The following is a 222,481-nucleotide window of genomic DNA, read 5'->3' on the forward strand; positions in this document are numbered from 1 at the left end:
CGCTGTTCGATCGGGGAACCGTCCTCTCGCCGGGATCGACGCGGACCCAGTTGCTCAAGCTCCGAACGCTGATACTCGAAGGCCGACACCCCGACCACACCGAGACGGACGGTTCCGTGCTCGAAGGCTTCGACGGCCGTCGGTTCTTCGACGGTGCGCTCGACAGTGAGACGCCGGCAGTCGTCGACGGGGGCTTCGAACCGGGCGGACGTAGCCGGCCTGGATCGATCGGTCGCGATCGGGACGTGCGAGACCTCGACCGGCGTCTCCCGGACCGGGCGCAGATCCTCTTTTGTACGCCCCTGCTCGACCAGCGCGCGTCCCGCGCGGCACGGCGACTCGCCGCCTACGGACGAGATGTCACCGTCGTCTCTCCGGACGTGACCGGCGGGGACTCGCCGGGGACGCTCGTCGAACGGATCACGCGAGCGGATCGCGTTCAGTCGCTGCGACGCAGCGTCGGCGTCGTCGACTGGGACCCGGACCAGTCGCTCTCTGTGGCGCTCAGGCGGGCACAGGAGCGGTGGTCGAGATGAACGAGTTCGAACTCCGGACGACGCCCGCCAGACACACCGCGACGCTCTCGCTGCTCGTCGCAGCGGCCGTGGGAATCGTGCTGGGCTGGAGTGTGGGCGTCCCGCTCGCGACGGTGCTGACGGTCTGTGGCGGTCTCTCGATCGCCGTCGGTACGTGGGGTCTGAACGAACCGTCGGCGCTGCGTCAGGCCGGCGGGAGTATTCTCGCAGTCGCGGGAACGCTCTCGATCGTCGCGGGGACGAACGGGCTCCCAAGTCTCGTCCCGATTTCGGTCGGCGTCGCCGTCACGCTGGTCGGTATCGACGCGACAGTCGGCTTCGACCGAGCGCGTGACCGGACGCTCGGCACCTGGGCAAGGGCAAACGTCGCCGTGGTAGTGGTCGGGAGTGCGATCGTCGTCGGCGGCTGGCTCGGCGCAGTACGGGTCCTCCCGTGGCTCCACCAGTTCTGGCTCGGCGTCGTCGGGCGCTGGACGTTGCTCGATCTCGTCGTCGTGCAGTGTCTGCTCGTCGCGGCGAGCTTCCTCCTCTCGGCGGCGATCCCGGTGCTCGATCGCTGGGCGGCGCGCACGGACGAGGGTGAGCAGTCGGTGCTGGCGTCTCTCGATCGGGTCAGTCTGACACCAGCGGGGATGCCAGACACGTACGTGGCCGCTCTGGGAGTGCAGGTGGTGCTGGCCTTCGTGCCACAGACTGCCCGATCCTTCGAGCGGTTCTTCGGGCCGGTCCTCGAACCGGTCCTCGGCACGGGACTCCTGCAACACGGCTTGCTCGTCGTCGTGGTCGGACTGTGTGCCCTGATCGTCGTCGGGAAGCTCCAGCGACTGGTCGTCGTGGTGCTTGGCGGAGCGCCAACGGACCGGCTCGCGCTGGCGGCCGGCGGTGTGCTCGCGACCACTGCCGTGGTCGCAATCGAGATCGGGAAGTGGGCCGGTGTGGTCGATATTTCTGTCGACGGCGCGTTACCCGCGGCCCCCGTCGGCATCGCTCCGGTCGCCCTGCTCGCCCTCACAGGCGCGATGCTCGGCGTCGCCGTCGTCGCTTACGTCGCTCGGACGCTCGCGAACCATCGAGCAGTGCCGACTCCGGGATCCGGATACGCGCTCGGGAGCGGACTCCTCTTTGGGACCGCGATCGTCGGAAGCCTGCACTCGCTGCCGGCGGTCGGGCTCTTCGTCGGCGTCGCCGGTGCGATCCTCTGCTGGGACCTCGGGAGTCACGCGATCGGCATCGGACGACAGCTGGGCCAGCGCGCCCGGACCGACCGCGCCGAGTTCGTCCACGTCACCGCGACGACGCTCGTGCTCGGCGGTGCCGTCGTCCTCGTGACGGTACTCCACTCCGTCGTCCCGATGGCCGCGCCGACCGCCGGTCCGAGAGCGGAGAGCCGAGCCGTCCTCGGGCTCGGCGCGCTCGTCGTCGCGATGGTCGGCTTCCTGGTGGCCGCTTACCTCCGCCAGCGCGAGCGATGAGACGGCTGGCCGTCACTGGGCTCGCTACTCGCCACTTCGAGGGAGTGAGACGGGCCACAGATCCCCCGGCGGGCAGTGTGAAGCCGTCGCCCGACATTATATACTACCCCGCGTCTAACCACCGGCAATGCTTTCGGGAGTGAACGTCGTCCTGGGGGTGACCGGCTCGATCGCGGCGGTCAAGACCGTCGAACTCGCCCACGAGCTTCGCCGCCAGGGCGCGACCGTCCGGGCCGTCGTCACCGACAGCGCGTCGGGCATCGTCCACCCGTGGGCCGTCGAGTTCGCGACGGACGGCGAGGTGGTGACGGAGCTGACGGGAGCGGTCGAACACGTCGAACTGTGTGGCGTCGACGGGTGGGGCGACGTGTTGCTGATCGCGCCAGCGACCGCCAACACGGTCGGCAAGATCGCGGGTGCGATCGACGACTCGCCGGTGACGACGTGTGCGACGACGGCGCTGGGCGCGGATCTCCCGGTCGTCGTCGCGCCGGCCATGCACGAACCGATGTACGACCACCCCGGCGTGCTCGACGCGATCGACCGCGTCGAGTCGTGGGGCGTCGACTTCGTGGCCCCACGGCTCGAAGAGGGGAAAGCGAAGATCGCCAGCGAGGGCGCGATCGTCGCCGCGACGGCGCGTGCAGCCGGCGAGCGCCCCCTCGCTGGCGAGCACGTCGTCGTCACGAGCGGCGCGACGACGGAGTCGATCGACCCGCTCAGGACGCTGTCGAACCGGGCGTCGGGGCGCACCGGTCGGGCGCTCGCTCGCGCTTGCTACGTCGCCGGAGCCGACGTGACGCTGGTCCACGACGGTCCGGACGTGCCCGTCGCGGAGGTCCGTCGCGTCGAGAGCGCCGCCGAGATGACGGCGGCGACCACGGAGGCCTGTGCGGACGCCGACGCGCTCCTCTCGGCGGCGGCGATCTCGGATTACACCGTCGAGCAGCGCGACCACAAGATCAAGTCCGGCGAGTCCTCGCTGACTCTGGAGCTGTCGCCGACGCCGAAACTGGTCGACACCGTTCGATCCGAGCGGCCGGAACTGCCGATCGTCGGCTTCAAAGCCGAGACCGACGTGGACGACGAGACGCTCGTCGAACGGGCCCGCGAGATTCGCGACCGCGTCGACATGGCGTTCGTCGTCGCCAACGACGCCGCCGTGATGGGTGCCGAGCGAACGCGGGCGCTGCTGGTCGGGGACGACGTATCGACCTACGAGGGCGACAAGCAGGGACTCGGGCGACGGGTCGTCGCGGCGCTGACGGAACATCTGTAACCGCCACGCACGGCGTGTGGGACCCGCCGAACTGACGGACGAAACTGGATCCCGAAATAGTTATGCGTGGGCCGAAGTACCTCCAGAATGAGTCGAAACACGCGTCAACGATCCGTATTCGGACTGGACAACTGTGACATCAAACACACGAACGTTCCTGGTGCCGGTCGCCAAGTCGGTGACGTTACGCGACACCGTCTCGTACGCGATCGAGACGGCCGGTGACGCGGCCGAAACCGGGGAAGCGACCGTTCACTTCGTCGTCGTCGCCAGTGGCAGAGCTATCGATCCCGACGGCCCGGACGAGCTGGCCGCCGACAGGGAACTGCTCGAACGAGTCGAGGCCTGGGCCCAGGAAGACCGCAGCGAGGCGGACGGGATCGCAGTCGAGACCGACATCGTCGGCCTCGACAGGTATCTCTTCTCGCCCGGCGAGTACGCCGAGACGCTCATCGAGTACGCGACAGCGAACGGGGTCGACCGGATCGTCCTCGACCCCGAGTACGATCCCGGCGGCTCCGCGCCGATGTTGCGTCCGCTGCAGGTCGATCTCGCACGTAGCGACATCGAGATCGAAGAGGCACCGGTCGAGCGCCAGACCCGCCGGACCGTACTCGCGCGTGCCGAAACCCTGCGGAAAGCAGCCGTCGTCTTCGGCGCGTCGCTGCTGTTTTACCTCGTGCTTGGGTCGCTGTCTCTGTTCGACGTACTGACCGGCGCGGTGACGGCCGGCATCGTCGCGGTCCTGCTAGCTCCCGTCGCCTTCAGCGAACAGCCGTCGTTCGGACGGCTCGGACGCCAGGTCGTACGGATGGGGCTGTACGCCCCCTTCCTGCTGTGGGAGATCACGAAGGCCAACGTCGAGGTCGCGTACGTCGTGTTACACCCATCGCTACCGATCGACCCCAAGATGGTCCGCCTCCGAGCGGCCGTCTGGGGCGATACGCCGGTGACGACGCTGGCAAACAGCATCACGCTCACGCCGGGCACGCTGACCGTCGACGTGGCAAAGCGCTCTTTCACGATCCACTCACTGACCCAGTCGGCGCGAGACGATCTCTTCGACGGCGTGCTCGAACGGGCCGTTCGCTTCGTCTTCTACGGCCGTGCCGCCGCTCGGATCGCGAGCCCCGCCGAGCGGGGGGACGGGGAGGAAATCGATGATTGAACTGTCCACTGCCCTGCAGGGCGTCGCGGCGCTGTTCGTCTGCTTCGCCATCGTCGCCCTCTATCGCGTGTATCAGGGACCGACACCCCACGACCGCGTGATCGCCGTCAACGTCGTGGGCACCAACACCGTCATCGCCATCGCGTTGCTCGCAGGTGCGTTCGACGACCAGCTGTTCCTCGACGTGGCGCTGGTCTACGCGCTGTTGAACTTCCTGCTGAGCATCGCGTTCTCGAAGTTCAACGTCGAGCGCGGGGGTGTGCTGTGATGGAGCCGATCGGCTGGCTCGCCGTCGGCCTCGCGGTCGTCGGTGCCTTCTTCGCGTTCGTCGCGGCCGTCGGACTGGTGCGGCTGCCCGACGTGTACACCCGCACCCACGCGGCCTCCAAGAGCGACACGCTGGCCGCCGTGCTGTCGCTGGCGGGCGCTGCCATCGCGATCCAGTCGGAGCTGGCGACGATCAAGGCCGTCCTGTTGCTGGTGTTCATCTTCCTGACGAACCCGACGGCCGCCCACGCCATCGCTCGCGCTGCCAACGACCAGGGCATCGAACCGTGGACGACCGACGACACGGAGGTGACAGACAGTGCCGACGACAGTTGAACTCGCCTTGCTCGTGTTCGTCCTGGGCTGTGCGCTCGGGGCGGCAGTACTGCGTGACGTGCTGGCGTCGGTGATCGCCTTCGCGGCCTACAGCCTCGGAGTCTCGATCATCTGGATCGTCCTGCAGGCACCCGACGTCGGCCTGACCGAGGCCGCGGTCGGGGCCGGCGTCATGACGATCCTGCTGCTGCTGGCGCTCGCCAACACGTCCCGGCCCAGCGAGGAACGGCGCTTCGAGTCGATCAGCCTCCGGACGGCGATCGTCGTCGTCGTCTTCGTCGCCGTCATGGCCTCGACGATCCCGGCGCTCCCGGCCATCGGTGGCCCGGACAATCCGGTCGTCGACGGCGAGGTGAGCCAGTACTACCTCGACAACGCCTACGACCAGACGGAGGTCCACAACGCCGTGACCGCGGTGCTCGCGGGCTATCGTGGACTGGACACGCTCGGCGAGGCCGTCGTGGTCTTCGTCGCGGGCGTGGCGACACTGTCGGTGCTCCGACGGGAGGACTTCGCATGAGCGACGCCGAACAGCCCGGTCTGTACGTCGAGAGTACGGTCATCATGACCACGGTGCGGGTCGTCACCCCCTTCATCCTCACCTTCGGCCTCTTCATCATGTTCCACGGGGCCGACTCGCCCGGCGGCGGGTTCCAGGGCGGCGTCATCGCGGGCTCGGTCGTGATGATGCTCGCGTTCGCCTACGGGATCGAGGCCACGCGCGACTGGCTCGACAGCCGTCTCGTCGTGGCGATCGCCTCACTTGGCGTGCTCACGTTCGCCGGCATCGGCCTGGGATCGATCCTGCTCGGTGGCACGTTCCTCGAATACCACCTGTACCCCATCGAGAAAGCCAGCAAGTACGGCATCGAACTCGTCGAGCTGGGGATCGGCGGGATCGTCGCCAGCGTCATCATCGGCCTGTTTTTCGTGATCGCGGCCGGCTTCGGCCACGCGATCGACGGAGGTGACGAGTCGTGATCGACACGTTCCTGACACACTACAACTACTACGCGGTCGTCGCGTTGCTCGGGATCGGCGTCTACATGCTCGTCGAGTCGAGCAACCTCGTGAAGAAAGTCATCGGCATGAACGTCTTCCAGACGGGGATCTTCCTGTTTTTCGTGACGACGGCCTACCGCAACGGTGCCGGCCCGGCCGTCGTCTACGAGGGGGCGGGACCCTACGTCAGTCCGCTCCCGCACGTGCTGATCCTGACCGCGATCGTCGTCGGCGTGAGCCTGACGGCCGTCGCACTCGCCCTGATCGTCCGCATCTACGCGGAGTACGGGACGCTCGACGAGGAGGTGCTGCGAGAACTCAACCATGATTGAACACGCCCCTGTCCTTGTGATCGTGCTGCCGATCGTCGGCGGCGCGCTCCCGCTACTGTTCGGACTGTTCACCGACCGTCTCGGCTGGCCGATCGCGACGGTGACGCTGCTGGGCCAGACCGTCCTGGCCGTCGCACTGGCGATGACGGTAGTCGACGGCGGCGCGGTGTCGTACGTCCCGGGCGGGTTCGTCGCCCCCTACGGGATCGAGTTGGTCGTCGACGGGCTCTCGGCGGTCGTGCTCGTCCTGATCGCCGCCGTCTCCCTGGGCGTGCTCGCGTACGCTCGTCGTGCGGGCCCCCACGCGGACAGCTTCTACGCCCAGTACCTACTGTTGGTCGCCGGGCTCTCCGGGATGACCGCCACCGGCGACGTGTTCAACCTCTACGTCTTCCTGGAGATCACGGGGCTGGCCGCCTACGGCCTCGTCGCGAGCGGTCGGTCCGCCAGTGCCGCCGTGGCCGCGCTGAAGTACCTCATCATCGGGACGATCGGCGCGTCGCTGTACCTGCTCGGTGCGGGCTACCTGCTCGCGGCGACGGGAACGCTCAACATGGCCGATCTGGCGGTCAAGCTCGCCGACGCGGGCTACGACTCTACGCTCGTGCTGACGGCGTTCGGCCTGATGATCGGTGGCCTCGCAGTCAAGGTCGCACTCTACCCGCTGCACACCTGGCAGCCCGACGCCTACGCCGCCGCCCACGACACCGTGAGCACGCTCATCTCGGCGCTGGTCTCGACGGTCGCGGCTTACGCGCTGGCACGCCTGCTGTTCTCGGTCTTTACCGTCGGCTTCTTCGACGCCGTGCCGATCGCACAGACGGCGCTGTTGACCGTCGCCGCGGTCAGTATCGTCGCCGGGAGCCTGCTGGCCGTCGCCCAGTCGGACGTACAGCGAATGCTGGCGTACTCCTCGGTGTCGCAGTTCGGGCTGGTGATCGCCGGCTTCGCGGTGGGGACCCAGGCGGCCATCGTCGGTGCGCTCGTCCACCTCGTGGGCCACGCCGTCATGAAGGGCGGACTCTTTGCCGCGACCGGGATCGTCGAGCGACGGACCGGCGCACGACGGCTCGCGGAGTACGCGGGACTCGGCGAGCGCGCACCCGTTACGGCGGCCGCCATCGCCGTGCTCCTGTTCGCGATGGTCGGCGTCCCCCCGGCAGTCGGCTTCGTCGGCAAGTGGTACATCGTCGTCGGCGCGGTCGAGGCGGGCAGGTGGTCGCTCGTCGTCGTCTTGCTCGCGAGTACGCTGCTGACGCTGGCGTACTTCGCGCGGCTGTTCGAGCGGATGTACTTCACCGCGCCGCCCTCGGCCAGTACCACGGACGTGACGCCGGTGCCGGACGGCGGTGACGGACGCGAGGCGGTGTCGACGGGGATGGTGGCCGTCGTCGTCGCCGCGGCCCTGCTCGCGGTCGTCCTCGGCGGGACCGCACCCCTGGTCGAACAGATCGTCGAACAGACTGTCAGTACTTTCCCACACCCATGATCGATCCTTCACTGCGACCGGTACTCGCCATTCTGGCGTCGTTGCTGGCGATTCCGCTCATCTTCGCCACGAGTAGCAGACGGAACCTCCGGGAGGGCGTGACGATCGCGGCCGCGCTGACGAAGTTCGGCCTGATCGCGAGTCTCGTCCCGAGCGTCGTCTGGGGCGGCGAGACCCACGAGGCCTCGCTGTTTACCCTCGCCAGTGGCATCGAGCTGGCACTGGAAGTCGACGCGCTCGGCCTGCTCTTTGGCCTGCTGGCGAGCCTGCTGTGGATCGTCACGAGCTTCTACAGTATCGGCTACATGCGCGGCCTCGACGAGCACGCACAGACGCGGTACTTCGCCTCTTTCGCCGCCAGCCTCGCGGCCGCGGTGGGCGTGGCCTTCGCTTCGAACCTCCTGACGCTGTTCGTCTTCTACGAGCTGCTGACGGTCGCGACGTACCCGCTGGTCACCCACGACGAGACCGACGAGGCCCGCGCGGCCGGCCGCAAGTACCTCACCTACACCTTCGGGGGCGGCGTCGCGGTGCTCGCCGGGACGGTGTTGCTGTACGCGGCGACCGAAACGACCGCGTTCACGCCCGGCGGTATCGCCGAACTCGCGACGACCGACCCGACGATCGCTCGCGCCATCTTCGCGCTGCTGGTGACCGGGTTCGGCGTCAAGGCCGCGCTGATGCCGATGCACTCCTGGCTGCCCGACGCGATGGTCGCGCCGACGCCGGTGTCGGGGCTGCTCCACGCCGTCGCCGTCGTCAAGAGCGGCGTCTTCGGGCTCGCACGGGTGATCCTCGACGTGTTCGGTCCCGAGACCGTCGAGAGCCTGGGCGTCGGGCTCCCGCTGGCCGTCGTCGCGACGGCGACGCTCCTGATCGCGAGTATCATCGCACTCGGCCGCGACAACCTGAAGCGCCGGCTCGCGTACTCGACGATCAGCCAGCTGTCCTACATCGTCCTCGGGCTCGCGTTGCTCAGAGAGAACGCGCTGATCGGCGGGCTCTTGCACATCCCCGCCCACGCGTTCATGAAACTCACGCTGTTTTTCTGTGCCGGCGCGATCCACGTCGAGACCCACACCGACGACATCTCCGACATGGCCGGGATCGGCCGGCGGATGCCCCTGACGATGGCCGCGTTCGCCGTCGCGAGCGCGGGGATGGCCGGCATCCCCCTGCTGGCCGGCTTCGTCAGCAAGTGGTACATCGTGATCGGCGCGATCGAGGGCGGCGGGTGGTTCTTCGCCGGTGCCCTGTTGCTCTCGGGCGTGCTCAACATCGGCTACTTCTGGCCGGTCGTCTACCAGGCGTACTTCGAGTCGCCCGACGACCACGACGAGAAGCCCCTCCTCAGGGGGGTCTTCGGCGGCCAGACCGCCGTCGAGACCGACGGGGGCCGTCCGGTCGAAGATGTCGACGACGACGACGAGCCTGAGCCCTACGAGACCGATCACCTCGGCAAGTACGACGAAGCACACGACCACCACGGCGGGCCGCCCGAGGGTGGCTGGACCGCCGCCGGTTGGCGGGGCGGTGAGAGCACGTGGTTCATGCTCGGGCCGATCCTGGCGGCGGCGACGGGCGCGGTCGTGCTGGGGATCGTCCCCAACACCGCCGTCTTCCTGGAGATCGTCACCACCGTCGTCGAGAACGTGGGGGTGATGGCCTGATGACGGGGCTGGCGACTGTCCCGCCGGTGTTCGTCCTGCTGGCGGTCGCGCTGCTGGTGGCCGTGCTCCCCCGCCGCGTCGGTCACGGGCTGGGGATCCTCGCGACGGGCGCGCTGGTCCCGTGGTCGCTGTCGATCTCGGCTGGCGTCTACCACGACGTGACCTTCCTCGGGTTCGACGCCGTCTTGCTGAACGTCGACGAGTTCTCGCGGTTGATGGGCCTGATCTTCGGGATCATCGGTGCCGTGGCGGTGCTGTACTCGCTGGCCAGCGACGCCGAGCGAGTCCAGACGGCGTTCGCACTCTCCTACGTCGCGACCAGTGTCGGCGCGGTGTTTGCCGGTGACTGGCTCACCCTCATCTTCTTCTGGGAGCTGATGGCCGTCACCAGCACGCTGCTGGTCTGGCACTACGGCGGCAAGGCCGTCCGGGCTGGCTTTCGCTACGCCCTGCTGCACGGCCTCGGCGGCAGCCTCCTGATGGGGGCGATCCTCTGGCACTACAGCGTGGCGGGGACGTTCCTCTTTACCGGCGACGGGATCGCCGCCGGACCCGCCGCGATCCTGGCCGCGCTGGGGATCGGCGTCAACGTCGGCTTCGTTGGCCTGCACACCTGGCTGCCAGACACCTACCCGCGCCCGCACATCGCCGCCAGCGTGTTCCTCTGTGTGTTCACGACCAAGACCGGCGTCTACGGCATGTACCGGGCGTTCCCCGACGGTCACCTGCTGATCGCCTACATGGGCGGTGCGATGGCCGTCTTCGGCGTCTTCTACGCCCTGCTCCAGAACGACATGCGGCGGCTCCTCTCCTATCACATCCAGTCACAGGTCGGGTACATGGTCGCCGGTGTCGGCATCGGATCGGTGCTCGGCGTCGGCGGGGCCTTCGCCCACGTGTTCAACCACATCCTCTACAAGGCCCTGCTGTTCATGACTGCCGGAGTCGTCATCTACCGGACCGGTGAGGAGAGCCTGAAGAAACTCGGTGGCCTCGCCCGCGAGATGCCGATCACGGCCGGTGCGTTCAGCGTCGCGGCCCTCTCGATCGCCGGGTTCCCCGGCTTCAACGGCTTCGTCAGCAAGGGTATCGTTATCTCGGCGAGCCACTACGACTTCAAGAAGGAGGCGCTGGTCCACGTCGGCGAGTACACCGGGCTACAGCTGCTCCTCTTGCTCGGCGGCGTGGGCACGTTCATGTCGTTCATCAAGTTCGGCTACTACGCCTTCTTCCACGGCGAGCACGACGGCGAGGTGAGAGACGCCAACCGCGGCCAGAGCGTCGCGATGGTCGTCGTCGCCGTCCTCTGTGTGGTCTACGGGCTCTACGACGCGGCGCTGTTCGCGATTCTCCCCGTCGACGTGACCGCCGAGAGCCTCGCACACCCCTACAAGACCTACACGGTACCTCACGTCGCCGAGGGCGTCGTCCTCGCAGTGCTTGGCCTCATCGGATTCTACGCCACGAAAAAGCCCCTCTCGAAGCTCGGACGCGTGCCGGACCTGGACCGCATCTACAACCCGGCGGTGTTCTACGGCGCGCGCGGCCTCGTCCTCGGGACGATCCGACTGTACGGCGCGGTCGACCGCGTCGCCGTCCGGACGGCGACCACCGCGACCGCCGTCGCGACCCACCCCGAACGGGTGGCCGCACGGTTCGAGCCCAGCAATCAGGACGACGGCCCCGTAACGCTGCGGGCCGGCATCGGCCTCAGCGTCCTCGTGCTCGCGCTGTTCGTCACGGTCGGGCTGATCCTGCTGTTCTGACCGCGACGACCGCGGCGCTCAGAACTCGCACCCCCGTCGAAACGGAACCGCCGACAGACGAACGCTGTCGACCATTATCTTCGTTGATTCTGCCGCCAACCCGCCGCTGAAGCCCGAAAGTACCGTCTCAAGCGAGGCCTAATTTTCTGCTTTGATACTGGCGCAAGAGCCTTTATTTACCCGTCTCGGGTATTTCCGGACAAGCGCGTGACCACCGGACAGCGTGTCCCGAATGGGATGTCGCGACGGCATCGACGGACCGCCCCCGGCAGGCGCGCGACGAACGGAGACAACACATGGACGTGAAAGCACTTTTCGACGACGACGAGGCTGTGAGCCCGGTGATCGGTGTCATCCTGATGGTGGCCATCACCGTGATCCTCGCAGCCGTGATCGCAACGTTCGTCCTCGGCCTCGGGGACCAGATCAGCAACACTGCACCGCAAGCCAGCTTCAGCTTCGACTACACTGAAGATACGAGCGATACACTGCAAGTAACTCACAACGGCGGTGAGACCATCAGTGCGAACGAAATTGAAGCATCTGTATCGGGTGCACAAAAGGCTGGAGGAGGGGACGTCACCTATGATCACAACCTGTTTGGGGATTCCAGTGACTCGGAAGTTTCTGCCGGCACGACCGATACAATTGATACAGACTCTTTCAACAGTTCGCCAGATATCGACCTCAGCGGCGCGACGGTCCGCGTCACCTACCAGCCCGCAGAGGGTGGCAACTCGGCGACGCTCGGTCGCTGGGACGGCCCGGACGCCTAACTGACGCCGTTTTTCTCTCGGTTTCGCCCGTTATGTCAATCAAGAGGGCAACCGCCGTGATTATATAGGATCATCCCACATTCCAGTTGTACGAAGGATGGTCGCGTGGGACTGCACCGGCTGGGGGCCGATACACTGTGAGTAACGCCGACGCAGCGCAAGCCACGGGCACGCACCCGACGCTCTCGAAAGGCGAGATCTTCGAGGTGCTCCAGAACAAGCGTCGGCGCTACGTCATCCAGTACCTCCGTCGACACGGCGGCCCGGTCGAACTCGGGGAGCTGGCCGACTACGTCGCTTCCCTGGAGTACGACTGCCCACAGACCAGCGTCACGTCGACCCAGCGCAAGCGCGTGTACACGACGCTCCAGCAGACCCACCTGCCGAAGATGGACGACGCCGGCATCGTCGCCTACGACTCCGAGGACGGCGTGATCCAGACGACGCCACAGACCGAGGATCTGACGGTGTATCTGGAGATCGTCCCCGGCGGAGAGTTCCCCTGGCGGGAGTTTTACCTCTCCTTTGGCGCGGTGAGTCTGGCGATCATCGCCACGCTGTGGGTCGGCGTGTTCCCCTTCACGCTGGTCTCGCCGCTGGTCTGGGCGACGCTGTTCGCGACGATCCTCACCGCCGCGGCGGCTTACCACACCCTCTCCGGCCGGACGATGACGCTCACGGAGTACGGCGAGCCCGTCGAGGACTGCGACGACGAGGCCGACGAGGAGTGACGCCAGAGCGGTCTGTGACTGCGCTCGAATGACTTGCGAGCACCAGCGGTGTGTCTCGGAACAGCGTGACGGCCTGCGGGCCAGAAGGGCGCTGGTCCGGATCGATTACACCACAGGAAGCCGTCGACGACGCCACAATCATTATCAACGGTGAAGATTGCTGCACCCCTCGATATCGAGTATCCAAGGCCCTCTTGAAGCGTCCCAGCGCGTGGTTGAAGCGATAAAACGTAGACAGGGTATAAGTACCCCCGGCAGTATCGATTGAGGTAGCACCCACCGCGAGCAGGGGGGCAGGGGATGCCCCGCTCGCTGTGGACGGGTGTGCGTGATAAACCATGGATCTGAAACAGCTATTCAACGACGACGACGCGGTATCGCCTGTCATCGGTGTCATCCTGATGGTCGCCATCACGGTGATCCTGGCAGCCGTCATCGCGTCGTTCGTCCTCGGACTCGGTGACCAGACTTCGACAACGCCAACCGCAAGCTTCAGCTTCGATTACGAGCAAACAGATGCGTCTAACGAACGGGGCGTAGTCACTATTACTCACGATAGTGGAGACCCGATTAATGAAGACGAGCTCTATGTTCGTGGAAGCGGCTTCGAAAGTTCGGGTGATATCAGTGGAACCTCAAGTGTAGACCAAGACTCTGCGGGCACTTGGCAGGGAACTTCATCAAGCGACTCTGAGGTCGTCGCTGGCGACTCCAATGATGTCGGTGCCAACTCAGAATACAACTTTAACGTCATCTACCAGAGTGCAGAAGGGGACACTTCATCGACCCTTTCTTCGGACAAAGGTCCCGACGCCTAACGACCGCGCTCTTTCCTCCATTTTTTCGACCGGTGAGCGACGGCGCTGTCCACGACAGCTTTATTTCCCGTGTCGCACTGCCGTGATACGATGGACGTAGACCGGGCCGTCGTCTGGGGAGTCGTCGGGCTCGTCGTGGTGACGACGCTCGCCTCCGGGCCGCTCGTGGGGGCCGTCGATCTGACGAGCGAGGCCGAGACGCCCGCGTACGGTTCGGGATCGGTCACGGTCGAGTCGGCGTCGCTGCCAGAGCGGGCGACGCTGACGGCGGGGCGGTTCGGAGCCGGCGAGTACACGCTCCGGGTGCCCGACGCGACCGTGGCGATCACCGCCGTCGAGGGCCGGCCGTTGCTCGTCTACCGGCTGGAGATCGACGAGCGCGGGTACACGCGGTCGACGACGCACTTCCTCTCGACGGAGAGCGTCGGCTCGTACGCGGCGTCGATGTCCGACGACACGTTCCCCCCGGACACGGTCAACCAGACGAGCTACGAGGGTCGCCTGCAGGTGGTCGTGCGCGCGAACGACACCAGCCGGGTCGTCGCCGAGCGCTCGGCGACGGTGGAGGTGATCGAGTGATCGACCGCGAGTCGAGGACGCGCGTGGGCGGGCTGTCCTACCGGTTCCTCTTTGGCGACCGCGTCGGGCTGCTCGTCTTTCTCGGGAGCCTCTGTCTGTTTCTGGCGCTGTGGCGCACGGCCTTTCTGATCAACGACACCTACACGATCGCCAACGGGCTGGCTGCCGTCGCCGACGGCAATATCGCGCTGACGGACCCGGAGTACGGCTCGCTCCGGTCGCCAGGGACGAACTTCTACGGCGGTTCGACGTACTCGCGCAACTACGGCGTGATCGTCCTCGCGCTGCCGTTCCTCGCTGCCCTCCGCGGGATCGAGGTCGTCGCCGACCTCCCCGTCGCGCTGGTGGCGGTGTGGTCGCTGCTGGTGTACGGAACGATCCTCGTCGCCGGCCGGCAGTTCGGCCGCGAGCGCCTCGCACGGCTCGGCGGCGGCTGTGTCGTCGCCGTAGTGTTCCTGCTCAACGTCGCGCTGGTCCGGCCGATCGATCCGGTCCCACACCACCAGCTCGCGTTGCAGTTGGGACACGCGACTGCCGGTGCCTTCGTCGGCACGCTGGCGTATCGCCTCGTTTCGTTCACCGACGGTCGACGGCGTGGCGTCGTCGCCGCCGTCGCAGTCGTGGGTGGGACGCCCCTGGCGTTCTGGGCGACCGTCCCCAAGCGCCACGTCGTCACGGCCGCGGTTGCGCTGGCGGTCGCCCTGGGACTCGCCTACAGCCGCGACGCCGAGCGCGACTGGGCCTTTGAGTCGCGAGCGGTCTGTTACGCGCTGCTGGCGCTGTTGGCGTGGGTTCACGCGCCAGAGGCGCTAGTACTATTCGTTCCGTTCGTGCTGGTCGACGTGGCGACGGCACCGGACAACGGCCCGCGAACCCTGGGTGTGCTCGGCGGAGTCTTCCTGCTGGCGCTCGTCCCGCTGTTCGTGACGAACACGCTCATCACCGGCGATCCGCTGACCGTTCCCCGGATGCTCCGGACCGTCGGCCAGGGAAGCGACATCTCGCTCACCAGCGAACTGTCCTCGGGTGACGGGTCTGGTGGCAGTGACACGACGATTCTCCCACAATTCGTACGCGTCGGAATCGTCCTCGGACAGTCCGCGGTAGAGCCACTGATAAAACTGCTCGGACTCGTTCGGGGCGGGATTCACTCGCTCCAGACCGACCCGACAGCCGCCTATCGAACACTCGTCCGGAGTGGATACATCGAGACTGTCGCCGACCGCGCTGAGGGGACTCCAGAGGGGAATCTCACTCTGTTGGAGTCCACTCCCGTCCTCGCGACGGTTGCGGCAGCGGTTTCGACCAGCCTCGTCGCGATCGAACGCGCAGTCGAGCGGCGATCGCTTCCCAGTGGGGTTACGCCCGCCGACGCGTTCCTCGCGCTCGCTGCCGTTGCGCTGACGCTCGTGTACATCGGTTCACTCCCGCTCCACGCTCAGGTGACCGTTCGGTACCTGTTCCCCGTCGCTCCCATCCTCGTCTGCCTCGCCGTGAGGCTCCCACCGATCGGGCGAGCACTCGACGCCCACTGGCGGACGGTGCTCTGGAGTTGGAGCGGTGGCGTGCTGATCGGCGGCCAGCTCGTCCTCGTCGCGCTCGTCGCGCTCGACGTGGGCCGTGCCGAAGCGTTCCAGTTTCACGCCGTCCTCGCTCTCGCCGTGGCGCTGGCTCTGGGCAGCTGGTCGTTGCTGTCGGTCGCGAGCGACCGCTTCGACAGAGTCGGCGCGGCACTGTTCGGGCTGGCGCTCGCGTCGTCGACGGTGTTCGTCGCGTTCGCAGCGGTGGAGTACTTCGGCCTGGGTGGCGCACACGCCCTGCCGATGGTGCGCGCACTGGCCGACGCGATCCCGCTCCGTTGACGACGGGTTTTTGTGCTGGCTCGAAGTACCGCCGACATGGATCAGCTCAAACAGTCGCTGTTGGACGCACCTATCATCGAGAAGGACGGATATCACTACTTCGTGCATCCGATCAGCGACGGCGTTCCGATGCTGCGTCCTGAACTGCTCCGCGAGATCGTCATCAAGATCATTCGGAAAGCCGAGCTCGAAGACGTCGACAAGATCGTCACACCGGCCGCGATGGGGATCCACATCTCCACTGCGGTCTCGCTGATGACGGACATCCCCCTCGTCGTCGTCCGAAAGCGCCAGTACGGCCTCGACGGCGAGGTGTCGCTCTCGCAGGTCACCGGCTACTCGGAAAACGAGATGTACGTCAACGACGTCTACGAGGGCGACCGCGTGCTCGTGCTCGACGACGTGCTCTCGACCGGCGGCACGCTGGCCGCGCTCACGGGCGCGCTCGAAGACATCGGCGCGGACATCTGTGACATCGTCTGTGTCATCAAGAAAGAGGGCGGAGAGAACAAGCTCGCAGACGACGGCTACCACGCGAAGACGCTCATCAACGTCGACGTCGTCGACGGCGAGGTCGTCGTGGTCGACGAGTACGGCGACGACTAAGAGGAGCGGCGCGCACTGTCGCGGCCGCCGTGCCGCGACGACCGTGTGCGAGGGATGAGCGACCGGCGGGAGCGAATCGGTTGGGGAGGCGTGTGGCCGTCGCGTCTGCTGGCCTGGCGGACGAACGGGCGAGGCGCGGTCGGCGGTTCTGCGCGGGCGCTATCGAACGAGCGGAGCGAGTGACGATATCCCGCACAGAACCGCCGAGCGAGTCGAGGGCGTTCAGGAGACGCTCCGCCTCGCCGTCGTGATACTGTCCGTTGCCGTGCAGGCGTTGCCGTACAGCAGATCGTTCGCGACGCTCGTCCGCTGAGAAATTCCCTCGACAGACGTTCCTCACTCGACTGAGGGGGTACAAATCGACGTGTGCTATTTCGAGCGACCAGCCCACTCGTCGCTACGCTCCTCGTTCAGTTGGTCGCTCGGAAAATAGCGGGAGGTGGACTTGAACCGGAATCAGACGTGCTCGCTTCGCTGCGCGCGACTGATAGGGTACAAATCCACTCGGCGTAGATTTGCCGCTCGCGAGTTTGCTCGCGGCAAAATATAGCGGGAGGTGGATTTGAACCACCGATCTACGGGTTATGAGCCCGCCGGAATCTCCTGGCTATCCCATCCCGCTACTATCTCGTATCGTCTCCCCCTGATTAAGGGTTGTGATTCGGTCGTCCTCTGTGGGTTCCTCTCGCGGCACACTCACTCGTGGACGCGCCAGGTGAAGATGCTCTCGAAGACGTAGTTGACGAACATGGCGATCCCGATCGCGCCGCCCTTGACGAAGATCGGCCAGAGGTCGACCGGACCCACCGAGACGGGCACGTTGACCTCGTAGACGACGAGGACGGCGAAGAGAATGCTCCACTGCAGCGTCGACCCACCGGCACGGACGAGGTGCGAGCGCAAGAGGCGCGTGCCCAGCGAGCGGCGGTCGTCCTCGCCTTCGCTCGCGAAGGTCCAGTTGTCGTTGACGGCGAACATCACGAGAATCGCGATCTCGATGCCGACGGCGTTGGCGACAGCGGTCGACACGCCGACGAACTGGTCGAGGACGACGAACGTCGTCGTGTCGAAGGCAGCCCCGACCGCACCGACCGAGGCGAACTTGCCGAACCGGACCCCCGAGAGCAACGATCGGAGGGGAGCGAGGCGGCTACTCATCGTTGTCGATCAGTGCGGGACCCTCCTCGCGTGTCGCGGCGATGGCGGCGTGCAGGCGGCTGTCGCTCAGTCGCTTCGCTCGGTGGCGTGCGCGCAAGAGCGCCGTCGCCATGTTCAGCGACGTTCGCACCGGCGAGACCGTCGAGCCGGGTCTGTCCTCCCACTCGATGGGGACCTCCGCGACGGTCAGCCCCAGCGCACCGGCGATCGCGACCAGCTCCACGTCCCAGGCGAAGCCGGCGTCGTAGAGGTGCGTGCGCACGTGCTCCCACCCCTCGGCCGTGATCGCCTTCGCTCCACACTGGTAGTCGTACAGCGACACGTCGAGCAGGTGGCCGGCGATCCAGGCGAAGCCGTCGCCCAGGAACCGCCGCGCGAAGGTCTGGTGGCTGCTGACGGTCGCGTCGGGGTGACGACGAGAACCGACCGCCAGGTCCGCATCGCCGGCCCTGACCCGGTCGATGACGTGTGCGAGCGAGGCCGCGTCGGTCGATCCATCGGCGTCGGCGAACGCGCGAACGTCCGTCTCGATCGCCTCGAAGCCGGCGGTGATCGCGGCTCCCTTCCCGCGGCGGTAGGGGACGGCGTTGACCGCGGCGGGGAGCGCGGCCAGCCGCTCGGTGACGCCGGGTTCCGGGTCGTCGAGTTCGATACGGATCTGTGCCGGAGCCAACTGCTCGTCGAGCGTCCTGACGTACGAGCCCAGTCGATCCACGTCCGGTCGAAACGCGGGCACGACGATACCCACCGACTGATCCATTCGTCCGGGCAATCGAGACCGCGGCTAAAAACAGTTCGACATTCCCGCCGGCCACGGGGCAGTGCAAAAAGCGTATTATCGGTGGTGACGCTGTCCCCACTAATGGAATACGGTCTCGTCGCGCTCTGGCTGGCGCTCTATCTCGCCCTACTGGTGGCCGGCAGCGTCGTCACGAGCTGGCTGTTCCCGCGCTTCGAGGACGGGGGCTCGGGCGTCGCAGTCGTACTGTCGATCGCCGTCGTCTGGTTCGTCACCTTCTTCGTCGGTCGGCTGTCGATGACGGCAGGAATCTGGCTGGGCGTCGCCGTGCTGGTCGGCCTGGTCGCTCTGGCGGGAAGCCGTGGTGTCGACCTCGATCTGGGGCGGATCGGCGAGAGCTGTCTGGTCTTTACCGGGGCCTTCCTGTTCCTGGTCGGGATGCGCGTGTTCGCGGTCCCGCTGGGCGCGAGCGACCCGGTGATCGCGCCGCTCCCGCTGGCGATCGGCGAGAAGATGCTGGATTTCGGCCTGCTGAAGTCACTCGTCCGAGCCGAGAGCCTGCCGCCCGAAGACGTGTGGTTCGCCGGTGAGCCGGTCGCGTACTACTACGGCGGCCACCTCGTCGCGGCGATTCTCACTCGCATCACCGGCACCGCGGGGCGGTTCGCCTACAACCTCTCGCTGGCGGGCTTCTACGCGATGCTCGTGACCGCGGTGTACGGCGTCGCCGGCAACGTCGCGGCCGACCGCTCGATCCCGCGTCGGCTGGCCGGCCTCCTGAGCGTCTTCGCGGTCGGGTTCGCGAGCAACCTCACGACGCCGGTGCGAGTGGTGCTCGCACTCCTGCCCGACGGCCCGTCCGCGTGGCTCGCTGGCGTCGTCGGGATCGAACGGGACGGGCTGGCAGACGGGCTCGGTCAGTTCTACTACTTCGACGCGAGCCGCGTCATCACCGACTACCGGAGCGATTTCGCGTTCCAGTTCGGCGACGCCGACCCGGGTGCGACCGCGCCGACGATCAACGAGTTCCCCTTCTTCTCGTGGTTCAACGGCGACATGCACGCCCACATGATGAGTACCGCGTTCCTCGTCTTCGCCGCGGCGGTCTGTCTGGCCTACTACCGGACGCCCGCCCGCGAGGTGGCGCGCCGTCGGCTGCTCGTGATCGGCGTCCTCCCGCCGGTCGCTGGACTGCTGGCGGTCACGAACACCTGGTCGTTCCCGACGCCGGCCGGGCTGGCGCTGCTGACGGTCGTCCTCGCACCGGCCGACGCACGGTCACTGCTGCCCGAACCGCTCGCCGACCGGTTCCCCGAAACTGCCGTCTGGCGGGAGGGGTCGCGCCTCGCTGTCGGCCTGGGCGTCGCCGTCACCGTCGTCGCGCTTGGCTTGCTCTGGTCGCTGCCGTTCTGGCTCGGGCCGGCAAGCGGGCGCGGGATCGCCGTCCTGCCGGACCGATCCTCGCTGACGGAACTGCTGCTCGTCCACGGGCTCTTTCTGGTCACCTTCCTCGCGTACCTCGCGGCGCGGGGCCGCCAGCGCTTCGGCGAGCGGGCGACCACCGCGACGGTCGGGGCCGCCGTCGCGATCGGCGGCTTCGCGGTCCTCGATCTCGCCGCCCTCGGCCTGTTCGTCCCGCTGGTGGGCGCGTGCTGGGCCCTCGCGCGACGGCCCGGCACGTCTCCGAGCACCGCCGCACCCGCTGGCGACACGGACCGCGCACGCTCGGACGGCGGCGCGGCCAGCGCCGGCTTCGAGACGGTGCTGATCGTCGCCGGCATCGGACTCGTGACGCTGATCGAGTTCGTCTACCTCAAGGAGCCGACCGGGCGGATGAACACGGTGTTCAAGGTGTCGATGCAGGTGTGGGTGCTGTGGAGTCTCGCCCTCGGGCCGGCGCTGGCGTGGGTGTTCACGAACCGCGTCACCGTCCCAGCGGACACACTCGGTCGGGCCCGCTCGGCGCTGCCCCGCGTCGCCCTCGCCGTCCTCGTCGTCGGTGCCGGGCTGTACGCCCCGCTGGCGGCGACGACCGCGTTCGACGGCTCGGACCCGACGCTGGACGGACTCGCCTACCTCGACTCGGAGTACCCCGAGGAGGCCGCGGCGATCCACTGGCTCGACGACCGCTCCGGTCGACCGGTCCTCGTCACGGCGGCACCGGGCGGGTACACCTGGGACGCCTCGGACGGCGAGGGATCGAGTGCGCCGGCCAGTCTGACCGGGCTCCCGACCGTCCTCGGGTGGTTCCACGAGGCACAGTACCGCGGAGACGAGCCCTACCAGGAGCGACTGACGGACGTGCGGACGATCTACACCGGCGAGCCCGAAGAGCAGGCCGCGCTGCTCGAACGCTACGACGTGCGGTACGTCTACGTCGGCCCGGTCGAGCGGGCCACCTACGACCAGATCACCGTCGACGCGGTGGCGGGCGTCGAGCCGGTCGAGGAGTTCGACAGTGTGACGATCTACCGGGTCACAGACGACAGTGACGAAGAGCCGTCCTAGCCCGCAGCAAACGGCGTGTGCCCCGTCGCTGGCGGCCCCAGTGGCGGGATCCGAGAATTAGCCACCGGGACCCAGCGCGGCGATGTCGGCCCCGACCGTCGCGAGCGCGTCGGCGGGATTCGGATCGCTGTCCGCGAGGTGTCGCCAGTCGTCGTCCGGTGCCCGTTCGAGCAGCGCGACGACGGCCGCGCGGTACTCGCGGAACTGGGCACCGGGATCTGCCCGCTCCTCCCAGACGCTCCGGATGACCGTCCGCGAGTCGATCCTGACCTCGATCCGTGCGGGCTCGAACTGCGCCAGCAGGCGCGCCAGCCCGAGCGCGAGCGCGGCGTACTCGGCGGTGTTGTTGTCCGTCCGCGAGCCGACCGGCCGCGCGAGACGGAGCAACGACTCGCCGGCCTCGTCCTGCACGACGGCCCCAGCGCCCGCCGGCCCCGGATTCCCGCGGGAGCTGCCGTCGACGTAGAGAATCGCCGTCTCGCCGGCCAGGTCGCGATCGACCCGCATTTCGTGGTCGTCGGCCGCCAGCACGTGCTCGATCGCCGCCCGCAACTCCGCCGGCTCGGTTCCGGGCTCGAACAGTCCGCCGATGCCGGGGACCGCGGCGTCGATCGCGTCGATCGCTGCCGACACCTCGTAGTCGTACGCGGCCAGGACGCGCTCGACGCGCTCGGCCAGCGGTGACAGCGACTCCGACGGGAGATCGCGGGCCGTCGTCACCGTGACCACCGCCACTGTCGTCGCGACCGTTCCATACGCGGAGTCGGAGCTGTAGCCACCTATCGATGTCGGTGGGTGTGATGTGCCCTCGACAGTCGAGAGCTACCGCTACGAGAGACCGTCGAGGGCAGTGATAGCAGAGAGAACGAGATAGACCGCCAGCAGGATCAGGCTTCGCCGCGTGGCTCGACGACGCCGACCGCACCGGCGTCGACGTCTTCGGTGTCGAGATGCATCGCGACGAACTCGCGGCGCATGAACCGTTCGCGCTCCTCGGGTTTGCCGATCGTACACCACAGCTGTGGTTCGTCCGGCCCGTGCCAGTCGCCCTGACGGGCGATCGCGAAGCAGACGTACTCCTCCCCGTCGTACTCGATTGTGGCACCCTTCCGGATTCCCGGATCCCCGTGGATAATGAGCTTCTTCATGCGCCGGTCTTTGCCGACAGCGCACTTAGCTTCTACGGTGCGGAACGCGAATCTGTTGCCCTGACCGAGCGACGCGAGGCGTGAGCGGGCCAACCGCGGGAGCGAGCCCCGACCGTCACGAACGGCTGGCTCTCGAACGGCCACAGCAGTTTTCCCCGTGGGACGACATTTCTTCGGGCATGGACGAAGTGTTCGGACGGCGTGACACGAATACGGGCTCGGGCGTCGGGCGGACAGTCGTGTGGGGCCTCCGCCTGCTCGGCCTGGTGATCGTGGTGCTGGGTCTGGCACTGTGGCTGCTGACCAGCGCGGGCCTGGTCCTCCTGCCCGGCGTCGTCGTCGCCGCCGGCCTCGCGGTGATGGTGATTCCGGGACTCCTCGCCGGGCTCGTCGAGTTGCTCTCCTGATACCGTCGGGTGGCCGGGACCGAACCGTCGGGGTTTTAAGCACCGCTGTGTAACCTCGCCGTAAGGTCGATATCTATGCAGATGCCACGCCGATTTAACACGTACTGTCCGCACTGTAACGAGCACAACGAACACGAGGTCGAGAAGGTCCGTTCCGGCCGCACGTCGGGCATGACCCACATCGGCGGCCGTCAGGCCGACCGCAACTCAAAGGGGATCGGGAACTCCGGGAAGTTCTCGAAGGTGCCCGGTGGGGACAAACCCACCAAGAAGACGAACCTCAAGTACCGCTGTAGTGACTGTGGCAAGGCCCACCTCCGCGAGGGATGGAGAGCTGGCCGACTGGAGTTCCAGGACTAGAACGATGGCAGGAAGCTTCCTCTCCGTCGAATGTCCGGACTGTGAGAACGAACAGACGGTCTTCAGCAAGGCCGCCACCGAAGTCGCCTGCGCGGTCTGTGGGCACACGCTCGCCCGCCCGACCGGCGGCAAGGCGACCATCGAGGGTGCGGTCCTCGAAACGGTCGAACAGCGATGAAGTACAGCGGCTGGCCCGAATCCGGCGAACTCGCCGTCGGCAAGATCGACGAGATCGAAGACTTCGGTGTCTTCGTCGACCTCGAAGAGTACGAGGACAAGCGCGGCCTCTGTCACATCAGCGAGGTCGCCAGCGGCTGGATCAAGAACGTCCGCGACCACGTCAACGAGGGCCAGACTGTCGTCGTGAAGGTGCTGGAGATCGACGAGGACGCCCAGCAGATCAACCTCTCGATCAAGGACGTCAACGACCACCAGCGCAAAGAGAAGATCCAGGAGTGGAAAAACGAGCAGAAGGCCGACAACTGGATGGAGCTGGCCTTCGGCGAGGACCTCGCCGACGAGCAGTACGCCGCCGTCGCGAACGAACTGCTCGCCGACTTCGGTTCGCTGTACGACGGCTTCGAGGCCGCGGCGATCCACGGGACGGAAGCGCTCGACGAGACGGACCTCTCCGAGGACGAGATCGACGCGATCGTCGAGACCGCACGCGAGAACGTCTCGGTGCCCTACGTCGACGTGACCGGCTACGTCGACCTGACCTGTCCCGACAGTGACGGCGTCGAGATGATCAAGCAGGCGCTCCAGGCCGCCGAAGGCGACGCCGACGCACTCCCCGACAGCGCGGACGCAGACGCCGACGTGCCCGAGGAGGTCGAACTCGAAGTCACCTACGTCGGCGCGCCCGAGTACCGGATCAAGGTCCGGGCCCCCGACTACAAGCGCGCCGAATCCGAGCTCGAAGCCAGCGCCGACCGTGCCAGCGCGGTCGTCGTCGAACACGGTGGCACCGGTCAGTTCCACCGCGAGCGCAACGAAGACGAAGAGTAAGCCGATGCGGGCCGATCTCCGCGTCTGTTCCGAGTGGGCGTCCGAGCACGACCGGCCCGTCTACACGCTTTCTGAGCGCTGTCCCGAGTGTGGGAGCGACGCCGTCAACAGCGCGCCGGCACCGTTCGATCCCGCGGACCCGTACGGCGAGTATCGACGCGCACTTAAGCGGCGCCGACGGGAGTAGGGCCATGGACGAGTTCGAGATCGAGCGAATCGCGGACGGTGCGTTGACCGATCCGGTACTGGTCGAAGGACTGCCCGGCGTCGGCCACGTCGGCAAGCTCGCGGCCGAACACCTGCTCGAAGAACTCGAGAGCGAACTGGTCGCCCGCGTCTACTCACAGCACTTCCCGCCACAGGTCACCGTCGAAGACGGGACGACACAGCTGGCGTCGGCGGAGTTTCACGCCGTCAGACCGGAGGACGGACGGGACATGCTCGTGCTCTCGGGCGACCACCAGGCACAGGACAACGAGGGCCACTACGGGCTGACCGACACCTTCCTCGACGTGGCCGAGGAGTTCGGCGTCGAGTCGGTGTACGCCCTCGGTGGTGTTCCGACGGGCGAACTGATCGAGGAGTACGACGTGCTCGGCGCGTCGACGACCGAGTCGCTGGTCGAGGAACTCGAATCGGTCGGCGTCGCCTTCCGCGAGAACGAGCCGGCGGGCGGTATCGTCGGCGTCTCTGGCCTCCTGCTTGGCCTGAGCGGCCGCCGTGACCTCGACGCGGCCTGTCTCATGGGCGAGACCTCTGGCTATCTCGTCGACCCCAAGAGCGCGCAGGCGGTTCTGGAGATCCTCCAGGAACTGCTCGGCTTCGAGATCGACTACGAGGCACTCGAAGACCGCGCAGACGAGATGGAGGAAGTCGCCCGGAAGATTCAGGAGATGGAACAGGGGACGCCGACACCCTCCGACGAAGACCTGCGGTACATCGGCTGATCGCGCCGACAGCGAACGATTCTTTATCGCCCCAGCCGAACGTGGAGCCGTGTTCGCGCAGTTTGGGTCGCTGCCCGAGTGGCTCCTCGTCGGCCTCGGGCTCGGAGTGGCCGGCAGTGTCGCCGTCGCCGGCCTGTTCGTCGCCGCGGCCAGACTCTTCCCGCCGCCAGCAGCGGGTGGCTCGTCCGGCACGGGCGAGGGACGGCGACGCGAGGAGCTTCGGTCGTATCTGCGAGCGATCGAGGAGCCCTTCGCGGAGGATCACTTCGTCGAGGGCCAGCCCGTCGCCTTCTACCTGCCCAAGCGCGACGTAGCGATCACGTTCGACGCGCGGGCGTACTACCGGATCGATCGCTCGCCGACCGTCCCCGTCCTGGTCGAACACGAGATGCCGGGCTGGCACCTCGGTGCCAGGCTCCCGTTCGAGACGCCAGCGATCGACGGTGGGTCGACCGGGGAGAGCGACGACAGGAGGGAGTACCACCCGACGGCCGACGCCTTCCGCGAGCTCGGCCTGCCCACGTCGGCGACCCTGGAGGAAGTCAAGGGAGCCTACCGGAGCAAGGTCAAAGAGGTCCACCCGGACCACGGTGGCGACGAAGAGGCGTTCAAGCGCGTCAGACGGGCCTACACGAGAGCGAAGCAACACGCCGCCGACTAGATGCCCTGACTCATGAGGTGGCTGCGAAGCAGGTCGTCCTCCTTCGAGCCCGCGACGGGGTTGACCAGCGCGACCGTCCCCTCGTCGAACTCCGCGGCGAGTTCGCGCGCGCCGGCCAGGGCGACGCCGCCGGTCGCGCTGAGTTCGACGCCGGCAGTGCCGGCCGCGTCGACGGCCGCCTGCAACGCGTCGCTGTCCGAGACGGCGACGCCGCGCCCGCCGGTCTCGTCGACAGCCGCGACGGCGAGCGAGCCGACCGCGGGATCGGGGACTTCCAGGGGGCCGACGATCGTGTCGGGCTGTTCCGTGGCCGCGACCGCGTCGGCGGTCCCGCAGGCGTCGACGACGGGCGCACAGCCCGCTGGCTGTGCGGCGTAGAGACGCGGCGTCACGTCGAGGGTGCCGGCCTCTCGGAGTTCCTCGATCGCCGCGTGGATCGCGGCGAGGACGATCCCGTGGCCGGTGGGGACCACGATCGCCGACGGGGCCGGCCCGGTGAGCAGCTCGTAGCCCAGTCCCTTGACGCCCGCGCGGCGGTACGGCGACGACGGGCCGACGGGGAACCGTTCGGCGTCACTGTCCTCGTAGGCCGCCAGCGCGTCGGGATAGCGTCCCTCGACGACGTTCATCTCCCCGCCGTGGACGTTGATCATCGCTTTGTTGACGAACGGACACCGCGAGGGGACGTAGCTGTGCGAGGCCACGCCGGCCCGACCGGCGTAGGCAGCCGCCGACTGACCGCCGTTGCCGGTCGTCGGGAGCGAAACGGCGTCGGCACCGACTGCCGCGCCGGCACTGACGGCGACCGCGAGTCCGCGATCCGTCACCGCGCCGGTCGGATTGCGACCCTCGTCTTTGAGCAGGAGTCGATCGGCCCCGATCTCGTCGGCCAGTGTCGGACAGTCGGTCGCGGGCGTCCCGCCCTCGTCGAGCGAGTGGAGGCGCTCGCGGGCCAGCGGGAGCGGCGGCCGCGTCGGCTCCGTCCGGGCGTCGTGATCGTACCGGGCCACGAGGAGGCCGCCACACGCCGGACAGCGCAGTTCGATCTCGTGTGGCTCGAACGTCTCCTCGCAGTCTGCACAGGCGAACTCGCGAAAGGCCGGACTCGTCTCCATACTCGCACTGTGGGCCCCGCTCCCTTGTGCTGTGCGGTCGGATGCTCCGCGCTCGTCGGCACGGACGACGCCCTCGTGGCAGTCAGGCCGTCCGGCGACGCGCCGGTCGGTAGGTGCGCCAGTACCAGAACGCGAACAGGCCGGCGACGACGAGCAGTCCCGTCCAGAGAGCGACGCCTCCGGGACCGGTCGCGAACGCGGACGCGGCGTCGACGACGGACTGCTGGGCAGACTCTCCTCGCACGGCCCTGACGGACGGTTGCAGGGCGCGCCACCGCCTGTGGACGAGGAGACTCGCGACGCCGACGACGGCGACGCCGCCGAGGACCCGTTCCAGCGCCGTCGTGATCGAGGGCGTCGACTGCTCGGCCCCGGCGTACAACACGAGGGCGGCACTGGTCGGGCCGTACACCGCCATCTCGCGGCCCTGCTCGGAGTACCACGTCTCGACGACCTCCAGGAGATCGGCGTCACAGAGTCGGTCGAGGTGGTAGCTGACGTTCTGGACGGAGCTCTCGATGGCGTCGGCGATGTCGGAGGCCGTCCGTGGCTCCTCGTAGGCGGCGGCGAGGATGTCCCGTGCGGTCCGCGAAGCGATGGCCGAGAGGATCTCGTCTGCCTCGGCGTCGGCGAGGTCGACGAGCTTCGGGTCGATGTCACGGTCCGCGACCCCCGCTGCCGACGGTTCGAGTGGCAGTAGCGATGACATCGTGTGTGACTCGCCGTCGATCGATATAGCTCCCCGGGAGGCTCAAAGGCGTCTTTCACTCCCGACGCCCCCGCCTCGTCGTGGCCCGGCCGCGACCGGAGCGGTGGCGGGGCAGAGCCCGAGTCGTTTTTTGTGGTCGCGGTCGAACGATCCAGTATGGATGTCGTGGTCGTCGGCGGCGGACTGGCGGGACTGGTCGCGGCCCGCCACCTCGCCGAGTCGGGCGCGGACGTGACGTTGTTCGAACGACGCGAGACCGTCGGTGGGCGCGTTCGCTCTCGCACCGTCGACGGATACACGCTCGACCGTGGGTTCCAGGTCCTCTTTCCCGCCTATCCGGCGGTCGAACGGGAACTGGATCTCGACGCGCTCGACCTCCGACGGTTCACCCCCGGTGCGACGATCGCCCGGCCCGGCAAGCGCTCGGTGCTGGCCGATCCGCTCCGGGATCCCGGCTCGGCGCTGGCGACGATCTTCAACGACGAGGTGACGCTTGGCGACCTGTTCGGGCTCTACAGACTCCAGCGCGAACTGCGCGGGCGCTCGGTCGACGAGATTCTCCGGCGTGGCGGCTCCTCGATCGAGGCGTATCTCGCCGACCGCGGATTCTCCGAGGGGTTCGTCGAGTCGTTCGCAGCGCCGTTCTACGGCGGTATCACGCTCGATCGATCGCTGTCGACGGACAGCGCCGTCTTCGAGTACACGTTCAAGATGCTCACCGAGGGCTCGACCGCCGTACCGGCCGGCGGCATGGGTACGATTACGGCCCAACTCGCCGACCGGGCGCGAGCGGCGGGCGTCACCGTCGAGACCGGGACGACCGTCGACGCGGTCGTTCCCGGCGGCGGGGTCACCGTCGAGACCAGCGACGAGTCCGTCGGGGCCGACGCCGCCGTCGTCGCGACCGATCCGAAGACCGCGAGCGACCTCACCGGCGTGGCAGCGATCACGACGACGGCACGGAGCTGTGTCACCCAACACGTCGCGCTGCCGTCGGGCGATCGTCCGGAGATGGGGCGACGGATCGTGCTCAACGCCGAGAACGACCGGCCGAACCAGATCGCGCCGCTGTCGACGGTCGCACCGGAGTACGCCCCAGACGGCCACGCGCTGTACGCTGGGACCTTCCTCGGGGAGCGAGAGGCCGACGACGAGACGCTGTTCGAGACGGTCCGGACGGCCCTGTCCGAGTGGTACCCCCAGGCCAGCTTCGCCGATCTCGAACTGATCGCGACCGACCGCATCGAGTTCGCGCAGTTCGACCAGCCACCGGGATTCCGGGCCGGCCTGCCGGCGGTCGACGCTCCGGAAGGCCCGGTGGTGCTGGCCGGAGACTACACCCGCTGGTCGTCGATTCAGGGCGCACTGGAGAGCGGTCGAATCGCCGCCGGAGCGGCGCTGGATACGCAATGAGAATTGCGGAGCGAGCGATCACTCGCCGTTCGTGATGTGCGTGTGGGCCCCGATCAACGCGCCCGCCAGATCGAGGTCTTCGACGTGGGTCTCGCGGTCGATGATCGACTGCCGGACGTCGCTGTCCCGGATCGTCGCCTCGGGGAAGACGACCGAGTGGTCGAGACTGGAGTCGACGATCTCCGCGCCCGGGAGGACGTGGACGTTCTCACCGACGGTGCTGTTCTCGACTGTGGCCGAGTCGGCGACGACGGCGTCGCCACCCAGTTCCCAGGCGACCGCGTCCAGGTAGCTCTCGGGCGTGCCGATGTCGTACCACGCGCCGTCGAACGTAAAGGCGGAGACGGCGTCGTTGGCGACGAGCCACTGGATGAACCAGCCGGGCTCGTCGGGGTTGTTCCCACCAGAGAGATACTCCCCGAATCGAACCGATTCGGCGGGGAACGCGTAGCAGGCGATCGAAACGAGCGTGCTGTTGGGATCGTCGGGCTTCTCCTGGAAGTCGACGACCTCGTCGCCGTCGAGCTCGACCAGCCCGTAGGACTTCGCTCGCTCTCTGGAACCCACGTCGTAGGCCGCGATCGTCGGCGTGCCGGCACGCTCGAAGAAGTCGAGGAATTCGTCCACGTCGAAGCTGATGAGGTTGTCACCGGCGATGACCAGCAGGTCCTCGTCAGTGATCCCCTCCCGGTCGACGAGCTGGGCGAGCGCGCCGACGACGCCGAACTTCTCGTCTTCCGCCGTCGTGTCCTCGACGGTGAGCTTTGGCTTCTCGTAGTCGGCGTCGGCGAGGTGGGCCTCGAAGTCGGTCGCGAACCGCTCGTTGGTGCTGACGAACACTTCTGAGATCCGGTCGTCGCGTTCGAGTTCGCCGAGGATCCGGTCGATGACCGTGCTGTCACCGATCGGCAGCAACATCTTCGGCCGGTGTTTCGTGACCGGCCAGAGTCGGGTCGCGTAACCACCGGCGAGGACGACAGCCTTCATACCGCCACCCACCCGTGGCGGCAGTAAGTCCTTTTTGTTCTGCTCGTCGGACCCCACGACCAGAGGCGGTCAGTGCTCGACGAACTCCAGCAACACGCCACCGGTCGAGCGCGGGTGGAGGAAGGCCACGTCGTGGCCCCACGCTCCCGGGCGGGGTTCCTCGTCGATCAGTTCGACGCCGGCATCACGGGCAGTAGCGAGTGCCGCCTCGATGTCGTCGGTCGCCACGGCGAGGTGGTGGATGCCGGGGCCGTGGTCGTCGAGATAGCCGGCGATCGCACCGTCGGCGTCGGCCGTCGGCTCCAGCAACTCGAAGTGGCCCCCGTCGAGTTCGAGAAAGACGACGTCGAGCCCGTCGAAGCGCTCTTCGTGAGCGATCGGTGCGTCCAGAAGGTCGCGGTACAGCGCCGCGAGCGTAGCCGCGTCGTCGGTCGCGATGCCGGCGTGGTCGAAGTGCATGTCCGAGCCGACGGCGCGAACCCACTAATGGCTGGGGCCGCTAAGCGGCCGATTCGTTGAGCTGCCAGAACCGTGACGTGCCGTCGCCTCGGTTCTGGATCCGGAGGACAGCACGCTCGTCGTGCAACACGGTCAGCGAGTCGAAGTTGTCGGGCAGCGTCAACACTGCCTCGTACCGACAGTCAGACGCAGAGCTGTCGGTGCTGATCGTCAGGCGGAAGTCGACATCGCCCTCCAGCGAGCTACTCGCCACCGGACCCGAGATCGTCTGGTTCAGGAGGATCGTCTGGTGGCCGCGGTTCGGGACCTGTGCCGCCCACCCGCTCACGTCAGCGGTCGAGTTACAGTTGCCGGACACGGACGCCGACGGCACCGAAACGCTCAGCGATTGCTGAAAGCCCAGGCTCACGGCCGTCGTCGCGGCGACGCCGACGAGCAGTCCGATCAGGAAGACTGCGACGAGCCGTCTCGTTTCGACCATGTGTGCCCCCGATGTACCGCCTACTTAAATCAGTTGTCGCTATCGCCAGACGACGGTCCTACGCCGGTCCCCCGGGCTGGTACTCCCCGAAGGCGTCACGGAGCACGTCGCAGATCTCGCCCGTGGTCGCGTAGGCCTTGACCGCTCGGATCATCGGCGGCAGGAGGTTCGCGTCGCCCTCGGCGGCCACACGGAGAGCGTCGAGGCGCTCGGCGACGAGGTCGTCGTCGCGCTCCTCGCGGAGGGCGTCGAGGCGTTCGTGCTGTCTGGCTTCGAGCGTCTCGTCGACCTCCTCGATTTCGACTGGCTCTTCCTCGTCGACGGTGAACTCGTTGACGCCGACGATGATCCGCTCGCCGGCCTCCTGTTCTTGCTGGCGCTCGTAGGCCACGTCCTGGATCTCCCGCTGGACCCACTGGTCCTCGATAGCACGGCGCATGCCGCCGCGGTCGTCGACGGTGTCGAGGATCTCGCGGGCGTCGGCGGCCAGTTCGTCGGTGAGCGACTCGACGTAGTAGCTGCCCCCCAGCGGGTCGATCGTGTCTGCGACGCCGGACTCGTGGGCGAGGATCTGCTGGGTCCGCAACGCGGTCCGCACCGAGTCTTCCGTCGGGAGGCCGACGGCCTCGTCTTTGCCGTTCGTGTGGAGGCTCTGTGTCCCGCCCAGCACCGCGGCCAGTGCCTGGTAGGCGACGCGGACGACGTTGTTCTCGACCTGCTGGGCCGTCAACGTCGAGCCGGCGGTCTGGGTGTGGAACTTCAGTTGCTTGCTCTTTGGGTCCTCGGGATCGAAGCGTTCCTCCATGATCTCGGCCCAGAGCCGCCTGGCCGCCCGGAACTTCGCGGCCTCCTCGAAGATGTTGTTGTAGGCGGCGAAGAAGAACGACAGCTGCGGAGCGAAGTCGTCGACGTCGAGTCCGGCTTCGAGAGCGGTCTCGACGTACTCGATCCCGTTCCCGAGCGTGAAGGCGATTTCCTGGGCGGCCGTCGAGCCGGCCTCGCGGATGTGGTAGCCGGAGATGGAGATGGTGTTGAACTTCGGCACCTCCTGGGCACAGAACTCGAAGATGTCGGTGATGATCCGCATCGACGGCTCCGGCGGGTAGATGTAGGTGTTGCGCGCGATGTACTCTTTGAGCACGTCGTTTTGGATCGTCCCGCGAAGCTCCTCGCGCGGGACGCCCTGCTGGTCCCCGATGGCGACGTACATCGCCAGCAACACGCTCGCGGGCGCGTTGATCGTCATGGACGTCGAGACCTCGCCGAGATCGATCCCGTCGAAGACGACCTCCATGTCCCGCAGCGAGTCGATGGCGACGCCGGTCTTCCCGACCTCGCCGGCCGCCATCGCGTCGTCGGAGTCGTAGCCCATCTGAGTCGGCAGGTCGAAGGCCATCGACAGCCCGGTCTGGCCCTGATCGAGGAGGTACTGGAACCGCTCGTTCGTCTCGGCCGCGGTCCCCATCCCGGCGTACTGACGCATCGTCCACAGCTGGCCTCGATACATCGTCGAGTAGACCCCGCGAGTGTAAGGCTCCTCCGCGGGGAATCCCAGGTCCTCCTCGTAGTCGAGGTCGGCCACGTCGGCGGGCGTGTAGAGCCGATCAACCTCGCGGCCCGCCGTGTCGGTGGTAAAGCGCTCTTCGCGCTCTCCGAAGCGATCGAGCGTCGGCTGGGCCGTCTCCTCGTGCCAGCGTTCCTTGCCGGCACGGATCTCGTCGAGTTCCTCGGGATCGAACATAGCTGATCTCTCGGGCGGCGTGATCAAAAGGGTGGTGTGGCACTCATCGATCGGCCAGTGAGAGTGACAGCGTCACGCGATCCCCGTGGGAGACACCGTCGATCTCGTCGTCGAGTCGCAACAGTGTGACGCCGTCTTGGGCGTCGACGACACGGGCCTCGAACTCGTCGGCTCGGAGCCGCGTTTCGATCGCGTCGAGTCGACGCTCGATATCTGCCAATCCCGGCGACCGCTCGTCCGTCGTCTCACTACTATCGTCCTGCGGTGCCGTGTCGCTGGGTGGAGACGACGGTGAATCCCTGCCGGCAACTGATTCCGTCTGTTGGAAGCGCTCGTCGAGGCCGTCGAGATGGAGCCCCTCTTCACTCAGATCGACCGACGGAGTCTGTCCGACTGTCGGGACGGGGAGCGTCGATTCCGAGATGCCGTCGAGCAGGTGGCCGGTCGTGTCGGTGTTGGCCTCGACCCTTCGGACGGTTCGCTCTGACACCCAGGGAGGTCCTTGCCAGCCAGTTCGATCGAACAGGCAGTACTCGTCGGTGTCGTCGGTCGCCCATACGTAGCTGTCGTAGTGGTCCTTGAAGCAATCTGCAGCTTCGTTGTGCTGGTGGACGACGACCACGTGGACCGGATCGTACGCCGCCACGACTTCGTCGACGACCTCTCTGGTCGGGTGGTTGCTAAAGACGGACGCGGTCGTCGTACACTGACCCGCCGTAACCGGGTCCGTCCCGCCGCCAGTCACTTGCAAGACGAAGGCGTTGGCGTCGGTCCGTAGTTGTTCGAAGAGTCGAGCCGAGCTCCCGCCGACTGGCACTTCGGGGCCAGCGATGGCGAGCGCGCCGTTGGCGACGAACTGCGCTGGATCGTCGAATACTGGAACTGACTTGACCGAAGGGACCTCGTACCCAAGTTGGTCGTACACGTTCGCAACGTGGCCGGCGAGTCGGATCGGGACGTGTTCGTCGATCTGGTCGAAGTAGTGGCCGAGCCAGTAGGCGACCTGGACGCCAGTGAGCGCACTCGTACAGGCGAGGACCGGTGCCCCGGCGAGGACGCGCTCTGTGATCGACTCGACGATCTCCGTGGCCTCGGTCTCGAACGACGAGTTCGTCGCACCGGTCAGCACCAGCACGTCGACCGGGAGGTCGGTCGGCAAGCCGGGATAGCCCGCTGCACCACGTCGAGTAAAGTCCCCAGTCGCCAGGACTGTCCGATACACGTCGTCGTCTCTGACGGCGAAGAGAAATCCACAGGCACCCGGTGCGTGACCTGCCGGTACCGGATGGACGTGCAGACCTTCGACGAGGCGCGTCCACGAAGAGCACGCTTCGAGTCGTTCGAGGACGGTATCGGTCTCTGTGATGTCGTAGTACTCCTTCCCCGCTGCCAGCACGTCTTCGAGAATCGACGCCGTCGACGGCGTAGCGAGGATCGGTGCGCCGTCCCGAATCACTCGTCCGAGCGACTCGTAATGATCGAGGTGGGCGTGTGTGAGACAGACGGCAGTCAGGTACTCGCCGGCCGATCGGTCCAGCAAGTCGTCGACGACCACGCCGCTCCCAGCGTCGATCAGTACGGCGACAGTCTGGTCGGGAATCAATCCCTCGAACCGCAACACTGTCGACTCCTTGCCCCCGCGAGGATTCGCGTGTTGATACGTTATCTGCACTCCCACCCACCCATCATACCCGCTCTAAACTTCGATTCGACAATAAATGTATCCCACTCGTGTGATAGTGAACGAACGAATCCCGGGCGTCGAACCGGCCATCTGTCACGGTGTCGGCGTGGGCGTCATACGGATTATTGTAGATCTGTACCGGATCAACCGCACGACAGTGTGCGGTCGACCGGGCAAACGGCTACAATAATCCGTATCAGTCCGCGAATCTCCCGACGACTGTCTCTGGCCGGGATCCGTCACGACGGGTGCTGGTGTCTGATCTTCTCGGCGTGGACGCTCGGCACCGGTGTCCGGCAGTCGCCACAGAGCCACGTGGGCGTCCGACCACCGCCCTCCGTCACGAGGTCCTGCTTGAACCGCAGCGTCGCCCCGCAGACGCAGTCGTAGGTCGTCGTTGCCATAGACGACGGTAGGGACTCGACGGGAATAACTCAGGGGCCTCAGACGAACGATTGCAGCGACGATCGTCTCCTCCGTACTCCCGGAGTCGCGAGATTCGTCACAGACCCACAGCCGGCAGTATCAGTCGTCGTCGATCAGGTACCGGAAGGCCCGCAGCGTGTTGTGGCCGGCGTCGGTCAACTCGACGGGTTTCGAGCGCCCTCGCTCGGTGATCGTGACGTAGCCGGTCTCGACCAGCGGCGAGAGGACGTGACTGTCCAGCAGCCGATACTGGCTCTTGCGGTTGGCCGCGTCGTGTTCCGCGAGGAAGGGCAGTCCCGCCTCCTCGCCGAAGTCGATCAGCGCCCGTTTGGTCACACCGCCCTCGGCTTCGAGGTGTGCCATGACCGCCACCTGCTGGGGGTCGGGATGGTCCATCGGATACGTCGGCAGCTCCGTCACCTCGCGGATCCCCTCCGCAACGTCGCCGTCCGTCTCCGCGGCGTAGCGCTCGGCGCGCACGTAGTACGGCGTCGCGCCCGTCGCCATGCAGGCGATCATGCCGCCGATGGCGGTGACCTTGCTGCCGGTCGCGAGGTTGACGTACACGTCGTGGTCGGCGAATCTGGTCGCCAGTTCGGCGATGGTCCCCAGCGAGTCGTAGAAGTCGAAGATGTTGCAGTCGATCGTCTCGTGGTCGATTCCCACGTCGTCGAGACGGTCGCGGATCTCGTCGGCGTAGGAGGGGTGGGCCGTCTGGTCGTCGTACTCCAGTAGCACGACGCGGTCGGCGCTGAACCGCTGGGCAGAGAGGACGATCCGATCGTTCTCGTAGCCGACGGGCATCAGATGTACGCGCTGGGCAACGTCCATGTCGACGGCGTCGATGCCTTCGCACATAAATACTGTGTCGACAAGGACGACATGGATTTCCGGGAGCACGACCGGGTCGTGTTTGGGAGACCGCCCGCCGCTAAAATATATTTTAGCTAACATATTTTGCACCGCCACCCGTATCACGGTTCGATGGTACGACACGATCTCGAACGGAGACAGCACGGACTCGGTGAACTATCTCCCGCGGAACAGTCCGCTGGCCAGATCGACCACGCCCTCGGCCACGAGAGCGGCGCGGAGAACGGCGGTGCGATCTACGACACCGGGACGACGATCGTCGCGCTCGAAGCGGGCGAGAGCGTCGTGATGGCCGCCGATCAGCGCATGAGTCTCGGCGGCCGGTTCACGGCGAACAAGAACGTCCAGAAGATCGAACGGGTGCATCCCACGGCGGCGGTAGCGATCTCAGGGTCCGTCGGCCCCGCACAGGCGGTCGTCCGAAGCCTCCGGGCAGAGGCCGATCTCTACGAGTCACGCCGGGGCGAACCGATGACCGTGACCGCGCTCGCCCGGACCGCCGGGCGAGTGGTCCGGGGAACGCGCGTCACGCCACTACTGGCCGGTGTCGACGCGTCCGGTCCCCACGTTTTCGAACTCGACGGCGGCGGGAGTGTACTGGCAGACAGCTACGCCGCCGCGGGCAGCGGAATGCAGGTCGCGTACGGCGTCCTCGAACGCCGCTTCGATTCGGAACAGTCCGTCACGGCCGCCACGGAGACGGCGACCGACGCCGTCCGGGCCGCCAGCGAGCGCGACACCGCCAGCGGCGACGGCGTCACGGTGGCCACGATCACCGACGAAACCGTCGAGATCGAAGAGGCGAGCTGATGCAGTCGAACGACCAGCAGGCGTACGATCGGGGCCACACGATCTTCTCGCCCGACGGCCGGCTCTACCAGGTGGAGTACGCACGCGAGGCGGTCAAGCGCGGGAGTCCGACCGTCGGGGTTCGAACGGCGGACGCGGTCGTGCTCGCGACGGATCGACGCCGTCGCTCGCGACTGATCGAACCGGACAGCATCGAGAAGCTCCACGATATCGACGGGCGAATCGGAATGGGCACCGCCGGCCACGTCGCCGACGGCCGCCGCCTCGTCGACGCCGGGCGGACCTACGCCCAGCGGGATCGGCTGCGGTACGGGGAACGCCCAGGCGTCGAACCTGTTGCCAAGGCCATCGCGGACCACATCCAGGAATCGACCCAGAGCGGCGGGACGAGACCCTTCGGTGCGTCGTTGCTCGTGGCCGGTGGGAGCGGCGACCGGCCGCGCCTCTTCGAGGTGGAGCCGTCGGGGACGCCCTACGAGTGGCGGGCGACGGCGATCGGTGCCGGGAGCGGCGAGATCAGAGAGAGCCTCGAAGAGCGATACGAACGCGGACTGGACACCCAGCGCGGCGTCGATCTGGCACTCCGGGCGCTGGCAGGACAGACCGATCCGACCGCGACGACGGTCGACATCGCGATACTCGGGTCGGACGGGTTCGATCAGTTCGACCACGACCGACGCGAGCGAGCGATCGAATCTGCCGGTGTGACGGGGTCCTGACACGGTTCATTGTAGATGCTTACCGGCGATCGTCGCCACGGAGTAGACGACCGCCGGTAAATCGCTACAACAATCCGTGTGAGCGGGTCGCGACGGGACGAAACGCCGGGATCAGGCCGTCGCGCCGTCGTCGACAGCGCCGGACCGATCGCTCTCGGGCGACGCCTCCCCGTCGCGTTCGATCGGTCGACGGCGGTGTTCGGCGACCGTCCCGTCACGGGCGACGTACAGCGACAGGCGTTCGTCGTCGAGACGGGCGCTGACGGCGAGACACCAGGGTGACTCCGAGAGCAACCGCTCGCCCCACTCGCTGCCGACGTTCCACAGCGGCCGGTCCGACAGATCGACGCCGTGGTCGTGGTAGAACGAGACGACGGCCGGGTGATCGAGCACCGTCAGCGCGACCGGACACCGGAGCGACGCGCCACAGACCTCGCAGTCGAACGCGGCCTGCACACGGGACGGATCGTCGTCCCCGGTGTCCGTGACGGATTCGACACTCGCGTCCACTGCCCCGCCGCAGTCGGGACAGACGCCGTCGTCGAACGACGCGATGCGTCGGCGGTGGTACGCGTCCAGCGCGTCGGGAACTGTCTCCGGGTCACGATCCGCGTAGGCGCTGGGCGGCAGCGAGAGTCCGAGGACCGGCGACGAACAGTCCTCGCAGGCGACCTCGGTGACGTTGTCGGAGACCGTCGCGACGAGCGCGGTCTCGGCACAGAACGGACAGGCCTCGGCCAGTTCGATCGGATCCCGTTCGACGCTGTCGGTGTACGTCCCCGCGGAGACCGTCCGGATCGCGTCACGGCCGGCAGCGGTGAGTTCGTAGCGGTCGTCGTCCCCCTGGCGGACGTACAGCCCGTCGAGCTGGCGCAGGTGGTACGCGAAGCCGGCGGACGTGTCCACGCCGCTCTCGGCGTGGAGTTCCGAGAAAGACAGCGGCCCGTCCGCGTCGAGCGTCCGGAGCACAGCCACGCGAACGTCGTCGGCGAGCGCCTGGAAGGCGTCGCCTGGGCTCGTCGACGCTTCGTTCGAGTCTTGCTCCGGACCTCCACTCATGACTGATGCGTGTGGGTGGCAGTCACAAAAGGGCTGTCGTCGTGTCAGCTTCTGCAGGCGACGTGTGTACCAGTGGGCTTTTGTGGACGCCTCGTCTCGTCACTGAGTCCATGACTGTCCGAGAGATCAACGGCGAGACGGTCGAACGGCGTCGGGAGCGGCTCCGTGACGAGTACGACGACGTGACCGTCAGGGAAGAGACCGAGACCGTCGGCGGCGACCTGTTCGAGGAACTCTGCGCGGAGTCCCTCGACGGCTACACCGGCGGCGGGTACGCGTGGGTCGTTCGCGAGCCCGACGACGCCGTCCCGCTCACCGAGTCGATGCCCGACGAGGTGGGCGACGAGCGATCGGTGCTGATGATCCTCGGACGCGGCGGGACCGAGTGGGGACTTCCGGGCGGCGGCCGGGAGGACGGCGAGACGTACGAGCGAGCCGCAGTCCGGGAAGTCCACGAGGAGACTGGTGTCGACTGTGACATCACGGAGTGCTTCCTCGTCGTCCACCGCGTGACAGTCTCCGAGGACGACCACGACGACCGACTCCACACGCTCTGGGTCTTCTTCGACGCCGTGTACGCGGGTGGGTCGATCTCGATTCAGCCGGGCGAACTCAACGGCGCAGCGTGGTTCGAGCGCCCGCCCGACCGCCTGTACCCCGAAAACGAGTTCCGAGCAGCCGACTTCTGGGAGGGGTTCGAACGCGAGGACGACGTGCTAGCTCGGCGGCTGTGACGCGCCTGTCGACTGTGTCGACGGTCACTGTCCTGTTCGCTCTGTCCGCGCTGTCGTGACAGTTTTCTTATTATACGGCCTGCATCGTTCGGCCATGCCGACGGACCTGACCCCAGTCGACGAGTCGCTCGCCGAGGCACTGTCAGCCGAACGAGAGCGCCAGCGCGAGACGCTGACGCTGATCGCCAGCGAGAACCACGCCAGCGAGGCCGTCTTGCGGGCACAGGGCTCTGTCCTGACGAACAACTACGCCGAGGGGCGTCCCGGCGAGCGCTACTACGCCGGCTGTGCGCACGCCGACGAGGTCGAACGGCTGGCCAGAGAGCGCGCGAAGAGGCTGTTCGACGCGCCCCACGCGAACGTCCAGCCCCACTCGGGCACACAGGCCAACCTCGCGGCCTACGAAGCCCTCCTCGAACCGGGTGACCGGATCCTCTCGCTGGAACTCAGTGACGGTGGCCACCTCAGCCACGGCCACGGCGCGACAGCAGTCGCGACCCACTACGAGGTCGAACACTACCACGTCGACCCGGAGACCGGCCGACTCGACTACGAGGCCGTCGCCGAGCGCGCTCGCGAGACGAATCCGGACCTGCTGGTCTCGGGCTACTCGGCGTATCCCCGCCGGGTCGACTGGGAACGGCTGCAAGCGATCGCCGAAGGCGTCGACGCCGTCCACGTCGCCGACATCGCCCACCTCACCGGCCTCGTCGCCGCCGACATCCACCCCTCACCGGTCGGCGTCGCCGACGTGGTGACCTGCTCGACGCACAAGACGATCCGGTCGGGCCGTGGCGGCGCGATCATGGCCAGCGAGGAGTACGCGGCGGCGGTCGACCGGGCGGTCTTCCCGGGCCTGCAGGGCGGCCCGCTGCTGCACAACGTCGCCGGCAAGGCCGCGGGCTTCTACGAGGCCCTCCAGCCCGAGTTCGAGGCGTACGCGAGCCAGACCGTCGAGAACGCGACCGCTCTCGGCGAGCACCTCGACGGCCGTGGCTTCGATCTGGTCTCGGACGGCACCGACGTACACTTCGTCCTCGTTGACTTCCAGCAGAGCCATCCCGACCTCACAGGCCAGCGCGCCGAGGAACTGCTCGAAGCGGTCGGCATCGTCTGCAACAAGTCGACGGTCCCCGGCGACCGACGGAAGTCGACCGTCACCAGCGGCGTCCGCCTCGGTACGCCCGCGATCACGACGCGGGGCTTCGACGCCGACGCGACCCGGCGGCTCGCCGACGCCATCGCGGACGTGCTCGACGCGCCCGAAGACGAGAGCGTTCGAGCGGACGCGAGCGGCACCGTCGCGGACCTCTGTACCGAGTTCCCGGTCTACGAATAGCGCGCCCGACCGAGCCGACGCTACCGCCCAGTGTCGTACTTGTAGGTCGCCTCGTCCGGGTCGATCCCGAAGTCCTCCGGCCCTTCTTCCGGTTCCGCCTCCTCGTCGGCACCGGCGGCGGCCTCCTTGAACGCATCGCGGAAGCGCTGGGGCAACTCGAAGCGGTCGACGGCCAGCCGGACCGGCACCGCGTCGGGCTGGATGTTCTCCTGTTTGGTCGTCAGTCGCTCGCGGAGTTTCTCCGGCAGCTGGGCCACCTCGATGCGCTCGAAGCCGAACTGCTGGAGGTAGTCGGCTTCGTCGGTCAACGAGTACACCACGTCGAAGCCCTGATCGCCGGCGTACTCGACGAGCCGTTCGATGACGTGTGCGCCGACGCCCTGGCCGCGCCAGCGGTCGAGGACGCCGATGCTCGTCAGCTCGCAGATCTCCCCGTCGTCGGTCCTGTGGATCCGGATGCGGCCGAAGCCGGCCTTCTCGTTGTCTGCCTCGTCGATCGCGATGACGTAGTCGCGGGACCGAAACGCACTCGCGTCGAGCCCCATCTCCTCGATGTGATCCAGCAACCAGACCTCTTCTCGGTTTTTGGCGTCCCGGACGTACATGCTCGACTCTAGGCCGGCCCGAGTGAAAAGGATACGGTCACCCGTGTCGGAACGCCCGCCGGTCTACATGAACTGGCCGAGGCCGGTCTGTTCCTGGCCGGACTTGACCTCGTCCCACGAGATGCCCATCGCTTCGAGGATGCGAGCGATCGGACCCTTCAGCGTCTTGTCGAGCATCTTCTCCCAGTCGACCTCGAACTCCTCGGGAATCTGGTCGGCGAACTCGAAACAGATCACGTCCGGATCGCGGCGGAACTCGCCGTACAGCGGATCCTTCGAGGGGTCGAGCCCCTTCTCGGCCTCGATCCGCTGGAAGAAGTCGTCGTGGACTCGATCCAGGTAGAGCCGTTTGGGTTTCGACCCGCTCTGGAAGTTCGTCCCCAGCAGCATGTTGGCGTACTTCGCCCCACGCACCTGGGCCGTGTCGGTGTCGTAGTTGTCGAGTTTCTGGCCGATGCCGCCGGGGATACCCACGTCCTCCGGATCGACGTTGCCGGCCTGGTAGTCCTCGATCACGTCGTGGACGTACTCCTTGATCGTGTCGGCGTCCTCGCCGTGGACGATCATGTCGATGACCTCCTTCTGGACGCGTTTGGTGATCGGGGCGATGTCAGAGCGCTGGTACTCGAAGCCCGTGATGTCGATGTCGTCGACGTCTTTGCCCTCCTTCCAGACGATGTGGCCGGCGTAGCGCTTCTTCTTGCCGGCCTGGAAGAACCGCCGATAGAGCTTCTCGAACTCGATCTGGAAGCGGTGGAACTGTGCGTTGAGTTCTTCGAGGGCAAAATCGTCGTAGGCCTCGTTGATCGTCTCTTCGAGTTCGAACCCCTTCTGGATCGTCGCCGCGACGGTCTCCAGTTCGCCGTCGTCCATCTCGGGATGTTTCGCTCGCATCTCGTCGGTGACCACAACGTCGCCTTCGACGTCGTCCGGGCCGATGTCTCCGACCTGTAGCATGACAGAGTCGGTGTTGTGAAGTACGATACCGCCCACCGCATCGACGAAGTTCTCGTTTTCTTCGACACTCAGATCGTACACGTATCCATCGTAGTTCGTCTCCGAGACGACTGGGTCACGGCCAGATCGATAGTAGTCACACGTTCGGATCGTGTAGCTGTCCTTGGCATCACGATATTTTAGCGAGTGTTTCTCTCCGCGCTGAGTGAGTAACATCGAGAGTCCACCAGCCAGTCGACGGCTCGTCGTCTCGAAGTCGAAGTTCCGCTCGCTGTAGGCGTCCGAGTAGCGTGGGAACTCCCGTGATCCGTCACCTTCTACCAGTACGTCGAGGAACAACGATTGCAGGTCCTCTGGCAGATGGAATACGAACGATGGGATTTGCTTGCCACGCGACGTTTGTCCTGCGAACTCACGGAAGAAGACGGCCGCCAACTCGTTCATCATCTGTAGTTTCTTCGTCTCATCGTCATACGTCGCAGACGCCCCACCGGCACCAGTCTCGTACTCGACCGTCCGTCGGTCTCCCGCATCGCTCGCGATGATACTGGCTTCCGTGTCAGCGAACAATCGGTGGTAGTCTGTCTGTAACTGTTCTAACCACTCCCGTCGCGACTCACAGATACTGGCTCCGAAGCGGCTGGCAGTCGTTTCAGCCGTGGAGGAGCTCCCCTCCGAAACGTACGCAGCGAGGAGCCGAACGAGTGCACGCCCGTCTTCGCTTTGGAGGTCGACGTGCCGCTTGACTTTCGGGTATGTATCGATTTCGTCGTGATGGCTGTGGCCGAACCAGACCCACTCCCCATCCGTGTGTATCTGCTTTGTCTTCTCGACCGCGTGCTCGGAGCCAACGCTCCGGCCGTCGGTGTACGTACGCGAATACCCCTCCAGCACCTCGTAAATATCGACCGACTCGATACTGTCGACGCTGGGGATATCGTCAACCCGGAGCGGTTCCGTGACATCGTTCGGAGTCCGCTCAACAAGAGTTCCGTCTTCCTCCACGACGTAGGAGTGATCCCTCGTCGTGGTCGACTCGCCGAACTTGTGCTGGAGCGTGACAACGTCTTTGTCTGTCTCGTGGCGGATAACCTGTGTTATCCGTCGCCACTCAGTCGCACCGTCGTCATCGACCGAGAGTGCCTCCCAGCCCGACAGCGGCCGTCGGTCCTTCGACATCCCACTACTGGAAGCTGTACCCCCATCATGTACCAGTGCCGGCCGCTCCTCGACGGCACTATCCGCACGGTCGAACAGCTCTGCGATGGGTTGTATCCGAATCTGGCCGGCAGGGTCGCGGACGACGATCGGCCGGTTCCCTGTAACGCTATCCCCGTAGACGACCTCGTACCCCTCTCTGGCGACGACTTCGTCGGTGTAGTCGATGACCTCACGACCGGTCGCCGTAACTGCCGCCCCCATCTCCTTGTCGTAGAGTCGGAATCGGTCCCAGCCGAGAACGCCATAGAGTGACTGGCCGACGAACTGGAACTTCCCGTTTCGACCGGCCAGCAGCGTGTGGTTGTCCTCGACGGTGACGCAGTGGACGCCGTCTTCAGCCGTACTTTCGCCGCCGTTCCGGTGCATTCTGAGTGTGTTCTTCGCGTCTTCGCTCGCGTGAATTCGCCACGAGCCGCTATCGCGCCTGTAGTGGGCTGTCAGTCCGAGATGGGCACAGAGTCGTAGTACGTCGTCACGGAGCCGTTCGCTCGACGTGGTGTAGCGCCAGGAGTGTTCTCCCCGATCACCGTCACCGGCAATCAGCGTATCGAGGAACCGTTCTTTCTGTTCGCGGGCGGCGTCGAAGACGAGTTCCGGGATCCGCTTCTCGAAACTCCCGTCGCCACACAGGTCCCGGAGCACGTTCCCCAGTAGCGTCGACGTGAACTGGTAACTCCGGTCGTCGACGGAGTAGTCGAACGCCATCCGATCGAGGAGTTCGCCGATCGACGCGTGATCAGAGTGTCCGCCGTCGGTGACGGCGTCCTGTGCGATCTTGACCGTCGTCGCCGCCCCTCGTTTCTTGTCGCCGAACTGCTTCTCAGCGGACGTGTCGACGTTCCCTTCGGTGATGTACCAGGCGAGGAGTTCGAGGAAGTCGTCGCCATCGAACGTACGTGGGATCCACTTCCGGCCGCTCTCGGCGTGGACGTATGTCTGTTCGGCCACGTCTTCGATGTATTCACGGTGCTCTTCGAACGATTCCGGGTCGAAGACGTATCCCTCGACACCGATGTCGTTTTTCAGGACGGTCTCCGGGTAGTAGCCGATCTCTGCGGCGAATGTGTGGCCGTGGACTTCGGGACGGACCCACACCTCGTAGTCGTCGACGTGCTCGGTCAGATCCACCTCGTTGAGCCGCTCACCGTCGGGACCGTCCCAGTCGTGTGGCAGTTCGTAGTTCGTCGCTCGATCGAGTTCGCCCGCTTCGACGAACCCGTACTCGTCTTCGGTGATCCCGTTGGTCTCGTTCTTCCGGACGAGCATCCGGTGGTTCGGCGTCACTCGGAAGTCGATCTTACTCGTCTCGATGTCGACGAGGTCGCCCCGATAGTCGGGGTAGTCGTGGGTCTCGACGACCGGCTTGACCTCCATGCGCATCGTTTCCGGATCGAGAGAGTACACTTCGTCGCCGACTTCGAGGTCCGTGATGTCGCGAACGCCCTCGGGCGTGACGACCTCGGTGTCCGGCGTAAAGCAGTTCATAATCACCTTGACAGCTGCTTGCTGCCGGTCGTAGCGCTCGTAGGCGTCCTCGTCGGGGTCGTGGTCGTTTCGCAGTGATTTTTTCTCCTCGCGTTCTGACAGGAGTTCGTCGACCATCTCTCGGATGGCTCCGTCCGGTTCCTTCCGGAAGTGGGTCCCGTTCGGTGCTCGGTAGGTCTCGCCGTCGTAGGATTCGGGATCGACCTTCGTCTCCGGGCTCGCGTTGGTCGTCACCATGCACATCGGATACAGCGACTGGCCGACCCACTGGTAATTCCCGTTACGTCCCGCCATCACGACGTGGTTATCCTCGGCCGTGATGCAGTAGACATCACCGTCGTGGTCTTCGATCGTCGCGTTCGAGGACTTCTTGAAAGAGCCGCGCTTGCCGATCGAGACGTACCACGTTCCGTCGGACTGTTTCGACGCCGTCGGTTTGTAGCCACACCGGACGGCGAGATCGACAATATCGTCTTTCAGCTGGTCGCTCTTCGTCCAGAACTTCCCGAGTCCAGATTCGGCTCGGCTCCCATCCCCTCGAATCATCGTAGTTAACAGGACCTTCAGGAGTTCCGAGTCGAGTCCAAACACCCAGTCTGGCAGTCGCTTCTCGGCGTACCCCTTGCCACAGTTCTCGACCAGCCACTCCTCCAGGAACACGTTCGAGATGTTGATGCCGCGCTCGTCGACGTTGTGGTTGATTCCCATCTCGGCCACGAGGTTTTGGATCGCCGCTCGTTCCGTCCCATCGTCCTGGTGAATCGTGATTCGGCCGTTCACTTCGTCGATGCTGCCCTCTGTGACGTACCACCCGAGCAGCTCGAGCCAGTTCCCCATCTCGAACGAGAACGGCGTCTCTCGATGGCCCGAATCGAACTTCAGGAACACGTCGTCTGCGTGTTCGTCGATGACTTCGCGATGCGAACGATAGACCGAGATCGGGATCAGGTACTTGCCGACGGACTGCTGTATACCCATGGCTTCCGACGACCCGTGGACGAGATCAAGCGAATTGACGACTGGATCGGGCATCGCGTTTCGGAACACTCTGAGGTCGTCGTCAGAATAGACCACGACGTGCCCACCGGAAACCTCGTCGACGAGTTCGAACGACTCCGGTGAACGTCCTGCCATCGGTTCATGTTGTGGGAACGCGAATCGCTCGCACTCAGGAATGTCGCGGTATTCGGCGAACTCGAAGTCGTCAGGCGTCTGCTCGTCCCACCCCCGTTCCGAGGAGAGCAGGAAGCGATGGTTTTCCGTCACTTTGAGGTCGTGCGTGTTGCCCGACAGATGGTGAAGCTCACCGAACTGGTTCTCGTACTGGTGTGTCTCGGCGACCGGCTTGATCTCACACTCGAACGTGTCCGGATTCAGCGTGTAGACCTCGTCGCCCACTTCGATTTCGGTGATGTCCTTCGGACCCTCGGGGGTCAGCACGTCAGTGTCTCTACTGAAACATTTCAGGTCAAGCACCGTCACGTTCTCTCTGACGCCGGTGATCGGATCGAAGACGGCCCCACCCTCGTAGTCCTCGCTCTCCTGTTGGCCCTTGGAGGGGAGTGCGTACTCGCCGTGGAGCTTGTGCAGGACGTACATGTCGACGGCGTCGCCGGGCGTCGTCGCGTCTTCGAGCTTACAGCCGACGAAGGTCCGGACCTCGTCCCAGAAGGCGACGATGTCCTGATCGCGGTCGAGTTCGACACACAACTCCACGTCCCGGAGGTTGTACTCCAGCAGACGTTCGGGGTCGTCCTCCCAGAGGTCGCCGATGTCGCCGGGATAGCGTTCCTTGCCGACGCCCAGTTCCACCTCGCCGACCGCGTCGAGCCGGTAGGAGTCGAGTTCGCTGAACTGGGTCCGCTGGTAGGCATAGAGGAGGTCGAAGACGACCCGCCCCTTGATGTCGGGGCCGCCCCAGCCCGAGCGCCAGACCTCGTCGACCCGCGAGAGCCGGTCGATACGCAGGTCGTAGTCGTGGTGTGGGCCCTGGAGTTCCTCCAGTCGGTCGAGGAAGTACGGTGCGTCGAAGTCGTCGAAGTTCCAGCCGCTGAGGATGTCCGGGTCCGTCGTCTCGACGTAGTCGACGAACGACTCCAGCATCGCCTCCTCCTCGGTGAAGCGCCGAACGTCCACGTCGATCGCCCCCTCGATGGGCTCGTAGTCGGGCAGAGAGTCCGGCCCGGCGACGCCCTCTGGGGCTTCGTACAGCCAGAGGACGTACTCGTCGCGGTAGGAGTCGTGGCTCGTCAGGCAGACGATCGGCTCCTCGCCGTCTTCGGGGAACCCCGAGCGGTCGTCGACCTCGATGTCGAAGACGTTGACCCGCGGTGTCGCCTGCACGTTCGCGGGCGCGACCTCCGCGTGGTGGACCTTGAGACTGCCGTCGTCGTCCTCTCTGCGCGGGACTTCGATGCCGCTGGTCAGGCCCTTGTCGATGAGAAACCGGTTGGGAAAGAGGATGTCGGCCTCGTAGTGGTCGAACTCGTCGCGGATCTGTCCCACGTCGCGGGGCGTCCGACCGAAGATCTTGACGAGGCGCTCGCCCCGGATCGACTCGTAGGGATCGCCGTCTGCGTCGGTCTCCTCCCAGCCGGTGATGCTGTCGTAGCCTCGCAGCCGCTCCTCGGAGACGTTGTCTGCGGGCGCGTAGAAGTACGGTCGAAAGTCGTAGATGCGGGCGTGGACGGCGTTCTCGTCCTCGGTCCGGCCGAAGACGTGGATGACCGGGTACTCGTCGTCGCCGCGCCCCTCGATGGTGTAGTCGATCTGGGTGACGGCCATCGAAACCGTCTCCTCGACGTCCTCGAAGAGTCGCTCGCTGGCGTCGACCACGTCGGCGGTCGAGGCGGTCGTGCCCGCGACCGCAGCGGCCTCTTCGGCGACGTCGCGTTCGTCGTCAGAGTCGTCGCTGTCGACGAACGCGCCGAGGTCCTGCTGGCCCTGCTCGCTCATGATGTGGCGTCGTTCGGGATGCCCGATAAAAACTACGGCGGTCGGCGATCCACGGCCCAACGTGTCGCTCGAATCGCAAGACGAAAGTATGGTCGCAGCCAGAAGGTATATGGTAACTCATAACATACCTACGTTCGAGTCCCCATGTCGGACAACGCACACGCAGACGAGTGGGACAGCACGGAGGAACGACGCTCCGAACCCGGACTACCGTCGGCAGTAGAGACGACCGAGACCTACGAGACCGACGAGGGGACAGTGTTCTACGACGCCGAGAACCCGCTGGCCTGGCTCCAGACGGATTCGGCCGTCGCGCTGACCGAGCGCGTGTAGGCCAGGGCGAACTGCTTTTGCCCGATGGCACGAAAGCCCGGACGTGAGCAGCGACGAGCCAGACGATAGCGCCGCGGATGAGGGGCCGACGCCCCCATCGGTCGACGGTCCCGACCCCGAACAGATCGGTCCGGGAGTGCCGACCGCCCCCGGGACAGAGACCGACCCGGAATCGATGGGGCCGGAGATTCCCGAACCACCGGAACCGGGCGCGGCCGACGCCGACGCCGAGAGCGTCCGCCTGTTCTGGAAACTGGTGTTGGTGTTCAACGTCGCCGTCTTCGGCCTCGCCGTCGGCCCGATGTTCGGATACTTTCTGGGCGACTGGGACCGGGGCCTCCAGATTTTCGCCGTCGGCGCGCTGGCGCTCGTGTACGGGCTCGTCAGGTACTACGGCTTCCGCCGGGATCGGCCGGAAGACGCTCGGTGAGACCGTCGCCGTCGGCGGTGTTCGCCCACGCGATTTGACGACCGACACTGCACTCGGACTGCTCGGTCTGGAAACAACACAACACCTACACGCGTTCCGGCCGAACGGCGACCGATGCGAACTGTGGAAGACCGGGACGGCGATCGGTATCTGCTGGTCAAGCAGTCCAGCGAGTCGAGTCTCGTCCGCGATCCGGCGACCGGCGAGGAGCGCCACCTCCCGAACGACGCTCTCGAACCGGTGACGGAGACGAGCCCGCTCTCGACGGCGGCAACTGCGGTGTCCGAGCCGCTCCGTCGAGTCGTGACCGCCACACACGACGACCGCGCGCTGGGGCTGTTGGTGGCACTCGAAGCGCGCGGTCCGACGGACGTGCGCGTCCTCCTCGACCGGTACGAACTCTGCGAGAGTGATCTCCACGGCCTGCTGGCGGAGTTTCGCGCTGCCGGGCTGGTCACGGAGGCGGACGTGCCGGGCGGTCGCGGGTACGACACCACTGCACTCGCCAGCGAGGCACTGGCGACGCTGCGGGGCGACTAGTCCGCGGCGTCCGCGACGACGCCCGCCTCGACCCGCTGTGCCGTCGAGCGGTTGGTCGTCGAGTCCTTCTCGACGCGGACCAGCGCGTCGGCCGCACCGACGAGTTCCTCGTCGTGGCTGACGACGACGATCTGCTCGACGCCCACGTCGTCACGCATGAACTCGATCAGGCCGAGCAGCTGTGAGACGTGTCCGGAGTCGAGAAAGACGGTCGGCTCGTCGAGGATCAGCGGCGGCATCGGCGCAGCCCCCTCGATCCCCTCGGCCAGCAGGCGGTAGATCGCACACCGGAGGCTGAGGTTGAACAGCGCGCGCTCGCCCCCGGAGAGTTGCTCGGGATCGAGCGCCTCGCCGTCTTTCTGGTACACCGTCAGCTGGTACTCCCCGTCGAGTTCGATGTGAGAGTACGAGTCGTTCTGGTAGACCAGATCGAACACGTCGTTGAGCATCCGTTCGAGCGTCTCGACGTTGCGCTGGCGCAGTTCCGCGCGGACGGTGCCGTACATCGACTCCAGCTCCTCGGCCTCCTCGTACAGCGTCGCGAGCTTCTCGACTGTCGCCGCCAGTTCGTCGCGGCGCTCACGGAGCTCCTCCAGGGCTTCGATCTCGTTTTCGACGGCTCCGGCGCTCGCCTGCAAGTCGTCGCGTTCGGCCCGGAGTTCGTCGAGCTTCTCGTCTGCCTGCTGGATGTACTCCGTCGCCCGCTCGCGTTCCGCGCGGGCCTCCTCGACGTTCGCGTCGTCGAACTCCGCTTCGAGGGCGGACGTGCGCTCTCGCTTGTCGGCGAGTCGCTCGCGGCGCTCGTCGTTGATCTCGTCTTTCTGCTGGCGCTGCTCGCGCAGTCGTTCGAGGTCGTCTTCGCACTCCTCGACCGCCGCGAGCAGCGTCTCGATGCGTTCGAGCCGTTCCAGCTCCGTCTTGCACTCCTGGCGCTGCTGATTGCAGTCGGCGACGACGTCGCGACACTCCTGGGCCGCTTGCTCGGCCTCGGTGGCCGCCTCGCGCTTCTCGTCGGCCTCCGACGCCAACGCCTCGGCGTCGGCCCGGAGCTCGTCGATCCGGTCTTCCTCCTCGTCGAGCCCCGACTCGCGGTCCTCGATCAAGCGTGTAACGTCGTCGCGTCTCGTCTCCAGGGTCTCGATCTCGGCGGCCGTCTCGACGAGTTGCTCGGCTCGTTCGAGTCGCTCCTCGCGGGTCGTCACCGCCTCTCGGGCCGCGTCGAGTTCACGCTCGTGTTCCTCGATGCGGTCGCGCCGTTCGTCGATCTCCTCGACGTGAGGCGAGTCTGTTACGTCCTGCCCGCACTCCGGACACTTTCCGGCGTCGAGGAGTTGCTGGGCCTCGGCGACGCGCTCGCGTTCGGCTTCGAGCGTCGTCTCCAGTTCCGTGACCCGCTGGCGTGCGTCTTCGAGCGCCGACGCGACCTCGTCGCGGTGGTCTTCGACGCCGTCTCGATCCACCGGTGCGTCCTCGAAGCGGGCCGCGAGTGTCTCGATTCGTTCGTCGATCTCGTCGAGCTGGTCGCGCCGTTCCCGTACGTCCGCACGGGTGTCGGCCACCTCGGCTTCGAGTCGCTCGGCCTCCTCGCGTTTCTCCGTGGCCCGCTCGTCGAGAGTCGCGGCGCTCTCGCGCAGCGACTCGGCCTCGCTGCCGTGTTCCGAGGCCGCGACCCGCTGGGCTTCGATCCGGTCTCGCAGCTCGTCGTCGCGGGCGGTCAGTTCGTCGATCCGCTCGGCGACGGCGTCGGAGTCGGCGCTGTCGAGGTCGCTCTCGGCGACAGCCTCGCGCAGTTCCGTCTCGCGCTCGCTCAGCGTCTCCTTTCGGTCCCGAATCCGCTCGTCGATCTCGTCTCGCTCCCGTTCGGTCTCTGCGATCGTCTCTCGGAGCTCGTCGATCTCGGCTTCGAGTTCGTCGAGTTCGGCCTGTTTCTCCTCGTAGTCGTCGATGATCGACTGGGCGTCGTCGCGGGTCTGGACTGCCCGCTCGCGCTGGCCTTCGATGCGTTCGATCTCCTCGCTGGTCTCGACGATCTGGCTCCGGAGTTCGTTGAGGCGATCGTAGAGGTCACGCTCCTCCTTCTCGGCGATCTGCTCTTCGAGCTGGCCCAGCGCGCCCTGTTTGTCGTCGCGGACGCGGCCGATGCCGACGCGGGCGTCGCTTGCCCGCTCGCGGTACTCCTCTAGCTTCCCGAGCTGGAGGAGGTCGTCGAGCATGTCCTGGCGCTGGCCCGGCGAGGCGTTGATCAGCTTGTTGACCTCGCCCTGCCTGACGTACGCGCAGTTGACGAACGCCTCGCTGTCCATCCGGAGGAGTTCGGTGACGCGGCGGCGGACGGCGCGAGCGCCGTCGAAGCTCCCCTCCGGCGTTTCGAGGACGCACTTGGCGGTCGTCGCTCGCTCGCCCGTCGCCCGGACGCGGCGCTCGATGTGGAAGTCGCCGCCGCCGTGGGTGAACCACAGCTCGACGGTCGCGTCGTCGGCCCCGATCGAGACGATCTCGTCGAGGTTCTCGTCGAGGGCCTTGGTCCCGTAGAGCGCGAAGAAACAGGCCTCGAGCAGCGAGGACTTCCCGCTGCCGTTGAGCCCGTGAATGATCGTCACGCCGCGGTCGAGTCGCAGGTCGGCCTCGCCGTAACACTTGAAGTTCTCCATCCGGACCCGAGAGATCCTCATGCGACCACCTCTCGGGAGACAGCGTCGTCTCTCACAGGTACTCCTCCATCGTCGACTGGTCGTCCGGGTCCCCTGACTCCGTCTCGCCAGCGGCGTCGTCGGCTGGCTGGTCTGCCGTGGCGTCGTCGGCCCTCTCGTCCGACGCGGAACTGCGGTCGTCAGTCGGTGCGTGGCCGCCGTCGGCTTCGGTCTCTGGGTGCGCGCTCTCGGCGTCGGCACCCTCGAAGACCGCCAGATCGCCCGCTTCGACGAGGTCGGCGACGCGCTCTTCGACGGTGTCGGCGACGTTCGAGTCGGGGACCTTCGAGGCGCGAATCGTCTCGTCGATGTCTCGGGCTGCTTCGCTCAGACCGAGTTCCCGCACGCGCTCGTGGACGGCCTCGTCGGGGTCAGCGAAGCTCACCTCCACCTCGCGTTCGTCGGCGAACTCCCGGTGGTCGGTGACGCGCGCGACCAGCGCTCCCCGTTCGAGCGCGAACTCCTCGATGCCGGCCGGCGTGATCGGCTCGCCCTCGCCGTCGACGTGGACGATCACGACCGCGTCGGTCAGATCGTACTCGCCGACGCGCTCACGGACGTGTTCGAGCCCCTCGTCGCCGGCCAGCTCGACCTCGACGAAGACGAACTCGCGGGTGTCGAGCCCCCGGCGCGTGATGGTCACGTCGCCGTCGAACGTGACGATGTTGTACCCCCGGTCGTCGCGCTCGTCCGCGCTGGCACGCTCGGTCGACCCACAGTAGGTGAGCCACGTCTCGTCGACCTGCTTCGTTCCGGGCGTGTGTTCGTCGCCCAGCAGGAGCGCGTCGAAGTCGACGGTGGCCTCGTCGACGATGGCCGTCGCGTCCCAGGTGCCGTAGTCGAAGGGCTGGAACTGGCCGTGACTGACCAGCGCGGCGTGATCCGCGTCGTGGGACCCGAAGTCGTAGTCGAGTGCGTCGCGCTGTGAGCGCGGGACGTAGTCGAGGCCGTAGAAGGCCGTGTCTCCGATCACGCGCGGTTCGTCGTCGAGACGCGTCGCCAGCCCCAGCGACTCGTAGAGGTCGAGCCACTGGGCGTCGCGCTTTGCCTCGTGGTTGCCGACGACGGCCAGAAACGGGATGTCGGCGTCGTCGAGTCGCTCCAGTACGTCCAGCGTTCCGAGCACGTCCGTGAGCGTCGGTCGCCGGTCGTGAAACAGGTCGCCAGCGTGGACGACGGCGTCGGCCCCCGAACCGATCGCGTCGTCGACGACCTGTCGGAACGCGTCCAGGAAGTCGTCCCGGCGCTCGGGCACGTGGTACTGCTGGTACCCGATGTGGGTGTCGCCGGTGTGTATGACCCGCGTCATCTGCTCTCGACTTTGGCACCGTCGCCTAAAGAGGTTCCGCGACCGGGGTGAAACTGATCGCCCGACGCAGCGGCCCGGTACCGCCGGTACGCAGCGAGTGTCTCGCGTCCGCGCTGGCTGGCGGCGCTGACCGACTCCTCGGCCGCCTCGACGGCTCGTTCGAGGTCCGCCAGTCCGCCGTCGTCGACGAAGGCCGCGGCCGCCGCCAGATCGTCGAGTGCGTCGGTCGCCCGTTCGATCGTCTCCCTGTGCTCGGCCTGGAGGGCGGTCGGCGTCGCGTCCGAGCGATCGGTGTCGTCGGTGTCTGCGAGCGCACGAAGCCGCGCCTTGACTGTCGCTTCGTCGGTCACGAGGCGGGCTGTGGCGCGTTCACACAAAAGGCTGTGGCGCGCTACTGCTCGACGGTCAGGGTGTAGATGCGCTTCCGTGCGTCCGCGAAGGAGAACCGGGAGTCGACGGCCCCCGCCTCTTCGAGGCGGTTGAGCGCGTAGCGGACGGTCCGTGCGGGCAACAGCGTCTCCTCGGAGAGTTGGCTCTGGGTGAGCGTTCCGTTGTACTCCAGGACCTTCGCGACGAGTTTGGCACTCGGCGGGAGTTCGCGGACCGCGTCCCACTCGACGGTCGTCGGCTCCGATGCACCACCGGGTCGATCGAGTTCTGACGTGCTCATCGTATCCCACCGTTGGAAATACAGAGTGATAATATTTACTGTTCCATTTAATTACTTACAATAATCTATCGGTCGCGAGGGTCGAAACACCTGAGACGCCAGATATTCGGCGCGAGACGGTCTAGAACCGGTGGAGTCAGAAGCTGACCCGACCCGAAGCCTCATAATGGCTGACCCGCTAGCGAGTGGTAATGACCGACACCGTCGACGAGGTCGATCTGCCGTACGACGACGACGCGTCCCAGCAGGAGAAAATCGAGGCGTTACAGGAGCGTCTCGAAGTGCTGGAGGATCAAAACGAGGAGATGCGCGACAAGCTGCTGGACGCCAACGCCGAGAACAACAAGTACCAGCAGAAGCTCGAACGGCTCACCCACGAGAACAAGAAGCTCAAGCAGTCGCCGCTGTTCGTCGCCACCGTCCAGGAGCTGACCGACGAGGGCGTCGTCATCAAGCAACACGGCAACAACCAGGAGGCCCTGACCGAGGTCACCGACGAGATGCGCGACGGCCTCGAACCGGACTCCCGCGTCGCCGTCAACAACTCCCTGTCGATCGTCAAACGGCTCGACGACGAGACCGACGTGCGGGCTCGCGTGATGCAGGTCGACCAGAGCCCCGACGTGACCTACGCCGACATCGGCGGAATCGAAGAGCAGATGGAAGAGGTCCGCGAGACGGTCGAACTCCCGCTCAAGTCCCCCGAGATGTTCGAGGACGTAGGCATCGATCCACCGTCCGGCGTCCTCCTGCACGGCCCGCCCGGGACCGGGAAGACGATGCTGGCCAAAGCCGTCGCCAACCAGACCGACGCTACGTTCATCAAGATGGCCGGCTCCGAACTGGTCCACAAGTTCATCGGCGAGGGGTCGAAGCTGGTGCGGGACCTGTTCGAACTCGCGCGCAACGAGGAGCCCGCCGTCGTCTTCATCGACGAGATCGACGCCATCGCGGCCAAGCGGACGGACTCGAAGACCTCCGGCGACGCCGAGGTCCAGCGGACGATGATGCAGCTGCTCAGCGAGATGGACGGCTTCGACGAACGGGGCGAGATCCGACTCATCGCCGCCACCAACCGCTTCGACATGCTCGACCGCGCGATCCTCCGGCCCGGCCGCTTCGACCGCCTCATCGAAGTCCCCAAGCCCGACTACGAGGGTCGCAAACAGATCTTCCAGATCCACACCCGCGGCATGAACGTCGCCGACGACGTGGACTTCGAGCGACTCGCCGGTGACATCGACGAGGCGTCGGGTGCCGACGTGAAGGCGATCTGTACGGAAGCGGGGATGTTCGCCATCCGTGACGATCGCACCGAAGTCCGGATGCAGGACTTCACCGACGCCTGGGAGAAAATCGAGTCCGAAGAGAGCGACGACCAGGACGTGTCGCCGACCTACGCCTGATTCTGCCGGTTTCTCCTTCGGAGCGAGTCGCTGCCGAACGACGGGGTTCGTCACGACTATCCTGCCGGTGAGTCGAGTTCGCCGGAACGTCTTTGCTCGCTCGGCGTCAACAGAGCCGTATGGACGCACTCGATCGGTTCGAGGAACCGCCCTGGCTCGCAGCCGTCGCGACGACGATCAGCTACGGGCTCGTGCTACTGGTCGTCTTCCTGTTGCTGTTCGTCGTCCCGTACGCGCTGCTGTCGTGATCTCGGCGTCGTGACGTTCACATCCCCATGTCGGCGGCTGCATCCGGCACCGGGAGGTCGTGGGGACCGACACCGAGGAGTTCTGCAGCGTGGTCCAGTGCCATGTCGAAGCCGTAGTAACGTTCGAGTTCGTCGCCGTCGGCGGTCGGCCTGACCTTGAGCATGGCGTACCCGTCGGTGTTCTGAGCGATCGCGGCCGTCCGTCCGTCGCGATCGTATTCGAGGACGCGCTCGGAGTCGGTCTCGCGATACCGTGCCGTGATCCCGTCGGCTTCGGCCACGTCGTCTGTCATCGTCGGCCCTAGGGACGAGGGGTAGTCGAAACTGTCGGTCGGTGCGTGCCAGAACGGAACGCTTGTAGGCCAGAACGCCGAGCCACCGCCCGTGAGTGGTCGTCTCGTCGCTCGTGCCAGCAGCGACGCCAGACAGTGGTTCGAGCGGCGATTTCGCGTCGACACGCGCGCGCTGGCGGCGCTGCGGATCGCCCTGGGAACGATACTGCTCCTCGACGTTCTCCTGCGAGCGCGCAACCTCGCGGCCTTCTACACCGACGCTGGTGTCCTCCCCACGTCGACGCTGCGGGCTGTCGTCGGGACGCCCGCCCTGCTGTCCGTCCACGCTCTCTCGGGGAGCGTCTGGCTGCAGATCTATCTCTTCCTCGCGGCCGGTCTCGCGGCGCTGGCGCTGCTGGTCGGGTACCGAACGCGACTCGCGACGCTGCTCTCGCTCGCCCTGTTGCTCTCGCTCCAGATCCGGAACCCGTTCGTGCTCAACGGCGGCGACACGCTCCTGCGGCGGCTGCTGTTCTGGGGCCTGTTCCTGCCGCTGGGTGAGCGGCTGTCTGTCGACGCGACCGAGACGACGCCCCGAGAGACGGTGAGCGGGCTGGCGACCGTCGGAGTGCTCGGGCAGGTCGTCGCGGTCTACGCCGTCAACGCGGTCGTGAAGCTCCGGGGCGACGCGTGGCTTTCCGGACGGGCGCTGGCGCTCGTCTTCGATCTCGACCACTACACCGTCCTCGCGGGCGATCTCCTGGCACCCGTCCCGCTGCTCCCGGCGCTGCTCGGCTGGGGCTGGCTGGCTCTCCTGGTGGTGTCGCCGCTGCTCGTCGGCCTCACCGGCCGAGCGCGCGGAGCGCTCGCCGGGCTGTTCGTCGCGGGCCACGCGGGCATGCTGGTGACGGTCTGGGTCGGCCTCTTTCCGCTGGTCTCGATCGCCGCGCTGCTCCCCTTCTTCCCGGCGTTCGTCTGGGACCGCGTGTGGGCTGGCGTCCCCGACGGGTGGGATCGCGGTAGCGCGCCGCGTCTCGAAGGTCACGCCGCCGCGACGATCCCGGCGGCGATTCGGCGCGCACTCGGCAGGCTCCGACGGCCGCTACTCGGCCTCGTGCTGGCGGCGATGCTCGTCTCGAACGCCGCCACGCTGGGGGTAGCTCCAGTCGCCGACGCCGACATGCCAGAGCAGTCCTGGGACATGTTCGCCCCCGCGCCACCGGGCGTCGACGGGTGGTTCGTCGCACCAGGAACGACGACGGCCGGGCGAGAGGTCGACGCGCTCGCGATGGCACCGCTGAGCTGGGAGCGGCCGTCGAACCTCGAACGCGCGTACCCGAGTACGCGCTGGCGAAAGTACCTGCTCCGACTCCGGAGCGGAGACACCGAACCGCGCCGGGCGGCGCTCGCTGGCTCCCTCTGTCAGCGCTGGAACCGCACTCACGACCGGGGGCTCGAACGGGTCGGCCTCGTGTTCGTCGCCGAGCCGACGCGACTGGACGGGCCGGACCCACAGCGCCGCAAGGAACTGGGGACGTACTCGTGTCGATCCGCGACCGAGAAAGGCAACAGTCGAGTGTCGCCCGCGCCTCGGTGAACCCATGACGAAGTGGCTCCAGAGCGGTCGCCGCCGGGACATCTGTATCATCCTCGCCGGCGAAGACGGACTGAACGGTCAGACGCTCAAGACGCGACTGGAACGGCACTACGACGAACGGATCGACCCCAAGAGCTTCTACGGCGGCCTCTCGGCGATGGTCGACAGCGGCTTTTTGCAGAAGGAGACCGCCGGGATCGCTGACGAGTACTCGCTGACCGAGGCGGGCGAGGCGCGCCTCCGCGAACAGTACGAGTGGATGTGCGAGCAACTGGGCGAGACGGAGAGGTGAGACCGCCGCCTCTGTCGAGGACAATCTCTATCTGACGGGTGGCCGATGGTTGCCACATGACCCTGTCTCGCTCCGCCCTCTACGCGGGTCTGGACGCCCTCCCGTTTGCCGCCCTCGGGACGCTCGCGGTGTTCGTCTTCGGTACCGCTGGCGGTCTGTCGTCCGAAGCAGTCGGTGGGGCCGCCGCGCTCGCCGGTGCTGCGCTCCTCCTCGGTCTGGGGACGATCAGCGCCAACCGACACCAGGCAGAGGGGAAGCCGTTCTACTTCACGCGGGCCGTCGTCGTCGAGGGACTGCTCTCCGTCCCTTAGTCGAGCAGCTGGTCGGCGATGGTGTTGCGCAGCACCTCGCTGGTCCCCTCGTAGATCTCGTTGAGTTTGGCGTCGCGGTAGAACCGCTCGACAGGGAAGTCCTTCGTGTAGCCGTAGCCGCCGTGGATCTGGATGCCCTCGTTGGCGACCTCACGTGAGACCTCCGAGGCGTAGAGTTTCGCCTGGGCGGCCTCCTTGACGAAGTTCTCGCCGCGGATCTTCTTGTCCGCGGCCCTGTGCATCAGCATCCGGGCGGCCTCGGTCTTCGTGTCCATGTCCGCGAGCTTGTGCTGGATCGCCTGGAAGTCGCCGATGGGTTGGTCGAACTGCTCGCGCTCGCCGGCGTAGTCCAGCGCCTCGTCCAGTGCCGCCTGGGCGATCCCGACGCCGCGGGCGGCGATCGTGATCCGGCCGCCGTTGAGCGTCTTCAGCGCGTGGACGAACCCACGGCCCGCTTCGCCGAGGCGGCGGTCTGCGGGCAGGTGCATGTCGTCGAATCGCAGTTCCGCCGTCGGACAGCCCTTGTCGCCGAGTTTGTGCTCGGTCCCCTCGACGTGGAAGCCGTCGTCTTCCTCCGGCCGGACGACGAACGACGAGATTCCCTTGTTGCCCGCCTCGGGGTCGGTCTTGGCGAAGAGGACGACCGTGTCGGCGACGGAACCGTTGGAGATCCACAGTTTGCCGCCGTCGACGACGTACTCGTCGGGTTCCTCGCCCTCGTGTGGATCGCCGCCGACCGGCTTCGCCGTCGTCTCCATGGCCGGCACGTCGCTGCCGGCACCGGCCTCCGACAGCGCGAACGCACCGATCTCCTCGCCCTCGGCGAGCGGCGTGAGGTACGCCTCTTTCTGGGCCTCGTCGCCGAACTCGTAGAGCATGTTGCAGGCCAGCGAGATGTGGGCCGCGACGATGGTCCCCAGCCCGCCGCTGCCCCGGGCGATCTCTTCGAGCGCCATCGCGTAGGCGTGATAGTCGAGGCCAGCGCCGCCGTACTCCTCGGGGATCGGCATCCCCATCAGACCGAGCTCCGCCATCTGGTCGACGAGATCCTGCGGGAACTCGTCGGTCTCGTCGATCTCGGCGGCCCGCGGGACGACCTCCTCGTCGACGAACTCGGCGACCATCTCCTGGATCTGCTTTTGCTCCTGGGTGGGGGCGAAGTCCATACCCCTCTTTGCGGGGCTCGGGGCTTCAGTGTTCGGCCGTCACGAGTCGAATAGCGGGTGGTCGTTGTACTGATCGTCCACGAGAACGGCGTGCCGGCCACCGTCAACGGGGATCGTCGTTCCGGTGACAAACGCCGCGTCGTCACTGGCAAGAAACGCGGCCAGCCCGGCGACGTCCGACGGCCGTCCCCACCGGCCTGCTGGATCGATCTTCCGGTCCTGTGCCAGTTCCTCGTCGCTCGCGTCGGGATCGTCGACGAGGATCAGTCCGGGCTCGATCCCGTTGACCCGGATGTCCAGTGGTCCGAGTTCGATCGCCAGTGCCCGCGTGAGCCCGTTGACCCCCGCCTTCGCGACGTTGTAGGGGAAGAACCGGGGAACGGCCCCGGAAGCGTTGGTCGAAGAGATGTTGATCACGCTCCCTCCTGCTGGGACGTGTTTCATGGCGTATTTCGCGCAGAGCCACTGGCTCCGGAGCGTCGTTTCGAAGGTAAACTCCCACTCTTCGAGCGTCAGTTCGTCAGGTGGCGCATTCCGACCGTCCCCGACGTTGTTCACGAGCGTGTCGATCCGCCCGTACTCCCCGACGGCCGTCTCGATCAGGCGTTCGATCTCGTCCGGTTCGCGCAGATCGGCCTCGACGTAGATCGCCTCGCCCGGTAGCTCCTCGGCGACTCGCTCGCCGTCGTGTTCGCCGTGGTCGTTGACGACGACAGCAGCCCCTTCGCTGGCGAACCGCTCGGCGATCCCGAGTCCGATCCCGTGGGTCGATCCCGTGACCAGCGCGACCGTGTCGGCGAGGTGCGACGGATGCTCGTGGTCGGAGAACATACGCTCACCGCGGGGACCGCGGAGAAAAGCCCGTCGACAGGTAGTGGGTCACCGTCGCCGCTGGAACAGTACGGTCAGGGACGTGGCAGCGATGATCGCGACGACGACCCCGAATCCTGGCCCGGTCCCGGTCGTCGGTGTGGACTGGTGTTCGCTCGTGGCCTCTGTTCGAGTGGTCGTTGTCGTCGGTGTCGGGGTCGTTGTCGTCGAACGCACAGGGTCGGCCGCGTCGCCGTTCGAGTAGACGCTGTCCGTCTTCGGACCGTCGAACCACTCGTTGCGGTTCACGTCGTAGTGGGCGACGGCGACGAGGTTGTCTGGATCGACCGGGCGGTCGCCGTAGACCGCAGTCGTGTGGTTTCCTGCGTCCAGGAACGGGGTGTGGCCGACGACTGGACCGGTCGCGGTGCCGTTGTGGAGAGCGAGGAATCCGCCGTCGGAGAGCGACGCGTTCGTGACGACGGCGGTCCGCGAATCGTTCGACTGGACACGTTCGACGGTGACATCCCCAGCGGGATCGGTGACATCGACCGCCACCGGCGCTTCCAGCAGCGAACGATCGTCGAGCCGTACGTCGACGGTGATGTTCGTCGCGGCCGTACTCACTTGGGGAAGATCGAACGTCGTCGCGAACGTTCCCTTCTCATGAGTTTCATACGCACTCCCGTCAGCCAAATCGACCGTCGCAGTTCGGATCCGGCGGAACGATTCGTCGGTCGTCGTCTCCGGATCGTCTCGTCCCTCGACAGCGACTACGAGACGCTGGCCTGTTCCCACGTCCGTCCCGCCGACGACGGTCAGGTTCGCGTCAGGGATACCGTAGATCAGATCATCCAGCCCGGTGACGACGGACGCCTGCCGGTCGTGGACCGGTGCGACGACTCGCTGTCGCTGGTCGACGAACGACGAGTTCGCAAAGAGCGTCGCTTCGACAGTCAGTGGCACACGCTCTTCGTGTGGGTCGATGAAGGAGGAACCATCCTCGACTCGTTTCAGCTCGTCGAACTCGGCGACCAGATAGTAGGTCGCGTTGCCCTGATCGGCGACGATCTGGACGCCGCCACCGAACGGATCGAGTCGTAGCGGGACACCGTGGGTAGTGAGCGAATCCTCCCACTGTCGGATTACGAGGTCTCCGTGGGAAGATAGTGCGGTCAGGAACCGTTCGGTCGTGTTCGAACCCCCGGCGTCGCTCACGGCGGACTGAAAGCCCGGTATCGTCAGTTCGACGACCAGCGTATCGTTCACGGCGAGTCCAGTCCCCCGTTCGAGGGTTCCGTTCGCGATGGCGGTGCGAACGTCACTGGCGTTCTCGATGGTGATCTCGTCGCTCGGTGCTTGCCAGGCACCGATCCGTTCGATCGAGGCGTCGCCTGCCGCTTGTGCCGTGCCGACAGTCGGGGCGACTGTGGCGAGGACGAGTAGCACGACGAGTAGCACGCTCGACTGGAGGGCCTGCATGCCTACCAACTGCCGCTGTGGTGGGAAAATAACTTTCGAAGACCCTCTTGATTTTTACTTCGTGGATTTGAACGAGCGGTCATGGTTCAGCCCTCCAGACGTGCCGTCATCGGGAGTCTCGGCGGATTGCTGACCGGACGGGTCGCTGGCAACGCTGTGGGCTCTGACGGGCAAGCATCGGAGTTCTGGTACCGCACCTTCGACGACGAGTACCAGTGTATGGACCTCGTGTCCACCGATACCGGAGTTTTAGTGCTCGGACGGACAGGCCGCGATCAGGAGGACGACGTTTGGGTCGCGTCACTTGACACCGGTGGTGAGGTGCGGTGGACCACGAATATCGAGGTGTCCGGAAGGTCGGACGTGATCAGTGCCGTGCCCGCCGCCGACGGGTACGTGATCGCTGGCGAGACAGGTCAGTCCCCCGGCCGCTGGCTTGTTCGACTCGATACGACGGGGGCCGAGCAGTGGCGCAAGCGACCGACGAGAGCAGGCAGCCTGACGGATCTAACACCCCACGAGGGAGGCTATCTCGCCGTCGGCGAAAGCGGTATCGACCACGACGATAGTCTGTCGAAGATATGGGTCCGTGCGGTCGATTCGAGCGGGACCAGTCGCTGGGAACGGAGCTACAAGTGTGATCACGCGACCTCGATCACTCCCTGGGACGACGGGTACCTGATTGCCGGTGCGAAGAGGGGAGACGCCTGGGTCCAGGCGATCGAGGACGACGGGACCCCGCGCTCGGAACACACCTACGGGGGTGTCGGTTCGGAAAATGCACACACCGCCGTCGGTACCGACGACGGCATCGTCTACCTCGGCCTCACGGAGTCGATACCGAGAGTCGACAGTCGAGGGATGATCGTCAAGACGACTCGCGACGGCGACTTCGTGTGGCGTCGCACCTACGATATGGAGGCCGTCAGCGGACTCGTTCGGACCGGCGATGGGTTCGTCGCGGTCGGTGAACCGCCATTCGGGAGTACCGATCTGGACGTGGAGACGCTCGTCTACACCCTCGACTCGCGAGGCCGTCTCCGGGAGACGGTGGGACTAACGTCCTCGGTGGGAGATCTGACGGGCGTCGTCCGACTGAACCAGAACAGCGTCGCGGTCGCTGGGACAGAGTTCAGCGACGGTCCTTGGGTACGGGCAGTGGTGCTGGCGTGACTCACTCGTACTCGTAGAACCCGTTCCCGCTCTTCTTGCCCAGATCGCCGGCCTCGACCTTCCGGCGGAGGAGGTAGGCCGGCTGGTAGCGGTCGCCGAGTTGCTCGTGGAGGGTCTCGGTGGCGTCCAGCACCACGTCCAGCCCGATGTGGTCGGCCAGTTCCAGCGGACCCATGGGCACGTTCGTCCCGAGTTTCATCCCGCGGTCGATGTCGGCCTTGGTGGCGACGCCTTCGTCGTACGCCCGGATGCCCTCGTTGAGCCACGGCATCAGGATCCGGTTGGTGACGAAGCCGGGTTTGTCGTCGGACTCCCAGGTCTCCTTGTCCAGCGAAGCGGCGAAGTCGTGAGCGGCTTCGACCGTCGCGTCGGCCGTGCGCTCGCCGACGACGAGCTCGACTCCCTTCATCAGTGGCACGGGGTTCATGAAGTGGAGACCGACGACGTGTTCGGGGCGACTCGTCGCGCTCGCGATGGTCGTGATCGAGATCGTGCTGGTGTTGGTCGCGAGCACGACCCCGGAGCGACACACCTCGTCGAGGTCCGAGAAGACCGACTGCTTTACCTCCACGTCTTCGACGACCGCCTCGACGACGAGATCGGCGTCCGCGAGGTCGTCGAGGTCGGTCGTGCCGGTGATGCGCTCGCGGACGGCGGTGCTCTCGGACTCGGTGAGCGTGTCGTTCGCGACGAGGCGCGAGAGGCTGTCGTCGATCGCCTCGAACCCCTCGGTGACCAGATCCTCGGCGACGTCGCGCATCACGACGTCGTAGCCGTGGGTCGCAGCCACCTGTGCGATGCCGCTTCCCATCGTGCCAGCACCGACGACGGCGACCGTCTGGATCTCTCCGATATCGGACATGCGCGACGGTTCGACCGCTATCGTGGTAAATATGGTGCCGCGTGACACGCCACACGTCCCCCCGCGAGGCGGCAAGTAGGGCCGCGTCCTGAGAATATTAACTCAGATCGTAGTAAATGTCAAGAACAATGTATATATGCCCTGCTCGTGAACCAGCAGGTGATGCGTCCCATCGACGCGACTCCGCTTACGCGCGACGGCAACGTACTGATCCTGGCATACGATCACGGGCTCGAACACGGCCCGGTCGACTTCGCTGGCCGCCCCGAGAGTGCCGATCCCGAGTCGGTGTTTCGGGCCGCAACGCACGACGCCGTCACGTCGCTGGCAGTGCAGAAGGGAGTCGGCGAGGCGTACTACCCGTCCTACGAGGACGACGTGACGCTGCTCGCGAAGCTCAACGGCACCTCGAACATGTGGATGGGCGAACCCGACTCGTCGGTCAACTGCTCGGTCGAGTACGCCGCGACCCAGCTGGAGGCCGACGCCGTCGGCTTCACGATCTATCCCGGCTCGAACAACGAGGTCGAGATGGTCGAGGAGTTCCGCGAGATTCAGGAGGAGGCTCGCGAGTACGACATGCCCGTCGTCCTGTGGTCCTACCCCCGTGGACAGGGGCTCAAAAACGACACCAAAGAAGACGTCATCGCGTACGCCGCCCGACTCGGCCTGGAACTGGGCGCGGACGTGACGAAGGTCAAGTATCCAGGTAGCAAGGAGGGGATGGCCCACGCCGTCGAGATGGCCGGCAAGAGCAAGGTCGTCATGAGCGGCGGTTCGAAACGCTCCGACGAGGCGTTCCTCCAGAGCGTCCGCGCGGTCATGGACGCTGGCGGCGCGGGGCTCGCCGTCGGACGCAACGTCTGGCAACGAGAACAACCCGAGCAGATCCTCGACGCGCTCGAACGCGTCATCCACGACGGGCAATCCGTCGACGCAGCACTGCAATGAGTAAATCAACCGACCTCACCCCCGGCATGACCGACACGACAACCGGGCGCATCGTCGGCGAGTTCGCCGACGCGGCGACCGAGATCCGCGAGGCGATCGCGACGGAGCGCCAGTTCGCCGACGAGGAGAACCCGAGCGGCGAGAGCCAGCTCGCGGCCGACCTGGTCGCCGACGACCTGCTCGAAGAGCGCTTGCTGGCACTCGACGGCGTCGGGAGCTACGCCAGCGAGGAACGCGAGTCAGTCACCGTCGACGAGGGCCACCGCCACGTCGCCGTCGACCCGCTCGATGGCTCCTCGAACCTCGAACCCAACAGCGGCATGGGGACGATCTTCGGCGTCTACGACACGCAGCCGCCGACGATCGGTCGGAACCTCGTGGCCGCCGGCTTCGTCATCTACGGCCCGACGACCTCGATGGTCGTGGCGCGCAACGACCGCGTCCGCGAGTACATCATCCACGACGGCGACGCTCGCGTCGTCGACGACGACGTGTCGGTCCCGACGGACCCGACGGTCTACGGCTTCGGGGGCGGTCGGGAGAACTGGAACGACGCGTTCGCAGACTACGCGGCGGAGCTCCAGGAACGGCTCAAGCTCCGCTACGGCGGCGCGATGATCGCCGACGTGAGCCAGGTCCTCACTTACGGGGGGCTCTTCTCCTATCCCGCACTGGAGTACCGGCCGACGGGGAAACTGCGCCTCCAGTTCGAAGGACAGCCGATGGGCTACATCGTGGAGGCCGCTGGCGGTAAGTCCTCGGACGGACAGCAGTCGCTCCTCGACCGAGAGATCGACGACATCCACGACCGGACGCCGCTGCACCTCGGCAACACGTCGCTGATCGAGCGCCTCGAAGAGCGATACGAGCGCCACGAGTAGTCTGCGGGAATCGACGCTAGCTTTTGCGGATCTCGGAGGTGTCCAGCGGCGTCACCCGCCACGCCGACGGGGCCGACTCCGCCGGCAGTCTTGTAACAGTGGGGTGTGATGCGACAGACATGAAGGTGCGCATCGCCGCCGGTGCAACCCGTGAGGAGGCCTCAGCAATCGCCGCTGCCATCGCCGAACACGTCGGCGAGGCCGTTCGTGTCTTCGTCGGTGACGACGACGCGCCACGCGTGGTCCATCGGGTCGACGAGACGGGCGACGACAGCGTGGACGACGAGACGGGCGACGACAGCGTGGACGACGAGACGGGCGACGACGATCTCGGCCCGACCGATCGCGAGCGTCGCCTGCGCGAGGAGATCGCCGACATCGAGGCCGGCGGTCCCGAGCGGTACCGCGAGCGCCTCTCCGACCAGGGGAAGCTGTTCGTTCGGGACCGGCTGGAGCTGTGGTTCGGGGATCTGACCTTCGAAGACGGGAAGTTCGCGAACTTCGACAGCTGGTCGCCGGATTCGCCCACCGTCGACGAGGCAGATCCCGACCGGCGACTGCCGGCCGACGGGCTGTTGACCGGTGCAGCGGAGTTCGAGGACCGCTCGGTTCACTTCATGGCCAACGACTTCACCGTCAAGGCCGGGTCGATGGCCGAGCGCGGCGTCGAGAAGTTCCTCCGGATGCAACAGCGTGCGCTGACGACCGGACGGCCGGTGTTGTACCTGATGGACTCGTCTGGTGGCCGGATCGACCAACAGCGGGGCTTTTTCGCCAACCGCGAGGGGATCGGGAAGTACTACTACAACCACTCGATGCTCTCCGGTCGCGTCCCACAGATCTGCGTGCTGTACGGCCCCTGTATCGCGGGTGCGGCCTACACGCCCGTGTTCGCCGACTTCACGGTCATGGTCGAAGGGATGAGCGCCATGGCCATCGCCAGCCCGCGGATGGTCGAGATGGTCACCGGCGAGGAGATCGACCTCGACGAACTCGGCGGCCCGGAGGTCCACGCACGCCACTCCGGGAGCGCCGATCTCGTCGCCGAAGACGAACAACACGCTCGGGAGCTCGTCGCGCAGTTGATCGGCTACCTGCCGGACAACGCCGACGAAGACCCGCCACGGACCGACGGCCGCGAGCCCGCCAAGTCCCCAGCGGGGATCGACGGCGTCATTCCGCAGGCACCCAACCGGGGCTACGACGTGCGCCGCCTCGTCGAGCGGGTGATCGACGCCGACTCGTTGCTGGAGTTGCGCCCCCACTACGGCGAGGAGATGCTCACGGCGTTCGCCCGGATCGACGGCCGCCCGGTCGGGATCGTCGCCAACGACCCGAGCCAGCGGGCCGGTGCGATCTTCCCCGACGCCGCCCGGAAGGCCGCCGAGTTCGTCTGGACCTGTGACGCGTACAACGTCCCGCTGCTGTACCTCTGTGACACGCCGGGGTTCATGGCCGGCTCGCAGGTCGAGAAAGAGGGGATCCTCGAAGCGGGCAAGAAGCTCATCTACGCGACCTCCTCGGCGACGGTGCCCAAACAGTGTGTCATCACCCGGAAGGCCTACGGAGCGGGCATCTACGCGATGTCCGGCCCGGCCTACGACCCGGAGGCGACCCTCGCTTTGCCGTCGGGCGAGATCGCGATCATGGGGCCGGAGGCTGCGATCAACGCCGTCTACGCAAACGAGCTGGCCGACATCGAGGACGAGGAGGAACGCGCCAGACGGGAAGCCGAGCTTCGCGAGCAGTTCCGCGAGGACATCGACGTCCACCGGATGGCCAGCGAGGTCGTCATCGACGAGATCGTCCCGCCGAGCGACCTGCGGACGGAACTGGCTGCTCGCTTCGCGTTCTACGAGGACGTAGAGAAGGAACTCCCGAGCAAGAAACACGGGACGGTGCTGTGACGGTGCTGTGACGGTGCGTCGACGGCAAGTGGCGCGCTCATGGTCGGGCTCGTGGTCTGAAACACTTAACTATTTGAACCGGTAGCGCCACTGTCGACGTAGCTGCGAGGCGGTTCGCAGAGAGAACCCTGGGTGGGTGGACGAATGGATCAGTACATCGTACCGTCGACACGTGCGTGGCTGGAGCATCGCTATCTGGAACTGTCGACCGTCGAGTTCGAACTGTGGCTCGTCGCGCTGTCGACCCTGACCCTCGACGTGGTCCTGACCTATGTCGGACTGCAGTCGGGATTCGCCGAGGGGAACCCGATCATGGGGTACGCGTTCGAACACGTCGGGTTCGCCGTCCTCGGTCTCGTGAAGGTGCTCGTACTCGGGACCGCGGGACTGGCACGCGAGTTGCGTCCGGAGTACGGGCCGGTCATCCCGCTCGGACTGGCGATCCCGTGGCTGTTCGCCTCGGTCGTCAACTACACGCTGATCTTCTAGGCTCGCTCGTCGGGTCGCTTCTCGGCGAGGACCGTCCGTTCGAACGAGCAAACGAGTGTGTCGTCTTGCTTGAACACGTCGACGGTCATCGTCACGACGCCGCGGTCGCCGTCGCTGGTCTCGCGCTTGTCAGTCACGGTCGTCTCGGCCCGAATCGTGTCGCCGTGAAACACCGGCGCGGGGTGTTCGACCTCGTCGTAACCGAGGTTGGCGACGATGGTCCCGTCGGTCGTCTCCGGAATCGTCAGTCCGACCGCCAGCGAGAGCGTGTAGAGCCCGTTGACGACCCGTTCACCGAAGTCGGTGTCGGCGGCGAACTCGGCGTCGAGGTGGAGGGGCTGCTGGTTCATCGTCATGTCGCAAAATCGCTGGTTGTCGCTCTCCGAGATGGTTCGGCGACGGGGGTGTGTGATCGTCTCGCCGACCGTGAACGCCTCGTAGTAGTTGCCGGCCATAGCGACCCGTCGTCGGCGTCGGTGAAAGTACTCGGGGGTGGCACGAAAGTGTCAGACAGTAATTCACACGATAAGGGGTAATTATTTGGGACCCTCGAAATAAGTAGGGACCATTACATGAGTGGCTCGGCAGCACGCGTCGATCAGTCCACGCTGACCGGCCTCCTGTCCGCGAAGACTCCCGACGACGTGTACGACCGAGTGGTCGACGCCTGTCTCGATCGGCTCGGTGCGGATCGGTGTGTAATCTCGTTGGCCACCGGTGACGGCCTGGAGCCCGTCGCAGTCAGCGACGACGGGGCCACCGTCGAGGAGCTCCGAGACCAGCCCGGCTGGGACTACCAGTCACTCGCCGTCCGGGACGGTGACTCCTATCTCGTCGGCGACCTCGACGACGGCGGGTCGACTACGGGAAGGTCGACCGGGGGCGACGGGGAGAGCCCCAGCGACGCCACGCGATCGGTGCTCAGCGTCCCGATCGACGGCGTCGGCGTCGTCTTCGCGACCGCCACCGATCCGATGGCCTTCAGCGAGTCGGATCGGGAGTGGCTCGAAGCGGTCGCCCTGTACGTCGGGTCGTCGCTGACGCGGTTTCGCTCACCGGAGCCGATCTACACGGCCCCCGCGAGCAGTGGATCGTCGACTCGCTGTGAGCCGACCGAAGAGGACGCCGAAGCACCCGTCGCCCTGGAGGACCTCGACGAGCGGCTCTCGTTCGTGCTGGACGCGACCGACTCGGTGCTCTGGACGGTGAACGTCTCCGCTCGGACGCTCCGGCTGTTCGGACCGGTCGAACGGATCGTCGGTCTCGACCGAGACACAGAATATCCGCTCTCGGAGTTCGTCGACGGGTTCGTCCACCCCGACGACAGAGAGCGCCTCGTCGAGCAGCTACAGGAGGTCGCGACCGAGCAACGAGACAGCGTCGAACTGGAGTACCGTCTGGAGCCAGCCGACAGCGACGAGAGCAGGTGGTTCAGAAATCGCTCCGGGCTGCTGGAAGAGGAGAAGACGACGCTCATCGGTCTGTCGACAGACGTGAACGGGCACGTCTCGCGAGAGCAACGGATCAAGCGGCTTCAACAGCGGACGACGCGGCTGATCGGCGCACAGTCCCAGACCCAGATCGCAAACGTCGCGGTGAACGCGGCCGAGGACGCGCTCACGCTCCCACTCGCCGGCATTCACCTCCGGGACGGCGACGTGCTCGAACCGACGGCGGTCAACGAGCGCGTGTGGGAGGTGATCGGCGAAGTGCCGAGCTACCGGGCACACGACGACGATCCAATCGATACGTTCGTCTGGGAGACGTACGGCCGCGGCCGGCCGGCCGTCGTCGAGGACACGGCCGAGCACGACCAGTTGAGCGAAGCGACGAACGTCCGGAGCGTGATCGTCTATCCGCTGGACGACTACGGCGTCTTCGTCGCGTCCGGACGCGAGCCCGACGCCTTCGATTCGGTCGACGTGGCGCTGGGCGAGGTCCTCTCGATGGGGATCGTCGCGGCACTGGAACGGACCGAGCAGGAAGACCGCCTCAGGGAACAGGCCCAAGCGCTCGAACGGAAGAACGAGCGCCTCGAAGAGTTCACCAGCATCGTGAGTCACGACCTCCGCAACCCGCTCAACGTCGCGCTCGGGCGCGTCGAGTACGTCCGGAACGACTACGACGACGATCACCTCGCGACGGCCCAGCAGGCCCTGGAACGGATGGCCTCGATCATCGAGGAGACGCTGGCGCTCGCCCGGCAGGGTCACTCGGTGAGCGACCGCGAGCCGGTCTCGGTCCCGGAGATCGCTCACCGGTGCTGGCAGACGGTACAGACGGCGTCGGCGACGCTGGAGACGGCGTTCGAGGGAGCGTTCACCGTGCTGGCCGACAGAGAACGGCTTGCTCACGTCCTGGAGAATCTGATCACGAACGCCGTCGAACACGGGGGCGAGAACGTCACCGTTCGGATCGGGCCACTCACAGAAGAACCCGGCTTCTACGTCGAAGACGACGGTCCGGGGATTCCCGAGACCGAACGGTCCGACGTGTTCGAGACGGGGTACACGACCGCACAGGACGGGACCGGATTCGGGCTCTCGCTGGTGCGAGACATCGTCACGGCCCACGGGTGGACGATCACCGCGACGACCGGGTCGAACGGCGGCGCACGGTTCGAAATCACCGGCGTCGAACGGTCGTGAAAGTGTCGTAAGGGCTATGCCACCGAGTGTGCAAGGGCACACCGATGGCCGAGCAACGTCGACGCGAACTGGCGGCGTCCGCCCGACTCGCCGTCGAGACGGAACGGTGGTTCTTCCTCGATTGCCTGCTCGCCGTGATCGGCTTCGTCGGGTGGGTCGCCGGCACGGCCGCGACGGCTGCGCTGGGTGCCAGAGAAGCGGGCCTCACGCTCTCGCTCGGGACGGCCTCGACCCAGACGCTGGCACTCCTCGCAGGGGGCGTCGTCGCCTGGATCGTGTTGCCCGCACTCGCGGCGACGCTGCGGCTCCGCAGTCGGGTCACGAACGTCTCCGGAAACGTCGAGAGTCACTACCGCTTCGACGCGCCGGGGACTCTGCTGTGGCCCTCGGGGGTCCTCCTGACCCTTTCGCTGGCCGCCGCGATCGCCTCGCCGATCGCCTGGCCGGCGTACGCGGTCGCCTTCGTCGCCGGCGCACACCTGCTCGCACGCACCGCGGCGTTTAGCTACCGGGTCTTCTCGTTTTCCCGTCCCGGACTGGTCTACGCCGCGTCGGTCCTGACGTTCTCGGTGTACGCCACGGCCGGCGTCGTCCAGCTCGGTGCCGTCGTCGGTGCCGGCGCGATGGTCCGGGACGCGATGGCCGTCCTCGGCGTGCCCACGGCACTCGTCGGCGTCGTCGATGTCGGTCCCGTCAGCGTTCCGGCGCTCCTGACGGCCGGAGCAGTGACGCCGGCCGTACTCGTCGGCGCGTACCTCGTCTGTCAGTCGCTGGCGGCGGCGTACGTCAGGTGGTCCGAGCCGACCGTCGACCGCGGCTCGCTGCGTGCCGGCCAGCGCAACCCATTCAGTCAGGTGGCCGCCAGCACCGCGGGAGGACGGGCGACTGCGACCAGCCAGACGCGATCCGGCACGACCGACAGCGGCGAGGACCGGAGCGTCCCCGTCCACATCCAGACGACGCGAGTCTACGATCCCGGCGACGAGGTCTCGGACCCCGCCGGTATCGACACCGCAAACGGAGGTCCCGTCGGTCAGCGGTGTCGCACCTGCAACGCGACGTTCTCGCCGGAGACGGAGGTCAGATTCTGCCCGAACTGCGGGCAGCGCCTCGACGACGGATAGCACGCTGTCCGGTCGAGCCGGTGTCCCGAGAGCGACAGAGAGCCACTGGACACTCCGTGTGAGACTGTTCCGCAACAAAGAAAAATATTTTCGGATCTCGAAAGACAGTTCGGAGGATTGCGAAAGCATTATGAGCGTGACGACCATCTTTTCGGTTGACCTAAGTACATACTATGGCAGTACTCGAAATCAACAATCTCCACGCGAAAGTGGCAGAAGACGGCGGTGAACGGATCCTTCGCGGTGTCGACCTCGAAGTCGAGTCGGGCGAAATCCACGCGCTGATGGGCCCCAACGGATCGGGCAAGTCGACGACGGCGAAGATCATCGCGGGCCACCCCGCATACGAGGTGACCGACGGCGAAGTGCTCATCCACCTCGAAGACGGCGACGTGGCAGACGACATCGAGATCGACGACGACCAGCGCACCTGGAACCTGCTGGAGCTAGAGCCCAACGAGCGCGCGGCGCTGGGCATCTTCCTGGGCTTCCAGTACCCGGCCGAGATCGAAGGCGTCACGATGGTGAACTTCCTCCGGACGGCGCTCAACGCCAAGCTCGAAGAGCAAGCAGAGCTGTTCGAGGAGGAAGACGAAGAGAGCGAGGGCGACGAGGAAGCGACCAACGAGGACGCCGCGGGCTACGACAGCTCCCCGATGGAAGGCCCCGCCGACGAGGGCGAGGTCAGCGTCGCCGAGTTCCAGCAGCTCCTCAAGGAGAAGATGGAACAGCTCGACATGGACGAGAAGTTCGCCAACCGCTATCTCAACGCCGGCTTCTCCGGCGGCGAGAAGAAGCAAAACGAGGTCCTCCAGGCCGCGATCCTCGAACCCTCGGTCGCCGTGCTGGACGAGATCGACTCCGGGCTGGACATCGACCGCCTGCAGGACGTCTCTAACGGCATCAACGCGCTGCGCGACGAGCAGGGCACCGGTGTCCTCCAGATCACCCACTACCAGCGTATCCTCGACTACGTCGAGCCCGATCACGTCCACGTGATGATCGACGGCGAGATCGCGAAGTCCGGCGGCGCGGAGCTGGCCGAGAAGCTCGAAGACAAGGGGTACGACTGGGTCCGCGAGGAAGTCTACGAGGCCGCGTGATACGGACCGTTGTAGACGTGTTCCCGGTCGACTGCACGATGTCGTGCGGTCGATCCGGGACAGAACTACAACATTCCGTATACGGCACAACCCACATAACCAGGAAACCCTAAGCACGACTACAAAACATGAGTTCAGATCAAGACCACCTCAAAGAAACAGATACGGAGAAGCGCTTCGAGTTCAAGAAGGAGGAGAAGTCCGCCTTCGAAGCCGAGAAGGGCCTGACCGAGGAGACGATCCGCGTCATCTCGGAAGACAAAGACGAGCCCGAGTGGATGCTGGAGCGTCGGCTCCGGGCACTCGAACAGTGGCACGAGCTCCCGATGCCGGACGACTGGCCGGGCGCGCCGGACATCTCGGAAGTCGACGTCGACGAGATCGTTCCCTACATCCGCCCGGACATCGAGACCCGCGGCGGCGTCGACGACTGGAACGACCTCCCCGAAGAGATCCAGGACACTTTCGACAAGCTCGGTATCCCGGAAGCCGAGAAGAACGCGCTCTCGGGCGTCGGCGCGCAGTACGAATCCGAGATCGTCTACCAGAACATGCAGGAGCGCTGGGAGGAGAAGGGCGTCGTCTTCTGTGACATGGACAAGGCCGTCCAGGAGCACGAAGAGCTCGTCCGCGAGCACTTCATGACCAAGGCCGTCCCCCCGAGCGACAACAAGTTCGCCGCGCTCCACGGCGCGATCTGGTCGGGCGGTTCCTTCGTCTACGTTCCGGAAGACACGTCGGTCGACATGCCGATTCAGGCGTACTTCCGGATGAACAGCGACGGGATGGGCCAGTTCGAGCACACGCTCATCATCGCCGAAGAGAGTTCCGAGGTCCACTACATCGAGGGCTGTTCGGCTCCGAAGTACTCGGAGTTCAACCTCCACAGCGGCGGCGTGGAGGTCTTCGTCGGCGAGAACGCCCACGTCCAGTACTCGACGGTCCAGAACTGGTCGAAAAACACCTACAACCTGAACACCAAACGCGCCATCGTCGAGGCCGACGGGACGATGGAGTGGGTGTCCGGTTCGATGGGGTCGAAGGCGACGATGCTGTACCCCTCGACGGTGCTGAAAGGCCCCGGTGCGACGGACAACCACATCACGATCGCCATGGCCGGCGAGGGCCAGAACATCGACACCGGCGCGAAGGTCTACCACAACGCGCCCGACACGAAGTCGACCATCGAGTCGAAGTCGATCTCCAAGGACGGCGGCCGGACGAACTACCGCGGTCTCGTCCACATCGCCGACGGGGCCGAGAACGCCTCGACGAGCGTCGAGTGTGACGCGCTGATGTTCGACAACGAGTCCACGTCGGACACGATGCCGTACATGGAGATCCAGGAGTCGAAAGTCGACGTGGCCCACGAAGCGACCGTCGGCAAGATCGGCGACGAGGACGTGTTCTACCTCCAGAGCCGCGGTCTGGACGACGACGACGCAAAGCAGATGATCGTCGCCGGCTTCATCGAGCCGCTCACGGAAGAACTGCCCATCGAGTACGCAGTCGAGATGAACCGCCTCATCGAACTCGAAATGGAGGGGAGCCTCGGGTAACCCCCGGATTCACAATGAGTACGCAGGTACACGCCAACCTCACGGCAGAACAGGTAACGCAGATCTCCGAGGAGCTCGACGAGCCCGAGTGGCTGCTCGAAACGCGTCTCGACGCGTACGAGGCCCTCGACTCGCTTGACATGCCGGACGTGATCCGGACGCCGGGTCGGGACTGGACGAACCTCGACGCGCTCGACTACGAGACGCTCGTCGATCCTCTGGAGTGGGAACAGGAGAAAGACCGCGTCGACGCCGAGGGTGTCGACGTGCTCTCGTGGGCCGACGCCCTCGATCAGCACGGAGAGCTGATCGAAGCGCAGTTCGGCTCGATCGTCGACCCTCAGCGGGACTACCTCACGGCCCTCTCGACGGCGCTCTTTAGCGCCGGGACGGTCGTCTACGTCCCCGAGGGCGTCGACGCCGAAGACGTGAAGATCCGGACGACGATGAACAGCCGATCGCTGTTCAACTACACGCTGGTCGTCGCCGAGGAGTCCTCGTCCGTGACGATCCTCGAACGCCAGACCACCGGCACCAACGTCGACGGCGAGCAGTACTACTCCGGCATCGTCGAAGTCGCCGCCGAGGAAAACAGCAGCGTCCAGTACGGCACGCTCCAGAACCTCGACGACGACAGCTACAACTTCCAGGTCAAGCGCGGCCACGCGGGCACCTACGCCACGGTCGACTGGATCGAGGGCAACATCGGCTCGCGACTGACCAAGTCAAACGTCGAGACGCGCCTGCTGGGCGACGCCTCGGAGTCCCAGATCGTCGGGGCCTTCTTCGGCCACGAGGACCAGCACTTCGACATCGCGTCCCGAGTCTGGCACGAAGCCGAACACACCACGGCCGACCTCGTCACCCGCGGCGTCCTCGACGACGCCGCCCGTTCGGTGTACGAGGGCGTCCAGGACGTGGGTCGCGAGGCGTGGGACACCAACTCCTACCAGCGGGAGAACACCCTGATGCTCTCAGACGAGAGCGAGGCCGACGCGTCGCCGAAGCTGATCATCAACAACCACGACACCGAAGCCAGCCACTCGGCGACCGTCGGGCAGGTCGACGAGGAGGACATGTTCTACATGACCTCTCGCAGCGTCGATCCCGAGAGCGCGAGGAACATGCTCGTAGAGGGCTTCTTCGTGCCCGTCTTCGATGAGATCGCGGTCGACGAACTTCGCGACGACCTCGACGACCTCGTCGTCGAGCGCCTCCGCGAGTAGTTCGTTCGTCCACGAACCGCGCGTTGCCGACGACCGCGGCTCTAACGCTTTTTCGAAATTTCTGCCACCGTCAGCCGTGCTGTGACCGATGTCGTCACCCCAGATAGCGAATCGCTGCACGAAGTCGACAGCACCACGCGATCGTCGTCTCCGTATTGCGGACTAGCAGTTGCGACAGACGGAATCTGTGGGCCAGTGACCCGCTATTACGAAACAGCGTGCCCCTAGTTTGAACACCGAGACGACGTTTCGCCAACGTAGATCCGAGTTTTCGTAACGATTTTGTGTGTGAAACGTGTGTGGTTGTGTGGCATCGTTACACAGGGATGTGCCGAGAAACGCACTCGGTGCTCCGGGGGGTGCCACGAGCGGCGATACGGACCGACGTATCGGCGACCGATCTGACACGACGGCTGGGGGTACGAAGCTTGGACGACCACCAGACGCCGTGTCGGTCGGTCGTGGTAGACACGACGCGGTGCTGATCAGTTCCGACTACGGCCCGCGTCCGAACCGACGACACGATCACACCAACACATGAAAGAGACACGACGAAGCTTCCTGCGAAACGCATCAGCACTCTCCGCGCTGGCGATCGGCGCCAGTGCGAGCGCATCGGCAGCAAACTGTAGCAGCGTCGCCGAGTGGGACGCGAGCGCCACCTACTCCGGTGGCGATCAGGTCACCTTCGACGGCCAGCTGTGGACCGCCGAGTGGTGGACACAGGGCACCGAACCCGCCGAGAGCGAGAACGTCTGGACGCTCGAAGGTGCCTGTGGCGACGACGGCGACAGCGGCGTCGACTGCAGCGGCGTTCAGTCGTGGGCGTCGGACGTTGCCTACTCCGGTGGCGACCAGGTCACCTTCGACGGCTCACTGTGGACTGCCGAGTGGTGGACCAAGGGGACCGAACCCGCCGAGAGCGAGGACGTCTGGACGCTGGAAGGGGCCTGCAATGGCGACGGCGGCGACGAGAACACCGCGCCGACGGCGTCGTTCTCGGCCGATATGAGCACGCCCGAACCCGGTGATTCGATCTCCTTCGACGCAAGCGAGTCGAGCGATCCCGACGGGTCGATCGACAGCTACGAGTGGGAGTTCGGTGACGGAACGACGGCGACCAGAGCGACGGTGAGTCACAGCTACGACTCGGCCGGCGACTACACCGTGACCCTGACGGTCACCGACGACGCCGGTGCGACGGCGACGGACTCGACGACGATCTCCGTTTCGAGCGGCAACGCCGCTCCGGACGCCTCCTTCACCGTCTCTCCCTCGAACCCGGCTCCCGATGAGTCGGTCAGCTTCGACGCGGCCGATTCGAGCGACTCCGACGGGACGATCGCCAGCTACGAGTGGGAACTGGGCGACGGGACGACGGCGACCGGCGAGTCCGTCAGTCACAGCTACGAGTCGGCGGGCGACTACACCGTCTCGCTGACTGTCACCGACGACGCGGGCGCGAGCGACACCAACGAGACGGTCGTCTCGGTCGGCGACAGCTCCGGCGGCACCGAAGGGTCGACCGAGTTCGCGCCGTACAACTACGTCTTCACCGATCCGGAGACGACGCTGGTCGATCACGCAGAGCAGGCGGGCAACGACAGCGTCACCACCGCGTTCGTCCTCTCTGACGGGAACGGCAACGCTGCGTGGGGCGGCGAAGTCGACCAGCTCGTCGGCGAGGCGGGCCTCAAGTCGGAGTTCCAGGCCTACCAGGATCAGGGCGGAACGATCATCATCTCCTTTGGCGGCGCGGTCGGGACGATGATCGCCCAGGACACGACCGACATCGAGAAGATCAAATCGGAGTACCAGTCCGTGATCGACACGTACGGCGTCACGCACCTGGACTTCGACATCGAGTCCGTCGACGAGGCCGCCGTCGACCGACGCAATCAGGCACTGGCCGAACTCCAGTCGGAGAACCCGGACCTGAAAGTGTCGTACACGCTGCGCTGTCGGACGACCGGCCTGACCGAGCACGGCACGTACGTCGTCGAGAACGCTCGCGACAACGGCGTCGACGTGCAGTACGTCAACGTGATGACGATGAACTACGGCTGGGTCCGTCCGAGTGCGAGCACCGTCAAAGACACCGCGAACGGCACCCACGAGGATCTGCTGTCGATCTTCTCGGACCTCTCCTCGGACGAGGCCTGGAGTATGGTCGGCATCACGCCGATGATCGGAGAGAACAACGTCGGTGGCCAGCACCGGCCCGAAGACGCCGAGGAGGTCGTCTCCTTCGTCGAGGACAAGGGGGTCGGCCTCGTCTCGTTCTGGTCGCTGGATCGAGACAACGGCGACTGTCCCGACGGGACCGTCTCGGGCAAGTGCAGCGGCATCGAGCAGAGCGCCTACGAGTTCGCAGGCATCTACAACCAGGTGCAGTGACGGCGACGACGGTCGACCGCGAGGCCGTCACGAAATCACGACTCCGTTTTTTCGCCGCCGGCCCGTGCTACGACAGCGACAGTAGCCGTCGAAGCTCATGCGGGCAGTTGTAGCGATGACCGGTAAGCGTCTACCCCGTCGGTAAGCAGCGACAACGTTCCGTAGCAGTCCATATCCGACCGCGTGACAGCGGTGCGACCAGCTGTGAATCGGTTCGGTCGAGACGGTAGTAGTGCGATCGGGCCGTCGCGAGCGACGAAACCGGTCGATCCACTCTACGAAACAGCCCTCAAATGGCGTTAGAGGGTTCGAAAGAGTGCTCCCCAGACCATGGTACATAAGGACACACAATCAGCATCACCAGCGCGTTTTTCCTGGGTGAACAATCGTGTAGGACTGCGGCAACGACTTGCCACCGGCCTGGAGAGCAGATTGGATGCTCGGACCTCTGATAGACCGACGAACGCAACGAGAAGGGCGTTGACAACGCCAGTAGTGAGTGAAAGTGTCACATACTTCGTGTTAGTGAGAGAAGAGATCATTTATCATTATAAAATGGCGCAGCTATTCAGATGATTGTAGGCAGACGTTCCATGTATGGGAATATTAATTTTCGGAATTTTTTAGTGTATGCAGGTGTGTGGTACCTACAGCGGCTGGGTGAGAGAACGTTGGGTGCGGATTGGGGACTAGAACGCCGTCCCGGTAGTGGGACGGACAGATCCAACGGTGGCACGCCAACGGTCGACACCGCCGCGACAATAACCATGCAACGTCGCAACTATCTACAATCGCTTTCGGCGCTGGCCGGTCTGGCCGGCGTCTCAGCGGTAACAGCACAGGAAGAGTATCCGGCGTACGATTCGAGCGCCACCTACAACGGTGGCGACCGAGTCGTCTACGAGGGATACATCTGGGAAGCACAGTGGTGGACCAAAGGAACGGCACCGAGCGCAGACGAGGCCGTCTGGGAGAAGGTCGGACCTGCTGACGGGGACGGCGGCGACGACGGCGGCTCCGACGGCGGCAGCAGCGACATTCCTGCCTACGATTCGAGCGCCACCTACACCGGCGGCGACCAGGTCACCTACGACGGATTCGTCTGGGAGGCCGAGTGGTGGACCAAGGGTACCGAACCCTCCGAGAGCGCGAACGTCTGGACGAAGGTCCGTGCCGTCGAGGACGGCGACAACGGCGGCGACAACGGCGGCGACGACGGTGGGTCCTCCGACCTGAACGCCGTCATCGACGCCAGCGCAACGCGCGTAGATGTCGGTGAGGACGTTACGCTGGACGCCAGCGGCTCCGAGGGCGACATCGAGTCCTACGAGTGGATGGTCGGCGATCAGGGTCCGATTTCCGGCGTCGAGAACACGGTCACGCTCGACGAGGAAGGCACCTACGAAGTCACGCTGACCGTCACCGACGCAGACGGTAACGAGGCGACCGCGACTCGATCCGTGTTCGTCGGCACCGCGGGCGGTACGCAGCCCGGCGACAAGCGAGTCGTCGCTTACTACCGACAGTGGGCACAGTACGACCGCGAGTACACCCCGTCCGACATGCCGCTGGACAAGATCACGCACGTCCAGTACGCGTTCGCGCGCCCGGAGGAGGACGGCTCCGTCAACCTCGTCGGCGACAGTCACGGCCAGCAGGCGTTCTGGGACCAGAACACCGACTGGCGTGACGCACCCGGCGGAAAGAGCATCGCGGAGCTCGCCGAAGAGAACGAAGACACCAAGTTCACGCTCTCGATCGGTGGCTGGGGCGACTCCGAGTACTTCTCGTACGCCGCAGAAACCGAGGAGAACCGCCAGCGCTTCGCCGACCACTGTGCCGAGTGGGTCGACCGAGGCAACCTCGACGGCATCGACATCGACTGGGAGTTCCCCCACGGCGGGGGCTGTCAGGGTGACGGTGGCGAGGCGTGTAACAAGGAGAACGTCGAGCGCCCCGAAATCGACATTCCGAACTTCACGAAGCTGTGTCAGGCGGTCCGCGACCGTCTCGACGAGAAGGCGGCAGAGGAGGGCCGCGAGGAGCCGTACGAGGTCACTGCCGCAGTCAACGCCGACCCCGAAGCGATGGCCGACTACGAGCACGACGCGCTCTCGGACATCCTCGATTTCATCCTCGTGATGACCTTCGACTACGCGGGTATCTGGAGCGAGTACACCCGCCATCACGCACCGCTCAAGGAGAACCCGGACAACCCGTTCGAGAAGTCCGACACCTGGAACGCCTCCTACGCCCTCAGCTGGTTCGAACAGCAGGGCTGGTCTCCGGACCAGCTCAACATGGCCGTTCCGTTCTACGGACGTAGCTGGAGCAACGTCAACGACCCGGACGGCGAGGGCAACGGCGAAGACGACGGCCTCTTCCAGAAGTTCGACGGGGAAGACGGCAACGCCAGCGGCGAAGGTACCTTCGGTACCATCGGTGGTATCTACGAGTACTACGACCTCGCCGGTGGCTCCCGTGGCGGCTCCAGTATCATCGACGGCGATGACTACGAGACCTACATCGACGAAGACGCGATGACGGCCTACAGCTACAACCCCGACAAGGGCGGTGGCTACAACAAGGCCAGTGGCGAGATGATCTCCCACGACACCGTCGAGACCATGGAGATGAAAGCCCAGTGGCTCCGCGACTCGCCGTACGGCGGGACGATGCTGTGGGCCATCGGCGGCGACACGAAGGACGGTGAGCTGATCAGCACGCTCTGGAACACGCTCAACGAATAGTCGCGGTTCCACGGCGTTTCCCGGCCTGTGCGGTGACGCGCAATTACGGGGGTAACTGACGCGTCACCCACGGGCTGTTCGCGAAGCGACGGCGAAGGGGGCGACAGCGCGACTCGATAGCCCTGCCGCCGTCACGGCAGCATCGACCGAAACGACACGACGACACCGAACGACACGATATATGAGAGAAACACGACGCGACATGCTACAGAAGGCAACGGCTCTGTCGGCACTGGCAGTCGGTGCCAGTGCGACCGCAACAGCAGCAGACTGCAGTGGCGTCTCCGAGTGGGACTCGGGGGCCACCTACACCGGCGGCGATCAGGTCACCTACGACGGTGCGCTCTGGACCGCCGAGTGGTGGACCAGTGGCACCCAGCCGGCCGAGGACGCCAACGTCTGGACCAAGGAAGGTGCCTGTGGCTCCACGCCACCGGGCGACGGCGGCGACACCACTAATTGCAGCGAGGTATCGGCGTGGGATTCGAGCACGGCCTATTCGGGCGGCGATCAGGTCACCTACGACAGCAAGCTCTGGACCGCCGAGTGGTGGACCAAGGGGACCGAACCCGCCGAGAGCGAGAACGTCTGGACCCTCGAAGGGGCCTGCGGCGACGGCGGCGACGACGGCGGCGACGGCGACGAGAACCAGTCGCCCGAGGCCTCCTTCACTGTCTCGCCGTCCTCGCCCGAGCCGGGTGAGGAAGTGACCCTCGACGCCAGCGGCTCCTCCGATCCCGACGGCGACTCCCTGAGCTACGAGTGGGACATCGAGACCGTCGGCACCGTCGAAGGTGCGGAGAACTCGCTGACCTTCGACGAGGCCGGAGACTACGAGGTCACGCTGACGGTCACGGACGCCGAGGGCGCGTCCAGTTCCGTCACCGAGACGCTCTCGGTCATGCCGGCACCGGACGGCCCCGATGACGAGTTCAAGGTCATCGGTTACTACCCCGGCTGGAAGGCCACGCCGGAGTACGACTACTACCCCGAGGACATTCCCTTCGACAAGGTCACGCACGTCCAGTACGCGTTCCTCGGCGTCGACGCAGAGAAGGCAGTGCCGACGATCATGAGCGACCAGGACCGCGAGAACCTCGAGCGGTTCAAGGAGCTCAAGGACGGGGCGGCCTCCGACACCAAGATCACGCTCTCGATCGGTGGCTGGGCAGACTCGACCGGCTTCTCCGAGATCGCCGCGACCGAGAGCAACCGACAGTCCTTCGCCGACCGGTGTGTCGAGATCCTCCGGGAGTACAACCTCGACGGCATCGACATCGACTGGGAACACCCCGGTAGCTCCCAGGGCAAGTGCCAGTGTGGGAGCAACAAGGACTACGAGACCCACGTCGACCTCCTGCAGGCGCTGCGCGACACGCTCGATGCAGCCGCCCAGGAAGACGGCAAGTACTACGAACTATCCATCGCCAACGGTGGCTCGGACTGGAACGCCGGTGGCCTCCGCCACGGCGACATCGGCGAGATCTGTGACTTCGCCTCCATCATGGCCTACGACTTCACGGGCTCGTGGATGGACGTCGTGGGGCAGAACGCGCCGCTGTACGGCGACTCTCACCCCACGGAGAACAGCCAGTACGGTGAGACCTACACCGCCCAGTACTTCGTCGAGTACTCGGTCGACAAGCTCTACGCTGGCGACCACGGCGAGACGGGCTACTGGCCTGGTCAGTGGGAGTACCCGCCGGCCGAGCCCGCCGAGTACGACGAACTGGTCCTCGGGCTGCCGTTCTACGGCCGAGGCTTCAACGGCACCGAGATGTACGGCAGCTACAGCGGCCTCCCGAAGGGCACGTGGCACGATCAGCTCGAAGACGGCGCTGACCCGACCGGCGCGTTCGACTTCGGTGACCTCGAAGAGAACATCGAGGGCGCGGACGGCTGGACGAAGAAGCGCCACGACCCCGGTGCGGTCCCCTACATCGTCAACGAGGACGAAGAGACGATCATCAGCTACGACGACGAACAGGCCATCGAAGAGAAGGTCAAGTTCGCCAAAGAGCGTGGCATGCAGGGCGTCATGTTCTGGGAGCTCTCCCAGGACTGGAACGAGACGCTGCTCGACACGATCAACCGGACCGCATAACGCCGGTCACATCGATTTTTTTCGGCGCGTCCAATCGATTGCTGACGAACGAGTCACACTATCACACCAATGAAACAGACACGACGGAACATTCTACGTAAGGCATCGGCACTGACAGCACTCGGTATCGGAGCCAGCGGCATCGCGGCTGGCGCAGACTGTAGTAGCGTCCCGGAGTGGGACGCCGACACCACCTACACCGGTGGCGACCAGGTCACCTACGACGGTGCACTCTGGACCGCCGAGTGGTGGACCCAGGACGAACCGTCCGAGAGCGCCAACGTCTGGACGCGCGAGGGCGCTTGCGGCGGGAACGGGGGAGACGACGGCGACGACAGTGACAGCGCGAACTGCGACGACTTCCCCCAGTACGATTCGGGGGCGACCTACACCGGCGGCGACAGAGTGATCTACGACGGTCGGCTCTGGGAAGCCGAGTGGTGGACCAGCGGCACCGAACCCGCCGAGAGCCAGAACGTCTGGACGCTGGTGGGCACGTGTGGGAACTTCGCACCCAGTGCGGTCGCCTCGGCCTCGCCCTCCTCGCCGGAGGTCGGCGAAACGGTCACCTTCGACGGCTCCGGCTCTGCCGATCAGGACGGCTCGATCACGAGCTACGAGTGGCGCTTCGACGACGGCACCACCGAGACGGGCGAGACCGTCACCAGAAGCTACGACGCGAAAGGCGAGTACACGGCGACGCTGACGGTGAGCGACGACGCTGGCGCGACCGCCAGCGACTCCGTGAGCGTCGCGGTCGGCGACACCGGTGGCGGCTCCGAGAAGGAAGACGACGTGTTCGCGCCCTACCAGGGCACGTGGGGGAGTCTCGTCGACGGGACGCTGAACGTCGACACCGATCGGGTCGTCGTTTCGTTCGTCGGCGACGCGACCGACGACGGCGAGGTCAACCCCGGCTGGCTCACCTCCGGCGGCCAGCGTCCGCTCACCGACTACACCGACGAGATCCAGACGCTCCAGGACAACGGTATCGAGGTATGGGTCGCCATCGGTGGCTGGGACGGCCGCACCGTCGCACGGGACGCGACCGACGCGACGGAGCTCAAGAACGTCTACGCCGACATCCTCGACACGCTCGGGGTCACTCACCTCGACATCGACGACGAGAACGCCAACGAGGCAGGCCGTGACGGCAGCGTCTACGAGATCCGCAACGAGGCGCTCGCGATGTTGCAAGACGAGCGCCCCGAAGTGAAGATCTCCTACACCGTCCCGGCCGGACAGGGCGGCATCGAGAACCGCAACTACTCGCCCGCCAAGGACATGGTCAGCGACGCCGTCGAGAAGGGGATCGACCTGTCCTACGTCAACATCATGACCATGGGCTTCTCGGGCGACTACACCTCGATCATCCCCTCGGCCGGACAGGGGACCGTCGACTGGCTGGCCAACGTCTACCCGGACAAATCCGAGCAGGAACGCTGGGAGATGCTGGGTGTGACGCCGAACGTCGGCGAGGACAACTTCACGACCGACGACGCCAGCGCCATCGTCGACTGGGCCGAAAACGAGGATCTCGGACTCCTGAGCTTCTGGGCGCTGTACAAGTCCAGTGCTGCCGAGCAGGCGGAGATCTTCGCGACGTTCGAGTCCGACGAGGACTGATACGGCCGGCTGGCACTGTTGCAAGATATGTGCGACCACGGGGTCGCAACATTCTTTACAGACGGACAGCCGGCGGTATGAGGCCACGAGGCGTCACCGCCGCGAGCGAGTTCCCACCCCCGGGTGGCGGTCACCCGCCCGTAACACAGACCCGTCAGTGACACGTTCGATCCTTCGGGACCCCGTTCTGGCGCTCGAACGACCGGACGGACGGACAGAACTGCGAGGGAACCGCTTAAGTCGCCGCCTCCCCGAGCAACGACTATGACTGTACAGACGCGTGACCGACGGGGGCAGGTACCGTGAGCCTCCAGCGACCAGTCGGCTCCGACCACCAGCTCGCGCGGCTGCTCCAGATCGGCGTCGTCCTTGAAGAGGTCGTCGAGGCGCGCGCCGACAAGCACGCCAGCGTCTCGGCGGATCTCGATCCCGCGGTCGATCGACTGCTGGACCACGCCGCCGAAGAGTCCGAACAGCACCGACGCGCCCTCGAAGAGCTGATCGCCGAACTGGACGCCGAGACGGTGCCGTTCGACGAGATCCAGACGCTCGTCGAGGCCCAGTACGAGAGCGACGACGAGTTCGACGGTGTCCTCTACGATCAGCTGTGTAACGAGGAGACTGCGTACAAGTTCTACGACGACCTGATCGAAGCGATCGAAACCTCCGAGACCGAGTTCAGTATCGACCGAGATCGACTCCTCTCGACGCTCGAACGCATCCGCGACGAGGAAGCAGACGGCGTCGAGGAAGTGACCGAACTCATGGAGGAACGCGAATGAGTGCCGCCGCGACACCAACGGAGGGATCCACGTGAACACCGCTAACCAGTATCTGAAAGCCATCTACCTCGTCCAAGAACAGGAGGACGGCCCAGCATCGACCGGTGACGTGGCCGACATGCTCGAAGTCAGCCCGGCCAGTGCCAACGAGATGATCGGCAAACTCGAAGAGCAAGATCTCCTCGAACACGAGAAGTACAAGGGCGTCGACCTCACGGACGAGGGGATCCACCGCGCTCGCGAGGCCCTCCAGAACTACTGCATCATCGAGCGGTTTCTCCTCGAAGTGCTCGAAGTCGAGGAGTTCCGCGGCGAGGCAAAGCAACTGGAGGGGGTCATCGACGAGACCGTCGCCGAGCGACTGGACACGATCATCGACCGGGAACCGCAGTGCCCGGACTGTTTCGACGCCGAAGACGACGTGTGCGGACTGATCGAACTGGAAGCCGAGGCGTCAGACTAGCGCCGCCGATCTGGACCGAAGACGCGCCGCGACCCGGCTGCCCCGCCCCAGTCTTGCGGCGGACGGCGACCGCAAAGACAATTCTATTAAACACCGCCGAGCAATACCCAGGTGAAGTCCCGTGGTGTAGTGGCCAATCATATGGGCCTTTGGAGCCCATGACGGCGGTTCGAATCCGCCCGGGACTATTCTGTCCGAACGAAGTGAGGACGAATAGCGCACGGTGGATTCGAAGCAGAAGGCGAGCGGTGTCGAGCCTTCGCAGTTCGAATCCGTCCGAGGCTCCGTTCGAGAGTTGCATCCCGGACCGCAAGGTAGATTCCCGCCGCCTGGTGAGTGAGAGTATGACCGAGACGATCACGGGCGAGGTGATTCACGTCGTCGGCCCGGCGGAACTCGACGAGGCCGAACTGGTCGCGGAGCTGGCGGCGCTGGCGGAGTCGCGGTACGTCCTCGTCTGTCGCGAGGGCGGCAAGCCGGGCTGGCTCGAACGGCTCTGGTCGTTTCTCAGGTGCGACCCGATCGAACCGGTGACCATCGTCGCCGACGGCGCCGTCGAAGAGGGCGTGGAAGTGACGGCGACGGTCCGAGAGACCGACGTGGCGGGCGTCTACGAGGCCGTCGACGTCCGGCCTGCGTAAGTGTCATCCACCAGGAGTGAGACACGGACTGTATCGATGGGATTCGAACGTCACCCGCAGTTTCTGCCCGACTACCCGCCGACGTGGCTGGACATCCTGATGGGCATCTTCATGCTCTGGCTGTCCTCGTACGTCCAGACGCGGGTCGTCGCGTGGCCGTGGTTCCTCGCCGGCACTGCCGTTACCCTCCTCACGCTGGGCCCGTTCAAACACACCAGCTTGGGCCGCCAGATCGACGAACACGGTAACGATGGAAGCGGCGTTCGTAAACTCGCGATCGTCGGCCTCATCGCTGGCGTCCTGTGGGGGCTGATACTCTTGTTGAAGATTCCGGTGCCGATCGCCACGAGTGGTGTTGCCGGTGCCATGGCGGGCGTGAGTGTGTTCGTGTTCGTCCACCTCGCCAGCGCCCGCTCGGTCGACGGGTGGGTCCGACGAGAGCGATAACTGGGTTACTCGTAGCACTCGCTCTCGACGCGTTCGTCGTAGAGCCGCTGGAGGAGCTTCGTCATCGGTCCGGTGCCCACGTCGATGCCGTCGACGGTGGCGACGGGCCGGATCTCCCACGTCGAGTTCGTCAGGAACGCCTCGTCTGCCTCGCGAACGTCGTCGACGGTGTACGTCCCGGTCTCGACGGGGAAGTCCTCGGCGTCGGCCAGCTCCATCACGACCGAGCGAGTAACGCCGGGCAGCAGGTCCAGTTCGCTGGCGGGCGTTCGCAGGCCGGCCTCGGTGACGAAAAAGAGGTTGCTGGTGGCACCCTCGACGACGTGGCCGTCCGTGTCGCGCAACAGCGCCTCGTCGGCCTGGAAGCGGTCGGTCGCGGCGCGGCGCAGTTCCAGCCGAGCGAGGATTCCGTTGAGGTAGTTGTGGGTCTTGGCGTCGGCCGGAAGCGCCGCGTCGGGCACCCGTCGGGTCTTGACCGTCTGTACGTCCGCCGGATCGTCCCAGACTGACTCGCCCTCGGTCCCGCCGCGTGGAAGCTCGCGGACGACGACGACGATCGACGGATCGACCGTCCCGTCGGGCGTCAGCTTCCCGGGCTGGACGCCGCGGGTGACAGAGAGCTTGACGTAGGCGTCGTCGAGGTCGTTGGCGGCGAGCGTCTCCTCGACGCGGTCCCGGAGGTCGTCGGGCACTGCGTCGCCGAAGCCGAGCGTCTCGGCGGTCCGCTGGAGGCGCTCGCGGTGGGCCGTCCACTCGAAGGGAACGCCGCCGTAGGCTCTGATCGTCTCGAAGGCCGCGTCACCGTACTGGAAGCCGCGGTCTCTGACGGAGACGCTCGCTTCGCTCGCCGGAACGAGATCGCCGTTTACGTGGTATTGCATTGGAGACAGAAGTTCTCGATCATCGTCTTGCCACCGTCGGTGAGGATGCTCTCGGGATGGAACTGGACGCCGACGTGGGGCCGCTCGCGGTGGCGCACGCCCATGACGATGCGGCGGTCGCCCTCGGCGTCGTCTCCGGGGTCCCCGTCGGTCGCAGAAACCGTGGCCGCGGTCTCTTCGAGCACGTCGGGCAGTGCGGTTCGCTCGACGGCCAAGGAGTGATAGCGACCGACCTCGAAGGGATCGGGCAGGTCCGCGAACACGCCCGTCCCGTCGTGGGTGACCGTCGAGGATTTGCCGTGGACGACCGACTCCGCGTGACCCACCTCGGCACCGTTGGCGCTACACAGCGCCTGGTGGCCCAGGCAGACCCCGAGCGTCGGGTACTGGAGCCGCGAGAAGATCGGCATCGAGACGCCAGCCGCCTCGGGGGTTCCGGGGCCGGGCGAGACCACGATCCCGTCTGGGTCGAGGCGTTCGATCTCCGCGATCGAGACCGCGTCGTTGCGCCGGACGAGCACGTCGTCGGGACCGCCGCCGAGGCGTTCGACGACCGCGCCGACGTACTGGACGAGGTTGTAGGCGAAGGAGTCGTAGTTGTCGATCACCAGGATCGTCGGCGCGACGCTCATCGCTCGGCCTCCACGGTCATCTCGGCGTCGGCGTCGAGTGCCTCGTCGACGGCGTTGATCAGTGCCCGTCCCTTCGCGAGGGTCTCGTCGTACTCCTTGCGGGGGACGGAGTCGTGGACGATTCCCGCGCCCACCCGGAGGTAGTACCGGGACTCGTAGCGCACCAGCGTCCGGATGAGGATGTTCAGCGTCGCCCGGTCGTCGAACCCGAAGATCCCGACCGAACCGGTGTAGGGGCCGCGGCGGGTCGCTTCCAGTTCGTCGATGATCTCCATCGTCCGGGGTTTGGGGGCACCAGTGATCGTCCCGCCGGGGAAGACGGCGGCGACGGCGTCGGCGAGGTCCATCCCGTCGCGCAGGCGGCCCTCGACCTTCGAGACGAGGTGCATCACTTCGGAGTAGCGGTCGACCCGCCGGTAGTCGGTCACCTCGACGCTGCCGAACTGGCTGACCTTGCCGAGGTCGTTGCGTTCGAGATCGACCAACATCGCGTGTTCGGCCCGCTCTTTCTCGTCGTCGAGTAGCTCCGTTTCGAGGTCGGCGTCGTCTTCTGGCGTGTCACCTCGCGGGCGCGTGCCGGCGATCGGCTCCGTCTCGACCACCGCGCCGTCGCGGTGGAGCAGCAACTCGGGGCTGGCGCTCACGAGGTCCACGCCGGGGAACTCCACCAGTGCCGAGTAGGGGGCCGGATTGACCGTCCGGAGGGCGTCGAAGGCCGCGACGGGGTGGACGGCCGCCGGGGCGACGAGGCGCTGGGAGACGTTCGCCTGGAAGGTGTCGCCGTCACGGACAGCGTCCTGGACGGCCCGGACGCGGTCGGCGTACTCCTCGGGCGTGCAGTCGCTCTCGAACCGTGCATCGTCGGCCGCCGAGGGAGGGTCGCCGACCGACGAATCGCCGTCGACGGCGGCCCTGGCCAGCTCCAGCGCGTGCTGGCGACCGAACTCGTAGGCCAGCGCCGGCCGTTCGAACTCGTCGAGGCGCGGACACGCGGTCACGCGGAGTGTGACCTCGTCGCCGCGGGGTTCCTCCCAGGCGGCGATCCGGTCGTAGGTCGCGAGCTGGAGCCGCGGGAGCGCACGATCACGGAGCGCGTCGTCGGGCAGTGTCTCCAGTTCGCGGGCCACGTCGTAGGAGAGCCACCCGATCACCCCACACGGATACGGAACGTCGCAGTCGCCACGGGCGAGGTCGTCGGCGTCGACGGCGTCGGCCAGGGCGGCCAGCGAGTCGGCCTCGCCGGGGCCGACCTCGTGGAAGTCCGCGGGCATCGTCGCGAAATAGCCCCAGCCGGACTGGCCGCCGGTCGTCCCGAGATAGACGCCGCCGGCCCCGTCGCCGTCGCGTGCGCGTCGATAGGCGGCGAACGGGTCCGAGACGGTGACGCGCACCTCGACGGGAACGCGGGCCGCGGGACTGGCGTCGGCGGCGACCGAGCGGAACGCGTCCCTGTCGGTGACGACAGTGGGCATTACCGAACAGGACGTGTCCAGCAGATAATTCCCTTGCGGTCGACGGTCACGCCGTCGGCTGTCGATCTGTGAGAAAACCGCGACTCCGGCGACGGCTGGAAGCGGCGACTGGCGGCAGCGTCAAAAGGAGTTCGCCTGTTCGATCCACCCGGAGACTCTGTTGGGTGAGAGATCGGTCGCCTCGCCCAGTTCGTCGGCGTCGGCCGCCGCGAGCTCCGAGACGGTCGAGATGCCGGCGTTCTCCAGTCGCTCAGCGTAGGCCGGCCCGACACCTTTGATCTCGGTGACTGGGGCGTCGTTCTCGACCGACGGCTCGTCGTCGGACTGCTCCGTGGAGGGCGTCGCAGTCGTCTCGGCTTCGTCGTCCGCGTCGGCCTGCTCGCCGACGGTCTCTGATTCAGTCTCGTCGTCCGCGTCGTGCGTTGCCTCTGCGGTGTCAGTGTCGGTCCCCTTGACGGCGTCCTCCGACTCCGTCGACGGCTCGCGCTCGACGGTCACGTCGACATCCTGGGGAGCGTTGGCCCCGGCGGACGGCGACCCCGAAGCGTCGAGCCCGAGTGCCGATTTCAGTTTCTGCAACAGACCCATGTGGGGGGCTACTGGTCGCCGACACTTAACACCTTCCGGGTTAGTGGCAACGTTCTCACAGGCGATCCCGGAGTGCGTCGTTCATCGCCGCGACCGGTGCGGACACACCGGTCCAGCGCTCGAACGCTTCGACGCCCTGGAACAGGAGCATCCACGCGCCGTCGACGGTCGTCGCACCGGCGGCGTCGGCCGCCCGGAGCAGTCGCGTCTCGATCGGCGAGTAGACGGCGTCGAGGACGGACAGATCGCCGTGGAGGGCGTCGGCCGGCACCGGGGTCGCGTCCTCGTCCATCCCGACGCTGGTACAGTTGACCAGCACGTCCGCGTCGGCGACGGTGTCGTGGAGTTCGTCGAGTCCGTGGCCGGTCGCTCCCGGCACGTCCGCGGCGAGGTCGTGAGCGCGCTCGACGGTTCGGTTGGCGATCCGGACGGCCATCCCCTCGTCGGCCAGCCCGAACGCGACCGCCCGACCGGCACCGCCCGCACCGACCACGACTGCGGTGCCGTCGAGGGCCACGTCGTGACGGCGGAGCGCGCGCACGGCACCGACGGCGTCCGTGTTGTAGCCGCGTGGCTCGTCGCCGGTCAGATCGACCGTGTTGACCGCGCCGATCCGCTGGGCCAGCGGATCCGGGTCGACGGCCTCGAAGGCCGCCTGCTTGAACGGGATCGTGACGTTCAGCCCCGTGACTCCCAGCGTCCGGGCGCTCTGGATGGCGGCGGCGGCCGCGTCTTCGTCCGGCTCGAAGGTGACGTAGCGAGCGTCCATGTCGAGCTGTTCGTAGGCCGCTTCGTGCATCGGCGGCGACAGCGAGTGACCCACCGGGTTCCCGATCAGACCGAACACGTCCATACCTCCTGGGCACGCGCGGTGGATATCAAAGACACGGTCGCGACGACCGACGACCACTCGCCGGCCGTTTCGCAAGCTTTTCGGACGGACCTATCCAGGGGTGTGGTAGTGAGCCGCCTTCGTCATCCACTGGTCCAGATCGGAGTCGCAGCCGGGCTGACAGCCCCCTGGATGGTGCTGTTCGTCTACAACACGCTGGTCGGCGTCGGTCTGCTTGCCGGTAGCGTCGTCCACCTCGGCACCCTCTCGGAGGTCGCTCTGACGGGGATCGCCGTCCTCGGTGCGTCCTTCCTGCTGGCGTGGGGAGCCGAGACGGCGGAGAAAGACGTGCCGCGTGCCTTCGCCATCGCCGTCCTCGCGGTGCTGGCCGTCGCACCGGAGTACGCCGTCGACGCGCTGTACGCCTGGAACGCCGGTGCCGGTGGCGCGACGACCGAGGCCTGTAACGCGCTCTCACCGGCCGCTATCGAGGCCGGCGAGACGGCGCTTGCCGGGGCCTGCCACGACGCCAACCTCGCCGTGGCCAACATGACCGGCGCGAACCGCATCCTCATCGGGATCGGCTGGGCCGGGATCGCCGTATTCACCGTCTGGCGGGCCTTCGAGACGAAAGACCCCGCCGTCCAGGACCGCGAGGGATGGCTCGGCGACTCGGTCCAGCTCGACACCGACATCGCGACCGAGATCACGTTCCTCTTTGCCGCGACGGTCTGGGCCTTCCTGGTGCCACTGGGCGGCGGCATCGACATCCTCGATACGGTCGTCCTCGTGGGGCTCTACGTCGCCTACATCGCGTTGATCCTCAAGTCCGACATCGAACAGGGCGAGGAACACGTCGGCGTCCCCAGGTACCTCCAGCAGTGGCCGCTGCCGTGGCGACCCCTGTCCGTGATCGTGCTGTTCGTCTACTCCGGCGTCGTGATCTTCACGGCCGTCGAGCCGTTCGCCCACGGACTCGAACAGATCGGGATCGACAACGGGATCCCGCAGTTCTTCATGATCCAGTGGGTCGCGCCCCTGGCCAGCGAGTCGCCGGAGCTGATCGTCGTCGCGGTGCTAGTCAACAAGGCCCGCTCGACGGCCGGGTTCAACGCCCTGATCTCCTCGAAGCTCAACCAGTGGACGCTGCTGATCGGGACTCTCTCGGTCGTGTTCTCGATCTCGTACGGGGCCTACGGCGTCCTGCCGTTCGACGCGAAGCAGGCCGCCGAAATCTGGATCACCGCCGCCCAGTCGTACTTCGCGCTGGCGATCCTCAGTAACTTCGAGATCAGCATCCGCGAGGCGCTCGTCCTCTTTGGCCTGTTCATCTCGCAGGTACTCCTCGAATTCGTCCTGATCCGCGAGTGGCTGGCCCTGCCCGTCGACAGCTACGAACTCCTGCTGGTCTACACTGCGGTCTACATGGTCGCCGGGACGGCGCTGCTGATCAAGCGTCGCCAGTCGGTGCAGTTGCTGTTCGGGTTGACCGCCGACGCGGTCCGTGACGCGACAGACCGTGAGACCGTCCACGAGGAGTTCGCGGACTGATGCTCGCCGTCGTCGTCTCGCGATCGGACTCGGCCTCCGAACACGTGGGCGAACAGCTGCTCGATCTGGTCGAGTGGACAGAGACGGTCGACGAAGAGCGGCCAGACGGCGACGGTGGCGGCACCGTCTACCGTCGGGACGGGATCGAACTCCGAACGTTCGACGCGATCCACCTCGACCTCGAATCGGTCGCGGCGGCCTTCGACGACCCCGACCTGCTCGTCTTCGCGTCGCGCCACGCCGGTGAGACGGGGCCGCTCCTGACCGCACACCACACGGGCAACTTCGGGCCGGCAGAGTTCGGCGGCGCGGACGGCGTCCTCGCCCGAGCCTGCCCGAACGCACACCGCAGGGTCGTCGAGGCGCTCGAATCGTTCGCGCCCGAGGGCTACGAGGTGGGGATGGAGGCGACCCACCACGGCCCCAGCGTCGTCGGCGCTCCCTCGATGTTCGTCGAAGTCGGGAGCGACGAGCCCCAGTGGGACGACGCCGACGCCGCGCGGGCAGTCGCGCGGGCGATCCTCGCGCTGGAAGACACCGAGCCCGACACACCACGAGAGAACGGGACGCGTCGCCACCTCGTGGGCTTTGGCGGGGGCCACTACGCCCCCAGGTTCGAGCGCGTCCTGCGCGAGACCGACTGGGCGATCGGCCACGTCGGTGCCGACTGGGCGCTGGACGCGATGGGCGATCCACGGGACAACCGGGCCGTGATCGAGCGAGCCTTCGAGGAGAGCCGTGCCGACTACGCACTGCTGGAGGCCGAGCGGCTGGCACTGCGCGAGACGATCGAAGCCCTCGGCTATCGGGTCGTCGACGAGACGTGGGTCCGCGAGACCAGCGGCGTCTCGCTGGGCCTGGTCGAGCGACTGGAGGCCGCGATCAGACCTATCGACGACGGCCTCCGGTGTGGCGAGCCCGCGAGAACCCACGACGCTGACTTCGTCGTCTGGGACCCGTCTGGGGAGTTGCTGGCCAGAGCGAGCGGGATCGACCGGGAACGGACCCGAGCGGTCGTCGCCGAGACGGCGCTGGCGTTCGACACCGAACAGAACGGGACCGAAGTCGTCGGCCCCGTGGCGCTGCCAGCGCCCGACGACCGCGAGCCAATCGTCGAGGGGCTCACCGCGGTCCTGGCACAGTCGTACGACGAGGTCGTTCGGGACGGCGACTGCCTCCGGGCGCGCGAAACGGCCTTTGACCCGTCGCTGGCCCGCGAGTGCGGCGTGCCCGAAGGCCCGAAGTTCGGCCAGCTATCGGCCGGCCACTCGGTCGAGGTCGACGGCGAGACCGTCGACCCCGCGGACGTGGTCCGAGAGCGCGTCGACGAGTTCGAACTCCCAGAAGTCCGGTCTGCGTAACTGTTCGGCCCGGAATCGGCCGCCGCCGTCGAAATACGTCAGCCAGTCGTCAGACAGCAGGGGAACACTAATAAGCGCTCGTTTGTTATCGGCGTTCAAATTATGGACTCCATAATCGACGACGCAATCGACGAGGCCGAGGAGGAGCGGGAGGGAGGCGATCCCGCTTCTGAGGGGCCCGACCAGGACCAGAGTTCGACCACGCCAGACGCCACGAACACGTCTGGGACGATGACCGACGAAGAGCTGGCCGACGTGGTCAAGGACCTCGAAACCAAGATCACCGTCGTCGGCTGTGGGGGCGCGGGCGGCAACACGGTCACCCGAATGATGGAAGAGGGAATCCACGGCGCGAAGCTCGTGGCTGCCAACACCGACGCCCAGCACCTCGCCGACGAGGTCAAGGCCGACACGAAGATCCTCATCGGCAAGAAGCGCACCGGCGGCCGCGGTGCCGGCTCGGTCCCGAAGATCGGCGAAGAGGCCGCCCAGGAGAACATCGAAGACATCCAGCAGTCCATCGACGGCTCCGACATGGTGTTCGTCACCGCTGGACTGGGTGGCGGGACCGGGACCGGTGCCGCCCCCGTCGTCGCACAGGCCGCACAGGAGTCCGACGCGCTGACGATCTCGATCGTCACCATCCCGTTCACTGCAGAGGGCGAGCGACGCCGCGCCAACGCCGACGCCGGCCTCGAACGCCTCCGTGCCGTCTCCGACACCGTCATCGTCGTCCCCAACGACCGCCTGCTCGACTACGCGCCCTCCATGCCGCTGCAGGACGCGTTCAAGATCTGTGACCGCGTGCTGATGCGCTCGGTCAAGGGGATGACCGAACTGATCACTAAGCCCGGCCTCGTCAACGTCGACTTCGCCGACGTTCGCACCATCATGGAGAACGGCGGCGTCGCGATGATCGGCCTCGGGGAGTCCGACAGCGAGAACAAGGCCCAGGACTCGATCCGCTCGGCGCTGCGCTCGCCGCTGCTGGACGTGGAGTTCGACGGTGCCAACTCCGCGCTGGTCAACGTCGTCGGTGGCCCCGACATGTCCATCGAAGAAGCCGAGGGCGTCGTCGAGGAGATCTACGACCGGATCGACCCCGACGCTCGCATCATCTGGGGCGCGAGCGTCAACCAGGAGTTCGAGGGGAAGATGGAGACCATGATCGTCGTCACCGGCGTCGAGAGCCCGCAGATCTACGGCCAGAGCGAGGCCGAACGCGAGAAGGCCGCCCAGCAACTCGGCGAAGACATCGACTACGTCGAGTAGTCCCCGACGAGCGACTCGCCCGCGAGACGGTTCTTTCGCTGCCAGCGCGACGAAAGTACTATTTCGACCGCTCGTGAAGACGACAGTATGGTGTCTGCACCGACGACGCGGAGCGGCTGGGCGACCTTCGTCGGTTCGATGATGGTGCTGTACGCGGCGATACTCCTGTCGAGTTCGGCGATAGAGCTGGTCGACGGCGTCGTTCTGGGTGCGTTTTACGGGCTATCTATGGCCGTGATCGTCGCGCTGCTGGTCGTCCTGTGGCGTGGGCTCCCGGAGCTGCTCTATCGCCAGCGGGTCGAGTAGCCAACGGGAACGACGGCGGCCGAGCGGCGTCGCGGGTCACGTGACCGGCGACGCCGCGGCGAAATGCCGACCACAATATAGAAAAGCCCCCGGTGGCTACCGGTCGGCATGGACGTACCCTACGATCTCACCTCGTACGTGCGGGTGCTCAAGCTCGCCAGCACGCCCTCCTGGGAGGAGTTCTCCAGGGTCGCCCTCATCGCGGGGGCTGGCATCGTACTCGTCGGACTCATCGGATTCGTCATCTTCGTGTTGATGTCGGTCGTCCCCGGCTCTACGCCAGCGTGATACTATGGGAATCTACGCAGTCAAAACCACGGCCAGTCAGGAGCGCACCGTCGCAGACATGATCATCAGCCGCGAGGAGGAGTCGATCCACGCCGCCCTCGCGCCGGACTCGCTGACCAGCTACGTCATGGTCGAGGCCGACGACGCCAGCGTCTTCGAGCGGATCTTGGACGAGATCCCCCACGCCAACGGCGTCGTCCCCGGCGAGTCCTCGCTGTCGGAGGTCGAGCACTTCCTCTCGCCGAAACCCGACGTGGAGGGGATCGCCGAGGGCGACATCGTCGAACTCATCGCCGGCCCGTTCAAAGGCGAGAAGGCCCAGGTCCAGCGCATCGACGAGGGCAAAGACCAGGTCACCGTCGAGCTGTACGAGGCGACGGTCCCGATTCCCGTGACGGTCCGCGGGGACCAGATTCGCGTGCTGGACTCCGAAGAGCGGTAAGCGAGTGTTCGGCGACGAAGTCGCCGATTCACCGCGACCGAGCGAAGTGAGGTCGCGGATCGTTTGCTACGAAGTTTTACAAGGAGCGGGTCGCCACGCGACCCCGACGCAGTAAAGGTTAGAGGCCCGACAGTCCCGATCGGGAGTCGCTACGGTAGCAGCGGCCGCTTCGAGAGGTCGACGGTCACGTCGGGATGGTACTGGGTCCATCCGTCGGCGTCGGGGTCGCGATAGGAGAGGGGCACGGCGTCGAAGTAGCCACGGAGCGTGTGGGTTCCGGTGTCGGCGACTCGCTGGCCGTGGATCTCGTACTGTGCGCCGACCGACTCGCCGCCGTCCAGTGTGTCCGTGATCGGGGTGTTGTCGAGGTGGGCGCTGCTGGCCGTCGCCTCGACCCGGTCCGTCTCCTCGTACTGGTCCGACAGCAGGAGGATCGCGTCGGGTCCGTGTTCGCCGGGTGGGGCGAGGCCGAGCATGCCGAACGGCCAGACGCCCGTCGTTCGGATCTCGATTGGCTTCTCGCTGGTGTTCCGGAGCGTGAGCGCGAGCGTGCCGGGGCTGTCGACCGTCACGCTCCGGTCGACCGGCGTCACGTCGAGTGCGAGTGGGGCAGCGATATCGTCGACGGCGACGGCGCTCACGGAGTACTCCGTGTCGGCCAGACAGCCCGCGAGGCCGCTCATGGCCGCAGTGGCGAGGCCGAGGTAGCGGCGTCGGTTCATTCGCTCACCTCCCCCGTGCGAACGGAGTCGCCGGTGAGTTCCATAAACACCGCTTCGATGGTCGCGTCGGCCGACAGACCACATCGGTCTCGGAGTTCGGCCAGCGACCCCTCCGCGACGAGGCGGCCCCGGTGGAGGATGCCGACGCGATCACAGACCAGTTCGACCTGTCCGAGCACGTGACTGGAGAAAAACACCGTCGCGCCGCGTTCGGATTCGGCGTCGACGACCGCTCGAACGAGGGACGCCCCGTGGGGATCGAGCCCGGTGAAGGGTTCGTCGAGCACGAGGAGGTCGGGGTCGCCGACGAGACTCATCGCGAGGGCCAGCCGCTGTTCCATCCCCTGGGAGAACTCACCGGCGGGCTTGTCGATGGCGTCGACCAGCCCGACGCGTTCGAGCAGCGATCGCGGCGTGTCGTCGGCGCGCTTCGTGTCGATGACGAGTTCGAGGTGGCGTCGCGCCGAGCGATCGTCGTAGGTGTCGAACCGATCCGGGCAGATGCCGACCCGCTGGTGGCAGGCGACCACGTCGTTCCACGGATCGTGGCCGAGGACCCGCGCCGTGCCCGCGGTGGGCTTGATGTAGTTCAACAGGAGGTTGATCGTCGTCGACTTGCCGGCACCGTTGGGTCCCAGAAAGCCGTACACTTCGCCTCGCTCGACGGTCAGCTCCAGCTCTGAGAGCGCCGTCGAGTCGCCGTACTGCTTCGTGAGGCCGTCCGTTTCGATGGCGGGCGGCGTCACGCGAGATCACCCCGTTCGAAGCGATAGCGAGCCAGTGCCAACGGGACGACACACCAGGCCACAAGCACGACGAGCCCGAGCGCTTCGTGGAGGTAGACCGGTGCCGTGGTCTGTCCGAACGCCGCGTCGACGACGAACGCGTTGACGTTCGATTCTGGCTGGAGCTTGGTCAGGACCACACTGTAGCCCGCGCCGGAGTTGCCGACACCGAGGAGCCAGTTCGTCACGACGCCGTAGGCGCGTTCCGGAGTGAGACGGAGCAAGGCAAACAGGAGCCCGTCGGCCGGCGCGGCGTAGGGATCGGCGGCGCTGCCGGTGAGCGCGCCGTAGACGGGACCGCTCGCGATCGTCTTCCAGAACACTGTGAGCAAGAGATAGAAGCCGCCAAAGACCAGCGCTGTCGCGCGGACCGTGCTGGTCGTCACCGCCGACACCGCCGTGGCGACCGAGACGAGCGTGAGGACGTACAGCAGCGTGACGAGCGTGACTCCGAGAAAGAGCAGCGGCGAGAAGAGCCCGAAGCGAACGGCTCCGAGTAGCCCCAGGACGACCGCGGCCACGGTGAACGGGACCGCGAGGCCGGCGCTCCGCCCGAGGACCTTCCCGACGAGGATGTCGGTGCGAGTCACCGGCAGCCCCAGCAGGAACTTCAGGCTGCCCGAGTCTCGTTCCTCGACGATCGCGCGGTAGCTCAGCAGCAACACGCCGAGTGGGAGGAGCACGCTCCCAGCCGACTGGACGAAGGCGACAGTCATGTTCCGCCCGAGTTCGTCCCAGGCGAGATACTCCGGGCGGTACGCCCAGCCGACGAGGAGGAGGGCCAGTAACCAGGAACCTTTGGCAGTGAGCAGCGCGTACGCCTCGTTGCGAGCGATCGGGAACCATCGTGGGAGGGCCATACGATGGGGTCTGTCTCGCCTTCTGATAATACTACCTATCAGTCACGAACTGCGAGAACGGCGACACGCTGCTACGGCGCACTCTCGTCGCCTTCGAGGCGGTCGATGACTTCTCTGATGTCGGCGGTCTCCTCGATGCTCTCCTTGACGTTCTCACGGCGGCGGACCTCGGAGGCGTCGGCGTCGTAGGCCCGGACGTACTCGGCGCGGCTGTGTTCGTCGAAGGCGTGGCGGATCGCGAAGTAGCCGTCGGGAAGCACCGCTCCACAGACCTTGCACGCGATCCGCTCGTGTTCGATAGACTGGTGGACGATGAGGTCCTCCACGCGTTCGAAGACTTCGCCGTCGGCGTCGATCGCACACTCCCAGCGTGGCATTGTCCGAGGAGATGCGAGCCGGAGTCAAAAGCGTTCTCCCCGACGACCGAGAGCGCAATCACTAATTACGGGACCACGGTACGTTGTGGTGTGACGGAGACCGCTTGTCGGGTGGACATGCACGTGAAAGTGCTCGACGAACGCGTCGTCGAGCGGGCGAAAGCGCGCGGACTGGACGCACTCGTCTACGCACCGCACTTCACACGGCTCCCAGAGATCGAATCCCGAGCGGCGCAGTTCTCCGACGACGAGCTGACCGTCGTCCCGGCCAGAGAGCTGTTCACCGGCAACTGGCAACAGCGCCGCCACGTCCTCGCCGTCGGGCTCTCCGATCCGGTGCCCGACTTTCTCACCCTGGAGGGGACGATGGAGGAACTGAAGCGCCAGAACGCCGCCGCGCTCGTTCCCCATCCCGGCTTTCTCAACGTCAGTCTCACGCGCGAGGAGATCAGGGCACACCGCGACCGGATCGACGCCGTCGAGGTGTACAATCCGAAACACTGGCCCCACCACAACCGCCGGGCGAAGGCCCTGGCGAGTGACTTCGATATCGAGCCGTTCACGTCGTCGTACGCCCACGTCAGGGGGACCGTCGGCGAGGCCTGGGTCAGCTTCGACCGCGAGATCGACGACGCCGACGATCTCGTCGGGGCGCTCCGCGAGGGGGCTCCCAGACGGGTGTTTCATCGAGACGGGCTCGCGCATCGGCTCCGCTGTGGCCTGGAGTTTTGCCACCTCGGCTACGAGAACAGCTGGTCGAAAGTCGATCGCCTCCTGTTGCAGGGAACGGAGCCGACCCACCCGAACCACGTCGCCTACGGCGGTCGGTTCGACGACGTGAAGGTGTACTAAGGGGCCGCCAGGCCGACGATCTGCATCGCCTCGGCCGGCACGTACTGGGGGAGGACGTGGACGAGGACGATCGCGACGACGACCTCGAAGGCGGTCACCACGACGGTGACGATCTCGGCGCGGTCGCTGGAGGTCGTGACGCCGGTGGGCGATCCGTACTCCTGGTCGGACAGCGGATAGAACAGCGCGATCCCTCGCCGAGAGCCGAAGTAGTCCAGCGCGTAGTGGGTCAAAACGCCGAGCCAAACCCACTGGAGATTCGAGAAGTAGATCGGATACGCGAGGAAGATCGCGAGCACCGGGAGGTTGTGCAGCGTCTTGCGGTGGCGGCCGAAGGCCGTGTCCACGTCGGGAAAGAGCGCGCCGAGGACGATCGGCGCGGACACCTCGGCGATCGTGACGAACGTCACCACGTCACCGGAGGGTTCGAGGACGTACCCCAGTCCGATACTCAACAGGGCCGCGTTCAACACGTGCCCGCGTTTGTTCATGCAGTGGTGGCTAGCTGGCGACCGGTATAATGGTCGGCGATTTCCACCGGCCGCCCTGTCGGTGCCGACCGGCGTGGACGCGACCGTCAGGCTCGTCGCTGGACCGCGTCTCGGAGGTCCGAGAGGGCCTGTCTGGCGATCTCGTCTTTGACCGTCGTCCGATCGCCGTCGAACTCGTAGCGCTCGACCCACGTCGACGAGTCGCCGGTCCCCCACGGCGCGGCGTAGGCGACGCCGACGTAGGCGGTGCCGACCGGCGTCGCCTCGGTCCCGCCCGAGGGGCCGGCGACGCCGGTGGTCGCGACGCCCCACGTCGTGTCGGCGGTGTCTCTGACGCCGCGAGCCATCTGGCGGGCGACCGGCTCGCTGACCGCGCCGGCCTCGTCGAGGGCCTCGCGGTCGACCGCTAGCAGGTCCCGCTTGGCGTCGTAGGAGTAGGTGACGACCGAACGATCGAAATAGTCACTCGACCCCGGCACGTCGGTCAGCAGCGAGCCGATCAGGCCGCCGGTACAGGACTCCGCGACGGCGACGGTCGCGTCGGTCTCGCGGAGCCTCTCGCCGACGCGGGCCTCGATCCCGCCGTCAGTGTCGTCTGGCATACGCACACGTTGGCCGGACTGTCGGATAATGGTTCCACCCCGGCGGCGGCTGGACCGCGCGGTCAGAACCGACGGTCGGACCGACGGCTTATCTGTCGTCGAATCGTACTGTCTACATGGCCTACAGAACGACGCTCGGCTGGTCGCTCCTCATACTGCCGGCTGTAACTTCGTGAGGATCTTCGCCACCCCGGGTGGCGAAATCGCTCACAGATTTACAGCCGGTAGTATCACTTCCGGACTCGTCACGCTCGTCCTCGGATTCCTCCCCGGTAGCGACCTCTTCTGGGGGATCGCCCTGCTCGTGGTCGGCGTCGTCGTCCTCCTCGTTCGGCAAGGGTGACGACCGCAGACAGAAAGAGAAAGGGGAGTCGACGTACACTGTCGATCATGGACTATCAAACGCCCCGGTTCTTCCGGGTGGTCCAGTACGCGCGACGCGCCGATCGAGACGTGATCGACATGGTGTCCGGAAGCCCGGACTGGGACCCGCCCGCAGGCATTCGCGACGGCCTGCGGGAGTACGCCGACTTCCCGGCCGACGACTTCCAGTACCTGCCCAGCGACGGGCTCCCGGAACTACGCGAGCACATCGCCGCCCGGCGCGGTGTCGACCGCGACCGCGTCATCATCACCAACGGAGCCGGCGAGGCCAACCACCTCGCGGTGTTCGGCGGTCTCGAACGGTTCAGTGGCAACGAGATCCTGCTCACCGATCCGGTCTTCCCCTACTACGCCGGGCGAGCGCACTTCCTCGACGCCGACGTCGGGTTCGTCCCGGTCGAGGAGCAAGGCCACCTCGATCCCGAACGCGTCCGGGAACGGGCCAGCGAGGAGACGGCGGTGATCGTCGTCAACACGCCCAACAACCCGACGGGTGCGGTGTACGACGCCGACGTGATGGAACGGCTCGTCGAGATCGCCGAAGTGAACGACGCCCTGCTGGTCTCGGACGAGGTGTACGACCACTTCGACTACACCGGCCGGTTCAGTTCGGCCGTCGAGATCGACTCACCCAACGTCGTCGCCACCAACTCCTTCTCGAAGGCGATGGCGATCACGGGCCTGCGCGTCGGGTACGCCATCTTCCCGCCAGAAGACGGGCCGACCGGCGACCTGCTCGAACGAGCGCGAACGCGACACATGCTCACGAACGTCACCGGCTCGCGCCCGGCACAGTACGCCGTCCTGCGGGCGCTCGAGACGACGGGTCCCGAGTACTACGCCGACATCCGAGACCGACTCCGCGAGCGGATCGACACGTTCTGTGAGACACTGGAAGCTGCCGGAGCGGAGTACGACCGCCCCGAGGGTGGATTCTACGTGATGGCCCGCTTCGATGGCTACGACGGAAACTTCGATCACGCCTACGAACTGATCGACGAGGCCGGCGTCGCGGGGATGCCCGGCCAGGCCTTCGGCGACTCGCGCAGCGAGTGGTTCCGCTTCGCGCTGATGACACCGCGCGTCGACGAGGCAGCCGACCGGCTCGCGACGTTTTTCTCCCGATAGCTGACCCGCAGTCAGCGTCTGACACACGGACCGTGAGCGTCGAGTAGCGACGGCACCCGCTCCGGATGGCGGCGTCGTCGCCCGCCTCGTCTGAGATGGAACGTTGTCGTCGCGTCCCGGTGCGCACCGTCCTCCCGTCTCAGACGGATTATTGTAGATCTTTCCCGGATCGAGCGCACGACAGTGTGCGGTCGACCGGGCAGACGGCGACAATAATCCGTATCACTCCCTGACGACGTTCGATTCGAGGTCCCGCGGGTAGTAAGTGAGTCGCTCGATCCCGTCTGCCGTGATCGCGACCGTGTCCGAGTGGCGGTAGCCGGCCTCGTCGGTGTAGAGGCCGGGCTCGATCGTGTAGACGTGGCCCGGCCGCATCTCGGCGTCGTTGCCCCGATCGATGTAGGGCGGTTCGTGGCCGTCCATCCCGATGTTGTGACCCACGTGGTGGCGCGCGAGGTCGGCGACGCCCTGCTCCTCGAAGTAGTCCCACACTGCCTGGTCGACGTGGCTGACCGGGACGCCGGGACCCATCGCCTCGAAGGCCACGTCCTGGGCTTCGACCATCAGTTCGAAGTAGTGGGCCTGCTCGTCGCTGACTTCGCCGACGAACATCGTCCGTTCGAGTTCGGCGTAGTAGCCGTCGACGTTGGCGGTCGCGCCCGTGACGAGCACGTCCCCGGTCGTGAGTCGCTCGTTGGGCGTGTGACCGTGCGGGAGTGCTGTCTCCGAGCCGCTGATGTAGCCGGCGTGAACCGGGCCGTCGGCTCTGGTCCGGACGGCGTACTCGGAGCCGAGCGTGTCCAGCATGGCCCGTGACGCCTGCAGCGACGCCCGCTGGCTGACCGTCGCCGGGTGAGCCCCCGGCTCGGTGAGGTCTGCGAGGTGGCGGTGGCCGAGGTTCGCCCACCGCGCGGACTCCTCGATCAGGCCGACTTCGGCGTCGCTCTTTGCCTCGCGCATTCCGGCCACCCAGCCGTCGTGTTCGGTCACGTCGAGGAACTCGCTCAGCGCTGGCCCCTCGTAGCCCATCACGCCGGGCGCGCCGTCGCTGTCTGCGAGGACCGCCTCGACACCGAGTTCGGCGATCGTCTCGGCGACCGTCGCGATGGGCTCGCCGCCGGGGTAGTCGAAGTAGCTGTGGACGGCGTCGATCCGTGGGTTTGGCTCGACGCGCTCGACTTCGAGCCGGGGCACGGTGATCTCGACGCGCCCGTCGGTGACGACCAGCGCGACCGGCCGCTCGGTCTGGATGTGGTGAAAGCCGGTCAGATACTCGATGCTCGTCGCGTCGAACCAGACGGCACCGTCGGCGTCGGCTGCCGCCAGCCGGTCGCGGACGTTCGCGAGGCGATCGCGGAACTCGCTCGCCGGAAGTGTTGTCGGCATACTCGCTCCAAGAGCCCGGCCAGAAAAAAGCCACCGCCGCCGGCATCTCAGAGGCGGTCCCGCGCGGCTTCGAACGCCTCGCGCGTGTTGAGGTTCTCGAAGGTCTCCATCGTCGCGTGGCGTTCGACTTCGTCGCGGTCGATCACTGCGACGTCGAGGGCGTCCAGTGTGACGGCCACGCGACGCTGGCCGTCGTCGAGCGCCCGCCGGCAGGCGTCGGTCATCGCGTCGGCGTGATAGACCGCCTGTGTCGTCTGGAACCACTCGTCGGGCCGTGGGACGGCAGCCTCGTGGCCCGCCGCTCGTTCGAAGAGGTGTGCGACCAGAGCGGGCTCGACGAACGGCATGTCGCAGGCGACGACGGCGGCGTACTCTCCCGCGACCGCGTCGAGTCCCGTCTCGATCCCGGCCAGCGGGCCGCGGTCAGGGACGGTATCTATCGCGAACGAGACCGGCACGTCGAGGCCGTCGAGGGCCGCCGCCACGTCCCGACGCTGGTCGGCGCGGCAGTTGACCACCAGCTCGTCGACGACCGGCGCGAGACGGTCAGCGACCCGTCGGATCATCGGCGTCCCCGCGAGGTCGGCCAGTGCCTTGTCTCCGTCGCCAAAGCGCGTCGAGCGCCCGCCAGCGACGACGACGCCGCTGTGCATGGCTGGACGTTCGCGGCACGCGCTAAAGAGCCTTCGCCGAACAGGTGCCGTGTGGGACCGGCGTCGATCACAGACGCCCCCGAGAGGGCCACAAGCACAACCCCTTTGCACCGGCCAGCCCAAGCACTCGCCAATGTCGAAGTGCGACGCGTGTGGCAAGACCGAGAACATGCCGTACCGGTGTCACCACTGCGGGGGGACCTACTGCTCGGAGCACCGGCTGCCGGAGGCACACGACTGTCCGGGGCTGGACGACTGGGGTGACCCCGACGGCGTGTTCGACAGCGGATTCGACGACAGTGTCGACGACGGCGGCGGGAGCGGCGGTCTGGGAGACCGCCTCTCGGTCGACACCGGGCCGGGCAGCATCCTCGGGTACTTCCGCGGGAACGCGACCTACACCATGCTGGGGCTGATGTGGGTCACCTTCCTCTTGCAGCATCTGGTGGTCCTCGTGGGCATCCCGATCGGCGGGCCGACCTGGAGCGCGATCTTCACGCTCCAGCCCCAGCACCCCGAGTACGTCTGGACCTGGTTCACCTCCGTGTTCTCCCACGCGCCGCTGAGCCTCGGCCACATCGCGCTGAACAGCATCGTGATCTTCTTCTTCGGCCGGATCGTCGAGGACTACGTCGGATCGAAGCAGTTCACGATCCTGTTTCTCGTCTCCGGTGCGCTGGCCGGCCTCGGACAGATCGGTCTCTCACACCTGCTCGTCTTCCTCGATTACCAGCCCGCCCTCGGTGCCGGCGTTCTGGGGGCCAGCGGTGCCGGGCTGGCGATCATGGGCGTCCTGACGGTCCTCAACCCCAGCCTCCGGGTCTACCTCTACTTCCTGATTCCGGTGCCGATCTGGGCGATCACCGGCTTCTACCTAATCGTCAGCGTCGCCGGCATTCTCGGCGTCGGCGGCGGCTTCACCGGCGGCAACGTCGCCGACATGGCCCACCTCGTCGGTCTCGTGATCGGGCTGTGGTACGGCAGCCAGGTCAAAGGCCAGCGTCGGACGCCCAATCAGTTACAGTTCGGTGGCGGCGGTCGCGGACCCGGCGGTCCCGGCGGACCGGGTGGTCCCGGCCGCGGTCGGTTCTGATGGAGCCCGCTCGACCCGATTTCCTTCCGGACCCCGCGCTCGGGCGCGACGAGATGGAGTCGCTCCAGCGAGAGATCGCGGCGACGGCGACGTTCGCTGACGATCTGGAGTTCGACCCGGCCGCCCTGGGTCGCAGCGAGCCGGACCAGCAGCGACTCGGCGACCACGGCGAGGGCGAGCGTGACGCCGGGGACCCGCCGCTGGTCGCGGGCGTCGACCAGGCGTTCGTCGACGACGTGGCGGTCTCGGCGGTCGTCCTCACCCGCGGCGGCGAAGTCGTCGAACGGGTCCACGCCGCCGTCGAGACCGAGATCCCCTACGTCCCCGGCCTGCTCTCCTTTCGCGAGGGCGGCGCGATCGTCGCGGCGCTGGGCGAACTCCGACGGACCCCGGACCTGCTGGTCGTCGACGGCAGCGGACGCATCCACTTCCGCGAAGCCGGGCTGGCGACCCACGTCGGCGTCCTGTTCGACGTGCCCGCGATCGGCGTCGCCAAGAGCCTCCTCTGTGGGGAGCCCCGCGAGTCGCTGGACCGGACGCTCCCGGTCGGCGCAACCGTCGGCATCGAGGCCGACGACAGCGTCGAGACCGCCGAGCCGGGGACGCTGATCGGCCACGCCGTCCAGACGCGGCAGTACGACTCGCCGAACCGCCACATCAACCCCCTCTACGTGAGTCCCGGCCACCGCGTCGGGGCCGCGGCGGTCCCGGAGCTCGTGCTCGCGACCACGGCCGGCTACAAGCTCCCGGAACCGACCCGGCTGGCTGACAGCGACGCCGACGAGGCGAAAGCCACAGTGCGAGAAGATCGGGCCTGACAGCGCCGACCGCCACGCCGTCGACCGTTCCGTGAGACTGATGTGCCAGTCGCCGGAAGCCGCGTGTATGTCCCTCCAACGACCGTTCGTCGACGCGGGCGGCGGCCTCGACACCGACGCGATCATCCGCGAAGCGGTCCCCATCAGCGCGCTCATCCTGGTGTTCGTCGCCGTGGCGATCGTCCCGGCGACGCTGGGGCTGTGGCTGGGCGGCGGTCTCGGATTGCTGTTCTCGGTGATCGCACAGTTCGTCCTCGCGGTCGGGGCCGCCATCGTCCTGCTGTACGTGATCGTCCGGGCGCTCCAGCTGCACGAGGAACACGAGTCGGCGGCGACCGACGGAGCGGCCGGCCGGTGACGGGAAGGTTAACTATCAGGGGGGCGAGGCTGCCGACATGACGAAGACGGCGCTGATAACGGGTGCCTCCTCTGGCATCGGGCAGGCGACGGCCGAGGCGTTTCTCGCAGACGACTGGCAGGTGTGGGCGACGGCCCGGAACGAGGCCGACGTGGCCGGTCTCGCCGACTCGGGTGCGAAGACGGCCGAACTCGACGTGACCAACGCCCGCGAGTGCGAGCGGGTCGTCGAGACGGTCGTCGGAGCCGAGGGCCGCATCGACTGTCTGGTCAACAACGCGGGCTACGGCCAGTACGGCCCCCTCGAAGACGTGACGACGGCACAGCTCCACGAGCAGTTCGACGTGAACGTCTACGGCCCCCACAGACTCACGCGGGAAGTCCTGCCCCACATGCGGGACCGCGAGGACGGCACGATCGTCAACGTCTCCAGCGTCAACGGTCGGATCGCGACGCCGGGGGCCGGAGCCTACGCCGGCTCGAAGTTCGCCCTCGAAGCGATGAGCGACTCGCTGCGGGCCGAGGTCGCCGACTTCGGCGTCGACGTGGTCCTGGTCGAGCCCGGTCCCGTGGAGACGAGCTTCGTCGACCGGGCGGGCGAGGCGATGGCCGACACGGAAGCCTCGGGCGCGTACGGGTGGCTCTACGATCTCTACGAGGACACCGCGCTGGTCAGCGAGAACGCGGTGTCGGTCTCGCCCGAAACGGTCGCGCACACGATCCGCGACGCCGCCGTGACCACCGACCCGCAGCCGCGATACCCCGTCGGCCAGTTCGCTCGCGTCGCCACCCTCGCCAGCCACCTCCCGGGTCGCTGGCGGGACCTGGCGGTCGCCCTCCTGCGGAAGCTCGTCTGACCGACGCGGCGTTTTTGCGACTCGGGCACGTCGTGTCGGTATGGCCGACGCTGCCGTGCTCCTGTTCGACGGGGTCGAATCGCTCGACGCCGTCGGTCCGTACGACGTACTGGCGAGAGCCACAGAGAGCGATATCGATCTCTCCGACGTGGCGCTCCTGACCGCGACACCGACCGAGAGCGTGACCGCGAGCAAGGGCACCGAGATCGTGCCCCACGGCACGCTCGACGCCGAGGACCCACCAGACTACCTGCTCGTGCCGGGCGGGCGCTGGGCCAGTGGGACCGCTGGGGGCGTCAGAGCGGCCGTCGAACGCGGCGTCGTCCCGGCCCTCGTCGCGGACTGTCACGCCGCCGGCTCGACGGTCGCCGCAGTCTGTACCGGTGCCATGGTACTCGCCCGCGCCGGACTCCTCGAGGGCCGCCCGGCAGTGACCCACGCCAGCGCGCTGTCGGACCTCGCCGCCACGGACGCGACGGTGGTCGACGCGCGCGTCGTCGACGACGGCGACGTGCTCACTGCCGGCGGCGTCACCGCCGGCATCGATCTCGCGCTGTGGCTCGTCGAACGCGAGTGGGGCGCAAGCGTCGCCGAGAACGTGCGAGCGACGCTCGAATACGACCGCTCGGACGACATCTACCGGAGCGAGAGCGCCTAGTCCAGGCAGGCCGCGACGACTTCCAGCAGTTCCTCCCCCTGAACTTCCTCGGCCAGCAGCGGCACGCGCCGGACCTCGTGGCCCCGGAAGAGGTCCTGAGAGCGGGCCAGCGCGTCCTGCTGGACTGACCACCGACGGGCACAGAACTCGCAGTCGTCGTGGTTCGGACCGACGTAGTCGTCCGGCAGTTCCGTGTCGACGACGCTGTCGAGGTCCTGTAACACGCGGTTGACGACGAGGGTTCCCGCCGGGATACCGAAAGCGTCCAGCCGGTCCAGCAGCCGCTCGGACTCCATCACCGAGAGCTCTTCGGGCACCATCACGACACGGAAGTCGGTCTTCTCGGGATCGCGCAAGATCGCCCGGAGCTGTTCGATCTGCTCGCGCATCGCCTGGAGGTCGCGCTCCATCTCCTCCTGGTCCGCGTCGTCGCCGAACATCCCGCCCAGTCCCTCCAGCATGCCCGACATGCGCTCTTTGAGCGTCAGCAACTTTCCGAGCATCGAGTCCATGGCCTCGGGCAGTTCCAGCAGGCGAAGCGTGTGGCCGGTCGGCGCGGTGTCGACGACCACGCGCTCGAAGCGGTCGTCGTCCATGTACTGCAAGAGCAGGCGCATGGCCGCGGCCTCGTCGGAACCCGGCATCGATCCCGCGAGCGGGTTCGCGTCGTCGCCGCCCAGCAACTGTTCGAGACCGCCGAGATCGGCGTCCATCCCCAGCGGCCCCTCACCGACGGCGGCCTCCGGGTCGATCTCGGCGGCGTACAGCGGGAGGTCCTCGCGGATCCGGGCGGGCTCGGCGGGGATCTCGGTCCCGAGCGTGTCCGACAGGGAGTGTGCCGGGTCGGTCGAGACGACCAGCGTCGCCGTGCCGTCGCGGGCGCTCGCCAGCGCCGTGGCCGCGGCACAGGTGGTCTTGCCGACGCCGCCTTTGCCGCCGTAGAGGACGTAGTCCGGCGCGTCGACACCGGTCGGCGCGTCGATCTCTTCGACCGTCTCGACGTCGAGTTCGCTCATACGTGGAGGTACGCCGTTCCGTCCTTGAGACTGTCGACTGGGTAGTGACTCGAACGACGGCTGTGACTCGCGGGGACCTGGGAAAAACGGACCGGGCTACTGCCGAGAGGAGCGCGCTTCGCGCACGTCTGCGCCGTCACGAAGCTTGTCCTCGCAGTAGGGGCAGACCCGTGGCCCGTCGTGTCCTTCGGGCGTGAAGACCCGAACGTACTGCTCTGTTACGAACTCTCCGCAGTTCTGGCACTCGGGCATCTATTATTTCACTCACACGATTGCATATATGTTTTCCGCATCGCCACACTGTTGCCGGCAGTCGCCTCGACGTGTGCGCGCCGAGCGGACGTCCGGCCAAAGGATATACGCTACGGCTCCGACACCCGCCCATGGACGATCTGACGCGGCGGCGGCTGCTCGGTGGGACCGCCGGACTGGTGGCCGGGACGGCGGGCTGTGTCGGCGGTGACGCCAACACCGACGCCGACGCCACTCCGACCGACCGGGAGCTGATGACCAGCGGGAGCAGCGACGTGGACTTCGATCACCCGTCGGCGACGGGGATCAACGACCAGCCGACGCTCGGAGACCGGAGCCGGCAGGGGGTCATCGTCGCCTTCGAGGACCCCTCCTGTCCGAGCTGCCGGCGGTTCAATCAGAACACGTTTCCACAGATCGAGTCCGAACTGCTCGCGCCCGGTGACGTGGCCTACGTCTTCCGGGGGTATCCCGTCGTCTACGAGTGGGGTGGCCCGGCGACTCGGGCGCTGGAGACGACGTTCGCTCGCGACCCGGCCGCCGTCTGGGACCTGAAGGCACACTACTTCGACCAGCAGGGGCAGTTCTCGACGGACAACGTCCTCGATCGCACCCGCTCGTACCTCGACGACGCGACCGACGTGGACGGATCGGCGGTCGTCACGGAAGTGAGCGAAGACGCCGCCGCCGAGGCGGTCCAGACCGACTACGACGCCGGACAGGCCGCTGGCGCGTCGGGGACGCCGACGTTCTACCTGTTCCGAGACGGCGAGTACCAGACGACGGTCAGCGGAGCCCAGGACTTCACGGTCTTCGAGAACGTCCTGCTGGGATGATGGTCTCGCTACCGACGCGCCGGGCCGACTGGCGACTGATGGGGCGCACTGCCCGGCTCGTCGTGACGATCCCGGCCTACGCCGCGGTCGCTCTCGCCGCCACGGTGGCGGGACTGACCGCCTTCTCGCTGTCGCTGAACGTCTCGCTGGTCGTCGACACGCTCTCGCTGCCCATCTCCACGGGGTCGAAAGTCGAGCTTCTCGTGAGCCTCTATCCCTTCGTCGGCACCGCCTTCACGCCGCTCCAGGGCGGCCTGCTCGTGGTCGTCGCCGCCACGCTGGGGGTCAACGTCGCGATGGTGGCCTACCACTTCCGGGAACACGGCCTCTCGCTCCAGCAGGGCGGCACGAGCGTCCTCGGGGCGGTGCTTGGCGCGCTCGGGGCCGGCTGTGCGGCCTGTGGCTCGGCGATCTTGCTGGGACTGTTGTCGCTGGTCGGCGTCTCGACCTCGCTGCTGTGGCTCCCCCTCGACGGCCTCGAATTCGCCGTGGTGGCACTGCTGGTCGTCGTCCTGTCGACGTACTGGCTGGCCGACGGCATGCGCGGCGGGCAGATCAACGGCTGTCCCGTGGACGCCTGAACCCGTCGGCAGTGCCAGTCGAGGGACGGTCCGACGACTCGCGGGTCGCTCGCGCGTCGTAGCGTCGCACCAGCACGCCGAGCCACCAGCACTTCAGCGCGACGCCCAGCGCCGTCGCAGCCGCGGCCGCCGTCGGGCGGCGTCGCCACGCGGCGTACAGCGCGTACCCAAAGGCCGCGGCACCGACGGCGTTGCACACGTTGGGGTAGGCCAGCCCGATCGTCGGGCGCTGCTCGTCGTCGATCCACCACCGTTCGGCGAGGACCGCACGGGTCATCCAGGCGTCGTCGGTCTCGGGCGGCGAGAACAGGACCAGATTGAGCACCGTCCAGACGAGCGCCGCCGCGAGCAGTCGCCAGTCGCGTCGGTAGATCGCGTACACGATCACGGGGCCGGTGGGAACGCGCGACCAGCCGCTCTTGGGGTTCGCGTGGCGACGCCAGAACGCTGCCCGCGCACGCTCTGCTCGTGAGTCGCTCATGGTGGCAGTACGGACCGGTGGCCCAAATACGTCGGCCACGGGCTACGGGCGGTCCCAGAAGCGGTCGAGCTGGTCGGCCAGGAACTCCGGGGTCAGCTGCGTGAACTCCTCGCGTTCGTTCTCCGGCAGGAACTCGTAGACGGAGTGGCGTGCCTCGGGGCAGTAGCGCCGGCCGACGAACGCCCGGACGCCGACCTCCTCGGCCCCGCGGATCACCCGCCCGATGGCCTGGCGGGCGCGCCGGACCGCGGGCACGGTCAGGGCGTACTCGAAGGCCACGTCGTCGCCGAAGGCGTCGCCGTATGCCCGCTTGACACCCCGGACCCGCGGCGAGCCGATGTTGACCAGCGGGATGCCGACGACGGCACAGGTCGAGAGCTTCTCGCCGTCGTAGTCGACCCCCTCGGTGAGCGTGCCCCGTGCGCTGGTGACGAGCACCTTGCCGGGCCCGTCGTAGAAGCGCTGCTTGAGGCGGTTCGTCGCGTCGTTGCTGGACGACTCGTCGACGAGGACCGGCTTGTCGACGGCGTCGTCGAGGTACGCGCCGGCCCACGCGGCCTCCCGGTAGTTCGGCATCGCCACGAGGACGTTGCCCGGCGAGCGCGCCAGGGCTCGCAGGGCGTGAGCGTACTCGTCGCGGGTCGGGTTCCAGGCATCGCCAAGCGGTCGCATCGACTCGGGATCGCCGCGGTTGCGGGCCGTGAAGGGGCGACAGTCCACGAGATACGACGCGCGATTGTCCGGGGGAAAGGTCAGCCCGTAGGTCGCGGCCTTGACGAAGCGAGGGTCCCGGTCCGGGCCGCCGTCACGGAGGAAAGAGAGCCCGGAGACGTGCTGAAACACGTCCAGCGGTTCGAGCGTCGCACTCATCAGGACGCCCCCGCCCAGGTCGTCGAAGACGTTGCGAAGCGCCGTCGAGGGCATGCAGTTGTAACACAGCAGCCCGGCGGTGTACGCGACCTCGTAGTCGGCGTCGACGTGGCGCTCGTCGGCGGGTGCGTGTTCCAGTTCGATCTCGCGGAGGAAGCCGGCGTGGTCGCGCTCCCACCACTGGCCCGCGATCGTCCCGACGGCGGCACAGACCGGCGTCCGTGCGAGCCCCAGCGTGTCGATGGCCTCTTCGACCGCCGCGCCGATCTTCGGGAGCGAGCGCCACAGACCACCGTCGTACCCCTCGCTCTGGGCCCACTCGGTCAGGGCGTCCGGTTCGACGGTCTCCGGATCTCGCAGCGGAATCTCGTGGTCGCGCTGGGGGAGCTTGTCGGGGTCGGTGCGCCACCCCTCGAACTCGCCGTCGAGGTAGGACCGAACCCGGTCGTCGAGCCAGTCCAGCACGTCGTCGTAGAACTGCTGGGCCTGCTCGACGGCCGCCAGCGGGACCTCGCGTGCGGCGAGCACCTCCTCGACTTGCTGCCGGTGGTCGTCGGTCTGGCGAGCCCGCTGGAGCAGGAAGTTGAGGTCGTTTCTGGCCTGTGTGAGCGTCTGTCTCCCGACGCGATCCGAGAGCAGGTCCCGGACGCGCTCTTCGAGCCGGTGGGCCTCGTCGACGACCACGAACGTGTCCTCGTCGAGGATCGAGGCGAGGAGCGGACGTGTCTGTGGGTCGAACAGGTGGTTGTAGTTGCCGATCACCACGTCGGCGGCCTCCAGCAGGACGCTCATCGCGCGGTGTGGACAGGTGCCGTACTCCACCGACGCGGGGAGGTACTCCTCGGCCGTGACGACGTTGTGTTCCCCGACGCCGAAGTCAATCGGCGAGCCGGTGTTGCGGGCGTACCAGTCGGCCTCGAACGGGCAGTAAAGCGGCGGATCGTCGCTCTCGGCGATCTCCTCGGGCGCGGCGGGCTGGCTGGGGCGGTACGGAGAGTCGGCACCGGCGGTCCCCAGTGTGCCCTCGCCGAGGCGCTGCTGGTCGCGGGCGTCCGGTCGGGCCGCCGCCGCGAGGTCGCTGGCGATCTGTGGGTCCCACCACTGCTCGTCGTCGCCCAGTTCCGCCTCGATGGCGGCGCTGGCCGGCGCGTGGTCGGTGCCGTCGCCCTCGGCCTCGACGAGCCGTGCCGTGTTCTCGCGCAGGTCTTCACAGCGGTCGTGGACGGAGCTGTCCTCGGGGAAGATACCTTCGCGCCCGTACGGACAGAGGTCGCGCTTGCCGACCAGCGAGATGCCACGCAGTGGCTCGTCCAGTCCGGCGTTCATCGCGCGCAGGTCGGTGACGAACTGCTGGAGCTGCTGTTTGACCGGCGTCACGACGACGATCCGCTCGTAGTGGCCGGCGTCGAGCAGGTGTGCACCGGCCGTCAGGGCCGCCATCGTCTTGCCGGTGCCACAGGGGCCCTCCATCGCGAGGTAGCCCCGCGCCCGGCCGGCCTCGATCGCGCGCTCGATGGCGTCGCCCTGGTTCGCGTACGGCTCGTCGAACGCGAAGTACTCCTCCCAGCCACGTTCGTCGGCCGCCGAGTCTCCCATTACACCGGCCTTCGTCGTCCCTCCGTTTGAACGTCCGGATCTTCCCGCGCCGACGAGGACCTGTCGTTTTCGTTCGTGTGACAGATTTCCAGTAGTACACGAATCTTTATACTGTTGCAAGGACGCTACGGTAGTACTTAGGCAAGCGAGGGTGACAAAAAGAATGGGACAGCAGCGAGCCGCGGGAGGGGGGAACGGAGACGCCGTCGACGGACGGATCGACGTGCTGTGTATCGGGGACAGATCGTCGTCCGGAGCGATCAGCGAAGCGGCCAAGGACGCCGACGCCCCGATCTCGGTCGCGTGGACGACCGACCGCCGACGGATCCGGACGGTCGCCGAAGCCAGAACCATCGACTGTGTCGTGATCGACGGCTCGCTGAGCGAGCACATCCACGAACAGGTGCGCCAGATCCAGACGTTGCCCGTCGTCCTCTACACCGAGACGGACCCGGCGAACGTGTCCGACGAACTGCTCGACGTCGTCGACACGCTGGTCGACAGGGGCGACCCGGGCGACACCGCCCCGTTCCTGATCGAGAAGGTCGTCGGGCTCGTCAGCGAGCGAGAAGAGAAGAGCGAGTACGCGCTGGCACAGGCGCTGGCGCGGGTCGACGACGACGCCGCCTGCGAGGGGTACCAGTTCCTCGTCGAGCCCGACGGGACGATCTGCTGGGCCAGCGAGCCGTTCGAGACGGTCTTCCCCGTCGACGCCGCGGCGGACTCGGGTGGCTTCTACGAGCGGCTCGTGGCGCTGCTGGGGGACAGACCGAGCGCCATACGGACCGTGACCAGAGCCCAGCGAGGGGTCGACGCGACCAGCGAGACCGTCGTTGAACTGCCGACCGACGACGAGACACGTCACTTCAGCCACTCGGCACACGAGCTGCCAGACAGCGTCGGCTCGTTGCGCCTCGAAGTGTTTCGCGACGTGACGCCACAGGTACAGCGCGAGGCGCGACTGGAGCTGCTGGACCTGCTGGTCGAACAGGCACAGGACGGGCTCTACACGCTGGACGAGAACGGCGTGATCGACTTCTGCAACGAGTCGTTCGCCGAGATGCTGGGCTACGAGCGGACCGAGATCATCGGCCGGCACGCCTCGACGACGCTGGCGGAGGGCGAGCTAGAGAAGGGCCAGCGGACGCTGCGCCACCTCGAACGCACCGACGAGGAGAGCGCCACCGTCGACATGACCTTCCTCGACCGGGCGGGCACCCGCCTGGAGGTGTCGATCCACTACACGCTGTTGCCCTCCGAAGACGGGAGTTACGCCGGACTGATGGGTGTCGTTCGGGACATCACGGAACGCAAGGAACGCGAGCGGGCACTGGAACAGTACCAGACGCTCGTCGAGAGCGCCGGAGATCCGATGTACGTCCTCGACGCCGAGGGCCGGATCGAACTGCTCAACGAACCGATGGCGTCGTTCTTCGGCCGAGAGAAAGACGCCGTCGTCGGCGAGCGGATCAACGAACTGCTCCCGGAGGCCGGCGGCGAGCGCGGCGACAGGGCGCTCAAGTCGATTCTCGGCGACGAGAGCCGGACCTTCGAGAGCTTCGAGAGCTGGCTGGCCGACGCCAACGGGATCCAGCGTCTCTACGAGGTGACAGTCGGCGTGATCGAAGACGACGGAGAGTTCGTCGGCTCGGTCGGCACGCTCCGGGACATCACCGAACGCGAGCGTCGTCGCGAGGAGCTGGATCTCCTGCGACAGGTCTTCGCTCGCGTGTTGCGACACAACCTCCGCTCGGAGCTGTCGATCATCATGGGCAACACCGAGGTCGTGATGGAGGAACTGGAAGGGCCGAACAGGGAGCTGGCCGGCACGGTGCTGGAACGGGGCAGACGGCTCGAAGAGACCGCGAGGAAGGCCAGAGCGATCGAGTCGGTACTCGACAGCGAGGCGGGCCGGACGACCCAGCGCGTCGAGCAGGTCGTCGACCGCGCCGTCACGGCCGTCGAAGACGAGCACCCCGAGGCGGTCATCGAGACCGACGGGTCGTCGTCGCTGTCGGTGCGTGCCCACCCGAACCTGGTCGTCGCCGTCGAGAACCTCGTGGACAACGCCGTCGAGCACGGCGAGGCGCTGGGGACGTGTGATGCCCGCGTCGAGGTCGAGAGCGACCGGGACGGCGTCTCGCTGTCGGTGGTCGACGGCGGACCCGGCCTGCCGGAGTGTGAGCGAAAGGCGCTGAACCAGGAGTCCGAGACGCCACTGGAACACGGGAGCGGACTGGGCCTGTGGCTGGTCAACTGGATCGTCGAGCGCTCCGGCGGGGCGCTGGGCTTCGACCACACCGACGGCCGGACGACCGTGACGATCGAACTGGACGGCGATCCCGAGAGCGGCCCCGACTGACGCCGTTCGGATTAATGCAGCAACACTAAGTACAATCGGTATTCTCCATTGTACTAACACGAATGCCGTTCCGTCACCAGGCGACCATCGGCGCGTACGAGACGAGCGGGGACCGGGCGGACGACTCGCCACAGCTGACCACGCCGGTCGGCGTGTGCCAGGACCCACGCGGGAACGTGTGGGTCGCGGACACCGCGAACAGTCGGCTCGTCGTCCTCGACAGCGCCCTGGAACAGCGCCTGACGGCCGTCGGCGAGCCGGGATCGGAGCCGGGATCGTTCGAACTGCCCTTTCGGCTCGCCCACCACCCGCGCGATCCGGCGCTGTTCGTGACGGATCTGGCCAACGGCCGGGTCCAGCGGCTGTCCTACGAGTACGACGATCGACGGCCCGAAGTCGTCGCCGTCGACACCTTCCGACCGGACGACGGGGGGCAGTTTCACCCCAACGGCATCGCAGTCTACGAGTACGACGACGGGCTCCGGGTGTTCGTCGCCGACGAGTTCTACCACGAGGGCGACGACCTCCGTGCGCGGGTCACGGTCTTCGACGACGAGGGGACGCTCGTCGACACGATCCGGTCGGTCGACTCCGAGTTCGCCGGAGCGCTCCCGCTGTACTGGCCACAGGGGTTGGCCGTCGACACCGCGGGGAACCTCCTGATCGCGAACACTGGTGAGGGCGTGTTGCGCCGGACCGGCGCGTTCCCCTCGTACTTCGCGACGGTCCTTCGCTGTGACCGGGCCGGCGCTGGCGTCCCCTTCGAGGAGACGGGGCTGCCGATCGTCCCGCAGTCGTACGTCACGCCCCGTGGCGTCTCCGTGCTGGGCAGTGGCGACGACGAGCGCGTCGCCGTGCCGGACGTAGGCGGTGGCTTCGTCCACATGTACGACACGGCGCGGGGCCACACGAGCGAAGTCCCCTCGACGATCGCGCCGAGCCTAGACGACCGGCGGTTCGGGTCGCCGATGCAGGTCGCCCCCTACGACTCGCCGGACTACGCGGCGACCGACGACACGACCGAACGGGTCCTGGTCACCGAGGCGATGGACCACACCGTCGCCGCCTACGATCTGGGGACGATCTCCGAGTCGAAGCGACGGCTGGCCAGCGTCGGCGGCGACCACACCGCGCCCGAGCGACTGGACTTCGCCAGCGCGGCCGTCGGCGTCCCCACGGTGGGCGGCGAGCGACTGCTCGTCGTCGACGCCGACAACGCCCGGCTCCAGGTGACCGACGCCGACGGCGGCGGACCGCTGGTCCAGCGCCCGCTCTCGCACAACCGCTTCCCGGTCGGAACGGCGTTCTGGTCGGTCGAGCCCGGCTTGGGCTATCTCTTCGCGGCCGACTACTCGCTGACCTACGACACGGACAACGACGAGCCACAGATCGCCGTCTACCGCCTCGACTGTCGCGATGGCGTCCGGATCGATCACGTCACGTCGGCCGCCACCTGGGGCATCTGGGGGAACAACTGCAAGCTGCCCCGAGGGCTGGCGACGGACGGGATCGACGACGACCGGACGCGCCTGCTCGCGGTCGACTCCTTCAACGGCCGATTGCTCCGGTGGACTTTCGACCGGACGACCGGGGAACTCGCCTACGAGGACGACGACGGACGCTTCGGGCACGACCCCGGCGAGTTCTGGAACCCCGGCGACGTGGCTGTCGGCGAGCGCGCAACCTACGTTACCGACCGGAACAACAACCGACTTCAGTACCGCGACGACGACGAGTGGCACGTCTACGGCGAGGCCGGCTACGGCACCGACGGCGATCGATTCCTGTTGCCCCAGAGCGTCGCCGCCGCCGACGGATACGTCTTCGTCGTCGATCTGGTCGATCGCGCGATCAAGGCCTACAGCGAGACCGACGCGGACGACCCGCTGGCGTTCGTGGACGCGATGCAGGCCTTCGGCGGCGACCGCGATCGGGGCGATCTCTGGATGCCGTCCCTGTTGTCGGCGAGTGAGCGCGAGGACGGGGTCGAGCTGGTCGTCCCCGATTCCGTCCTCGGCGTCGCCTACCGGTACCACTGGACGCCGCCAGCGTGACCCCGCAGACCGCTCGTCGGCGGGTAACCAACTGCTTCGGGCAGGTAGCTGACACGTAACTATCCGGGAGCGGCGTCTCTCTGCCGTCGAGATGGACACCGTGACCGGCAGTCCGCCGCTCGACGCGCTCGAACCGCCCACTGGCCTGTGGCTGCTGGCACTGGTCTTCTTCGGGATCGGCGATCTCCTCACGACCGGGGTCGGCCTGACGCTTGGCTCCTCGACCGAGGCGAACCCAGTCGTCGCATCGCTCGTCGAACGGTACGGCGTCGCGGTCTTGCTCCCGATCAAAGCGACGTTCTTCGTCGGCACCTACCTCGTGTGGCGAGCGTTGCCCCACCCGTACTCGACGACCGTCCCCGCGACGCTGGCGCTGGTGGGCGTCGTCGTCACTGCCTGGAACACCGGAATACTGCTCGTCGGAGTGCTCTCGTGACGCTGGCGACCGGCGAGAACGGGACGCCGGTCAATCGTCGCTGCCAGCTCGCCGACCGTCTTCGGACTCGCTACCGGCGGTTTCGAGTATCTCGTCGCGGTGTTCGTCCAGCAGTGGCGCGCGGCCACGCGGTCGCGGATCGGTCTCGGTCATCTTGATCGGGCTGCCGGCGATCGTCACCTGCTCGTCGGTGCCGGGCTGGTCGACCGTCGCCAGCATCTCGCGGGCCGCGACGTGTGGATCCTCGAAGATGTCCGCGGTGTTCTGGACCGGCGCGGCGGGGACGCGGCCGTCGAGGGCGTCGACGATGGCACTGGTCTCGCGGTCGCGCGTCCAGTCGGCGATGGCGGCCCGGAGCGTCGCCCGCGCGTCGCGGCGGCTGGCGGCGTCGGGGTACTCGGCGGCCAGCGCCGGACGGTCCATCGTCTCACAGAGCGTCCGCCAGTGGCCGTCCGAGAAGGCGGCGATCACGACGTAGCCGTCGGCCGCTTCGAAGGCGTCGTAGGGGAACAGCGTGGGGTGTGAGTTGCCCCGTCGAGTGGGAGCGTGGCCGTCGTAGGAGTACTGGTAGATCGTCCGCTCACACAGCGAGAGCATGGCGTCGTACATCGCCGTGTCGACGTACTGTCCCTCGCCGGTGCGCTCGCGGTGGTGGATCGCAGCGAGGATGCCGACGGCGTTCAGCGCCGCGGTAAAGAGGTCGCCGACGCCGGGGCCGACCTTCGTCGGCGGACCGTCCTCGGGGCCGGTGATCTCCATGACTCCGCCCAGCGCCTGGGCGATGAGGTCGAACGAGGGCTGGCCCTGGCGGTGCGTCTCGCCGGTCCGCGGGTCGCCGAAGCCACGGATCGAGGAGTAGACCAGCGACGGATTGCGCTCGCGGAGCCGCTCGTAGCCCAGATCGAACCGTTCCATCGTTCCGGCCTTGAAGTTCTCGACGACGACGTCTGCGCGTTCGACCAGCGAGAGGAACGCCTCGCGGTCGGCCTCGTCGCCGAAGTCCAGTTCCAGCGACCGCTTGCCGCGGTTGACACTCTGGAAGTAGCCGCCGTAGGGCTCGTCGTCGGTTTCGAGGTACGGGGGGTTCGACCGGATCAGGTCCCCGCCGGGGCGCTCGATCTTTACCACGTCCGCGCCCATGTCCGCGAGCAACATCGTACAGTACGGGCCGGCCAACACCTGTGTCAGGTCCAGGACCCGAAGGTCCGAGAGGGCACCCATGCGTCGTGGCTCGGTCGGTACGGTCATGAATCTTTGTGATTAATCATTATGGATTCCTTAAGGACGTATTATCATGAAAGATCATTACATTTATTGTGGGGAGCCTCGTCTGCACTACCACATGCCCCGGACGGTCATCCTCGGCGTCATCGGCTCCGACGCTCACGTCGTCGGTATCACGATTCTCGAACAGGCGCTGTCGGCCGCAGGCTTCGACGTCGTCAACCTCGGCGTCAAGACCTCGCAGGCGGACTTCGTCGACGCGGCACAGTCACACGACGCCGAGGCGGTACTGGTCTCCTCCCTGTACGGACACGCCCGACAGGACTGTGAGGGCTTTCACGACCGGATCGAAGCCGCCGGTCTCGACGTCTGTACCTACGTCGGCGGCAACCTCGCGGTCGGTCAGGACGAGTTCGAACAGACCCGCGAGCGCTTCCGCGAGATGGGGTTCGACCGCGTCTTCGACGCGGAGACCGACCCACAGGAGGCGATCGCGGCGCTTCGCCAGGACCTCCAGCTGACGGCCCGCGAGGCCGAGCGAGCGAGGGTCGACAGCTGACCATGCCCCGCGACCAGCGGCTCGCCGGCGAGGAGCTACAGCGACTCGCCAGCGGACTCCGCGACGAGTGGCACACCGGCCGCGAGGTCGACTTCGAGGAGGCGATCGCCTTCCACGAGTCGCTCCCGGCCGGCAAACAGTTCGCCCCAGTGCTGGAGTCGGCCGACCAGCCCCTGCTCCAGCCACGCGCGGGCGTCCCCTGTCTCGAAGCACAGATCGAGCTGTTGCAGTACCTCGAACAGCAGGGCGGGGCGGACCTGCTCCCGACGACGATCGACTCCTACACCCGCGACAACGAGTACGAGAAGGCAGAGGAGGGGCTGGCGGCCTCGCGCAACAGCGACGAGGACGCGCTGAACGGGTTCCCCGCGGTCAACCACGGCGTCGAAGACTGTCGCCGGCTCGTGCGGGCGCTGGACACTCCCATCGAGGTGCGCCACGGCACGCCCGACGCGCGCCTGCTGGCGATGGTGACGCTTGCGGGTGGCTTCCAGAGCTTCGAGGGCGGCCCCATCTCGTACAACATCCCCTACACGAAGGGCCACAGCCTGGCGGAGACGATCACACACTGGCAGTTCGTCGACCGCCTCTGTGGGGCCTACGCGGAACGGGGCGTCGTCGTCAACCGCGAGCCGTTCGGCCCGCTGACGGGGACGCTGGTCCCGCCGGCCATCGCCATCGCGGTGATGCTGGTCGAGGGGCTGCTCGCGGCCACACAGGGCGTGCGCTCGCTGACGCTTGGCTACGGCCAGGTCGGCAACGTCGTCCAGGACGTGGCCGCGCTGCGTGCGCTGCGCGCGCTGGGCGAGGAGTATCTCCCCGACGACGTGACGGTCACCACCGTCTTCCACGAGTGGATGGGCGGGTTCCCGCCCGACGAGGCGCGTGCCAGCGGCGTCATCGGCCTCGGCGGCGTCACGGCGGCGGTCGCGAAGCCCGACAAGGTCATCACCAAGTCCCCACAGGAGTTCCAGGGCGTTCCGACCAAGGAGGCCAACGCCGCGGGCCTGCGGACGACGCGGCAGCTCATCGACATGACCATCGAACAGGACATCGACCTCGCTGGCGTCGACGAGGAGCAGCGACTGATCGAACAGACGACGCGCGCGCTGATGGACGCGATCGACCGCCACGGCGACGGCGACGTGGCCCAGGGGGTGATCCGCGCCTTCGAGTCGGGCGCGATGGACGTGCCCTTCGCCCCCAGCGACGCCGCGGCGGGTGCGGTGTTGCCGGCCCGCGACGACGACGGCCGCGTCCGGATGTTCGAGTTCGGGGATCTCGCAGTGCCCGACGAGGTCCGCGAGATCCACGAGAACAAGCTCGGCAAGCGCGCCGAGCGGGAGGGCCGAGCCCAGTCGTTCCAGATGGTCGCCGACGACGTGGACGCCATCAGCGACGGCAAGCTCATCGGTCGCCGGGGTGAGACGGATGCGGATTGAGTCCGTCCGGGCGACGCCCGGCGTCGCCGGCTTTTTCTTCGACGACCAGCGCGCGATCAAGGAGGGGGCCAACCGCGACGGGTTCGCCTACGAGGGCGAGCCGGTGACCGACGGCTTCGATCGAATCCGGGAGGCCGGCGAGAGTCTGCTCGTCGAACTCCAGCTGGGCGACGGCCGGTGGGTGCGAGGCGACTGTGCCGCCGTCCAGTACTCCGGGGCCGGGGGCCGCGACCCACGCTTCCGGGCCGACGAGTTCGCGTCGGTCGTCGAGGAGCAGATCGCCGACGTACTGCGCGGACGAGACGCGACCCACTTCGACGAGAATGTCACGGCCGTCGAAGCGCTCCCCTCTCGCCAGGGTGGCCGCCTGCACACGGCCGTCCGCTACGGGGTCTCGCAGGCACTGCTGAACGCCGCCGCCCACGCGACTCGCGGCACGCCCACCGACGTGCTCGCGACGGCGCTGGGCACGGAACCGGCCACGGAGCCCGTCCCGGTGTTCGGCCAGTCCGGCGACGAGCGATACACCAACGCCGAGAAGATGCTCGTCAAGGGCGTCCCGGTCCTGCCCCACGGCCTGTTCAACTCGACGGACGCGATGGGCGCGGACGGCGACGGCCTGGTCGACTACCTCGACTGGCTGTCGACACGCACGGACGACCTCGGACGCCCGGAGTACGAGCCCCGTTTCCACGTCGACGTGTACGGGATGATCGGCGAACTGTTCGGACCGCCCTACGACCGCCCCGAAGTCACCGACTACTTCGCGGCGCTCGAACGGGCGGCGGCCCCCTACCCGCTGCAGGTCGAGGGGCCGATGGACGCCGCGGGGCGGGCCGATCAGATCCACGCGATGGCCGAACTCCGCGAGGCCCTCGCCGACGCGGGCGTCGCGGTGGACGTCGTCGCCGACGAGTGGTGCAACACCTTCGACGACGTGCGTCGCTTCGTCGACCACGAGGCCGCGGACGTGGTCCAGATCAAGACGCCGGACCTGGGCGGTATCCAGCGGTCGGCCCGCGCGGTCCGCTACTGCGAGGGCACCGACACCCGCGCGTACCTCGGTGGCACCTGCAACGAGACGGCGACCTCCGCGCGGGCCTGTGCCCACGTCGCGCTGGCGACCGACGCAGCGCAGGTGCTCGCAAAGCCCGGCATGGGCTTCGACGAGGGGTACATGATCGTTACCAACGAGATGCGCCGGACGGTGGCACGGATGGACGGACGAGCGACCGGGGCCGACGCCGCCGAGCGAGGGGACGCCCCGCGTCGCGATCCCGGTCCCGGCCGGGCGGGCGGTGGTCGCCGATGAGCGAGTGGACCGACCCCGACGCCTTCGCGTCGGCCCTCGACCGCGCGGAGACCCGCGAGAAGGGTCACTACTTCGAGCGCTTCGAGGTCGGCGAGACCATCGAGCACGAGCCCGGGCTGGTGCTCGACCGGCCCGGCACCGAGCGGTGGATGGGCCAGACGCTGAACCACGATCCCGCCTACTGGCGGACCGACGCAGCCCGCGAGCGGGACTTCCCCGAGCCACCGATCCACCCGGATTACCTGCTCGCCTGCGTCATGGGCGCGACCGTCGAGGATCTCTCGGAGAAGGGCGGGTACTTCCTCGGCCGGACCGACCTCCGGTTCCACGAGCCCGTCCTGCCGGGGACCGAGATCAGAACCCGATCGACCGTCGAGTCGACCGCCACCTCGAACTCCCGGCCCGACTACGGGATCGTCACCTGGCAGACGGCGGGCTACGACGCCGAGACGGACGCCGTGCTGGTCAGCTACGAGCGGACGAACATGGTCCCGCGACGCACCCCCACGGCGGCCGACGGCGGGCAGGTGACCGACGACGAGCGGGAGGCCGACGACGAGCAGACGGTCGAGGAGGGAGCGTCCGACGACTCCCTGCCGGCGACGCTGATCGCCCCCGACGGCCCCCACTTCGAGGACTTTCGGGCGGCGCTCGATCGCGTCGGGGACGACCCGGACGCTGCGGTCGCCTACCGCCACGAGCGCGGTCGGACGATGGACGACCAGCTCGTGGCCGGGCTCCCGCTGGCGACGCTGAACACGGCCCGCCAGCACCACAACCGCGACGCCATGGCCGACTCGCCGTCCGGGGATATCGTGGCCTACGGGGACGTGACCCGCTCGGTCGCGCTGGCCCACGCCCGCTCGGACGAGGCCACGTACCGCGAGCGCGCCTATCACGACGAATCGTTCCACGACTTCGTGACGCTTGGAGACACGATCTACGGCTTCACGCGCGTCCTCGAAGCCGACCCCGACCCCGGCCCGCCGCGGGCCGGCGAAGTGACCTTCGAACACGTCGCGTTCGACCAGGACCGCCGCCCGGTCTACTCCGGCCGGCGAACCGCACTCATCGACAGCCGACACCAATGACACGACTCTGTCGCACCTTCCAGACCGCACCGGCCGCCGTCCCGCGCGAGAACTCGGCAAAGTACCTCGACTCCGGGCTCACCGCCGAGGGGTTCGAGGCCCCGGACTGGCTCGCACCCGACATCGAGGACGGCACCGCGCCCTCGATGAAAGCCGAAGCGCTCGAAAACACGATCGACCGGCTCCCCGAGTACGGCCCCGACTTCGGGGGCGAGATCTGGCCCCGCGTCGAGTGGAGTTACGCCGACCCGAGCTTCCGAGAGCGAGGCGTCGACCAGATCGACCGCCTCGTCGGCGAGGCCGGCGACCACCTCGACGGCGTCGTCGTCCCGAAAGTCGGCCGACGAGACGACGTAGAACGGGCCCGCGCGGCCGTCGCGGAGGCCGAACGCGCGTACGGGTACGACGACGGGTCGATCGGCCTCTCCGTGATCGTCGAGACGGCGAGGGCGTTCTCGGACCTGCGAGAGATCGCACGGCTGGGCGAGGACTCGCGTCTGACCGGCCTGATCTTCGGACCGGTGGACTACACCGCAGAGCTGGGCGGGCGCGCGATGGACGGCCAGCGCCCGCAGTGGGCCGCGATGCTCGAACGGCTCTCGAACGAGGCCAGCGCCGCCGATCTCGTCGCCGTCGGCGGCCCCTTCGACCAGCTCTTTCACGAGCGGGCGGGAGTGACCTACTACAACGCACCTGGCTACGCCGACCAGGTGACCCGCGAGGCGACCATCGGCATCGACGGCTCGTGGTCGCTCCACCCCAAACAGACCGTCCAGGCCAACCGCATCCACATGCCGACCGCCGAGGAACTGGAGCGCGACGTGGGCAAGATCGAACGCTTCGTCGAAGCCAAGGCCGAGGGGTCGGGCGCGGTCGTGCTGGACGGCCAGATGGTCGACGAAGCCACGTACAAGAACTTCGCCAACACCGTCGCCACGGTCCGTGCCATCGACGAGACCCACCCCGAACAGACGGCCGACCGCTACGACGCCGACCTCGTCGAGCGTGCGCGCGCCGTCGAGCTGGGGTTCGAGGGCTCGACGTAAGCGATCAGAGATCGACGCTGAACTCGACGGTGATCCCACAGCCAGGGCAGACAGCCTCCATGACGCCCTTCCGGATCGCAGATTTGGTGATCTTTTTTACGATCGTCTTCCCACAGCCGCTACCGGTACAGTTCTTTTTCTTTTTCTTGCCGATCTTTGCAGTACACTTGGCACACTGTCCGAACTGCTTCGCGTATCGGTCGCCACAGATTTTGCATTTGAGCATACGATCACTCCGGTATTTATAGCAGAGAGTTGCTGCAAAAGTTTGTCCCCAGTGTGTGATATTATGCCTTGGGTCGTTCTCTCCATTCCCTATGTCGGTGCGACGAGCCCGCCGGTGTCCGAGCCGGCACGAGGGCGGTCCGTGCAGCGGCGGGCGAAGCGAGTAAGACCCTCCCGACCGAAGATGACCACGTGAAAGACTTCGAGCGCGAGCAGTTGCTCGAACGCATCGGCCGGGAGAGCGCGACGGTCGGCGTGGACATCCCCGAAGCGATCGAGGTGCAAGGCGAGACGATCGAACTCCAGTCGTTCGTCTTCGAGATCAAGCGCCGGGACACGATCCCCGCCGGAGAACGCGAGCGCGTCGAGAACGCCAAGCGCAACCTCCGACGCGAGCGCCGCCAGCGCAAACAGCGCATCGAGGACGACGACATCACGTTCGCGCAGGGAGAGCGCCTCGCGAAGTCGATCATCGGGATCGACCGGGCGCTGAACGCCCTCGAACAGCTCGGCCCGGCCGACATCGAGCAGGAGGCCCAGGCCAAGGAAGCTGCCGACAAGAAACGCTGGATGCAGTTCCTCAAGAAGGCGCTGGGCCACGAAGACGCCGACTCCGGTACCGGGAGGGCGAGTCGCGGCCGATGAGTCGCAACGACGAGATCGCCCGGCAGTTCGAGGCCTTCGCGGACCTGCTGGACGCGAAGGGCGTCGACTACAAGCCACGCGCGTACCGCCGCGCCGCGGAGAACATCCGCGAGTACCCACAGGCAGTGGAGAGCCTCGCCCAGGAGGGCGAGGACGCCGTCGGCGAGATCGACGGCGTCGGCGACGCCATCGCGAGCAAGGTCGTCGAGTACGTCGAGACTGGAGGGATCGCGGAACTCGACGAACTGCGCGAGGAGTACCCTCTCGACATGGCGGCGATCACCAGCGTCGAGGGCGTCGGCCCCAAGACCGCCGGGACGCTGTACGAGGAACTGGGGATCGAGACGCTCGACGACCTCGAATCGGCCGCCGAGGCCGGTGACATCCAGACGGTAAAGGGGTTCGGAGCCAAGACCGAGCAGAACATCCTCGACGGCATCGACTTCGCCCGCGAGGCCCACGAACGGCAGTTGCTCGGAGACGCCCGCCCCAACGGCGAGCGTGTCGTCGAGTATCTCGACGCCGTCAACGCGGTCGCGTCGGTCGAGCTCGCGGGCTCGCTGCGACGCTGGCGGGCGACGATCGGCGACGTGGACGTGCTCGTCGGCAGCGACGACGCCGAGCGGGTCGTCGCCGCGTTCACCGACTGGCCCGAGGCCGACAGCGTCATCGAGGCCGGCGACACGAAGGCGAGCCTGCGGGCCGACGGCGTCCGGATCGACCTGCGCGTCGTCGTCCCCGAGGAGTTCGGGGCCGCCCTCCAGTACTTCACCGGCAGCAAGGCCCACAACGTCGCCGTCCGGAACCGCGCGATCGAGCGCGATCTGAAGGTCAACGAGTACGGCATCTTCGACGTGGCCGGGGTCGAAGATGACGACCAGCGGGCCGGCGAGAAGATCGGCGGCGAGACCGAGGCGTCGATGTACGACCCGCTGGAGATGGACTGGGTTCCCCCGGAACTGCGAGAGAACCGCGGCGAGATCGAGGCCGCCGTCGAAGGGGAGCTGCCGGACCTCGTCGAGACGAACGATATTCGCGGCGACCTCCACACGCACACGTCCTGGTCGGACGGCCGCGCTACCGTCGCGGAGATGATCGAGGGGGCGGCCGCCTTCGGCCACGACTACCTCGCGATCACGGACCACGCCACCGGGCCGGGGATGGTCGGCGGCGTCGGCCTCGACGACGAGGAACTGCGCGACCAGCTCGGCGAGATCCGGGCGGCGGCCGACGACGCCGCGATCGACGTGTTCGCGGGCGTCGAGGCCAACGTCGCGGCCGACGGAACGGTGTCGGTCGGCGACGACCTGCTGTCCGACCTCGACCTCGTGGTGGCCTCGCCCCACGCCGCGCTCGACGGCGACGGCACCGAGCGGCTGGTCGCGGCGGCCCGACACCCGGCCGTCGACGTCGTCGGCCACCCGACCGGTCGCTACCTCAACCGCCGTCCGGGCCTCGACGTGGACGTATCGCGGCTGGCGACGGTCGCCGCCGACCACGGCACGGCACTGGAGATCAACGCCGACCCGGCGCGCCTGGACCTCGCTGGCAGCGCGGTCAAGACGGCGATCGAGGCCGGTGCGACCGTCGCCATCGACACCGACGCTCACTCGCCGGCCGGCTTCGACAGCCTCAGGTACGGCGTCCACACCGGCCGACGCGGCTGGGCCGAGCCCGCGAACGTACTCAACGCGTGGCACGTCGACGACGTGCGGTCGTTCCTCCACTGACCGATGACCGACCTCCTGCTCGACGTGATGTGCGGGAAGCTCGCGACGTACCTGCGGATGTGTGGCTACGACGCCGCCTACGCGCTCGATCGGGACATCGCCCCGGACGCGCCGGACGAGGCGCTCCTCGCGCTGGCCCGGCGCGAAGGGCGACGGATCGTCACCAGGGATCGCGACCTCGCGAGCCGGAGTCCCGACGCGATCTTGCTCGACGGCCGAACGATCGAGACACAGCTCTCGGCGCTGTCGGCGGCGGGCTTCGAACTCGCCGTCGATGACGAACCCGCGTACTGTGGCGACTGCAACGGGCGACTGGACGCCGTCGACGCCGACCGCTCGACGCCCGACTACGCACCGGAGCCCGACGAGACGGACGTGTGGCGCTGTCGAGCCTGCGGACAGCACTTCTGGCAGGGCAGCCACTGGGACGACGTGGCCGAGACGATCGCCGGAATCGAGGACTGATACTACCGGCAGTACGAGACGGGTTGTTGTAGATCGTTACCAGATCGACCGCACGCTGTCGTGTCGTCGACTGGGTAAACGTCGACGACTCCGTATCATCACGGGCCGGTATGCGGGTGTTACCCACCCGTACCAACCGCCCCACTCAGAGCGGAGTGAGCACGGACCGGCCGGCCGAGCCGACGCAAAAATCGCAAGACGGCAGCGGGTTAACCGACCGTACCAAACCCCCTAAGAGTATCTGATCCGAACGATGGTGTATGAGCACGACAGCGACGGCGGCCGACACGCGCCTCTCGGAGAAACAGCGCCGCATCCTCGAGTTCCTGCGAGACAACGCCGACACACAGACGTACTTCAAGTCCCGGCTCATCGGCAACGAACTCGGTCTCTCCGCGAAGGAAGTCGGGACGAACATGACGGCCATCGAAGACGGCGAGTTCGACGTCGACGTCGAGAAGTGGGGCTACTCCTCGGCGACGACGTGGAAGGTCACCTGCTGACCGCTCGTCGAACTCGTTCGTCGCTTCTCGGAGTGCCCCAGTCAGTGCCCCGACGGCCGGCTGTCGGTCACGCCCCCCGACAGCGACCTGTAGTCGACCGGAAAACGACGACAGTTCGCCGTCTCACTCCGGATCGTACGAGACGAGATCGGCCGCCTCGGTAGCGAGCGTGGCCGCGTGCTCACCGAAGGAGTCCGCGTAGCGAACGAGCAGCGTCAGGACGGTTTCTGGCTCTTCGACCGCGTAGCCGTCGTCTCGCGAGAGCAGGCCCACACTCTCCAGTTCGCTCGCGTACTTGCTGACGGTCGGCCGAGACACGTCCAGCGTCGCCGCCAGGTCCCCGCCCGTCGCCGACGGATCTCTCAGCAGCGCGACGAGCATCCCACGCGGCGTCTCGCGGCGGAGATAGCTCAACACGACCATCTCCCGCTCGGAGAACTGTCCGGCCGCGAAAAAGCGCCGGTAGTCGCCGTCGCGGTAGCTGTCGATCCGTCCGTCCTCGGCCAGTTGCCGGAGGTGATGCTGGCTCTCGCCAGTCCCGAGCTGGAGGTCGTCTCTGATCTTCGAGAAGTGCGCGCCGGGCGTCGTCGAGACGTAGCCCGCGATCGCTTCGCGGGCGTCGCTCTCGGAGTCCCCGTCGCTGTCAGAGAAACGCGCCAGCGGACCCGCCGCACCGAGCGCGGCGAACCGGCGCAGCGTCGCACGCTTCGATTCGTCGACCGGACCATCCCCACCCATGTCTGGTTCAGCTACGTACACCAGTAATAAAACGGCTTCGACTGTGGTGACTACCTGGCCTACAGATCGTCTTCGTCGGTGCTACCGTCGCCAGGGGCGTTGCCGCCGTCACCGAACTCCTGGTCCATCTCCTCGATGGCCTCGTTGGGGTCCTGGATGTCGGTGCTGTCTTCGCCGTGTTTGATCTTCTGGGCCTGCTGTTCCATCTCTTCGACGTCGACCTGGGCCTCCTGGTCGATCTGACCGAGGATCTCCTCGATGTCGTCGAGTCCCAGCATCTCGCGTGCCTCTTCGTCGAACTCCAGGCCCTCGAGCACGTGGCCGTTCTCCTTCACGTCCGAGCCGGTGAGGTGCTTGCCGTAGCGGCCCACCAGCGAGGTGAGCTCCTGGGGGAGGATGAAGGTGGTCGACTCGCTGCCGCCGATCCCTTCCAGCGTCTCCATGCCCTTGTCGATGATCGCGCGTTCGCCCATCGACTCGGCAGATTTGGCGCGGAGCACGGTCGAGATGGCGTCACCCTGCGCTTCGAGGATCTGGCTCTGCTTCTCACCCTGTGCGCGGATGATGTTGGACTGCTTGTCACCCTCCGCGGTCTCGATGGCAGAGCGACGTTCACCCTGCGCTTCCAGGATCATGGCACGGCGTTTCCGTTCGGCGGAGGTCTGTTGCTCCATGGCCTGCTGGACGTCTTTCGACGGATTGACCTCGCGGACCTCGACGCTCTCGACGCGGACCCCCCACTCGTCGGTGGGCTCGTCGAGTTCCTTCCGGATGCGCGAGTTGATCTCCTGGCGCTTGTTGAGCGTGTCGTCGAGTTCCATGTCGCCAAGCACCGCACGGAGCGTCGTCTGGGCGAGGTTCGAGACGGCCCGCTCGTAGTTGTCGACTTCGAGGAACGCCTTCTTCGGGTCCATCACCTTGATGTAGACGACGGCGTCGGCGGTCACCGGGGAGTTGTCCCGGGTGATCGCCTCTTGGCGGGGCACGTCGAGTGTCTGGGTTCGCATGTCGAACCGCGTCACGTCGGACACGAACGGATAGATGAAGTGGATCCCCTGATCGAGGAGGCCACGATACGAACCGAGGACCGTGTACGCACCCTGCTGGTACGGGCGGATGATGACGATGCTCGAATACACCAGTGCGACGGCGAGCAGGAGGAAGACCACTGCGACGAACAGGATCCCCCCTCCTTGGAGGACGACACTTGGAAGCATATCGTCCGAACCTCGGGGTGGCTAAAAGAAAAGCCTTCGGTCGTCGTGACAGGTAGTCTCTGCTTACAAATCGCACACGGTGACCGTTCGTACGGACAACTGTAGCGATGCCTCGGTGAGCGTCTCCCCCGTCCCAGCGCTCACCGCGAAGCAGCGACGACGTTCCGTCTCAGGCGGCGTCGGACTCGACGTCGGGGTCGAACTCGCGTTCCGGTTCGGCGTCGGTCACCGACTGTTCGCGGTCGTTTTCGAGCTGTCGGTCGATCTCGTCGCCGCCCGCGACGGCCTCGACGGTGACGACGTTGCCGCCGCCGGGGTCGACGACCATCACTTCCGCCCCCTCTTCGATTTCACCGTCGACGCTGCGAGCCTGGTAGTAGGGGTTGAAGCCGGCGTCCTGAAGCTTCACCTCTCCGTCGGTCTGGGTGACTCGCTCGGTGACGCGGCCGAACTTGCCCCGCAGGGAGTCCGAGTCGAGCGTCTGTGCAGAGCCTTCGCCGTCGTAGATGTCGATACGACGGTACCCCCACAGCGTCAGCCCGGTGGTCACGAGGACGGCGGCGGCGAGCACGAGAATCCCGAGTGCACCCCCGACCGGCGAGAAGAGCCCGACGACGCCCGCCGTCAGGAGTGCGACGCCCAGCACGAAGAAGTGTGCGCCCGGAGCGACCGCTTCGGCGACGAGCAACAGGGCTCCACCGACGAAGAGCAGCGTCGAGAGCGATTCGCTGAGCAGAGACATACGCGACCTACGGCCTCCGGCGGATTAAGTCTCCGGGGTCAGGAGTCCGAAGACGCCGAAAGACAGCAGGGCGACGACGAGGAGTCCGCCGCCGAGGACGAGCACGTTCTGGAGCGACGAGACGAAGCCGGGTGCGAGCATGGCCGCGAACCCGAAGACTGCGAGGTAGACGCCGAGAACGACGAAGAGAGCGTTCTCGCGGCTCGCCACTTGGGGTTCGATCGGCCCGGCCGAGAGCAGACTCCCGGCGACGTTGCCGCCAGCGTCGTCCTCGCCCTTATCGACCAGCGGTTCCGGTACGTCCTCACTGGACAGCTCGACCGCCTCGTCGTGGCCGTTCGTCGCGGTCTCCGCGTCGGGGCCGACCTCGTCGACCGAGAACTTCCAGTCGTCGGAGTCGGCGTCGTTTGCCATACGCCGTCATTACAGGTGGTGGTACAAAAGCTCCCTGCGTCCGATCAGTGGACCCGGGTCCCCAGCGGCGAGTCCTCGTGAGTCGTCAGCAGGTCGGCGTCGTCGCCGGCCGCGAGGATCATCCCGTTGGATTCGCGCCCGAACAGCTCCGCTTTCTCCATGTTGGCGAGGAGGACGACCCGCGTTCCGGGGAGGTCGTCCACGTCGTGAAGCCCCTTCAGGCCGGCCACGACCTGCCGGGTCTCGATTCCGATGTCGACCTCGAGTTCGAGGAGGTTGTCCGAGTCGGCGATGTCTTCGGCGGCGACGATCTCGCCGACGCGCATGTCGACGCCCTCGAACGCCTCGAAGCCGATGCGTTCGTCTTCCAGCGGTTCGAGTTCGACCGTCTCGTCGTCTTCGTCGCTCTCGTCGTCGCCCTCGTCGTCACTGGCCGCCTCGACGCGGCGCTGGAGCTGATCGTTCAGCCCCTCGATGTGGTCGTCCTCGACCTGTCCGAACAGCTCCGTCGGCTCGTCGAAGTCGGCGGGCGGCGTCGCCAGTGCGGCGTCGAGCGGGACGTCAGCCACGGAGCCCTGTTCGCCGAGCTGCCCCCAGATCCGTTCGGCCTTCTCCGGCAGCACCGGCTGGAGCAAGATCGCGACGGCCTTCGAGAGCTGGACGCAGTCCCGGATCACCTGCTGGGCCTGCTCGGGATCGTCGTCGACGAGGTTCCAGGGCTCGTTGCGCTGGATGTACTCGTTGCCGAAGTCGGCGAGTTCGACGCCCACGTCGGCGAGGGCACGCAGTTCGTAGTCGTCGACCGCGTCCTCGAAGGTCTCGATGGCGTCCTCGATGCGCTCGCGCACGTCGTCGCTGACCTCGGTGTCTGGCGTGCCGCCGTAGTTGCGCTGGGCGAACAGCAGCGACCGGTAGAGGAAGTTCCCGACGTTGCCGACGAGTTCGCCGTTGACTCGCTCGGCGAAGCGGTCCCACGAGAAGTCCACGTCGGTCTCGATGCCCGACCCGGAGACGATGTAGTAGCGGAACAGGTCCGGGTGGAAGCCGGCGTCGAGGTACTCGTCGGCCCACACCGCGCGGTTCCGGGAGGTCGAGAGGGACTTGCCGTCGATGTTGACGAACCCCGTCGCGAGGATCGCGCGGGGTTCGTTGTAGCCCGCGCCACGGAGCATGGCCGGCCAGAAGACGGCGTGGTGCTGGATGATGTCCCGGCCGATCACGTGGACGATCTCGCCGGCCTCGTCGGTCCAGTCGTCGTCCCACTCCGTGCCGTGACGTTCCTCGCCGTCGACCTTCCAGACCGACTCCCAGTCGTAGGTGTCCTCGCCGACCCGCTCGGTGTACTGCTTCGTGGAGGCGACGTACTCGATCGGGGCGTCGACCCAGACGTACAGCACGAGGTCCTCCTCGGTCTCCGCGTCGTCGGCGTCTGCCGGGTAGTCGACTCCCCAGTCGATGTCCCGCGTGATACAGAGGTCTTGCAGGTCGCCCTCGACCCACTCGCGGGGCTGGTTCTGTGCGTTGTCGGTGCCGTCGAGACGGTCGAGAAAGCCCTGGAGGTACTCCTGGAAGTCGTTCAGACGCAGGAACTTGTGCTCGCGGGTGCGGTACTCGGCGGCGTTGCCCGTCCGCGTCGAGACGGGGTCCTCGATCTCGCCGGGTTCGAGGTGGCGCTGACACCCCTCGTCGCACTCGTCGCCACGCGCCCGTTCGCCGCAGTACGGGCAGGTGCCCTCGACGAGGCGGTCCGGGAGCCACTGGTCGGCTTCGGGGTCGTAGCCCACCTGGATCTCCTTCTCGTAGACGTGGTCCTGCTCGACCCACGAGCGGACGAACTCCTGGGTGAGTTCCTGGTTCGTGGCGTCGTGGGTGTGACCGTAGTTGTCGAACTCGACGTTGAACTGCGGGAAGGTCTCGGCGTAGGTCTCGTGGTACTCCAGCGCGTACGCCTCGGGATCGACGCCCTCCTCGCCCGCGTTGACGACGATCGGCGTGCCGTGCATGTCAGAGCCACAGACGAACGCGGTCTGCTGGCCGACGCGCCGAAGCGCGCGGGCGTACACGTCGCCGTTGACGTAGCCACGCAGGTGGCCGACGTGCAGGTCGCCGTTCGCGTAGGGCAACCCGACCGTCACCACTGCGGGATTGTCGGTGGGGAACTGCTGGTCACTCATATCGGATCGATACCGCCGTGGCTGTGGAAAGTGTGCCGATTTGCAGCCGCGTGCTCGCCGCCGTCGGTGTCGGAGGAAAACGCCGCACGGCCGAGGGTGTCATACGGATTATTGTCGATCTTTACCGGAGTGACCGCCACCGTGGTGCGGTCGACCGGGAAAACGGCTACAATAATCCGTATCAGAAGATCGCGAAAAAGCCCGCGGCGAGCCCGATGGTCACGACCAGCCGGCCGGCGCTCCCGAAGAAGGTGGCAGTCGCGAACTTGAGGTAGTCGTCTTCGAGGATCGAGAACGCGTAGATCGAGAGCGTGTCGGGGAAGAAAGGCACACACAGCGCCAGCGCGAGGCCGGCGTAGCCGTACTTCTTGGCGATCGAGACCGTCTTGCGCTCGGACCAGCCCAGAATGTCGAACCGAGACCGCTCCAGCAGGGAGAGCAGTGGCCCGTACTCTTTGGTCTCCTGGCCAATGTGGAAGGCGAAGAGACTGCCAAGGGCCTTGCCCGCCCCGCTGACGACGATGATGACGGCGATCGTCGCCGGTTCCGAGAGGCCGAGTCGCAACGTTCCGCTGGGAGCGAGAACGACCTCGCTCGGGAACGGCAACAGGAACGCGATCAGGAACGAGTAGACGCCGATAATGAGCAGTCCGAACGGCCCGGTCGCCGTACAGACCGCTTCTTCGAGTCCCGTCGGATCTGTCGCTGTTCCACAGTCGGACAGAAACAGCACGAACCCATCGAGCACCACTGACAGGGCCTAACGTGAGGGGCGTAGTAAGTGTTGATATGTCGCGTCGGTACCGCTCTATACTCCCGGTCGCCGTCGTACTGTCGCCTGCGTCGTGGCGATATCCGCTACTCGGGTGGCGAGATCGGTCACAGAGCGACGCCGCCAGAATCAGTACCAGTCCAGATCGGCGACGAAAGAGCGCAGCATCGACCGGGTGACGTGGGGCATACAGACGACACGCATCTCGCCGCTGCCGGTCTTGGAGACGCGCCAGCCACGCTCTCGCAGCTCCGTCGTCATCGGGATCGAGAGGTCCGCCGCCACGAGTGGCAGTTCTGGGCCGATCACGTCGTGGCCCCGTACGTCGAGCTGTTCGGCGAGCCACTCGGCGTTGTCCATTGCCCGTTCGTAGGTCTCACGGTACCCTTCCCGCCAGAGGGCGTCCATGGCGGCGACGGCGCTCGCGACGCCGGCCCCAGAGCGCGTCCCGGTCAGCGTGACCTGACTCCGCGATTCAAGGTACGGCGTATCGATCGCCAGCTCGTCGAGGAGATCGGGCGAGCGCGCGAGCAGTCCGCCCGCCGGCACCGCGGCCTGCCCGACCTTGTGTGGGTCGATCGTCAGCGTGTCGACGTCGGCGTGTCCGAAGTGCCAGTCGTGGTCGGTAAAGGGGAGGTAGAAGCCGCCCCACGCCGCGTCGACGTGACAGAGCGCGCCGACCTCGTCGGCGAGGTCGGCGATGGCCGGGATCGGATCGACGTAGCCGTACTCGGTGGTGCCGGCCACGCCGACGACGGCGACGGTGTCGTCGTCCGCGAGGTGGGCCATCGCGTCCATGTCCGCCCGGTAGTCGGTCGCGGGTGCGGTCCGAAGCTCGACGCCGAGCATCTCCGCGGCCTTCGTAAACGAGAAGTGAGCGTGTTCCGGCGCGACGACGTTGGGGTCGTCGGTGTCGCCGCGGTTGCGCGCGATCCGGATCGCCTGCACGTTCGCCTCGGTGCCGCCGCTGGTGACGTAGCCCGCGGGATCGCCGAGGCCGGCGATCGTTCCCAGCTGCTCGACGGCCTCGCGTTCGAGGTCGGCGACCGTCTCGTACGTCCCCGGATCGCCCGGATTCGTCGCGAGGAACCGCTCGGCCGCCTGCCGAGCCGTCGGGTGGGGTTCGGTACACATCGACGAGAGAACACGTTCGAACGACTGGGGCTCGGCCCGCTGCATCAGTTACGAACACGGACTTGACGACTTTAGGCGTTGTGTTCCTACCAGTTCGACGGACCGATCTTCTTGGTCGCCTTCGCCCGGAGGCCCGCCGGCCCGACCGAACTCTCGAAGACGGTCTGGCGTTCGGTGTCCAGCGCGCCGCCGAAAGAGCCGACGCGCATGGTTCGATACGTGTCGTGACCCTGGTCGTTCGAGTAGAAGAAGACCGAGCCGTGGAGCAGTCCGTGGATGTCGGGATCGCTTCGCACGTCGGCGGCCCGGCGTTCGTAGACCACGTAGGCGATCCCGTCCCAGCCGACGACCGCTTCGCGCAACCCCAGCAGGAAGCCGAGCACGGCGCTGCGATCGAGCCCGAAGTTCGTCGCCAGGAGGAGGTCCGAGAGCCCGTCGATCACGAGGAGCGCGTCGTCGCCGTTGTCGGCGACGTACTCGCTGATCTCGTCGAGCAAGGCGGACACGTCGTCGGCGTCGTCGGTCTCCGTCGAGCGCTCGTCCGGCAGCGTCACGTCGTCGAGCAGCCCGGCGACGCCGCTGTCGTCGTCTTCGGTCGGCGCGGGCACGTCGTCGCGGCGCTGGTCGTACAGCGCAGCGGGCACGTCGACGGCCGAGAGGAACTGCTGGGAGAAGTCGGCGACGGTGAGGTGGTCGGTCAGGACCTCGAACTGCTCGGAGTCGAGGACGGCGTCGAGTTCGCTGTAGATGTGGTCTCGGTCGTGAGTCAGCGAGACGTAGCTGACGCGCTCGGGGATCGCCTCGCGCGCGTCGCCCAGCCGTCGCGGGTACAGCGCCGGCTCGTGTTTCGCGAGCATGAGGGAGGCGAGGCTCGTGTACAGGAAGGCGTGGCTGCCGGCGTCGGGCGCGCCCGCGAGCAACACTGCGCTGCCCGTCGGGATGCCTCTGACGGCACCGTCCAGTCCCGGAATGCCGAACGGGACGTACTCGACTCCCGCACTGACGCTCTTGGCCTCGGGCGGCGAGAGTTCGTCCATACGACCACTCCACCGCGCCGGCTGAAAACAGTATCCCCGAAACGCGGTCCGAAAGCCGACTCGGGTCGCTACGACTCGCGGACCGACTCAAGCAGGAGTTGCTGCTCGACGCGCTTGACCTCCTGTTGCACGTCGCGGACGGCGTCGACGTTGGCGCTGATCGAGGTGACGCCCTCGTTGACGAGGTAGCGGACCATCTCGGGCTTGGAGCCGGCCTGCCCGCAGATGCTCGTCGCCACGTCGTGCTCGCGGCAGGTCTCGATCGTGCGGCCGATCAGTTCGAGCACCGCCGGGTGCAGCTCGTCGAAGCGTCCCGCGACGGCCTCGTTGTTCCGGTCGACCGCGAGCGTGTACTGTGTGAGGTCGTTCGTCCCGAACGAGGCAAAGTCGATTCCGGTCTCGCACAGTTGCTCGATGCCCAGCGCGCTGGCCGGCGTCTCGACCATCACGCCCCACGTTCGCTTGTCGGGGTCGATGCCGGCTGATTCGAGCAGCTGGCGGGCCTGCAACACGTCTTCGGCGTCGTTGACCAGCGGGAGCATGATCTCGACGTTGTCGTAGCCCAGATCGTACAGGCGAGCGATCGCGTCCAGCTCCAGCCGGAACGTCTCCGGCCGGTCGAGGCTCCGGCGGATTCCTCGATAGCCAAGCATCGGGTTGTGCTCGGCGGGCTCGTTCTCGCCGCCGTCGAGCTGGCGGAACTCGTCGGTCGGCGCGTCCAGCGTGCGGACCCGGACCGGACGCGGGTAGAACGCCTCGGCGACGGTCCGGACGCCGTCGACGATCTCGTCGACGTAGGCCCGTTCGCCGTGGTCCTCGACGTAGCGTTCGGGCGTCTTGCTCGTCGAGAGGATCATGTGCTCGATCCGCAACAGGCCGACGCCGTCGGCACCGGTCGCGGCCGCCCGCTCAGCGGCCGCGGGGATCGAGACGTTGACCTTGATCTCGGTGCCCGTCATCGGCTTGGGAGCGGGACCGGTGTCGGTGCCGTCGGCGACGGACGCCGGCTCGGGCTCGTCGGCGGCAGCGGTCGCGCCGGGCTCGACGATCCCCTTGTCGCCGTCGATCGTCACGTCCTGACCGTCCTGTAGCCGGTCGGTCCCGGCGTCGGTGCCGACCACCGCCGGGACGCCAAGCTCGCGCGAGACGATCGCGGCGTGGCTGGTCATCCCGCCCTGGTCCGTGACGATCCCGGCGGCCCGCTCCATCGCCGGCACCATGTCCGGCGTCGTCATCTCCGTGACGATGATGTCGCCCGGTTCGACTTTGTCCAGCTGGTCGAGCTTGGAGACCAGCCGGACCGAGCCGGCGACCTGGCCCGGACTCGCCCCCAGCCCGGAGACGAGGACGCCGTCCTGCTGGCCCGTCATCGCGCCGCCGTCGGCGACCCCGGCGTCGATCCCGTCGGCGGCACCGTCCTCGTCGATCGTCGTGATCGGTCGAGACTGGAGGAGATACAGCGTGTCGTCGGCGATCGCCCACTCGACGTCCTGGGGCGTCCCGTAGTGGTCTTCGACCCGCTCGCCCATCTCGACGAGCTGATCGAGCGTCTCGGTCCCCAGGACGCGCTGCTCGCGCTTGTCGTCCGGGACCGCTCGTTCGACGGTGTCGTCGCCGTCCCGGACGTGCATCACCTTCTTCTCGGCGACGGTCACTTCCTCGACCCGGCCGCTCTCGCGGTCGACGACGTAGTTGTCCGGCGAGACCGCCCCGGAGACGACCGCCTCGCCCAGTCCCCACGCGGCCTCGACGATGGCTCGCTCGGCTCCCGTCGAGGGGTGGCTCGTGAACAGCACGCCGCTCTCGTCGGCGTCGACCATCGCCTGGACGACGACCGCGATGTCGACCGCGTCGTGAGAGAAGCCCTGTTCCTGGCGATAGTAGATCGCTCGCTGGGTGAACAGCGACGCCCAGCACTCCCGGACCCGGTCGAGCAGATCGGCCCGGCCGACGTTGAGAAACGTCTCCTGCTGGCCGGCGAAGGAGGCGTCCGGGAGGTCCTCCGCCGTCGCCGAGGAGCGGACCGCGACCACGTCGTGGTCGAGATCGTCGAACGCCGCCAGCAGCTCGTCCCGGACCGAATCGGGGACGGCGGTCTCCAGAATCAGCTCCTGTGCGTGCTCGGCCGCGGCCGCCAGTGCCTGGGAGTCTTCGGTGTCTACGTCGACGGTCTCGGACAGCGCCGCCTCGATACCGGTGTCCTGTACGAACGAGCGATACGTGTCGGCCGTAACGACGAACGCGGGCGGAACCGGGAGGCCAGCGCCCGCGAGTTCACCGAGAGATGCCGCCTTGCCGCCGACGCTGTCTACGTCGTCGGCCGTGATGTCGTCGAGCCAGCGTAGTGCCATGTGCGCGTTCGTACCATCATGAACGACCATTATGGTATTGCCGGTTCCGGCACGTTTCAGCGGGAGTCACTCGGATCCGAAAGAAGGATTGATACTGCCGGCTGTAACTGTTGCAAGAGATTCGCGACCACGGGGTCGCGAAATGCTTCACAAACGTACAGCCGGCAGTATGAGAGATCACTGCGACGGAACGGCGTCGTTGCTCATCGGTGAGCGTTGGGACGGGGCGCTCACCGGTACATCGCGACAACCGTCCGTACGAGGCCGCTGCTCGGTCGACCGCGCTCTAGGCTTCGATGATGTCGTCGTCCTCGCTGTCGGGGACGGTTAGCTCTCCGTCGAGTGTCGTCACCGCCTGCCCGCCGACACGCACGTCGTGGCCGTCGGTCACGACGCGGACGCGGCCGGGGCGGTCGAGGAAGTGGCCCTGTTCGACGACGATCTCCTCGCGCTCGCCGTCCAGCGCGTTGTGCCGGCGCAGATAGGCACACGCCGCCCCGGCGGCGGTGCCCGTGACGGGGTCCTCCGGAACGCCGGCCAGCGGGACGAACGCCCGCGCGTGGATCGTCGCGTCGCCGTCCAGCGTGTCGAAGGTGAAGGCGTACAGCCCCTCGGCACCGACCGATTCACAGAGCGACTCGATCGCCGTCATGTCCGGCTGGGCGTCCCGCAGGTGTTCGAAGTAGTTCACCGGCACGACGAGGAAGGGGAGGCCACTCGAAGCGACCGAGAGCGGGAAGTCCGCACCCACGTCCCGCAGCGTCGCCACGTCGATTCCCAGAGCGTCGGCCACGTCCTCGTCGGCCACGTCGACGGGTCTCACCGTGGCGGTCGCCTGTTCCATCCAGACGGTGCCGTCGTCGTCGATCTCGATCTCGAACGTGCCCGCGGCCGTCGCCAGCGTGTGGGTCCCGGCGTCGAGCCGGTCGTCCTCGTAGAGGAGCGCGTGGGCGGCGACGGTCGCGTGCCCACAGAGATCGACCTCGCACTCGGGCGTGAAGTAACGCAGCCGCCGATCCGCCTCGTCGTCCGGGAGCACGAACGCCGTCTCGCTGGCACCCAGCTCCGAAGCGATCTTGCCGAACTGCTCGTCGTCCAGTCCCTCCGCGTCCGGCACGACGCCCGCCGGATTGCCCGCCATCGGCTCGTCGGTGAAGGCGTCGACGAGCAGCGCCTGTCGCGTGTCCATGCCCGCTCAGACTCGCCGCCGGCAGTAAGGCTTGGTGGTCGACGGGCCCGCCAGCCCGACACCGTCAGCGACGAGACCGACAGCGTTGTGTCCCTGCTGGACAGACTCCCGACCGTGTCGCTGCTCTCGATTTTCGCGACGGCGATCCTGCCGGTCGTCGCCGTCGCCGGTGCTGGCTACCTGCTGGGTCGGTTTCGGGACGTGGATCCGGGCGCGCTCAACACGGTCACCGTCTACGTGCTCGCGCCGGCACTCGTCGTCTACAGCTTCGCGACCACTCCCTTCCCCGCCGCGACGCTCCTGCGCGTCGTCGTCGCCGTCACCGCCTTCTCGGCGGCGATGATCGCCGTCGCCGAGTCCGTCGGCCGACTCCAGGGACAGACCGAGCCGCTGCTTGGCGCGTTCGTTCTCGTCGTCGCCTTCCCCAACGTCGGCAACTTCGGCATCCCGCTCTCGGAGTTCGCATTCGGCCCGACCGGTCGCAGCACCGCGATTCTCGTCACGGCGCTGCAGGGCGTCCTGCTGTACACCGTCGGCGTCTACATCGCCGCTCGTGGCGACGACGGGAACCCGCTGAGCAGCATGAAACGCGTCTTCTCGATCCCGCTGGTCTACGCCGTCGTCGGGACGCTGGCGGCCCGGTGGCTCGGGGTCGTGCCGCCCGAGTCCAGCGCCGCGATGCAGACCATCGAGATGCTGGGCAACGCCTCGATCCCGGTCATGCTGCTCATCCTCGGGATCCGCCTGTCGAACGTCAGCGTCGACGAGACCGTGCGGCGGGTCGGCGTCGCCAGCGTGGCGAAACTCGCCGTCGCGCCCCTCGTCGGCGTCGGGATCGCACTCGCGGTCGGCTTTCGCGATCCCGTCGTCGCGCGGACGTTCGTCCTGCTCACTGCCGCGCCGACGGCGGTGACTCCCGTCATCCTCGTCGGCGCGTTCAGCGGCGAGAACGACGGCCTGTCGGCCGGTCAGTTCGTCAGCACGTCCGTGCTCGTGACGACGCTTGGCAGCGTCGCGACGGTCACGCTGCTGGTGGCCGTCCTCCAGTCCGGGGCGATCGTCTGACCGAGATCGAGCGTCGTCGATCTGGTGGCCGCGAACTATCGACGGAAAAACGACGGCAGTAGTGACGAGTGGACGGAGTCGCCACTGGAGCGGGCGTCGACGGCCCGCCGCTGGATCAGTGCCGGCCGTCGTCGCGGACGTAGGTGAGCGCGTCGAGGAACTGCTCGGTGTCGATGCGATCCTCGCGCTCTCGGAGGCGTTCGCGGAGCTTCGTCGGCGTCATGTGTGTTAATATCTTACACAATACAGGTATTTAACACTTCTTACGCCACCAGCACCGCTGCCAGTTCACACCCGCGAGCCGCGGTGCTGGCCAGAATCAGTCGATCAGCGGCGTCGACACGCCGGGTCCCGCTAGTCGGCCAGTGCCTCTTCGGAGCCGGTCACGGCGTTGGGGTCCTGAATCCAGAGGTCCCCGAACAGTTCGTCTTGCTGGAGACGGACCTGCCCGCGGTGAGAGAGAAAGAGCAGCCCCAGGAACGTCTCGACCCGAGAGCCGCCGATCTGGTGGACCTCCCGAAACAGGACCTCCTCGCGGCCGGCGTCGTACTGCTCGCGCACCGCCTCGTACACCTCGTCGACGATCGCGTCGATGTCCTCGCCGTGGGTGTTTGCCGTCACCTCGTCGGCGGTCGGCTCGTCGTCCATCCGCACGTCCTCGGCCCCGCGGTAGTCCAGTTCCTGGGTCCCGCGGCGGAACCCCGACGGCGAGTCGCTCGTGTCGTAGCTGCGTGATTCCTTCCACCAGGAATCGCGCTCGGCCTCCCGGAGGTCTCGCACCAGTTCGTCCAGCGTCTGGGGCATCCCCCGTGCCCGACGGCGCTCCAGTCGCCGATCCATCTCCTGTTCCAGCGAGGCGAAGGGGTCCGGCTCGTCGATGGGATCGTCCCCGGCCATCGCCGCCTCCCAGGGCTCGGCCGGCGGTGCTTCCTCGTCCTCGTCGTTCAGCATCGCGTCGCTCTTCATGCGAATCAGCACCGACGCGTAGAACAGCGCCCGCCCGGAGGTCCGCAAGTCTGCTTCGTCGATCACTTCGAGGAACTTGTCGGTCACCCGCACCACGTCGATGTCCCACGGGTCGATCTCCCCCGCGTCGGCGAGCTGGACCAGCACCTCGACGGGCTCGACTTCTTCCTCGTCGTCTTCGTCGTCGCCCTCGCCGGCTTCGACCGTCTCCGACTCGCCGTCCGGGTCGTCGCCTGCCGCTCCGAAGGGGTCGTCCGGATCGGCCTCGCTCGGCGGTGTCCGATCGTCGTGCCCGGCGATGTTCAGCGGGATGTCGTCGCCGTCGTCGCTCTGCTCACGGGTCGCTTTTTTCGAGTCCCCCTCGTCCCGCTGGTCCTCGGAACTCCCGCTCTGCTCACGGGTCGCTTCGCTCCCCGTTCGCGTATTCGAGTCCCCCTCGTCCCGCTGGTCCTCGGGCGACTCGCTAGTCATCGGCGGGCACCTCCCCGATCTTCCCGGTGAGGTCGATCCCGGTCACCGCGCTCACGTTGTCGTCTTGCATCGTCACGCCGATAGCTCGCTCGGAGCGGTCGAGCAGCGCCGAGCGGTGGGAGACGACGACGAACTGGGCGTCACCGGCGAGTTCGTCGACCATCTCGCCGACCAGTTCGGCGTTGGCGGCGTCGAGGAAGGCGTCGACCTCGTCCAGCGCGTAGAACGGCGCGGGGTTGTGCCGCTGGATCGCGAAGATGAAGGCCAGCGCAGTCAGGGACTTCTCGCCCCCGGACATGGCGTTGAGCCGCTGGATCGGCTTGTCGCCGGGCTGGGCCTTCATCGTCAGGCCACCCTCGAAGGGGTCGGCCTCGTCTTCGAGGTGGAGGTGCCCCGTCCCGTTCGAGAGCCGTTCGAAGATGTCCTCGAACTGCTCGTTGATCTCGTCGAACGCGTCCATGAACGTCGCCTTCTTGCGCTGCTCGTAGGTCTCGATCCGGTCGCGGATGCCGTCGGCTTCCTCGACGAGCGTCTCTTTCTTGTCTTCCAGCTCGTCCAGTTCCGCCTCGACGGCGTCGTACTCGTCGATCGCGCGCATGTTGACCGGCTCCAGTTCCTCCATCCGGGATTCGAGCCGCCCGATCTGGGATTCGACGACGTGGTGGTCCGGAATCTCGTCCGGGTCGTAGTCGCCGACCTCGGCTTCGAGTTCGTCGATCTCCCAGTCGAGGCGCTCGCGCTCCTCGGTGGCGTCGTCGAGGTCGCGTTCGAGTTCGGTGACCTTCGACTGCTGTTCGTCGCGCCGCTCTTTGGCGTCCTGTAGCTCCTCGCGGAGCTCCTCGCGCTCGCTTTTGAGGTCCGCCAGCTCGGCCTCCAGCTCCGCGACCTCGTCTTCTTTGGCGGCTTTCTGGGAGCGTTTCTCTTCGATCTCGGCTTCGAGTTCGGCGATCCGTTCCTCGGCCTCGGCCTTGCGGTTCTGTGCGGCTTCGATGTCCTCGTGGAGCTCCTCGATGTTGTCTTCGGCGTACTGTTTCTCCAGCTGGAGCTCGTTGAGGTCGGCGTCGAGGTCGCTCTCTCGGCTCTCCAGTTCGTCGATCGCCTGTTTGATCTGGTCGGCCTCGTCGGTGAGCGCCGGCAGCTGGGAGTCGGCGACCTCCGCCTCTAGCTCCTCGATGTCCGCCTCGACGATGGCGATGGCCTCGTTCTGGCGGGCGATTTTCCCCTCCAGTACGTCCATCTCGTCGGAGACATCCTCACGTTCGGCCTCGATCTCCGCCAGTTCCGCCTCCAGGCGCTCGACGCGCTCGTGGGCATCCTCGATGGCCGCCCGCTTGCGCTCGATCTCGGATTCGATCTCGCGGACCTGATCGTTCGCGTCGGTCTGTCGGTCGCGGGCGTCGTCGAGGCGCTCTTCCACGTCGCGAAGCTCCTCGCGGCGCTCCTGGCGTTCGTCTTCCAGCTCGTTGATCTTCGCCGCGACGCGTTCGAGCTGGCCCTGTCCGCCGGAGAAGGAGTACCGTGTCCCCGACGAGGACCCACCGGTCATCGCGCCGGAGGTCTCGACGAGGTCGCCTTCGAGCGTGACCATCCGGAACTCGCCCATGAACTCGCGGGCGGTGTCCATGTCCGCGACGACGACGGTGTCGCCCAGCACGTAGGAGAAGATGCCCGCGTACTCGGGATCGAAGTCGACGAGGTTGTACGCGAAGTCGACGACGCCGCCGTGCTGGGGGAGGCTGGGCAGCGACCGCTGGTGCATCTCCGTGATCGGCAGGAAGGTCGCCCGGCCGGCGTTGCGGGACTTCAGGTACTCGATGCCCCGCTGTCCGACCGTGTCGTCGTCGACGACGACGTGTGCGAGCCGGCCACCGGCGGCGGTCTCGCAGGCGGTCGCGTAGTCGGGATCGACGCCGCCCAGCTGGCCGACGGTGCCGTGGACGCCGTCCATGCCGGCGTTCAGGATCGTCGTCACCGCGCGGCCGTAGGAGGAGTCACCGTCCTGCCCGGCCTTCGCTTCGAGGTTCGCGTACTCCTGCTGGAGCCCGCTGATCTCGTCTTCCAGCTCGTCGACGTCGCTCTGGAGTTCGCGTTTCTCAGCCGTGAGATCCTCGACGACCTCGGTGATCGTCGCCGAGTTCTTCTGGGCTTTCTCCAGTTCCGTCTCCAGGTCCTCGATCTCGGCTTCGAGGTCGGGGACTTCGGCCTCCGCGTCCTCGATCGCGTCGCGTTTCTCTCGTTGCTGGTTCGACCGGCGGCGCGCTTCGTCGAGCAGGCGATCCTGCTCGCGCTGGTAGTCGTTCTTCGTCGACTTGGCCGCTTCCAGCGCGGTCCGTTTGGCCTCTAGCTCCGACTTGACCTCTTCGAACTCCTCGCCGACCGCGTCGATCTTCGCCTGTACGTCTGCGAGTTCGGCCTCGCGCTCGTTGATCTCGGCTTTGACGTTCGACTTCTCGACTTTCGTCTGTCGGATCTCGCCCTCCAGCTCGTCGATGGTCTCTTGCTTGCGGTCGATCTGGACGAACGCCTGCCGGCGCTCGTTTTCGGCGTCTTCGACCTTCTCTTCGGCGGTCGCGGCTCTGTCTTCGAGCCGCGAGATGTCGCCTTTGATCTCCTCAATCTCGCGTTTGATCGCCAGCTGTTCGTCCTCGCCCTTGCGCTCGATCTCGGTGTTGAGCGACTGGAGCTCGTCTTCGAGGCGGACGACCTTGCCCTGGCGTTCGTCGAGTTCGCGCTGGAGGTCCGCGAGTTCGTCTTCCAGCGCCTCGATCTCGTCGCTGATCTCCGCGCACTCCTCGCGCTTGTCTTCGAGTTCTGCGGCCTTGCGATACCCCTCGTACTCCGCTTTCTCCTCGCGGAGTTCCTGGTACTGCAGGGCCGTCTCGCGTTCGTCGGCCAGCTGGTCGAGGCGCTCTCGTTTCTCTTCGATGCGGAGTTCGGCCTCGTCGATTCGCTCCTGGACGACCTCCAGTTCCTCGAAGGCGTCGGCTTTCTGCTCGTCGAACTGAGCGACGCCAGCGATCTCGTCGATGATCTCCCGGCGCGAGCCGGCCGTCATGTTGATGATCTCGGTCACGTCGCCCTGCATGACGACGTTGTACCCCTCCGGCGCGACGCCGGCCTGGGCCAGCAGGTCCTGGATGTCGCCGAGGTTGACCGAGCGGCCGTTGATGTAGTAGTACGAGTAGTAGTTGTCTTCGGTCTCTTTGACGCGGCGCTTGATCGAGATCTCGTCGACGTCGCCCACGTCCTCGGTGCCGGCCGCGTTGATCACCTGCGAGCGGTCGAGCGTCCGGTCCTCGTTCGCGAGGATGACCTCGACGCTGGCCTCGCGCTCCCCGCTGCCGTCGGTCTCCTCGTCGGCGTGGCCGGGGTTGTAGATCAGATCCGTCAGTTTCTCGGCGCGGATGCCGGAGGTGCGGGCCAGTCCGAGTGCGAACAGAATCGAGTCGATGATGTTGGACTTGCCCGAGCCGTTGGGGCCGGTAACGACGGTAAAGTCCTCGTAGAACGGGATCCGTGTCTTCCGGCCGAAACTCTTGAAGTTGTCAAGGACGAGCTCTTTGATGTGCATGGGGTCGCTCGTGGCCCAGCCTTACGCGACGATGATGTCGGAGTCAGACTCGGCCTCGCTTTCCTCTCGGTTGTGTTCGTCCTTACCGTCCGCTTGCTTAGTACTGTCGGCTACGATCGTCTCACTCGTCGCTTCGGTGTCAGGTTCCGGCGCGGCGTCGTCTGTCTGGTCGTCGGCGTCGGTCGCCTTCGGCGCGAGGCCGATGTCCTCGTCGACCGCGCTCTCCAGTTCCCGCAGTCGAACCTTGCACTCGACGAGTTCGTCGGTGAGTCCTTCGACGGAGGCTTCCAGTTCTTTGACGCGCGCTTCGAGTTCCTCGACACGGTTGCCGCACATACCCAGGACCTGCCGGTCTGTCCACTTATACCTACGTCAGACATTGACAACGAGCGTGACAGGTCGCCGATCAGTCGGGCCGCCGCGGAATCTCGACAGAGAGCGTCATGACTCCGGAGAGGTCGATCTCGTCGCCGGGACCGATCCGGGTTCGCTCGCCCGGCCGGAGTCGCTCGCCGTTGCACCGGGTCAATCCGTCACCGCCGACGATCAGCGTGAAGCCGTGCTCGTCCCGGTGGAACCGGAGCTGGCCGTCGTCGATCCACTTCGCGTGCTCGGCCTCGTCGGCCCCGCGCAGCATCGCCCGGAGCTTCTCGTCGACGGTGTCCCCGTCGCCGACGACGACGCGCTGCTTCCCGTAGCCCAGCGCGAGTCGGTCCGGTACGGTGGTACTCTGGCGGCGCGGTGTCTGCGAGGGCGTCTCAGACGACTGCTGGGTGTCGTCGCTCTGCGCTAATTTGCTCCCGGTCGAGGGGCTGGCGTCGCCGTCTGCGCGCTCGTCGGTGTCGTCGCTCGATCCGGCCCGGTGGTGAGCGCTTTCCTCGTCGTCGCCCGCTGTCGAACCGGAGACGGCGTCGCTGACGCGCCAGTCGGGCTGTGGGACCAGCGCGCTCGCTCGCCCTCGAAGCGCGGCTCCGTCGAGCCACCACGGCACGTCCGCGTCGGCGAGCACGTAGCGACGGAGACCGACGGCGATCAACAGCACGAGCGCCTGGGGGATGAACGTGAAATAATCCAGCAGCGCGGTCGAGTCGCCCCCGGGCTGGGCCGCCAGCGCCGGATCGACGCCGCCCGCGACGCCGGTCGCCGCGGCCGCCAGCGCGACGACCGACAGCCCGATTCTGGTCCGGCGGTGACGTGGGCGGCCGGCAGCCGACTTCGGAGCCGAGCGCCGGCCACGGCGCTGGCTGTCCGCCCGCGGCCCGTCGTCCCGAGACGTGCTGTCCATGGTTCCCTGGTGTATCGCGGCGGCGCTTGCCACCCGGAGTGGTCGCCGACGAACGGCCACTTCCCTCCCGGTCGGGAATCGACATAGCGTTTGGGGCCGTCAGTGATGGGACCGTCTCGGAGGTCGTTAGCCTTTAGCCGCGCGCCACCGAACCGCGGGTAATGACTGCGCAAGCTGCCGAATCGCGCGAGCTCGCGACCGTCATCGGGCTCGAGGTGCACGTCCAGCTCGAGACCGAGACGAAGATCTTCTGTGGCTGTTCGACCGACGGCGGCGAGGAGCCAAACACCAACACCTGCCCCGTCTGTCTCGGGCTCCCCGGCGCGCTCCCGGTGCTCAACGAGGCGGCCGTCGAATCTGCGGTCAAGATCGGCAAGGCCATCGACGCTTCGATCCCCGAAGAGACGACGTTCCACCGGAAGAACTACTACTATCCCGACCTGCCGAAGAACTTCCAGATCACCCAGTACGACTCGCCGATCTGTCAGGACGGCGAGCTGGAGTTCTCCCACGAGGGCGACAGTCGCACCGTCGGCATCCGCCGGGCCCACCTCGAAGAGGACCCCGGATCGATCAAGCACGTCCGCGAGGGCACCGGCCCGCTGGACTCGCGGACGACCGGGATCGACCGTGCGGACTACACCCTGATCGACTACAACCGCGCGGGCACGCCGCTCATGGAGATCGTCACTCGACCGGACTTCCGCGATCCCGGCGAGGTGCGGGCCTTCCTCGAAAAGCTGGAGGAGGTCCTCGAATACCTGGGCGTGTTCGACGCCACCCGCGACGGCAGCCTGCGCATCGACGCGAACCTCTCGCTGGTCGACGCCGAGGAGGTGAACGACGACGGGAGCATCGACGACGACGTGCTGGACGACGCCAACCGCACCGAGGTCAAGAACATCTCCAGTCACAAGGGCGCGGAGACGGCGCTGGCCTTCGAGGCCTCGCGCCAGAAGAAGCTCGTCCAGTCGGGCCGCGAGGTCGCCCAGGAGACCCGCCACTTCAACGAGACCCACGGCAACACCGTCGGGATGCGCTCGAAGGAAGAGGAGAAAGACTACCGCTACTTCCGCGAGGCCGATCTCCCGCCGCTCCGGGTCAGCCACTGGAAAGAGGAGATCGACATTCCGGAACTGCCCGACGCCCGCCGGGACCGCTTCGTCTCGGAGTACGACCTCAGCGAAGAGGCCGCCTCGAAGCTCACCTCGACGAAACAGGTCGCCGACTTCTTCGAGGCCGTCGCCGATCGCTTCGACGCCGATCTGGCGGCGACGTGGGTCGCAGACGAGCTGCTTGGCGAACTGAACTACCGCGACATGGCGATCACGGACGTCGACGACCGCTTCGAGGAGATCGAACGCCTCGTCGAACTCGTCGCCGACGACGAGATCACGGCCAAGAACGCCAAGGAGACCGTCCTCCGGACGATGCTCGACGAGGGCGACGCCCCAGACGAGATCGTCGACCGCGAGGGGCTGGGCAAGACCAGCGGCGACGAGGTCCAGCAGGCCGTCGCGGCCGCCATCGAAGAGAACCCCGAGGCCGTCGACGACTACGAGGACGGCGACGACGGCGCGATCAACTTCCTCGTCGGCCAGGTCATGGGCAAGACCGGCGGCAGTGCCGATCCGGGCGACGTGAACCAGCTGCTGCGGGAGGAACTGGCAGAATGACGGCCGCGAGCTGCGAGGCGCGCCGAAGGCGGGCCTCGAATGCGAACGGCCGCTTTTTCGCCCACGTTTTTGCGCGAGTGGTCGCGAGCCGTGCGAGCGACCCGAAGCGGAAAAAGGTGGTCGTGAACCAGCTGTTGCGGGAAGAGCTGGAAGCGTAGTTTGCTCGTCCCCGACAGTGTCCCCGATGTCGGATCGAGGACACCAGAACGACTGTGTCGCCAGAGAAACTAAGAGGCAGCCCCACAGGAACACAACAACCACTATGCAACAGTATCTCGATCTCGTCGATGCGACGCTCTCCGGAGGCACCTACAAACCCAACCGAACGGGCGTCGACACCATCGCGTCGTTCAGCCAGCACTACGAAGTCGATCTCGCCGAGGGGTTCCCCCTCCTGACGACCAAGGACCTCTCGGGCTTTCGGTGGAACTCGCTGATCCACGAGCTGCTGTGGTACCTCTCGGGCGAGGAGCACATCCGAGAGCTACGAGAGGAGACCGGGATCTGGGACGCCTGGGCCGACGAGGAGGGCCACCTCGACACCGCCTACGGTCGGTTCTGGCGGCGCTACCCGGTTCCGGACGACGACGCGCAGCTCCCCGGCGAGAGCTGGCCCGACGACGCCCACCGCTGGGTCAACGACGACGGGACGTTCGACCAGCTCGCGTACGTGATGGACCAGCTCGAAGCGAATCCCCACTCTCGCCGGCTCGTCGTCAACGCCTGGCACCCGGCGAACGCGACGGTCTCGACGCTGCCGCCCTGTCACTACACGTTCGTGTTCAACGTCCAGGGCGGTCGCCTGAACGTCCACCTGACCCAGCGGTCGGGCGACATCGCGCTGGGAGTCCCCTTCAACGTCGCCGCGTACTCGCTGCTGGCCCAGGCCGTCGCCCAGCGGACCGACTTCGAACTGGGCTCGTTCGCCCACACCATCGTCGACGCCCACGTCTACTGTGGCAGCGGTGCCCGCGGCGAGTGGTACGGCGAGCACCTCGACCAGCTGCAAGCGCGCCTGGCCAACGTCGAGGCCGACGAGGAGTACCGCGCGGTCCGGGAGTGGCTCGAATCGACCGCACCGGCCGAGGACGACGGACAGGAGGGGTACGACCACGTGCCCGGCCTGCTCGAACAGTGCGCTCGCGAGCCCCGTGCGCGCCCGACCATGGAGATCGCCGACGAGCCACTGGACGACCTGACCTACGACGACTTCGAACTGCGCGACTACGATCCCGCGCCGGGGATCTCCTTCTCGGTGGCCGAGTGATGACGGGCGAGAGAGCCGACATCGAGATCGTGCTCGTGGCCGCCGTCGCCGAGAACGGCGTCATCGGGAACGACGGCGAGTTGCCCTGGCACTACCCCGCCGACCTGAAACACTTCAAGGAGACGACGATGGGCCACCCGGTCGTGATGGGGCGACGGACCTTCGAGGGGATCGTCGCCGACCTCGGCGAGCCACTGCCCGGCCGGACGAACGTCGTCCTGACGAGCCAGCGGCGTTCGTTCCCGGAGGGGGCCGTCGGAGCGGGATCGATCACGGCGGCGATCGACGCGGCCCGCGAGACCGGCAGCGACGTGGCCTACGTCGTCGGCGGCGCGACCGTCTACGAGCAGTTCCGCGAGCGGGCGGACCGACTCGTCCTCACGGAGGTCCACGAGACGTACGACGGGGACACGTACTTCCCGGCGATCGAGTGGGACCGCTGGACCGAGACGAGCCGCGACGACCGGGACTCCCTCTCGTTCGTCGAGTACGCCCGCGAGGAGTAGCGAGCGTTCACTCGCGCGTCGCGCGGTCGCCGCCGACCGGCGCGTCGTCGTCGACGGTCGACTCGCTCGCGGCGGGATCGCGCCGGAGGAGCCAGGCGAACAGGCCGGCAGCGAGCAGTTCGACGCTCTTGATGACGCCCTCGATCGGCGTCGTGACGTAGTGATCGTAGATCGTGTAGAGGACGCCGCCGTGGGTGTGGCCGCCGGTCTCGGGTGCCGGCAAGCCGGTGAGGAAGGCACCGTGGCCGGTCTGGTGCCAGGCGACCCAGGCGAGGAAGGAAAGCACCATCAGCCCGGCCCCGGCGAGATAGCCCCGGCGGACGGTGAGGTACTCGCGAGTCACGAGGTAGGGGCCGGCCAGCAACACGAGCGCGAAGGCGACGAAGAGAAACGGGCGCGGATCGGGGATCAGACCACGGCTCGCGAGCGAGCCGAGTCCCTGGAGGTAGACGAGCATTCGCGGGAACCCCCACCAGAGGTGGTAAGCGGCAGTGACGAACACGAGCCCGGCGGCGACGGCGCGGGCGATCCTGACCGAGCGGTCCATAGTCGACGTTGCCACTCGCCCGAAATGAGTCCGTCGAAGCGAGCCACCGACCGAGACCGAAGCCTACACCACGCCCCCCGCTGAATCGGGAACCAATGAGTGAGATGACAGTCTACGAGGATCGGCTCGCCCGCCAGATGGACCGCGGAGAGTTCGTCCTCGCAGTCGTCACGGCGACGAAGCCAGACTTCTACAAGCAGGCACCGGTCGTCGACGCCGCCCGCGAGCGGGGCCTGCCCTGTTTCGTCCTCCACACCGGCCAGCACTACGACGACGTGCTCGGTCACGGGCTCGCGGAGTACGACCTCGAAGACCGGATCGCGGTCGATCTGGGCATCCGCGGCGGGCTCTCGGAGAAGACCGCACAGGTCCACGAGCGCATCAGCGAGCTGGCCGACCGACTCGAACAGTGGGAGGACACGACCGTGCTGCCGCTGGTCCACGGCGACACCCACGCCGCCGGCATCGTCCCCCAGGCCTGGCAGTTCGCCACCAACCAGGCGGTCGCCCACAACGAGGCCGGGCTGCGCGGCATGTCGCCGGACTTCGACTTCGAGGCCGACCCCGCCGAAGCCGTCGAGGCCCAGTGGGAGGGCGAGTGGTCGCTCAACCGCGCCGAACCCTTCCCCGAGCAGTACGACACGTTCGTCGGTTCGGCGGCCTCACACTACCACTTCGCACCGGTCGAGCTGAACCGCGAGCACCTCGAAAACGAGGGCTACCCCGCCGAGGTCGACGGCCGCGATCGGATCCCCGTCGTCGGCAACTCCGTCGTCGACGCCATCGCACAGAAGACCGACGCCGACCTCGAAGAGAGCATCTTCGACATCTACCCCGTCCTGGAAGAGCGCGACGACTGGATCCGGGTGGACATCCACCGTCGGGCGAACCTCCTGCCCGAGCGGTTCAGCGCCATCGTCGAGGCCGTGATCGGCCTCGTCGAAGCCGGCTACAACGTCAACTTCCTCGAACTCACCGCGACCAGGAAGGCTCTCGAAGCGTACGGCTACCGCGAGCGCCTGCTGGACCTCGAAGCGGAACGCGAGAACTTCCTCTTTACCGGGCTCTGGAAGAAGCACGCCCACGTCTACGAGTTCCTCCAGTCGGGCCAGTGTCTGGCCGAGCTGACCGACTCCGGGAGCATGCAAGAAGAGCTCAACGTCATCGACGAGACGATCTGTCTCACCGCGCGCTTCAACACGGACCGGCCCGAGACGGTCTTCGACGCGGAGACGAACCTCCTCGTCCCGCCGGTCTCTGGCGAGTCCATGACCGAGATGGTCGAGTACGTCGTCGAGACCGACGCCGTGCGCGAGCGGATCCAGTCCGGCGAGACCATCTACGGCGAGAACCCCGCCGAGCAGATCGTCGACTTCCTCGACGACCGACGCGACGACGTGCCCTTCGACTGGGCTCACGACCGTGTGGGCTTCGAGACCGGAGACGCCGACTTCGAGTATCTGTAGCACCGGCCTGCGAGCAGCGAGGCCGGTCCGCGGATCGGCTCCGTTCGGGGGCAGACTCGCGTCCGGGCGCGCGCTCGACGCACAGGGACGCCCACGGGCCCGCAACCGTACGCACACACGCGCTATCCCCCGATTCTGGCGAAAGCCTTTAGAACACAGTCGGCCGTACCCGGAGATATGATCGAACGGTCTGGTGATGGCGCGTGGAACTGATCATCACCGAAAAGGAGAACGCCGCCCGCCGCATCGCAGAGATCCTCAGCGACGGCGCTGCGACCGCCGAGCGGGAGAACGGCGTCAACGTCTACCGCTGGGGGACCAAACGCTGCATGGGGCTGTCGGGCCACGTCGTCGGCGTGGACTTCCCGCCGGAGTACGCCGACTGGCGCGACGTCGAGCCGGCGGAGCTGGTCGAGGCGGACGTGGTCAAGTCCGCGACCCAGGAGAACATCGTCGCGACCCTGCGCAAGCTGGCCCGCCGGGCCGACGAGGCGACGATCGCGACGGACTACGACCGCGAGGGGGAGCTGATCGGCAAGGAGGCGTACGAACTGATCCGCGAGGAGACCGACGTGCCCGTCGATCGCGTGCGGTTCTCCTCGATCACCGACCGCGAGGTCCGGGAGGCCTTCGCCAACCCCGACGAGATCGACTTCGACCTCGCCGCCGCCGGTGAGGCCCGACAGGTGATCGACCTCGTGTGGGGCGCGGCGCTGACCCGATTCCTCTCGCTGTCGGCCCGACAGCTCGGCGACGACTTCATCTCGGTGGGCCGCGTCCAGTCCCCGACCCTGAAGCTGATCGTCGACCGCGAGCGCGAGATCCAGGCGTTCGATCCGGAAGACTACTGGGAGATCTTCGGCGATCTGCAGGGCGACGACGCCGCCTTCGAGGCCCAGTACTTCTACGACGACGACGGCAGCGAGGCCGAGCGCGTCTGGGACGAGGCGACCGCCGACTCCGTCTACGAGGATCTGGCCGCACTCGACGCCGCGACGGTCACGTCCGTCCGTAAGCGGACCCGCACCGACGCGCCCCCGGAGCCGTTCAACACCACCGCCTTCATCTCCGCCGCGGGGTCGCTCGGCTACTCGGCCCAGCGGGCGATGAGCCTCGCCGAGGAGCTGTACACCGCCGGCTACATGACCTACCCCCGGACGGACAACACCGTCTACCCCGAGGACCTGGAGCCGGACGAATTGCTGGACGAGTTCGTCGGCAGTCGGGCCTTCGGCGAGGACGCCGAGTCGCTGCTCGAACAGGACGAGATCGCCCCCACCGAGGGCGACGAGGAGACGACCGACCACCCGCCGATCCACCCGACCGGAGAACTCCCCCCGCGGGGCGAGCTGGACGACGACGAGTGGGAGATCTACGAGCTCGTCGTCCGGCGCTTCTTCGCGACGGTCGCCGAGCCCGCGAAGTGGGCCCACCTCCGTGTCGTCGCCGAGGCCGCCGGCCACTCGCTGAAGGCCAACGGCAAGCGCCTGCTCGAACCCGGATACCACGCCGTCTATCCCTACTCCTCTGCCAGCGAGAACGTCGTCCCGGCTGTCTCCGAGGGCGATTCCCTCTCCATGAGCGACGTGACCCTCGAAGCCAAACAGACCCAGCCACCGCGTCGCTACGGGCAGTCCCGCCTCATCAAGAAGATGGAGGAGTTCGGGCTGGGCACGAAGAGCACCCGCCACAACACCATCGAGAAGCTCTACGACCGCGGGTACATCGAGGGCGACCCGCCGCGGCCGACGACCCTGGCCGAGGCCGTCGTCGAGGCCGCCGAGGAGTTCGCCGACCGCATCGTCAGCGAGGAGATGACCGCCCAGATGGAGGCCGACATGTCCGCGATCGCAAGCGGCGAGGCCACGCTGGACGCGGTCACCACAGAGTCCCGCGAGATGCTCGAACGCGTCTTCGAGGAGCTGGCCGACTCCCGCGAGGAGGTCGGCGACTACCTCCAGGAGTCGCTGAAAGCCGACAAGACGCTCGGTCCCTGTCCGGAGTGTGGCGAGGACCTGCTCGTGCGCCGCTCGCGGCAGGGGTCGTACTTCGTCGGCTGTGACGGCTTCCCCGAGTGTCGCTTCACCCTCCCGCTGCCGTCGACCGGCGAGCCCCAGGTCCTCGACGAGCGCTGCGACGACCACGGTCTCAACCACGTGAAGATGCTTGCGGGTCGCGACACCTTCGTCCACGGCTGTCCCCGCTGCGAGGCCGAGAAGGCCGACGAGACCGACGACGAAGTGATCGGGGCCTGTCCCGAGTGTGGGGCGGACCACGACGGGGAACTGGCGATCAAGCGCCTGCGCTCTGGCTCGCGACTCGTGGGCTGTACGCGCTATCCCGACTGCGAGTACTCGCTGCCGCTGCCGCGCAACGGCGACATCGTGGTCGGCGAGGACCGCTGCGAGGAACACGATCTGCCCGAGATCTCGATCGTCGACGACGAGGACGACGACGATCCCTGGGAACTGGGCTGTCCGATCTGCAACTACGCCGAGTACCAGGCCCGCAACGCGATCGACGACCTCGAAGATCTGAACGGCATCGGCGGCGCGACCGCCGAGAAGCTCGCGGCCGTCGGCATCGACGAGCCCGCCGACCTCCGGTCGGTCGAACCCGACGAGATCGCCGCCAACGTCCAGGGCGTGTCGGCCAGCCAGATCGAGGACTGGCAGGCCGAACTGGCGGACTGATCTGTTACGCTGTTTCCGTTTCCTGTTGCTGACTGCGCAATCCACCACACCCTGGTGGACTGAAAGGGCGAGGTCCGGTCGCGTTTATATCGTCGGTCAGTGAGCACTACCCGAGCGGAGCGAGGGCTTTCGAGGCCTGCGTCGTCGCTCGAACACTTGCGGTGCTGTGTTCGACCGTATCTCCTAGAAGCCGATGTGGGAGGTCGAACTCGGCCCGTCGTCGCCGTCGTCGTCCGTGATCGTCCCCTCGTGGACGAAGGTGTAGTCCTCGTCGGCGAGGTAGACCGTCCCGTCCTCGACGGCCACCTCGACGCCGGGCAGCGTCGTCCCCGCGGCCTCGCCGTTGTCGCAGTCGCCCGAACAGGCGTCGAACATGGAGCCGTGCTTGGGGCAGATCATCTGCCCGTCCCGCATCGCCACGCCACGGCCCGTATCGAAGCGCTGGGCCTCGTGCGTACAGCGGTTGATCCACGCCCTGACCGCGGCGTCGCCGTCCTCGCAGGGCACGACGATCACCTCGTCGCGCTCGCCGTAGTTGTCTCGCACCGTACAGACGTAGGACCGCTGTTCGCGGACCGCCGCGACCGTGGTGAGTTCGCTCGCTCCGAGCATCTAGCAGTGATCTGGTTCGCACTCGGTGAAATGTCTACCGGCGACGGAACGACGGGCGCAGTGACTTCGAACGACCAGAAAGCCCCGCTCCTTTCGATCCCGCCCGCGTGGTCTGGCGACCCGTCTCATACTGCCGGCCGTAACTTCGTGAAGATCTTTGCCACCCCGGTGTGGCGAAATCGGTCACAGAGTTACAGCCGGTCGTATCAGTCGTCGCCCACCGCTTCCTCCACGATCTCGATTTCCTCGTCGGTCAGCCCGTACAGTTCGTAGACGATCTCGTCGATCAGCTCGTCCGTCTGCTCGATCTTCGCGTCCAGTTCCTCGGCGCGCTCGACGGTCTCCGTGTAGCTCTCCAGTCCCGCCCGCACGTCGTCGACGGCCGGCAGCGTCAGCTTCCGGAGTCGATCCACGAGCGAGTTCGTCTTCGTCGCCGTCTCGCGGAAGTCCGCGAAGCCGCCCGCCTCGTCGACGGCGACGGGAACGAACGCCTCGATCAGGTCGGCCTCCGTCTCGGTGAGGTCGGTGATCCGCAGCGCCGGCAGCGCATCGGTCTCGGTGTAGCCCCACTGGTCGGTATCGTATGCGTCCTCGTCGTCGGGCTTGTAGCGGGCCGTGAGTTGGATCTCAACGGTAGTGTCGGATTCACGGTGAACAGTGGCATCTCCGATGCGGAGATTTGGCTTCTGTTCAGTGGTCTGCTGGAGGATCGAGTCGGCGGAGCCTTCTGGGGGTTGAGTGAGGCCGATATCTGCTAGCGTAGGACCGTCGGAGTAGGACCCGAGGTGGTCAAGGAGTGATAGATTTAGTGAAGATTTTTGACTCTTGAGAGATATTATAGCTTGAACTTGGTCGGAGAGTGAACTTGTGGAATGCTCCAAGTCGTTTTTGATTGGGATCTTCCGAATATCCTCAGGATAAATGCTGGAGTAGCTTCCTTGTAGCGTTCCCGTTGCGAGGAACTGAGAGAAGTAGTAACGCATCAACTTCGAGTTTACCACACCAAGTAGCGCTTTCATATCAAAGCCAGAGGTATCATCAATAGGCTCAAAATTCTTGGGTGCCTGCTGCTTCTGAATGTTTTCGTTCCACTTTACCACGTTAGTCACGTTGTCATTATTATAGTAGCCACTGGAGTCATAACAAGCCTCAATACGGTTACCGGTGCCGCTAACCCGTGGAATTACCAGCTTCTCGCTCTCGAATATATCACGAAACTTGGGACGATGGAAATGATCTTTTTTCGATTCATAATCGATGTACTCACCATCCCACTCAATTAGATATCTGGAGATATTCCCTCCCTGGATGTATCGCTTGAATCCATCACCTTCGTGGGTGTGGATAATGTCATCTTTCTTGAATTCTAATTCACTGTCACTCGCAGCATGGGCAACCACTCCAACGTTTACGCAGCATATCCGTCCAAGAGGTATGCCTCGTTCCTCTACCTTTCTTTTTAATTCCAAGTCTTCTCCAACAAGAGAAGGACGTAGAGAGTGATTGGAATATTCTGAAAAGGATTGTTGATTAATAGTGGATTGCTTTACAAAACGAGGATATTCAAATTCGACAATATTTACTCCCCTCTCATCAGATGTTTCTGGAGATATTATATATATCAAATACTGTCGATCAACCTCGTCAAATACCTGGTGCTCTCCGAAGTGTATCAGTTGATGTATACTACATTCACCTACCAGCCATTTCCTCAATTTCGTTCCGTATTTTTCTGTTCCAAGTGAGCTGGGTGTAATAAATGAATGCCTCCCTTGCTCTTTCGTTAACTGTAATGCTCGATATGAGAACGGTACGAAGAGGTCCCAGTGCCCAGATGTCACTTCAGGATGTAATGATTCCAGACCCGAGACTAGCTGCTCATTCTTAGCTGTTAGCTCCCAGTTAGATACATAAGGTGGATTCCCGACCACTGCATCAAATCCTGCACCGTCTAGCTTCTCCCCATCATTCCCGAAGAACACCTCGGGGTACTCCAGTTCCCAGTGGAAGAAGTCCTCGTCGTCGGCCATCGCCTGGGCCGACCGGAACCAGTCGTTGTCTCGAATCTCGTCCCACTCGTCTTCGTTCTCGATTGCGCCGGCCATCTCCTCGTAGACGCCGTCGGGCACGTCGAGGCCGAACTCCTCGGCGGTGTGGACGTTCGCCACTTCGAAGAGTCGCTGATACAGCGGGTCGTCGCGGATCTCCCCGTACAGCTCCTCCATCGATTTGATGTCTTCGAGCGTTTCGTTGTCGATGGCGAGCAGATCCTGCATCAGCTCCATGACGTGCTCCAGGGTCTGCTGGCGAGCGCGGGCGAAGGCCTGCCCGAGGGTTAGCTGTCCGCCGTCGTCTTCTATGTCGTCGGACAGCACCTCCGTGATGTCCGATCCGACCAGCGAGTTCCCCGCTTTGAGGTGGTGGTCGAGGAAGGCCAGGGGTTGGTCGGCGGCCAGCGTCTCCAGCCACATCGAGAGCTTGCCGAGTTCGACGGCCATGCCGTTGATGTCGACGCCGTAGATGCACTCCTTGGCGATCTCCCGGCGAAGCTCCTGCTCGTCGTAGCTCTGGATCTCCTGCTCGCGGACGACCTCCATCACCTGCTCGGTGAGATAGCCCGTCGCGCTGGTCAGGAAGTGGGCGCTGCCCATCGCCGGATCGAGTACCTTCAGGTCGAGCACCTGCTGCCAGAACCGACGGAAGTACTCGGTGTCGCTGGGCTCCAGCCCGTCGGCTTCCAGTTCGGCTTTGATGTCGTCGAGCAGCGGATCGATCGTCTCCTCGACGATGTAGCTCACCACGTAGTCGGGCGTGTAGTACGCGCCCGTCGCCTTTCGCTCGCCGTCGTCGTTGACCACGTACAGCTCTCCCTCTTCGACCGTCTCGACGGCCTCGGAGACGCTCACCTCGCTGCCGGGCTTCCAGACCTGTCCGCCGTCCTCCGCGACGGCGGCGTACGTCTCCGGCGCGATGCGAAACTCGTGTTCGAGCAGCCCCTCGTAGATGCTCCCGAGGTGGCGCGTGTCGAGGTCGGCGTAGTCGGCCAGCACGAACTCGCCGTCTTCGCCTTCGGTCGTCCCCAGCCGGTAGATCACCTCGGCGATGTGGCGGTCCGAGACCTCGTTTGCCGCCAGGAACTCGTGGCTGTCGTCGTCGAACAGGCCGCCGTTGTACGGCGGGATCCCCAGTGACTCCTCGCCCTCGTCGACGAGCCCGAAGAGGTCCTGTAACCGTCCCCACATCTGGGTCGAGTGGCCACTGTAGTCGTCGAAAGAATCCCCCGACGAGATGTCCTCGTGGATCTCCGATCGTAGCTGATCGAGGCTGAAGTGCTCCTCGTACTCGCTTCGCGACTCTGGATCGTCGGGGTGGATCAGGCCCCGCGACTCCGCATAGAGGACGAACATCAACCGGTAGAGCAACACCAGCGACTGCTCTTTCAGCTCTTCGCGCGCCGCCTCGTCCTCGGGATCGATGTCGAGGTCGTTGGTGTGGAGGAACCCCTCGCCAAGAACGCGTAGCGCGGTGAAGACGTTGTCCTGCAGATCCGCACCGAGTTCCTGAGCGGCCGTCTCGCTCTCCGACCAGACGGTATCGAGGAACGTCGTCCCAGCGGTCTCCCGGAATGCGTCGGGCCTGAAGAAGGCATAGAAGTACTTGAACTGTTCGAGTGTGCCGGTTTCGAGCAACTCCGGAAGATCGATCTCGTAGTAGATCTCGGTCGCGTAGTCTTTGGTCCCGTAGAGCCGCCACTTGCGGCCATCCGTGAGGATGCCCCACTGCATGTCTTCGGGGGTGTGTTCGAGATAGTACTTGATCTGATGAGACGCGTCACGGTAGGAGCGTTTCTCGCTGAAGCGTTCGGTGAAGTCGGCGTCCCATTGCTTGGCTTCGAGGACCGCCGAAGCGAGCCCGTACATCGCCTCCGTCTCGCCGTTCTTGTTGCGGAGGGCCCCGTCCCGCCGCGTCTCGTCGGACTCGAAGAGGAGTCTGTCGTTGTAGCCGCCGCTGTCCGGAATCGTCGTCTCGGAGAGAGTCCCGAACCCGAGTATATCGAGGACCTCGTCGATCCACGAATCGAGGAGTTCGTCCTCCTTGTACGAGGCGACGAGGTCGCGTTCGAGATCCCAGAGCTGCTGTAGCTGCTCGAAAGCGTCCCTGGCGTCGTCGTCGCAGTCCCACGCTTCGAGGTCACTCACGCGCTCGTCGAGATAGTACCCCGAGAAAAGCGCCGAATTGGTGTACGGTTCGGAGGAGAGTGTCGCCTGACTCATTGAATATAGCAGAGTGTTATCCGGATCAGCAAGAAAGTACTGGACGGCTCAGGGACATCGAAAGCGCCAGTCGTTCGAATCCGTCCTACAAAGGAGCCAGTTGGAAACGACCAGTGAGAGCGAGGGGCGAAGATCGTCTGTCCGGAACGACAGCGACGGTCGTCGGCAGCAGCGCCTCGTCGTGCGGTTAGAGTGGCTGAGCGAGACTATAATTTCTGCGAGGAGTGTCCGGCCAGTGTGAAAACGTACCGACTTCCGAAGCGGTTATACGGCCACGGTTGACTCTGTGCACGTATGAGCACGTGGGCGGACTGGGACCACATCGTCAAGATCGACCCAGACAAGAGCCTGGTCGCGGGCGAGACCTTCGAGGACGTGGCCGCGACCGGAACGGACGCGATCGAGATCGGCGGCACGACCGGCATGACCGAAGAGAAGATGGCCCGCGTCGTCGAGGCGTGTGGGGCACACGACATTCCCGTCTACATCGAGCCGTCGAATCCCGCGTCGGTCGTCCACAGCAACCGTCACGACGGCTACCTCATCCCGGTCGTGATGAACGCCGGAGACGTGACCTGGATCACCGGCGCGCACAAGGAGTGGATCCGCATCGACGACGACATCGACTGGTCGCGCACGTTCACGGAGGCCTACATCGTGATGAACCCCGAGGCCTCCGTCGCCAGCTACACGCAGGCGAACTGCGATCTCGACGCCGACGAGGTCGCGGCCTACGCCGAGGCCGCAGAGCACCTCCTGGGCCAGGAGATCGTCTACGTCGAGTACTCGGGGATGCTGGGCGATCCCGAGAAGGTGGCCGCCGCCGACGAGATCCTCGACGACGCGACGCTGTTCTACGGCGGCGGCATCCACGACTACGACTCGGCCCGCCAGATGGCGACCCACGCCGACACGATCGTCGTCGGCGACCTGGTCCACGACGAGGGCGTCGACGCCGTCAGAGAGACCGTCGAGGGCGCGCATGACGCCACGGCGGCCACGCCGCCGGGCGAGTAGATCCCGCCGACCGACGGCGTGGTCGCCGGGAGCCCTTCCGCGTGGCGACACCCGCCGCCAGCGACGACCGCCGTCCGACTGTGGTTTTCTGACAATTCAACGCGTACCGCACGAGTTACGGTGCCACTGGACACTGTCGGCTCCGCAGCGACGAGAGTTCCGCCACGGCCACGTGCGCTTTTGTTCGTCCGGCGCGAACGGCGTGCCATGACGACGCCCGCGGCCGTCGTGTTCGATCTCGACGGGACGCTCTGCGAGGGGACACAGCCGGAGGAGTCCCTCTACGAGGCCGCGTTCGCGGCGACCGACGTGGAGCCGTTCGGCTCGCCCGGCGAGCTGTGGGCCGCTCTCGACGGCCCGCCAGAGCCCGACCCCGAAGACGAGCGGTCGTCGCTGGCGGCGGGGTTTCGCCGCGTCGGGGCACAGCACGGCCGTCGGGGGGTGCCGGCCGACGCGCTCGCGGCGGGCCTGATCGACGCCGTCGACTACAGCGCCGTCGCCTACCGGGCGGGGGCCGAGGCGGCGTTGGCGGCGGCACGCGAACACGGTCCGGTCGCGGTGATGACCAACGGCCCGGCACGGCGACAGCGGCCCAAGGTCCGGACGCTCGGGCTCGACGAGCGCGTCGACGCCGTCGTCTACGCGGGCGACATGGAGCGACGGAAGCCCCACCCCGAGCCGTTCGCGAGGGTCTGTCGAGCGATCGAGACGCCGCCGGAGACGACGCTGTACGTGGGTGACTCACTGGAAAACGACGTGGCTGGCGCACACGGCGCGGGGCTCCTGGCGGCCTGGTGTCCCCAGCACGAGCGCGATCCCGGCCAGTACCGTCCCGAGCACGTCTTCGACGGACCGGCCGATCTGGACGGAGTCGTATGACCCGGATCGCGCCCGACGTGACCGTCCAGCGGATCCTCGACCGCGTCCTCCAGACGCGAGCGCCGGCTGGGGCCGAGACACCGCCCCAGGGGAACCACAAGGACACCACGATCGTCAGATACCCCGACCGACCGGACGTGGTCGTCCAGCTGACCGCGACGCCGAGCGGCGCACACACGGAGGCGACGCTGCTGGCCGCGGTCTACGACCAGACGACGGTCCCGGTGGCGCGACTCCTCGGCCGGGGGCGCATCGGCGACCGAGGGTATCTCGTCACGGAGCACGTCTCCGGCCGAGACCTCCACGAGTCGTTCGTGGCCTGCTCGCGTGCGACCCGCGAGCGCATCGCCCGTCGGTTCGGCCGCTGTCTCGGCGAACTTCACGACGCCTTCGCGTTCGACGCCGCCGGCCCCGTCGAGGTCGGGGCGTCGGGGACGCTCGCGGCCACGGGTCCGGACGGCGCGACCTTCTTCGAGGAGTACGCGAGCGACGCCGTCGAGGCGCTCCCCTCGGCCTTCGACGACCGCCGGCCCGCGATCGAGGCCGCCGTCGCGAGTCGCCCGGAGCGCGCCGTCCAGCCGCGTCTCTTCCCCTGGGATCTCAGACCGGGCAACGCGATCCTCGCAGACGGCGATCTCGCTGCGGTGCTGGACTGGGCCGACCCGCTGGCCGCCGATCCGGCTCTCGCGGTCGCGAAGGTCGAACACCTCGTGGCGGCGTGGTACGTCGACGACCCGACCCCGCTCAGGAGCGCGTTCCGCGAGGGGTACGCCGCCGTGCGGCCGCTGCCCGACGTGTCGGTGGCCGATCGAGTCGCAGCGATCGCCGCTTCGGCCGTCGACTCGAACGGCACCGTCACGCGACCTCGATACCCCGAGTTGACGGGAACAGCGGCCGTCGCCGTCCACCGCGAGTGGTTCGACGAGTGGCTCGACGAGTAGATCGACGAGCGACACCGCCGTGGCGCGATCGACGCCGTTCCGAGTCGCGGCCGCCGGACAGATAGCAGTCGAGAGCCCGAAACCCAGAACGCTCAAGCCGCCGCGCTCGCGAGGACCGGTATGGAACCGACGGCCGACGAACTCGCGGGCGTCGTCGACCTGTTCGGCGCGCTCACCCGCGACGAACTGATCGAGGCGCTCTCCGAGCTGGCGTTCAAGCGGGGCGAAGACGTGGACGATCCAGCGGGGGCGATCGACGACGCCGTCGCCGCCTATCACCTCGCGGTCGTCGAACGCGACGGCGAAACACTGCTCGCGGCCGGGCCGGCGGCGTTCCCGGAGCTGCCCGACGGCGCGACGGACCTGCCCCACATCATGGACGTGCCCGAGCGATCGATCGACAGGGAGCGACTCGCGGCGGCCGTCGAAGAGCGGTTCCGCGAGGAGAGTCTGGTCGCCGTCCGCTCGGACAACGAGGCGTTCGTCGAGCGCCTGCTGGACGTGAGCTACGAACTCGAAGTGTGGGGACCGATCGACGTGAGCGCGGCCCGCGAGCGTCTCGCCGACGCGGCCGGCGAGTGAGCCACTCGCGCGTTTCCGCTCAAATTAAGAGCGTCCCGGCCCGACGCTAACGCATGGAGTTCGATCGGGTGGCCAGCCACGAGGCGATCGAGATCACGGCAGAGCCACGCGAGGCGGCCGTGATCGTCCCCGTCGTCACCGACGCGGGCGACGCCGACGATCACGCCGTGCTGTTCACGAAGCGGGCCGACCACCTCTCGGACCACCCCGGCCAGATGAGTTTCCCCGGCGGCGGCCGCGAGCCGGAGGACGACTCGCTGTTGCGGACCGCACTCAGAGAGGCACAGGAGGAGGTCGGTCTGGACCCTCGCGCCGCCAACGTGATCGGGCGACTGGACGACATCCGCACCGTCTCGGAGTACTCGGTCCGGCCGTTCGTCGCCAGAATTCCCGACCGGGAGTACCAGCCCAGCGACGAGGAAGTGGCCGAGATCGTCGTCCTCGCCGTCGACGACCTCGTGGACCTGGACAACTACGAGTCCGAGCGCCGAGACCACCCACACTACGGCGACATCCGACTGCACTTCTTCCACGTCGACGGCTACACCGTCTGGGGGGCGACCGCCCGGATGCTCGTCCAGTTGCTCGAACTCGCGACCGACTGGACGATGCCGACCGAACCGGACCGCGTGGCCGGCCCCGACGACGACTTGCCGTCCAGCGTCCGCGATCAGGTGTAGTCTGGCAGTTGCTGCCCGACCTCGTCCGTCGAGAGACTCCCCGTCGGTCCGAGAGCGACCGCGACCCCAAGCGACAGGCATTTGCCAGCGCATCGGGTACGGGTGAGCAATCGAACGGGCACCACGCCCACCCAAATCATGCTCACAGGAGTGACGCTCGACGATGTCGGGATCGACGCGGCAGCGCTCAAGCCCGCCGAGGTCGACGTGGCAGAGGCCAGTCGCCTCGACGTGTCGACGGTGACGATCGACTACGAGGGGGCCGGGCACCTGCCAGACCGGTCGACGCTCGCCGCGCTGGCCGACCAGAAACGCGTCAGGCTGACGACGCCGGTCCGGGCCGACGGCTTCGACCCGCTCGGCGACGACAGCGCGCTCGCGACGCTTCCCGACGGTGTCGGCCGAGTCCTGGTCGCCGGCCACGACGCCTACCTCACGAGCGACGAGGCCGAGCGGGCGATCGTCCCCCGGCTCGAAGCGGCCGCGGCGACGGCCACCAACCCCTGGGTCGGGACCGAGGGCATCGAGCGCGTCGCGCTGGCGATCGGCGGCACCCAGTTCGAGTTGCTCTCCCGATCGACGGGACGGGACCTCCGGGCGCTTCGAACGGCCGGCTTCGAGGGGGAGATCGCCCTCTACGCGCCGACGGTGCTAACCGACGACGAGAGCGAGATCCTCGACGCCGTCGGCGACTACGCCGCCCGACGCGGCCCGGTCCGTGCGGCCCTGCCCGACGGCGCGGCGACCGACGCGACCGCGAGCGGGCGAGCCCGCGACGTGCTCACCCAGGCCGTCCGCGACTACGCGCTCGTGGGCGAGCCCGAGACGGTCGCAGAGCGCATCGAACAGCTTCGAGCGGCCGGCGCGGACACGATCGTCGGCTACCCGGCCAGGGGCATCGAGCCGGTGCGGTGACGATGCGAGTCGCCGTCGTCGGTGCCGGTGCCGTCGGCCTGACCGCCGCACGGACGCTGGCCGACCGTGGCACCGAGGTGGTGCTGTACGACCGCGAGGAAATCGCCAGCGGTGCGACCGGGCGCGCGGCCGGGCTGTGCTACGACGCGTTCGCCGAGGACCGGGACGCCGCGGTGGCCGCCGACTCGCTCCGGCGGTTCCGCGAGCTGGGCGTGCTCACCGAGTGTCCGTACGTCTGGTACGCCCGCGACGGCGACGAGGCCAACGCCGACGCCATCGAACAGCAGGTCCCGCGAATGCAGGCCCACGGGCGCGACGTGGCGCTGGTCGAGCCCGAGCGGCTGGGCGAGCGGTACCCACAGCTTCGCACCGACGAGATCGGCGTCGCCGCGATCGCACACCGGGCCGGCTTCGTCGATCCGACCGAGTACGCGGGTGCGCTGACAGAAACCGTGCTGGAACGCGGCGTCGGCGTCCGGACGGAGACCCCCGTCTCGCTGGTCGGGCCGACGACGGTCGCCGAGCCCGACGGGGCGGTCGCGTTCGACGCCGTGCTCGTGGCCGCCGGCCCCGCGACGAAGCCGCTCGTCGCCGACGCTGGCGTCGACCTCCCGCTGCAGGCCTATCGCGCCCAGGCGCTCGTGACGGAACCGCTGCGGGCGACGCTCCCGATGGCCTACGACGCGACCCAGCAGTGCTACTGGCGGCCCTGTGAGGGGGGCCTGCTCGTCGGCGATGGTGCCCACGAGGTCGATCCCGACGACTGGGACCCCGAGGCCGACGCGAGCTTCGAACGGAGCGCGCTCGGTCGGCTGGCGGCTGCGACGACCGTCGACGCGACGCGAGCGCAGTCCTGGGCCGGGCTCTGTACTGCGACGCCGGACCGAGAGCCGCTGCTGGGTGCAGTCGGCGACGGGCTCTACGTGGCGACGGGGTGGCACGGCCACGGCCTCATGCGATCGCCGGCACTGGGCGAGCGGATCGGCGAGCAGATCCTCGGCGGGCCGGGCGTCGACGCCTACGATCCCGACCGCTTTGCCGGCGACGAGACGATCGACATCGTCGACGGCATGACGCTCGACGAGGACGAGGAGGGACCGAACTGAGACGGCGGGTGAGACGACCGGTCAGTCGGCCGCTTCGTCGGCCTTCGGGACGCGGACGTGCAGCGTGCCGTCGTCTTTCAGGGTCGCCGACGCGGCCTCGGCGTCGACCACGGCGTCGGCGGGCAGGGTGACGCTGCCGTCGAGAGAGAGCCCGCGGCCGGGATAGCGCATCTCGAAGCCCTCGTGGAACGGCCGGAACCGGTCGACGCGGACCTCGACACGGTCGTCGACGTACTGGACCTGCAGATCCGACGCCTCGACGCCGGGCGCGTCGAACACCACGAGGTACGCGTCGTCGCTCTCCAGCAGATCGGCGGGCAGCGGCGTCTGTTCCTGGACGCGGCCGGCCGCACGGCCGACGTTCTCGACGATCGCGTCGCCGAGCGAGCGGGCGAAGTCGAACATCACAGCTCGACCTCCTCCAGGCAGTCGACACCCCCGCAGTAGGGACACTGGAAATCGGTCACGCCCACGCTGTCGGGCATGTCGTAGGTGTAGTGGAGTTCGAACATGTCGAGTTCGCAGCCGTCGTCGGTACAGACGAGTTCGAGCGTCGCTGGCATACGATTCTGTTGGACCGCGCGGGACAAACAGCTTTCGGAGCCCGGCGTACGCGCCCCGCCGGACGCACGGTGACAACGAGAACATTCATGTCGGACCGGCGAGTGGGCTGGGGCATGAGTTCGCGTGTCTTGGGCGTCGACTTCAGCGGTGCGAGCGACGCGGGGCGCTCGCTGTGGCTGACGGAGGCGCGGGAGACGGGGGACGGACTGCGGGTCGAAGACTGCTATCGCGCGGCCGACGAGTGGGGACCAGACCGCGAGGACGCCCACGCCGGCCTGCGCTCGCGGCTCACAGCCTTCGACGTCGTCGGCCTCGACTTCCCGTTCAGCCTCCCGCAGGCGCTGCTGGACGAGCACTGCGACGGCGAGTGGGCCGGGCTGGTCGAGTGGCTCACCCTCGACGGCCCGACCGATCCCGACGAGTTCGCCTCGACGTGTCGCTCCTCGGCTCGCGAGTACACGGGCGACGGCACCGCGTCGCTGCGTCGCGAGACGGACCTGCGTCGCGCCGCGCTGTGTCCCTACGACCGGATGGTCCAGTACCAGACCTTCTACGGGATCGGGAACGTCCTTGCCGGCCTCGCCGACGACCCCGCCGTCGCCGTCGCTCCGATGCAGGACGGCGACGCCACGACCCGCGTCGTCGAGGTGTACCCCGCCGCGACCTTCGGCTGGCTGGGGCTCTACCGGGAGGGATACAAGGGCGATCGGCGCGATCGGCGCGCGACCAACGTCGACGGGATCGAGGCCTGCAGCGTCGATCTCGGGGGGTTCCGCGAGGCGTACGAACGTCACCACGACGCGCTCGACAGCCTCGCGGCGGTGGTCTCGGCTGGCCGGGTCGCCGAGAACGAGAGACAGCCGCTCCACGGCCCGCGCGGGGAAGGCCACATCTACGTGTGAGTGCGTGCAGACGTTCCAGAGCGACGTTCGAGGGCTGACATTTATCCGTCGACCGCGCGTCGGGACGAACACCGTGTCCTCGACTGACGCCAACTCTGCGGAGTCTCCCCGTTCGTTCGGCCCGATCCGGATACTCGAAACGTCGCTCGTTCGGCAACTACTCGGTCTCGCGCTCGCGCTCCTCGGCGTTCAGATCTTCGGTTGGGTGATCGACACCCGCCCATCTCTCTGGTACGGGGTCGCTCACGCCGCTGTCGGTGCCTTCGTCGTCTGCAACGGGCTGTATCTCGGTGGCGTTCGGCTCCGGTAGCCCGGAGAGATCGACTGCGCAGTCATCGTAGACACCTCTGGAGAACCTCGGCGTTCGTGCCCGCTACCGGCCCGGCGAACGCGTGCGGGACTTTTTACTCGGCCACGACGTACGGACGGTCGATGGAAACCCAGGAGCGACCGCAGACGAGCGCCGACGCGGCCGCGACGGACGAGTCGCCCGACGACGCCGCTCTCGTCGTCGAGGGGCTCGCCAAGCGGTTCGGGAGCGGCGAGGCAGCGGTCACCGCCGTCGACGACGTGTCCTTCAGCGTCGGCCGTGGCTCCGTCGTCGGACTGCTCGGCCCCAACGGTGCTGGCAAGACGACGACGATCAAAGCGATCCTCGGGATGGTGTTGCCCGACGCGGGCTCGGTCCGGATCGACGGGATCGACGTGTCCGAACAGCCGAGTGCCGCCTACGCCAACGTCGACGCGATGCTCGAAGGCGCGCGCAACGACTACTGGCGGCTGACCGTCCGGGAGAATCTGCGGTACTTCGCGACGATCGGCGGCGTCGATCCCGACTCGGTGACGGCGCGCCACGAGCGGCTGCTCGACCAGCTCGACCTCGCCGAGAAGGCCGACGAAGCGGTGCGAGACCTCTCGCGAGGGATGAAACAGAAGGTGTCACTCGCCAGCGTGCTGGCGACCGACGCCGACGTGGTCTTTCTCGACGAGCCGACGCTGGGGCTGGACGTGGAGAGTTCGCTGACGCTGCGACGCGAACTGCGGCGGATCGTCGACGAGCGGGCGCTGACCGTCGTGCTCTGTAGCCACGACATGGACGTGATCGAAGCGGTCTGTGACCGCGTCGTGATCATGAACGACGGGCGCGTGATCGCGGACGACACCGTCGAGCGCCTCCTGTCGGGCGACGCCAGTCAGCGGTTCGCCGTCGCCAGTTCGGACATCGACGACGCGCTGCTCGCCCGTCTCCGCGAGCGCTTCGAGGTGACTCAGGTGACGACCGACGGCGAGCGAACGCGCGTCGAGGTGGCGACCGACAGCGAGGGGTTCTACGACCTGACCGACCAGCTACGGGCCGCCGACGTGACCCTCGACAGCGTGAACACGGCCCAGTCCGACCTCGAAGACGTGTTCCTCGGGCTGACCGACGACGGCGAGGGGCGACGATGACGGGACAGCCAGCCGGTGAGACGCCGAGGGGTGGAGAGACGCCTCGTCCGGCGTCCTACTACCACCTCGCGAGGGCGGTCCTCGTCCGTGAGTTCCTGCTGTTCGTGCGCTACCCGGCCAACGCCATCGGCGGGATCGTCGTCTCGCTGTTCTTCTTCGGGCTGCTGTTCTACGGCGGCCGGATGATCGCCGGGCAGGCGCTGACCGACTCGCTGGAGGGGATCGTCGTCGGCTACTTCCTGTGGACGCTCGCGGTCGGTGCCTACTCCTCGATCTCGAACGACATCGGCAGCGAGGTCCAGTGGGGGACCCTGGAACGCCACATCATGACGCCCTTCGGCTTCGCGCCGGTGGCGCTGTTGAAAGGCGTCGCGAAGGTCGTCCGGACGTTCCTCACGTCGGCGGTGATCCTCGCGGTGATGCTGTTGCTCACCGACACCACGCTCCAGTTGCCGGTGGTGACGATCACGGTCGTCTCCGGGCTGGCGATCGCCTCCGTCCTGGGACTTGGCTTCGCGGCCGGCGGCGTCGCCGTCCTCTACAAGCGCATCGGCAACTGGCTGAACCTGCTCCAGTTCGGGTTCATCCTGCTGATCTCGGCCCCGGCGTTCGACCTCGGGTGGACGAAGTTCCTCCCGCTGGCACAGGGGAGTGCGCTCCTCCAGCGGGCGATGATCGACGGGACGCGGCTGTGGGAGTTTCCCGCGCTCGACCTGCTGGTCCTCGTCGGCGTCGCCGTTGGCTACGTCGTGCTTGGCTACGCCGTCTTCGAGGGCGCGACGCGGCGAGCCCGGCGACTCGGCGTGCTCGGGGACTATTGAGACTGTCTGCTGTCACGTCGTGACGATATTTGCCACCTCGGGGTGGCGAAGTTGTTCACAGATGGACAGCCGACAGTACGAGACGGCGACAACATTCCGTACGGAACGGTAGCTGTCGTCGTCGTGCGCTCGCCCGGGGAAACGGCGAGAACCCGTCTCAGGTCCGGCAGATGTCGTGGAGGTCCGACAGCGAGTCGATGTCCCACGTCGGCCAGACGTTGAGCTCCCAGTCCGTGCGGTGTGGGCGACGGATGAACGCCGAGTCGATGCCCGCGTTCTCCGCGGCGCGGATGTCGGATTCGTTGTCGCCGACGAACAGCGCGGAGTCGGCGTCGAGGTCGGCCAGCGCGCGGTCGAGGTAGTGGCTGTTTGGCTTGCGCCGATCGAGGCTCTGGATCGTCGGCTCGCGGCCGTAGGCGGTGCCGAAGTGATCCCGCACCGAGAAGTGATCCAGGAGGAAGTCGACGGTCGCCTGCTGGTTCGAGCTGACGATGCCCTTCGCGGCGTCCAGGCCGTCGAGGGTGTCGATGTCGTCGTACGGGCGCTTGCGTCCGGCGCGGGCCTCTTCCTGCTGGGCCTCGACCATCTTCTCTTCGCGAGCGCGCCAGAACTCCTCTCTGGGGAGGTCGTACTGGCCGCAGATCGTCGCTACCTGGTGTGGGGTCGCTCCCACGGTCATGTTTTCGACGTGGTTGGGGTCCGGATCGGTCACACCGAACGCTTCGAACGTCTCTTGGGTCGCGTCCTGGAGAACGTCGAAGGCGGTCCGACCGACGAGGACACCGTCGTTGTCGAACACGACGGTATCGTAGGTCATACGCCGGATACGTCGGTGGGCGGTATAAGTGTTTCACCACCGCGGCTGGAGGCTCCGCTTCGTCCAGTCGGCAGGAACTCACGGGCGCAGTGGTCGAGAAACGAGTCACAGAGACGGATGAGTGCGAACGCGAGGCGGCACGTTCGACCGGCGGTTTTTCCGCCGATCTAGTCGCCCCCAGCGCGGTATCGAGCCACGCCGCGAACGACGAGGTTATCGCGGGAGTCTAACCCCCGTTCCGACTTCTAACCACGAGTGTGCCGCCTCACGGCGGCTCTGTATAGGGCGTTACAGCCCACAGAGTCCACGGTTTAAAATACCCCTGCTCGCAAATAAAGCTTGAGACGATGGGGATCTACGAGGGGACGATTACCGAGACGACACAGGCCTTCTACCTGGAGCGGCTGTTCGATCGGTCCGAGCTACGGCCGGCCGTCCGGAACAGGTCCGAGAGCCTCGTCACCGACGGCGACCACGACGCGAAGACGGTCGAAGTCGACGCCGTCGGCACCTTCGACGGTGGGTGGGAGTTCTGGGATCACCTCCAGTACCCGGAGCGGCGCAACAACTTCGAGTTCCGGCCGCTGTTTTGCGTCCCCAGCTACGAGTTCACGCTCCCCGACTGGACGTTCGGCCGGTACGATCTGGTGAACCTCGACGTGACGGCCCGAGTGCTCTACTACCCGTTCGGTCTGGCCGTCGCCCGGTTCCGAGTGTACTTCGAGAGTTCGAGGTCCCTCGACCTCTCCGATTTCATCGCGTTCCAGCGGACCGTTCGCCAGGACCTCCGCGTCGCAGGAGGTACCCCCTCGTGGGCCGACGACGGTGGCCCGCTCGTCCAGGAGATCTTCCGACCGATCGATCGGTGGCTCTTCGGAGCGAACGTGCCCGACGCGTACGTCGGCCGAATCGGTGAACGGCCAGTTGCCACGATCTCGTTTCTCTACGACGCCGACGCACTCAGCGAGCGAGAACGGGGGCAGCTGATCCGCCGCGACGACCGGCCGTTGGACGAAGAGACGCTAAACAGCCACGCGAAGCCGTACATCGGCCGCTTCGACACGGACGCCATCTCGGTTGCTCGACCGGGAGCAGTGATCCAGACCGGCGCGTTCGACGAGCACCGTCACTGGAGCCGTCGCTGGAAGCGACTGCAACTGCTCAACAACATCTACCTGGCGTACGATTTCGCGATGCTGGAAGACCAGCACCTGACGCGGCTCCGGGATCGCCTCGGTGCGACCCTCGACGACCTCGACAGCGTTTCCGCCGCTCGGAAACCACTGACTCCACGAGCGCTCCAGATCACGGACGATCTGTTGCGTTTCGGTGGCCAGCTCCGGGGGACCCGTGGGCAGGTCTACGAACAGCTCGAACCCACAGATCTGAAAGCGTCCGCGAACCCGGTCGTCGACGACTACATAGACCGGCTGTTGGGCCACGAGACGATTTTGCAACAGACCGCCGGTCGACTCCCGGCCACGCTCCTGAAGTACATCCCATTCGCAGGCTGATACTGCCGGCTGTCACTTCGTGACGAGCTTCGCCACCCCGGGTGGCGAAATCGGTCACAGATGTACAGCCGGTAGTATGAGCGGCCACCTCCGATCCCGACCAGACACCGTTTTAGGCGTCGAGGCGGTAACGACGGGTATGACTACCGACCCCGCCGACCTCTCGGTGACGATCGTCGACGGCTACGTCGACGAGCCCGCCCACTTCGGGGTCCCGCCGTACATCTCGACGTATCCGCGCTACACCGCCGGGGCGCTCGTCGACGCCGGCGTCCCCCGGACACAGATCACCTACCACACGATCGACGCGCTGCGCGAGGACAGCGCCCGCTGGCAGGACGTGGAGGCCGCCGACCTGCTGATCTACGTCGGCGGGATGACCGTCCCTGGCAAGTACGTCGGCGGGACGCCCGCAGAGCCCGACGAGGTCCGCAAGCTGGCCTGGACTGCCGAGGGCACGTCGATGATGGGCGGCCCCGTCCGCTTCGGCGTCGGCGAGGCCAACGAAGGGGCCAGCGAGACGGCCCGCGACGACCTGGACTTCGACTTCCTGGCGATGGCCGACGTGGAAGCGGCGGCCTACGATCTGGTCGATAACGGACTCGAAGGGTTCGAAGACCGCTATCGCGGGGTCCCCGAGGAGACGCGCTGGGCGCGCCAGGGGGCTTTCGTCGTCGAGCAACACCCCAACCATCCGGAGTATCTCATCGCGGAACTGGAGACCTCGCGTGGGTGTCCCTACCGCTGTTCGTTCTGTACGGAGCCGATGTACGGCGACCCCGACTTCCGACCGCCCGAGAGCGTCGTCGACGAGGTCGACGCCCTCGCCGATCGCGGCGTCGCGAACTTCCGGCTGGGTCGGCAGGCGGACATCCTCGCCTACGGCGGCGACGGCAAGGCACCGAACCCCGACGCGCTCCGCGATCTCTACGGCGGCATCAGGTCGGTCGCGCCGGACCTGGAGACGCTGCACCTCGACAACATGAACCCCATCACGATCGTCGAGTGGCCCGAGAAGGCCCGCGAGGGGATCCGCGTCATCGCCGAACACAACACGCCCGGCGACACGGCGGCGTTCGGGCTGGAGTCGGCCGACCCGCTCGTCCAGGAGGAGAACAACCTCAACGTCTCCGCCGAAGAGTGTTTTCAGGCCGTCCGGATCGTCAACGAGGTCGCGGGCGTCCGACCGGGCGAGTCGCCCGGCAGCGGTCCCAGTACGGGCAGTGACGCCCCCAACCGACTCCCGAAGCTCCTGCCGGGGATCAACCTCGTCCACGGACTGAAGGGCGAACGCCGGGAGAGCTTCGAGCACAACAAGCGGTTCCTCCAGCGGGTCTACGACGAGGGGTACATGCTGCGCCGGATCAACATCCGGCAGGTCATGGCCTTCGAGGGGACCGACATGGCCGACACCGGCGCGGAGATCGCCAAGGACCACAAGCAACTGTTCAAGCAGTACAAACAGGAGGTCCGCGAGACGATCGACAATCCGATGCTCAAGCGGGTCGCGCCGGTCGGGACTGTGCTCCCGGACGTGACCCTGGAGTACCACCAGGACGGCAAGACCTTCGGCCGCCAGCTTGGCACCTACCCGCTGCTGGTGGGGATTCCCGGCGAACGCGAACTCGGCCGGACCATCGACGTGGCGATCACCGACCACGGCTACCGCTCGGTGACCGGTGTGCCCTATCCGCTGGACCCGAACGCCGCCTCGATGGCCGAGCTACGGGCGATCCCCGGCATCGGGCGCTCGACGGCCGGCGACATCGTCGTCGACAGACCGTACGACTCCGTGGCGGAGATCGACGACGCGCTGACCCAGTTCGTCGCCGCCGAACGTCGACGGGGCGCAGACTGAGACGGCCAGCCGTCGGTCTGTCGGCAGTGTCGTGGCGACGGAGTTTCGACGGTCGTCACGATGAAATCGCCGACCGCGGTCGTCGGCCGAACAGAAGGTACTTTTCGGTCGCTCGCGCACCGTGACACAATGAGCGACGTGGAAGTCAGCGTCGTCCTGCCGGCCTACAACGAGGCCGCGACCATCGAGGAGACGGTCGAGACGACGCTGTCGACGCTGGCGGCCTTCCTGCCAGCGGGGAGCTTCGAAGTGATCGTCGCGGAGGACGGCTGTGAAGACCGCACACCGGAGATCGCGACCCGGATGGCCGACGCCGACGAGCGGGTCCGCCACGCCCACTCCGACGAGCGACTGGGCCGGGGCGGCGCGCTGACCGACGCCTTCCGGCGGGCCGACGGCGAGACGCTGGTGTACTTCGATACCGACCTGGCGACGGACATGCGCCACCTCGAAGAGCTGGTCGAGTCGGTCCGTTCGGGCGAGTACGACGTGGCGACGGGATCGCGGTGGCTTCCGGAGAACCGCGCCGATCGCCCCGCCAAGCGAGGGGTGCCGAGTCTCGGCTACAACACCCTCGTGCGGCTGTTGCTGCGATCGGATCTGCAGGACCACCAGTGTGGCTTCAAAGCGTTCGATCGGGCGGCGGCGCTCGATCTCCTCGACGATGTCGAAGACGAACACTGGTTCTGGGACACGGAGCTGCTGGTCCGCGCCCAGCGAAAGGGGTACCGCGTCAAGGAGTTCCCGGTCGACTGGACGCCCAAGGGCGACTCGAAGGTCGACCTCGTGCGGGACGTGTTCGGGATGGGGAGCCAGATCGTCCGGACGTGGTGGCAGCTGTCGGTGAGCCCCCGGATCACGCGGAAGGTGAGCATGACTGCCGGGTCGCTGCTGGTGATCGCCGCGCTCGTGCTCGCGGTGACGGTCGTCTTCGACCCGGCGGCCGTCCTGGACGCGATCGGCGGGGCCGACGGCGGCGTCGTCGCGCTCTCGGGCGTGGTGTACCTGCTGTCGTGGCCGCTGCGCGGACAGCGCTATCGGGACATCCTCGCTCGGCTGGGCCACGACAGCGACACGTGGTTCCTCACGGGCGCGATCTTCATCAGTCAGACGGGGAACCTCGTCTTTCCCGCCAGACTCGGCGACGGAGTTCGGGCTTACGTCGTCAAGGCCCGCCGGCAGATCCCGTATCCGACCGGGTTCGCCTCGCTGGCGGTCGAACGCGTCTTCGACCTGCTCGCGATCACCGTCCTGGCCGGGAGCGTCCTCGTGGGCCTCGTCGTCACCGGCGGGACCGACCAGGTCGCCCGAGCGATCGCGGCCGACGTGCCCCCGGTGACGATCGGGGACGACACGCTCGATCCCGCCGCGGCGGCGCGGACGGCGCTCCGTGTCGCCGCTGTCGTCGGTGCGGCGGCCATCGCGGGCGTCGCCGTGATCGTCGTCAGCGCCCGCCGGGACAGCGATCTCGTCCACCGGGCGGTCACCGCGCTCAGCAACGACTCCTACGCCCGGTACGTCTCCGGGATCGTCGAGCAGTTCGTCGGCGACGTCGAGACCGTCGTCGCCGACCGGGGTGCCTTCCTCCGGGTCGGTGTCGGCAGCCTCGTCATCTGGATCGTCGACGTGTTGACGGCGGTCGTCGTCTTCGCTGCCTTCCCCAGCATCGAACTCTCCCCGTCGCTGGTGGCAGCCGCGTTCTTCGCGGTCAGCGTCGGTAACCTCGCGAAGATCCTCCCGCTGTCGCCGGGCGGGATCGGCCTCTACGAGGGTGCCTTCACCCTCATCGTCGTCGGGCTGACGACCGTCACGGGGCCGGTCGCGCTCGCGATCTCGATCGTCGATCACGCCGTCAAGAACGCCGTCACGATCGTCGGCGGGCTCGGATCGATGGCCTGGCTCAACGTCTCGCTGACGACCGCGGTCGAAGAGTCCCAGCAGTCCGGCGAAATCGAGCCGGAGGCCGACTAGTACGTACCAACTGTCGGCCAGACCCTATTTGAACGGGTGCGTCAAACTCTCTCAAACACCACGCTCGCACCGTTCACACCGGTTTCGACTTTCGAGATTCGATAGATTTAAATGAGTTTCGAAGGCACTGTGTTGGTACCAATCGAGCGTCCGGGATCGTCGATGACGGACCGGAACCATCGCCGTTCGTCGCCTGGCATGGGACGACACCAGTCGTTCTCGGCACCGATACCCCGGATAGCGCCCGCATTCGTACAATGAGCGATTCGAACACCAGAACGCGAGCGAGAGCGCGCACGACCACCGACGAGGAACAGACAGAAGAAGAGAGTGAGACGACATCGACCGCGTGTCCGGAGTGTGCGGGCACGCTGGTCGTCGACGACGAGCACGGCGAGACCGTCTGTGAGGACTGTGGACTCGTCGTCGAGACCGACGAGATCGACCGCGGACCGGAGTGGCGCGCGTTCGACTCCAGCGAGAAAGACGAGAAGTCCCGCGTCGGCGCACCGACGACCAACATGATGCACGACAAGGGGCTGTCGACCAACATCGACTGGCGCGACAAGGACGCCTACGGCAACTCCCTGTCGGGCAAGCAGCGCCAGAAGATGCAGCGCCTGCGCAAGTGGAACGAGCGGTTCCGCACCCGTGACTCCAAGGAGCGCAACCTCAAGCAGGCGCTGGGCGAGATCGACCGGATGGCCTCCGCCGTCGGCCTCCCGGAGAACGTCCGCGAGACCGCAAGCGTCATCTATCGCCGTGCGCTGGACGAGAACCTCCTGCCCGGCCGCTCTATCGAGGGTGTCTCGACGGCCTCCGTCTACGCCGCCGCTCGCCAGGCCGGCGTCCCCCGGAGCCTCGACGAGATCGACGAGGTCTCCCGCGTCGAGAAGAGCGAGATCGCACGCACGTACCGCTACGTCGTCCGCGAACTCGGGCTCGAAGTCGCGCCGGCCGACCCCGAGAGCTACGTCCCGCGCTTTGCCTCCTCGCTGGAGCTGTCGGACGAGGCCGAACACCGCGCCCGTCAGCTGCTCCAGAACGCCAAAGAGCAGGGCGTCCACTCCGGCAAGTCCCCGGTCGGACTGGCCGCCGCGGCCGTGTACGCCGCCGCACTGCTGACCAACGAGAAGACGACCCAGGCCGCCGTCAGCGAGGTCGCCGACATCTCGGAAGTGACGATCCGCAACCGCTACCACGAACTGCTGGAGGCCGAGCAGGGCCTCCCGATGGCCTGATACGGATTCTTGTCGACCAGGGGCAGATCGACTGTACGCCATCGGGAGACGCTCTCCGTCGTCTCCCGAGCCCGTCCGCACAGCGTTCGGCCGGACGCCGTCCGGTCGACCGGCAAACGGCGACAGACTCCGTGTGACTGGAGCCCGTTTTTCGACGCTCGGAGACGGCGAGCCGACGCGGCCACTCGTCTCGCCGCCGCTGGCGTAATCAGCCCTGATAACTGAGTGGTCACGTTTAATTCGGTCCCAGCCGCTGGTACCGCTATGGACCAGGAACGAAGTACCGATGGAGGCGTCGAGGCCTCGTCTGGTGGAACTCTCGCTGGTGGCGAACTCGGGAGCGCGATCGACGAGTTGCTCCGGGCCTCCGAGGGTGTCTCGGAGAGTTCCCAGCAGATCAGCGATCTCGCAAACGAGCAGTCCGAGAACATGCGCGAGGTCGCGAGCGAGGTGTCGAACCTCTCGGCGACCGTCGAGGAGGTCGCCTCCAGTGCCAGCCAGGTCAAGCAGGTCAGCGACGACGCCCGCGATCTCGCCGCCGAGGGCCGCGAGGCCGCCGACGACGCGATCGGTGCGATGGAGGCCGTCGACGAGGCCAACACCGACGTGTCGGCCGACGTCAAGCAGCTGCGCGACCGCATCGACGAGATCGACGAGATCGTCGAAGTGATCAACGACATCGCAGACCAGACGAACATGCTGGCGTTGAACGCCTCTATCGAGGCCGCGCGAGCGGGCGAGGCCGGCGAGGGGTTCGCAGTCGTCGCCAACGAGGTCAAGAGCCTCGCCGAGGAGTCCCAGCAGAACGCGGCCGAGATCGAAGAGCTGGTCTCGAACATCAAGTCTGACACCGAAGAGACCGTCCAGAGCATCGACCACGCCAACGAGCAGGTCGAGGAGGGGCTCACGCAGGTCGAGACCGCCGTCGACATCCTCCGGAAGATCGACGAGGCCGTCGAGGAGGCCGCGATGGGTGCCGAGGAGGTCGCCTCCGCGACGGACGAACAGGCCGCCTCGACCGAGGAGGTCGCGAGCATGGTCGACACGACCGCCGAGAGCGCCGAGGAGGTCGCCACGGAGATCGAGCAGATCGCCGCGGCCAACGAGCAACAGGCCGCGAAGGTCAACGAACTGCAGGACATGATCGAGCGCCGCTAGAGCGCGAACCAGAAGACACGAGGGGGTTCGTTTCGACTGCCGTTCTATGGAGACGACTCACCGGGTAGTGACGGGTGACGCCCGCGAGCTGGCGCTGCCCGACGACAGCGTCGACCTGGTCGTGACCTCGCCACCGTATCCGATGATCGAGATGTGGGACGACATCTTCGCGACGCTTGATCCCGCCATCGAGGACGCGCTGGCGGACGAAGACGGCGAGCGCGCCTTCCAGTTGATGCACGACGTGCTCGATACCGTCTGGGCCGAGGTGGTCAGGGTACTCCGGCCGGGCGGGATCGCCTGCATCAACGTCGGCGACGCCACCCGCTCGATCGGCGACGGCTTTCGGTCGTTCTCGAACCACGCGGAGATCACGACCCGCCTGACCGACCGGGGCCTCCGGGCGCTACCGGACATCCTCTGGCGCAAGCCCTCGAACCGCGCGACGAAGTTCATGGGCTCGGGAATGTTGCCGCCCAACGCCTACCCGACGCTGGAACACGAACACGTCCTCGTCTTTCGAAACGGGCAACGGCGCACCTTCCCGCCCGGCGACGACGACCGCTACGAGAGCGCGTACTTCTGGGAGGAGCGAAACGTCTGGTTCTCGGACCTGTGGGAGCTGACGGGCGAGCGCCAAGCCGTCGAGGACGGGCTGCGCGAACGGTCCGGTGCCTTCCCGCTGGAACTGCCCTACCGACTCGTCTCGATGTTCTCGACGTACGGCGACACCGTCCTCGATCCCTTCCTCGGGACCGGCACGACGACGATGGCCGCGCTCGTCGCCGGCCGCAACTCGGTGGGCTACGACCGGGACGCCGATCTGCTCTCTGCGCTCGACGACCGCGTCGAGGACGCCCCCGAGCGCTCGCGGGCGATCGCCCAGCGGCGACTCGCCGATCACTGCGAGTGGGTCCAGCAGCGACGAGCCGACGGGAACGAACCCGGCTACGAGGCCGAGCACTACGACACCGCCGTCAACACCAAACAGGAGCGACACATCCGCTTTTACGGCGTCGACGGCGTCGAACGGACCGACGAGGGGTATCGCGCGACCCACTCGCCGATCGAGGCGTGTCCCGACGGCGAGAGCGAACAGGCTTAGTGGGAGTCAAAAGAACAGCGGCGCATGGACTTCGACTCGTTTACGCTACTGGCAGCGGGGGCCGACCTCGCCGACGAACCGGCCGCTCGCGAGGACGCCGACGGGATGGAGCTACGGATGGACTTCGCCAACGAGCCACTGGCGATGCTCGACGACTACGAAGGAGACCTGCCGCTGCTCGTCACCAACCGCGTCGAGTGGGAGGGCGGCGAAGCCGCGGACGACGCCGCCCGACTCGACGCCCTCGAAACGGCCGTCGAGCACGACGCCGTGACGGCCGTCGACGTGGAGCTTGCTGCCCTCGAAGCCGAGGGGGAACACGACGCCGCCCGCGTCGTCTCGCACGCTCGCGATCACGGCGCGAGCGTCGTCGTCTCGACTCACGACTTCGAGGCGACGCCGGCCGAAGACGACATCGTGGCTCGGCTGGAACGAGCCTGCGAGTACGGCGACGTGGGCAAGATCGCGACGACGGCACGGGACCGTGGCGACGTGCTCGCGCTCCTGGAAGCGACCCACCGGCTGACCGAGGCCGGCGAGACCGTGGCGACGATGGCGATGGGCGAGGCCGGCCGCCACTCTCGGCCCGTCGCGCCGCTGTACGGCTCCCGGATCGGCTACGCGCCCGTCGATCCGGCCGACGCAACGGCACCCGGACAGTACGATCTGGCGACGCTCAGACGGCTGGTCGACCAGCTATCCTGATACGACCGGCTGTACATCTGTGACCGATTTCGCCACCCCGGGTGGCGAAGATCCTCACGAAGTGACAGCCGGCAGTATGACTCCGGAGAGCGACCGGCAACCACTGGAAGAGAACTCGGTGCGCAAGATTAACAACGATTGGCCCGGGAGTGGGGGGTACCATGGTCGATGCAGACCAGAAACGGCCCCTGCTCGCCGCCGCCCTGGCGTTTCTCTCGCCCGGTCTCGGTCACCTCTACCTCCGTGAGTGGATCCGTGCGCTGCTGTGGTTCAGCCTCGCGATGCTCGGCGTCAGTATCCTCGCGCCGGAGGCCACGCTCCCGGCGGCCACGACGCCGGAGGCGATCTGGACGGCGTCGGTCGAGATGACCCGTGCCCTCTCCTGGCAGGCCCGCGGCGCGTTGCTGGCCGTCTCGCTTTTGAGCGTGCTCGACGCCTACCGGATCGCGACCGAGATCAACGCCGCGGCCGCCATCGAAGAGGGCCAGCAGTGCCCCTACTGCGGGCGGGAACTCGACGAGGACCTCGACTTCTGTCACTGGTGTACGGCAGAGCTCCAGTGACGAGGAGACCACGGGACGCTACTTCTCGATGATCGACTCTTCGACGGCCTCGCCGAAGTGACGGGCCTTGTCGTCGGTGTACAGCAGGAGTTCGTCGCCGGGTTCGATGTCGGTGATCGCCCTCCGGCCCTCGCTGGTGTGCATCTTGATCGTCTCAGCGTTCTGGATCAGCGTCTCGATCCGGTCGCCGTCCTCCGTCTCCGCCTGCACGCGGAACATCGGCCGTTTCTCGATCTTGGCGCGGCCGACGATAGCCTCGCGGGTGTTGCCGTCGGTGTCGACGACCTGGACCTCGTCGCCGCTCTGGAGTTCCGAGAGGTACTTGGTCCCGCCGTCGGGCGTGCGGACGTAGGCGTGGACCGCACCGGCGTTGACCCGGAAGGGACGCGAGGCCACGTAGGGCGACTCGGCGGTCTCTGCGTGGACGAAAAAGAGTCCGCGAGCCATCGAGCCGATCAGCATTCCCTCGTCGTGTTCCAGCAGCGAGCCCGTATCGATGCAGACGCGGTCCGCGGACCCGGTCTGTTCGATGTCGGTGACCTCGGCCCAGGACAGCGAGAGCTGTTCGCGGCCGGCCTCGTCGCGGACCTCGACGGTACGGCGGATCTCGTCCGGATCGTCGGTGTCAAGCAGGACGCCGTCGGCACCGAGTTCGAGCGTCTCGTAGGCGGTCTTGGCGTCTTCTGCGGTCTGGACGCCGGTGATCAGCTCCGTCTCCTCGCCGACGCGGGCGATGAGGTTCTCCAGGGGGATGATCTGCCAGTCGTCGCCGATGACGATGGTGAAGGCGGCCTCCTCGGCGACGGCCTCGGCGAAGCCCTCGTACTCCTTGGACCGGATGCGGACGTAGCCACCCTGTGGGGCCTCGCCGTCCTGGCGGAGCGCAGAGAGGTCCGCAGAGCCAGAGAAGTCAGAGGGGAGGTCGACGGTGCCGTCGCCCTCGCCGTCCTTGCCGACGACCCGAGCGTCGGGTTCGGCTTCCTCGCCCTCGGCGTCCATGACCGTCACGTCGCCACCGGCGAAGGCGGCGACGTTGACCTCGCCGAGGTCCCGGACGCGGGCCACGTCGTGTTCGTCGACCAGCACCCAGTCGACGCCGGCTTCGAGGCCGGCGGTGATTCGGCGCTTTCGGGTCTCCCAGTCGCCGACCTCGCTGTCGGCCTTGAGCCACACGCTTCGTGTCATTGTCCCACCTCTCGAATCGGTCCCGCTTGAACGTGGCGAATGCGGGCAATCGGCCCGGCTAGAGGGATCGCCGTCGGCGCGTCACTGTCTCGGCGGTCAGAAGTCGCCAGCGGTGGTCGCGTTCGTCGTTCGCTACGCCTCGACGGCGAGTCCGGCCGCACGGAGCGCGGCGGCGGCCTCGCTATCCTCGTGGACGACGCTGGCGACGGCGCGAGCGATCTTCTCGGGTTCCTCGTGCTGGAAGATCGAGCGTCCCATCGAGACGCCCGCCGCACCGGCGTCCATCGCCCCGCGGACGATGTCGAGAGTCTCCTCGTCGGTGCCCTTCGAGCCGCCTGCGATCAGGACCGGCAGTGCGGTCGACTCGACGACGCGCTCGAACGTCGCTGGCGTGCCGCTGTAAGCGGTCTTGACGAGGTCGGCGTCGAGTTCCTCGGCCAGTCGGACCGCGTGGCCGAGGTCCTCGGCGAACAGCTCGGGGTCCTCGTCGCGAACGTCGTGGCCGCGGGCGTAGGCCATCGCCAGGACCGGCAGCCCGTACTCGCGGGCCGCGCTGGTGACCTCTGACAGCTGTGAGATCTGGTCCGGTTCGTGCTCGCTGCCGACGTTGATGTGAAAGGAGACGGCGTCGGCCCCGGCCCGGATGGCGTCCTCGACGGTGCCGGTCGGCCGTTTGTCGCTCTCGTCTGGCCCGATCGAGGTCGAGCCGTTGAGGTGGACGATGTAGCCCGCGTCGTTCGTGTTCTCGTGGACGCGATCGGCGACCCCGCGCTGGGTGAGGACGGCGTCCGCGCCGCCGGTCGTGACCGCGTCGATCGTCGATTCGATGTCGACGAGGCCGTCGACGGCCCCGAGTGTGATGCCGTGGTCCATGGGGACGATGACGTGTCGCCCCCCTGTCCCGATCCGCGCCAGTCGTGCTGCTTTCCCTGCGGTCATGTTGTGCGAATGTGTGGCAAGTACGATTATGTTCCTTCCGGTTGCGGCCGATTCTGTGCGCCCCGAAGCGCGCCCTGCTTCAGTTCGCGGGCCTTCTGTTCGAGGCGGGCCGCGACCTCGTCGGCGGGGTCGCCGTTCTCGTGGCCCTGGGCCACGATGTCGACCAGCGCGGAGCCGACGATGATGCCGTCGGCACCGGCCGAGACGATCCGCTCCGCGTGATCGCCGTTCTTGATGCCGAAGCCGACGGCCTTTGGTACGTCCCACTCGCTGATGCGGGCGAGGCTCTCCTCGGTCGCGTCGTCCACGTCGTCGCGCGCGCCGGTGACGCCCAGTCGCGCCTGCACGTAGACGTACCCCGAGGTCTGATCCATCATCGACCGGAGCCGGTCGCCCTTCGTCGTCGGCGCGACGATGAAGATCAGGTCCAGTCCGTACTCGTCACAGGCCGCCCGAAGCGGTCCGGCCTCCTCGGCGGGCAGGTCCGGCACGACGAACCCCTCGATGCCGACCTCGGCGGCCTTCTTCACGAAGGGCTCGGGGCCTTGTCCGGAGCCGTACTGGTAGATGAGGTTGTAGTAGGTCATACAGACCAGCGGCACGTCCACGTCCAGCTCCTCGACGAACTCGAAGAACCGATCCGGACTCATCCCGGCGTCCAGCGATCGGACGACGGCCTCCTGGATCGTCGACCCCTCGGCGATCGGTTCCGAGAACGGCAGGCCGAGCTCGATTACGTCGGCACCGCCGCGAGCGAGCGCCTCGACGTACTCGATCGAGGCGTCGTAGTCCGGGTCGCCAGCGGCGAGGTACGGGACGAAGGCGGGTTCGTCGGCGAAAGCTCGCTCCAGTCCCATCTAGATCCCGCCTCCGATCTCGTTGAAGATCGACATGTCCGGCGCGATGTCCAGCTCCCGTTTCTGGGTCTCCTCGATGACGGTTTCGAGGTCCTTGTCCCCCCGGCCGGAGACGTTGACGATCACCGTCTCGCCGAGGTCGTCGTGGTGCTCTTCGAGGTAACCGAAGGCGTGGGCAGTCTCCAGCGCCGGGATGATCCCCTCGTCCTGAGAGAGTCGGTGGAACGCCGTCAGTGCGGTGTCGTCGTCGACGTTGACCGGCGTCACGCGCCCCTCGTCGACGAGGTGGGCCAGTTCCGGACCGACGCCCGCGTAGTCCAGCCCCGCCGAGACGGAGTGTGACTCCATGATCTGGCCGTCAGAGTCCTGTAGGAGCTTCGTGCGCGCCCCGTGGAGCACCCCCTCGTCGCCGGTCGACAGCGACGCCGAGTTGGGTGCGACACCCTCCTCCTCGTCGACCGACAGCGAGGAGCCCCCGGCCTCGACGGCGTAGAGGTCCACACCCTCGTCCGGAACGAAGTGGTGGAACGCGCCCATCGTGTTCGAGCCGCCGCCGGCACACGCCAGCACGGTGTCGGGTAGCTCTCCGGTCTGTGCCTGGATCTGCTCGCGGGCCTCCTCGCTGATGACCGACTGGAAGTCCCGAACCATCGCCGGGAACGGAGCCGGGCCGACCACCGAGCCGATGACGTAGTGGGTCGTCTCGACGGTCGTCGCCCAGTCTCGCATCGTCTCGCTGATCGCCTCTTTGAGCGTCCCGCGGCCGGTCGTCACGGCGTTGACCTCGGCGTCGTTGATCCGCATCCGGAAGACGTTGGGCCGCTGGCGGGCGATGTCGGTCTCGCCCATGTAGATCTCGCAGGGCATGTCGAGGTGGGCCGCGGCCATCGCCGTCGCCGTGCCGTGCTGGCCAGCGCCGGTCTCGGCGACGATCCGCTCTTTGCCCATGTACTTCGCCAGGAGGACCTGCCCGAGCGCGTTGTTGAGCTTGTGGGCCCCGCCGTGGAGCAGGTCCTCGCGCTTGAGGTACACCTCGGTGTCGTAGCGCTCAGAGAGCTGGTCGGCCCGCTGTAAGGGCAGGGGCCGGCCGCCGAAGTCCGCCAGCCGCTGGCGGAACTCGTCCATGAAGCCGTCCTCGTTGTCGATCACGTACCGCTCGTAGGCGTCGGTCAGCTCCTCGATAGCTGGCATCAACGCCTCGGGTACGAACTGTCCGCCGTAGTCGCCGAATTTGGATTCGCTACTCATGTGTTGTCGTCGCTGTCGTCAGTCGTCGCGTGTTCGCTGTCACGTCTGTCTCCTCGGCCGGTGTGCCGTGGTCCATGATCGCAGAGCCGACGAGCAGGGCGTCGGCCCCGGCCCGGCGCATCCGGGCCACGTCGGCCGGGCTCTGGATGCCGCTCTCGGCGACGAGGGTCACGCCCTCGGGTGCGTCCGGTGCGACTCGCTCGAAGGTGCCCAGATCCACCGCCAGCTTCGCCAGATCGCGGTTGTTGACGCCGACGATCTCCGCGCCGGCCTCGATTGCCCGCGCCAACTCGTCGGCCGTGTGGGTCTCGACCAGGACCTGGAATCCCCGCTCGCGGGCGGCCGAGAGCAGGTCCGCCAGATCGCCCGTGCCGGGCTCGTCGAGAAAGCGCACGATCAACAGGATCACGTCCGCCTCGACCACGTCTAACTGGTCCTCGTGGAGGACGAAATCCTTGCGAAGAACTGGCACGTCGACGGCCTCACGGATCCGGGCCAGCGTCGCCGCGGACCCACCGAAGTGCTCGGGCTCGGTCAGCACGGAGAGGGCCGCCGCCCCGCCCTCGACCATCTGCTCGGCCAGCGCGACCGGATCCTCCGTGCGTTCGCCCGCCGCAGTCGGACTCGTCGGCTTTACCTCGGCGATCACCGGGACGCGACCGTCCGCCTCGGCGTCCGCGAACGCGTCGGTCAACGACCGGGGCTCGACGTCGACGCGGCCGTCGGCACCGCCACGCTCGCGGGCCGCCGCCAGGATCGACTCGACCGCCGGTGCGATCTCCTCACTATCGCCCATTACTGTACACTAACGGACAGAGTTGCACATAAGACTTGCCCTTGGCGACGACGCCCTCGGTTCGCTCGGTGGCCCTCGGCGGGGCCGGCTCGCTGGCGGGGACCCGTCGGCGTCTCGGACAGCGGTCCGGTCGTCGATCGGGAGCCGAATCTTCAAGACGCGACCGGGCGAGTGATCGGACATGGCCAGCCCAGACGCGGGAATCTACGCGCGCGAGTTCGAGTTTCTCGACCGGTACGTCCAGTTCGGGGCGGCGGGCGAGAAGATCATCCAGCTGTCGTTCCCCGAGCAGCCAGCAGCGGAGAGTCGAGCCGACCACGACCTCCTCGACCGGATCGAGGCGTATCTGAACAACGAGACGGACGAATTCCGCGATGTCGATGTCGGCCTGACCGTCTCGACCGAGCGCCGGAGCGTGCTCGAAGCGGTCCGGGAGATCCCTTACGGCGAGGAGGCCGGCGTCGACCAACTCGTTCGGATGGCCCCGGTTCTCGATCCGAACGACGACGAGAGTCGCCGGATCGTCAGGGAGGCCCTCGCGGACAACCCGGTCCCGCTGGTGATCCCCGACCACCGCGTCCGGGACGGCCCCAGCGGCGCGCCGCCGGCAGTCGAGCAGAAACTCCGGAGCATCGAGGGACTGTGATACGGATTATTGTAGATCTTTACCGGATTGACCGCATATCGTGGTGCGGTCGACCGGGAAAACGGCGACAATAATCCGTATGAGTCGCGTTCGGGACGACACTCGCCTTCGACCGGGCGCGGACCCGAGGGCCACACGTTTATGTAATACGGCGTAGTTGAGCGCAAACATGCCGACGATCAGTGCGCGCCTCTCCGACGAGGAGCAGGCAGAGCTGGACGCTGTCGCAGAACTGCTCGCAGAGGATCGCTCGACGACGATCAGAAAGGCCCTCGACGAAGGGCTGGAGACCCTCCGGATTCGGGTCGCGGTCGAGCGCTACCAGTCCGGCGACGTGTCGGCCGCCGAGGCCGCACAGCTGGCCGATCTCTCGATCGCCGAGTGGCTCGACGTGGCACGGGAACGGAACCTCACGACACAGCTCGCGCTGTCGGATCTGGAGCTCGACGCCGACACCGCGACGGAGCTATGAGTCGGATCTACGTCGGTCCGACGGCGGTGTACAGCCTCGGGCAGGTCGGCGAGCTCTCTTTGCTGACCTCTTTCGACGGCGACGTCGTCGTGCCCCAGCCCGTCCGGGAGGGCTCGACCGTCGAGCCGACGGCGACGAACCTCGACGATCTACTCGATGGTGACGACGTACGGGCGACCACCGAAGACGACGCCGACATCGAGCGCGCACAGCGACTGCTGGGCGAGAAGGACGTGGGGACGGCGGCGTCGGTGATCGCGGGAGTCCTGGCGCGTCGGGACCCCGACGATCGATCGGCCGTCGCGGTCGTTTCGGAGGATCGGACCGTCCGCCAGATGTGTCGCGGACTCGGTGCCCAGGTCACCAGCAGCTTCGGCGTCGTCGTCCGGGCGACGCTGGAAGACAAGTACCTGAGCCCGCGACAGGCAAAGCGGATCGTCCGCCGGATCGACCAGCACGGGATGCACCTGACCGGCGAACTCCGCGAGCGCGCCGTCGGCGAGATCGGCGACTAGGGTGACACCGCCTGGGACGCCGACGAGTCCTCGCGAACGAGGATGTAGATCAGCAGTCCGATGACGCCGCCGACGAACGTGACGACGGCCCACAGCGTCGCGGTGTCCATGCCGCGGTCGGTGGCGTCGGTGTACACCCAGTACGACACCCACACCCACAGCGCGGTGATTGCGAGGCCGAACAACAGAAACACCAGGAAGAATCCAGCCTGGAGGGGGACCATTTGGAACACGCGTGGCTGGTGTCGGGGCTCCAATAAAAATCGTGTGGTCGTCGGCGAGAGCCGCTCGCTACGGACTGAGTCGCTGCCGATCTGACGAGACTCGCCTTGCTCGCCTCGTTGGTTCCCAACGTCTTCGCCCTACGGGCTCAGACGTTGGCGATCTCGCGGGAAGAGAACGGCTTCGCGGATGTTGCCGAGTCCGAGCATCGTCATGATGAGGCGTTCGCCGCCCAGTCCCCAGCCGGCGTGTGGGGGCATGCCGTACTTGAACATCTTCGTGTAGTAGTCGAAGGCTTCAGGGTCGAGGCCCTGCTGTTCGAACCCTTCGACGAGGTGGTCGTAGCGGTGCTCACGCTGGCCGCCCGAGACCAGTTCCATCGACGGGTGCATCATGTCGAAGCCGGTCGAGACCTCGTCGTCCTTGTCCATGATGTAGAACGGCTTGATCTCGCTTGGCCAGTCGGTGATGAAGTAGTGCTCGCCCACGTCCTGGCCGAGCGCGTGTTCGCCCTCGGTCGGCAGGTCGTCGCCCCAGACGAGCGGCTCGTCGAGCTCGCCCGTGGCGTTGATGCGCTCGATGGCCTCCTCGTAGGTCAGGCGCGGGAACTCGCCCTCGGGTGCCTCGAACTCGTCGGCCAGGTCCAGCGCTTCGAGCGCGTCCTGACAGTTCGCCTCGACGGCCTCGTAAGCGGCCTTGACGACGGCCTCACAGGCGTCCATCGCTTCGGTGTGATCGGAGAACGCCGACTCGAAGTCGATCGAGGTCGCCTCGTTGAGGTGGCGCGGCGTGTTGTGTTCCTCGGCGCGGAAGATCGGTCCGATCTCGAAGACCTGCTCCAGCCCGGAGCCGACCATCAGCTGCTTGAACAGCTGGGGGCTCTGGTTCATGAACGCTTCCTGGCCGAAGTAGGTGATCGGGAACAGCTCGGTGCCGCCCTCGGTACCGGTGGCGACGATCTTGGGCGTGTTGATCTCCGTGCAGCCGAGTTCGCGGAACTGTTCGCGCACCGCGCGCAGCACTTCCGCGCGGATCTCGAAGATCGCCTTGACCTCGTCCTTGCGGAGGTCCAGCGTGCGGTTGTCCAGTCGGGTCGACAGCTCGGCGTCGACCTTGCCGGAGGGGTCGAGGGGCAGTTCGGGGTCGGCCTCGCTGATCACGTCGACCGACGCGGGCGTGACCTCGACGCCGGTCGGGGCGCGGGGCTCTTCTTCCACGTCGCCCGTCACGGAGATGACGGACTCGCGGTGGACGTTCAGACCCGTCTCCACGAGATCGTCGTCCATCTCGTCTTTCTCGAACTTGACCTGAATCTTTCCGGTCGTGTCTCGGAGGATGAGGAATGCGATGCCACCGAGGTCGCGCACCTCGTGGACCCAGCCGGCGACGGTGACCGTGTCACCGGGCTCGGCGTCTGCCGTGTACGTTCGATCGTCCATGGGCGTTCGTTTGACGGGCGGGACTTAAACTCCGTTTATTCTCTCTCGTCGATTGCGTCCCGTGACAGCCCGCGGATCGTCTCGGGAGCCACGTCACAGCGATTCCAGGCCGGCAGTCGACGGTCCTCACCGGGGTCGGCCACGCCACGGACGTACTCCCGGACCTGCTCGCGCTCGCTGGCGGCGTCGTAGGTCAGCCCGTTGAACCGCGCGTCGGCGGCGTACTGGTCGACGAGCGCGTCGGCAGCAGTCGTGTACGCGTCCCGGAGGCGGTCGTACTCGACGGCGACGCCCTGGTCGTCGAGCACCCGGAAGAGCGCATTCCCGACCGCCTCGCACATGTCGCCCAGTCCCGACGGACCGCCGACCGAGCGGTGGTCGTGCTCGTGGGTCCCCAGGTCGACCTGTGCGCTGCCGGAAAAGCCCGCCGCGTCGTAGGCGTCCCCGAGCGTGCCGATCTCCAGTCCCCAGCCGGGCTGGGCGCGGAGCGATCTGGCGACCGTGCTCGTCGCGGCGAACTCGCCGGCCAGCGCGTAGCGGAACGACAGGAGGTAGTCGATCACCGGATGATCGACCGTCTCGTCGAGGGCGCGCAAGAGCGGGCGGACGAACAGGCGAAACAGCCGCCCGTAGAGCCGTCCGTCCTCGACGCGGGCGTAGTAGCCCTTGGCGAAGCTGTGGCCGCCGGCCAGCGGTGCGAGCAGCTTCGGGACGTGCTCGGCCCCGTAGCTCGTGGCGTCGGCGTCGTGGACCACCACGTAGTCGTGGCGCGCGGCAACGCCCAGCGCGAGCCACACGTCTCGGCCTTTGCCGGCCTCGGCGACGAGGTCACGCTCGCGCAGGTGCTCCTCGACGCGGGGCGCGTTGCACCACAGCACCTCGGCGTCGAAGTCGAAGCCGTCGATCCACTCGGTCACCGCGACCACCTCGCCCGGACTGGCCCGCAACGGGACGTACACCCGCTCGGGGTCGACCGACGCCAGCGTCGAGAAGACGTGCTCGGCCGCGAGGCTGGCGTGCTCGCGCTCGGTCATGGGGACGACGACCGCGGCCCGATCGGTCGGCGCGTCGGGGTTCGTGCCGTCGTAATCGTGTAGCGTAGCGATCCGTTCCTGGACGTACTCCATCACTCTCCACTTCGACTCCGTGGGCAAAAGCGGCGTGCCTACGCCCGCGCCCCCGTCGGCAACTGTCCGTCGACGTACAGTCCCGTCAGCGCGACCAGGACGACGGCCAGGACCGTCGCGAGCCAGGTGAAGATCGTCTCGAAACCGTAGCCGGCCGACGAGAGCGTCCCGACGAGGGAACTCCCCGAGGCCTGGATAATCATCATCGTCCCGCTGTAGACGGCGTAGGCGCTCCCGCGGTGGTGGTCGGGGAGCGAGCCCAGCAGGTACGTGTCGACCGCGGGAAAGAGGCTGTGGATCACGTAGCCGAGAACGGCGCTGAGGACGGCCAGCCCGAGGTAGCTGGACAACAGCGTCGTCGCGTAGACCGAGAGCAGGAACCCGCCGATGATCGAGAGGATGTAGGGCAACACCGGCAGTCGGTCGGCCAGCCGCCCGGAGACGAAGAAGGCCGGCACGCCAGCGCCGAACGCGATCGTCAGCAGCTGATTCGCCTGGGAACCGGTCAGCCCCTTCGCGAGGAAGTACTTCACGTAGAAGTTGAACAGGCCGTTCCAGACCAGCCCGGTGACGCCGATGACGGCGACACCGGCGAGGATGATCCGCCACTGGTGCCGTGCGGCCCCGAGGAAGGCGGTGTCCTCGTCGCCGGCGTCGGGCATCTCCGTCCGACGAGCAGTGAGCGCGAAGGCGATCCCGGAGACGACCGCGGCGACCGCGATCGCGCGAAAGACGGTACGCCAGTCGCCGAACCGGATGGCGACACCGACGATCGCCGGCGCACTGACGGCTGCGAACTGACTGGCGGTGCCGTGGATACCCAGGGTGGAGCCGACCCGGTCGGGAAACAGTTCGCTCGCCAGGGGATTGCCCGCGATGAAGTACGAGCCGCTGGCGAGTCCCATCAGGAAGGCCCCCACCATCACGGCCGGGACGCTGTTGGCGAGCGACGTGGCGACGGCCGCGACCGCCAGAACCCCCGAGGACGCGAGGATGACGGCGCTGCGAGAGATTCGCGTCAGCAGGTAGCCGGTCGGGATGCGGGGCAGCGCGCTCCCGAGCCACGCGAGCGTCGCGATGGTCCCCAGCGCGGCGTCGTTGGCGTCGAGTGCGCCACCGAGTGGCTCCAGCAGGGGCGCGAACACGACCCGAGCGAGGTTGACCAGGAAGACCAGCCCCAGCAACGACCCGAAGACCGTTCGGCGAGACACGCTAACTGGTCGGTCAGTCAACGGCACAAACCTTCCGGTCCGTCGCGAGCCTTTTTACCCTCGGCCGTTCCACCACCAGCCATGGACTCAGTACGGTCCGGACTGCGGGCGGGGGATCTGGAGAAGGACAACTACGGGCGGCTCTCCTGTACCAGCTGTGAGCAGGAGCTGGGAACGGAGAACGATCCCGACGAGATCGGAAAGATCCGCGTCTGTCCGAACTGTGAGAGCAAGTGGCAGGAGATGTAGCTACTCGAAGACGGCGTCGAACGCGCTCGCACCGAGTGGTTCGTACCGACCAGCGGCGACGTTCTCGACGACGTGCTCGGGCGATCCCATCCCCACCAGCGCGGACGTGACGCCCGGCGGCGACCGGGCGAAGTTGATCGAGCGCTGGACGCTGGTGTCGCCGTCGAGTCTGGCCGCGATATCGTCGGGCAGCCCCGTCGACAGCTCCCCCTGCATGATCGACGCGCTGGTAAACACCGACAGCTCGGCCTCGTGAGCGAACCACAGCGCCGACTGGGTGTCCTCTGCTCCCTCGTGGGCCTCGACGGTGAAGGCGTCGGCCATCTGCACGTTGAAGGGAAGCTGGACCCCGCGAAAGCCCGTCGTCTCGTTGTCGACCGTGTCGGCCGCCGACTGTGCACGACGCACGATCTCGGGCAGCGAGAGGTAGCTGTCGTGGTCCGCGGGCACCCGGAACGCGTCCCACGTCGCCACGCCGTAGTGTCTGATGTCCCCCGCCGCGCGGCGTCGCTCCAGGCGCTCGAAGGTCGCTTCGAGCTGGTCGTACACCGCCGCTCGCGAGTTCGCTTCGAGCTGTGTCTCCGGGTTGTGGACGTAGTAGAGGTCGATCGTGTCCACCCCGAGGTTCTCTAGCGAGCGGTCGAGCTGGTCCTCGATGAACGCCGGTGCGATGCAGTGGTGCCCGCGGACGAGGTCGTCGCTGTCGACGATGCCGGTGTCGAGATACTCCGACCTGACGTACGCGCCGGGATCGGCCGGCCGTTCCCCGTCGAAGGGGACGAACCCGCCTTTCGTCGCCACGAGGACCGCCTCTCTGTCGACCGGCCCCGTCCGGATCACGTCGCCGACGACGCGCTCTGAGCGCTGGTGTCGGTAGTTGATCGCCGTGTCGACGACGTTGATCCCCGAGCGGAGCGCGTCGGCGATCGCTTCCCGGTAGCGTTCGTCTTGCTCGTCGGTCGGGTCCCCCAGGTAGGTGCCGACGCCGATACTGGAAACGACACAGTCGCCGAACCGCCTGAAGTAGGTGCGGGCGAAGTCGTCGTGGTCGTCACGGTAGGCCCAGGTCGCCGACTGAGTTGCCATAGTCGTCGTTGGCTCTCGACCGCCAAAAGCAGTCAGATGTCGCCGGCCATCGCGTCGAACAGGTGCCCCTTGAAGTCGGCCATCGCGACGCCGCTGCCCGGTCCGATCCCGTTCATGTGATCGATCGAGAGCTGGCCCCCGCCCATCCGGGCGTGGCCGCCCGCCGACCCCATCGGAATGTCGTCGACGACCGCCTGGAGGACGTTGCCCATGTGGACACGATCGTCGCGCGAGCGCCCGGAGAGGTGCAGTGTGTCCTCTTTCCGCCCCATCACGACGACCGCCGTCACGCCCTCCAGTCGGAGCAGTTCGTCGGCGGCCTGTGGAATCGCGTCCACGTTCGAGATCGCGCCCACGTCGCTGATCGCGAAGGCGTTCTCGATCTGGCGGTCGGTGATCGCACGGGCTTTCACGTCTAACACCTCGGCGTCGACCTGTGGGTTCGCGATTCTGTCGAGCAGGTCTTCGTCGATTCCGTCGTAGAGGTATTCGGCCGCCGAGAACTCCGCGGACGAACACCCCTTCGTGAGCTGTTTGGTGTCCGACTGGATGCCGTAGAGCAGCCCCGTCGCGACCTGTTGGTCGATCTGCTCGTCGTCGTCGGCTGCCGCGTCGTCGTCGGCCAGTTCCCAGTCGAGTTCCTCGAAGTACTCCGCGAAGATCGTCGCACAGGCACCGTATCCGGTGCGCACGTCGGAAAACTCCGACCCCTCGCCGCCGCCGGGGTGGTGGTCGATGACGGCGATCGGATCGATGGTCTCCGCGCCGGGAAAGCCGCGCGCCTCGTTGTGGTCGACCAGGACGACCTCGCTCTCCTGTAGCTGGCCGGCCTTCTCGATGCGATCGAAGTCCAGGTCGAGAACGGTCTGAAACGCGCGGTTTTCCTGATGGCGAATCTGTCCGGGGTAGTACAGCGTCGGCGACGAACCTGCCTGCGTCGCCAGCCTGCTGACGGCCAGCGCACTCGACATCGCGTCCGGATCGGGGTTCGGATGCATCAACACGGCGACCTCGTCGGTCGAGGCCAGCAGTCGCTGGAGGCGTTCGGCCGGCGATCGGCGGAGTCTGTCGATCGCGAGCCGGACCCCGACGAGAAAGACGAGGAGTCCGACTACCACGAGCGCGGCCACCAGCGGCGATTCACGCGCGAACACGGTGACGCTATCGACGACTCGCTGGAGGCCACCTACTTGCCAGATCGGCATACGGACGCAGTTTTCAGCGTCACCGGATAAGAAGGTTCCCCTGGTCTGATACGTGTGGCCGTCAGTTCCCGGCCCGGTAGCGCTCGATCGCGTCGCGGTACCCCGACCGGAAGGTCGGATGGGCGAACTCGTAGCCCAGCGAGTGCAGTCGATCGTTCGAGCAGCGCTTGCTCGTCTGGATCCGACGACGCGCGGTCTCCGAGAGATTGTCGTCCGCGAGACGCTCGCCCGTGGTCTGTTTGGGTGGCTCTGCGACGCCACACTCGTCGGCCAGCCAGTCGGCGAAGGCCCACTTCGAGACCGGTTCGTCGTCGACGACCAGCACAGTCTCGTCGCGCGCCACTCCCTCGCGGAGGAAGAAAGCGACCGCGCCCGCCGCGTCTGCGCGGTGAACCATGTTCAGGTACCCCTCGGTGACGGGACCGTCGAGGTACCGCTCCAGCCGGTACCGGTCGGGACCGTACAGTCCGGCAAAGCGGGCGACGGTCCCGTCGATGCCGCGGTCCAGCGCCCGCTCCCTGGCGATGCGCTCGGCCTCGGCGAGGACCCGCGTCTTGTCGGTCTGGGGGTCGAGCGGCGTCGTCTCGTCGACCCAGTCGCCGTCGTGGTCGCCGTACACGCCCGTACTCGACGTGTACACGAGCCGCGCTGGCGGCTCGTCGCGCGCCCCGAAGTGGTCGATCACCGTCTGGAGGCCCTCGACGTACACCCGGCGCGCCGCGTCGGCTCCTCGCCCGCCGGAACTGGCAGCGAAGACGATCGCGTCTACGTCGGGGACGGCCGCGAGCGCGTCGGCCTCGGTCACGTCGGCCCGGACCGCCGTGCCACCGGCGTCCTCGATCGCCGCCGTGGCGTCTGGAGAGCGGCGTACACCGATCACGTCGTGGCCCGCGTCGGTCAGCTGGCGACAGAGCGCCAGCCCGACGTACCCACAGCCGAGGATGGCGACCCGCATCGGTTACCCCTCGCGCTGGGCGATGAACTGGTGGAGCAGGGCGTACTCCGCGACAGTCATCGGAAACCGGCCCTCGACCTTCTGCTGGATCTCCTTCGGTTCGAGCTGGCCGTCGACACCCGACGCGAGCGTTTCCACGTCCAGGACCGCCGTCGTCATCCCCATCAGGAGGATGTCTCGCGCGTCCGCCGCGATCGTGTCGGCGTGGGGACGGTCCTCGTCGAGCGCCAGGATCGCCGCGGCTTCGGTGAGTTCGATCTCCGGGGAGGCACCGTCGAGGAGTGCCGTGATCCGGTCTCGGTCCAGCGGCGTCTCGTCGACAGCCCGGTCGACGCCGACCGATTCGACGGTCTCGGCCAGCCGCGTCTCGTAGGCCCGCCGGAGGGTCTCTGGTGACTGCTCGCCCGCGTCCTCGAATTCGCCTCTGAGCATACTCACCCTACAGGACGGGTCTACAAGTCAGTGTCACTCCGGTCCCGGATCGGGCCACCCCTCGGACTCCTCGATCGCGACGCCGTTGGTGTCGCCGACGCCGGTCTTGCCCGGCGGCACGACGACGAGGACCGTCGCCGTGGCCTCGAAGTCGACGCGGGTGGACCGGCCGAGCCGCTCGGGTGATCCGTCGTCGTCGACGTCGAAAGAGACGTTCTCGCCGTCTCTGGCGTAGACGAACTCGCCGCCGGGCGTCGTCGGCCGCCCCTGAGAGACGCGCACGCCGAAGCGGGCGTACTCGCCACGGACCGTGACGTGCCAGACGTTCGTCGTGGCGTACCACGAGCCCGGTACGGGTGCCAGCGGGAGTCCGGCCGGCATCGCCTCGAACGTGTCGTTCACCACCGCACCGTAGGCGCGCTTCGTGGCCCGTTCCGCACCGGCGGCAGCGACCTCGCGGGCCAGCTCCCGCGCGACCGTCTGCGTGCGCGATCGGCTCGCGTCGACGGCGTCGGTGTCCGGTCGTCCGCCCTGCTCCTGTAACGTCGCGCGGCGCGTGGCGTTCAGTCGGATGGCGAGCCGGTCGCGTGCAGCCACCGAGAGGTCGGCCCGCTCGCCGGCGAGAGTGACGAGTCGGTGGCTGACGGAGCCGTTCGCCAGCGCCAGCGCCCGAGCGTGGGTCGTCTGCCACGGCGCGAGCGCGTCTCGAAGCATCGCCTCGCGCTCGCTGGCACTGCCAGCGACGCCCCGTCGGGACAGCACCGACCGCTGGCCGTCGAGCACGTGTTCGTTCGCCGACGCGACTTCCCGTCGGAGGGTGTCGCGTTCGCGGGTCAGCGCCGAAACGTTCTCGGCGTGGCGTTCACGCTGGCTCGCGTCAGTTCGTCGAACTTCCTCGCCCTCCACAGCGGCGGCGTTCGCCTCGGCGAGCGTCGCGTTGGTCGCGTTCAGCGTCCGGGCCGCCGTGTCGAGTCTGACTCCCGATCGATCGCCGAACAGACCGTCGACCAGCGAGTCCGAGACGGTCTGGTGGGGCACGGTGAAGACGTTGACGTTGCGCGCGACCAGCGGGTGAGACTCGTTCTCGATCGCCGGGTCGTCGTCGTGGCTGAGCGAGGCCTGCGTGAGATAGGCCGGTGCGCCGTCGGCCGTTAGCGCGACCGGACCTCCGACACCGTCCAGTCGCGGCTGACGATCTGACGGCGGCCGTCCGCGAGCGTCGAGTCCCTCGCGCAGCGTCTCGATCGACGTACCGGCCTCGTCGAGCCGATCGCCGAACGCGTCGGCCCTGCCACGCCGGTCGTCCGCCCGCGCCCGGAGGCGGGCCTGCACGCGGTCGAGGTACGCGACCCGGACGGCGATCCGCGCCTTCGTCGCCGCGCTGTCGTAGCTGGACGGTGCGTCGATCAGCCGCGTCCGCTCTCGCTCGACGGCCCGTGCCAGCGCTGCCGGCGGGTTCGATTCGTACGACCCGACTCGCCCCTGCCGCACTTCGACGGCGACGGACCGGACCCGTTCTCGGAGTCCCATCAGATCCCGATACGCCCACTCGGAGGCGTTCGCGGGCACGTCCAGCGCGATCGTGTGAACGTCGGAGTCCGGCCCGCTGTGGACCGCGTATTCGAGGGCCGCAGATCGGCCGCCCTGGCTGTCGATCAGTCGCCCGATCGCGCGTCCGCGGGCGTCGGCGAGGTTCGGTCCGTCCAGCGGGCCGGCACCGCGCTGGTGGGCTCGCCGGATCGGTCGAACGGGTGCCTGCGAGGTGCGGTCGTGACGGCCGACGACCGCGAGGGTGACGGTCTGTCGGCTCGTGCCCGTCCTGTCGGTGGTCGTCCGCTCGAGCTCGACGCTCCCGTTTGGCCCCTCGACTCGACGCTGCCAGACCGCCACCGCTCGCTCCGTAACGACCGTCTCTCGCCCGTAGGTCTCGAACTCGTGCCAGCCGTCGGGGATCGGTGGCGACGCGACGGAGACGTTCCGGTGGCGGAGCGATCGCTCACGGCGCTTGTCGACGCACGTCCAGTTCGAGCCGGCAGGGCGTGGTGCCGACACGCCGACGTGGCGGTCGCCCTCGACGCGGCCGACCGTCCGGACCTCGACGCTGTAGGCGTCCCGTATCGTGCTGTCGATGGCACCGTCGTCGAGCACGTCGACGAACGCTCTGTCTGCCGTCTCGTTGACCGCGACCTCGCGCCGCTCGTCGGGGCTCGACCGGCGCGGTGGCTCCAGTCCCTCGATGTCGCTCGCCGCTGGCTTCGTCGGCCCGCTCAGAACGGCGTCGGTCACGCGCGAGTCGGTCCCCGTGGCGACGGTGAGATCGCGTGCCGTCGTCCGTGCCGCCGCGACCGCGAGCGTGCGACGGCCCCGTGGATCGGCGTGTCCGATCGTCTCGCGCTGGAGGTCCAGCAGTGCCTCGTTGGTGACGACGCCCACGTGCTGGTTCGAGACGACGTTGCTGATCGGCACCTCGCCGTACTGGAGGTAGCCCCGCGACCACGCCAGGGCGTACAGCTGGGTCGTCAACCGCTGGCTCAGTCCTCGCTCCGTCACCCCGGCGTCGAGTCGCCGCTGGTAGGTACTGACTCGATCGTGGGCCGCGAGCACCGGCGTCACGACGGTGACGGTCGGAGCGATCGTCGTTCGGGAGCGCACCTGCCCGCCGCGGTGGGTCCGAACCGTCACGTTCTCGACGGTCACCCGGATCGCGGTCCCGTCGTCGTCTGCCCGTTCGATCGTCACGCGGTCGATGGCGGCGCGGCGCTCGGCTCGCGTCTCCGTCGAAGGCAGCGAGACCGAGCCGGTGACCTCGCCACGACGGACCGCGACCCGAGAGAGGCGATCGCGGGCCTGCAGGTAGATCCGGAGCCGGAGCGCGTCGCGAAACGCCGTCTCTTCGCCGAGAAGGCGACCGGCGGCGGTGTCGGCCGGATCGACGACGGGGTCCGCTGCGGCCGCCCGGCTGGCGGTCGTCACGGCCTCGCGCAGTTCCGTCTGTGCGGTCGCGGTCGTCCGTTCGGTGACCACTTCGGTCTCGCTGTCGGCGGGTGGACGCCCCGGATCGATCGTCGTCGCAAGCGTCGCGCTGCTGACGAGCAGGAGGACGCCGATCAGTGCGAACGGCACGCGGCCGCGATCGTCCATCACGGCGACCACGTCCTGACGACGATTCGCACCTCGTCCGTCGAGACGGCGCGGGCCGTGGCCGCCGGTGTCTCGAATCGGTCGCGCATATCGGCCGCGAACCGGTCGGCCAGCGCAGCCGTGAGCCGGTCGTTCGTCGCCGCGACGGAGCCGTTCTCCAGGTCCAGAGCCGGCGCGTCGGTGAGTCTGGCGACGCGGCGGTAGCGGTGGGCCGCCAGCGTGTCGGCCGGCGCGTCCCCCCGGAGCGCGACGCGGCTCTCGGCAGACGAGAAGAACCCCTCGACGACCGCCGCCGCGACCACGTGCGCGACGCCGTCCGTGCCGTCGGTCCGGGCGGCCTCGCGTGCGCGCTCGTCCACTGGCGCGACGCCGCTGTCGACGGTGAGCCGAGCCGCACGTACGTCGGCCCTCGCGGGCGGTGTCGGTCCGGCGTGGACGCGACCGCTCAGGGGCGCACCGTCGTAGGGTTCCCAGACGGCCGTGACGCCGACGGCGGTCGCGCGGCGCTCGACGGCGGCGTGAGTCTCGTTGCGAACCGCTCGCTCGAACCCGCCGCCGGCAGGGGCGATTCGCTCGCCGTCGAGCGTCGCTGCGGTCCGCGTGGCTGCCGCGAGGAGCCCGGCGACCGTCCCGTGTGCCGTCCGGTCGAAGTCGGCGCTGTGGCCGTAGCTGACCCCGTCGCTGTGGTTGTTCCGCGGCGTCAGTTCGTAGTCGACGCCGACGGTGGTAGTCGCCAGCGCGGTCGCCGTCTCGTCGGCGTGGTCGTCCCCCGACGGCGGCGTGTCGAGACCACCCGTTCCAGCGACGAGCGTCCCGACAGCACCCCCGAGCAGGAGGAGGAACAGCGTCGTGTCGACGACGGTGCTGATCGCTCTCATCGCCACACCGCCACCCGGAGGCGGCCCGCGTCGACGTGGGCCGGCTTCGTCCGGACGCTCACCTGCTCGCTCGCGGTCCCGGCGTCGTCTGGTGCGACCGGCCCCGCCTGCCACTGCCGGCCGTCGGCGGTCACGCTCACGTTCGTGTGATAGCCCGACGGACCCGCGTCGACGGCGTCAGAGAGTCGTGCGGGCTCGGCGACGCCAGCGGGCACGAGGTGATCGTCGACCGCCGAAAGTGTCGTCTCGGGCAGTTCTCGCTCGCGTTCGCCCGGCAGTGCGTCGTCGAGGACGCCAGCGTAGAGCGACAGGGCGAGCGAGACCGCGGCGACCGCGACGAGGGCAACGATGGGCTCGACCTGTCCCCTATCCCACGAGCGTGACACTGGTCTCACCCCACTGGACGCGTCGCACGTCGATCTCCGTCGGTGCCTGTCGCCACTCTCCTCGGGACTGAGCGTCCGCGACCGCCTGCTCGAAGGCTGTGCTCGTCTCGAAGACGCTCGCTGGCGGCTGCCCGTAGAGGACGAGCGCGAGCCGATCATCCGTCAGTGTGGGCGTCACGGGGCCGTACGCAAAGGTCGCACTCGCGGTCCCGCCGTCGTTGCGCAGCGAGAGCTGGCGAGGACCGAGCCGGATCGCCGTCGCGTCGATCGGAACCGTCGCTCTTGCGTCTGGCGGTCCGACGGCGACGCGATCGACGGCGTCGGCTGCTGTGGTCGCGTCGGGCGGTGCGGTCGTGGGGAGCGCGACGACGACGCCGAGCACCGCGACGCTGACGGCCGCGACGCCGAGCCACGCGTACAGTGCGTCGACCGGGACCTCGAACATGGCACGCCCTCGCCGCGCCTTCGGACTTAAACCCTCACACGAGCGAGGTCGCGCCGACGAACGCGGTGAGGTACGTCGCCGTCGCGGCCAGCAGCGCCAGCCCGACGCGATAGCCGACCAGCGAACGATCGAGCCCGTCGGTCAGCCCGGTCGCCAGCGTCGTCAGGACGATCGCGAGCACGAGGACGTACCACCCGACTGCGAGGCCGAGATCGGCGGTCGCGACACTCCCGCCGAGGGGACCGGCCGATCCCATCGCCGCCGACAGCGCGACCGTCGCACCGCCGACCAGCGGCGCGAACACGGCCGCCGTGTTCGAGAGCGTGTTCGTCACCTGTGCGACCGCGCGGCGGTTCGCCTGCTCGGCCTCGTCGATCGTCTGGAGGTGATCGGCCATCGCCAACAGGGCGTCCCCGGCGGGCCGTCCCTCCCGAGCCGAGAGAGCCAGTAGCGAGGCCGCGCTCTCGGCCCGTTCGCTCGGCACCGTCGCCAGCGCGCCGCGTTCACCGACGAACGCCGTCCGGAGGTCGACCCCGAGGCGACGCTGGCGACCGGCCACTTCGGCCAGCACCGTCCCGGTCGCTCCCGGAACCGCCGTGGCGACGTCTTCGACGGCGCGCTCGGTCGCGGTCCCCCGTGTGACGCGCCGGCCGATCAGCGACAACGCGTCGGGGAGCCCCGCTTCGACCGCCTCGACGGTCGACCGGACCGACTGCATCGGCTGGAAGGCGACCACCAGCGCGGTCCCCAGACCCGCCCCGGCCGCGGCGACGAACCCCATCCAGTCAGAGAGGACGAGGCGGACCGACCAGCCGCCGAGGAGAGCGGCCGCGATGCCGGCCACGACGGCGTGTGTCGGACGAGACCACACGTCCGGATGAGATCGACGTATCGGCGTCGGCCGGAACGCGACCGGCCGCTTCGTCAGCAGCCAGGCGCTGGCGAGGGTGACGGCGAGGGGCAAGAGCACGTCGTAGACGACCACGAGCAACGACAGCGGTGCCGGCACGCCGGCCGCGTCCAGCGCGGGCAAGAGCGCCACGAGTGCGAGGGGCAACAGGACGCCGAAGGCGTACAGCGCGGTCGCCGGCCCGCTGATCGAGGCCGCGAACGCGGCCGTCCGGTCGTGGATGCCGTCGAGGACCGTCGTCCGAGCGCGTTCGAGCGTCGCCCCGCGCTGGTGGGCCGGTTCCCGCCCGGCGCTCTCGACGAGCGAACACGCGCGTTCCAGTTCCGGCAGCCACGGTTTCCACTCGCGCCCGAACGACTGGAGACCGGTGTTGGGCCCGTTCGCCGTCCGGCGGACGTGACTCGCCAGACTGTCGGCCAGCGCGCCCGGAACGGACCGGGCACCGAACGCCGCGGCGGCCCCCGGTGCCGGCGTCAGGGACAGCCGCATCGTGAGCCGAGTCACGAGCGCCGGTGCGTCGCCCAGCGCCTCCGCTCGCCGGACGCTTGCGAACGCGACGACGAGCTTCGTCGTGGCGAGCACGACCGCGGCACAGACGAGACAGCACCCGGCGACGGCCAGTCCGACACTGTCGCCCAGGACGGTCTGACCGAGGAGGCCAACCAGAGCCAGCGCGACGGCTGCCACGTAGCTCGCCCCCACGACCGTCTCGGCGTCGACGCCCCAGCCGAGGAAGGCGACCGCACGCCGGAGGTCTGAATCGGGCGACACCGAGAGGGGCCAGCACCGCGCGACCGCCCGGAGCAGCGCCCGTTTCATGCCCCGACCGGCCGGCCAGTTCGGCGTTCCCGGCGTCTGATCTCGTCCGTGCGCTCGGTCAGTCCCGCACGCACGTCAGCGTAGGATTCGTCGCTGTCGGCGAGCGCAGCGAGGAGTTCGCTGTTGCCCCGTTCGAGCCGATCGGTCGACTGCAAGCGTCCCTCGCGGAGCCGATACAGCGGCTCGAACGCCACCGCGTCCCCGGCGGTGACGACCTCCTCGATCGCCGCGACGCGACGCGCCGGTCCGTCGTCGGTCTCGAAGCGCCCCATCGTGACGACCAGATCAGTCGTCGCGAACGACGAGGCGGGCACGTCGAGGTCGGCGACGACGCGTTCGCGCACGTCCTCGCCCCCGTCGCCGTGGATCGTCCCCAGCACGGCACTGCCGCCGGCACCGACACGCATCGCCTCGTAGAGGACCTGAGCCTCCTCGCCGCGGACTTCGCCGACCGCGAGCGCCCCCTCGCCGAGTCTGAGCGCCGTCCGCAGCGTCTCGTCGGCCGGCAGTCCGGGACCGTCGCCCCGCGCCGTCACCAGCGACTGGACCTCCCGTCCGTCGGCCTGGAGCTGTGCGACCGGCAGCTCCGGGGTGTCCTCGATGACCAGCGTTCGCACGCCGGGGTCAAGTTCCCACAGCAACGCGCCCAACAGCGTCGTCTTGCCCGCTCCGCGGGGGCCGGCGACCAGCGTGGCAGCCGCACGGTCGACCGCCAGCGAGAGCAGCGCGGCGGCTGCCGGCGGGACGGTGTCGTTGTCGACGAGCTGTGGGAGCGTCCACACCGTCCGGTCGTGGGCTCGCAGCGCGAAGGCCGGGCCGTCACTGACCGGCGCTGTCGTCCCGGCGATCCTGACCCGCCGGTCACCGACCGTCGTGGTGGCGTCAAGCGTCGGGCTGGCCCGCGAGAACGCCCGTCCGCTCTCGCGGCGGAACTGCGAGGCGAGCGCTTCGACGCCGCGCCGGCTCACCCGGACGTTCGTCGTCGCCAGTTCCCCGTCGACGCGCACCCGCAGCGGGTTCGACGCGACCGGCGCGGTCGCGAACACGTCCGTCACGCGCGGGTCGTCGAAGCACTCGGCGAGGACGCCGTACCCGGCGGTGTGCCGGTCGAGCACGCGCCCGAGCCGTTCGACCGGATCGTCGTCGGAAGCGACCGTCCGGATCGCACGCCAGGCGGCACGCTCGCCGGTCACCGTCCCGTCGGCGACGAGTTCCCGGCCGCGTTCGAGCGTCGCCATCGCAGCGTCGTCCAGCGTGGCCCCCAGCGGTTCGAGGTGGTACACCGGGAGGTCGTCGTCGCGTTCGTAGAGTCGCACGCGTCCGCCCGTCGAGAGTCGCCGGCTGTCGCGGAGCCGACCGTCGGCCGGCGGATCGGCGGCGAGACGGGTGTGCGCGATCGTCGGGCCGACGTACGGGGAGAGCGACGCGATCTCGCCGACTCGCCGGGCGCACAGCCCCAATCCGGTCTCGGCCGCGATCGACGCGACTGGACCCGCGCGACCGACGGCCTCTCGGGCGGCGTCGATCGGATCGGTCAGGGCCCGTTCGGCGAGGGCCTCGTCGTGGAACCGCGTCCGTTCGACGAACCGGCCGGCCGCACAGAGCAGGGCCGCGTGGTCGTCGAGATAGGCCCGTTCGCGACCGGTCGACCGCGCCACCACGCGCTCGGCGTCGCGTTCGGCGAGCGTCTCGACGACCGTCCGGCGACAGGCTGCCGACTCGGCCAGTCGACCGTCGTCTGGACAGTCCGTGGCGTCGACCAGCAGCGTCTCGCCGCTGTCGTTGCGTCCTCGTCGTACTGTACATCCGCAGTCGGGGGCCGGCGTCGAACGGCTGAACCACCCTCGCATGGGCGGCGGTGGCCCCCTCATCTCACTTCAACCGTCGGACGGTGAGCACCGGCACACCCGGCCGCCCGTCGAGGGAGATGACGAGTCGGTGGGGACCACTGCGCCGGAGCACGACGGGACTACCGTCGGCTGTTCTCAGCGGGACACCGAGGAGCTGTCGCGTTCGGGGTTGTCCGCCCGTGAGGAGCCAGGAGAGCCGTGCCGGCGTCTGGTCGGTCGAAGGACGGAGCGAGACGCGCTCGACGCCGCCACTGGTCCAGGTCCGGGGCGGAACGCGGAGCGTCACGACGCGGCGCGCACCCGGCCCGGCGATCGGGTCGTCCGTTTCGAGGAGCGTGTCGGCGGCGCGTTCGAGATCGCTCGCCTGGTCCGAGACCGTCGCCGAGGCGCGCTGTCGACGCGCGTCGTCGATCGGGCCGAGCGTCGCGGCGACGAGCGCGGTCGCGAGCACGACTGCCAGCACGACGCGATAGATCACAGACGCGATCGGAGTCTGGCGAGGACACCGCTCTCGTCCCCGCTGTCGCTGCCGTCGACGCTGTCGGTGCCGTCGGCTCCAGTGGCTCCGTCGATCGGGCCGACAACGCTTCGGCCGTCACCCGTCGTTCCGGAGACGGGCTGGTCGCTCCGGTCAGGCCTCGACGAGTGAGCTGGTCGCCGTGTCCCGCTGGCTGTCTCCGTCGACACGGGTTCTCGGCGGTGGCGCTCCGGAGCGGCGTCGGCGCGATCGGCCGACTGTGGCGCGCTGTCCGGACGGCGATCGTCCGTGCCGTCGGCGAGTCGCGCTTCGAGTCGATCCACCGCGGCCACCGCGGCGTCGGCCCGCTGCTCGACGTCCTCGTTGACCGACCGGACGTTACCCACGTAGCCACGGAGCGCCTGCGTCGCGGCTTCGAGTTCGTCGATCCGTCGCTGGGCGCTGTCGAGTTGCTCCTCCAGTTCCTCGACCCGGCGGGCGAGATCGCCTCGTTGCTGGAGGGCGTCGAGATCGTGGTCGTCGCCCGTCAGCGTCCGTTCGACCGCCCGCAGTCGCCGGTCCAGCCGTTCTCGGTCTGGCATGGCCGTCGGTGGTCCTGTCATCGCATTTGAACCCTCGGAACGGGGTAACGTTGATTAGTCGTCCTGTTCAGTCCTACAGTATGAAGGTCGTCCTGATTGGTGTCGGTCAAGCCGGGGGGAAGATTACGCAGGCACTCGCAGAGTTCGACTACGACATGGGCTTCGACGCCGTCAAGGGGGCACTGGCGGTCAACACGGCCCGTCCGGATCTGAGCGAACTCGACATCGACACGCAGCTGATCGGCCAGGATAGGGTCAAAGGTCACGGCGTCGGCGGCGACAACGAGCTCGGCGCGGAGATCATGCAAGAGAGCGCCACCGAGGTGATGGACAACCTCGACGGGCGACTCACCACCGAAGCCGAAGCGATCGTCGTGGTCGCCGGCCTCGGCGGCGGGACGGGATCGGGCGGCGCACCGATGCTCACGCGCGAACTCCAGCGCATCTACAACATCCCCGTCTACGTCCTCGGCGTTCTCCCCGGTCGAGACGAAGGCGGATTGTACCAGGCAAACGCCGGTCGTTCGGTCAAGACCTGTGCCCGTGAGGCCGACTCGCTCATCCTCATCGACAACGACGGCTGGAAGGCCTCTGGCGACAGCCTCGAAGCCGGCTTCGAACGCATCAACGACGCCATCGCCCAGCGGATCGGTCTCCTCTTTGCCTCCGGAGAGGCCGTCGAAGGCGTCGGCGAGAGCGTCGTCGACTCCTCGGAGATCATCAACACGCTCAAGGGCGGCGGCATCGCCTCCGTGGGCTACGCCGCCGCCGAGTCCAGCGAGGACCCCGGCGAGAACGTCAACACGATCACCAGTGTCACCCGAAACGCCCTCCTGACGAGCATGAGCCTCCCGGACGCGATCGACGCGGAGCGTGGCCTCCTCGTGATCGCCGGCCACCCCGAGCGGATCTCGCGAAAGGGCGTCGAACGCGCCCGCAAGTGGATGGAAGAGGAGACCGGCAGCCTCGAAGTTCGGGGCGGCGACTTCCCCATCGACAGCGAGAAACTCGCGTCGCTGGTCGTCCTCGGCGGCGTCGAGCGCTCCGAGCGCGTCCAAGAGTTCATGGACCGCGCACGCGAGGCCGAGCAAGAGAAGAACAAGGAGATCGATCCGATGGAAGGCCTCGAAAACGACGGGCTCGACGACCTGATGTGAGTCCCGTCTTTTCGCGCGAGCGGTGAGAGATGTGCGGCGCGCCTTTCGAACGACTACATGCTCCAGCCTACACCAGACTGGTGCCGTCGAACTCCGTCCGGTCGAAGTCCACGTCCATCAGGTCCAGGATCGTCGGCGCGATGTCGTAGAGGTCGGCGTCGTTGATCCGGGCGTCCGGGTCGTCGACGAACAGCGTCGCGTTGTCGAAGCTGTGCATGCCGTTGCGCGGGCCGACGCCGAAGACGTCGTCCGAGCCCTTGAAGCCGGCCTTGAGGTCGAAGCCGTGGTTCGGGACGACAGTCAGGTCGGGCGCGATCTCGTCGTGGTCGCCGCGGTAGGCCTGTTCCTTGGTGACGACGCGGTCTGCGACGGGGTTGCCGTCGGGACCGGTCAGGTTCTCCAGTTTCTCCTGGAGTTCGTCGCGGACGGCCTCGTACTCGTCTTCGGGCACGGAGCCACGCGGCTCGCGGCCTTCGAGGTTGATGTAGAAGCGACCGGGGATCAGGGAGTACGCCTTCGTCGACTCGTCGATGTCGCCGAGCGTCTCGTGGTCGTCGTCCTCGTAGGTGAGCCACCCCTCTTCCTGGAGCCACTCGTTGAGGTGGACCTCGTAGTCGAGACTGGTGAAGCCGTGGTCGGAGGCGACGACCATCGTGACGTTGTCGGCCAGCAGGTCACGGAGCTGTCCCAGGTAGTCGTCGACCTTGCGATAGAACTCCAGGAACTCCTCTTTGTACTCGCCGTCTTCCTCGTAGTGTTTGAACAGGAAGTGGTTCACCCGGTCGGTGGTCATGAAGACGCCGAAAAAGAGGTCCCAGTCGTCCTGTTCGATGTAGTGTTTGAACGCTTCGAAGCGCCGGTCCAGGGTCTCGTGTGCGTCCTCGATGAACTCTTCTTTGTCCTCGCTGTGGCCGAGCTTGGCGTTGACGTCGATGCGGTAGTCGTTGTCGTCGAGGTAGTCGCCGAGTTCGTCGGGATAGGCGGCGTCGTCGACGCCCGGCGAGAGGAATCCGGAGACCATCCGCTGGACGTTGCGCTGGGGCGGGAACGTGACGGGGACGTTCAGCACCGTCGCGTCGCCGCCGTCGTCCGCGACGCGGTCCCACAGGCGTGTCGCCTGCACGTCGCGGCCCATGGGAACGTAGGTGTCGTAGGAACCGATCTCTCGATCCTGAAAGCCGTAGACGCCGGTCTCGCCGGGGTTGACGCCGGTCGTCAGCGCCGGCCAGCACGCGCTTGACTCCGGTGGGACGATGCTGTCGATCGGTCCAGCGGTGCCGTCCTCGGCGATCGCCGCGAGGTTCTCGAACTCGTCGTAGTGGTCCGCGATCAAACTGTGCGGTACCCCGTCGACGCCGAAGAAGGCGACTCGGGGTCCGTCGTCGCCGCGAATACGGTCGAACAGGCCCATGTCACCTCGTTCATCGTTCGGGGACAAGAAGCTTCTTTTCGCGGCCGAGTCGGGTGTGCGTCACCGGAAGCGGCAATCACTGCTCGGGCTCGGCGTGGTCGTCGTCCGCCGACGAGGAGTCGTCGCGATCGAAGTTCGCCGGAACGACCGTCAGGTGGTTCATACCGACTGTCTGTTTCGTGGCCATCACAGGAGACAGTTCGCCTCCGAAACCCAAGTAATTACCCATAATCATAATTAATCGGCAATACGGACCGCTATTACTCCAGAACATGCAAGCGCCGTGTCTGCTCGATGCCCTCAGCGATAGCTGGGTGGACGGATCGTGACACCACGCAAAAATGGCGGAGTCGAACGGCGACGCGGCTCGCTTACGCGATCTGCTCGTCGTACAGCTCCTGGGCGTGTTCGATCGCGTCGTAGGCGGCCTGCTTGTCCTCCCAGCCCAGCGTCTCGACTTCCTTGCCCGCTTCGAGGTTCTTGTAGGTCGCGAAGAACTCGTCGATCTCGTCGAGTTGCTGCTGTGGGATGTCGTCGAGGTCCTCGATGTGATCGTAGCGGGGATCCTCGCTCGGGACGGCGATGACCTTGTCGTCTTGCTCGCCGTCGTCGTCCATCTTCATCAGGGCGACGGGTCGGGCCTCGATGATACAGCCGGGGAACGTCTGGTCCTCGACGAGGACGAGCACGTCGAAGGGGTCCTCGTCGTCGTAGTACGACTGCGGGATGAAGCCGTAGTCCGAGGGGTAGTGGACGTTGCTGTGCAGCACTCGGTCGAGGACGACGCCGGGAACGTCCTTGTCGTACTCGTACTTGTTGCGCTCGCCTTTCAGGCACTCGACGACCGCGTAGATCTCTTCTGGCGGGTTCGGACCGGTTTCGAGGTCTTCCCAGAGGTTCGTCATCATCGGCGACTGCGACGGGCGTCCAAAAAGTACTTTCGTAATCAACTACGACTATCGAGAGGAAGCGCAAGACGACGGGTATTTCGCCGCCGGTGATATTCGCGGGTGATAACAACACCCGTTATTTGGAATATTTTCGATACACTGGCGCAGAGAGCACCACGGCGCAGTCTCTCGGTAACGCGCCGACCTGCGAGCGAGTTAACAAGTGTTAAATAGCTTGATGACATTCAGCTAACCATGTCAGAGGCACAAACGAAAACTGACACACCCGGCATCGCAAGTGAATTGACGGCGTTCCAGCAGAACATTCTCGTCATCCTCTCCGAAGAGCCACGCTACGGGCTGGCCATCAAGCGAGAGCTAGAGACCTACTACGACGACGAAGTCAACCACGGGCGTCTGTACCCGAACCTCGACGACCTCGTCGAACTCGGCCTCGTCGAGAAGAGCGAACTCGACAAGCGAACGAACCAGTACGGACTGACCGAGGCGGGGAAGGAAGCTGTGCTCGACCAGCTTTCGTGGGTCTTCGGGAAGTTCGTCACCGAGGAATCGCGCGCCGAAGAACTCCGGGACCTCGTCCAGCAGCACGAGTAAGAAACACGATCGCCCCGAGTCACTCGGGGTGATCGCTGCCGAGTGGGTACGGCACGTCCATTTTTTCGAAGGTGCGACGAAGTGACTCGTCCAACAGCGACGCCTGTCGGTCGTCGGGCCAGACGTTGCGCTCGAAGTAGTCGTCGCGAAACTCGACGAGCTCTGCCCGCGTGAGGTCCTCGATCGGTTTCGCGTAGTGGTTGCTCGCGAAGTCTGCCAGCGCGCGGGCGTTCGCTGCGTGGACCTCGCCGTCGGCGTCGGCGACCGCTGCGACGAGTTCGTCGTTGTGTTCGGCCACCACTGCCCAGTCGCTCCCCTCGCCGGGGCCAGACAGCGGCCGTTCGATCCCACGGTCGACGTCGTCGATCCGGTCCGGGTGGATCTGTCCGTCGGAGACCCACTCGCGCGGGTGACAGACGAGCACGTCTCGGGCGTCGTCTTCGCGGACCCGAGCGGTGTACTCGTACTCGGCGAGCAGTTCGTCGCGCTCGTCGCGGTAGGCCCGGGCTTCCGCGTCGTCGACGGCGTCTCTGGCCAGTCGAGTGAGTCGCTCGGCCTCGTCGACCACGTCCGTCGGCAGCGCCGAATCCGTCGTCGAATCGTCGTGTTCAGGCATCGTCGAGTGCCTCGTTGGCCAGTTCGTCTGCGCGTGCGTTAATCTCTCTCGGTACGTGTTCGATCGACCACTCGTCGAAGGCCAGCAGTCGCTCGCGGGCGTCGACGCGGTGCTCTCGGAGTTCGGGATCGTTCGTGTTCCACTCCCCACGGACCTGCTTGACGATCAACTCCGAGTCGCCGCGGAGACGGATCTCGTCGAATCCGTGATCGCGTGCGACTTCGAGCACGCGAAGTAGCGCCCGGTACTCGGCCTGGTTGTTCGTCGCGGTGCCGATCCGCTCGCCACCGTCAGCGACGATTCCGTCGTCGGTCACGAGCACCCAGCCGACCGCGGCGGGGCCGGGATTCCCGCGCGAGGCCCCGTCGAAGTACGCGTGGACCCGCCCGCCGTGTTCGCGAAGGAGCCCCTCCAGCTGGGCCGTGTCACCGCCCTGGACGACGACTTTCCCGTCGTAGGCGACCGCCGTCCCACCACCGTAGCTCGCCCGCCACTCCTCGTGGTCGGTGTTGCCCGCCTCGACGGTCACGCCCGCCGCTTCGAGGCGTTCGCGAGCCTTCGTCTCGTCGCACTCGATCGTCGGCATCGTCTCGTTGATCACCGACCGACCGATAAAACGCTTCCCTCTCCGAGACCGGCGACGGGTCACGGCACACGTCTGCCACGTCGTTCGGTGGGACCCGCCACTGCGACGCCCAGCCGACGACTGGCGAGAGTCCAGAACCACCAAGTATGGTGGTGGTCGTACAGGCTACCGATGGCACTTTCCGAGGAGGCTCGCGACCGACTCGCCGACATCGTCGAGCTCCAGCCCACGAAGAACGCGGATCTACAGGACCGGTGGGGGATGGACAGCGGGAGCGAGGTCCACCAGTACCTCGAAAACGAGCTCAAGGAGTACTACTACCGCGACGAGAGCAGCCTCATCTGTGCCACGCCGGAGGCCGTCGAGGTCGTCGGCGGCGACCCGGCAGACGGCCAGCAAGTGACGGTCACCGAGTTACAGCAGGCGGTGATCGACTGTCTGGCCGGTCCCGACGACGAGAGCCAGAGCGTCGTCTCGGTCCTCCACGACCTGCGCGAGGCGGGCCACGATCCCGAGGTGGACGACGTTCGATCCGCGCTGCGGTCGCTCGCGGACAAGGGGATCGTCGAGACCGTCCAGAAGACCGTGCCGACCTTCCGGCTGGCCGTCGGACGCGACCAGATCGACGTGGCACAGCTCGACGATTGATACGGATTCTCGTCGCCGTTTGCCCGGTCGACCGCATACCGTCGCGGTCGATCCGGTGAAGATCGACGAGAATATATATAATTCACGCAGTGTCGTCGTCGAGGCCGGGCCGGTGCCGCCGTCGCTGGTCGTCGAGCAGGCGTCTGATTCCCGCGCCGGGTCCGCCGTCGATGGGCCACCCACCGGTCCGCCAGGTGGGCGGTTCTGGCTCACAGTCCCGACAGGCCGCTCGACACGTCGACGGCGTCGGCACTCGTTCCTTCGCTTCACAGTACGGCACGACGCTGTCGCCCTCCGTCCGGAGCTGGAAGTGCCGACAGTCCGGTCGGAGCGAGTCCGCATAGGCCCGCCAGCCCCGTTCGTAGGCGCGTTCCGCGATCGAACGCCGCTTCTCGACTTTCCACTCGGGGTCGACGTACTCGAAGCGCGCGGCGCTCAGGTCGTCGTCGGGTCGCTCCTCGATGCGCGTGCCCGGCTCCGAGACCGCGAGAGACTGAGGGTACCACGCCACGTCGGCCTCGATCGTCGACGGATCGACCGTCAGGACGCCGGCCGCCGCGGGGAGATCCTCCAGCAGGATCGGCTCGACTCGCTCGTCGGTCCGCTCGGTCGCGACCCACACCTCGTCGGCCAGCCCCAGCGCCACGTCTCGTTCGATCTGGGGCGCGAGCCTACGGGCCGCGCTGGCGTCCAGATCGGGCTTGTTCTCGATGGCGACGATCCGCTCGATCCAGTCGGGATAGTCGTACTTGCGTCGAATCTCGATCCGGTTGCCCCGCTTGCGACGGTCCAGAACGCCGCGGTCGGCGGCCGTGTGAATCGCCTCGCGGACGTACCGCCAGGGGTAGCCGGGATGGGGCAGCGCGTCCCGGTAGTACGTCCACTCGGCGGGCGCGTGTCCGAGGACGTGACGGAGGTCCGAATCGAGTCGCTGACGGCCGAAGGCGGCCCGCCGACGGAGTCCCGCGCGATCGCACTCGACGACGATCGTGTCCCAGCGGCGTCGCTTCGTCCCCAGTTGCCGAGCGACGAGAACGGGGCTGTCGCGGTCGCCGTCTGGCGGCCACGCTCGCTCGGCCCACTGGCAGACGCGCAGTTCGAAGGCGAACTCGGAGTCGGCCACGGCCGGACGTGGCTCCCGAGCCGATATAAGTGGCTCGCTGGTGGAACCGACCAGCAGGGTCGACCCGTAGTACGCATCTAACGGGGATAGATCACGAAGTTTTATCCTGAAATGGGGTACACTCAAACTGTATGCAAAAGCATCCAAGTGGCGACCTGAACCGGAAGGCTGGCATCGGCTCGCGATTCCTGGCACTGTTACTCGACAGTCTCCTCGTCGGTTTCGTGGCGGGATTTCTCGTCGTTGCCCCGATGTTCATCCTCGGATTCGGCTCCGACGGCGGAGCGGTGTTCGGACTCATGGCGATCCTCCAGCTGTTGAGCCTCGTACTGGTCGTCGGGTACTTCTTCGTCTTCGAAGCGGTCTATGGCTACACGCTGGGTAAGTACGTCCTGGGGCTCGTCGTCACCCGCGACGACGGCTCACAGATCGGCTGGTCCGAATCGATCATCCGAAACCTGCTGCGGATCGTCGACGCGCTCCCTACGCTGTACCTGCTGGGTGCGATCCTCATCTTCGCGACCGACGACGAGCAGCGGCTCGGCGACATCGCCGCTAACACGGTCGTCATCAAACGAGCCTGAGAGCGTCGGCTGGAACTGTTTCGAGATGTTCGCGACCACGGGGTCGCGAAATTCATCACACCCGAAGAGCAGCGGTCTGACAGCTCGACCGAACTACTCCTCTTCCAGCTTCTCGTCGAGGAACTCGTGAGCCTGTTCGAGGATCTCACGAGGGCCGTCCTGCGTGACGGTGTTGATCGCCTGCTCGTAGTCGCGCCACTGCAGGTCGCGGTGTTCGTTGGACAGCTCTGCCGATGCTTCGTAGGACTTCGCGACGAACAGATGCACCGTCTTGTGGATGGTGTTGCCGTTCGCCTCGAAGACGTAGTCGTAGTCTTCGCGAAAGCCATCTAACAGCCGAAAATCGCCGATTCCGGCTTCCTCTTTCACTTCGCGGATGGCGGTCTGTTGTAGCTCCTCGTCGCCTTCGACCCCGCCCTTGGGGAACTCCCAGTCACCGGGTCTGCTCTTGAGCAGCAGGTACTCCCGCCGGCCACGCGTGTCGCGAAAGAGGATGGCTCCCGCGCTCGTGGCCTCGATCATTAGATACGCTTAGACCGGCCCTACTTATGAGGATATCGGAGCGACGACGGGCAGACCCACATCCGTGGCGGGCGCGACCGTACCACCACGTCGGAACTGGGTACACCTGTGGCCGGCCGTGCGCACCATCGCCATACCGGACTGGTGGCCCACACCACGGCCTCGCGACGACGGCTCCGACCGTGATGCGACACTGTTTTGATCGTGGTTTCGTATGCAAAAACGTATGCCGTACATGTCGGCCGACGACTTCTCGGTTCACGACGACGACTGCGAGAAACAGGAGAGCGACTGGATGCCGCTCTCAGACCTCCCGGACGAAGTGACCTCGATCGACGACCTCGACTGTGAGTGCTGGGCCGACTACGAGTCGCTGTCGGAGATCTAAGTAACAATTGAAACGATTGACACACCGATCGCACTGCTGTCGTGCGATCGGGTGTGCATTGACTTGCAATGGCTACTATAGCCCGGTCCGAAAGCGAGCCCTTTTGAGCACGCTCGCCGACACAAACACCAGAGATGCCCTTCGTGACGAAACTCACACTGGAGAGCGGAGATCGACGGCGTCTGGACAGCGTCGTCGACGAGATCAAAGAACAGGCCGAACGGAAGGGTGTCGAGCTCAAGGGCCCACACCCACAGCCACCGGACCACCTGCGCGTGCCACAGTCGAAGACGCTCGGCCCGGCGGGCGGGCGCTTCGAGTCCTGGGACTACACCGTCTACACGCGCACGATCGAGATCGTTGACCACGAGGAGTTCGCCCGCGCGGTCGCGGGCCGAGAGTTCGACGACGGCATCCACGTCGCCGCCGAGGTCGAACAGCGGAGTCACCTGGGTTCCTGACGGGTCCCGACAGGAGAGAGCGCAGGCCCCGAGCAGTATTTTCCGGCTTGGCCGTTCGTCACAGACACACAGCTGGCAGTACGAGCAACGACAGCCGTCGCTCTCGAAAGTGAGTGGGTGCCGTCCGTCCTGCGCAGATCGGCCAGACCACGATTTTTATGTGAGTGGAAAATCGTTCACAACACATGGAGTACACACGACTCGGTTCGACTGGGTTGCAGGTGTCACCGATCTGTCTCGGGACGTGGCGGTTCGGGCTGGAACACGAGGACAGCGGCGTCGTCGAGACCGATCGCGAGGACGCCCACGAGCTGCTCGACGCCTTCGCAGCGCAGGGCGGGAACTTCATCGACACCGCCAACGGCTACGGGCAGGGCCGCAGCGAGACCTGGATCGGCGAGTGGCTCGAAGACCGGGACCGGGAGGACTTCGTCGTCGCCTCGAAGTGCTACTGGTCGCAGGTCTCTCGGTTCCAGGAGAACCTCTCGAAGAAGAACGTCAAAGCGGAGGTCGAGGGCTCGCTCGACCGGCTGGGCACCGACTACCTCGACATCCTCTACTGTCACCGCTTCGACGACGGGACGCCCCCAGAGCGCACGCTGCGCGCGCTCGACGACCTCGTCAGCCAGGGGAAAGTCCACTACGTCGGCATCTCGACGTGTGACGCCTGGAAGCTCACGAAGGCGCTGTGGGAGGCCGACGTGAACAACTACGAGGCCTTCACGGTCACCCAGCCCCAGTACTCTGCGACCTACCGCGAACCGGTGGCGGAGTACCTGGACGTGTGTGCCGATCAGGACCTCGCGGTCTGTCCGTACTCGCCGCTCCACGGCGGCTTCCTCACCGGCAAGTACGAGCGCGTCGGCGACGGCGAGGTCGAGGCCCCGGACGGTTCCCGCGGCGACATCGACGACCACTTCGAGGACTGGTACCTGACAGAACAGGCCTGGGACGTGCTCGACGAGGTCCAGGCCGTCGCCGACGAGGCCGACGCGACCCCGGCACAGGTCTCGCTGCGCTGGCTGATGGACCACGAGCGGTTCACTTGCGTCCCGATCGTCGGCGCACGCACGGTCGACCAGCTCGACGAGAATCTCGGCGCGATCGACGTCGAACTGTCCGACGACCAGTTCGCTCGGATCGACGACGCGATCGAAGTCTGAGGCGGACAGTTCGTCGCCACGTCACTCGGCTGTTTCGTTCGGATCGACGACCTCGCCAGTCGCCGGCCCGCCGCTGCTGTTCCTGGCCGGCTCGGGGTCGGCACTCGTGGGCGTGTCTCGGGCCAGCCGCGAAAAAAGCTCTCTAGTTCGGTCAGGGCGTCTCGACGGCGAACGTGATCGTCGCGTCGGCACCGTCCGCGAGCGCAGCGACGAGCCCCCGATCGAGGTCGGTTGCCGCGGCGTCGGCCTCGACCATCACGGTCCGGTCGTCGACGTAGTCGCTGGTCCGACAGACGTGGCTCCGGTCGCTCTCGAAGGTCAGGTCGGGGTGGCCGCTGCCGGTGACAGTGTCGGTGTCCCCGCCGGCTTCGATCGTCATCGTGATCGTCGCGTCGCCGTCCTGGCAGGCCGCGACGAAGTCGGGGTCGAACTCGGACGGGACCCGATCGGCCTCGATACCGAGGATACAGTCCCCGGCGGGCGTGAGGAAGTCGTCGCTGGTCACTTCCAGCGTACTCTCGTGTTCGGCGCTGACGTGCTCGTGGCCGTGTGCGTGAACGACTTCGTCCATACGGACGCCTGCCGCCGCCCGCACTTCAGCGAGTCGACTCGGGCCGGGAGACGGTGATCGTCACCGCACCACAGGCACACTCGTAGGCCGACTGGCGACCGGCGGCCGTCTCGAAGACGATAGCTGGTTCCTCCGGCAGCGCTCGGTCGCATTCCGGTGCCTCACAGGTGGCCGAACCAGTCGTGAGTTCCTCGATCATGGTCGATCGTTCGGCCGACACCCACGTTAAGGTCCGGAAACCCCGGAGTGAAAGTGAAAGTGGTGGTCGAGGGTAAAGGATATGCCCACGGGGAACGCCCGATGATGCATGTCGCTGGAGTGGAGCGCTGGGGCGGTCGATCCGGGGGGAGATCCGCCGTCAGCCGAGACCTGGCAGCCGATCGACGTGCCTGGGCGACCGACCGAGTTCGTCGACGCCGAGGCCGTGGCCTACCGGGCGACGTTCGAGGACCCGCGAGATCCGACGGAAGCACACGCCGTCCTCGTTCTCGAGGGCGTGTACGCTCACGCGCGCGTGTGGCTCGACGGTGAACTGATCGCGGAACACGACGCGTACTTCGAGCCACTCCGAGTGCCCTTGCCCGTCACCGAGGACAACGAACTGGTCGTCGAGTGTCGCCGTCCCGACGATCGGTTCGGCGGAATCTACGACACCGACCGCGTTCCGACCGCCTCGTCCGTACCGGGCATCTGGTGGGACGCACGCATCGAGACCCACCCGGACCCGTACGTCGCCGAGTTGAACGTCGCGCCCCGCGTCGACGGGGAGGCGGCCTCGGTCGCGGTCGAGGCGACGGTCGTCACCGACGAACCGCTCGACGACCGGCTGACACTCTCCTTGCGACCGACCGGTGAGGTTCGGGGCGGGGGAATGATGAACAGAGCGCGGGTCGACACCGACGCCGGCCGAGCCACGATCGGCCACGAGATCGACGTACGGGACCCCTCGCTGTGGTGGCCCCACGACGTGGGGAGCCAGCCGCGCTACGCCGTCCGGGCGAAGCTGGCCGACGACGAGCGGACGGTCGAGACTGGACTGCGGTCGGTGTCGTACGACGAGTCGGGACTGCTCGTCAACGGACAGCGCGTCCCGGCGCGGGGCGTCACTCTCGTCGACGGAACGGTCGAAGACGTTCGGCGGACGGTCGACGCGAACGCGAACCTCGTTCGAGCCCACGCCCACGCGCTCTCGCCCGCGGTGTACGAGGCCTGTGACGAGCAGGGCGTGCTCGTCTGGCAAGACCTCCCGCTGACCGGACCCGGCAAATTCGACGCCGACCGTGCCGCGAGTCTGCTGGAGCGGCTCGTGTGGTCGCGCCGTCGACACCCGAGCCTCGCAGCGGTCAGCGTCCACGACGGGCCGGTCGCAGACTACGCCGACGGGCTGGGCTCGGGACTGCTCGACCGAGTTCGGTTCCGCTGGCGGGCGTGGCGTGCCGACTACGACGGTGCGCCCGCTGAGCAGGTGGCCGACAGCATCACCGAGGTCCCGACGTTCCCCGTCGTCGGGCCGGCGGGCGTCGATCCCGACGCGGCGACGATGTATCCCGGCTGGACGTTCGGGGAGCCCCGCGACGCCGAGTGGCTCTGTGATCGCTACGGGCTCGGCACCGTGGTCGCGGCGTTCGGTGCCGGGGCCCTCGCGGACGGCGACGAAGCAACCGACTTCGAGGGGGAACGTCACGCGGCCTGCGTCGACGGCGGTGTCGACGACTCCCAGGCGACCCAGGCCAGCGTCGTCGGGACCGTCGCCGAGACGCTCCGCCGACGCGACGCCGACGTACTCGCCGTCGACACGCTCCGCGACGCCGACGGGGCCGGCATGGGCGTCCTCGCCGAGGACGGGACGCCCAAAGCCGCCTTCGAGCGACTCCAGAGCGCCTACGAACCCACACAGGTCCTGCTGGCCGATCCGACGCCGGGCGACAGCGAGGTAGTACTGGTCCACGACCGGCCGACCGGCGGTCTCGCGACGGTCGAGTGGGACGTAGACGGCGAGAGAGAACAGACCGAAGTCGAGATCGAGGCCTACGGTCGCCAGACGGTGACGACGATCGCGCCGCCGGCCGGTTCGGACGTGACTCTCGCGGTCGCGATCGACGACGTGGTCGCACGGAACCGGTACACGCTTTAAGATAACTGCGTTCCGTGTGAATATCTCACAACCACCGTTCTGGGCCGTGTGACCGGCAACCACGGTAGTTGGTGCATCGGAATATTTAAACCACATCCACCCGAATGTGTAGCTACCAGAACGTCTTCGACGTTCAGGCAGTATCGCGTTACGCCCAGCATGACAGGGAACCCTGCTTATCGGAGACAGCCCATCATCGTTAGGGAGTCGACTGCCCAGCGTCGTGGCGGACATGGCATCGAGGATTAACAACAATGGTAGATTCGATAGATCAATCGAAGAACGTAGAACTCACAGAAGACGATCTCGAAAACAAGTCCAAAGGCGAGCTCATCAAGCTCGCGGGACAGCTTCGAGACCGACGAAACGAACTCAACCAGATGGCGTCCGAGCGCGCGTCCGACCGGGACGACCTCAACGCCAAGACGCGTGAGAAGGTCGACGAGGCCCAGGAACACCGCGAGAAGCGCGACGAGCTCAACGAGCAGGTTCAGGAGCACAAAGAGAGCCGCAACGAGCTCAACGCCGAGGCCAACGAGTTGTTCGACAAGGTCGAGGACCTCAAAAACGAGATGGAGCTGGACGAGGGCAAGTCCATCGAGGAACTCGAATCCGAGATCGAGGACCTCGAATTCAAACAGCAGACGGAAGTCCTCTCCAGCGAGGACGAGCGCGAACTCATCGAGAAAATCGAGGAGAAGCGCGACAAGCTCGCCAGCAAGAAAGAGAAGCTCGACCAGACCGAGGACCTCGACGGCCTCAAAGAGGAAGCCGAGGAGGTCCGCTCGGAGGCCAGCCAGCACCACCAGAAGGTGACCGAGCTCGCCGACGAGGCCCAGAAGCACCACAACGAGATGATCGAGGCCTATCGTGAGGCCGACGACATCCGTGACGAGGCCGACGAGATGCACGAGAAGTTCGTGGAGGCCCAGGAAGCGGCCGACCAGCACCACGAGGACTTCGTGCGCGTCCAGAAGCGCCTGCGCGAACTGGACAAGAAAGAGGAAGCCGAGGAACGCTCGGCTCGCGAGGAAAAGCAGGAGGCCGCCCGCGAGGAGGCCGAAGAGATCTACCAGAAGTTCAAGGAAGGCGAGACTCTCGACACCGAGGACCTGATGAAGCTGCAGAAGGCCGGCAAGCTGTAACTGCTCTCTCACTCTCTCCCGTTTTCAGCCGTCCAGCAGTGCCGACGGTCGCGAACGACAGGATTACACCGGACAGGGACCAACGCCCCCCGTGGAACTGTTCGTGACACTGCTTGGCGGCGTCGTGTTCGGACTCGCGCTGGCGGCCCCGCCGGGACCGATGAACGCCGTGATCGCCGAGGAGAGCGTCCTCCGGGGGTGGCACGCCGGCTTCCGAGCCGGTCTCGGCGCGATGATCGCCGATCTGGCCTTTCTGGGCCTCGCGATCGTCGGTCTGGTGACGGTCGTGCGCGACAACCCCGACGTAGAGACGGCGATGCTCGCGGTCGGCGGCCTGTTGATGCTGTACTTCGCAGTCGGTGCAGTCGACGACGCACAGACGTTCGTCGGCGACGATCCGGGGGACGGAAACGGGTTCTGGAAGGCGTTCCTGCTGGCGCTGACGAACCCCTATCAGGTGGTGTTCTGGCTGACCGTCGGCGTCGGACTGCTGGAGCCGGGCCGACTGGATGTGCTGGCACCGCTTCCCGTCGTCGGTCCGTCGCTGGCAGAGCGGGTCGTCGTCCAGACCGGGCACCCGGTCCTGCTGGTCGGGCTGTTCGCGGGCATCGTACTGTGGATCACGAGCTTCCCCGCGGCGCTCGTCGGGACGCGAGAGCGTGTCGAACGCCTCGCACCGGCGGTAGCGTGGCTCTCGGCGCTCGTGCTTGCGGGCTTCGGTGGCCTCTTTCTCGTCGAAGCCGTGGGCCGGCTCTAGTCGTCGCTGCCGACGCCGGTCGCCACGTCGCCGACGAGGGAGTCGTCGTCCATCTCGGCGACTTCCATCTCCAGCCACTCCTGGAACCACCTAGCCCGTTTGAGACGGCGGTGGACGATCGCTTCCGCGGTCTCGCTCTCGATGCGCTGGCGAGCGTCCTCGCCGCGCTCGATCACGCGGCCGACCATCTCGGCGGCGTCCATGTGCGAACGCGACTCGTAGCCCATCCGCAGGAGCATCAACGCCGTCCCGTTGGCACCGACCTTGTCGAGCACGTCGGCCTCGATGAGACACTGGGTCTCCAGCGGGAGGTCGGTCAGATCGTCCTGGTAGGAGTGATCGCGGACGGCGCTACACACCTGCTCGACGAACGAGTCCGGATAGTCGCCGTGGCTCAGCAGGTACTCGCGGGCGATCGTCGCGCCGACCTCCGCGTGGACGTCCTGCTCGGCCTCCAGCTTCGCGATGTCGTGAAACAGCGCGGCCACGCGAGTCACGTCGACGTTCGCCCCTTCCTCGCGTGCGATCTCGACGGCGAGATCGACGACGTTCAGGATGTGGTTGAAGCGATACTCCGCGGAGTGCCACGGGTACCACCGCATTCGGCCGCCTTCCTCTTCGTTCTCGACGCTCGCGGCGAGATAGTCGTGGACGAAGTCCCGCATCGCCTCGAACTCGGCGTCCGAAACCGGTGATTCACGGATTTCGACGCCCACAGAAGCACCTCCGTCGTCGCAGTTCGTTATTCATCTTACGTACAAAAAGGTCCGTTCGACTCTTTAGCGTTACGACACCTCCAACGACTCGAAACGATCCCGAATACCTCCGCGAGCAGGCTCCAGCGGTGCTGCTGTGGCACTCTCCGTGTCGGTCGGGGCGAAGCGAGAGACGAACGCGTGTCTCGATCGTGGTCGTCGGACGACACGGCACGTCTGATCGAGGGTCGTCGAGGCGTCGCCATATTCATCGTTGGTTGTCACACAGTCAGCACGTCGCGAAACGAAAAGAGACAGGGGCGACAGATTCGACCGCGGTCGTGGTTGAGCGACGTATTGGATGCAGTCGGAACCTGTCACCGAGAAGTACGCTCTGGAGCATCGAATGCCAGATCAGAGCCGATGGGTTTCTGTCACCGTTCGTGCTTTTGTTGCCGTATCGTACACCTCCAACAACAGAAGGCAGGCATTCGGACAGTAATAAGCGTTTCTCCGGGAGAGAATAAAGTAGTAAAGCACGGCCCCACACCTCTAGGAGTTCTAGGGAACTGTACGGAGAATGCCGGGCCAGAACACACGACTCCCCGGAAGTAGTGTTGCTCGTCTGAATTTTTATGCCGCCGGGGCCCGAACGAGGACGTATGTCGATCAGAAGAGCGGCGTCCGCAGACAAGCCCGCGATCCGCGACGTTGCCCGACGGTCGTTACAGGCGTCGTACTCGCTCGGACCGCACGCGATCACGAGCGCGATCGAGGAGTGGTACGGCGAGGACCGACTCGACGAGACGCTGTCCGACGACGGCCGCGTGTTGCTGGTCGCCGTCGAAGACGAGCAGGTCGTCGGCTTCTCCGAAAGTACGCTGGCCGGCGCAGAGATCGGAACGCTCCTCTGGTTGCACGTCGATCCGGCTTACCGAGGTCACGGCATCGCCTCGGAGCTGTTCGAGGCGACGAGGACAGAACTCGAATCGCTCGGTGCCGAACGGATCCACGGACGCGTGCTCTCGGACAACGCCGACGGAAACGCGTTCTACCGCTCGAAGGGTTTCGAGCCTGCCGGCGAGGAGACCGTCGAGATCGACGGGCGAACCTACGTCGAGCAACGCTACGTCGAGACCAGTCCGAGCGGTCGCGAGCTCATCGAGACCGACGGTACCACCGTGTTCGTCGACCACGACGCGACCGAGAAGGGCTCTGTCGACGCCTTCCACCTGGTGTACCGAGACCAGGCGGACAGCGATCTGTACGGCTACTACTGTGTGAACTGTAGCACGCTCGCGAACGCGATGGACGCGATGGGACGGATCGAGTGTGACAACTGCGGCAACGTCCGCAAGCCCACGCGCTGGGACGCCGCGTACCTCTAGGTGTCCCGTCGTACGGACGTTACAGCGGCAGAGAGCCGGTCGCGAAGAGAACCGAAGGGCGAGTGCGATGGGGCCAGCAGGTCAGGGATCCGGGCCGCGGCCGTCCCGCGCTGGGCGCAACACGAGCGCGTAGTAGAGGA

220 protein-coding genes, 2 tRNA genes and 1 pseudogene (2 of these 223 only partly in view) are annotated in these 222,481 nt (G+C 66.9%); 125 read left to right on the forward strand and 98 right to left on the reverse strand.

Annotated features, from left to right (window positions below):
* The 18 genes from IL252_RS02365 to hpt form a co-directional block, all read left to right on the forward strand.
* Window positions 1-536: the end of a DUF58 domain-containing protein gene (locus IL252_RS02365; RefSeq protein WP_208626457.1), read on the forward strand. Its footprint begins 823 nt before the window's first position; the window shows 536 of its 1,359 coding nt (coding positions 824-1,359); its start codon lies beyond the left edge, outside the window; it ends in the stop codon at window positions 534-536.
* On the forward strand, window positions 533-2,008 hold the full coding sequence (locus tag IL252_RS02370) for a hypothetical protein (RefSeq protein ID WP_208626458.1): 1,476 nt from the start codon (window positions 533-535) through the stop codon (window positions 2,006-2,008). The genes IL252_RS02365 and IL252_RS02370 overlap by 4 nt, the downstream gene beginning before the upstream one ends.
* A gap of 127 nt (window positions 2,009-2,135) precedes the next feature.
* Window positions 2,136-3,287: a bifunctional phosphopantothenoylcysteine decarboxylase/phosphopantothenate--cysteine ligase CoaBC gene (gene coaBC / locus IL252_RS02375; protein WP_208626460.1), complete on the forward strand. Its 1,152-nt coding sequence runs from the start codon at window positions 2,136-2,138 to the stop codon at window positions 3,285-3,287.
* Window positions 3,288-3,420: 133 nt separating this feature from the next.
* Complete coding sequence (locus tag IL252_RS02380) at window positions 3,421-4,455, forward strand: monovalent cation/H+ antiporter subunit E (protein WP_208626462.1); 1,035 nt, start codon at window positions 3,421-3,423, stop codon at window positions 4,453-4,455.
* Window positions 4,448-4,723, forward strand: a complete 276-nt coding sequence (locus tag IL252_RS02385) for a cation:proton antiporter (RefSeq protein WP_153553898.1) — start codon at window positions 4,448-4,450, stop codon at window positions 4,721-4,723. Before IL252_RS02380 ends, IL252_RS02385 begins: the two co-directional genes overlap by 8 nt.
* Complete coding sequence (gene mnhG, locus IL252_RS02390) at window positions 4,723-5,058, forward strand: monovalent cation/H(+) antiporter subunit G (RefSeq protein WP_208626464.1); 336 nt, start codon at window positions 4,723-4,725, stop codon at window positions 5,056-5,058. Before IL252_RS02385 ends, mnhG begins: the two co-directional genes overlap by 1 nt.
* A complete protein-coding gene (locus IL252_RS02395) occupies window positions 5,042-5,578 on the forward strand; it encodes a DUF4040 domain-containing protein (RefSeq protein WP_208626466.1) in 537 nt (178 codons plus the stop codon). Before mnhG ends, IL252_RS02395 begins: the two co-directional genes overlap by 17 nt.
* Window positions 5,575-6,039: a Na(+)/H(+) antiporter subunit B gene (locus tag IL252_RS02400; protein WP_015763808.1), complete on the forward strand. Its 465-nt coding sequence runs from the start codon at window positions 5,575-5,577 to the stop codon at window positions 6,037-6,039. The genes IL252_RS02395 and IL252_RS02400 overlap by 4 nt, the downstream gene beginning before the upstream one ends.
* On the forward strand, window positions 6,036-6,392 hold the full coding sequence (locus IL252_RS02405) for a cation:proton antiporter subunit C (protein ID WP_208626468.1): 357 nt from the start codon (window positions 6,036-6,038) through the stop codon (window positions 6,390-6,392). Before IL252_RS02400 ends, IL252_RS02405 begins: the two co-directional genes overlap by 4 nt.
* Complete coding sequence (locus tag IL252_RS02410; protein WP_208626470.1) at window positions 6,385-7,881, forward strand: monovalent cation/H+ antiporter subunit D family protein; 1,497 nt, start codon at window positions 6,385-6,387, stop codon at window positions 7,879-7,881. Before IL252_RS02405 ends, IL252_RS02410 begins: the two co-directional genes overlap by 8 nt.
* Window positions 7,878-9,551: a cation:proton antiporter gene (locus tag IL252_RS02415; RefSeq protein ID WP_208626472.1), complete on the forward strand. Its 1,674-nt coding sequence runs from the start codon at window positions 7,878-7,880 to the stop codon at window positions 9,549-9,551. The genes IL252_RS02410 and IL252_RS02415 overlap by 4 nt, the downstream gene beginning before the upstream one ends.
* Entirely contained in the window at window positions 9,551-11,317 is a 1,767-nt protein-coding gene (locus IL252_RS02420) for a Na(+)/H(+) antiporter subunit D (protein ID WP_208626473.1), read from the forward strand. The genes IL252_RS02415 and IL252_RS02420 overlap by 1 nt, the downstream gene beginning before the upstream one ends.
* A gap of 296 nt (window positions 11,318-11,613) precedes the next feature.
* The gene (locus IL252_RS02425) at window positions 11,614-12,093 is read left to right on the forward strand and encodes a type IV pilin (RefSeq protein ID WP_208626475.1); all 480 of its coding nucleotides are present in this window, start codon (window positions 11,614-11,616) and stop codon (window positions 12,091-12,093) included.
* Between the two features lie 137 nt (window positions 12,094-12,230).
* Window positions 12,231-12,824, forward strand: a complete 594-nt coding sequence (locus IL252_RS02430; RefSeq protein WP_208626477.1) for a hypothetical protein — start codon at window positions 12,231-12,233, stop codon at window positions 12,822-12,824.
* Window positions 12,825-13,162: 338 nt separating this feature from the next.
* Window positions 13,163-13,642 carry a type IV pilin gene (locus tag IL252_RS02435; RefSeq protein ID WP_208626479.1) on the forward strand — a complete coding sequence of 160 codons (480 nt, stop codon included), beginning with the start codon at window positions 13,163-13,165 and terminating at the stop codon, window positions 13,640-13,642.
* A 90-nt stretch (window positions 13,643-13,732) separates the two neighbouring features.
* Window positions 13,733-14,221 (forward strand): hypothetical protein, encoded by a 489-nt coding sequence (locus tag IL252_RS02440; RefSeq protein WP_208626481.1) that lies wholly within the window; start codon window positions 13,733-13,735, stop codon window positions 14,219-14,221.
* Complete coding sequence (locus IL252_RS02445; RefSeq protein ID WP_208626483.1) at window positions 14,218-16,083, forward strand: hypothetical protein; 1,866 nt, start codon at window positions 14,218-14,220, stop codon at window positions 16,081-16,083. The genes IL252_RS02440 and IL252_RS02445 overlap by 4 nt, the downstream gene beginning before the upstream one ends.
* A gap of 36 nt (window positions 16,084-16,119) precedes the next feature.
* Window positions 16,120-16,689: a hypoxanthine/guanine phosphoribosyltransferase gene (gene hpt, locus IL252_RS02450; protein WP_153553910.1), complete on the forward strand. Its 570-nt coding sequence runs from the start codon at window positions 16,120-16,122 to the stop codon at window positions 16,687-16,689.
* Window positions 16,690-17,236: 547 nt separating this feature from the next.
* On the opposite strand, the gene IL252_RS02455 is transcribed toward hpt, so the two are convergent.
* The 3 genes from IL252_RS02455 to IL252_RS02465 all read right to left on the reverse strand — a co-directional run bounded on the left by IL252_RS02455 (window position 17,237) and on the right by IL252_RS02465 (window position 18,607).
* Window positions 17,237-17,311, reverse strand: a tRNA-Met gene (locus tag IL252_RS02455).
* 74 nt (window positions 17,312-17,385) lie between these two features.
* The gene (locus IL252_RS02460) at window positions 17,386-17,847 is read right to left on the reverse strand and encodes a GtrA family protein (RefSeq protein ID WP_170094909.1); all 462 of its coding nucleotides are present in this window, start codon (window positions 17,845-17,847) and stop codon (window positions 17,386-17,388) included.
* Complete coding sequence (locus IL252_RS02465; protein WP_170094910.1) at window positions 17,840-18,607, reverse strand: glycosyltransferase; 768 nt, start codon at window positions 18,605-18,607, stop codon at window positions 17,840-17,842. Before IL252_RS02465 ends, IL252_RS02460 begins: the two co-directional genes overlap by 8 nt.
* A 102-nt stretch (window positions 18,608-18,709) precedes the next feature.
* Between IL252_RS02465 and IL252_RS02470 the strand changes: the two genes are divergently transcribed.
* Window positions 18,710-21,094 carry a DUF2298 domain-containing protein gene (locus IL252_RS02470; protein ID WP_208626485.1) on the forward strand — a complete coding sequence of 795 codons (2,385 nt, stop codon included), beginning with the start codon at window positions 18,710-18,712 and terminating at the stop codon, window positions 21,092-21,094.
* A 57-nt stretch (window positions 21,095-21,151) separates the two neighbouring features.
* Here IL252_RS02470 and IL252_RS02475 read toward each other — a convergent pair whose 3' ends face one another.
* Complete coding sequence (locus tag IL252_RS02475) at window positions 21,152-21,823, reverse strand: ribonuclease HI family protein (RefSeq protein ID WP_208626487.1); 672 nt, start codon at window positions 21,821-21,823, stop codon at window positions 21,152-21,154.
* Window positions 21,824-21,981: 158 nt separating this feature from the next.
* Window positions 21,982-22,242 (reverse strand): HAH_0734 family protein, encoded by a 261-nt coding sequence (locus IL252_RS02480; RefSeq protein ID WP_153553914.1) that lies wholly within the window; start codon window positions 22,240-22,242, stop codon window positions 21,982-21,984.
* Window positions 22,243-22,421: 179 nt separating this feature from the next.
* Here IL252_RS02480 and IL252_RS02485 point away from each other — a divergent pair, with 179 nt between their 5' ends.
* From IL252_RS02485 to IL252_RS02515, 7 genes are all read left to right on the forward strand, one after another.
* Window positions 22,422-22,649, forward strand: a complete 228-nt coding sequence (locus IL252_RS02485; protein WP_208626488.1) for a hypothetical protein — start codon at window positions 22,422-22,424, stop codon at window positions 22,647-22,649.
* Between the two features lie 75 nt (window positions 22,650-22,724).
* On the forward strand, window positions 22,725-23,009 hold the full coding sequence (locus tag IL252_RS02490; protein ID WP_153553916.1) for a 50S ribosomal protein L44e: 285 nt from the start codon (window positions 22,725-22,727) through the stop codon (window positions 23,007-23,009).
* Window positions 23,010-23,013: 4 nt separating this feature from the next.
* Window positions 23,014-23,187 carry a 30S ribosomal protein S27e gene (locus IL252_RS02495; protein WP_015763826.1) on the forward strand — a complete coding sequence of 58 codons (174 nt, stop codon included), beginning with the start codon at window positions 23,014-23,016 and terminating at the stop codon, window positions 23,185-23,187.
* On the forward strand, window positions 23,184-24,017 hold the full coding sequence (locus tag IL252_RS02500) for a translation initiation factor IF-2 subunit alpha (RefSeq protein ID WP_208626489.1): 834 nt from the start codon (window positions 23,184-23,186) through the stop codon (window positions 24,015-24,017). The genes IL252_RS02495 and IL252_RS02500 overlap by 4 nt, the downstream gene beginning before the upstream one ends.
* A 4-nt stretch (window positions 24,018-24,021) precedes the next feature.
* A complete protein-coding gene (locus IL252_RS02505; RefSeq protein ID WP_170094913.1) occupies window positions 24,022-24,204 on the forward strand; it encodes an RNA-protein complex protein Nop10 in 183 nt (60 codons plus the stop codon).
* Window positions 24,205-24,208: 4 nt separating this feature from the next.
* A complete protein-coding gene (locus IL252_RS02510; RefSeq protein WP_170094914.1) occupies window positions 24,209-24,964 on the forward strand; it encodes a proteasome assembly chaperone family protein in 756 nt (251 codons plus the stop codon).
* A 49-nt stretch (window positions 24,965-25,013) separates the two neighbouring features.
* Window positions 25,014-25,625: a J domain-containing protein gene (locus IL252_RS02515; RefSeq protein ID WP_208626490.1), complete on the forward strand. Its 612-nt coding sequence runs from the start codon at window positions 25,014-25,016 to the stop codon at window positions 25,623-25,625.
* Here IL252_RS02515 and IL252_RS02520 read toward each other — a convergent pair.
* Both IL252_RS02520 and IL252_RS02525 read right to left on the reverse strand, forming a co-directional pair.
* Window positions 25,622-26,740: a pyridoxal-phosphate dependent enzyme gene (locus IL252_RS02520; protein ID WP_208626491.1), complete on the reverse strand. Its 1,119-nt coding sequence runs from the start codon at window positions 26,738-26,740 to the stop codon at window positions 25,622-25,624. The genes IL252_RS02515 and IL252_RS02520 overlap by 4 nt on opposite strands.
* A gap of 82 nt (window positions 26,741-26,822) precedes the next feature.
* Window positions 26,823-27,449 (reverse strand): helix-turn-helix domain-containing protein, encoded by a 627-nt coding sequence (locus IL252_RS02525; RefSeq protein ID WP_244256729.1) that lies wholly within the window; start codon window positions 27,447-27,449, stop codon window positions 26,823-26,825.
* Window positions 27,450-27,605: 156 nt separating this feature from the next.
* Here IL252_RS02525 and IL252_RS02530 point away from each other — a divergent pair, with 156 nt between their 5' ends.
* On the forward strand, window positions 27,606-28,862 hold the full coding sequence (locus IL252_RS02530) for an NAD(P)/FAD-dependent oxidoreductase (protein ID WP_208626492.1): 1,257 nt from the start codon (window positions 27,606-27,608) through the stop codon (window positions 28,860-28,862).
* 18 nt (window positions 28,863-28,880) lie between these two features.
* Here IL252_RS02530 and IL252_RS02535 read toward each other — a convergent pair whose 3' ends face one another.
* From IL252_RS02535 to IL252_RS02565, 7 genes are all read right to left on the reverse strand, one after another.
* Window positions 28,881-29,849: a sugar phosphate nucleotidyltransferase gene (locus tag IL252_RS02535; protein ID WP_208626493.1), complete on the reverse strand. Its 969-nt coding sequence runs from the start codon at window positions 29,847-29,849 to the stop codon at window positions 28,881-28,883.
* Between the two features lie 69 nt (window positions 29,850-29,918).
* Window positions 29,919-30,308 carry a methylmalonyl-CoA epimerase gene (gene mce, locus IL252_RS02540; protein ID WP_208626494.1) on the reverse strand — a complete coding sequence of 130 codons (390 nt, stop codon included), beginning with the start codon at window positions 30,306-30,308 and terminating at the stop codon, window positions 29,919-29,921.
* A gap of 40 nt (window positions 30,309-30,348) precedes the next feature.
* A complete protein-coding gene (locus tag IL252_RS02545; protein ID WP_208626496.1) occupies window positions 30,349-30,789 on the reverse strand; it encodes a hypothetical protein in 441 nt (146 codons plus the stop codon).
* Window positions 30,790-30,847: 58 nt separating this feature from the next.
* A complete protein-coding gene (locus tag IL252_RS02550; protein WP_170094922.1) occupies window positions 30,848-32,530 on the reverse strand; it encodes a methylmalonyl-CoA mutase in 1,683 nt (560 codons plus the stop codon).
* Window positions 32,531-32,573: 43 nt separating this feature from the next.
* Entirely contained in the window at window positions 32,574-34,202 is a 1,629-nt protein-coding gene (locus IL252_RS02555) for an MBL fold metallo-hydrolase (protein ID WP_208626498.1), read from the reverse strand.
* Window positions 34,203-34,453: 251 nt separating this feature from the next.
* Window positions 34,454-34,618, reverse strand: coding sequence for a hypothetical protein (locus IL252_RS02560; RefSeq protein ID WP_170094924.1), 165 nt, complete (start codon window positions 34,616-34,618; stop codon window positions 34,454-34,456).
* A gap of 121 nt (window positions 34,619-34,739) precedes the next feature.
* The gene (locus IL252_RS02565; RefSeq protein ID WP_244256731.1) at window positions 34,740-35,498 is read right to left on the reverse strand and encodes a DUF6293 family protein; all 759 of its coding nucleotides are present in this window, start codon (window positions 35,496-35,498) and stop codon (window positions 34,740-34,742) included.
* 126 nt (window positions 35,499-35,624) lie between these two features.
* Between IL252_RS02565 and IL252_RS02570 the strand changes: the two genes are divergently transcribed.
* Together IL252_RS02570 and IL252_RS02575 are read left to right on the forward strand one after the other, a co-directional pair.
* Window positions 35,625-36,323: a proteasome subunit beta gene (locus tag IL252_RS02570; RefSeq protein ID WP_208626500.1), complete on the forward strand. Its 699-nt coding sequence runs from the start codon at window positions 35,625-35,627 to the stop codon at window positions 36,321-36,323.
* Window positions 36,323-37,042 (forward strand): archaeal proteasome endopeptidase complex subunit alpha, encoded by a 720-nt coding sequence (locus tag IL252_RS02575; RefSeq protein WP_208626501.1) that lies wholly within the window; start codon window positions 36,323-36,325, stop codon window positions 37,040-37,042. The genes IL252_RS02570 and IL252_RS02575 overlap by 1 nt, the downstream gene beginning before the upstream one ends.
* 111 nt (window positions 37,043-37,153) lie before the next feature.
* Here IL252_RS02575 and IL252_RS02580 read toward each other — a convergent pair whose 3' ends face one another.
* Window positions 37,154-38,101 carry a helix-turn-helix transcriptional regulator gene (locus IL252_RS02580; RefSeq protein ID WP_208626502.1) on the reverse strand — a complete coding sequence of 316 codons (948 nt, stop codon included), beginning with the start codon at window positions 38,099-38,101 and terminating at the stop codon, window positions 37,154-37,156.
* A gap of 110 nt (window positions 38,102-38,211) precedes the next feature.
* Here IL252_RS02580 and IL252_RS02585 point away from each other — a divergent pair, with 110 nt between their 5' ends.
* Both IL252_RS02585 and glyA read left to right on the forward strand, forming a co-directional pair.
* Window positions 38,212-38,835: an NUDIX hydrolase gene (locus IL252_RS02585; RefSeq protein WP_208626503.1), complete on the forward strand. Its 624-nt coding sequence runs from the start codon at window positions 38,212-38,214 to the stop codon at window positions 38,833-38,835.
* Between the two features lie 94 nt (window positions 38,836-38,929).
* Window positions 38,930-40,174, forward strand: a complete 1,245-nt coding sequence (gene glyA, locus IL252_RS02590) for a serine hydroxymethyltransferase (protein WP_208626504.1) — start codon at window positions 38,930-38,932, stop codon at window positions 40,172-40,174.
* Between the two features lie 20 nt (window positions 40,175-40,194).
* On the opposite strand, the gene IL252_RS02595 is transcribed toward glyA, so the two are convergent.
* Both IL252_RS02595 and IL252_RS17565 read right to left on the reverse strand, forming a co-directional pair.
* On the reverse strand, window positions 40,195-40,779 hold the full coding sequence (locus IL252_RS02595) for a GNAT family N-acetyltransferase (RefSeq protein WP_208626505.1): 585 nt from the start codon (window positions 40,777-40,779) through the stop codon (window positions 40,195-40,197).
* 63 nt (window positions 40,780-40,842) lie between these two features.
* Window positions 40,843-47,397, reverse strand: a complete 6,555-nt coding sequence (locus tag IL252_RS17565; RefSeq protein ID WP_244256738.1) for a DNA polymerase domain-containing protein — start codon at window positions 47,395-47,397, stop codon at window positions 40,843-40,845.
* A gap of 144 nt (window positions 47,398-47,541) precedes the next feature.
* Here IL252_RS17565 and IL252_RS02615 point away from each other — a divergent pair, with 144 nt between their 5' ends.
* The 3 genes from IL252_RS02615 (at window position 47,542) to IL252_RS02625 (ending at window position 48,700) form a co-directional block, all read left to right on the forward strand.
* A complete protein-coding gene (locus tag IL252_RS02615) occupies window positions 47,542-47,730 on the forward strand; it encodes a hypothetical protein (RefSeq protein ID WP_208626506.1) in 189 nt (62 codons plus the stop codon).
* A gap of 43 nt (window positions 47,731-47,773) precedes the next feature.
* A complete protein-coding gene (locus IL252_RS02620) occupies window positions 47,774-48,160 on the forward strand; it encodes a hypothetical protein (protein WP_208626507.1) in 387 nt (128 codons plus the stop codon).
* A 114-nt stretch (window positions 48,161-48,274) separates the two neighbouring features.
* The gene (locus IL252_RS02625; RefSeq protein WP_208626509.1) at window positions 48,275-48,700 is read left to right on the forward strand and encodes a hypothetical protein; all 426 of its coding nucleotides are present in this window, start codon (window positions 48,275-48,277) and stop codon (window positions 48,698-48,700) included.
* Here the strand turns inward: IL252_RS02625 and rad50 are convergent.
* Genes rad50 through IL252_RS02645 form a run of 4 tightly spaced genes read right to left on the reverse strand, consistent with a single transcriptional unit; the run spans window position 48,697 to window position 53,369 of the window.
* The gene (gene rad50 / locus IL252_RS02630; protein WP_208626510.1) at window positions 48,697-51,372 is read right to left on the reverse strand and encodes a DNA double-strand break repair ATPase Rad50; all 2,676 of its coding nucleotides are present in this window, start codon (window positions 51,370-51,372) and stop codon (window positions 48,697-48,699) included. The genes IL252_RS02625 and rad50 overlap by 4 nt on opposite strands.
* 31 nt (window positions 51,373-51,403) lie before the next feature.
* Window positions 51,404-52,699, reverse strand: coding sequence for a DNA double-strand break repair protein Mre11 (mre11, locus tag IL252_RS02635; protein ID WP_208626512.1), 1,296 nt, complete (start codon window positions 52,697-52,699; stop codon window positions 51,404-51,406).
* Window positions 52,696-53,049 (reverse strand): hypothetical protein, encoded by a 354-nt coding sequence (locus tag IL252_RS02640; protein ID WP_170094935.1) that lies wholly within the window; start codon window positions 53,047-53,049, stop codon window positions 52,696-52,698. The genes mre11 and IL252_RS02640 overlap by 4 nt, the downstream gene beginning before the upstream one ends.
* Window positions 53,050-53,090: 41 nt before the next feature.
* On the reverse strand, window positions 53,091-53,369 hold the full coding sequence (locus IL252_RS02645) for a helix-turn-helix domain-containing protein (RefSeq protein WP_015763848.1): 279 nt from the start codon (window positions 53,367-53,369) through the stop codon (window positions 53,091-53,093).
* 191 nt (window positions 53,370-53,560) lie between these two features.
* Between IL252_RS02645 and IL252_RS02650 the strand changes: the two genes are divergently transcribed.
* Together IL252_RS02650 and IL252_RS17710 are read left to right on the forward strand one after the other, a co-directional pair.
* On the forward strand, window positions 53,561-54,775 hold the full coding sequence (locus IL252_RS02650; RefSeq protein ID WP_153553938.1) for a proteasome-activating nucleotidase: 1,215 nt from the start codon (window positions 53,561-53,563) through the stop codon (window positions 54,773-54,775).
* Between the two features lie 119 nt (window positions 54,776-54,894).
* A complete protein-coding gene (locus IL252_RS17710; RefSeq protein ID WP_255317959.1) occupies window positions 54,895-55,023 on the forward strand; it encodes a hypothetical protein in 129 nt (42 codons plus the stop codon).
* A 17-nt stretch (window positions 55,024-55,040) separates the two neighbouring features.
* Here the strand turns inward: IL252_RS17710 and IL252_RS02655 are convergent, their stop codons facing one another.
* The gene (locus tag IL252_RS02655; RefSeq protein ID WP_208626514.1) at window positions 55,041-55,316 is read right to left on the reverse strand and encodes a hypothetical protein; all 276 of its coding nucleotides are present in this window, start codon (window positions 55,314-55,316) and stop codon (window positions 55,041-55,043) included.
* 91 nt (window positions 55,317-55,407) lie between these two features.
* On the opposite strand from IL252_RS02655, the gene IL252_RS02660 reads away from it, so the two are divergent.
* Genes IL252_RS02660 through IL252_RS02670 form a run of 3 tightly spaced genes read left to right on the forward strand, consistent with a single transcriptional unit; the run spans window position 55,408 to window position 57,495 of the window.
* Window positions 55,408-56,892: an HTTM domain-containing protein gene (locus IL252_RS02660; protein ID WP_208626515.1), complete on the forward strand. Its 1,485-nt coding sequence runs from the start codon at window positions 55,408-55,410 to the stop codon at window positions 56,890-56,892.
* 4 nt (window positions 56,893-56,896) lie between these two features.
* Complete coding sequence (locus tag IL252_RS02665) at window positions 56,897-57,184, forward strand: PadR family transcriptional regulator (protein WP_170094938.1); 288 nt, start codon at window positions 56,897-56,899, stop codon at window positions 57,182-57,184.
* A 56-nt stretch (window positions 57,185-57,240) separates the two neighbouring features.
* Window positions 57,241-57,495: a hypothetical protein gene (locus IL252_RS02670; RefSeq protein WP_208626516.1), complete on the forward strand. Its 255-nt coding sequence runs from the start codon at window positions 57,241-57,243 to the stop codon at window positions 57,493-57,495.
* Here IL252_RS02670 and IL252_RS02675 read toward each other — a convergent pair.
* The 3 genes from IL252_RS02675 to IL252_RS02685 are packed head-to-tail and all read right to left on the reverse strand — an operon-like array spanning window position 57,492 to window position 60,953.
* Window positions 57,492-58,661 (reverse strand): acyl-CoA dehydrogenase, encoded by a 1,170-nt coding sequence (locus tag IL252_RS02675; RefSeq protein ID WP_208626517.1) that lies wholly within the window; start codon window positions 58,659-58,661, stop codon window positions 57,492-57,494. The two genes, IL252_RS02670 and IL252_RS02675, sit on opposite strands and share 4 nt — an antisense overlap.
* A 39-nt stretch (window positions 58,662-58,700) precedes the next feature.
* Window positions 58,701-59,492, reverse strand: a complete 792-nt coding sequence (locus IL252_RS02680; protein ID WP_208626518.1) for an SDR family NAD(P)-dependent oxidoreductase — start codon at window positions 59,490-59,492, stop codon at window positions 58,701-58,703.
* Window positions 59,493-59,540: 48 nt separating this feature from the next.
* Window positions 59,541-60,953, reverse strand: a complete 1,413-nt coding sequence (locus IL252_RS02685; RefSeq protein WP_208626519.1) for a PGF-CTERM sorting domain-containing protein — start codon at window positions 60,951-60,953, stop codon at window positions 59,541-59,543.
* A gap of 81 nt (window positions 60,954-61,034) precedes the next feature.
* Here IL252_RS02685 and IL252_RS02690 point away from each other — a divergent pair, with 81 nt between their 5' ends.
* Window positions 61,035-62,126, forward strand: coding sequence for a hypothetical protein (locus IL252_RS02690; protein WP_208626520.1), 1,092 nt, complete (start codon window positions 61,035-61,037; stop codon window positions 62,124-62,126).
* 1 nt (window position 62,127) lies between these two features.
* On the opposite strand, the gene IL252_RS02695 is transcribed toward IL252_RS02690, so the two are convergent.
* Window positions 62,128-62,988: a 3-hydroxyacyl-CoA dehydrogenase family protein gene (locus tag IL252_RS02695; RefSeq protein WP_208626521.1), complete on the reverse strand. Its 861-nt coding sequence runs from the start codon at window positions 62,986-62,988 to the stop codon at window positions 62,128-62,130.
* Between the two features lie 162 nt (window positions 62,989-63,150).
* Between IL252_RS02695 and IL252_RS02700 the strand changes: the two genes are divergently transcribed.
* The 4 genes from IL252_RS02700 (at window position 63,151) to IL252_RS02715 (ending at window position 67,216) form a co-directional block, all read left to right on the forward strand.
* Window positions 63,151-63,939 (forward strand): class I fructose-bisphosphate aldolase, encoded by a 789-nt coding sequence (locus IL252_RS02700; RefSeq protein WP_153553945.1) that lies wholly within the window; start codon window positions 63,151-63,153, stop codon window positions 63,937-63,939.
* A gap of 26 nt (window positions 63,940-63,965) precedes the next feature.
* Entirely contained in the window at window positions 63,966-64,820 is an 855-nt protein-coding gene (locus tag IL252_RS02705; RefSeq protein WP_244256893.1) for a class 1 fructose-bisphosphatase, read from the forward strand.
* Window positions 64,821-64,939: 119 nt separating this feature from the next.
* The gene (locus IL252_RS02710) at window positions 64,940-66,727 is read left to right on the forward strand and encodes an acyl-CoA carboxylase subunit beta (protein WP_208626524.1); all 1,788 of its coding nucleotides are present in this window, start codon (window positions 64,940-64,942) and stop codon (window positions 66,725-66,727) included.
* Window positions 66,728-66,871: 144 nt separating this feature from the next.
* On the forward strand, window positions 66,872-67,216 hold the full coding sequence (locus tag IL252_RS02715; RefSeq protein WP_208626525.1) for a DUF5658 family protein: 345 nt from the start codon (window positions 66,872-66,874) through the stop codon (window positions 67,214-67,216).
* Here the strand turns inward: IL252_RS02715 and IL252_RS02720 are convergent.
* Window positions 67,213-67,671, reverse strand: coding sequence for a MaoC family dehydratase (locus IL252_RS02720; protein WP_208626526.1), 459 nt, complete (start codon window positions 67,669-67,671; stop codon window positions 67,213-67,215). The two genes, IL252_RS02715 and IL252_RS02720, sit on opposite strands and share 4 nt — an antisense overlap.
* Window positions 67,672-67,788: 117 nt before the next feature.
* Here IL252_RS02720 and IL252_RS02725 point away from each other — a divergent pair, with 117 nt between their 5' ends.
* The 14 genes from IL252_RS02725 to IL252_RS02790 all read left to right on the forward strand — a co-directional run bounded on the left by IL252_RS02725 (window position 67,789) and on the right by IL252_RS02790 (window position 86,086).
* Entirely contained in the window at window positions 67,789-69,864 is a 2,076-nt protein-coding gene (locus IL252_RS02725) for a GAF domain-containing sensor histidine kinase (protein WP_208626527.1), read from the forward strand.
* Window positions 69,865-69,908: 44 nt separating this feature from the next.
* Window positions 69,909-70,988: a hypothetical protein gene (locus IL252_RS02730; RefSeq protein ID WP_208626528.1), complete on the forward strand. Its 1,080-nt coding sequence runs from the start codon at window positions 69,909-69,911 to the stop codon at window positions 70,986-70,988.
* A gap of 173 nt (window positions 70,989-71,161) precedes the next feature.
* The gene (locus IL252_RS02735) at window positions 71,162-72,091 is read left to right on the forward strand and encodes an ABC transporter ATP-binding protein (protein ID WP_208626529.1); all 930 of its coding nucleotides are present in this window, start codon (window positions 71,162-71,164) and stop codon (window positions 72,089-72,091) included.
* 128 nt (window positions 72,092-72,219) lie between these two features.
* Window positions 72,220-73,650, forward strand: coding sequence for a Fe-S cluster assembly protein SufB (gene sufB, locus IL252_RS02740; protein ID WP_208626530.1), 1,431 nt, complete (start codon window positions 72,220-72,222; stop codon window positions 73,648-73,650).
* A gap of 14 nt (window positions 73,651-73,664) precedes the next feature.
* Entirely contained in the window at window positions 73,665-74,876 is a 1,212-nt protein-coding gene (sufD, locus tag IL252_RS02745) for a Fe-S cluster assembly protein SufD (protein WP_208626531.1), read from the forward strand.
* Window positions 74,877-75,413: 537 nt separating this feature from the next.
* On the forward strand, window positions 75,414-77,273 hold the full coding sequence (locus tag IL252_RS02750; RefSeq protein ID WP_208626532.1) for a PKD domain-containing protein: 1,860 nt from the start codon (window positions 75,414-75,416) through the stop codon (window positions 77,271-77,273).
* A gap of 767 nt (window positions 77,274-78,040) precedes the next feature.
* Window positions 78,041-80,023 carry a glycosyl hydrolase family 18 protein gene (locus IL252_RS02755; protein WP_208626534.1) on the forward strand — a complete coding sequence of 661 codons (1,983 nt, stop codon included), beginning with the start codon at window positions 78,041-78,043 and terminating at the stop codon, window positions 80,021-80,023.
* A 202-nt stretch (window positions 80,024-80,225) separates the two neighbouring features.
* A complete protein-coding gene (locus IL252_RS02760) occupies window positions 80,226-82,127 on the forward strand; it encodes a glycosyl hydrolase family 18 protein (protein WP_208626535.1) in 1,902 nt (633 codons plus the stop codon).
* A 69-nt stretch (window positions 82,128-82,196) separates the two neighbouring features.
* Window positions 82,197-83,753 carry a PKD domain-containing protein gene (locus IL252_RS02765; RefSeq protein WP_208626537.1) on the forward strand — a complete coding sequence of 519 codons (1,557 nt, stop codon included), beginning with the start codon at window positions 82,197-82,199 and terminating at the stop codon, window positions 83,751-83,753.
* A 302-nt stretch (window positions 83,754-84,055) separates the two neighbouring features.
* A complete protein-coding gene (locus tag IL252_RS02770) occupies window positions 84,056-84,535 on the forward strand; it encodes a ferritin-like domain-containing protein (protein ID WP_208626538.1) in 480 nt (159 codons plus the stop codon).
* A gap of 31 nt (window positions 84,536-84,566) precedes the next feature.
* On the forward strand, window positions 84,567-84,998 hold the full coding sequence (locus tag IL252_RS02775) for a metal-dependent transcriptional regulator (RefSeq protein ID WP_153553959.1): 432 nt from the start codon (window positions 84,567-84,569) through the stop codon (window positions 84,996-84,998).
* A 115-nt stretch (window positions 84,999-85,113) separates the two neighbouring features.
* Window positions 85,114-85,186: transfer RNA gene (locus IL252_RS02780), tRNA-Gln, on the forward strand.
* 156 nt (window positions 85,187-85,342) lie between these two features.
* Window positions 85,343-85,639, forward strand: a complete 297-nt coding sequence (locus tag IL252_RS02785) for a hypothetical protein (RefSeq protein ID WP_208626539.1) — start codon at window positions 85,343-85,345, stop codon at window positions 85,637-85,639.
* A 36-nt stretch (window positions 85,640-85,675) separates the two neighbouring features.
* Window positions 85,676-86,086 (forward strand): hypothetical protein, encoded by a 411-nt coding sequence (locus tag IL252_RS02790; protein WP_170094957.1) that lies wholly within the window; start codon window positions 85,676-85,678, stop codon window positions 86,084-86,086.
* Window positions 86,087-86,091: 5 nt separating this feature from the next.
* Here the strand turns inward: IL252_RS02790 and IL252_RS02795 are convergent, their stop codons facing one another.
* From IL252_RS02795 to IL252_RS02815, 5 genes are all read right to left on the reverse strand, one after another.
* The gene (locus IL252_RS02795) at window positions 86,092-86,967 is read right to left on the reverse strand and encodes an aminotransferase class IV (RefSeq protein WP_208626540.1); all 876 of its coding nucleotides are present in this window, start codon (window positions 86,965-86,967) and stop codon (window positions 86,092-86,094) included.
* Window positions 86,952-87,599: an aminodeoxychorismate/anthranilate synthase component II gene (locus IL252_RS02800; protein WP_208626541.1), complete on the reverse strand. Its 648-nt coding sequence runs from the start codon at window positions 87,597-87,599 to the stop codon at window positions 86,952-86,954. The genes IL252_RS02795 and IL252_RS02800 overlap by 16 nt, the downstream gene beginning before the upstream one ends.
* Window positions 87,596-89,071 (reverse strand): aminodeoxychorismate synthase, component I, encoded by a 1,476-nt coding sequence (gene pabB / locus IL252_RS02805; protein ID WP_208626542.1) that lies wholly within the window; start codon window positions 89,069-89,071, stop codon window positions 87,596-87,598. Before pabB ends, IL252_RS02800 begins: the two co-directional genes overlap by 4 nt.
* Window positions 89,072-89,191: 120 nt before the next feature.
* On the reverse strand, window positions 89,192-89,659 hold the full coding sequence (locus IL252_RS02810) for a DUF4332 domain-containing protein (RefSeq protein ID WP_170094961.1): 468 nt from the start codon (window positions 89,657-89,659) through the stop codon (window positions 89,192-89,194).
* Window positions 89,660-89,714: 55 nt separating this feature from the next.
* Window positions 89,715-90,512 (reverse strand): shikimate dehydrogenase, encoded by a 798-nt coding sequence (locus IL252_RS02815; RefSeq protein WP_208626543.1) that lies wholly within the window; start codon window positions 90,510-90,512, stop codon window positions 89,715-89,717.
* Between the two features lie 171 nt (window positions 90,513-90,683).
* On the opposite strand from IL252_RS02815, the gene IL252_RS02820 reads away from it, so the two are divergent.
* From IL252_RS02820 to IL252_RS02845, 6 genes are all read left to right on the forward strand, one after another.
* The gene (locus IL252_RS02820) at window positions 90,684-92,042 is read left to right on the forward strand and encodes a sodium:calcium antiporter (RefSeq protein ID WP_208627363.1); all 1,359 of its coding nucleotides are present in this window, start codon (window positions 90,684-90,686) and stop codon (window positions 92,040-92,042) included.
* On the forward strand, window positions 92,042-93,403 hold the full coding sequence (locus IL252_RS02825; RefSeq protein WP_208626544.1) for a D-aminoacyl-tRNA deacylase: 1,362 nt from the start codon (window positions 92,042-92,044) through the stop codon (window positions 93,401-93,403). The genes IL252_RS02820 and IL252_RS02825 overlap by 1 nt, the downstream gene beginning before the upstream one ends.
* Before the next feature lie 102 nt (window positions 93,404-93,505).
* Window positions 93,506-94,675, forward strand: a complete 1,170-nt coding sequence (gene ftsZ / locus IL252_RS02830) for a cell division protein FtsZ (RefSeq protein WP_015763882.1) — start codon at window positions 93,506-93,508, stop codon at window positions 94,673-94,675.
* An 87-nt stretch (window positions 94,676-94,762) separates the two neighbouring features.
* Window positions 94,763-94,981 carry a hypothetical protein gene (locus IL252_RS02835; RefSeq protein ID WP_208626545.1) on the forward strand — a complete coding sequence of 73 codons (219 nt, stop codon included), beginning with the start codon at window positions 94,763-94,765 and terminating at the stop codon, window positions 94,979-94,981.
* 108 nt (window positions 94,982-95,089) lie between these two features.
* Entirely contained in the window at window positions 95,090-95,269 is a 180-nt protein-coding gene (locus tag IL252_RS02840) for a protein translocase SEC61 complex subunit gamma (protein ID WP_015763884.1), read from the forward strand.
* Between the two features lie 4 nt (window positions 95,270-95,273).
* Complete coding sequence (locus IL252_RS02845; RefSeq protein WP_153553970.1) at window positions 95,274-95,711, forward strand: transcription elongation factor Spt5; 438 nt, start codon at window positions 95,274-95,276, stop codon at window positions 95,709-95,711.
* A 149-nt stretch (window positions 95,712-95,860) separates the two neighbouring features.
* On the opposite strand, the gene IL252_RS02850 is transcribed toward IL252_RS02845, so the two are convergent.
* From IL252_RS02850 to IL252_RS02865, 4 genes are all read right to left on the reverse strand, one after another.
* The gene (locus IL252_RS02850; RefSeq protein WP_208626546.1) at window positions 95,861-96,433 is read right to left on the reverse strand and encodes a hypothetical protein; all 573 of its coding nucleotides are present in this window, start codon (window positions 96,431-96,433) and stop codon (window positions 95,861-95,863) included.
* Window positions 96,430-97,179 carry an ABC transporter ATP-binding protein gene (locus tag IL252_RS02855; protein WP_208626548.1) on the reverse strand — a complete coding sequence of 250 codons (750 nt, stop codon included), beginning with the start codon at window positions 97,177-97,179 and terminating at the stop codon, window positions 96,430-96,432. Before IL252_RS02855 ends, IL252_RS02850 begins: the two co-directional genes overlap by 4 nt.
* Window positions 97,176-98,078, reverse strand: coding sequence for an ABC transporter permease subunit (locus tag IL252_RS02860; protein ID WP_208626550.1), 903 nt, complete (start codon window positions 98,076-98,078; stop codon window positions 97,176-97,178). The genes IL252_RS02855 and IL252_RS02860 overlap by 4 nt, the downstream gene beginning before the upstream one ends.
* A 71-nt stretch (window positions 98,079-98,149) precedes the next feature.
* Window positions 98,150-98,455: a hypothetical protein gene (locus tag IL252_RS02865; protein ID WP_018258068.1), complete on the reverse strand. Its 306-nt coding sequence runs from the start codon at window positions 98,453-98,455 to the stop codon at window positions 98,150-98,152.
* Between the two features lie 117 nt (window positions 98,456-98,572).
* Here IL252_RS02865 and IL252_RS02870 point away from each other — a divergent pair, with 117 nt between their 5' ends.
* Window positions 98,573-99,307: a PHP domain-containing protein gene (locus IL252_RS02870; RefSeq protein ID WP_208627364.1), complete on the forward strand. Its 735-nt coding sequence runs from the start codon at window positions 98,573-98,575 to the stop codon at window positions 99,305-99,307.
* On the opposite strand, the gene IL252_RS02875 is transcribed toward IL252_RS02870, so the two are convergent.
* The 3 genes from IL252_RS02875 to IL252_RS02885 all read right to left on the reverse strand — a co-directional run bounded on the left by IL252_RS02875 (window position 99,304) and on the right by IL252_RS02885 (window position 100,737).
* Window positions 99,304-99,798, reverse strand: coding sequence for a metal-dependent hydrolase (locus IL252_RS02875; RefSeq protein ID WP_208626552.1), 495 nt, complete (start codon window positions 99,796-99,798; stop codon window positions 99,304-99,306). The genes IL252_RS02870 and IL252_RS02875 overlap by 4 nt on opposite strands.
* An 86-nt stretch (window positions 99,799-99,884) precedes the next feature.
* A complete protein-coding gene (locus IL252_RS02880; protein WP_208626553.1) occupies window positions 99,885-100,400 on the reverse strand; it encodes a CinA family protein in 516 nt (171 codons plus the stop codon).
* A 121-nt stretch (window positions 100,401-100,521) separates the two neighbouring features.
* Complete coding sequence (locus IL252_RS02885) at window positions 100,522-100,737, reverse strand: hypothetical protein (protein WP_208626554.1); 216 nt, start codon at window positions 100,735-100,737, stop codon at window positions 100,522-100,524.
* A 53-nt stretch (window positions 100,738-100,790) separates the two neighbouring features.
* On the opposite strand from IL252_RS02885, the gene IL252_RS02890 reads away from it, so the two are divergent.
* Window positions 100,791-101,912: a pyridoxal phosphate-dependent aminotransferase gene (locus tag IL252_RS02890; protein ID WP_208626555.1), complete on the forward strand. Its 1,122-nt coding sequence runs from the start codon at window positions 100,791-100,793 to the stop codon at window positions 101,910-101,912.
* A 222-nt stretch (window positions 101,913-102,134) separates the two neighbouring features.
* Here the strand turns inward: IL252_RS02890 and IL252_RS02895 are convergent, their stop codons facing one another.
* Complete coding sequence (locus IL252_RS02895) at window positions 102,135-103,298, reverse strand: Xaa-Pro peptidase family protein (protein WP_208626556.1); 1,164 nt, start codon at window positions 103,296-103,298, stop codon at window positions 102,135-102,137.
* Window positions 103,299-103,345: 47 nt separating this feature from the next.
* Window positions 103,346-103,951: a molybdenum cofactor guanylyltransferase gene (locus IL252_RS02900; RefSeq protein ID WP_208626558.1), complete on the reverse strand. Its 606-nt coding sequence runs from the start codon at window positions 103,949-103,951 to the stop codon at window positions 103,346-103,348.
* Between the two features lie 133 nt (window positions 103,952-104,084).
* Here IL252_RS02900 and IL252_RS02905 point away from each other — a divergent pair, with 133 nt between their 5' ends.
* The 5 genes from IL252_RS02905 (at window position 104,085) to IL252_RS02925 (ending at window position 107,734) form a co-directional block, all read left to right on the forward strand.
* A complete protein-coding gene (locus IL252_RS02905; RefSeq protein ID WP_208626559.1) occupies window positions 104,085-105,044 on the forward strand; it encodes a rhomboid family intramembrane serine protease in 960 nt (319 codons plus the stop codon).
* Entirely contained in the window at window positions 105,044-105,862 is an 819-nt protein-coding gene (locus tag IL252_RS02910) for an endonuclease V (protein WP_208626561.1), read from the forward strand. Before IL252_RS02905 ends, IL252_RS02910 begins: the two co-directional genes overlap by 1 nt.
* Window positions 105,863-105,929: 67 nt before the next feature.
* Window positions 105,930-106,220 (forward strand): hypothetical protein, encoded by a 291-nt coding sequence (locus tag IL252_RS02915; protein WP_208626563.1) that lies wholly within the window; start codon window positions 105,930-105,932, stop codon window positions 106,218-106,220.
* Between the two features lie 37 nt (window positions 106,221-106,257).
* Window positions 106,258-107,076: an SDR family oxidoreductase gene (locus IL252_RS02920; RefSeq protein WP_208626565.1), complete on the forward strand. Its 819-nt coding sequence runs from the start codon at window positions 106,258-106,260 to the stop codon at window positions 107,074-107,076.
* A gap of 40 nt (window positions 107,077-107,116) precedes the next feature.
* Window positions 107,117-107,734, forward strand: coding sequence for a DJ-1/PfpI family protein (locus tag IL252_RS02925; RefSeq protein ID WP_208626567.1), 618 nt, complete (start codon window positions 107,117-107,119; stop codon window positions 107,732-107,734).
* Here the strand turns inward: IL252_RS02925 and IL252_RS02930 are convergent.
* Together IL252_RS02930 and IL252_RS02935 are read right to left on the reverse strand one after the other, a co-directional pair.
* Window positions 107,731-108,750, reverse strand: a complete 1,020-nt coding sequence (locus IL252_RS02930) for a TRC40/GET3/ArsA family transport-energizing ATPase (RefSeq protein WP_208626568.1) — start codon at window positions 108,748-108,750, stop codon at window positions 107,731-107,733. The genes IL252_RS02925 and IL252_RS02930 overlap by 4 nt on opposite strands.
* Window positions 108,751-108,846: 96 nt before the next feature.
* Window positions 108,847-109,002, reverse strand: a complete 156-nt coding sequence (locus tag IL252_RS02935; RefSeq protein WP_015763918.1) for a hypothetical protein — start codon at window positions 109,000-109,002, stop codon at window positions 108,847-108,849.
* A gap of 131 nt (window positions 109,003-109,133) precedes the next feature.
* Between IL252_RS02935 and IL252_RS02940 the strand changes: the two genes are divergently transcribed.
* Together IL252_RS02940 and IL252_RS02945 are read left to right on the forward strand one after the other, a co-directional pair.
* The gene (locus IL252_RS02940) at window positions 109,134-109,838 is read left to right on the forward strand and encodes a thioredoxin domain-containing protein (RefSeq protein ID WP_208626570.1); all 705 of its coding nucleotides are present in this window, start codon (window positions 109,134-109,136) and stop codon (window positions 109,836-109,838) included.
* A complete protein-coding gene (locus IL252_RS02945) occupies window positions 109,835-110,419 on the forward strand; it encodes a hypothetical protein (RefSeq protein ID WP_208626571.1) in 585 nt (194 codons plus the stop codon). The genes IL252_RS02940 and IL252_RS02945 overlap by 4 nt, the downstream gene beginning before the upstream one ends.
* Here the strand turns inward: IL252_RS02945 and IL252_RS02950 are convergent.
* Window positions 110,394-110,900, reverse strand: coding sequence for a DUF6653 family protein (locus tag IL252_RS02950; RefSeq protein WP_208626574.1), 507 nt, complete (start codon window positions 110,898-110,900; stop codon window positions 110,394-110,396). The two genes, IL252_RS02945 and IL252_RS02950, sit on opposite strands and share 26 nt — an antisense overlap.
* A gap of 42 nt (window positions 110,901-110,942) precedes the next feature.
* A complete protein-coding gene (locus IL252_RS02955) occupies window positions 110,943-113,366 on the reverse strand; it encodes an ATP-dependent DNA helicase (protein WP_208626575.1) in 2,424 nt (807 codons plus the stop codon).
* 163 nt (window positions 113,367-113,529) lie between these two features.
* Between IL252_RS02955 and IL252_RS02960 the strand changes: the two genes are divergently transcribed.
* The 3 genes from IL252_RS02960 (at window position 113,530) to IL252_RS02970 (ending at window position 118,218) form a co-directional block, all read left to right on the forward strand.
* Entirely contained in the window at window positions 113,530-115,728 is a 2,199-nt protein-coding gene (locus IL252_RS02960) for a PAS domain S-box protein (RefSeq protein WP_208626577.1), read from the forward strand.
* Window positions 115,729-115,790: 62 nt separating this feature from the next.
* Window positions 115,791-117,782, forward strand: a complete 1,992-nt coding sequence (locus IL252_RS02965) for a hypothetical protein (RefSeq protein ID WP_208626578.1) — start codon at window positions 115,791-115,793, stop codon at window positions 117,780-117,782.
* Window positions 117,783-117,873: 91 nt separating this feature from the next.
* Window positions 117,874-118,218, forward strand: a complete 345-nt coding sequence (locus tag IL252_RS02970; protein WP_208626580.1) for a DUF5658 family protein — start codon at window positions 117,874-117,876, stop codon at window positions 118,216-118,218.
* Between the two features lie 30 nt (window positions 118,219-118,248).
* Here IL252_RS02970 and mct read toward each other — a convergent pair whose 3' ends face one another.
* Entirely contained in the window at window positions 118,249-119,439 is a 1,191-nt protein-coding gene (mct, locus tag IL252_RS02975; protein ID WP_208626582.1) for a succinyl-CoA:mesaconate CoA-transferase, read from the reverse strand.
* Window positions 119,440-119,560: 121 nt separating this feature from the next.
* On the opposite strand from mct, the gene glmS reads away from it, so the two are divergent.
* The 5 genes from glmS to citE are packed head-to-tail and all read left to right on the forward strand — an operon-like array spanning window position 119,561 to window position 124,892.
* Window positions 119,561-120,001: a methylaspartate mutase subunit S gene (gene glmS / locus IL252_RS02980; RefSeq protein ID WP_153553993.1), complete on the forward strand. Its 441-nt coding sequence runs from the start codon at window positions 119,561-119,563 to the stop codon at window positions 119,999-120,001.
* Window positions 120,002-120,003: 2 nt separating this feature from the next.
* A complete protein-coding gene (locus IL252_RS02985; protein WP_208626584.1) occupies window positions 120,004-121,443 on the forward strand; it encodes a methylaspartate mutase subunit E in 1,440 nt (479 codons plus the stop codon).
* Window positions 121,433-122,755 (forward strand): methylaspartate ammonia-lyase, encoded by a 1,323-nt coding sequence (locus IL252_RS02990; RefSeq protein WP_208626586.1) that lies wholly within the window; start codon window positions 121,433-121,435, stop codon window positions 122,753-122,755. Before IL252_RS02985 ends, IL252_RS02990 begins: the two co-directional genes overlap by 11 nt.
* Window positions 122,752-123,846, forward strand: coding sequence for a 2-methylfumaryl-CoA hydratase (mch, locus tag IL252_RS02995; RefSeq protein WP_208626588.1), 1,095 nt, complete (start codon window positions 122,752-122,754; stop codon window positions 123,844-123,846). The genes IL252_RS02990 and mch overlap by 4 nt, the downstream gene beginning before the upstream one ends.
* Window positions 123,843-124,892 (forward strand): L-malyl-CoA/beta-methylmalyl-CoA lyase, encoded by a 1,050-nt coding sequence (gene citE, locus IL252_RS03000; protein WP_208626590.1) that lies wholly within the window; start codon window positions 123,843-123,845, stop codon window positions 124,890-124,892. Before mch ends, citE begins: the two co-directional genes overlap by 4 nt.
* Before the next feature lie 4 nt (window positions 124,893-124,896).
* Here citE and IL252_RS03005 read toward each other — a convergent pair whose 3' ends face one another.
* Window positions 124,897-125,118: a hypothetical protein gene (locus IL252_RS03005; protein WP_208626592.1), complete on the reverse strand. Its 222-nt coding sequence runs from the start codon at window positions 125,116-125,118 to the stop codon at window positions 124,897-124,899.
* A gap of 191 nt (window positions 125,119-125,309) precedes the next feature.
* On the opposite strand from IL252_RS03005, the gene IL252_RS03010 reads away from it, so the two are divergent.
* The 4 genes from IL252_RS03010 to IL252_RS03025 all read left to right on the forward strand — a co-directional run bounded on the left by IL252_RS03010 (window position 125,310) and on the right by IL252_RS03025 (window position 128,460).
* On the forward strand, window positions 125,310-125,762 hold the full coding sequence (locus tag IL252_RS03010; RefSeq protein ID WP_208626594.1) for a DUF5788 family protein: 453 nt from the start codon (window positions 125,310-125,312) through the stop codon (window positions 125,760-125,762).
* Window positions 125,759-127,492, forward strand: a complete 1,734-nt coding sequence (gene polX / locus IL252_RS03015) for a DNA polymerase/3'-5' exonuclease PolX (RefSeq protein ID WP_208626596.1) — start codon at window positions 125,759-125,761, stop codon at window positions 127,490-127,492. The genes IL252_RS03010 and polX overlap by 4 nt, the downstream gene beginning before the upstream one ends.
* Before the next feature lie 3 nt (window positions 127,493-127,495).
* The gene (locus tag IL252_RS03020; protein ID WP_208626597.1) at window positions 127,496-127,957 is read left to right on the forward strand and encodes a DUF5615 family PIN-like protein; all 462 of its coding nucleotides are present in this window, start codon (window positions 127,496-127,498) and stop codon (window positions 127,955-127,957) included.
* Window positions 127,958-128,217: 260 nt separating this feature from the next.
* The gene (locus IL252_RS03025; RefSeq protein ID WP_208626599.1) at window positions 128,218-128,460 is read left to right on the forward strand and encodes a hypothetical protein; all 243 of its coding nucleotides are present in this window, start codon (window positions 128,218-128,220) and stop codon (window positions 128,458-128,460) included.
* Between the two features lie 123 nt (window positions 128,461-128,583).
* Here the strand turns inward: IL252_RS03025 and IL252_RS03030 are convergent, their stop codons facing one another.
* From IL252_RS03030 to IL252_RS03075, 10 genes are all read right to left on the reverse strand, one after another.
* On the reverse strand, window positions 128,584-129,198 hold the full coding sequence (locus tag IL252_RS03030; protein ID WP_015763936.1) for a winged helix-turn-helix transcriptional regulator: 615 nt from the start codon (window positions 129,196-129,198) through the stop codon (window positions 128,584-128,586).
* 59 nt (window positions 129,199-129,257) lie between these two features.
* Window positions 129,258-130,415: an SPFH domain-containing protein gene (locus tag IL252_RS03035; protein WP_153554083.1), complete on the reverse strand. Its 1,158-nt coding sequence runs from the start codon at window positions 130,413-130,415 to the stop codon at window positions 129,258-129,260.
* Window positions 130,416-130,584: 169 nt separating this feature from the next.
* Window positions 130,585-131,157, reverse strand: a complete 573-nt coding sequence (locus IL252_RS03040) for an NfeD family protein (protein ID WP_208626601.1) — start codon at window positions 131,155-131,157, stop codon at window positions 130,585-130,587.
* A 24-nt stretch (window positions 131,158-131,181) separates the two neighbouring features.
* Entirely contained in the window at window positions 131,182-131,571 is a 390-nt protein-coding gene (locus tag IL252_RS03045; RefSeq protein ID WP_208626603.1) for a hypothetical protein, read from the reverse strand.
* Between the two features lie 44 nt (window positions 131,572-131,615).
* The gene (gene metG / locus IL252_RS03050) at window positions 131,616-133,745 is read right to left on the reverse strand and encodes a methionine--tRNA ligase (RefSeq protein ID WP_208626605.1); all 2,130 of its coding nucleotides are present in this window, start codon (window positions 133,743-133,745) and stop codon (window positions 131,616-131,618) included.
* 181 nt (window positions 133,746-133,926) lie between these two features.
* Window positions 133,927-134,496: a YqaA family protein gene (locus tag IL252_RS03055; protein WP_208626607.1), complete on the reverse strand. Its 570-nt coding sequence runs from the start codon at window positions 134,494-134,496 to the stop codon at window positions 133,927-133,929.
* A 150-nt stretch (window positions 134,497-134,646) separates the two neighbouring features.
* Window positions 134,647-135,696 (reverse strand): tyrosine decarboxylase MfnA, encoded by a 1,050-nt coding sequence (mfnA, locus tag IL252_RS03060; RefSeq protein ID WP_208626609.1) that lies wholly within the window; start codon window positions 135,694-135,696, stop codon window positions 134,647-134,649.
* Window positions 135,697-135,737: 41 nt separating this feature from the next.
* Window positions 135,738-136,688 carry a chemotaxis protein CheY gene (locus IL252_RS03065; RefSeq protein ID WP_208626611.1) on the reverse strand — a complete coding sequence of 317 codons (951 nt, stop codon included), beginning with the start codon at window positions 136,686-136,688 and terminating at the stop codon, window positions 135,738-135,740.
* A 68-nt stretch (window positions 136,689-136,756) separates the two neighbouring features.
* Window positions 136,757-139,039, reverse strand: a complete 2,283-nt coding sequence (gene ppsA, locus IL252_RS03070) for a phosphoenolpyruvate synthase (protein ID WP_208626612.1) — start codon at window positions 139,037-139,039, stop codon at window positions 136,757-136,759.
* A gap of 286 nt (window positions 139,040-139,325) precedes the next feature.
* Window positions 139,326-140,228 (reverse strand): PhzF family phenazine biosynthesis protein, encoded by a 903-nt coding sequence (locus IL252_RS03075; RefSeq protein WP_208626613.1) that lies wholly within the window; start codon window positions 140,226-140,228, stop codon window positions 139,326-139,328.
* Window positions 140,229-140,342: 114 nt separating this feature from the next.
* Between IL252_RS03075 and IL252_RS03080 the strand changes: the two genes are divergently transcribed.
* Entirely contained in the window at window positions 140,343-141,293 is a 951-nt protein-coding gene (locus tag IL252_RS03080) for an AEC family transporter (RefSeq protein WP_170095003.1), read from the forward strand.
* Between the two features lie 354 nt (window positions 141,294-141,647).
* Here IL252_RS03080 and IL252_RS03085 read toward each other — a convergent pair whose 3' ends face one another.
* From IL252_RS03085 to IL252_RS03100, 4 genes are all read right to left on the reverse strand, one after another.
* Entirely contained in the window at window positions 141,648-142,730 is a 1,083-nt protein-coding gene (locus tag IL252_RS03085; RefSeq protein WP_208626614.1) for a ScpA family protein, read from the reverse strand.
* Window positions 142,723-146,301 (reverse strand): chromosome segregation protein SMC, encoded by a 3,579-nt coding sequence (gene smc / locus IL252_RS03090; RefSeq protein ID WP_208626615.1) that lies wholly within the window; start codon window positions 146,299-146,301, stop codon window positions 142,723-142,725. The genes IL252_RS03085 and smc overlap by 8 nt, the downstream gene beginning before the upstream one ends.
* Window positions 146,302-146,322: 21 nt before the next feature.
* The gene (locus IL252_RS03095; protein WP_208626616.1) at window positions 146,323-146,637 is read right to left on the reverse strand and encodes a bZIP transcription factor; all 315 of its coding nucleotides are present in this window, start codon (window positions 146,635-146,637) and stop codon (window positions 146,323-146,325) included.
* 70 nt (window positions 146,638-146,707) lie between these two features.
* Window positions 146,708-147,586, reverse strand: coding sequence for a hypothetical protein (locus tag IL252_RS03100; RefSeq protein WP_208626617.1), 879 nt, complete (start codon window positions 147,584-147,586; stop codon window positions 146,708-146,710).
* Window positions 147,587-147,747: 161 nt separating this feature from the next.
* Here IL252_RS03100 and gatB point away from each other — a divergent pair, with 161 nt between their 5' ends.
* The 3 genes from gatB (at window position 147,748) to IL252_RS03115 (ending at window position 151,035) form a co-directional block, all read left to right on the forward strand.
* Window positions 147,748-149,262 (forward strand): Asp-tRNA(Asn)/Glu-tRNA(Gln) amidotransferase subunit GatB, encoded by a 1,515-nt coding sequence (gene gatB / locus IL252_RS03105; RefSeq protein ID WP_153554071.1) that lies wholly within the window; start codon window positions 147,748-147,750, stop codon window positions 149,260-149,262.
* 262 nt (window positions 149,263-149,524) lie between these two features.
* A complete protein-coding gene (gene thyA, locus IL252_RS03110; RefSeq protein ID WP_208626618.1) occupies window positions 149,525-150,529 on the forward strand; it encodes a thymidylate synthase in 1,005 nt (334 codons plus the stop codon).
* Entirely contained in the window at window positions 150,529-151,035 is a 507-nt protein-coding gene (locus tag IL252_RS03115) for a dihydrofolate reductase (protein WP_208626620.1), read from the forward strand. The genes thyA and IL252_RS03115 overlap by 1 nt, the downstream gene beginning before the upstream one ends.
* 7 nt (window positions 151,036-151,042) lie before the next feature.
* Here the strand turns inward: IL252_RS03115 and IL252_RS03120 are convergent, their stop codons facing one another.
* The gene (locus IL252_RS03120) at window positions 151,043-151,582 is read right to left on the reverse strand and encodes a hypothetical protein (protein WP_208626622.1); all 540 of its coding nucleotides are present in this window, start codon (window positions 151,580-151,582) and stop codon (window positions 151,043-151,045) included.
* Between the two features lie 95 nt (window positions 151,583-151,677).
* Between IL252_RS03120 and IL252_RS03125 the strand changes: the two genes are divergently transcribed.
* Window positions 151,678-153,048 (forward strand): UDP-N-acetyl glucosamine 2-epimerase, encoded by a 1,371-nt coding sequence (locus tag IL252_RS03125; RefSeq protein WP_208626624.1) that lies wholly within the window; start codon window positions 151,678-151,680, stop codon window positions 153,046-153,048.
* A 203-nt stretch (window positions 153,049-153,251) separates the two neighbouring features.
* Window positions 153,252-155,741, forward strand: coding sequence for a DNA topoisomerase I (locus tag IL252_RS03130; RefSeq protein WP_208626626.1), 2,490 nt, complete (start codon window positions 153,252-153,254; stop codon window positions 155,739-155,741).
* A 183-nt stretch (window positions 155,742-155,924) separates the two neighbouring features.
* Here the strand turns inward: IL252_RS03130 and IL252_RS03135 are convergent, their stop codons facing one another.
* Together IL252_RS03135 and IL252_RS03140 are read right to left on the reverse strand one after the other, a co-directional pair.
* A complete protein-coding gene (locus IL252_RS03135; RefSeq protein ID WP_170095013.1) occupies window positions 155,925-156,353 on the reverse strand; it encodes a Rieske 2Fe-2S domain-containing protein in 429 nt (142 codons plus the stop codon).
* A gap of 206 nt (window positions 156,354-156,559) precedes the next feature.
* Window positions 156,560-160,627: a TaqI-like C-terminal specificity domain-containing protein gene (locus IL252_RS03140; RefSeq protein WP_208626628.1), complete on the reverse strand. Its 4,068-nt coding sequence runs from the start codon at window positions 160,625-160,627 to the stop codon at window positions 156,560-156,562.
* Window positions 160,628-160,921: 294 nt separating this feature from the next.
* Here IL252_RS03140 and IL252_RS03145 point away from each other — a divergent pair, with 294 nt between their 5' ends.
* The 7 genes from IL252_RS03145 to IL252_RS03175 all read left to right on the forward strand — a co-directional run bounded on the left by IL252_RS03145 (window position 160,922) and on the right by IL252_RS03175 (window position 166,747).
* A complete protein-coding gene (locus IL252_RS03145; protein WP_153554063.1) occupies window positions 160,922-161,644 on the forward strand; it encodes a phosphoglycerol geranylgeranyltransferase in 723 nt (240 codons plus the stop codon).
* Between the two features lie 207 nt (window positions 161,645-161,851).
* Window positions 161,852-162,523, forward strand: coding sequence for an HAD family hydrolase (locus IL252_RS03150; protein WP_208626630.1), 672 nt, complete (start codon window positions 161,852-161,854; stop codon window positions 162,521-162,523).
* Complete coding sequence (locus tag IL252_RS03155) at window positions 162,520-163,464, forward strand: phosphotransferase family protein (protein ID WP_208626632.1); 945 nt, start codon at window positions 162,520-162,522, stop codon at window positions 163,462-163,464. The genes IL252_RS03150 and IL252_RS03155 overlap by 4 nt, the downstream gene beginning before the upstream one ends.
* Before the next feature lie 120 nt (window positions 163,465-163,584).
* Complete coding sequence (locus IL252_RS03160) at window positions 163,585-164,046, forward strand: hypothetical protein (protein WP_208626634.1); 462 nt, start codon at window positions 163,585-163,587, stop codon at window positions 164,044-164,046.
* 53 nt (window positions 164,047-164,099) lie between these two features.
* Entirely contained in the window at window positions 164,100-164,726 is a 627-nt protein-coding gene (locus tag IL252_RS03165; RefSeq protein ID WP_208626635.1) for a CoA pyrophosphatase, read from the forward strand.
* Window positions 164,727-164,864: 138 nt separating this feature from the next.
* A complete protein-coding gene (locus IL252_RS03170; RefSeq protein WP_208626637.1) occupies window positions 164,865-165,641 on the forward strand; it encodes a luciferase in 777 nt (258 codons plus the stop codon).
* Between the two features lie 2 nt (window positions 165,642-165,643).
* Window positions 165,644-166,747 carry an FAD-binding oxidoreductase gene (locus tag IL252_RS03175; protein WP_208626639.1) on the forward strand — a complete coding sequence of 368 codons (1,104 nt, stop codon included), beginning with the start codon at window positions 165,644-165,646 and terminating at the stop codon, window positions 166,745-166,747.
* Window positions 166,748-166,783: 36 nt separating this feature from the next.
* On the opposite strand, the pseudogene IL252_RS03180 reads toward IL252_RS03175, so the two are convergent.
* Both IL252_RS03180 and IL252_RS03185 read right to left on the reverse strand, forming a co-directional pair.
* Window positions 166,784-167,152: pseudogene (locus IL252_RS03180) on the reverse strand (Hsp20/alpha crystallin family protein); the annotation flags it as partial.
* The gene (locus IL252_RS03185; protein ID WP_170095022.1) at window positions 167,152-167,310 is read right to left on the reverse strand and encodes a hypothetical protein; all 159 of its coding nucleotides are present in this window, start codon (window positions 167,308-167,310) and stop codon (window positions 167,152-167,154) included. The pseudogene IL252_RS03180 and the gene IL252_RS03185, both read right to left, overlap by 1 nt.
* Before the next feature lie 114 nt (window positions 167,311-167,424).
* On the opposite strand from IL252_RS03185, the gene IL252_RS03190 reads away from it, so the two are divergent.
* The 4 genes from IL252_RS03190 (at window position 167,425) to IL252_RS03205 (ending at window position 170,483) form a co-directional block, all read left to right on the forward strand.
* Window positions 167,425-168,213, forward strand: coding sequence for a DUF429 domain-containing protein (locus IL252_RS03190; protein WP_208626642.1), 789 nt, complete (start codon window positions 167,425-167,427; stop codon window positions 168,211-168,213).
* A 73-nt stretch (window positions 168,214-168,286) separates the two neighbouring features.
* Complete coding sequence (locus tag IL252_RS03195; RefSeq protein ID WP_170095024.1) at window positions 168,287-168,523, forward strand: hypothetical protein; 237 nt, start codon at window positions 168,287-168,289, stop codon at window positions 168,521-168,523.
* Between the two features lie 122 nt (window positions 168,524-168,645).
* Entirely contained in the window at window positions 168,646-169,662 is a 1,017-nt protein-coding gene (locus tag IL252_RS03200; protein WP_208626644.1) for an ABC transporter ATP-binding protein, read from the forward strand.
* Window positions 169,659-170,483: an ABC transporter permease gene (locus tag IL252_RS03205; protein ID WP_208626645.1), complete on the forward strand. Its 825-nt coding sequence runs from the start codon at window positions 169,659-169,661 to the stop codon at window positions 170,481-170,483. The genes IL252_RS03200 and IL252_RS03205 overlap by 4 nt, the downstream gene beginning before the upstream one ends.
* Window positions 170,484-170,640: 157 nt before the next feature.
* Here IL252_RS03205 and IL252_RS03210 read toward each other — a convergent pair whose 3' ends face one another.
* On the reverse strand, window positions 170,641-171,300 hold the full coding sequence (locus IL252_RS03210; protein WP_015763973.1) for an HAD family hydrolase: 660 nt from the start codon (window positions 171,298-171,300) through the stop codon (window positions 170,641-170,643).
* A gap of 347 nt (window positions 171,301-171,647) precedes the next feature.
* On the opposite strand from IL252_RS03210, the gene IL252_RS03215 reads away from it, so the two are divergent.
* From IL252_RS03215 to IL252_RS03250, 8 genes are all read left to right on the forward strand, one after another.
* On the forward strand, window positions 171,648-172,814 hold the full coding sequence (locus IL252_RS03215; RefSeq protein WP_208626647.1) for a hypothetical protein: 1,167 nt from the start codon (window positions 171,648-171,650) through the stop codon (window positions 172,812-172,814).
* A gap of 139 nt (window positions 172,815-172,953) precedes the next feature.
* On the forward strand, window positions 172,954-174,672 hold the full coding sequence (locus IL252_RS03220) for a radical SAM protein (RefSeq protein WP_208626648.1): 1,719 nt from the start codon (window positions 172,954-172,956) through the stop codon (window positions 174,670-174,672).
* 129 nt (window positions 174,673-174,801) lie between these two features.
* Window positions 174,802-176,643 (forward strand): lysylphosphatidylglycerol synthase domain-containing protein, encoded by a 1,842-nt coding sequence (locus IL252_RS03225; RefSeq protein WP_208626649.1) that lies wholly within the window; start codon window positions 174,802-174,804, stop codon window positions 176,641-176,643.
* Between the two features lie 257 nt (window positions 176,644-176,900).
* Entirely contained in the window at window positions 176,901-177,884 is a 984-nt protein-coding gene (locus IL252_RS03230; RefSeq protein WP_153554049.1) for a transcription initiation factor IIB family protein, read from the forward strand.
* Between the two features lie 264 nt (window positions 177,885-178,148).
* Window positions 178,149-179,042, forward strand: a complete 894-nt coding sequence (locus IL252_RS03235) for a methyl-accepting chemotaxis protein (protein ID WP_153554048.1) — start codon at window positions 178,149-178,151, stop codon at window positions 179,040-179,042.
* A 46-nt stretch (window positions 179,043-179,088) separates the two neighbouring features.
* Complete coding sequence (locus tag IL252_RS03240; RefSeq protein ID WP_208626650.1) at window positions 179,089-180,147, forward strand: site-specific DNA-methyltransferase; 1,059 nt, start codon at window positions 179,089-179,091, stop codon at window positions 180,145-180,147.
* Between the two features lie 24 nt (window positions 180,148-180,171).
* Window positions 180,172-180,852 (forward strand): type I 3-dehydroquinate dehydratase, encoded by a 681-nt coding sequence (locus tag IL252_RS03245; protein WP_208626651.1) that lies wholly within the window; start codon window positions 180,172-180,174, stop codon window positions 180,850-180,852.
* Window positions 180,853-181,013: 161 nt separating this feature from the next.
* On the forward strand, window positions 181,014-181,415 hold the full coding sequence (locus IL252_RS03250) for a zinc ribbon domain-containing protein (protein WP_153554045.1): 402 nt from the start codon (window positions 181,014-181,016) through the stop codon (window positions 181,413-181,415).
* An 18-nt stretch (window positions 181,416-181,433) separates the two neighbouring features.
* Here the strand turns inward: IL252_RS03250 and IL252_RS03255 are convergent, their stop codons facing one another.
* The 5 genes from IL252_RS03255 to trpC form a co-directional block, all read right to left on the reverse strand.
* Entirely contained in the window at window positions 181,434-182,600 is a 1,167-nt protein-coding gene (locus IL252_RS03255; RefSeq protein ID WP_208626652.1) for a 3-dehydroquinate synthase II, read from the reverse strand.
* A gap of 132 nt (window positions 182,601-182,732) precedes the next feature.
* A complete protein-coding gene (locus IL252_RS03260; RefSeq protein ID WP_208626653.1) occupies window positions 182,733-183,539 on the reverse strand; it encodes a 2-amino-3,7-dideoxy-D-threo-hept-6-ulosonate synthase in 807 nt (268 codons plus the stop codon).
* Window positions 183,540-183,565: 26 nt separating this feature from the next.
* Window positions 183,566-184,396, reverse strand: a complete 831-nt coding sequence (gene trpA, locus IL252_RS03265; RefSeq protein WP_170095034.1) for a tryptophan synthase subunit alpha — start codon at window positions 184,394-184,396, stop codon at window positions 183,566-183,568.
* Complete coding sequence (gene trpB / locus IL252_RS03270) at window positions 184,397-185,644, reverse strand: tryptophan synthase subunit beta (RefSeq protein WP_208626654.1); 1,248 nt, start codon at window positions 185,642-185,644, stop codon at window positions 184,397-184,399.
* The gene (gene trpC, locus IL252_RS03275; RefSeq protein ID WP_208626656.1) at window positions 185,637-186,440 is read right to left on the reverse strand and encodes an indole-3-glycerol phosphate synthase; all 804 of its coding nucleotides are present in this window, start codon (window positions 186,438-186,440) and stop codon (window positions 185,637-185,639) included. The genes trpB and trpC overlap by 8 nt, the downstream gene beginning before the upstream one ends.
* A gap of 181 nt (window positions 186,441-186,621) precedes the next feature.
* On the opposite strand from trpC, the gene IL252_RS03280 reads away from it, so the two are divergent.
* The 3 genes from IL252_RS03280 to IL252_RS03290 all read left to right on the forward strand — a co-directional run bounded on the left by IL252_RS03280 (window position 186,622) and on the right by IL252_RS03290 (window position 188,073).
* Window positions 186,622-187,086: an MGMT family protein gene (locus tag IL252_RS03280; protein ID WP_208626658.1), complete on the forward strand. Its 465-nt coding sequence runs from the start codon at window positions 186,622-186,624 to the stop codon at window positions 187,084-187,086.
* A gap of 169 nt (window positions 187,087-187,255) precedes the next feature.
* On the forward strand, window positions 187,256-187,558 hold the full coding sequence (locus tag IL252_RS03285) for a UPF0175 family protein (RefSeq protein WP_018257935.1): 303 nt from the start codon (window positions 187,256-187,258) through the stop codon (window positions 187,556-187,558).
* Entirely contained in the window at window positions 187,555-188,073 is a 519-nt protein-coding gene (locus IL252_RS03290) for a hypothetical protein (protein ID WP_208626659.1), read from the forward strand. Before IL252_RS03285 ends, IL252_RS03290 begins: the two co-directional genes overlap by 4 nt.
* Here IL252_RS03290 and IL252_RS03295 read toward each other — a convergent pair.
* The 4 genes from IL252_RS03295 to IL252_RS03310 all read right to left on the reverse strand — a co-directional run bounded on the left by IL252_RS03295 (window position 188,070) and on the right by IL252_RS03310 (window position 192,036).
* Window positions 188,070-188,297: a PLDc N-terminal domain-containing protein gene (locus tag IL252_RS03295; RefSeq protein ID WP_208627365.1), complete on the reverse strand. Its 228-nt coding sequence runs from the start codon at window positions 188,295-188,297 to the stop codon at window positions 188,070-188,072. The genes IL252_RS03290 and IL252_RS03295 overlap by 4 nt on opposite strands.
* Before the next feature lie 138 nt (window positions 188,298-188,435).
* Window positions 188,436-189,734 carry an aspartate--tRNA(Asn) ligase gene (aspS, locus tag IL252_RS03300; protein WP_208626661.1) on the reverse strand — a complete coding sequence of 433 codons (1,299 nt, stop codon included), beginning with the start codon at window positions 189,732-189,734 and terminating at the stop codon, window positions 188,436-188,438.
* A gap of 35 nt (window positions 189,735-189,769) precedes the next feature.
* On the reverse strand, window positions 189,770-190,861 hold the full coding sequence (locus tag IL252_RS03305) for a glycosyl transferase family 2 (RefSeq protein ID WP_208626662.1): 1,092 nt from the start codon (window positions 190,859-190,861) through the stop codon (window positions 189,770-189,772).
* A gap of 38 nt (window positions 190,862-190,899) precedes the next feature.
* Window positions 190,900-192,036, reverse strand: a complete 1,137-nt coding sequence (locus tag IL252_RS03310) for an MFS transporter (RefSeq protein WP_369334722.1) — start codon at window positions 192,034-192,036, stop codon at window positions 190,900-190,902.
* Between the two features lie 117 nt (window positions 192,037-192,153).
* Here IL252_RS03310 and IL252_RS03315 point away from each other — a divergent pair, with 117 nt between their 5' ends.
* Complete coding sequence (locus tag IL252_RS03315; RefSeq protein ID WP_208626666.1) at window positions 192,154-192,321, forward strand: HVO_0758 family zinc finger protein; 168 nt, start codon at window positions 192,154-192,156, stop codon at window positions 192,319-192,321.
* Here IL252_RS03315 and IL252_RS03320 read toward each other — a convergent pair whose 3' ends face one another.
* From IL252_RS03320 to IL252_RS03375, 12 genes are all read right to left on the reverse strand, one after another.
* A complete protein-coding gene (locus tag IL252_RS03320; protein ID WP_208626667.1) occupies window positions 192,322-193,407 on the reverse strand; it encodes an aldo/keto reductase in 1,086 nt (361 codons plus the stop codon).
* Between the two features lie 32 nt (window positions 193,408-193,439).
* Window positions 193,440-194,612 carry a bifunctional oligoribonuclease/PAP phosphatase NrnA gene (locus IL252_RS03325; protein WP_208626669.1) on the reverse strand — a complete coding sequence of 391 codons (1,173 nt, stop codon included), beginning with the start codon at window positions 194,610-194,612 and terminating at the stop codon, window positions 193,440-193,442.
* A 61-nt stretch (window positions 194,613-194,673) separates the two neighbouring features.
* Window positions 194,674-195,567 carry an SDR family oxidoreductase gene (locus IL252_RS03330; RefSeq protein WP_208626671.1) on the reverse strand — a complete coding sequence of 298 codons (894 nt, stop codon included), beginning with the start codon at window positions 195,565-195,567 and terminating at the stop codon, window positions 194,674-194,676.
* 3 nt (window positions 195,568-195,570) lie between these two features.
* Entirely contained in the window at window positions 195,571-195,999 is a 429-nt protein-coding gene (locus IL252_RS03335) for a DUF5791 family protein (protein ID WP_170095046.1), read from the reverse strand.
* A 33-nt stretch (window positions 196,000-196,032) separates the two neighbouring features.
* On the reverse strand, window positions 196,033-199,140 hold the full coding sequence (locus IL252_RS03340) for a hypothetical protein (RefSeq protein WP_208626672.1): 3,108 nt from the start codon (window positions 199,138-199,140) through the stop codon (window positions 196,033-196,035).
* Window positions 199,140-200,018 (reverse strand): hypothetical protein, encoded by an 879-nt coding sequence (locus IL252_RS03345; protein ID WP_208626674.1) that lies wholly within the window; start codon window positions 200,016-200,018, stop codon window positions 199,140-199,142. The genes IL252_RS03340 and IL252_RS03345 overlap by 1 nt, the downstream gene beginning before the upstream one ends.
* Entirely contained in the window at window positions 200,015-200,404 is a 390-nt protein-coding gene (locus tag IL252_RS03350; RefSeq protein ID WP_244256741.1) for a hypothetical protein, read from the reverse strand. The genes IL252_RS03345 and IL252_RS03350 overlap by 4 nt, the downstream gene beginning before the upstream one ends.
* A complete protein-coding gene (locus IL252_RS03355; RefSeq protein ID WP_208626676.1) occupies window positions 200,385-200,849 on the reverse strand; it encodes a hypothetical protein in 465 nt (154 codons plus the stop codon). Before IL252_RS03355 ends, IL252_RS03350 begins: the two co-directional genes overlap by 20 nt.
* Window positions 200,850-200,883: 34 nt before the next feature.
* A complete protein-coding gene (locus IL252_RS03360; RefSeq protein WP_208626678.1) occupies window positions 200,884-202,578 on the reverse strand; it encodes a hypothetical protein in 1,695 nt (564 codons plus the stop codon).
* Window positions 202,575-204,428 carry an ATPase, T2SS/T4P/T4SS family gene (locus tag IL252_RS03365; RefSeq protein ID WP_208626679.1) on the reverse strand — a complete coding sequence of 618 codons (1,854 nt, stop codon included), beginning with the start codon at window positions 204,426-204,428 and terminating at the stop codon, window positions 202,575-202,577. The genes IL252_RS03360 and IL252_RS03365 overlap by 4 nt, the downstream gene beginning before the upstream one ends.
* A 22-nt stretch (window positions 204,429-204,450) precedes the next feature.
* Window positions 204,451-204,906 (reverse strand): ABC transporter, encoded by a 456-nt coding sequence (locus IL252_RS03370; protein WP_208626681.1) that lies wholly within the window; start codon window positions 204,904-204,906, stop codon window positions 204,451-204,453.
* The gene (locus tag IL252_RS03375; RefSeq protein ID WP_208626683.1) at window positions 204,903-205,487 is read right to left on the reverse strand and encodes a hypothetical protein; all 585 of its coding nucleotides are present in this window, start codon (window positions 205,485-205,487) and stop codon (window positions 204,903-204,905) included. The genes IL252_RS03370 and IL252_RS03375 overlap by 4 nt, the downstream gene beginning before the upstream one ends.
* An 80-nt stretch (window positions 205,488-205,567) precedes the next feature.
* Here IL252_RS03375 and IL252_RS03380 point away from each other — a divergent pair, with 80 nt between their 5' ends.
* On the forward strand, window positions 205,568-206,644 hold the full coding sequence (locus IL252_RS03380; RefSeq protein WP_208626685.1) for a tubulin/FtsZ family protein: 1,077 nt from the start codon (window positions 205,568-205,570) through the stop codon (window positions 206,642-206,644).
* 67 nt (window positions 206,645-206,711) lie between these two features.
* Here IL252_RS03380 and IL252_RS03385 read toward each other — a convergent pair whose 3' ends face one another.
* Window positions 206,712-208,055 carry an alkaline phosphatase family protein gene (locus IL252_RS03385; protein WP_208626686.1) on the reverse strand — a complete coding sequence of 448 codons (1,344 nt, stop codon included), beginning with the start codon at window positions 208,053-208,055 and terminating at the stop codon, window positions 206,712-206,714.
* A 371-nt stretch (window positions 208,056-208,426) separates the two neighbouring features.
* Entirely contained in the window at window positions 208,427-208,960 is a 534-nt protein-coding gene (locus IL252_RS03390) for an inorganic diphosphatase (RefSeq protein WP_018258046.1), read from the reverse strand.
* A gap of 240 nt (window positions 208,961-209,200) precedes the next feature.
* Here IL252_RS03390 and IL252_RS03395 point away from each other — a divergent pair, with 240 nt between their 5' ends.
* Window positions 209,201-209,560 (forward strand): PadR family transcriptional regulator, encoded by a 360-nt coding sequence (locus IL252_RS03395; protein WP_153554019.1) that lies wholly within the window; start codon window positions 209,201-209,203, stop codon window positions 209,558-209,560.
* Between the two features lie 19 nt (window positions 209,561-209,579).
* On the opposite strand, the gene IL252_RS03400 is transcribed toward IL252_RS03395, so the two are convergent.
* Together IL252_RS03400 and rnhA are read right to left on the reverse strand one after the other, a co-directional pair.
* The gene (locus IL252_RS03400) at window positions 209,580-210,176 is read right to left on the reverse strand and encodes a rnhA operon protein (RefSeq protein ID WP_208626688.1); all 597 of its coding nucleotides are present in this window, start codon (window positions 210,174-210,176) and stop codon (window positions 209,580-209,582) included.
* Entirely contained in the window at window positions 210,169-210,762 is a 594-nt protein-coding gene (gene rnhA, locus IL252_RS03405) for a ribonuclease HI (RefSeq protein ID WP_170095055.1), read from the reverse strand. The genes IL252_RS03400 and rnhA overlap by 8 nt, the downstream gene beginning before the upstream one ends.
* A 171-nt stretch (window positions 210,763-210,933) precedes the next feature.
* Between rnhA and IL252_RS03410 the strand changes: the two genes are divergently transcribed.
* Window positions 210,934-211,410, forward strand: coding sequence for a DUF5797 family protein (locus tag IL252_RS03410; RefSeq protein WP_208626690.1), 477 nt, complete (start codon window positions 210,934-210,936; stop codon window positions 211,408-211,410).
* Between the two features lie 82 nt (window positions 211,411-211,492).
* Here IL252_RS03410 and IL252_RS03415 read toward each other — a convergent pair whose 3' ends face one another.
* Window positions 211,493-212,533, reverse strand: a complete 1,041-nt coding sequence (locus IL252_RS03415; RefSeq protein ID WP_208626691.1) for a DUF5787 family protein — start codon at window positions 212,531-212,533, stop codon at window positions 211,493-211,495.
* Between the two features lie 131 nt (window positions 212,534-212,664).
* Here IL252_RS03415 and IL252_RS03420 point away from each other — a divergent pair, with 131 nt between their 5' ends.
* Window positions 212,665-213,117, forward strand: a complete 453-nt coding sequence (locus tag IL252_RS03420; RefSeq protein ID WP_208626693.1) for an RDD family protein — start codon at window positions 212,665-212,667, stop codon at window positions 213,115-213,117.
* Between the two features lie 93 nt (window positions 213,118-213,210).
* Here IL252_RS03420 and IL252_RS03425 read toward each other — a convergent pair whose 3' ends face one another.
* Window positions 213,211-213,639: a bis(5'-nucleosyl)-tetraphosphatase gene (locus IL252_RS03425; protein WP_153554013.1), complete on the reverse strand. Its 429-nt coding sequence runs from the start codon at window positions 213,637-213,639 to the stop codon at window positions 213,211-213,213.
* Between the two features lie 226 nt (window positions 213,640-213,865).
* Here IL252_RS03425 and IL252_RS03430 point away from each other — a divergent pair, with 226 nt between their 5' ends.
* From IL252_RS03430 to IL252_RS03440, 3 genes are all read left to right on the forward strand, one after another.
* Entirely contained in the window at window positions 213,866-214,027 is a 162-nt protein-coding gene (locus IL252_RS03430; protein WP_164731970.1) for a hypothetical protein, read from the forward strand.
* A 134-nt stretch (window positions 214,028-214,161) separates the two neighbouring features.
* Window positions 214,162-214,488: an uS10/mL48 family ribosomal protein gene (locus tag IL252_RS03435; RefSeq protein WP_153554012.1), complete on the forward strand. Its 327-nt coding sequence runs from the start codon at window positions 214,162-214,164 to the stop codon at window positions 214,486-214,488.
* Between the two features lie 185 nt (window positions 214,489-214,673).
* The gene (locus IL252_RS03440) at window positions 214,674-215,651 is read left to right on the forward strand and encodes an aldo/keto reductase (RefSeq protein WP_208626695.1); all 978 of its coding nucleotides are present in this window, start codon (window positions 214,674-214,676) and stop codon (window positions 215,649-215,651) included.
* Between the two features lie 151 nt (window positions 215,652-215,802).
* Here IL252_RS03440 and IL252_RS03445 read toward each other — a convergent pair whose 3' ends face one another.
* Window positions 215,803-216,222 carry a DUF371 domain-containing protein gene (locus tag IL252_RS03445; protein ID WP_208626697.1) on the reverse strand — a complete coding sequence of 140 codons (420 nt, stop codon included), beginning with the start codon at window positions 216,220-216,222 and terminating at the stop codon, window positions 215,803-215,805.
* Between the two features lie 25 nt (window positions 216,223-216,247).
* Window positions 216,248-216,421, reverse strand: a complete 174-nt coding sequence (locus tag IL252_RS03450) for a hypothetical protein (RefSeq protein WP_170095060.1) — start codon at window positions 216,419-216,421, stop codon at window positions 216,248-216,250.
* A gap of 108 nt (window positions 216,422-216,529) precedes the next feature.
* Here IL252_RS03450 and IL252_RS03455 point away from each other — a divergent pair, with 108 nt between their 5' ends.
* The 3 genes from IL252_RS03455 (at window position 216,530) to IL252_RS03465 (ending at window position 220,258) form a co-directional block, all read left to right on the forward strand.
* Window positions 216,530-218,356 (forward strand): hydrolase, encoded by a 1,827-nt coding sequence (locus tag IL252_RS03455; protein WP_208626699.1) that lies wholly within the window; start codon window positions 216,530-216,532, stop codon window positions 218,354-218,356.
* A 254-nt stretch (window positions 218,357-218,610) separates the two neighbouring features.
* Window positions 218,611-219,501: a coiled-coil protein gene (locus tag IL252_RS03460; protein WP_153554008.1), complete on the forward strand. Its 891-nt coding sequence runs from the start codon at window positions 218,611-218,613 to the stop codon at window positions 219,499-219,501.
* Window positions 219,502-219,592: 91 nt separating this feature from the next.
* The gene (locus IL252_RS03465) at window positions 219,593-220,258 is read left to right on the forward strand and encodes a LysE family translocator (RefSeq protein ID WP_279634268.1); all 666 of its coding nucleotides are present in this window, start codon (window positions 219,593-219,595) and stop codon (window positions 220,256-220,258) included.
* Here IL252_RS03465 and IL252_RS03470 read toward each other — a convergent pair.
* Window positions 220,255-220,974 (reverse strand): HD domain-containing protein, encoded by a 720-nt coding sequence (locus tag IL252_RS03470; RefSeq protein ID WP_208626701.1) that lies wholly within the window; start codon window positions 220,972-220,974, stop codon window positions 220,255-220,257. The genes IL252_RS03465 and IL252_RS03470 overlap by 4 nt on opposite strands.
* A 641-nt stretch (window positions 220,975-221,615) precedes the next feature.
* Here IL252_RS03470 and IL252_RS03475 point away from each other — a divergent pair.
* On the forward strand, window positions 221,616-222,341 hold the full coding sequence (locus IL252_RS03475) for a GNAT family N-acetyltransferase (protein WP_208626702.1): 726 nt from the start codon (window positions 221,616-221,618) through the stop codon (window positions 222,339-222,341).
* Between the two features lie 81 nt (window positions 222,342-222,422).
* Here the strand turns inward: IL252_RS03475 and IL252_RS03480 are convergent, their stop codons facing one another.
* Window positions 222,423-222,481: the 3' end of a hypothetical protein gene (locus IL252_RS03480; protein WP_208626704.1), read on the reverse strand. Its footprint extends 121 nt past the window's final position; the window shows 59 of its 180 coding nt (coding positions 122-180); its start codon lies off the right edge, out of view; its stop codon occupies window positions 222,423-222,425.

Origin of the sequence: Halomicrobium sp. IBSBa (assembly GCF_017612575.1) — an archaeon.
Taxonomy (GTDB): Archaea; Halobacteriota; Halobacteria; order Halobacteriales; family Haloarculaceae; genus Halomicrobium.

What these genes read in the sequence shown, in the direction of transcription:
- IL252_RS02370 (WP_208626458.1), top strand. Translation starts at nt 533, where the DNA reads ATGAACGAGTTCGAACTCCGGACGACGCCCGCCAGACACACCGCGACG.
- coaBC (WP_208626460.1), top strand. Translation starts at nt 2,136, where the DNA reads ATGCTTTCGGGAGTGAACGTCGTCCTGGGGGTGACCGGCTCGATCGCG.
- IL252_RS02385 (WP_153553898.1), top strand. Translation starts at nt 4,448, where the DNA reads ATGATTGAACTGTCCACTGCCCTGCAGGGCGTCGCGGCGCTGTTCGTC.
- mnhG (WP_208626464.1), top strand. Translation starts at nt 4,723, where the DNA reads ATGGAGCCGATCGGCTGGCTCGCCGTCGGCCTCGCGGTCGTCGGTGCC.
- IL252_RS02400 (WP_015763808.1), top strand. Translation starts at nt 5,575, where the DNA reads ATGAGCGACGCCGAACAGCCCGGTCTGTACGTCGAGAGTACGGTCATC.
- IL252_RS02410 (WP_208626470.1), top strand. Translation starts at nt 6,385, where the DNA reads ATGATTGAACACGCCCCTGTCCTTGTGATCGTGCTGCCGATCGTCGGC.
- IL252_RS02415 (WP_208626472.1), top strand. Translation starts at nt 7,878, where the DNA reads ATGATCGATCCTTCACTGCGACCGGTACTCGCCATTCTGGCGTCGTTG.
- IL252_RS02420 (WP_208626473.1), top strand. Translation starts at nt 9,551, where the DNA reads ATGACGGGGCTGGCGACTGTCCCGCCGGTGTTCGTCCTGCTGGCGGTC.
- IL252_RS02425 (WP_208626475.1), top strand. Translation starts at nt 11,614, where the DNA reads ATGGACGTGAAAGCACTTTTCGACGACGACGAGGCTGTGAGCCCGGTG.
- IL252_RS02435 (WP_208626479.1), top strand. Translation starts at nt 13,163, where the DNA reads ATGGATCTGAAACAGCTATTCAACGACGACGACGCGGTATCGCCTGTC.
- IL252_RS02440 (WP_208626481.1), top strand. Translation starts at nt 13,733, where the DNA reads ATGGACGTAGACCGGGCCGTCGTCTGGGGAGTCGTCGGGCTCGTCGTG.
- hpt (WP_153553910.1), top strand. Translation starts at nt 16,120, where the DNA reads ATGGATCAGCTCAAACAGTCGCTGTTGGACGCACCTATCATCGAGAAG.
- IL252_RS02460 (WP_170094909.1), bottom strand. Translation starts at nt 17,847, where the DNA reads ATGAGTAGCCGCCTCGCTCCCCTCCGATCGTTGCTCTCGGGGGTCCGG.
- IL252_RS02465 (WP_170094910.1), bottom strand. Translation starts at nt 18,607, where the DNA reads ATGGATCAGTCGGTGGGTATCGTCGTGCCCGCGTTTCGACCGGACGTG.
- IL252_RS02470 (WP_208626485.1), top strand. Translation starts at nt 18,710, where the DNA reads ATGGAATACGGTCTCGTCGCGCTCTGGCTGGCGCTCTATCTCGCCCTA.
- IL252_RS02480 (WP_153553914.1), bottom strand. Translation starts at nt 22,242, where the DNA reads ATGAAGAAGCTCATTATCCACGGGGATCCGGGAATCCGGAAGGGTGCC.
- IL252_RS02485 (WP_208626488.1), top strand. Translation starts at nt 22,422, where the DNA reads ATGGACGAAGTGTTCGGACGGCGTGACACGAATACGGGCTCGGGCGTC.
- IL252_RS02490 (WP_153553916.1), top strand. Translation starts at nt 22,725, where the DNA reads ATGCAGATGCCACGCCGATTTAACACGTACTGTCCGCACTGTAACGAG.
- IL252_RS02495 (WP_015763826.1), top strand. Translation starts at nt 23,014, where the DNA reads ATGGCAGGAAGCTTCCTCTCCGTCGAATGTCCGGACTGTGAGAACGAA.
- IL252_RS02500 (WP_208626489.1), top strand. Translation starts at nt 23,184, where the DNA reads ATGAAGTACAGCGGCTGGCCCGAATCCGGCGAACTCGCCGTCGGCAAG.
- IL252_RS02505 (WP_170094913.1), top strand. Translation starts at nt 24,022, where the DNA reads ATGCGGGCCGATCTCCGCGTCTGTTCCGAGTGGGCGTCCGAGCACGAC.
- IL252_RS02510 (WP_170094914.1), top strand. Translation starts at nt 24,209, where the DNA reads ATGGACGAGTTCGAGATCGAGCGAATCGCGGACGGTGCGTTGACCGAT.
- IL252_RS02520 (WP_208626491.1), bottom strand. Translation starts at nt 26,740, where the DNA reads ATGGAGACGAGTCCGGCCTTTCGCGAGTTCGCCTGTGCAGACTGCGAG.
- IL252_RS02525 (WP_244256729.1), bottom strand. Translation starts at nt 27,449, where the DNA reads ATGTCATCGCTACTGCCACTCGAACCGTCGGCAGCGGGGGTCGCGGAC.
- IL252_RS02530 (WP_208626492.1), top strand. Translation starts at nt 27,606, where the DNA reads ATGGATGTCGTGGTCGTCGGCGGCGGACTGGCGGGACTGGTCGCGGCC.
- IL252_RS02535 (WP_208626493.1), bottom strand. Translation starts at nt 29,849, where the DNA reads ATGAAGGCTGTCGTCCTCGCCGGTGGTTACGCGACCCGACTCTGGCCG.
- mce (WP_208626494.1), bottom strand. Translation starts at nt 30,308, where the DNA reads ATGCACTTCGACCACGCCGGCATCGCGACCGACGACGCGGCTACGCTC.
- IL252_RS02545 (WP_208626496.1), bottom strand. Translation starts at nt 30,789, where the DNA reads ATGGTCGAAACGAGACGGCTCGTCGCAGTCTTCCTGATCGGACTGCTC.
- IL252_RS02550 (WP_170094922.1), bottom strand. Translation starts at nt 32,530, where the DNA reads ATGTTCGATCCCGAGGAACTCGACGAGATCCGTGCCGGCAAGGAACGC.
- IL252_RS02560 (WP_170094924.1), bottom strand. Translation starts at nt 34,618, where the DNA reads ATGGCAACGACGACCTACGACTGCGTCTGCGGGGCGACGCTGCGGTTC.
- IL252_RS02565 (WP_244256731.1), bottom strand. Translation starts at nt 35,498, where the DNA reads ATGTGCGAAGGCATCGACGCCGTCGACATGGACGTTGCCCAGCGCGTA.
- IL252_RS02570 (WP_208626500.1), top strand. Translation starts at nt 35,625, where the DNA reads ATGGTACGACACGATCTCGAACGGAGACAGCACGGACTCGGTGAACTA.
- IL252_RS02575 (WP_208626501.1), top strand. Translation starts at nt 36,323, where the DNA reads ATGCAGTCGAACGACCAGCAGGCGTACGATCGGGGCCACACGATCTTC.
- IL252_RS02580 (WP_208626502.1), bottom strand. Translation starts at nt 38,101, where the DNA reads ATGAGTGGAGGTCCGGAGCAAGACTCGAACGAAGCGTCGACGAGCCCA.
- IL252_RS02585 (WP_208626503.1), top strand. Translation starts at nt 38,212, where the DNA reads ATGACTGTCCGAGAGATCAACGGCGAGACGGTCGAACGGCGTCGGGAG.
- glyA (WP_208626504.1), top strand. Translation starts at nt 38,930, where the DNA reads ATGCCGACGGACCTGACCCCAGTCGACGAGTCGCTCGCCGAGGCACTG.
- IL252_RS02595 (WP_208626505.1), bottom strand. Translation starts at nt 40,779, where the DNA reads ATGTACGTCCGGGACGCCAAAAACCGAGAAGAGGTCTGGTTGCTGGAT.
- IL252_RS17565 (WP_244256738.1), bottom strand. Translation starts at nt 47,397, where the DNA reads ATGAGCGAGCAGGGCCAGCAGGACCTCGGCGCGTTCGTCGACAGCGAC.
- IL252_RS02615 (WP_208626506.1), top strand. Translation starts at nt 47,542, where the DNA reads ATGTCGGACAACGCACACGCAGACGAGTGGGACAGCACGGAGGAACGA.
- IL252_RS02625 (WP_208626509.1), top strand. Translation starts at nt 48,275, where the DNA reads ATGCGAACTGTGGAAGACCGGGACGGCGATCGGTATCTGCTGGTCAAG.
- rad50 (WP_208626510.1), bottom strand. Translation starts at nt 51,372, where the DNA reads ATGAGGATCTCTCGGGTCCGGATGGAGAACTTCAAGTGTTACGGCGAG.
- mre11 (WP_208626512.1), bottom strand. Translation starts at nt 52,699, where the DNA reads ATGACGCGGGTCATACACACCGGCGACACCCACATCGGGTACCAGCAG.
- IL252_RS02645 (WP_015763848.1), bottom strand. Translation starts at nt 53,369, where the DNA reads ATGAGCACGTCAGAACTCGATCGACCCGGTGGTGCATCGGAGCCGACG.
- IL252_RS02650 (WP_153553938.1), top strand. Translation starts at nt 53,561, where the DNA reads ATGACCGACACCGTCGACGAGGTCGATCTGCCGTACGACGACGACGCG.
- IL252_RS17710 (WP_255317959.1), top strand. Translation starts at nt 54,895, where the DNA reads ATGGACGCACTCGATCGGTTCGAGGAACCGCCCTGGCTCGCAGCCGTC.
- IL252_RS02655 (WP_208626514.1), bottom strand. Translation starts at nt 55,316, where the DNA reads ATGACAGACGACGTGGCCGAAGCCGACGGGATCACGGCACGGTATCGC.
- IL252_RS02665 (WP_170094938.1), top strand. Translation starts at nt 56,897, where the DNA reads ATGACGAAGTGGCTCCAGAGCGGTCGCCGCCGGGACATCTGTATCATC.
- IL252_RS02670 (WP_208626516.1), top strand. Translation starts at nt 57,241, where the DNA reads ATGACCCTGTCTCGCTCCGCCCTCTACGCGGGTCTGGACGCCCTCCCG.
- IL252_RS02675 (WP_208626517.1), bottom strand. Translation starts at nt 58,661, where the DNA reads ATGGACTTCGCCCCCACCCAGGAGCAAAAGCAGATCCAGGAGATGGTC.
- IL252_RS02680 (WP_208626518.1), bottom strand. Translation starts at nt 59,492, where the DNA reads ATGTTCTCCGACCACGAGCATCCGTCGCACCTCGCCGACACGGTCGCG.
- IL252_RS02685 (WP_208626519.1), bottom strand. Translation starts at nt 60,953, where the DNA reads ATGCAGGCCCTCCAGTCGAGCGTGCTACTCGTCGTGCTACTCGTCCTC.
- IL252_RS02690 (WP_208626520.1), top strand. Translation starts at nt 61,035, where the DNA reads ATGGTTCAGCCCTCCAGACGTGCCGTCATCGGGAGTCTCGGCGGATTG.
- IL252_RS02695 (WP_208626521.1), bottom strand. Translation starts at nt 62,988, where the DNA reads ATGTCCGATATCGGAGAGATCCAGACGGTCGCCGTCGTCGGTGCTGGC.
- IL252_RS02700 (WP_153553945.1), top strand. Translation starts at nt 63,151, where the DNA reads ATGCGTCCCATCGACGCGACTCCGCTTACGCGCGACGGCAACGTACTG.
- IL252_RS02705 (WP_244256893.1), top strand. Translation starts at nt 63,966, where the DNA reads ATGACCGACACGACAACCGGGCGCATCGTCGGCGAGTTCGCCGACGCG.
- IL252_RS02710 (WP_208626524.1), top strand. Translation starts at nt 64,940, where the DNA reads ATGAAGGTGCGCATCGCCGCCGGTGCAACCCGTGAGGAGGCCTCAGCA.
- IL252_RS02715 (WP_208626525.1), top strand. Translation starts at nt 66,872, where the DNA reads ATGGATCAGTACATCGTACCGTCGACACGTGCGTGGCTGGAGCATCGC.
- IL252_RS02720 (WP_208626526.1), bottom strand. Translation starts at nt 67,671, where the DNA reads ATGGCCGGCAACTACTACGAGGCGTTCACGGTCGGCGAGACGATCACA.
- IL252_RS02725 (WP_208626527.1), top strand. Translation starts at nt 67,789, where the DNA reads ATGAGTGGCTCGGCAGCACGCGTCGATCAGTCCACGCTGACCGGCCTC.
- IL252_RS02730 (WP_208626528.1), top strand. Translation starts at nt 69,909, where the DNA reads ATGGCCGAGCAACGTCGACGCGAACTGGCGGCGTCCGCCCGACTCGCC.
- IL252_RS02735 (WP_208626529.1), top strand. Translation starts at nt 71,162, where the DNA reads ATGGCAGTACTCGAAATCAACAATCTCCACGCGAAAGTGGCAGAAGAC.
- sufB (WP_208626530.1), top strand. Translation starts at nt 72,220, where the DNA reads ATGAGTTCAGATCAAGACCACCTCAAAGAAACAGATACGGAGAAGCGC.
- sufD (WP_208626531.1), top strand. Translation starts at nt 73,665, where the DNA reads ATGAGTACGCAGGTACACGCCAACCTCACGGCAGAACAGGTAACGCAG.
- IL252_RS02750 (WP_208626532.1), top strand. Translation starts at nt 75,414, where the DNA reads ATGAAAGAGACACGACGAAGCTTCCTGCGAAACGCATCAGCACTCTCC.
- IL252_RS02755 (WP_208626534.1), top strand. Translation starts at nt 78,041, where the DNA reads ATGCAACGTCGCAACTATCTACAATCGCTTTCGGCGCTGGCCGGTCTG.
- IL252_RS02760 (WP_208626535.1), top strand. Translation starts at nt 80,226, where the DNA reads ATGCTACAGAAGGCAACGGCTCTGTCGGCACTGGCAGTCGGTGCCAGT.
- IL252_RS02765 (WP_208626537.1), top strand. Translation starts at nt 82,197, where the DNA reads ATGAAACAGACACGACGGAACATTCTACGTAAGGCATCGGCACTGACA.
- IL252_RS02785 (WP_208626539.1), top strand. Translation starts at nt 85,343, where the DNA reads ATGACCGAGACGATCACGGGCGAGGTGATTCACGTCGTCGGCCCGGCG.
- IL252_RS02790 (WP_170094957.1), top strand. Translation starts at nt 85,676, where the DNA reads ATGGGATTCGAACGTCACCCGCAGTTTCTGCCCGACTACCCGCCGACG.
- IL252_RS02795 (WP_208626540.1), bottom strand. Translation starts at nt 86,967, where the DNA reads ATGCAATACCACGTAAACGGCGATCTCGTTCCGGCGAGCGAAGCGAGC.
- IL252_RS02800 (WP_208626541.1), bottom strand. Translation starts at nt 87,599, where the DNA reads ATGAGCGTCGCGCCGACGATCCTGGTGATCGACAACTACGACTCCTTC.
- pabB (WP_208626542.1), bottom strand. Translation starts at nt 89,071, where the DNA reads ATGCCCACTGTCGTCACCGACAGGGACGCGTTCCGCTCGGTCGCCGCC.
- IL252_RS02810 (WP_170094961.1), bottom strand. Translation starts at nt 89,659, where the DNA reads ATGGGTCTGTTGCAGAAACTGAAATCGGCACTCGGGCTCGACGCTTCG.
- IL252_RS02815 (WP_208626543.1), bottom strand. Translation starts at nt 90,512, where the DNA reads ATGGACGTGTTCGGTCTGATCGGGAACCCGGTGGGTCACTCGCTGTCG.
- IL252_RS02820 (WP_208627363.1), top strand. Translation starts at nt 90,684, where the DNA reads ATGGTGCTGTTCGTCTACAACACGCTGGTCGGCGTCGGTCTGCTTGCC.
- IL252_RS02825 (WP_208626544.1), top strand. Translation starts at nt 92,042, where the DNA reads ATGCTCGCCGTCGTCGTCTCGCGATCGGACTCGGCCTCCGAACACGTG.
- ftsZ (WP_015763882.1), top strand. Translation starts at nt 93,506, where the DNA reads ATGGACTCCATAATCGACGACGCAATCGACGAGGCCGAGGAGGAGCGG.
- IL252_RS02835 (WP_208626545.1), top strand. Translation starts at nt 94,763, where the DNA reads ATGGTGTCTGCACCGACGACGCGGAGCGGCTGGGCGACCTTCGTCGGT.
- IL252_RS02840 (WP_015763884.1), top strand. Translation starts at nt 95,090, where the DNA reads ATGGACGTACCCTACGATCTCACCTCGTACGTGCGGGTGCTCAAGCTC.
- IL252_RS02845 (WP_153553970.1), top strand. Translation starts at nt 95,274, where the DNA reads ATGGGAATCTACGCAGTCAAAACCACGGCCAGTCAGGAGCGCACCGTC.
- IL252_RS02850 (WP_208626546.1), bottom strand. Translation starts at nt 96,433, where the DNA reads ATGAACCGACGCCGCTACCTCGGCCTCGCCACTGCGGCCATGAGCGGC.
- IL252_RS02860 (WP_208626550.1), bottom strand. Translation starts at nt 98,078, where the DNA reads ATGGCCCTCCCACGATGGTTCCCGATCGCTCGCAACGAGGCGTACGCG.
- IL252_RS02865 (WP_018258068.1), bottom strand. Translation starts at nt 98,455, where the DNA reads ATGCCACGCTGGGAGTGTGCGATCGACGCCGACGGCGAAGTCTTCGAA.
- IL252_RS02870 (WP_208627364.1), top strand. Translation starts at nt 98,573, where the DNA reads ATGCACGTGAAAGTGCTCGACGAACGCGTCGTCGAGCGGGCGAAAGCG.
- IL252_RS02875 (WP_208626552.1), bottom strand. Translation starts at nt 99,798, where the DNA reads ATGAACAAACGCGGGCACGTGTTGAACGCGGCCCTGTTGAGTATCGGA.
- IL252_RS02880 (WP_208626553.1), bottom strand. Translation starts at nt 100,400, where the DNA reads ATGCCAGACGACACTGACGGCGGGATCGAGGCCCGCGTCGGCGAGAGG.
- IL252_RS02890 (WP_208626555.1), top strand. Translation starts at nt 100,791, where the DNA reads ATGGACTATCAAACGCCCCGGTTCTTCCGGGTGGTCCAGTACGCGCGA.
- IL252_RS02895 (WP_208626556.1), bottom strand. Translation starts at nt 103,298, where the DNA reads ATGCCGACAACACTTCCGGCGAGCGAGTTCCGCGATCGCCTCGCGAAC.
- IL252_RS02900 (WP_208626558.1), bottom strand. Translation starts at nt 103,951, where the DNA reads ATGCACAGCGGCGTCGTCGTCGCTGGCGGGCGCTCGACGCGCTTTGGC.
- IL252_RS02905 (WP_208626559.1), top strand. Translation starts at nt 104,085, where the DNA reads ATGTCGAAGTGCGACGCGTGTGGCAAGACCGAGAACATGCCGTACCGG.
- IL252_RS02910 (WP_208626561.1), top strand. Translation starts at nt 105,044, where the DNA reads ATGGAGCCCGCTCGACCCGATTTCCTTCCGGACCCCGCGCTCGGGCGC.
- IL252_RS02915 (WP_208626563.1), top strand. Translation starts at nt 105,930, where the DNA reads ATGTCCCTCCAACGACCGTTCGTCGACGCGGGCGGCGGCCTCGACACC.
- IL252_RS02920 (WP_208626565.1), top strand. Translation starts at nt 106,258, where the DNA reads ATGACGAAGACGGCGCTGATAACGGGTGCCTCCTCTGGCATCGGGCAG.
- IL252_RS02925 (WP_208626567.1), top strand. Translation starts at nt 107,117, where the DNA reads ATGGCCGACGCTGCCGTGCTCCTGTTCGACGGGGTCGAATCGCTCGAC.
- IL252_RS02930 (WP_208626568.1), bottom strand. Translation starts at nt 108,750, where the DNA reads ATGAGCGAACTCGACGTCGAGACGGTCGAAGAGATCGACGCGCCGACC.
- IL252_RS02935 (WP_015763918.1), bottom strand. Translation starts at nt 109,002, where the DNA reads ATGCCCGAGTGCCAGAACTGCGGAGAGTTCGTAACAGAGCAGTACGTT.
- IL252_RS02940 (WP_208626570.1), top strand. Translation starts at nt 109,134, where the DNA reads ATGGACGATCTGACGCGGCGGCGGCTGCTCGGTGGGACCGCCGGACTG.
- IL252_RS02945 (WP_208626571.1), top strand. Translation starts at nt 109,835, where the DNA reads ATGATGGTCTCGCTACCGACGCGCCGGGCCGACTGGCGACTGATGGGG.
- IL252_RS02950 (WP_208626574.1), bottom strand. Translation starts at nt 110,900, where the DNA reads ATGAGCGACTCACGAGCAGAGCGTGCGCGGGCAGCGTTCTGGCGTCGC.
- IL252_RS02955 (WP_208626575.1), bottom strand. Translation starts at nt 113,366, where the DNA reads ATGGGAGACTCGGCGGCCGACGAACGTGGCTGGGAGGAGTACTTCGCG.
- IL252_RS02960 (WP_208626577.1), top strand. Translation starts at nt 113,530, where the DNA reads ATGGGACAGCAGCGAGCCGCGGGAGGGGGGAACGGAGACGCCGTCGAC.
- IL252_RS02965 (WP_208626578.1), top strand. Translation starts at nt 115,791, where the DNA reads ATGCCGTTCCGTCACCAGGCGACCATCGGCGCGTACGAGACGAGCGGG.
- IL252_RS02970 (WP_208626580.1), top strand. Translation starts at nt 117,874, where the DNA reads ATGGACACCGTGACCGGCAGTCCGCCGCTCGACGCGCTCGAACCGCCC.
- mct (WP_208626582.1), bottom strand. Translation starts at nt 119,439, where the DNA reads ATGGGTGCCCTCTCGGACCTTCGGGTCCTGGACCTGACACAGGTGTTG.
- glmS (WP_153553993.1), top strand. Translation starts at nt 119,561, where the DNA reads ATGCCCCGGACGGTCATCCTCGGCGTCATCGGCTCCGACGCTCACGTC.
- IL252_RS02985 (WP_208626584.1), top strand. Translation starts at nt 120,004, where the DNA reads ATGCCCCGCGACCAGCGGCTCGCCGGCGAGGAGCTACAGCGACTCGCC.
- IL252_RS02990 (WP_208626586.1), top strand. Translation starts at nt 121,433, where the DNA reads ATGCGGATTGAGTCCGTCCGGGCGACGCCCGGCGTCGCCGGCTTTTTC.
- mch (WP_208626588.1), top strand. Translation starts at nt 122,752, where the DNA reads ATGAGCGAGTGGACCGACCCCGACGCCTTCGCGTCGGCCCTCGACCGC.
- citE (WP_208626590.1), top strand. Translation starts at nt 123,843, where the DNA reads ATGACACGACTCTGTCGCACCTTCCAGACCGCACCGGCCGCCGTCCCG.
- IL252_RS03005 (WP_208626592.1), bottom strand. Translation starts at nt 125,118, where the DNA reads ATGCTCAAATGCAAAATCTGTGGCGACCGATACGCGAAGCAGTTCGGA.
- polX (WP_208626596.1), top strand. Translation starts at nt 125,759, where the DNA reads ATGAGTCGCAACGACGAGATCGCCCGGCAGTTCGAGGCCTTCGCGGAC.
- IL252_RS03020 (WP_208626597.1), top strand. Translation starts at nt 127,496, where the DNA reads ATGACCGACCTCCTGCTCGACGTGATGTGCGGGAAGCTCGCGACGTAC.
- IL252_RS03025 (WP_208626599.1), top strand. Translation starts at nt 128,218, where the DNA reads ATGAGCACGACAGCGACGGCGGCCGACACGCGCCTCTCGGAGAAACAG.
- IL252_RS03030 (WP_015763936.1), bottom strand. Translation starts at nt 129,198, where the DNA reads ATGGGTGGGGATGGTCCGGTCGACGAATCGAAGCGTGCGACGCTGCGC.
- IL252_RS03035 (WP_153554083.1), bottom strand. Translation starts at nt 130,415, where the DNA reads ATGCTTCCAAGTGTCGTCCTCCAAGGAGGGGGGATCCTGTTCGTCGCA.
- IL252_RS03040 (WP_208626601.1), bottom strand. Translation starts at nt 131,157, where the DNA reads ATGTCTCTGCTCAGCGAATCGCTCTCGACGCTGCTCTTCGTCGGTGGA.
- IL252_RS03045 (WP_208626603.1), bottom strand. Translation starts at nt 131,571, where the DNA reads ATGGCAAACGACGCCGACTCCGACGACTGGAAGTTCTCGGTCGACGAG.
- metG (WP_208626605.1), bottom strand. Translation starts at nt 133,745, where the DNA reads ATGAGTGACCAGCAGTTCCCCACCGACAATCCCGCAGTGGTGACGGTC.
- mfnA (WP_208626609.1), bottom strand. Translation starts at nt 135,696, where the DNA reads ATGCAGCGGGCCGAGCCCCAGTCGTTCGAACGTGTTCTCTCGTCGATG.
- IL252_RS03065 (WP_208626611.1), bottom strand. Translation starts at nt 136,688, where the DNA reads ATGGACGAACTCTCGCCGCCCGAGGCCAAGAGCGTCAGTGCGGGAGTC.
- ppsA (WP_208626612.1), bottom strand. Translation starts at nt 139,039, where the DNA reads ATGGCACTACGCTGGCTCGACGACATCACGGCCGACGACGTAGACAGC.
- IL252_RS03075 (WP_208626613.1), bottom strand. Translation starts at nt 140,228, where the DNA reads ATGGACACGCGACAGGCGCTGCTCGTCGACGCCTTCACCGACGAGCCG.
- IL252_RS03085 (WP_208626614.1), bottom strand. Translation starts at nt 142,730, where the DNA reads ATGACTAGCGAGTCGCCCGAGGACCAGCGGGACGAGGGGGACTCGAAT.
- smc (WP_208626615.1), bottom strand. Translation starts at nt 146,301, where the DNA reads ATGCACATCAAAGAGCTCGTCCTTGACAACTTCAAGAGTTTCGGCCGG.
- IL252_RS03095 (WP_208626616.1), bottom strand. Translation starts at nt 146,637, where the DNA reads ATGTGCGGCAACCGTGTCGAGGAACTCGAAGCGCGCGTCAAAGAACTG.
- IL252_RS03100 (WP_208626617.1), bottom strand. Translation starts at nt 147,586, where the DNA reads ATGGACAGCACGTCTCGGGACGACGGGCCGCGGGCGGACAGCCAGCGC.
- gatB (WP_153554071.1), top strand. Translation starts at nt 147,748, where the DNA reads ATGACTGCGCAAGCTGCCGAATCGCGCGAGCTCGCGACCGTCATCGGG.
- thyA (WP_208626618.1), top strand. Translation starts at nt 149,525, where the DNA reads ATGCAACAGTATCTCGATCTCGTCGATGCGACGCTCTCCGGAGGCACC.
- IL252_RS03115 (WP_208626620.1), top strand. Translation starts at nt 150,529, where the DNA reads ATGACGGGCGAGAGAGCCGACATCGAGATCGTGCTCGTGGCCGCCGTC.
- IL252_RS03120 (WP_208626622.1), bottom strand. Translation starts at nt 151,582, where the DNA reads ATGGACCGCTCGGTCAGGATCGCCCGCGCCGTCGCCGCCGGGCTCGTG.
- IL252_RS03125 (WP_208626624.1), top strand. Translation starts at nt 151,678, where the DNA reads ATGAGTGAGATGACAGTCTACGAGGATCGGCTCGCCCGCCAGATGGAC.
- IL252_RS03135 (WP_170095013.1), bottom strand. Translation starts at nt 156,353, where the DNA reads ATGCTCGGAGCGAGCGAACTCACCACGGTCGCGGCGGTCCGCGAACAG.
- IL252_RS03140 (WP_208626628.1), bottom strand. Translation starts at nt 160,627, where the DNA reads ATGAGTCAGGCGACACTCTCCTCCGAACCGTACACCAATTCGGCGCTT.
- IL252_RS03145 (WP_153554063.1), top strand. Translation starts at nt 160,922, where the DNA reads ATGAGCACGTGGGCGGACTGGGACCACATCGTCAAGATCGACCCAGAC.
- IL252_RS03150 (WP_208626630.1), top strand. Translation starts at nt 161,852, where the DNA reads ATGACGACGCCCGCGGCCGTCGTGTTCGATCTCGACGGGACGCTCTGC.
- IL252_RS03155 (WP_208626632.1), top strand. Translation starts at nt 162,520, where the DNA reads ATGACCCGGATCGCGCCCGACGTGACCGTCCAGCGGATCCTCGACCGC.
- IL252_RS03160 (WP_208626634.1), top strand. Translation starts at nt 163,585, where the DNA reads ATGGAACCGACGGCCGACGAACTCGCGGGCGTCGTCGACCTGTTCGGC.
- IL252_RS03165 (WP_208626635.1), top strand. Translation starts at nt 164,100, where the DNA reads ATGGAGTTCGATCGGGTGGCCAGCCACGAGGCGATCGAGATCACGGCA.
- IL252_RS03170 (WP_208626637.1), top strand. Translation starts at nt 164,865, where the DNA reads ATGCTCACAGGAGTGACGCTCGACGATGTCGGGATCGACGCGGCAGCG.
- IL252_RS03175 (WP_208626639.1), top strand. Translation starts at nt 165,644, where the DNA reads ATGCGAGTCGCCGTCGTCGGTGCCGGTGCCGTCGGCCTGACCGCCGCA.
- IL252_RS03185 (WP_170095022.1), bottom strand. Translation starts at nt 167,310, where the DNA reads ATGCCAGCGACGCTCGAACTCGTCTGTACCGACGACGGCTGCGAACTC.
- IL252_RS03190 (WP_208626642.1), top strand. Translation starts at nt 167,425, where the DNA reads ATGAGTTCGCGTGTCTTGGGCGTCGACTTCAGCGGTGCGAGCGACGCG.
- IL252_RS03200 (WP_208626644.1), top strand. Translation starts at nt 168,646, where the DNA reads ATGGAAACCCAGGAGCGACCGCAGACGAGCGCCGACGCGGCCGCGACG.
- IL252_RS03205 (WP_208626645.1), top strand. Translation starts at nt 169,659, where the DNA reads ATGACGGGACAGCCAGCCGGTGAGACGCCGAGGGGTGGAGAGACGCCT.
- IL252_RS03210 (WP_015763973.1), bottom strand. Translation starts at nt 171,300, where the DNA reads ATGACCTACGATACCGTCGTGTTCGACAACGACGGTGTCCTCGTCGGT.
- IL252_RS03215 (WP_208626647.1), top strand. Translation starts at nt 171,648, where the DNA reads ATGGGGATCTACGAGGGGACGATTACCGAGACGACACAGGCCTTCTAC.
- IL252_RS03220 (WP_208626648.1), top strand. Translation starts at nt 172,954, where the DNA reads ATGACTACCGACCCCGCCGACCTCTCGGTGACGATCGTCGACGGCTAC.
- IL252_RS03225 (WP_208626649.1), top strand. Translation starts at nt 174,802, where the DNA reads ATGAGCGACGTGGAAGTCAGCGTCGTCCTGCCGGCCTACAACGAGGCC.
- IL252_RS03230 (WP_153554049.1), top strand. Translation starts at nt 176,901, where the DNA reads ATGAGCGATTCGAACACCAGAACGCGAGCGAGAGCGCGCACGACCACC.
- IL252_RS03235 (WP_153554048.1), top strand. Translation starts at nt 178,149, where the DNA reads ATGGACCAGGAACGAAGTACCGATGGAGGCGTCGAGGCCTCGTCTGGT.
- IL252_RS03240 (WP_208626650.1), top strand. Translation starts at nt 179,089, where the DNA reads ATGGAGACGACTCACCGGGTAGTGACGGGTGACGCCCGCGAGCTGGCG.
- IL252_RS03245 (WP_208626651.1), top strand. Translation starts at nt 180,172, where the DNA reads ATGGACTTCGACTCGTTTACGCTACTGGCAGCGGGGGCCGACCTCGCC.
- IL252_RS03250 (WP_153554045.1), top strand. Translation starts at nt 181,014, where the DNA reads ATGGTCGATGCAGACCAGAAACGGCCCCTGCTCGCCGCCGCCCTGGCG.
- IL252_RS03255 (WP_208626652.1), bottom strand. Translation starts at nt 182,600, where the DNA reads ATGACACGAAGCGTGTGGCTCAAGGCCGACAGCGAGGTCGGCGACTGG.
- IL252_RS03260 (WP_208626653.1), bottom strand. Translation starts at nt 183,539, where the DNA reads ATGACCGCAGGGAAAGCAGCACGACTGGCGCGGATCGGGACAGGGGGG.
- trpA (WP_170095034.1), bottom strand. Translation starts at nt 184,396, where the DNA reads ATGGGACTGGAGCGAGCTTTCGCCGACGAACCCGCCTTCGTCCCGTAC.
- trpB (WP_208626654.1), bottom strand. Translation starts at nt 185,644, where the DNA reads ATGAGTAGCGAATCCAAATTCGGCGACTACGGCGGACAGTTCGTACCC.
- trpC (WP_208626656.1), bottom strand. Translation starts at nt 186,440, where the DNA reads ATGGGCGATAGTGAGGAGATCGCACCGGCGGTCGAGTCGATCCTGGCG.
- IL252_RS03280 (WP_208626658.1), top strand. Translation starts at nt 186,622, where the DNA reads ATGGCCAGCCCAGACGCGGGAATCTACGCGCGCGAGTTCGAGTTTCTC.
- IL252_RS03285 (WP_018257935.1), top strand. Translation starts at nt 187,256, where the DNA reads ATGCCGACGATCAGTGCGCGCCTCTCCGACGAGGAGCAGGCAGAGCTG.
- IL252_RS03290 (WP_208626659.1), top strand. Translation starts at nt 187,555, where the DNA reads ATGAGTCGGATCTACGTCGGTCCGACGGCGGTGTACAGCCTCGGGCAG.
- IL252_RS03295 (WP_208627365.1), bottom strand. Translation starts at nt 188,297, where the DNA reads ATGGTCCCCCTCCAGGCTGGATTCTTCCTGGTGTTTCTGTTGTTCGGC.
- aspS (WP_208626661.1), bottom strand. Translation starts at nt 189,734, where the DNA reads ATGGACGATCGAACGTACACGGCAGACGCCGAGCCCGGTGACACGGTC.
- IL252_RS03305 (WP_208626662.1), bottom strand. Translation starts at nt 190,861, where the DNA reads ATGGAGTACGTCCAGGAACGGATCGCTACGCTACACGATTACGACGGC.
- IL252_RS03315 (WP_208626666.1), top strand. Translation starts at nt 192,154, where the DNA reads ATGGACTCAGTACGGTCCGGACTGCGGGCGGGGGATCTGGAGAAGGAC.
- IL252_RS03320 (WP_208626667.1), bottom strand. Translation starts at nt 193,407, where the DNA reads ATGGCAACTCAGTCGGCGACCTGGGCCTACCGTGACGACCACGACGAC.
- IL252_RS03325 (WP_208626669.1), bottom strand. Translation starts at nt 194,612, where the DNA reads ATGCCGATCTGGCAAGTAGGTGGCCTCCAGCGAGTCGTCGATAGCGTC.
- IL252_RS03330 (WP_208626671.1), bottom strand. Translation starts at nt 195,567, where the DNA reads ATGCGGGTCGCCATCCTCGGCTGTGGGTACGTCGGGCTGGCGCTCTGT.
- IL252_RS03335 (WP_170095046.1), bottom strand. Translation starts at nt 195,999, where the DNA reads ATGCTCAGAGGCGAATTCGAGGACGCGGGCGAGCAGTCACCAGAGACC.
- IL252_RS03340 (WP_208626672.1), bottom strand. Translation starts at nt 199,140, where the DNA reads ATGGACGATCGCGGCCGCGTGCCGTTCGCACTGATCGGCGTCCTCCTG.
- IL252_RS03345 (WP_208626674.1), bottom strand. Translation starts at nt 200,018, where the DNA reads ATGAGAGCGATCAGCACCGTCGTCGACACGACGCTGTTCCTCCTCCTG.
- IL252_RS03355 (WP_208626676.1), bottom strand. Translation starts at nt 200,849, where the DNA reads ATGTTCGAGGTCCCGGTCGACGCACTGTACGCGTGGCTCGGCGTCGCG.
- IL252_RS03360 (WP_208626678.1), bottom strand. Translation starts at nt 202,578, where the DNA reads ATGAAACGGGCGCTGCTCCGGGCGGTCGCGCGGTGCTGGCCCCTCTCG.
- IL252_RS03365 (WP_208626679.1), bottom strand. Translation starts at nt 204,428, where the DNA reads ATGCGAGGGTGGTTCAGCCGTTCGACGCCGGCCCCCGACTGCGGATGT.
- IL252_RS03375 (WP_208626683.1), bottom strand. Translation starts at nt 205,487, where the DNA reads ATGCCAGACCGAGAACGGCTGGACCGGCGACTGCGGGCGGTCGAACGG.
- IL252_RS03380 (WP_208626685.1), top strand. Translation starts at nt 205,568, where the DNA reads ATGAAGGTCGTCCTGATTGGTGTCGGTCAAGCCGGGGGGAAGATTACG.
- IL252_RS03385 (WP_208626686.1), bottom strand. Translation starts at nt 208,055, where the DNA reads ATGGGCCTGTTCGACCGTATTCGCGGCGACGACGGACCCCGAGTCGCC.
- IL252_RS03390 (WP_018258046.1), bottom strand. Translation starts at nt 208,960, where the DNA reads ATGACGAACCTCTGGGAAGACCTCGAAACCGGTCCGAACCCGCCAGAA.
- IL252_RS03395 (WP_153554019.1), top strand. Translation starts at nt 209,201, where the DNA reads ATGTCAGAGGCACAAACGAAAACTGACACACCCGGCATCGCAAGTGAA.
- IL252_RS03400 (WP_208626688.1), bottom strand. Translation starts at nt 210,176, where the DNA reads ATGCCTGAACACGACGATTCGACGACGGATTCGGCGCTGCCGACGGAC.
- rnhA (WP_170095055.1), bottom strand. Translation starts at nt 210,762, where the DNA reads ATGCCGACGATCGAGTGCGACGAGACGAAGGCTCGCGAACGCCTCGAA.
- IL252_RS03410 (WP_208626690.1), top strand. Translation starts at nt 210,934, where the DNA reads ATGGCACTTTCCGAGGAGGCTCGCGACCGACTCGCCGACATCGTCGAG.
- IL252_RS03420 (WP_208626693.1), top strand. Translation starts at nt 212,665, where the DNA reads ATGCAAAAGCATCCAAGTGGCGACCTGAACCGGAAGGCTGGCATCGGC.
- IL252_RS03425 (WP_153554013.1), bottom strand. Translation starts at nt 213,639, where the DNA reads ATGATCGAGGCCACGAGCGCGGGAGCCATCCTCTTTCGCGACACGCGT.
- IL252_RS03430 (WP_164731970.1), top strand. Translation starts at nt 213,866, where the DNA reads ATGCCGTACATGTCGGCCGACGACTTCTCGGTTCACGACGACGACTGC.
- IL252_RS03435 (WP_153554012.1), top strand. Translation starts at nt 214,162, where the DNA reads ATGCCCTTCGTGACGAAACTCACACTGGAGAGCGGAGATCGACGGCGT.
- IL252_RS03440 (WP_208626695.1), top strand. Translation starts at nt 214,674, where the DNA reads ATGGAGTACACACGACTCGGTTCGACTGGGTTGCAGGTGTCACCGATC.
- IL252_RS03445 (WP_208626697.1), bottom strand. Translation starts at nt 216,222, where the DNA reads ATGGACGAAGTCGTTCACGCACACGGCCACGAGCACGTCAGCGCCGAA.
- IL252_RS03450 (WP_170095060.1), bottom strand. Translation starts at nt 216,421, where the DNA reads ATGATCGAGGAACTCACGACTGGTTCGGCCACCTGTGAGGCACCGGAA.
- IL252_RS03455 (WP_208626699.1), top strand. Translation starts at nt 216,530, where the DNA reads ATGTCGCTGGAGTGGAGCGCTGGGGCGGTCGATCCGGGGGGAGATCCG.
- IL252_RS03460 (WP_153554008.1), top strand. Translation starts at nt 218,611, where the DNA reads ATGGTAGATTCGATAGATCAATCGAAGAACGTAGAACTCACAGAAGAC.
- IL252_RS03475 (WP_208626702.1), top strand. Translation starts at nt 221,616, where the DNA reads ATGTCGATCAGAAGAGCGGCGTCCGCAGACAAGCCCGCGATCCGCGAC.